General features: G+C 37.3%; 223 protein-coding genes and 1 other annotated feature (1 of these 224 running past the window's edge). Of the genes, 11 read left to right on the top strand and 212 right to left on the bottom strand.

Annotated features, from left to right (window positions below; genetic code table 11):
• The 5 genes from parC to ACTWQM_RS08430 form a co-directional block, all read right to left on the bottom strand.
• Positions 1-1,342 carry the 5' portion of a DNA topoisomerase IV subunit A gene (gene parC / locus ACTWQM_RS08450; RefSeq protein ID WP_443257742.1) on the bottom strand. 1,109 nt of this gene lie to the left of the window's left edge, so the window shows 1,342 of its 2,451 coding nt (coding positions 1-1,342); its start codon is at positions 1,340-1,342; its stop codon lies beyond the left edge, outside the window.
• A gap of 146 nt (positions 1,343-1,488) precedes the next feature.
• Positions 1,489-3,441: a DNA topoisomerase IV subunit B gene (gene parE, locus ACTWQM_RS08445; protein ID WP_443257741.1), complete on the bottom strand. Its 1,953-nt coding sequence runs from the start codon at positions 3,439-3,441 to the stop codon at positions 1,489-1,491.
• Positions 3,442-3,640: 199 nt separating this feature from the next.
• Positions 3,641-4,054, bottom strand: coding sequence for a CoA-binding protein (locus ACTWQM_RS08440; protein WP_443257740.1), 414 nt, complete (start codon positions 4,052-4,054; stop codon positions 3,641-3,643).
• A 14-nt stretch (positions 4,055-4,068) separates the two neighbouring features.
• A complete protein-coding gene (locus ACTWQM_RS08435) occupies positions 4,069-5,595 on the bottom strand; it encodes an ABC transporter permease/substrate-binding protein (protein ID WP_443257739.1) in 1,527 nt (508 codons plus the stop codon).
• Positions 5,595-6,659 (bottom strand): ABC transporter ATP-binding protein, encoded by a 1,065-nt coding sequence (locus tag ACTWQM_RS08430; RefSeq protein ID WP_443257738.1) that lies wholly within the window; start codon positions 6,657-6,659, stop codon positions 5,595-5,597. Before ACTWQM_RS08430 ends, ACTWQM_RS08435 begins: the two co-directional genes overlap by 1 nt.
• Before the next feature lie 173 nt (positions 6,660-6,832).
• Between ACTWQM_RS08430 and plsY the strand changes: the two genes are divergently transcribed.
• The 4 genes from plsY (at position 6,833) to ACTWQM_RS08410 (ending at position 8,981) form a co-directional block, all read left to right on the top strand.
• On the top strand, positions 6,833-7,414 hold the full coding sequence (gene plsY, locus ACTWQM_RS08425) for a glycerol-3-phosphate 1-O-acyltransferase PlsY (protein WP_443257737.1): 582 nt from the start codon (positions 6,833-6,835) through the stop codon (positions 7,412-7,414).
• Positions 7,415-7,497: 83 nt separating this feature from the next.
• Positions 7,498-8,439 (top strand): GTP cyclohydrolase FolE2, encoded by a 942-nt coding sequence (gene folE2, locus ACTWQM_RS08420; RefSeq protein ID WP_443257736.1) that lies wholly within the window; start codon positions 7,498-7,500, stop codon positions 8,437-8,439.
• 5 nt (positions 8,440-8,444) lie between these two features.
• On the top strand, positions 8,445-8,669 hold the full coding sequence (yidD, locus tag ACTWQM_RS08415) for a membrane protein insertion efficiency factor YidD (RefSeq protein WP_443257735.1): 225 nt from the start codon (positions 8,445-8,447) through the stop codon (positions 8,667-8,669).
• Between the two features lie 27 nt (positions 8,670-8,696).
• Positions 8,697-8,981 carry a HesB/YadR/YfhF family protein gene (locus ACTWQM_RS08410; RefSeq protein WP_443257734.1) on the top strand — a complete coding sequence of 95 codons (285 nt, stop codon included), beginning with the start codon at positions 8,697-8,699 and terminating at the stop codon, positions 8,979-8,981.
• 30 nt (positions 8,982-9,011) lie between these two features.
• Here ACTWQM_RS08410 and ACTWQM_RS08405 read toward each other — a convergent pair whose 3' ends face one another.
• The 7 genes from ACTWQM_RS08405 to ACTWQM_RS08375 all read right to left on the bottom strand — a co-directional run bounded on the left by ACTWQM_RS08405 (position 9,012) and on the right by ACTWQM_RS08375 (position 15,677).
• Positions 9,012-9,311, bottom strand: coding sequence for a hypothetical protein (locus tag ACTWQM_RS08405; RefSeq protein WP_443257733.1), 300 nt, complete (start codon positions 9,309-9,311; stop codon positions 9,012-9,014).
• Complete coding sequence (locus tag ACTWQM_RS08400) at positions 9,311-9,736, bottom strand: acyl-CoA thioesterase (protein ID WP_443257732.1); 426 nt, start codon at positions 9,734-9,736, stop codon at positions 9,311-9,313. The genes ACTWQM_RS08405 and ACTWQM_RS08400 overlap by 1 nt, the downstream gene beginning before the upstream one ends.
• Before the next feature lie 124 nt (positions 9,737-9,860).
• Entirely contained in the window at positions 9,861-10,085 is a 225-nt protein-coding gene (gene tlp, locus ACTWQM_RS08395; RefSeq protein ID WP_443257731.1) for a small acid-soluble spore protein Tlp, read from the bottom strand.
• 570 nt (positions 10,086-10,655) lie between these two features.
• A complete protein-coding gene (locus tag ACTWQM_RS08390; protein WP_443257802.1) occupies positions 10,656-10,784 on the bottom strand; it encodes an FbpB family small basic protein in 129 nt (42 codons plus the stop codon).
• 72 nt (positions 10,785-10,856) lie between these two features.
• Complete coding sequence (locus ACTWQM_RS08385; RefSeq protein WP_443257730.1) at positions 10,857-11,438, bottom strand: TlpA family protein disulfide reductase; 582 nt, start codon at positions 11,436-11,438, stop codon at positions 10,857-10,859.
• Positions 11,439-11,641: 203 nt separating this feature from the next.
• A complete protein-coding gene (gene acnA, locus ACTWQM_RS08380; protein ID WP_443257729.1) occupies positions 11,642-14,338 on the bottom strand; it encodes an aconitate hydratase AcnA in 2,697 nt (898 codons plus the stop codon).
• Between the two features lie 205 nt (positions 14,339-14,543).
• Positions 14,544-15,677 carry an ATP-binding protein gene (locus ACTWQM_RS08375; protein WP_443257728.1) on the bottom strand — a complete coding sequence of 378 codons (1,134 nt, stop codon included), beginning with the start codon at positions 15,675-15,677 and terminating at the stop codon, positions 14,544-14,546.
• A 375-nt stretch (positions 15,678-16,052) separates the two neighbouring features.
• On the opposite strand from ACTWQM_RS08375, the gene ACTWQM_RS08370 reads away from it, so the two are divergent.
• Complete coding sequence (locus tag ACTWQM_RS08370; protein ID WP_443257727.1) at positions 16,053-16,478, top strand: DUF2621 family protein; 426 nt, start codon at positions 16,053-16,055, stop codon at positions 16,476-16,478.
• A gap of 56 nt (positions 16,479-16,534) precedes the next feature.
• On the opposite strand, the gene ACTWQM_RS08365 is transcribed toward ACTWQM_RS08370, so the two are convergent.
• The 9 genes from ACTWQM_RS08365 to ACTWQM_RS08325 form a co-directional block, all read right to left on the bottom strand.
• On the bottom strand, positions 16,535-16,999 hold the full coding sequence (locus ACTWQM_RS08365) for a CcdC family protein (RefSeq protein WP_443257726.1): 465 nt from the start codon (positions 16,997-16,999) through the stop codon (positions 16,535-16,537).
• 23 nt (positions 17,000-17,022) lie between these two features.
• Positions 17,023-17,400, bottom strand: a complete 378-nt coding sequence (locus ACTWQM_RS08360) for a response regulator (protein ID WP_443257725.1) — start codon at positions 17,398-17,400, stop codon at positions 17,023-17,025.
• 23 nt (positions 17,401-17,423) lie between these two features.
• Positions 17,424-17,849, bottom strand: a complete 426-nt coding sequence (locus tag ACTWQM_RS08355) for a Na(+)/H(+) antiporter subunit B (RefSeq protein WP_443257724.1) — start codon at positions 17,847-17,849, stop codon at positions 17,424-17,426.
• 120 nt (positions 17,850-17,969) lie between these two features.
• Positions 17,970-18,674 (bottom strand): cytochrome c biogenesis CcdA family protein, encoded by a 705-nt coding sequence (locus ACTWQM_RS08350; RefSeq protein WP_443257723.1) that lies wholly within the window; start codon positions 18,672-18,674, stop codon positions 17,970-17,972.
• A 162-nt stretch (positions 18,675-18,836) separates the two neighbouring features.
• On the bottom strand, positions 18,837-19,061 hold the full coding sequence (locus tag ACTWQM_RS08345) for a YneF family protein (RefSeq protein ID WP_443257722.1): 225 nt from the start codon (positions 19,059-19,061) through the stop codon (positions 18,837-18,839).
• A gap of 44 nt (positions 19,062-19,105) precedes the next feature.
• Positions 19,106-19,564: a sporulation inhibitor of replication protein SirA gene (sirA, locus tag ACTWQM_RS08340; RefSeq protein ID WP_443257721.1), complete on the bottom strand. Its 459-nt coding sequence runs from the start codon at positions 19,562-19,564 to the stop codon at positions 19,106-19,108.
• Positions 19,565-19,706: 142 nt separating this feature from the next.
• A complete protein-coding gene (tkt, locus tag ACTWQM_RS08335) occupies positions 19,707-21,710 on the bottom strand; it encodes a transketolase (RefSeq protein ID WP_443257720.1) in 2,004 nt (667 codons plus the stop codon).
• Positions 21,711-21,805: 95 nt separating this feature from the next.
• Entirely contained in the window at positions 21,806-22,039 is a 234-nt protein-coding gene (locus tag ACTWQM_RS08330) for a DUF896 domain-containing protein (RefSeq protein WP_443257719.1), read from the bottom strand.
• A gap of 64 nt (positions 22,040-22,103) precedes the next feature.
• Positions 22,104-22,763 (bottom strand): YneB family resolvase-like protein, encoded by a 660-nt coding sequence (locus ACTWQM_RS08325; protein ID WP_443257718.1) that lies wholly within the window; start codon positions 22,761-22,763, stop codon positions 22,104-22,106.
• 285 nt (positions 22,764-23,048) lie between these two features.
• Between ACTWQM_RS08325 and lexA the strand changes: the two genes are divergently transcribed.
• Positions 23,049-23,672 carry a transcriptional repressor LexA gene (gene lexA / locus ACTWQM_RS08320; protein ID WP_443257717.1) on the top strand — a complete coding sequence of 208 codons (624 nt, stop codon included), beginning with the start codon at positions 23,049-23,051 and terminating at the stop codon, positions 23,670-23,672.
• A gap of 48 nt (positions 23,673-23,720) precedes the next feature.
• Here lexA and glnA read toward each other — a convergent pair whose 3' ends face one another.
• The 120 genes from glnA to smc all read right to left on the bottom strand — a co-directional run bounded on the left by glnA (position 23,721) and on the right by smc (position 145,489).
• Complete coding sequence (glnA, locus tag ACTWQM_RS08315; protein ID WP_443257716.1) at positions 23,721-25,058, bottom strand: type I glutamate--ammonia ligase; 1,338 nt, start codon at positions 25,056-25,058, stop codon at positions 23,721-23,723.
• Between the two features lie 30 nt (positions 25,059-25,088).
• Positions 25,089-25,469, bottom strand: a complete 381-nt coding sequence (locus ACTWQM_RS08310) for a MerR family transcriptional regulator (RefSeq protein WP_443257715.1) — start codon at positions 25,467-25,469, stop codon at positions 25,089-25,091.
• A gap of 88 nt (positions 25,470-25,557) precedes the next feature.
• Entirely contained in the window at positions 25,558-26,811 is a 1,254-nt protein-coding gene (locus ACTWQM_RS08305) for a methionine gamma-lyase family protein (RefSeq protein WP_443257714.1), read from the bottom strand.
• 10 nt (positions 26,812-26,821) lie between these two features.
• Positions 26,822-28,054 (bottom strand): GTPase HflX, encoded by a 1,233-nt coding sequence (gene hflX / locus ACTWQM_RS08300; RefSeq protein ID WP_443257713.1) that lies wholly within the window; start codon positions 28,052-28,054, stop codon positions 26,822-26,824.
• Between the two features lie 93 nt (positions 28,055-28,147).
• Positions 28,148-29,071: a stage V sporulation protein K gene (gene spoVK, locus ACTWQM_RS08295; protein ID WP_443257712.1), complete on the bottom strand. Its 924-nt coding sequence runs from the start codon at positions 29,069-29,071 to the stop codon at positions 28,148-28,150.
• Positions 29,072-29,261: 190 nt separating this feature from the next.
• The gene (gene hfq / locus ACTWQM_RS08290) at positions 29,262-29,486 is read right to left on the bottom strand and encodes an RNA chaperone Hfq (RefSeq protein WP_092492868.1); all 225 of its coding nucleotides are present in this window, start codon (positions 29,484-29,486) and stop codon (positions 29,262-29,264) included.
• Positions 29,487-29,526: 40 nt separating this feature from the next.
• Entirely contained in the window at positions 29,527-30,462 is a 936-nt protein-coding gene (miaA, locus tag ACTWQM_RS08285; protein WP_443257711.1) for a tRNA (adenosine(37)-N6)-dimethylallyltransferase MiaA, read from the bottom strand.
• Between the two features lie 20 nt (positions 30,463-30,482).
• A complete protein-coding gene (locus ACTWQM_RS08280; RefSeq protein ID WP_443257710.1) occupies positions 30,483-30,932 on the bottom strand; it encodes a Dps family protein in 450 nt (149 codons plus the stop codon).
• Between the two features lie 59 nt (positions 30,933-30,991).
• Positions 30,992-32,791 (bottom strand): DNA mismatch repair endonuclease MutL, encoded by a 1,800-nt coding sequence (gene mutL / locus ACTWQM_RS08275; RefSeq protein ID WP_443257709.1) that lies wholly within the window; start codon positions 32,789-32,791, stop codon positions 30,992-30,994.
• A gap of 13 nt (positions 32,792-32,804) precedes the next feature.
• Positions 32,805-35,387, bottom strand: a complete 2,583-nt coding sequence (gene mutS, locus ACTWQM_RS08270; protein WP_443257708.1) for a DNA mismatch repair protein MutS — start codon at positions 35,385-35,387, stop codon at positions 32,805-32,807.
• Positions 35,388-36,196: 809 nt separating this feature from the next.
• On the bottom strand, positions 36,197-36,766 hold the full coding sequence (gene cotE / locus ACTWQM_RS08265) for an outer spore coat protein CotE (RefSeq protein ID WP_443257707.1): 570 nt from the start codon (positions 36,764-36,766) through the stop codon (positions 36,197-36,199).
• Positions 36,767-36,938: 172 nt separating this feature from the next.
• Positions 36,939-37,367: a RicAFT regulatory complex protein RicA family protein gene (locus ACTWQM_RS08260; RefSeq protein WP_443257706.1), complete on the bottom strand. Its 429-nt coding sequence runs from the start codon at positions 37,365-37,367 to the stop codon at positions 36,939-36,941.
• Between the two features lies 1 nt (position 37,368).
• Positions 37,369-38,949: a tRNA (N6-isopentenyl adenosine(37)-C2)-methylthiotransferase MiaB gene (gene miaB, locus ACTWQM_RS08255; RefSeq protein ID WP_443257705.1), complete on the bottom strand. Its 1,581-nt coding sequence runs from the start codon at positions 38,947-38,949 to the stop codon at positions 37,369-37,371.
• 200 nt (positions 38,950-39,149) lie between these two features.
• Positions 39,150-39,410: a stage V sporulation protein S gene (locus ACTWQM_RS08250; RefSeq protein ID WP_092492876.1), complete on the bottom strand. Its 261-nt coding sequence runs from the start codon at positions 39,408-39,410 to the stop codon at positions 39,150-39,152.
• 106 nt (positions 39,411-39,516) lie between these two features.
• Entirely contained in the window at positions 39,517-40,314 is a 798-nt protein-coding gene (locus ACTWQM_RS08245) for a TIGR00282 family metallophosphoesterase (protein WP_443257704.1), read from the bottom strand.
• Positions 40,315-40,428: 114 nt separating this feature from the next.
• Entirely contained in the window at positions 40,429-41,988 is a 1,560-nt protein-coding gene (rny, locus tag ACTWQM_RS08240) for a ribonuclease Y (protein ID WP_443257703.1), read from the bottom strand.
• Between the two features lie 261 nt (positions 41,989-42,249).
• Positions 42,250-43,269: a recombinase RecA gene (gene recA, locus ACTWQM_RS08235; RefSeq protein WP_443257701.1), complete on the bottom strand. Its 1,020-nt coding sequence runs from the start codon at positions 43,267-43,269 to the stop codon at positions 42,250-42,252.
• Between the two features lie 176 nt (positions 43,270-43,445).
• Positions 43,446-44,693 carry a competence/damage-inducible protein A gene (locus ACTWQM_RS08230; protein WP_443257700.1) on the bottom strand — a complete coding sequence of 416 codons (1,248 nt, stop codon included), beginning with the start codon at positions 44,691-44,693 and terminating at the stop codon, positions 43,446-43,448.
• The gene (pgsA, locus tag ACTWQM_RS08225; RefSeq protein WP_443257699.1) at positions 44,690-45,268 is read right to left on the bottom strand and encodes a CDP-diacylglycerol--glycerol-3-phosphate 3-phosphatidyltransferase; all 579 of its coding nucleotides are present in this window, start codon (positions 45,266-45,268) and stop codon (positions 44,690-44,692) included. The genes ACTWQM_RS08230 and pgsA overlap by 4 nt, the downstream gene beginning before the upstream one ends.
• A gap of 65 nt (positions 45,269-45,333) precedes the next feature.
• Positions 45,334-46,278 carry a helix-turn-helix domain-containing protein gene (locus ACTWQM_RS08220; protein WP_443257698.1) on the bottom strand — a complete coding sequence of 315 codons (945 nt, stop codon included), beginning with the start codon at positions 46,276-46,278 and terminating at the stop codon, positions 45,334-45,336.
• A gap of 37 nt (positions 46,279-46,315) precedes the next feature.
• Positions 46,316-47,107 carry a YmfK family protein gene (locus ACTWQM_RS08215; protein WP_443257697.1) on the bottom strand — a complete coding sequence of 264 codons (792 nt, stop codon included), beginning with the start codon at positions 47,105-47,107 and terminating at the stop codon, positions 46,316-46,318.
• A 186-nt stretch (positions 47,108-47,293) separates the two neighbouring features.
• The gene (locus ACTWQM_RS08210) at positions 47,294-47,554 is read right to left on the bottom strand and encodes a DUF3243 domain-containing protein (protein ID WP_443257696.1); all 261 of its coding nucleotides are present in this window, start codon (positions 47,552-47,554) and stop codon (positions 47,294-47,296) included.
• 75 nt (positions 47,555-47,629) lie between these two features.
• On the bottom strand, positions 47,630-48,346 hold the full coding sequence (gene ymfI / locus ACTWQM_RS08205) for an elongation factor P 5-aminopentanone reductase (protein WP_443257695.1): 717 nt from the start codon (positions 48,344-48,346) through the stop codon (positions 47,630-47,632).
• 8 nt (positions 48,347-48,354) lie between these two features.
• Positions 48,355-49,638 carry an EF-P 5-aminopentanol modification-associated protein YfmH gene (gene yfmH, locus ACTWQM_RS08200; RefSeq protein ID WP_443257694.1) on the bottom strand — a complete coding sequence of 428 codons (1,284 nt, stop codon included), beginning with the start codon at positions 49,636-49,638 and terminating at the stop codon, positions 48,355-48,357.
• Positions 49,631-50,923 carry an EF-P 5-aminopentanol modification-associated protein YfmF gene (gene yfmF, locus ACTWQM_RS08195; RefSeq protein ID WP_443257693.1) on the bottom strand — a complete coding sequence of 431 codons (1,293 nt, stop codon included), beginning with the start codon at positions 50,921-50,923 and terminating at the stop codon, positions 49,631-49,633. The genes yfmH and yfmF overlap by 8 nt, the downstream gene beginning before the upstream one ends.
• A 128-nt stretch (positions 50,924-51,051) precedes the next feature.
• Positions 51,052-52,011, bottom strand: coding sequence for an ABC transporter permease (locus ACTWQM_RS08190; protein ID WP_443257692.1), 960 nt, complete (start codon positions 52,009-52,011; stop codon positions 51,052-51,054).
• On the bottom strand, positions 52,012-53,058 hold the full coding sequence (locus ACTWQM_RS08185; RefSeq protein WP_443257691.1) for an ABC transporter permease: 1,047 nt from the start codon (positions 53,056-53,058) through the stop codon (positions 52,012-52,014).
• On the bottom strand, positions 53,045-54,583 hold the full coding sequence (locus ACTWQM_RS08180) for an ABC transporter ATP-binding protein (protein ID WP_443257690.1): 1,539 nt from the start codon (positions 54,581-54,583) through the stop codon (positions 53,045-53,047). Before ACTWQM_RS08180 ends, ACTWQM_RS08185 begins: the two co-directional genes overlap by 14 nt.
• A gap of 155 nt (positions 54,584-54,738) precedes the next feature.
• Positions 54,739-55,857, bottom strand: coding sequence for a BMP family lipoprotein (locus ACTWQM_RS08175; RefSeq protein ID WP_443257689.1), 1,119 nt, complete (start codon positions 55,855-55,857; stop codon positions 54,739-54,741).
• A 152-nt stretch (positions 55,858-56,009) separates the two neighbouring features.
• The gene (locus ACTWQM_RS08170) at positions 56,010-56,735 is read right to left on the bottom strand and encodes a GntR family transcriptional regulator (protein WP_443257688.1); all 726 of its coding nucleotides are present in this window, start codon (positions 56,733-56,735) and stop codon (positions 56,010-56,012) included.
• Between the two features lie 226 nt (positions 56,736-56,961).
• On the bottom strand, positions 56,962-59,235 hold the full coding sequence (locus ACTWQM_RS08165; protein WP_443257687.1) for a DNA translocase FtsK: 2,274 nt from the start codon (positions 59,233-59,235) through the stop codon (positions 56,962-56,964).
• Positions 59,236-59,357: 122 nt separating this feature from the next.
• Positions 59,358-59,561, bottom strand: coding sequence for a YlzJ-like family protein (locus ACTWQM_RS08160; RefSeq protein ID WP_443257686.1), 204 nt, complete (start codon positions 59,559-59,561; stop codon positions 59,358-59,360).
• Positions 59,561-60,295 carry a ClpP family protease gene (locus ACTWQM_RS08155; protein WP_443257685.1) on the bottom strand — a complete coding sequence of 245 codons (735 nt, stop codon included), beginning with the start codon at positions 60,293-60,295 and terminating at the stop codon, positions 59,561-59,563. Before ACTWQM_RS08155 ends, ACTWQM_RS08160 begins: the two co-directional genes overlap by 1 nt.
• Before the next feature lie 400 nt (positions 60,296-60,695).
• On the bottom strand, positions 60,696-61,568 hold the full coding sequence (gene dapA, locus ACTWQM_RS08150; protein ID WP_443257684.1) for a 4-hydroxy-tetrahydrodipicolinate synthase: 873 nt from the start codon (positions 61,566-61,568) through the stop codon (positions 60,696-60,698).
• Positions 61,569-61,587: 19 nt separating this feature from the next.
• The gene (gene dapG, locus ACTWQM_RS08145) at positions 61,588-62,823 is read right to left on the bottom strand and encodes an aspartate kinase (protein ID WP_443257683.1); all 1,236 of its coding nucleotides are present in this window, start codon (positions 62,821-62,823) and stop codon (positions 61,588-61,590) included.
• A gap of 15 nt (positions 62,824-62,838) precedes the next feature.
• Positions 62,839-63,885 carry an aspartate-semialdehyde dehydrogenase gene (asd, locus tag ACTWQM_RS08140; RefSeq protein ID WP_443257682.1) on the bottom strand — a complete coding sequence of 349 codons (1,047 nt, stop codon included), beginning with the start codon at positions 63,883-63,885 and terminating at the stop codon, positions 62,839-62,841.
• 32 nt (positions 63,886-63,917) lie between these two features.
• Positions 63,918-64,523: a dipicolinate synthase subunit B gene (gene dpaB, locus ACTWQM_RS08135; RefSeq protein WP_443257681.1), complete on the bottom strand. Its 606-nt coding sequence runs from the start codon at positions 64,521-64,523 to the stop codon at positions 63,918-63,920.
• The gene (dpaA, locus tag ACTWQM_RS08130) at positions 64,523-65,407 is read right to left on the bottom strand and encodes a dipicolinic acid synthetase subunit A (RefSeq protein ID WP_443257680.1); all 885 of its coding nucleotides are present in this window, start codon (positions 65,405-65,407) and stop codon (positions 64,523-64,525) included. The genes dpaB and dpaA overlap by 1 nt, the downstream gene beginning before the upstream one ends.
• Positions 65,408-65,546: 139 nt before the next feature.
• Entirely contained in the window at positions 65,547-65,780 is a 234-nt protein-coding gene (locus ACTWQM_RS08125) for a YlmC/YmxH family sporulation protein (RefSeq protein ID WP_375051398.1), read from the bottom strand.
• 61 nt (positions 65,781-65,841) lie between these two features.
• Positions 65,842-67,065, bottom strand: a complete 1,224-nt coding sequence (locus ACTWQM_RS08120; RefSeq protein ID WP_443257679.1) for a M16 family metallopeptidase — start codon at positions 67,063-67,065, stop codon at positions 65,842-65,844.
• Between the two features lie 29 nt (positions 67,066-67,094).
• Positions 67,095-68,042, bottom strand: a complete 948-nt coding sequence (locus ACTWQM_RS08115) for a polysaccharide deacetylase family protein (protein ID WP_443257678.1) — start codon at positions 68,040-68,042, stop codon at positions 67,095-67,097.
• Between the two features lie 98 nt (positions 68,043-68,140).
• Complete coding sequence (locus ACTWQM_RS08110) at positions 68,141-70,255, bottom strand: polyribonucleotide nucleotidyltransferase (RefSeq protein WP_443257677.1); 2,115 nt, start codon at positions 70,253-70,255, stop codon at positions 68,141-68,143.
• Positions 70,256-70,720: 465 nt separating this feature from the next.
• Positions 70,721-70,990 carry a 30S ribosomal protein S15 gene (rpsO, locus tag ACTWQM_RS08105; RefSeq protein ID WP_443257676.1) on the bottom strand — a complete coding sequence of 90 codons (270 nt, stop codon included), beginning with the start codon at positions 70,988-70,990 and terminating at the stop codon, positions 70,721-70,723.
• Positions 70,991-71,127: 137 nt separating this feature from the next.
• Positions 71,128-72,066, bottom strand: a complete 939-nt coding sequence (gene ribF / locus ACTWQM_RS08100; RefSeq protein ID WP_443257675.1) for a riboflavin biosynthesis protein RibF — start codon at positions 72,064-72,066, stop codon at positions 71,128-71,130.
• 20 nt (positions 72,067-72,086) lie between these two features.
• A complete protein-coding gene (truB, locus tag ACTWQM_RS08095; protein ID WP_443257674.1) occupies positions 72,087-72,980 on the bottom strand; it encodes a tRNA pseudouridine(55) synthase TruB in 894 nt (297 codons plus the stop codon).
• Positions 72,981-73,067: 87 nt separating this feature from the next.
• Positions 73,068-73,415, bottom strand: a complete 348-nt coding sequence (gene rbfA, locus ACTWQM_RS08090) for a 30S ribosome-binding factor RbfA (protein ID WP_443257673.1) — start codon at positions 73,413-73,415, stop codon at positions 73,068-73,070.
• 38 nt (positions 73,416-73,453) lie between these two features.
• The gene (locus ACTWQM_RS08085) at positions 73,454-73,732 is read right to left on the bottom strand and encodes a DUF503 domain-containing protein (RefSeq protein ID WP_209480694.1); all 279 of its coding nucleotides are present in this window, start codon (positions 73,730-73,732) and stop codon (positions 73,454-73,456) included.
• Positions 73,729-75,894 carry a translation initiation factor IF-2 gene (gene infB, locus ACTWQM_RS08080; protein WP_443257672.1) on the bottom strand — a complete coding sequence of 722 codons (2,166 nt, stop codon included), beginning with the start codon at positions 75,892-75,894 and terminating at the stop codon, positions 73,729-73,731. The genes ACTWQM_RS08085 and infB overlap by 4 nt, the downstream gene beginning before the upstream one ends.
• A gap of 20 nt (positions 75,895-75,914) precedes the next feature.
• The gene (locus ACTWQM_RS08075; protein ID WP_443257671.1) at positions 75,915-76,214 is read right to left on the bottom strand and encodes a YlxQ family RNA-binding protein; all 300 of its coding nucleotides are present in this window, start codon (positions 76,212-76,214) and stop codon (positions 75,915-75,917) included.
• A complete protein-coding gene (rnpM, locus tag ACTWQM_RS08070; protein ID WP_443257670.1) occupies positions 76,204-76,485 on the bottom strand; it encodes an RNase P modulator RnpM in 282 nt (93 codons plus the stop codon). The genes ACTWQM_RS08075 and rnpM overlap by 11 nt, the downstream gene beginning before the upstream one ends.
• A 14-nt stretch (positions 76,486-76,499) precedes the next feature.
• Positions 76,500-77,609, bottom strand: a complete 1,110-nt coding sequence (gene nusA, locus ACTWQM_RS08065; RefSeq protein ID WP_443257669.1) for a transcription termination factor NusA — start codon at positions 77,607-77,609, stop codon at positions 76,500-76,502.
• Between the two features lie 14 nt (positions 77,610-77,623).
• On the bottom strand, positions 77,624-78,094 hold the full coding sequence (rimP, locus tag ACTWQM_RS08060; protein ID WP_443257668.1) for a ribosome maturation factor RimP: 471 nt from the start codon (positions 78,092-78,094) through the stop codon (positions 77,624-77,626).
• Between the two features lie 853 nt (positions 78,095-78,947).
• Positions 78,948-79,793: an STAS domain-containing protein gene (locus ACTWQM_RS08055; protein ID WP_443257667.1), complete on the bottom strand. Its 846-nt coding sequence runs from the start codon at positions 79,791-79,793 to the stop codon at positions 78,948-78,950.
• A gap of 125 nt (positions 79,794-79,918) precedes the next feature.
• Positions 79,919-84,211: a PolC-type DNA polymerase III gene (locus ACTWQM_RS08050; RefSeq protein ID WP_443257666.1), complete on the bottom strand. Its 4,293-nt coding sequence runs from the start codon at positions 84,209-84,211 to the stop codon at positions 79,919-79,921.
• 98 nt (positions 84,212-84,309) lie between these two features.
• Entirely contained in the window at positions 84,310-85,569 is a 1,260-nt protein-coding gene (rseP, locus tag ACTWQM_RS08045; protein ID WP_443257665.1) for an RIP metalloprotease RseP, read from the bottom strand.
• 93 nt (positions 85,570-85,662) lie between these two features.
• The gene (locus ACTWQM_RS08040) at positions 85,663-86,436 is read right to left on the bottom strand and encodes a phosphatidate cytidylyltransferase (protein ID WP_443257664.1); all 774 of its coding nucleotides are present in this window, start codon (positions 86,434-86,436) and stop codon (positions 85,663-85,665) included.
• Positions 86,437-86,451: 15 nt separating this feature from the next.
• The gene (locus ACTWQM_RS08035) at positions 86,452-87,216 is read right to left on the bottom strand and encodes an isoprenyl transferase (RefSeq protein WP_443257663.1); all 765 of its coding nucleotides are present in this window, start codon (positions 87,214-87,216) and stop codon (positions 86,452-86,454) included.
• Between the two features lie 380 nt (positions 87,217-87,596).
• Positions 87,597-88,154 carry a ribosome recycling factor gene (frr, locus tag ACTWQM_RS08030; RefSeq protein WP_443257662.1) on the bottom strand — a complete coding sequence of 186 codons (558 nt, stop codon included), beginning with the start codon at positions 88,152-88,154 and terminating at the stop codon, positions 87,597-87,599.
• Between the two features lie 2 nt (positions 88,155-88,156).
• Positions 88,157-88,879, bottom strand: a complete 723-nt coding sequence (pyrH, locus tag ACTWQM_RS08025) for a UMP kinase (protein WP_443257661.1) — start codon at positions 88,877-88,879, stop codon at positions 88,157-88,159.
• A gap of 125 nt (positions 88,880-89,004) precedes the next feature.
• Entirely contained in the window at positions 89,005-89,889 is an 885-nt protein-coding gene (gene tsf, locus ACTWQM_RS08020) for a translation elongation factor Ts (protein ID WP_443257660.1), read from the bottom strand.
• A 179-nt stretch (positions 89,890-90,068) separates the two neighbouring features.
• The gene (gene rpsB, locus ACTWQM_RS08015; RefSeq protein WP_443257659.1) at positions 90,069-90,830 is read right to left on the bottom strand and encodes a 30S ribosomal protein S2; all 762 of its coding nucleotides are present in this window, start codon (positions 90,828-90,830) and stop codon (positions 90,069-90,071) included.
• A gap of 438 nt (positions 90,831-91,268) precedes the next feature.
• Positions 91,269-91,691, bottom strand: a complete 423-nt coding sequence (locus tag ACTWQM_RS08010; RefSeq protein WP_443257658.1) for a DUF6115 domain-containing protein — start codon at positions 91,689-91,691, stop codon at positions 91,269-91,271.
• A gap of 9 nt (positions 91,692-91,700) precedes the next feature.
• Positions 91,701-92,018, bottom strand: coding sequence for a hypothetical protein (locus ACTWQM_RS08005; protein WP_443257657.1), 318 nt, complete (start codon positions 92,016-92,018; stop codon positions 91,701-91,703).
• Between the two features lie 12 nt (positions 92,019-92,030).
• Positions 92,031-93,407 (bottom strand): DUF342 domain-containing protein, encoded by a 1,377-nt coding sequence (locus ACTWQM_RS08000; protein ID WP_443257656.1) that lies wholly within the window; start codon positions 93,405-93,407, stop codon positions 92,031-92,033.
• A 19-nt stretch (positions 93,408-93,426) separates the two neighbouring features.
• Positions 93,427-94,206, bottom strand: coding sequence for a FliA/WhiG family RNA polymerase sigma factor (locus ACTWQM_RS07995; RefSeq protein WP_443257655.1), 780 nt, complete (start codon positions 94,204-94,206; stop codon positions 93,427-93,429).
• Between the two features lie 66 nt (positions 94,207-94,272).
• Positions 94,273-94,770 (bottom strand): chemotaxis protein CheD, encoded by a 498-nt coding sequence (locus tag ACTWQM_RS07990; protein WP_443257654.1) that lies wholly within the window; start codon positions 94,768-94,770, stop codon positions 94,273-94,275.
• The gene (locus ACTWQM_RS07985; protein WP_443257653.1) at positions 94,763-95,401 is read right to left on the bottom strand and encodes a chemotaxis protein CheC; all 639 of its coding nucleotides are present in this window, start codon (positions 95,399-95,401) and stop codon (positions 94,763-94,765) included. The genes ACTWQM_RS07990 and ACTWQM_RS07985 overlap by 8 nt, the downstream gene beginning before the upstream one ends.
• Before the next feature lie 4 nt (positions 95,402-95,405).
• On the bottom strand, positions 95,406-95,876 hold the full coding sequence (locus ACTWQM_RS07980) for a chemotaxis protein CheW (protein ID WP_443257652.1): 471 nt from the start codon (positions 95,874-95,876) through the stop codon (positions 95,406-95,408).
• A 21-nt stretch (positions 95,877-95,897) separates the two neighbouring features.
• Complete coding sequence (locus tag ACTWQM_RS07975; RefSeq protein ID WP_443257651.1) at positions 95,898-97,919, bottom strand: chemotaxis protein CheW; 2,022 nt, start codon at positions 97,917-97,919, stop codon at positions 95,898-95,900.
• A 2-nt stretch (positions 97,920-97,921) separates the two neighbouring features.
• Positions 97,922-98,980, bottom strand: a complete 1,059-nt coding sequence (locus ACTWQM_RS07970) for a protein-glutamate methylesterase/protein-glutamine glutaminase (RefSeq protein ID WP_443257650.1) — start codon at positions 98,978-98,980, stop codon at positions 97,922-97,924.
• Between the two features lie 5 nt (positions 98,981-98,985).
• The gene (locus ACTWQM_RS07965) at positions 98,986-99,852 is read right to left on the bottom strand and encodes a MinD/ParA family protein (protein ID WP_443257649.1); all 867 of its coding nucleotides are present in this window, start codon (positions 99,850-99,852) and stop codon (positions 98,986-98,988) included.
• Positions 99,842-100,957 (bottom strand): flagellar biosynthesis protein FlhF, encoded by a 1,116-nt coding sequence (flhF, locus tag ACTWQM_RS07960; protein ID WP_443257648.1) that lies wholly within the window; start codon positions 100,955-100,957, stop codon positions 99,842-99,844. The genes ACTWQM_RS07965 and flhF overlap by 11 nt, the downstream gene beginning before the upstream one ends.
• On the bottom strand, positions 100,954-102,987 hold the full coding sequence (flhA, locus tag ACTWQM_RS07955) for a flagellar biosynthesis protein FlhA (protein WP_443257647.1): 2,034 nt from the start codon (positions 102,985-102,987) through the stop codon (positions 100,954-100,956). The genes flhF and flhA overlap by 4 nt, the downstream gene beginning before the upstream one ends.
• 12 nt (positions 102,988-102,999) lie before the next feature.
• A complete protein-coding gene (flhB, locus tag ACTWQM_RS07950) occupies positions 103,000-104,091 on the bottom strand; it encodes a flagellar biosynthesis protein FlhB (protein ID WP_443257646.1) in 1,092 nt (363 codons plus the stop codon).
• Positions 104,092-104,095: 4 nt separating this feature from the next.
• Complete coding sequence (gene fliR / locus ACTWQM_RS07945) at positions 104,096-104,875, bottom strand: flagellar biosynthetic protein FliR (RefSeq protein WP_443257645.1); 780 nt, start codon at positions 104,873-104,875, stop codon at positions 104,096-104,098.
• A gap of 3 nt (positions 104,876-104,878) precedes the next feature.
• Positions 104,879-105,148: a flagellar biosynthesis protein FliQ gene (fliQ, locus tag ACTWQM_RS07940; protein WP_092492937.1), complete on the bottom strand. Its 270-nt coding sequence runs from the start codon at positions 105,146-105,148 to the stop codon at positions 104,879-104,881.
• 15 nt (positions 105,149-105,163) lie between these two features.
• Positions 105,164-105,829 (bottom strand): flagellar type III secretion system pore protein FliP, encoded by a 666-nt coding sequence (gene fliP, locus ACTWQM_RS07935; protein WP_443257644.1) that lies wholly within the window; start codon positions 105,827-105,829, stop codon positions 105,164-105,166.
• Positions 105,822-106,466, bottom strand: coding sequence for a flagellar biosynthetic protein FliO (locus ACTWQM_RS07930; protein ID WP_443257643.1), 645 nt, complete (start codon positions 106,464-106,466; stop codon positions 105,822-105,824). Before ACTWQM_RS07930 ends, fliP begins: the two co-directional genes overlap by 8 nt.
• A 16-nt stretch (positions 106,467-106,482) precedes the next feature.
• Positions 106,483-106,845, bottom strand: a complete 363-nt coding sequence (locus ACTWQM_RS07925; RefSeq protein ID WP_443257642.1) for a response regulator — start codon at positions 106,843-106,845, stop codon at positions 106,483-106,485.
• Between the two features lie 26 nt (positions 106,846-106,871).
• Positions 106,872-108,023 (bottom strand): flagellar motor switch phosphatase FliY, encoded by a 1,152-nt coding sequence (gene fliY / locus ACTWQM_RS07920; protein ID WP_443257801.1) that lies wholly within the window; start codon positions 108,021-108,023, stop codon positions 106,872-106,874.
• Positions 108,013-109,005, bottom strand: coding sequence for a flagellar motor switch protein FliM (gene fliM, locus ACTWQM_RS07915; protein ID WP_443257641.1), 993 nt, complete (start codon positions 109,003-109,005; stop codon positions 108,013-108,015). Before fliM ends, fliY begins: the two co-directional genes overlap by 11 nt.
• A 36-nt stretch (positions 109,006-109,041) precedes the next feature.
• Positions 109,042-109,464 (bottom strand): flagellar basal body-associated protein FliL, encoded by a 423-nt coding sequence (gene fliL, locus ACTWQM_RS07910; RefSeq protein ID WP_443257639.1) that lies wholly within the window; start codon positions 109,462-109,464, stop codon positions 109,042-109,044.
• Entirely contained in the window at positions 109,454-109,675 is a 222-nt protein-coding gene (locus ACTWQM_RS07905; protein ID WP_443257638.1) for a flagellar FlbD family protein, read from the bottom strand. Before ACTWQM_RS07905 ends, fliL begins: the two co-directional genes overlap by 11 nt.
• A 48-nt stretch (positions 109,676-109,723) precedes the next feature.
• Positions 109,724-110,626, bottom strand: coding sequence for a flagellar basal body rod protein FlgG (flgG, locus tag ACTWQM_RS07900; protein ID WP_443257637.1), 903 nt, complete (start codon positions 110,624-110,626; stop codon positions 109,724-109,726).
• Between the two features lie 92 nt (positions 110,627-110,718).
• Complete coding sequence (locus ACTWQM_RS07895; protein ID WP_443257636.1) at positions 110,719-111,090, bottom strand: TIGR02530 family flagellar biosynthesis protein; 372 nt, start codon at positions 111,088-111,090, stop codon at positions 110,719-110,721.
• Between the two features lies 1 nt (position 111,091).
• Positions 111,092-111,592, bottom strand: coding sequence for a flagellar hook assembly protein FlgD (flgD, locus tag ACTWQM_RS07890; protein WP_443257635.1), 501 nt, complete (start codon positions 111,590-111,592; stop codon positions 111,092-111,094).
• Between the two features lie 9 nt (positions 111,593-111,601).
• Positions 111,602-112,981 (bottom strand): flagellar hook-length control protein FliK, encoded by a 1,380-nt coding sequence (locus ACTWQM_RS07885; protein WP_443257634.1) that lies wholly within the window; start codon positions 112,979-112,981, stop codon positions 111,602-111,604.
• Between the two features lie 39 nt (positions 112,982-113,020).
• On the bottom strand, positions 113,021-113,617 hold the full coding sequence (locus ACTWQM_RS07880; protein WP_443257633.1) for a MotE family protein: 597 nt from the start codon (positions 113,615-113,617) through the stop codon (positions 113,021-113,023).
• Positions 113,618-113,626: 9 nt separating this feature from the next.
• A complete protein-coding gene (gene fliJ, locus ACTWQM_RS07875; protein WP_443257632.1) occupies positions 113,627-114,070 on the bottom strand; it encodes a flagellar export protein FliJ in 444 nt (147 codons plus the stop codon).
• Positions 114,070-115,383, bottom strand: coding sequence for a flagellar protein export ATPase FliI (gene fliI / locus ACTWQM_RS07870; protein ID WP_443257631.1), 1,314 nt, complete (start codon positions 115,381-115,383; stop codon positions 114,070-114,072). Before fliI ends, fliJ begins: the two co-directional genes overlap by 1 nt.
• The gene (gene fliH, locus ACTWQM_RS07865) at positions 115,380-116,144 is read right to left on the bottom strand and encodes a flagellar assembly protein FliH (RefSeq protein ID WP_443257630.1); all 765 of its coding nucleotides are present in this window, start codon (positions 116,142-116,144) and stop codon (positions 115,380-115,382) included. Before fliH ends, fliI begins: the two co-directional genes overlap by 4 nt.
• Positions 116,137-117,147, bottom strand: a complete 1,011-nt coding sequence (gene fliG / locus ACTWQM_RS07860; protein WP_443257629.1) for a flagellar motor switch protein FliG — start codon at positions 117,145-117,147, stop codon at positions 116,137-116,139. Before fliG ends, fliH begins: the two co-directional genes overlap by 8 nt.
• A 14-nt stretch (positions 117,148-117,161) precedes the next feature.
• Positions 117,162-118,757 (bottom strand): flagellar basal-body MS-ring/collar protein FliF, encoded by a 1,596-nt coding sequence (fliF, locus tag ACTWQM_RS07855; RefSeq protein ID WP_443257628.1) that lies wholly within the window; start codon positions 118,755-118,757, stop codon positions 117,162-117,164.
• Between the two features lie 244 nt (positions 118,758-119,001).
• Positions 119,002-119,307, bottom strand: coding sequence for a flagellar hook-basal body complex protein FliE (gene fliE / locus ACTWQM_RS07850; RefSeq protein ID WP_443257627.1), 306 nt, complete (start codon positions 119,305-119,307; stop codon positions 119,002-119,004).
• A 19-nt stretch (positions 119,308-119,326) separates the two neighbouring features.
• Positions 119,327-119,782 carry a flagellar basal body rod protein FlgC gene (flgC, locus tag ACTWQM_RS07845; RefSeq protein ID WP_443257626.1) on the bottom strand — a complete coding sequence of 152 codons (456 nt, stop codon included), beginning with the start codon at positions 119,780-119,782 and terminating at the stop codon, positions 119,327-119,329.
• Between the two features lie 2 nt (positions 119,783-119,784).
• Entirely contained in the window at positions 119,785-120,183 is a 399-nt protein-coding gene (gene flgB, locus ACTWQM_RS07840; protein ID WP_443257625.1) for a flagellar basal body rod protein FlgB, read from the bottom strand.
• Positions 120,184-121,083: 900 nt separating this feature from the next.
• Positions 121,084-121,863 (bottom strand): GTP-sensing pleiotropic transcriptional regulator CodY, encoded by a 780-nt coding sequence (codY, locus tag ACTWQM_RS07835; RefSeq protein ID WP_443257624.1) that lies wholly within the window; start codon positions 121,861-121,863, stop codon positions 121,084-121,086.
• Positions 121,864-121,890: 27 nt separating this feature from the next.
• Positions 121,891-123,282 carry an HslU--HslV peptidase ATPase subunit gene (gene hslU, locus ACTWQM_RS07830; RefSeq protein WP_443257623.1) on the bottom strand — a complete coding sequence of 464 codons (1,392 nt, stop codon included), beginning with the start codon at positions 123,280-123,282 and terminating at the stop codon, positions 121,891-121,893.
• 20 nt (positions 123,283-123,302) lie between these two features.
• Positions 123,303-123,848, bottom strand: a complete 546-nt coding sequence (gene hslV / locus ACTWQM_RS07825; RefSeq protein WP_443257622.1) for an ATP-dependent protease subunit HslV — start codon at positions 123,846-123,848, stop codon at positions 123,303-123,305.
• Positions 123,838-124,782, bottom strand: a complete 945-nt coding sequence (gene xerC, locus ACTWQM_RS07820; RefSeq protein ID WP_443257621.1) for a tyrosine recombinase XerC — start codon at positions 124,780-124,782, stop codon at positions 123,838-123,840. The genes hslV and xerC overlap by 11 nt, the downstream gene beginning before the upstream one ends.
• 330 nt (positions 124,783-125,112) lie before the next feature.
• Positions 125,113-125,424 (bottom strand): hypothetical protein, encoded by a 312-nt coding sequence (locus ACTWQM_RS07815; RefSeq protein ID WP_443257620.1) that lies wholly within the window; start codon positions 125,422-125,424, stop codon positions 125,113-125,115.
• 221 nt (positions 125,425-125,645) lie between these two features.
• The gene (topA, locus tag ACTWQM_RS07810; RefSeq protein WP_443257619.1) at positions 125,646-127,724 is read right to left on the bottom strand and encodes a type I DNA topoisomerase; all 2,079 of its coding nucleotides are present in this window, start codon (positions 127,722-127,724) and stop codon (positions 125,646-125,648) included.
• 117 nt (positions 127,725-127,841) lie between these two features.
• A complete protein-coding gene (gene dprA / locus ACTWQM_RS07805) occupies positions 127,842-128,735 on the bottom strand; it encodes a DNA-processing protein DprA (protein ID WP_443257618.1) in 894 nt (297 codons plus the stop codon).
• 69 nt (positions 128,736-128,804) lie between these two features.
• Positions 128,805-129,707 carry a succinate--CoA ligase subunit alpha gene (gene sucD, locus ACTWQM_RS07800; RefSeq protein ID WP_443257617.1) on the bottom strand — a complete coding sequence of 301 codons (903 nt, stop codon included), beginning with the start codon at positions 129,705-129,707 and terminating at the stop codon, positions 128,805-128,807.
• A gap of 65 nt (positions 129,708-129,772) precedes the next feature.
• Entirely contained in the window at positions 129,773-130,933 is a 1,161-nt protein-coding gene (gene sucC / locus ACTWQM_RS07795) for an ADP-forming succinate--CoA ligase subunit beta (RefSeq protein WP_443257616.1), read from the bottom strand.
• A 225-nt stretch (positions 130,934-131,158) separates the two neighbouring features.
• Entirely contained in the window at positions 131,159-131,440 is a 282-nt protein-coding gene (locus tag ACTWQM_RS07790; RefSeq protein ID WP_443257615.1) for an EscU/YscU/HrcU family type III secretion system export apparatus switch protein, read from the bottom strand.
• Positions 131,437-133,224, bottom strand: a complete 1,788-nt coding sequence (locus tag ACTWQM_RS07785; protein ID WP_443257614.1) for a hypothetical protein — start codon at positions 133,222-133,224, stop codon at positions 131,437-131,439. Before ACTWQM_RS07785 ends, ACTWQM_RS07790 begins: the two co-directional genes overlap by 4 nt.
• Positions 133,225-133,767: 543 nt before the next feature.
• Entirely contained in the window at positions 133,768-134,538 is a 771-nt protein-coding gene (locus ACTWQM_RS07780; protein ID WP_443257613.1) for a ribonuclease HII, read from the bottom strand.
• Between the two features lie 81 nt (positions 134,539-134,619).
• On the bottom strand, positions 134,620-135,468 hold the full coding sequence (gene ylqF / locus ACTWQM_RS07775) for a ribosome biogenesis GTPase YlqF (protein ID WP_443257612.1): 849 nt from the start codon (positions 135,466-135,468) through the stop codon (positions 134,620-134,622).
• Between the two features lie 12 nt (positions 135,469-135,480).
• The gene (lepB, locus tag ACTWQM_RS07770; RefSeq protein WP_443257611.1) at positions 135,481-136,041 is read right to left on the bottom strand and encodes a signal peptidase I; all 561 of its coding nucleotides are present in this window, start codon (positions 136,039-136,041) and stop codon (positions 135,481-135,483) included.
• Positions 136,042-136,282: 241 nt separating this feature from the next.
• Positions 136,283-136,627 carry a 50S ribosomal protein L19 gene (gene rplS / locus ACTWQM_RS07765; RefSeq protein ID WP_443257610.1) on the bottom strand — a complete coding sequence of 115 codons (345 nt, stop codon included), beginning with the start codon at positions 136,625-136,627 and terminating at the stop codon, positions 136,283-136,285.
• 133 nt (positions 136,628-136,760) lie between these two features.
• Complete coding sequence (trmD, locus tag ACTWQM_RS07760; RefSeq protein ID WP_443257609.1) at positions 136,761-137,492, bottom strand: tRNA (guanosine(37)-N1)-methyltransferase TrmD; 732 nt, start codon at positions 137,490-137,492, stop codon at positions 136,761-136,763.
• Positions 137,492-138,007, bottom strand: a complete 516-nt coding sequence (gene rimM / locus ACTWQM_RS07755; protein WP_443257608.1) for a ribosome maturation factor RimM — start codon at positions 138,005-138,007, stop codon at positions 137,492-137,494. Before rimM ends, trmD begins: the two co-directional genes overlap by 1 nt.
• A gap of 11 nt (positions 138,008-138,018) precedes the next feature.
• Positions 138,019-138,408: a YlqD family protein gene (locus ACTWQM_RS07750; RefSeq protein WP_443257607.1), complete on the bottom strand. Its 390-nt coding sequence runs from the start codon at positions 138,406-138,408 to the stop codon at positions 138,019-138,021.
• A gap of 83 nt (positions 138,409-138,491) precedes the next feature.
• Positions 138,492-138,719, bottom strand: coding sequence for a KH domain-containing protein (locus ACTWQM_RS07745; RefSeq protein ID WP_443257606.1), 228 nt, complete (start codon positions 138,717-138,719; stop codon positions 138,492-138,494).
• A 17-nt stretch (positions 138,720-138,736) separates the two neighbouring features.
• Complete coding sequence (gene rpsP / locus ACTWQM_RS07740) at positions 138,737-139,006, bottom strand: 30S ribosomal protein S16 (protein ID WP_443257605.1); 270 nt, start codon at positions 139,004-139,006, stop codon at positions 138,737-138,739.
• A gap of 173 nt (positions 139,007-139,179) precedes the next feature.
• Positions 139,180-140,523 carry a signal recognition particle protein gene (ffh, locus tag ACTWQM_RS07735; protein ID WP_443257604.1) on the bottom strand — a complete coding sequence of 448 codons (1,344 nt, stop codon included), beginning with the start codon at positions 140,521-140,523 and terminating at the stop codon, positions 139,180-139,182.
• 13 nt (positions 140,524-140,536) lie between these two features.
• A complete protein-coding gene (locus ACTWQM_RS07730) occupies positions 140,537-140,857 on the bottom strand; it encodes a putative DNA-binding protein (protein WP_443257603.1) in 321 nt (106 codons plus the stop codon).
• A 50-nt stretch (positions 140,858-140,907) separates the two neighbouring features.
• A complete protein-coding gene (ftsY, locus tag ACTWQM_RS07725) occupies positions 140,908-141,906 on the bottom strand; it encodes a signal recognition particle-docking protein FtsY (RefSeq protein WP_443257602.1) in 999 nt (332 codons plus the stop codon).
• Between the two features lie 16 nt (positions 141,907-141,922).
• Entirely contained in the window at positions 141,923-145,489 is a 3,567-nt protein-coding gene (gene smc / locus ACTWQM_RS07720; protein WP_443257601.1) for a chromosome segregation protein SMC, read from the bottom strand.
• A 174-nt stretch (positions 145,490-145,663) separates the two neighbouring features.
• Between smc and ACTWQM_RS07715 the strand changes: the two genes are divergently transcribed.
• Entirely contained in the window at positions 145,664-145,888 is a 225-nt protein-coding gene (locus tag ACTWQM_RS07715) for a DUF1128 domain-containing protein (RefSeq protein ID WP_443257600.1), read from the top strand.
• 137 nt (positions 145,889-146,025) lie between these two features.
• Here the strand turns inward: ACTWQM_RS07715 and rnc are convergent, their stop codons facing one another.
• The 9 genes from rnc to sdaAB form a co-directional block, all read right to left on the bottom strand.
• On the bottom strand, positions 146,026-146,709 hold the full coding sequence (rnc, locus tag ACTWQM_RS07710; RefSeq protein WP_443257599.1) for a ribonuclease III: 684 nt from the start codon (positions 146,707-146,709) through the stop codon (positions 146,026-146,028).
• Positions 146,710-146,807: 98 nt separating this feature from the next.
• Positions 146,808-147,044 (bottom strand): acyl carrier protein, encoded by a 237-nt coding sequence (gene acpP, locus ACTWQM_RS07705; protein ID WP_092492981.1) that lies wholly within the window; start codon positions 147,042-147,044, stop codon positions 146,808-146,810.
• Positions 147,045-147,212: 168 nt separating this feature from the next.
• Positions 147,213-147,953, bottom strand: a complete 741-nt coding sequence (fabG, locus tag ACTWQM_RS07700) for a 3-oxoacyl-[acyl-carrier-protein] reductase (protein WP_443257598.1) — start codon at positions 147,951-147,953, stop codon at positions 147,213-147,215.
• Positions 147,953-148,894 carry an ACP S-malonyltransferase gene (gene fabD, locus ACTWQM_RS07695; RefSeq protein WP_443257597.1) on the bottom strand — a complete coding sequence of 314 codons (942 nt, stop codon included), beginning with the start codon at positions 148,892-148,894 and terminating at the stop codon, positions 147,953-147,955. Before fabD ends, fabG begins: the two co-directional genes overlap by 1 nt.
• Positions 148,891-149,892 carry a phosphate acyltransferase PlsX gene (plsX, locus tag ACTWQM_RS07690; RefSeq protein ID WP_443257596.1) on the bottom strand — a complete coding sequence of 334 codons (1,002 nt, stop codon included), beginning with the start codon at positions 149,890-149,892 and terminating at the stop codon, positions 148,891-148,893. Before plsX ends, fabD begins: the two co-directional genes overlap by 4 nt.
• Positions 149,889-150,470 (bottom strand): transcription factor FapR, encoded by a 582-nt coding sequence (gene fapR, locus ACTWQM_RS07685; RefSeq protein ID WP_443257595.1) that lies wholly within the window; start codon positions 150,468-150,470, stop codon positions 149,889-149,891. The genes plsX and fapR overlap by 4 nt, the downstream gene beginning before the upstream one ends.
• Positions 150,471-150,570: 100 nt before the next feature.
• A complete protein-coding gene (gene recG, locus ACTWQM_RS07680) occupies positions 150,571-152,604 on the bottom strand; it encodes an ATP-dependent DNA helicase RecG (RefSeq protein WP_443257800.1) in 2,034 nt (677 codons plus the stop codon).
• A 14-nt stretch (positions 152,605-152,618) separates the two neighbouring features.
• Positions 152,619-153,494, bottom strand: a complete 876-nt coding sequence (gene sdaAA, locus ACTWQM_RS07675) for an L-serine ammonia-lyase, iron-sulfur-dependent, subunit alpha (RefSeq protein ID WP_443257594.1) — start codon at positions 153,492-153,494, stop codon at positions 152,619-152,621.
• Between the two features lie 26 nt (positions 153,495-153,520).
• The gene (gene sdaAB / locus ACTWQM_RS07670) at positions 153,521-154,183 is read right to left on the bottom strand and encodes an L-serine ammonia-lyase, iron-sulfur-dependent subunit beta (protein ID WP_443257593.1); all 663 of its coding nucleotides are present in this window, start codon (positions 154,181-154,183) and stop codon (positions 153,521-153,523) included.
• Positions 154,184-154,419: 236 nt separating this feature from the next.
• Here sdaAB and ACTWQM_RS07665 point away from each other — a divergent pair, with 236 nt between their 5' ends.
• Positions 154,420-155,703 (top strand): NCS2 family permease, encoded by a 1,284-nt coding sequence (locus tag ACTWQM_RS07665; RefSeq protein WP_443257592.1) that lies wholly within the window; start codon positions 154,420-154,422, stop codon positions 155,701-155,703.
• 674 nt (positions 155,704-156,377) lie between these two features.
• On the opposite strand, the gene ACTWQM_RS07660 is transcribed toward ACTWQM_RS07665, so the two are convergent.
• The gene (locus ACTWQM_RS07660) at positions 156,378-158,042 is read right to left on the bottom strand and encodes a DAK2 domain-containing protein (RefSeq protein ID WP_443257591.1); all 1,665 of its coding nucleotides are present in this window, start codon (positions 158,040-158,042) and stop codon (positions 156,378-156,380) included.
• A 306-nt stretch (positions 158,043-158,348) separates the two neighbouring features.
• Positions 158,349-158,711: an Asp23/Gls24 family envelope stress response protein gene (locus tag ACTWQM_RS07655; RefSeq protein ID WP_443257590.1), complete on the bottom strand. Its 363-nt coding sequence runs from the start codon at positions 158,709-158,711 to the stop codon at positions 158,349-158,351.
• 238 nt (positions 158,712-158,949) lie between these two features.
• Here ACTWQM_RS07655 and rpmB point away from each other — a divergent pair, with 238 nt between their 5' ends.
• Positions 158,950-159,138 carry a 50S ribosomal protein L28 gene (gene rpmB / locus ACTWQM_RS07650; RefSeq protein WP_092492992.1) on the top strand — a complete coding sequence of 63 codons (189 nt, stop codon included), beginning with the start codon at positions 158,950-158,952 and terminating at the stop codon, positions 159,136-159,138.
• Positions 159,139-159,608: 470 nt separating this feature from the next.
• Here rpmB and spoVM read toward each other — a convergent pair whose 3' ends face one another.
• The 15 genes from spoVM to ACTWQM_RS07575 form a co-directional block, all read right to left on the bottom strand.
• Positions 159,609-159,692, bottom strand: a complete 84-nt coding sequence (gene spoVM, locus ACTWQM_RS07645) for a stage V sporulation protein SpoVM (protein ID WP_164670369.1) — start codon at positions 159,690-159,692, stop codon at positions 159,609-159,611.
• A gap of 209 nt (positions 159,693-159,901) precedes the next feature.
• On the bottom strand, positions 159,902-160,570 hold the full coding sequence (locus ACTWQM_RS07640) for a thiamine diphosphokinase (protein ID WP_443257589.1): 669 nt from the start codon (positions 160,568-160,570) through the stop codon (positions 159,902-159,904).
• A 4-nt stretch (positions 160,571-160,574) separates the two neighbouring features.
• Positions 160,575-161,237 (bottom strand): ribulose-phosphate 3-epimerase, encoded by a 663-nt coding sequence (gene rpe, locus ACTWQM_RS07635; protein WP_443257588.1) that lies wholly within the window; start codon positions 161,235-161,237, stop codon positions 160,575-160,577.
• A gap of 2 nt (positions 161,238-161,239) precedes the next feature.
• Complete coding sequence (rsgA, locus tag ACTWQM_RS07630) at positions 161,240-162,124, bottom strand: ribosome small subunit-dependent GTPase A (protein WP_443257587.1); 885 nt, start codon at positions 162,122-162,124, stop codon at positions 161,240-161,242.
• Entirely contained in the window at positions 162,125-164,128 is a 2,004-nt protein-coding gene (pknB, locus tag ACTWQM_RS07625) for a Stk1 family PASTA domain-containing Ser/Thr kinase (RefSeq protein ID WP_443257586.1), read from the bottom strand. It abuts the gene before it with no gap.
• Entirely contained in the window at positions 164,128-164,883 is a 756-nt protein-coding gene (locus ACTWQM_RS07620) for a Stp1/IreP family PP2C-type Ser/Thr phosphatase (RefSeq protein ID WP_443257585.1), read from the bottom strand. Before ACTWQM_RS07620 ends, pknB begins: the two co-directional genes overlap by 1 nt.
• 47 nt (positions 164,884-164,930) lie before the next feature.
• On the bottom strand, positions 164,931-166,277 hold the full coding sequence (gene rsmB / locus ACTWQM_RS07615; protein WP_443257584.1) for a 16S rRNA (cytosine(967)-C(5))-methyltransferase RsmB: 1,347 nt from the start codon (positions 166,275-166,277) through the stop codon (positions 164,931-164,933).
• Positions 166,278-167,219, bottom strand: a complete 942-nt coding sequence (fmt, locus tag ACTWQM_RS07610) for a methionyl-tRNA formyltransferase (protein ID WP_443257583.1) — start codon at positions 167,217-167,219, stop codon at positions 166,278-166,280. It abuts the gene before it with no gap.
• A 16-nt stretch (positions 167,220-167,235) separates the two neighbouring features.
• Positions 167,236-169,647: a primosomal protein N' gene (gene priA, locus ACTWQM_RS07605; RefSeq protein WP_443257582.1), complete on the bottom strand. Its 2,412-nt coding sequence runs from the start codon at positions 169,645-169,647 to the stop codon at positions 167,236-167,238.
• A complete protein-coding gene (coaBC, locus tag ACTWQM_RS07600) occupies positions 169,644-170,852 on the bottom strand; it encodes a bifunctional phosphopantothenoylcysteine decarboxylase/phosphopantothenate--cysteine ligase CoaBC (protein ID WP_443257581.1) in 1,209 nt (402 codons plus the stop codon). Before coaBC ends, priA begins: the two co-directional genes overlap by 4 nt.
• A gap of 151 nt (positions 170,853-171,003) precedes the next feature.
• Entirely contained in the window at positions 171,004-171,210 is a 207-nt protein-coding gene (gene rpoZ / locus ACTWQM_RS07595; RefSeq protein ID WP_443257580.1) for a DNA-directed RNA polymerase subunit omega, read from the bottom strand.
• A complete protein-coding gene (gene gmk / locus ACTWQM_RS07590) occupies positions 171,207-171,827 on the bottom strand; it encodes a guanylate kinase (RefSeq protein WP_443257579.1) in 621 nt (206 codons plus the stop codon). The genes rpoZ and gmk overlap by 4 nt, the downstream gene beginning before the upstream one ends.
• 15 nt (positions 171,828-171,842) lie before the next feature.
• A complete protein-coding gene (gene remA, locus ACTWQM_RS07585; protein WP_092493004.1) occupies positions 171,843-172,103 on the bottom strand; it encodes an extracellular matrix/biofilm regulator RemA in 261 nt (86 codons plus the stop codon).
• A 131-nt stretch (positions 172,104-172,234) separates the two neighbouring features.
• A complete protein-coding gene (locus tag ACTWQM_RS07580; protein ID WP_443257578.1) occupies positions 172,235-173,155 on the bottom strand; it encodes a YicC/YloC family endoribonuclease in 921 nt (306 codons plus the stop codon).
• Between the two features lie 1,065 nt (positions 173,156-174,220).
• Positions 174,221-176,875: a calcium-translocating P-type ATPase, SERCA-type gene (locus tag ACTWQM_RS07575; RefSeq protein WP_443257577.1), complete on the bottom strand. Its 2,655-nt coding sequence runs from the start codon at positions 176,873-176,875 to the stop codon at positions 174,221-174,223.
• 738 nt (positions 176,876-177,613) lie between these two features.
• Between ACTWQM_RS07575 and ACTWQM_RS07570 the strand changes: the two genes are divergently transcribed.
• Positions 177,614-179,317: an Rqc2 family fibronectin-binding protein gene (locus ACTWQM_RS07570; RefSeq protein WP_443257576.1), complete on the top strand. Its 1,704-nt coding sequence runs from the start codon at positions 177,614-177,616 to the stop codon at positions 179,315-179,317.
• Positions 179,318-179,867: 550 nt separating this feature from the next.
• Here the strand turns inward: ACTWQM_RS07570 and ACTWQM_RS07565 are convergent.
• The 41 genes from ACTWQM_RS07565 to ACTWQM_RS07365 all read right to left on the bottom strand — a co-directional run bounded on the left by ACTWQM_RS07565 (position 179,868) and on the right by ACTWQM_RS07365 (position 227,491).
• Positions 179,868-180,290 carry an organic hydroperoxide resistance protein gene (locus tag ACTWQM_RS07565; RefSeq protein WP_443257575.1) on the bottom strand — a complete coding sequence of 141 codons (423 nt, stop codon included), beginning with the start codon at positions 180,288-180,290 and terminating at the stop codon, positions 179,868-179,870.
• Positions 180,291-180,377: 87 nt separating this feature from the next.
• Positions 180,378-181,238: a LysR family transcriptional regulator gene (locus tag ACTWQM_RS07560; protein ID WP_443257574.1), complete on the bottom strand. Its 861-nt coding sequence runs from the start codon at positions 181,236-181,238 to the stop codon at positions 180,378-180,380.
• A gap of 278 nt (positions 181,239-181,516) precedes the next feature.
• Positions 181,517-182,131: an orotate phosphoribosyltransferase gene (gene pyrE / locus ACTWQM_RS07555; RefSeq protein WP_443257573.1), complete on the bottom strand. Its 615-nt coding sequence runs from the start codon at positions 182,129-182,131 to the stop codon at positions 181,517-181,519.
• Positions 182,118-182,828 (bottom strand): orotidine-5'-phosphate decarboxylase, encoded by a 711-nt coding sequence (gene pyrF, locus ACTWQM_RS07550; RefSeq protein WP_443257572.1) that lies wholly within the window; start codon positions 182,826-182,828, stop codon positions 182,118-182,120. Before pyrF ends, pyrE begins: the two co-directional genes overlap by 14 nt.
• Positions 182,818-183,741 carry a dihydroorotate dehydrogenase gene (locus ACTWQM_RS07545; RefSeq protein WP_443257571.1) on the bottom strand — a complete coding sequence of 308 codons (924 nt, stop codon included), beginning with the start codon at positions 183,739-183,741 and terminating at the stop codon, positions 182,818-182,820. Before ACTWQM_RS07545 ends, pyrF begins: the two co-directional genes overlap by 11 nt.
• A complete protein-coding gene (locus ACTWQM_RS07540; protein ID WP_443257570.1) occupies positions 183,738-184,490 on the bottom strand; it encodes a dihydroorotate dehydrogenase electron transfer subunit in 753 nt (250 codons plus the stop codon). Before ACTWQM_RS07540 ends, ACTWQM_RS07545 begins: the two co-directional genes overlap by 4 nt.
• Entirely contained in the window at positions 184,487-187,687 is a 3,201-nt protein-coding gene (carB, locus tag ACTWQM_RS07535; RefSeq protein ID WP_443257569.1) for a carbamoyl-phosphate synthase large subunit, read from the bottom strand. The genes ACTWQM_RS07540 and carB overlap by 4 nt, the downstream gene beginning before the upstream one ends.
• The gene (locus ACTWQM_RS07530; protein ID WP_443257568.1) at positions 187,680-188,780 is read right to left on the bottom strand and encodes a carbamoyl phosphate synthase small subunit; all 1,101 of its coding nucleotides are present in this window, start codon (positions 188,778-188,780) and stop codon (positions 187,680-187,682) included. The genes carB and ACTWQM_RS07530 overlap by 8 nt, the downstream gene beginning before the upstream one ends.
• Complete coding sequence (locus tag ACTWQM_RS07525; protein ID WP_443257567.1) at positions 188,773-190,059, bottom strand: dihydroorotase; 1,287 nt, start codon at positions 190,057-190,059, stop codon at positions 188,773-188,775. The genes ACTWQM_RS07530 and ACTWQM_RS07525 overlap by 8 nt, the downstream gene beginning before the upstream one ends.
• Positions 190,019-190,942, bottom strand: coding sequence for an aspartate carbamoyltransferase catalytic subunit (locus tag ACTWQM_RS07520; protein ID WP_443257566.1), 924 nt, complete (start codon positions 190,940-190,942; stop codon positions 190,019-190,021). Before ACTWQM_RS07520 ends, ACTWQM_RS07525 begins: the two co-directional genes overlap by 41 nt.
• Before the next feature lie 13 nt (positions 190,943-190,955).
• Positions 190,956-192,338: a solute carrier family 23 protein gene (locus ACTWQM_RS07515; protein WP_443257565.1), complete on the bottom strand. Its 1,383-nt coding sequence runs from the start codon at positions 192,336-192,338 to the stop codon at positions 190,956-190,958.
• 159 nt (positions 192,339-192,497) lie between these two features.
• Complete coding sequence (pyrR, locus tag ACTWQM_RS07510; protein ID WP_443257564.1) at positions 192,498-193,040, bottom strand: bifunctional pyr operon transcriptional regulator/uracil phosphoribosyltransferase PyrR; 543 nt, start codon at positions 193,038-193,040, stop codon at positions 192,498-192,500.
• Between the two features lie 173 nt (positions 193,041-193,213).
• Complete coding sequence (locus ACTWQM_RS07505; RefSeq protein ID WP_443257563.1) at positions 193,214-194,122, bottom strand: RluA family pseudouridine synthase; 909 nt, start codon at positions 194,120-194,122, stop codon at positions 193,214-193,216.
• Positions 194,119-194,589: a signal peptidase II gene (gene lspA / locus ACTWQM_RS07500; RefSeq protein ID WP_443257562.1), complete on the bottom strand. Its 471-nt coding sequence runs from the start codon at positions 194,587-194,589 to the stop codon at positions 194,119-194,121. Before lspA ends, ACTWQM_RS07505 begins: the two co-directional genes overlap by 4 nt.
• Before the next feature lie 444 nt (positions 194,590-195,033).
• Positions 195,034-197,799, bottom strand: a complete 2,766-nt coding sequence (ileS, locus tag ACTWQM_RS07495; protein ID WP_443257561.1) for an isoleucine--tRNA ligase — start codon at positions 197,797-197,799, stop codon at positions 195,034-195,036.
• A 66-nt stretch (positions 197,800-197,865) separates the two neighbouring features.
• Positions 197,866-198,089, bottom strand: a binding site (T-box leader).
• A 61-nt stretch (positions 198,090-198,150) separates the two neighbouring features.
• Positions 198,151-198,657 carry a DivIVA domain-containing protein gene (locus ACTWQM_RS07490; RefSeq protein ID WP_443257560.1) on the bottom strand — a complete coding sequence of 169 codons (507 nt, stop codon included), beginning with the start codon at positions 198,655-198,657 and terminating at the stop codon, positions 198,151-198,153.
• Between the two features lie 108 nt (positions 198,658-198,765).
• The gene (locus ACTWQM_RS07485; RefSeq protein ID WP_443257559.1) at positions 198,766-199,542 is read right to left on the bottom strand and encodes a YlmH family RNA-binding protein; all 777 of its coding nucleotides are present in this window, start codon (positions 199,540-199,542) and stop codon (positions 198,766-198,768) included.
• A gap of 11 nt (positions 199,543-199,553) precedes the next feature.
• A complete protein-coding gene (locus ACTWQM_RS07480; RefSeq protein ID WP_443257558.1) occupies positions 199,554-199,829 on the bottom strand; it encodes a YggT family protein in 276 nt (91 codons plus the stop codon).
• Positions 199,830-199,835: 6 nt separating this feature from the next.
• Positions 199,836-200,267 (bottom strand): cell division protein SepF, encoded by a 432-nt coding sequence (locus ACTWQM_RS07475; protein ID WP_443257557.1) that lies wholly within the window; start codon positions 200,265-200,267, stop codon positions 199,836-199,838.
• A gap of 12 nt (positions 200,268-200,279) precedes the next feature.
• Positions 200,280-200,957, bottom strand: a complete 678-nt coding sequence (locus ACTWQM_RS07470; RefSeq protein WP_443257799.1) for a YggS family pyridoxal phosphate-dependent enzyme — start codon at positions 200,955-200,957, stop codon at positions 200,280-200,282.
• 27 nt (positions 200,958-200,984) lie between these two features.
• Complete coding sequence (gene pgeF / locus ACTWQM_RS07465; RefSeq protein WP_443257556.1) at positions 200,985-201,794, bottom strand: peptidoglycan editing factor PgeF; 810 nt, start codon at positions 201,792-201,794, stop codon at positions 200,985-200,987.
• A gap of 53 nt (positions 201,795-201,847) precedes the next feature.
• Entirely contained in the window at positions 201,848-202,123 is a 276-nt protein-coding gene (locus ACTWQM_RS07460; RefSeq protein ID WP_443257555.1) for a YlmC/YmxH family sporulation protein, read from the bottom strand.
• Between the two features lie 935 nt (positions 202,124-203,058).
• Positions 203,059-203,838, bottom strand: coding sequence for an RNA polymerase sporulation sigma factor SigG (gene sigG / locus ACTWQM_RS07455; RefSeq protein ID WP_443257554.1), 780 nt, complete (start codon positions 203,836-203,838; stop codon positions 203,059-203,061).
• 123 nt (positions 203,839-203,961) lie between these two features.
• Positions 203,962-204,681, bottom strand: coding sequence for an RNA polymerase sporulation sigma factor SigE (gene sigE, locus ACTWQM_RS07450; protein WP_443257553.1), 720 nt, complete (start codon positions 204,679-204,681; stop codon positions 203,962-203,964).
• Between the two features lie 69 nt (positions 204,682-204,750).
• Positions 204,751-205,671 (bottom strand): sigma-E processing peptidase SpoIIGA, encoded by a 921-nt coding sequence (spoIIGA, locus tag ACTWQM_RS07445; RefSeq protein WP_443257552.1) that lies wholly within the window; start codon positions 205,669-205,671, stop codon positions 204,751-204,753.
• Positions 205,672-206,408: 737 nt separating this feature from the next.
• Positions 206,409-207,548: a cell division protein FtsZ gene (gene ftsZ / locus ACTWQM_RS07440; protein ID WP_443257551.1), complete on the bottom strand. Its 1,140-nt coding sequence runs from the start codon at positions 207,546-207,548 to the stop codon at positions 206,409-206,411.
• A gap of 128 nt (positions 207,549-207,676) precedes the next feature.
• Entirely contained in the window at positions 207,677-208,957 is a 1,281-nt protein-coding gene (gene ftsA, locus ACTWQM_RS07435) for a cell division protein FtsA (protein ID WP_443257550.1), read from the bottom strand.
• A gap of 523 nt (positions 208,958-209,480) precedes the next feature.
• Positions 209,481-210,281 carry a cell division protein FtsQ/DivIB gene (locus ACTWQM_RS07430; protein WP_443257549.1) on the bottom strand — a complete coding sequence of 267 codons (801 nt, stop codon included), beginning with the start codon at positions 210,279-210,281 and terminating at the stop codon, positions 209,481-209,483.
• A gap of 291 nt (positions 210,282-210,572) precedes the next feature.
• On the bottom strand, positions 210,573-211,673 hold the full coding sequence (spoVE, locus tag ACTWQM_RS07425) for a stage V sporulation protein E (RefSeq protein ID WP_443257798.1): 1,101 nt from the start codon (positions 211,671-211,673) through the stop codon (positions 210,573-210,575).
• Between the two features lie 88 nt (positions 211,674-211,761).
• Positions 211,762-213,111, bottom strand: coding sequence for a UDP-N-acetylmuramoyl-L-alanine--D-glutamate ligase (murD, locus tag ACTWQM_RS07420; protein WP_443257548.1), 1,350 nt, complete (start codon positions 213,109-213,111; stop codon positions 211,762-211,764).
• Positions 213,108-214,076, bottom strand: coding sequence for a phospho-N-acetylmuramoyl-pentapeptide-transferase (gene mraY, locus ACTWQM_RS07415; protein WP_443257797.1), 969 nt, complete (start codon positions 214,074-214,076; stop codon positions 213,108-213,110). Before mraY ends, murD begins: the two co-directional genes overlap by 4 nt.
• A gap of 54 nt (positions 214,077-214,130) precedes the next feature.
• Positions 214,131-215,498, bottom strand: a complete 1,368-nt coding sequence (locus ACTWQM_RS07410; RefSeq protein ID WP_443257547.1) for a UDP-N-acetylmuramoyl-tripeptide--D-alanyl-D-alanine ligase — start codon at positions 215,496-215,498, stop codon at positions 214,131-214,133.
• Positions 215,499-215,500: 2 nt separating this feature from the next.
• Complete coding sequence (locus ACTWQM_RS07405; RefSeq protein WP_443257546.1) at positions 215,501-216,970, bottom strand: UDP-N-acetylmuramoyl-L-alanyl-D-glutamate--2,6-diaminopimelate ligase; 1,470 nt, start codon at positions 216,968-216,970, stop codon at positions 215,501-215,503.
• A 139-nt stretch (positions 216,971-217,109) separates the two neighbouring features.
• On the bottom strand, positions 217,110-219,044 hold the full coding sequence (locus ACTWQM_RS07400) for a stage V sporulation protein D (protein ID WP_443257545.1): 1,935 nt from the start codon (positions 219,042-219,044) through the stop codon (positions 217,110-217,112).
• A 416-nt stretch (positions 219,045-219,460) separates the two neighbouring features.
• The gene (locus ACTWQM_RS07395; protein ID WP_443257544.1) at positions 219,461-221,674 is read right to left on the bottom strand and encodes a penicillin-binding protein; all 2,214 of its coding nucleotides are present in this window, start codon (positions 221,672-221,674) and stop codon (positions 219,461-219,463) included.
• A gap of 16 nt (positions 221,675-221,690) precedes the next feature.
• Positions 221,691-222,065: a cell division protein FtsL gene (ftsL, locus tag ACTWQM_RS07390; RefSeq protein ID WP_443257543.1), complete on the bottom strand. Its 375-nt coding sequence runs from the start codon at positions 222,063-222,065 to the stop codon at positions 221,691-221,693.
• Complete coding sequence (gene rsmH, locus ACTWQM_RS07385) at positions 222,062-223,042, bottom strand: 16S rRNA (cytosine(1402)-N(4))-methyltransferase RsmH (protein ID WP_443257542.1); 981 nt, start codon at positions 223,040-223,042, stop codon at positions 222,062-222,064. The genes ftsL and rsmH overlap by 4 nt, the downstream gene beginning before the upstream one ends.
• Before the next feature lie 61 nt (positions 223,043-223,103).
• On the bottom strand, positions 223,104-223,535 hold the full coding sequence (gene mraZ / locus ACTWQM_RS07380; RefSeq protein WP_443257796.1) for a division/cell wall cluster transcriptional repressor MraZ: 432 nt from the start codon (positions 223,533-223,535) through the stop codon (positions 223,104-223,106).
• A gap of 265 nt (positions 223,536-223,800) precedes the next feature.
• Complete coding sequence (gene bshC / locus ACTWQM_RS07375) at positions 223,801-225,426, bottom strand: bacillithiol biosynthesis cysteine-adding enzyme BshC (protein WP_443257541.1); 1,626 nt, start codon at positions 225,424-225,426, stop codon at positions 223,801-223,803.
• An 803-nt stretch (positions 225,427-226,229) separates the two neighbouring features.
• Entirely contained in the window at positions 226,230-226,610 is a 381-nt protein-coding gene (locus tag ACTWQM_RS07370) for a DUF3397 domain-containing protein (protein ID WP_443257540.1), read from the bottom strand.
• Positions 226,611-226,612: 2 nt separating this feature from the next.
• Positions 226,613-227,491: a 2-dehydropantoate 2-reductase gene (locus ACTWQM_RS07365; protein ID WP_443257539.1), complete on the bottom strand. Its 879-nt coding sequence runs from the start codon at positions 227,489-227,491 to the stop codon at positions 226,613-226,615.
• Positions 227,492-227,693: 202 nt separating this feature from the next.
• Here ACTWQM_RS07365 and ACTWQM_RS07360 point away from each other — a divergent pair, with 202 nt between their 5' ends.
• Complete coding sequence (locus ACTWQM_RS07360; RefSeq protein ID WP_443257538.1) at positions 227,694-228,167, top strand: N-acetyltransferase; 474 nt, start codon at positions 227,694-227,696, stop codon at positions 228,165-228,167.
• Between the two features lie 142 nt (positions 228,168-228,309).
• Here the strand turns inward: ACTWQM_RS07360 and ACTWQM_RS07355 are convergent, their stop codons facing one another.
• The 4 genes from ACTWQM_RS07355 to ACTWQM_RS07340 all read right to left on the bottom strand — a co-directional run bounded on the left by ACTWQM_RS07355 (position 228,310) and on the right by ACTWQM_RS07340 (position 230,500).
• On the bottom strand, positions 228,310-228,792 hold the full coding sequence (locus tag ACTWQM_RS07355) for an RsfA family transcriptional regulator (RefSeq protein WP_443257537.1): 483 nt from the start codon (positions 228,790-228,792) through the stop codon (positions 228,310-228,312).
• An 87-nt stretch (positions 228,793-228,879) separates the two neighbouring features.
• The gene (locus ACTWQM_RS07350; RefSeq protein ID WP_443257536.1) at positions 228,880-229,638 is read right to left on the bottom strand and encodes an enoyl-CoA hydratase/isomerase family protein; all 759 of its coding nucleotides are present in this window, start codon (positions 229,636-229,638) and stop codon (positions 228,880-228,882) included.
• Between the two features lie 110 nt (positions 229,639-229,748).
• On the bottom strand, positions 229,749-229,922 hold the full coding sequence (gene rpmF, locus ACTWQM_RS07345) for a 50S ribosomal protein L32 (protein WP_092493049.1): 174 nt from the start codon (positions 229,920-229,922) through the stop codon (positions 229,749-229,751).
• 47 nt (positions 229,923-229,969) lie between these two features.
• Entirely contained in the window at positions 229,970-230,500 is a 531-nt protein-coding gene (locus ACTWQM_RS07340) for a YceD family protein (RefSeq protein ID WP_443257535.1), read from the bottom strand.
• Between the last annotated feature and the right edge of the window lie 186 nt (positions 230,501-230,686).

Below are 230,686 nucleotides of genomic sequence, written 5' to 3'. Positions count from 1 at the left end.
CTTTTCTTAATTCTTCCGCTTCTTTTTCAAGAGACGTTATATCAGTATTTGTTAATCGGTATAATTGCAGCATAACAATTGCTTCAGCCTGTGCCTCGGAGAAGTCATATGCTGAGATAATCCGTTTTTTTGCATCTGACTTATCTTTGGAAGCACGAATTGTTGCGATAAGCTTGTCCAAAATCGATATTGCTTTGATTAATCCTTCTACGATATGTGAACGGTCGTTTGCCTTTTTCAGATCAAAAATAGTCTGTCTTGTTACAACTTCCTTTTGGTGTGCAATATAAGCATCCAAAATTTGAGGCAGTGATAATAATTTAGGAGTTTTATCCTGTATTGCCACCATGTTGAAATGATAGGTTACCTGTAAATCTGTGTTTTTATATAAATAATTTAAAACACCTTGGCTGTTTGCATCTTTTTTCAATTCAATAACCACACGCAACCCCGTCCGGTCAGTCTCATCACGTACTTCGGCAATACCTTCCACTTTTCGGTCAATTCGCAGTTCATCCATCTTTTTTACCATATTTGCTTTGTTAACCTCAAAAGGAATTTCGTCAATCACAATCTGCTGACGGTTACCACGAACATCTTCTACTTTCGCTTTCCCACGTACGATGACCTTACCTTTTCCTGTTTCGTAAGCTTTTTTAATCCCATCAATACCCTGGATAATCCCGCCTGTTGGAAAATCGGGTCCTTTTATAACAGTCATTAAGTCTTCTAAACCAGCAGTCGGTTTATCTATTTTCATAATAACTGCATCAATAACCTCTGATAGATTATGTGGTGGGATGTCTGTTGCATAACCTGAAGAAATACCCGTTGAGCCATTCACGAGTAAATTTGGAAACTTGGCTGGTAACACAACTGGTTCTGTAATCGTATCATCAAAGTTTGGAATAAAATCAACTGTTTCCTTGCCTATATCACGGAGAAGCTCTGAGGCAATACTAGAAAGCCTTGCCTCGGTATAACGCATTGCTGCAGGTGGGTCGCCATCAATACTACCGTTATTACCATGCATTTCAACTAAATCATTTCTAACTTTCCATTCCTGACTTAGACGAACCATTGCTTCATAAACGGAAGAGTCGCCATGTGGATGATAGTTCCCAATAACAGTACCAACCGTTTTAGCAGCCTTACGGAAATTTTTATCATGTGTATTTTTCTCTTCGTACATTGCATACAATATTCTGCGCTGAACAGGTTTTAATCCATCACGCGCGTCTGGTAGTGCACGATCTTGAATTATATATTTACTATACCTTCCAAATCTATCACCAATTACTTCCTCGAGTGGAAGGTCTAAATATTTTTCAGGTTGTGACAAACCAATCCCCCCTTGTTAATCTCTTTCAAAATTGTCTGTATATCTTTTTGTTGCAGATAAGAAAATATAAATCCTTACTTACTAAAGTGTAACTTAGGCTTTCGCCATTACAGATAGGCGATAAGCCGAGTTTTCTAAGAACCATTTTACGTATGGATTTTATCGTTCTCTAAAATACTAGCATCTTCTGCCATACCGAATTGAACATTCCCTTCAATCCATTTCCTTCGGGGGGCAACTTTATCACCCATTAAGGTAGTAACTCTTCTTTCGGCACGAGCTAAATCTTCAATCGTTACACGAATGAAAGTTCTGCTTTCTGGGTTCATCGTCGTTTCCCATAACTGGTCTGCATTCATCTCACCAAGACCTTTATATCGCTGAATGATATAGCCATTCTTAAATTCCTTAATGGCTTCTTTCATTTCATCGTCATCCCAGGCATAAACTACTTTTTCTTTTTTGCCTTTACCTTTAGAAATTTTATAAAGTGGTGGTAAAGCAATATAAATCTTTCCTGCCTCAACCAGAGAACGCATATACCGATAGAAGAAGGTTAATAGCAACACTTGAATATGAGCGCCATCTGTATCTGCATCTGTCATAATTATAATCTTATTGTATTGAACATCCTCTAAATCGAAATCGCCTCCTACACCAGCTCCAATAGTATGAATGATTGTAGAAATTTCTTCGTTCTTAAATACATCCTCTAGTTTAGCCTTTTCTGTATTAATAACTTTACCACGTAATGGTAATACTGCCTGGAATTTGCGGTCTCGACCTTGTTTTGCAGAGCCTCCAGCAGAATCACCCTCTACTAAGTAGAGCTCATTCTGTTTTGGATTCCTCGATTGAGCAGGAGTTAGCTTCCCGCTCAATAATGTATCTTTACGTTTTTTCTTTTTACCAGATCTTGCATCTTCCCTTGCTTTTCTGGCTGCTTCACGTGCTTCTTTTGCTTTTACAGCCTTTCGAACTAACATGCTCGCAATGTCAGGGTTTTCTTCTAGAAAATAAGAAAGCTTTTCGGAGACAACTGAATCAACTGCGGAGCGTGCTTCAGTCGTTCCAAGTTTACTTTTTGTCTGACCTTCAAATTGTAATTTTTCTTCTGGTATTCGTACCGAAACAATAGCTGTAAAACCTTCACGAATGTCTGTACCTTCTAAGTTTTTATCTTTCTCCTTAAGTAGTGCATTCTTCCTGGCGTAATCATTAAATATTCGTGTTATACCTGTTCGTGCACCGGATTCATGAGTTCCGCCATCTTGTGTTCGTACATGATTAACAAAAGATAGCATACTCTCTGCAAATCCATCATTAAATTGAAATGCAAAGTCAACCTCAAGCCCTTGTTGTTCCCCTTCAAAAGATACAACAGGGTGTAGTGTATCCTTTTCTTCGTTCAAATAGGATACAAAAGATTCAAGCCCGTCTGGAAACTGATATTCTTCTTTAACCTGGTACCGTTCATCTGATAACTCGATTTTCAATCCCTTTAATAAAAATGCAGCTTCGCGTAAACGTTCAGACAACGTTTCGAAATTGTAAACAGTGACGGACAATATACTTGGATCCGGCTTAAAATGAATGATGGTACCTTTCTTTTTGGTTTTCCCTTTTTTCTCAAGTGAACCAGCTGGCTTTCCACCGTTTTCAAAGCGCTGTATATATTTATTCCCATCACGGAAAATGGTTACTTCCAGCCATTCTGAAAGTGCATTTACTACGGATGCCCCAACACCATGTAAGCCACCGCTTGTTTTGTAACCACCTTGTCCAAATTTACCTCCAGCATGCAGTACTGTGAAGATAACTTCTGTTGTTGGCTTTCCTGTGCTATGGGTACCAGTTGGTATGCCCCTCCCGGTATCTTCAACGGATATGCTGTTATCTTTATGTACTGTTACTTTTATCACATCACCATAACCTGCTAATGCCTCATCCACAGCATTATCGACTATCTCAAAAACCAAATGATGTAATCCTCGTTGATCTGTACTGCCTATATACATACCAGGCCTTTTTCTTACAGCCTCAAGCCCTTCTAATACTTGAATTGAATCATCTGTGTATTGTAATGATTGCTTTACCATCCAGCTGCAGACTCCTCTCCGAACTTTTATAATTTGTTTTTATTAATATTTTAATATTAGAACAAACGTTTGTAAATGTAAAATAAACCTCCAATGTATATAAACCATACTAACGTAAGGCACGTTAATAAGTATACTATAATTTCAGTGCAGCGCAAAAAAAGAATGACCAATCAAGGCCATTCTCAGATCAATCTTCTTAAACGAGAATGGAATGTGCTACCTTAATGCACATATCCATTATAACCATAAAGTCCCGTTCTTTTAAATAATCATATGCTTCCTGGTTTATGAGACCTTGTTGAGCCCAGAACACTTTGCAGTCTGTTTTTGCAGCTTCTTCTGCAATTCCGGGTAAAAATTCCGATCGCCTGAACACATTAATAATATCAATCGGCTCTTTTACATCAGTTAACGAGTTGTAGGCTTTCTCACCGAGTACATTATCTATTGTAGGGTTAACCGGAATAATTTTATAACCTTTATCCTGCATTATTTTTGAAATTTGATAAGATGTCCTGTCAGGATTATCGGAGAGACCCACAACTGCTATATTTCTTGAAGAGTCTAAAACATCTTTAATTGAATCATTAGGTGGATTTTCCCATTTCATTCGTTGTGCCTCCCTTATTTTTCGATCAGACCTTGCTCCACTAAGTATTCACGAGCAACCGTTTCTGGCGGTCTATCTTCATAATCAACTTGATAATTCATTTGACGCATTTGGTTATCTGTTATTTTACCCCCGAGTTGATTTAATATTTTTTCTAACTCAGGATATTTCTCAAGTGTGTCCTGGCGCATCAAAGGTGCACCTTGATAAGGCGGGAACAAGTTTTTAGGATCGTTCAGGGTAACTAAGTTTTGTTCTATCATATAACTGCTTGTTGCATATGCGTCAATAACATCTACTTCACCATTCGCTAATGCATCCTGGCGAATTCCTGGTTCCATTGTTTTCACATTTGCAATATCCAGGTTATAAACTTCTTGCATTCCAACATATCCGTCATATCGGTCTTTAAATTCCAGTGTGAAACCAGCAGTAATATCATTTTCTATTTTGTTCAAGTCACCAATTGATTTCAGGTTATGCTTATTGGCCATCTCTTTTGTCGTTGCAACAGCATATGTGTTGTTAAACTTCATAGGTTCCAGCATAACCATACCGAACTCTTCCATCATTCCTTGTCTTGCCTGCTCATAAACTTCTTCTTTGTTATTACTGTTCGCTTTTTGTTCCAAGTGAGTTACAATAGCAGTTCCAGTAAATTCAGGGTATATATCTATACTGCCATTTTTCATTGCACTAAATACAAATGAGGTCTTCCCCAACCCTGGCTTAAGGTTAACATTTAAATCCGTTTCTTCTTCAATTAGTAGTTTGTACATATTTATTAAGATTGCCGGTTCAGAACCAAGTTTACCACCAATAGTCAAATCAGCCTGCTTGGCAGAAGTAAAGAGCAGTGGTGAGGCAACCACCAATACAGCTATAATTAGCATTGCGATAAATGATTTAAAACCTGTACGTCTGGAGACACGCTCAAAGCCTCGTAATATAACGTCAAGTACAATTGCCAACAACGCAGCAGGAATTGCACCTAGCAGGATGAGGTTTAAATCTGCTCCACGATCAATCCCTAGTAAGATAAGTTCACCTAATCCACCGGCTCCAATTAAAGCAGCGATTGTTGTTGTCCCAACAATCAGTACCATTGATGTACGGACTCCTGCCATGATAACCGGCATCGCAATTGGCAATTCTACTTTTGTTAATCGTTTTAAAGAGTTCATACCCATACCAGTTGCTGCTTCTTTTAAAGCTGGATTCACTTCTTTTATCCCCGTATATGTGTTTCGTAAAATTGGTAGTAAACCATACGCTGTTAAAGCAATAATTGCAGGGGTTGTTCCAATACCAAAGAACGGAATAAGAAATGCCAGAACAGCTAAACTTGGTATCGTCTGCATAACAGCTGAGACACCAATTATTGGTTCTGCTACTCGCTGATACCTAGTCAGGATTAACCCTAATGGAACGGCAATAACTATGGCAATTATTAATGACATTAATGAGATTTGCAAGTGTTCCCAAATTGTCTCTAGTAATATATCCTGCCTTCTTTGAAAAACGGAAATAAATTCCTCCATTAGTGAATCACCCCGTTTTCCATTTTAGTTTTGCTTTTGAGAAATGAAACAATATCCCTATAGCTAAGTGTGGCAACTAGCTTTCCTTGTTTTAATACCGGAAATACATGTTGTTCGTTGGTTTCTAAAATCTCTGCTGCTCTATAAAGTGGCATATCGTTATCAAGATATTGAACAGATCTTTCTTGACCATCCTCCAGAGCCCCAACAAACATGTCATGATCATCCTTTATCATATACAAGCCTTGTTTGGGAAAAATTCCTTTATTTAATTCCTCTTTTGATATAATAAATGAATGGGATTGGTCTGCTATAACGTCGATAGCAGTTTGCCATGGGGACTTTCTTTCCCCAATAAAATCTTTCACATATTGAGTTGCTGGTCTTAAAATAAGTTGCTGAGGTGTGTCTACCTGAACAATTCCACCATCTTTCATAAGACAAACTTTATCCCCAAGAGCCATAGCCTCATCAATATCATGCGTGACAAAAACAATTGTCTTTTTTATTTCCTTTTGCAGTTTTCTGATATCACTTTGTAATTGTTCACGACTGATCGGATCAAGCGCACTGAAGGGCTCATCCATCAAAATAATATCTGGGTCCGCAGCTAATGCACGGATAACACCAATTCGCTGCTGTTCACCACCCGAAAGTTCACTAGGCATTCTTCTCTGGTATATGGACGGGTCAAGTCCAACCATATTAAGTAATTCTTTGTTTCTTTCCTGGATTTTTTTACGTTTCCACCTTTTCATTTCGGGAACTACAGCTATATTTTCCTCAATAGTCAAATGTGGAAACAAGGCAATCTCCTGAAGGACATATCCAATGTTCCATCGAAGTTCATGAATATTGTAATTGTTAATGTTTTTACCATTTATGTATATATTTCCTGCTGTCGGTTCAATAAGTCGATTAATCATTTTCATGGTTGTCGTCTTTCCACACCCACTTGGTCCTATTAATGTTACCAGCTCACCTTCATCTACCTTCAGTGAGAAGTCCTTTATGGCATCGGTACCATCTAGGTATACTTTCTTTACATTTTTAAATTCAATCATATACCTCTTCCTTTATAAGTTTAATTCTTGAATATAATAACAATAACTTATACCCCATACCACCAATTTGCAAACATATACGGAACTGTTTAACAATAATAAAGGTTCTGTGATTAACCACTTCATGGTAAAATAAGAGATAGCTAAATTTTTACTGGAAGGAAGGAAACAATGTGGAGTATATAGTATTTGCAATTATTGCGTATTTATTGGGATCTATCCCATCTGGGCTTATTGTTGGAAAGCTCGGCTACAAAATTGATATTCGAGAACACGGAAGTGGTAACCTTGGTGCAACAAATACATTTCGTATCTTGGGAATAAAGGCTGGTATCATTGTGACAGTAGCAGATATTTTAAAAGGAACAGCTGCGACACTTGTCCCGTTGTTCTTTGATGCTGAAGTGTACCGGCTGGCAATTGGATTATTCGCTGTTTTAGGACATACCTATCCCTTATTTGCAAAATTAAAGGGCGGAAAAGCAGTCGCAACATCCGGTGGTATATTACTGGGTATCAGCCCCATTTTATTCACAATTATAGTTATATCTTTTATCTTAACATTATACATCTCTAAATATGTGTCGTTATCTTCAATGATTACTGGGGTTGTCGCAGTCATTATCTCCATTATTCTACAAGATATAGGTCTAATTATAGTTACTGCATGTTTAGCTGCATTTGTATTTTACCGTCATAGTGAAAATATAAAACGTATTAAGAATAAAACAGAACCAAAAATAAAATGGATGTAGACTACCTGTTAAGCCAATAAATTGAATATTAATTTTTGCTTAAGTATACTGTGGTTATGTAAGTTTAGAAAGGGGTCACCGATATGGATAATATAAAATCATTCCCAAAAAAGCAGTTACCGGACAAAGTTCAACGACATAAATTATTTGGTTCTGTACAGCCCGGCCCAAGAACGAAGCCCAGTGAAAAAAAGGGGATGGCTGACCTGCAGAACACAAAAAGAGATTTCTTATTTGACCTCGATGAAGTAGGTATTGAGAACGTTAAACATCCTATAACGGTAACAAGTTCTTTAAATCCAAAAGAACAAACAACAATTGGAACATTTAAATTTTCTTCCAGTATAGATAAAGCGAGTAAAGGTACTAATATGAGCAGATTCACAGAACAACTTCAATCATACTATCAAAAGGGATTTACAACCAACCTTTTAACACTTAAAGCATTCACAAAAGATTTAGCAGGCCGTTTAAAGCAATCGGATGCTGAAGTTGAGGTCAGTTTCCCTTGGTTCTATGAAAGAAGAGGACCTTATTCGAACCTTACAGGTATGAATCATGCTGACATTACAATCAATGTGAAATATGATAATGTTGAAGGGTATACTATCCAAGCTTCACTGTCATCACTTATTACAACACTCTGTCCTTGTTCCAAAGAGATAAGTGAATATAGCGCCCACAATCAACGTGGTCTTGTAAAAATGACTGTTTCGCTAGCTGAAGACTTTGACGAAAGTTTATTAGATTGGAAAGAATCATTACTAGAAGCAGCGGAAAGTAATGCAAGCTCCAGATTACATCCAGTATTGAAACGACCTGATGAAAAGATGGTCACAGAGCAGGCATATGAGAATCCACGATTTGTAGAAGATATGGTGCGTCTGGTTGCAGCTGATATATATGAAATGCCTTTTGTCACCAAATTCAACGTAAAATGTCGTAATGAGGAATCCATCCATATGCACGACGCCATAGCCTCAGTGACATTCGATAAGCTGCAAGACGAAATGGATGAAGGCTAAGCGGTATGAAGTATATATTTATTGGACTAATAAAATTTTATCAAAAAGCAATTAGCCCATTTAAGCCGCCTACCTGCCGTTTTTTACCGACATGCTCTGAGTATGGATTATTAGCTTTTAAAAGATTTGGCTTTTTTCAAGGTGGTTTTTTAACCATTAAGCGTATTAGTAAATGCCATCCTTTTCATCCAGGTGGGATTGATGTTGTACCTGAGAAAAAGAGTAAGTAATCCTTATACGTTAAGGGGGTTAACTGATTGAATCTACAAATAACCAAAGAAGCTGCAAAGTGGTATAAAAAAGAATTCGAAATAGAACATCAAACACAATTACGATTTTATGTCCGATATGGATTTGGAGGGGTTATACCGGGTTTCTCGTTGGGTGTTAGCTATGATACACCAAAAGATATGCATGCTTCATGTAATGCTGAGGGAATAACTTTTTTTATTGAAAGTAAAGATGCCTGGTATTTCGATGATCAAAATTTAAAGATAGAATTAGATGAACAATCACAGGAATCTGATTTCATATACTTTTAAGAGGCGTTAGCAAACGCCTCTTAATTTATGTTATAAATTAAATTTCCTCAAATGACTCCATTGCTGTTCACTCATTAGTATCGATTTTTGTTTCTCACCGAATAAGTCGAAGTGTGGATAATTATCATCCATATGAATCCAATTAGGTTGAAGATTGTATGTCTCGCCCCAGGCAATTAATTTCTCTAAATCATTGCAGCCGACTTTTGTGACAGTATAGCATCCCGGGAATCGCTCATCCATCCAATAATGGGTCAAAAAGGCAATACGGCCATTACTAACTTCTGATTTCCAGTGTATTAACTCATTTCTTGCTAAGCCAAATGCCATTACGACTCCCCATTTAGTTGCTGCAAATATGCTTGATGCCAATCAGGAAATGCTTTTCTTAAGGATAAAGGCCGAAATGTGTCCTTATGTACAATAACATGTTTAGTCGTTCCACTAACAGCAATATCATTATTATGATTTATTATATTATACGCATAAACTGTACGAATTCCATCATATGTTTCAACCCATGTTTCTACTGTTGTGTCCTCACCATAACGGATTGGTTTCTTGAATGAAATTTGCGCATCTACAACAGGAGACACGACCCCGTTTTTTTCCATATCCGCATATGTCAATCCCAGATTTTCTATAAATTTTGTGCGGCCAATTTCAAACCATACCAAGTAGTTTGCATGGTAGACAACTCCCATTTGGTCTGTTTCCTGATACCTTACTTCGATTGGTGTACGTACCTTATTCAACAATCATTCACCCTTTCATTACATTACATCAAACATTTTATCACAAAATTATATTGAAATAAGATACTTTGCTTAACTGCTACAGAAAACCTCAAACCAACTATATGGTTTGAGGTTTGTCTGGTTACGATTTTGACTCGTCACTAATCTCCTGTCTCATTCCTTCAACTGCTTGTTCTCTTCTTTCATTTTTAGCTTTAATATTTTCTTTTTCTTTACCAGATGAGAATTCCATTGTTTCATCTGCCTCTTCCATATTTTCAAGAGTATCCTGTACCATGTGCTGGAGTTTCTCTACGTTATCACTACGGTCATCAGGTTTCGGTTTGTTGTTATGTTTATCAGTCATTCAACCACTCCTTTTTGCATATATATTCCACCTCTAAGGTGATCTTTTCTTAATTTTCACCTTAAACCTGATATTATACAAAAATAAAAGCCTGTCCAATATAAGGACAAGGCTATCATTGTTAACGCGTTCAGTATTAGGGGAGAAACACTAAATACGCGCCTAAAACGATTAACACCTATTTTTAACAATACTTATTTAAGATACAAATTCAAACAAGGATTTCAAGGAAATAACAGAATGAGGATCCGCCAAACAGTCGAAGTGAATCCTCGTTCCGTTATTTAGCAGAAAAGTGTCCTGAGAAAGGTAAGACGGATCCTCGTTCCGCTAAAAGCAGAAAATCAACCAAATTCGAGGCAGAAATGACAAATAGCGGAACGAGGATCTGGACCCTAGCTTAAAACGTAGATTTTCAAGGAAATAACGGAATGAGGATCCGCCAAGTCAGTAAATCGGATCCTCGTACCGTTAAAAATAGGTTCTTTAACATAAAATAATCATAATGAAATGTTTGCAGGCTATTATTTGTATTAGCACTTTTCTCTTCCAAAAACATAACCCGTCAGACTATTGTTCTGTTTTCTTTTTATTTAACAAACGGTGTTTCATTTCAAAACCTTGCTCAATTTCTTCTAAACGAGTTTGGTCTTCTAAAATCTGCCTTCTATTTTCTTTTACCAGCTCATCAAAAGAGATTCTTTTCTTTAATGAAATAGTAATCCACTCCTTTTAATGAGTAGTATTACCATTTCTTCGTAAATATATAATTTATTTTAACTTATCTAACATTTTAGTCATATACTCATATGTCATTGGGCCAGCTTTATGCGGATGCTGAATTTTTCCATCTGTTCCAATAAAATAGGTTGTCGGAATGATCGAAACATTATATTTTTCACGAGCAACCAAGTCCTTATCCAACGGGATTGTATAGGTATAGTTATGTTTGTTAATATAATCTCTCGCTGCCTTAACCCCAACTTCATTTCCAGTAAGATTCACAGCTATAACTTCTACTTCATCTTTATGATCCTCATAAAACTTTTGCATTTCAGGCATTTCTTCTTTACAAGGATTACACCATGATGCCCAAAAGTTCAAAATAACTTTCTTTCCACGTAAATCAGATAGTTTGAACGTATCTCCTGAAAGTGTCTGCAGTTCGAAATCCGGAGCCATTTTTCCAGGTTTGATCCCTGTCTGTCCGGGAGCCACGATACCAGCCCCTTCAGCATTGTTCTCAGGTACACCTGTCCAACTTGTTTTATTCGTATTGTTATCTACTAAACCAACTATAACAATGATACTAAGTGTGACTAATACCGCTATACCAATCAAATTTTTTATCATTATGAATCCCCTGCCTATTTCTTTCAATACTCATATCGTATTGCTATTTAATATATATGTAAAGGGTATTGGGTTATTGTTCATAAATAATTCATATGAGAAAGCTTTGCTTATCGTCAAAATAAAATATTGATTATCCTAACTTTAACTGTTAAAAAGCCAATGTACCGATAAATACCGATACACTGGCTTTTAAGATAAAATTATTTAAGTTTGTTACGTAAAACCATTTGCAGAATACCACCATGACGGTAGTAATCAATTTCAACATCACTGTCAAAACGAGCAATCACATTAAATTCAGTAGTTTTACCATCTTCAGCAACGGCTGTTACCTTAACAAGATCATGTGGTTTTACATTCTCATCAATTTCCACATTAAATGTTTCTCTACCAGACAAGCCAAGCTTATCGGCACTTTCACCGTCTTCAAATTGTAATGGCAATACACCCATCATTACAAGGTTTGAACGGTGGATACGCTCAAAACTTTCAGCAATTACTGTTTTAATACCCAGTAAATCTGTTCCTTTTGCAGCCCAGTCACGTGAAGATCCCATACCGTAATCTTTGCCACCGATTACCAGTAGACCAGTACCATTTTCCTGGTACTTCATGGCTGCATCGTAAATCGGCATGATTTCTTCAGTTGGCCAATAGGTTGTGTACCCACCTTCAGTTCCTTGTGCTAATAGATTACGAATACGAATATTAGCAAACGTACCACGCATCATTACTTCATGGTTACCACGGCGTGAACCATAGGAGTTAAAGTTTCTTGGCGATACATCTTTTTCCTGCAAATACTTTCCTGCTGGCATGTCTTTTGCAATAGCACCAGCTGGAGAAATGTGGTCAGTAGTAACAGAGTCGCCGAACTTACCAATTGCACGCAGTTTGTTTAGTGGCTTCACTGTCCCTTTTTCTTTAGTTAGGCCTTCAAAGAATGGTGGATTTTGAATGTATGTTGAGTCATTGTCCCATTCGAATAAAGGTTCATCAGTTGTTTGAATTTCATTCCATTTTTCATTTGAATTAAATACATTTTCATATTCTTTACGGAAAATTTCAGGTTTAACAACAGTTTCTACCGTGTCTTTGATTTCTTCCATTGATGGCCATATATCAGCTAAGTAAATTGGCTCACCATCAGCATCTGTTCCAAGTGCCTCTTTTGTAAGATCAACATCAACAGTTCCTGCGAGTGCATATGCAACAACTAATGGAGGTGATGCTAAATAGTTTGCTTTCACAAGTGGATGGATACGACCTTCAAAGTTTCGGTTACCTGATAGTACGGAAGAAACAGTCAAATCACTTTTCGAGATAGCTTCCTCAATTTCAGGACGAAGTGGTCCAGAGTTACCGATACAAGTTGTACAACCATAACCTACTAAGTTAAATCCTAGATTATCAAGATATTCATTTAACCCGGAGTCCTCTAAGTAACGTGTAACAACTTTAGAGCCAGGAGCAAGTGATGTCTTCACATAATCCGGTACAGCTAGACCTTTTTCCACAGCCTTTTTCGCCAATAAGCCTGCACCTAACATTACATATGGATTAGATGTGTTTGTACATGATGTAATTGCAGCAATAGCAAGAGCACCTGTTTCCATCACAGACTCTTTCCCATTAGGATATTTTACAATTGCCTCTTTATCAAATTCTGATTTATCCATACCAAAACCTTGGTTGCCTTCTGGAGCTGTAATTGCTTTATTAAATTCTTTTTTCATATTTGATAAAGAAATTAAATCCTGGGGACGTTTTGGCCCTGAAAGATTTGGTTCCAACTCAGATAAGTTGATTTCCACTAGATCTGAATACTCAGGATCCGCTTGATCTGATGAATACCAAAGATCATTTTCTTTACTGTACTTTTCAACTAAGTCGATATGTTCTTCACTTCGACCTGTTAGTCGCATATAATTTAACGATTCTTCATCTACTGGGAAGAAACCACATGTTGCACCGTATTCAGGAGCCATGTTTGAGATTGTTGCACGGTCAGCAAGTGGCATATCTTTTAGACCAGGACCAAAATACTCTACAAATTTTCCGACTACTTTCTTCTCACGCAGAACCTGTGTAACCTTTAATGCTAAGTCAGTAGCAGTTGTTCCTTGTGGAAAGCTTCCGGTAAATTTAACACCGATTACTTCTGGAGCAGGAAAATAAGATGGCTGTCCAAGCATACCTGCTTCCGCTTCAATACCACCTACTCCCCAGCCCAGTACTCCTAAACCATTAATCATAGTTGTATGAGAATCTGTACCAAATAGTGTATCTGGAAATGCTTCATAAGTACCATCTTCGTTTTCCAGGCCATGAACAACGTTTGCAATGTACTCAAGGTTTACTTGGTGTACAATTCCTGTTGCTGGTGGAACAGCACGATAATTTTCAAATGCTTTTTGTGCCCAATGTAAAAATTCATAACGTTCACCATTACGTTCAAATTCAAGATCCATATTAGCTTTAAGTGCATTCGGTGTACCATATTGATCAACTTGTACAGAGTGGTCAATAACTAAATCAACTGGTACCTCTGGATTAATTTTGTTTGGTTCGCCACCCATATCAACCATAGCCTTACGTAGTGAAGCAAGGTCAACAACCGCAGGAACACCAGTAAAGTCCTGCAGGATTACTCGTGATGGCTTGAAAGGAACGTCTACATCAGCTCCGTCCTTTGTCCCCCATTTTGATAGCCCTTCGATGTGATCATCTTTAATTACATGGCCATCTCTTTGGCGGACAAGTGATTCCAAAAGAACCCTTATCGAAAATGGCAGGCGTGATACTTTCCCAAGACCAGCATCTTCAAGTGCTTTTAATTGATAGTAATTATACGTTTTTCCATTCAAATCAAACTGCTTTTTCGCATCAATTCCCATAGTAAGATATACCCCTTTCATCCTTAATTGTCATATCCTTCAAGGGATTTTGACAAAAATAGTATTCTACTAATATATCTTATATGAAATTATTATATAAAACAAATGTTTATTGTCGCACACCATATATTAATAATTTATTAGAAGTGATAATAATTACTTATACAATAATAAATATAATCGGAATAATAATTATAATTTCAACTTAATTTACTTCATTTTGTTTCGGTAAAATAATTCTGAATGTACTTCCTTTATTTTCATTTTGCAGTATCTCAAGTCTTCCTTCATGCCTCTCAAGAATTTGTGTTGTAATCATTAATCCAAGCCCTGTCCCGGATTGCTTCGTGGTAAAAAAAGGTTCTCTTAATTTATGTATAATTTCTTCAGGGATACCAGGTCCTCCGTCTACTATGTCCAATAGAATATTATCTTCACTTGTTAATACATTCAATTGAATATCGCCTGGCTCTTCCATTGCTTCTATAGCATTTTTAACGATATTTATAAGTACTTGCTTTATTTGGGACCGATCGCAATAAACTGTCTGGCTACCGGTTTGATCAATAAGTATTTCAATATTCTTGAGTTTGGCCTGGGGTCTTAATAACGTTACAACATCTTCAGCCATTTCCTGTACTACTTCCATTTTTTTGTTATCCGTTAGAGGTTTTGAGATGAACAGAAGCTCTGAGGTGATAGTCTCCATTTTCTCAATTTCATCAATCATGATTTTATAATATTCTTCTTTTCTGTTCACACCTGCCTGAAGTAACTGCAGAAAACCTTTTAATGAAGTTAGCGGATTTCGAACTTCATGGGCTATACCGGCAGCAAGTTGCCCGGCTACTGACATCTTTTCCGAACGAATCATCATTTCTTCTGCCTCTTTTTTATCAGTAATATCTTTTACTGCTGCAGCATAATAAACACGGTCATCTGAATCCTTAATCTCTGAGACTAGGTTTTCAGTCCATATATTCTTCCCATGAAGATTTTGAATCATTATGTTAAAAGTTTGTGATGACTCTTGGCTAGTGTCAAAATGCTTCTTTATGTATGCCACATCTTCCTTAGAAACCTTTTCGAACCATTGCGTACCAAGCAGATCTGTTACCTGATAACCTAGTAGCCGTTCAACTGATTTAGATATATAGATGATTCTACCGTTTTCATCCCATATAGCGATAAATCCATTTGTATTTCTGTCTATCCATTCAAGAATGGAAGGCGGCAGCGCTGCAATATTATGAAAAAAATCTTGCGGATTAAAATTAGTAGAGGTAATTTGTTTATTTTTGTTGTTTTCTGTTTGTTGATTACTATCCTTATATTCCAAAGCATTCCCTCCTTATTTTGGACTATTAAACAAATTAATTCTTAACACTAATAAATATGACAAATTTCACGAAAATATGTATGGGTATAAATAATTTCATCCTTTTATAATTGTATAAGATTATAGTATAATTAATATACAAAGTAAAAAATTTCTTAAACTTGGCTTATTGCCAAGTCCTAATGGCGATAGTCTATGTTGCACTTATGCAGCAAGGAGAGATAATACTTTCTTGCCTGCTAAAAAAGGAAAATGTGATATACCTAGATATTGTCATGTTACTATAAATAACGACAAAAATAAATGTTTCTTATGGAATATCTTGTAAATAAAGGTATTGAACTTCTTATTTGAAATAGAATCAGGTGATATATTATGTCAATAGTTGTTGATTATTTAATTATATTGTGGGGTTTCCTGCTAATAGGCTTGATGGGAATCGGCGGATTTTTCATGTTTCGCAAATTTCTTAAGAAATTACCAAAAGAAGATGGTAAATCGAGAATGGACTGGGAAGAATACTTCATGGAAAAAACAAATCATATGTGGGGTGACGAGGAGAAAAAATTATTAGAAGACCTGGTCTCCCCTGTTCCTGAATTATTCAGGGACATTGCACGGCAAAAAATTGCAAGTAAGATCGGTGAAGTCGCATTACAGAAAAAAAGAAAAAAAATTAGCCAAGATGTCCTCATTGAAGGTTATATTTTAGCCACCCCAAAGCGGGATCATAAGTTTTTGCGAAAAAAGATGCAACAAAAAAATATAGACATAACACCATATGAGTATTTATTTGAATAAAAAAACGCGTTTATACAGTAAAGTATGAACGCGTTTTTTAAATTCTAAGTTAATGACTATGCAAGCTGTTTTTCCAGCTTTTTAAACTTAAAAAGCATTGCAATTCTCCATGTCACAATCATACCAAATGCTAGTAAAAAGAACATTCCACTAGTCTCACCAAAGGATATTGTGGCACCTATTGCAAGCTTCATGATGATGCGGACAAGCAATAGTCCAAACAAAATAAATATAAACGATTTAGACGGTATTAAATAAATAGCTTGATTCTTAATTTCGAATTTGGATGTTTTAATAAGAAAAAAAGAAAATAAAACTCCTACAGAGAATGCTTCGATAACTTGCACCCACTTAACCTGGAATTCAGGAAAAATAAACATTAATGCTCCAGTACTCATGAATAATGGTGGTAAGATAATTTTTTTAACAGAAGCTGGCTGTTTGGATGCCCTTAACCGTATAAATATCATCGTAACAGCCATAAAACATGCAACAACTGTGCTTGCTATTAACCAAAACATGAAGAATCACTCTTTCTTATTAACTAACTTATCTGCTCAAAATTATACAGAACCCGATTTATTGTATCTAAAACCCGATTTTCATCAAACGGCTTAACAACAAAATCTTTAGCACCAATTTCAATCGCTTCAACTACTACCTTTTGTTGCCCCATCGCGGAACAAACGACAATTTTGGCTTCCGGGTGATCTTTCATAATTTCCTTAATAGCATCTATACCATTCATAACTGGCATTGTAATATCCATAGTTACTAAATCTGGCTTCATTTCTTTGTAAAGTTTAATAGCCTCTTCACCGTTTTCTGCCTCGCCGATAACCTCATGTCTATCTTGTTTAACAATTGTTTCTAGTGTAGCCCTCATAAACTTCGCATCATCAACTAAAAGTATTCTTGCCATTAGATTATTACCCCCAATAATCGTTATCGATCATTCGCAATTGACAAAATGATCGTAATTGTAACTCCTAATACAGTTAAATACACCCCGATGTCAAATAACATTGCAGTGGCAAGCTCTATTTTACCAAAAATAGGAAATTGGAAGTAACCATATGTATGTGATAAAAATGATTCATTGAAAAAGAAAGATCCAACGCCAGTCACAACAGCAAGCAATAAGCCACTTGGTATTAAAATACGATAATTTACAGGCAGGATTTTCTCTAACGCCTCTGAACCATAGGACATATACATTAGTACTATTGCTGACGCAGTCATCAGTCCACCAACAAATCCACCACCAGGCGAATTATGACCAGCGAGAAGTAAATATATGGCGAATCCCAAAAGGATAAAAGCGATTAATGATGTTGTGGTACGCAAGATGAGATCATTTGGTCGAAACATATATGTAATACCCCTTTAACTTGTATATAAAGAATAGTGGTGGATACTAAACTTTAATTTTCTAATAGTTTATCTTATTAAAGTTTAATACAAAACATTGTAAAAATCTACTTTATTTGCCTAAAAACCTTGAAAACCAAACCATCCAGCTAAAAATGCTGTCAGTTTCGTCATCCAGTTAAAGAATAGGGCAATACCCATAAATATCATAATATATCCACCAACTTTAACTATTTTCACACTATGGCGCTTAATCCAATCCAATTTTCCAACAAAAAACGAAAGGATTAAAAATGGTAATGAAAACCCAAGTATATAACTTATCATCATGACCATACCAAGGTCAGGCTGAGTTGCAGCAAGTGAAATTACAATTGCTAAGATGGGCCCCATACAAGGTGTCCACCCCAGTGAAAAGGCCATACCAATTATAAATGATCCAAAAAAACCAGCCGGACGGTTCTTAAAGTTTATTTTCCTATCCTTCATTAGAAACTGGAAATTAAATATACCTACAATTACGAGCCCGAAAAATATAATTAAAATAGCGCCAATTTGCCTTATAATAACTTTGTATGTAGTTAAAAATTCTGATACAAATGAAGTAGAAAAACCAAGTATTATGAAAATACCAGAGAAACCAAGTAAAAAGAAGATTGTATGTAATACACTTTTTCGGTTAAGCATTTTGTTGTCTTCTTTTATTTCATTTACGCTCATACCTGTTATATAAGATAGAAAGGCTGGATACAAAGGTAATACACAGGGGGAGATAAACGATAAAAATCCCGCTCCAAACGCTAGGAATATATTTATTTCTGACATGATAATCCTCCTAATTAGAGTACTGCATATATTCTAACAGAACTTTCTCTAATCAAAAGCAGTTGAATATGACAATAATCCAACACTTGTCTTGATATTAAAACCCCTGTTAATACCTAGTAACAGGGGTTTGTGCATTACACTGAAATTAACCAACAAGCGTTATTTATTATTGTTTTGATTATTCATTGAACGCATCATTTGATTGATCTTTTTCTGTGATGGTTTTTGGCCCATTTGCATCATTAACGTACGTAACATTTGTTCATTAATTGGTGGATTCTTCTTTAAATAATTCATCATATATTTTCTTGCAATAAAAAATCCAAGAGCAACACCTGCAATTAATGCTCCTACACCTATTAGTATAACCCAGATCAAGTCCATTCAAGCTTTCCTCCTTCGTGTTGTCTCTCATACAGTATAGTAAATCAAAGATAAGAATACAATACTTGTCCTTTCTTGTTCTTCTTCCTTTGTGTAACTGGAGAAATCCAACCATAATTGTTTAAATCATTTCCCACTATAAATAAGTACGGCTGGAATAACCGTAATGCAGGAAATAATAATTCTTCGGCATCATGTATCATTTCACTTCGAAAGTTTATCTTTTTTTTCTGTATATGTAAAGAAATATATTGGATATCGTTGTATATATTAAGTCGGTCACCTTCCGCTCTTAGACAACTGCTAATTGGGTGGTTATCTGTAATATGAGAGATTAATGATGATTTTGGAAAGTTCATTGTAATATATTCATATTGACGTTTTAGATCTTCTCTATTTTTATTCTTTTGGTATTCCTTAATAAAACGATATAATACGTCACTGCTATGAAAAAAGTGATGCGCAAATTCTTCTTTTATCCAGTAAATAGAGTAATGATTCAACAAAATCCCTCCTCTTTTACCTTCAATTATACGCATTTTTGTTTAAAATTTTGTCATACTGCGTTGCAAAGAAACACTAGTTTTGTCGACAGGGTAAATTAAGATGACCCTAACAATAAGGGCCATCCTATTATAGCAAGATTTATTTTAATAGTGATTCTACATGATTAACAACGTTTTCAACAGTAAAACCATATTCTTCAATAACTTTATCACCCTTGGCTGACGCACCAAATCCTTCAATTCCTAATACAGATCCTTGGTCACCAACATATCTTTCCCAGCCAAATGGTGATGCCATTTCAACTGCTAACCGTTTCTTAACATTAGGTGGTAGCACATCATTCTTATAGGCTTCACTTTGTGCATTAAAACGATCCCATGATGGCATACTTACAACATTAACGTCAATTCCTTTTTGTTTAAGTGCGTCTTTTGCTTTAACAGCAAGCTGCACTTCAGATCCTGTTGCAAGCAATAGCGCATCAGGAATTTCTTTTTCTGCTTTGCTTACAACATATGCACCTTTTTTCACGCCTTCATAAGCATGTTCTTTTGTGCCATCTAATGTAGGTAAGCCTTGTCTTGTCAACACAAGTGCCGTTGGCTTATCTTTTGATTCTAGTGACAAGCGCCAAGCAGCTTGAACTTCATTTCCATCAGCAGGTCGAATTAGTGATAATCCTGGCATTGCTCTTAATGATGGTAACTGTTCAATTGGTTCGTGCGTTGGACCGTCTTCGCCAACTGCAATTGAATCATGTGTGAACACGTACGTTACAGGTACATTCATTATTGAAGAAAGACGAATTGCCGGCCGCATATAATCACTAAATACAAAGAATGTCCCAACATAAGCTTTCAACCCACCATGTAATGCCATTCCATTTACCGCAGCTGCCATGGCAAATTCACGTACACCAAACCAAATATTTTTTCCGGCATAATCTTTACGGGAGAAATCATTTTCTTCTTTTATTGATGTTTTATTAGAACCTGCTAAATCGGCGCTTCCACCAAAGAAATATGGAACTGCATCTGCAACTGCATTAAGTACTTCACCGGAAGAAGCACGAGTTGCACTTGAATCTTTTCCTGCCTCATAGCTAGGAAGATTCTTGTCCCAGTCTTTAGGGAGTTCACCATTCATTGCCAATTCTAATTCAGCTGCAAGCTCTGGATACTTTTCTTTATATGTGTCAAAGAGTTTGTTCCATTTTTCTTCGGCATCTGCACCATCATTACCAATCTTCTCTTTAAAGTCAGCATAAACTTCTTCCGGAACCTGGAAATCGTCATGTGACCATTTATAATACTCTTTAGTTAGTTTCACTTCATCTTCACCAAGCGGTGCCCCATGGGAAGCTGCAGAAGCTGATTTATTTGGCGAACCGTAACCGATAACAGTTTTTACCTCAATTAACGTTGGCTGTTCGGTATTCTGTTTAGCCTCATTAATTGCATTTCGAACAGCGGTTAAGTCATTACCATCCTCTACACGAATAACTTGCCACCCATAAGCTTTAAAACGGTCTTCCGTATTATCGGAAAAAGCTCGATCTAAATCACCATCTAATGAAATGTCATTTGAATCATATAATGCAATTAGCTTTCCAAGGCCTAAGTGACCTGCTAAGGAAGCAGATTCATGTGAAATACCTTCCATTAAATCGCCATCACTTACTAGCGCATACGTATTATGATCAATTATTGATATGTCATTCTGGTTATATTTTGCTGCGAGATGTGCTTCAGCAATTGCCATTCCAACAGACATACCAAGACCTTGTCCTAATGGTCCGGTTGTTGCTTCTACCCCGTCTGTATGATGTACTTCTGGATGTCCTGGTGTTCTCGAATCCCATTGACGGAAAGACTTCAGATCATCTATTGTTACATCATACCCTGATAAATGCAGCAAGCCATATAATAGCATGGAACCATGTCCAGCAGATAACACAAAACGATCACGATTAAACCATTTTGAATTATTTGGATTTTGCTTCATAAAATCAGTCCATAGGGTATAAGCCATTGGAGCGGCCCCCATCGGTAGTCCTGGATGACCAGAGTTTGCATTTTCTATTGCATCAATTGCCAGTGTACGTATCGTATTAATAGATAATTGTTCGATATCCTGTGACAAAAAAATTCCCCTTTCCACTTTAAAGTTGTTAGCATCCCTTTTATTTTATAATGAAAGATAACCTGTAACAAGTATTAACTAAAATTGTTTCAGACTTAATGTTTTTTGTTCCTATCCTGTAAATCACGTACTTTATCAGGAGTAACATCATTTCCTTCCTTATCCATAACAGTCATTGATTTGAACTGATTTTTAAATGATTTTCGTACATTTTTTAGATATTCCTGTCGAAGCTCTTTCTGCTCTGATTTTTCTTGGTCTGTTAACTCTTTTTCTTTTGATTTCTTCGCAAGTTCATTTATACGTTCCAATTTTTCTTTTGATATCATCTATAAAACCTCCTAGAAAACACTTAAAAAGCAAGAACAATTTTTATGTCCTTGCTTTTTAATATTACTTTACATGGAAATTAGATTCAAGTTTTTGAAACTCTTGATACCGCCGATGTACTGTTGCTTTGGAAACCGGATGACCTAAACCATTTAATGTAGTTGTAATTTCCTCAAATGTTAAGTTATTTCGCCGCATTCGGACAACTTCTTCTATTGGAAACTCTTTTCGCTCTCTTCCAGGAGCATGGTGACGGTTTGATAAGTTTTCACTTGGATCAAATCCTCCATCAATTGCCTTTTTCATACCGCGTTTAATTTTCGTGTTATGGATTTTACGTTGGTATTCTTCTACTATACCGACTATTTGCAGCACCATTGAATCTGATTCTGACAACTCAATTTCTCCACCTTGTATACCTGTATATATGGAAATATTTAATTTTTGTAACTGATGAAACAAGGCAATTTTAGTATTTCCGCGCCCTAACCTCGTTTCATCCTGTACTAACAAACATTCAGCTTTCTCTTCGGAAAAATATTCAAGCATCCGAAAAATACCATCTCTATTTATTTCATACCCGCTCTCTTGTTCTTCAATAGAATCTACAACGGTAAGCAGATGTTTATCTGCAAGAGCCATTAACTCCTCTTTCTGTCTCTTTAGTGATGTCTCTTGTACTTTTTTGTCGGTACTAACACGACAATAAATTATTGCATTCAATTTATACGCTCCTTACGCTATGCACTTGTGATCATGGAGAAATACAAGAAACCTAATGCCAAAGTAAAAGCAACTAAATAAAATATATCTGTTTTTGTTACTTTTTCAAACATATTAATCAGTCCTTTCTTTTCCAAAATAAGAACTCCTGTTCGTACCTACCTCTATTTATCATTATATACGAACATACGATCTTGTCAACAGTTTTTCGAACGAATGTTTGCTTTTTCCAAAAATAGGTGATAAACTATCATTAATAAATCCTATGCGCGAGGTGTATGATAGATGAATAAACTTTCTAAAAGGCAAGAAACAATACTTGAGTATATTAAAGAAGAAGTACATGGCAAAGGTTATCCACCATCAGTGAGAGAGATTGCAGAAGCAGTCGGACTTGCTTCAAGTTCAACTGTGCACGGGCATTTGGCAAGGCTTGAAAGTAAAGGTTTTATTAGAAGAGACCCTACTAAGCCTAGAGCTATTGAGGTTTTAGCTTTATCTGAAGAAAGTCAAATTCCTAGAGAAGAAGCAAGATATGCACCAGTTATTGGTAAGGTTACTGCCGGAATACCAATTACTGCAGTAGAAAACATTGAAGAATTCGTACCATTGCCTAGTTCCAGCGCCGGACCTGATGATAACCTTTTCGTTCTCATCATTGAAGGTGAAAGTATGATAGAAGCAGGTATATTAGATGGGGATATGGTAATTGTTAAACAGCAAAATACTGCACAAAACGGAGAAATTGTTGTAGCAATGACTGATGAAGATGAGGCAACTGTAAAGCGATTCTTTAAAGAAAAAAATCAAATTCGTTTGCAGCCGGAAAACGCTACAATGGATCCTCTCATCTATCAAAATGTAACAGTTCTAGGTAAAGTCATCGGCTTATACCGTACGATTCAATAACAAAAAGGCTTCCGTCAATAAATGACGAAAGCCTTTTTTATATGCTCTTTAGTATGTTGATAGATATTGTTCTCTTTCCCACGGGTGAACAGTCGTACGGAACATATCCCATTCGATTTCCTTCGCTTCTATAAAGTGTTCGTATAAGTGTTCGCCTAGTGCTTCCGTAACAACTTTGTCTTTCTGAAGTTCTTCTAACGCATTCATAAGTGTTGCTGGCAAATCTTTTATACCATTTTTCTCTCGTTCTTCTTTATCCATCATATAAATATTACGGTCTACAGAAGTAGGTGGTGTTAATTTCTTGCTGACACCTTCTAATCCAGATGCAAGTAATACGGCCATCGCCATATATGGATTAGCTGCAGGGTCAACACTTCTAACTTCAATCCTTGTACTCAAACCTCTTGAATACGGAATTCGAATAAGTGGACTTCTGTTTGTTCCAGACCATGCAACGTAACAAGGAGCTTCATACCCCGGCACAAGTCTCTTAAATGAATTGACAGTTGGGTTTGTAACTGCTGTAAAGTTTGTAGCATGTTTAATGACACCTGCAGTAAATTGATAAGCGACATCACTAAGCTGCATTTCTCCTTTTGTATCGAAGAAGCTATTTTCGCCATCTTTAAATAATGACATATTAACATGCATACCAGAACCATTTACTCCGAATAATGGTTTAGGCATAAATGTTGCGTGCAGATTATGTTCCCTTGCAATTGTTTTAACCACAAGTTTAAATGTTTGAATATCATCACAATGCTTAACTGCATCAGAATATTTAAAGTCAATTTCATGCTGCCCAGGTGCTACTTCGTGATGAGATGCTTCGATTTCAAATCCCATTTCTTCCAACTCAAGAACGATATCTCTGCGGCAATTCTCTCCAAGATCGGTTGGTGCTAAATCGAAATAACCACCACGGTCATTCAATTCCATTGACGGGTCACCTTTTTCATCAAGCTTGAATAAAAAGAATTCCGGCTCTGTTCCAATATTAAATGCATCAAAACCTAATTCTTCCATTTTCTTTAGGTTTCGTTTTAGGTTATACCTTGGGCAACCCTCAAATGGTGTGCCATCCGGATTATAAATATCGCAAATAAAACGAGCAACTCTCCCTTTATCTGAAGTCCATGGAAATACCACAAATGTATTTAAATCGGGATATAAGTACATATCTGATTCTTCAATACGAACAAATCCTTCAATAGAAGAACCGTCAAACATCATCTTATTATCTAAGGCTTTGTCCAACTGACCAAGTGGAATCTCAACATTTTTAATTGTTCCTAGCATGTCTGTAAATTGCAAGCGGACAAACCTAACATTTTCCTCCTCTATTTTCTTCATAATTTGTTCTTTGGTAAAATCTGAACTCATCTAACTGCCTCCTAGAATATTTTTATTTATTTAATGAAAGAATCGAGAAAGCTCTCCTTGACGCATGCTTGATTTCCCCATTCTCCCTGCTTCCATTAACTCATTCTTCAGCATTGCACGTAATTGACGATCTGATATTTGAGGCTTAGCTTTTTCATTATTCTGTGTATTTTCTTCTGTGATGATATGTTTAATACCAGCTAAATTAATTCCTCTATCCATCAGATTTTTTATTTCTAATAATCGGTCAACATCATTAAAAGAAAATAAACGTTGGTTGCCTGTTGATCTTTCTGGGTGAATTAAACTATGTTCTTCATAATATCGAATCTGTCTTGCTGTCAATTCAGTTAATTTTTTAACAATACTTATAGAAAATAAAGGCATTGAACGTCTGTCTTGATCGTCCATTATAATACCTCCTTTTAATCATCTAAAATAATAATAGCATATGTAATGTTTGTTGTCAAATTAATGTCAACTTACTTAACATACCTTTCTACATTTCCTGTTCAATCGATACCAAACCGTTATCCATTAACTTTTTCACCGCGGATACTAAGGCTATTTTTACGTGTGAGTATGTTAATCCACCTTGGACAAATGCTGTATATGGTTCCCTGATAGGCCCATCTGCTGTTAACTCGAGACTGGCTCCCTGTATAAATGTACCCGCTGCCATTATTACCTTATCCTGATACCCAGGCATTTCGCTTGGGTATGGAGTTACAAATGAATTGATCGGTGAACTGTGCTGAATTGCCTGGCAAAAGGCGATCATATTTTCCTGATTACCGAATGTAACAGATTGTATTAAGTCTGTGCGTTCAGCATTGTAATTAGGGCTTGTCTTAAATCCGACTAACTCTATAAATCTCGCAGTCAGAATTGCTCCTTTCAATGATTCTCCAACAATGTGAGGTGCCAGGAATAATCCTTGAAACATTTCCTGCAGCATATTAAGTGTTGCCCCAGTTTCCTTTCCAAGACCTGGGGCAGTTAAGCAGTGAGCACACTGAAGTACGAGATCTTTCTTTCCCGCTATATATCCTCCAGCTCGCACTATTCCACCTCCCGGATTTTTAATTAGCGAACCAGCAATAATATCCGCACCTATATGTAATGGTTCTTTCTCTTCTACAAACTCACCATAACAGTTGTCTACAAAAACAATTAAGTCTTTATCTATACCTTTTATAAACGTTACCATTTCTTCTATTTCATCAATTGTGAATGACGGTCTGTCATCATATCCTTTTGACCGTTGTATACCAATTACTTTTGTTTGCCTGGAAATCTTTTGTTTCATTCCATTATAATTAACTTTACCATTTTCCAATAAATCTAATTGACTGTATATAATATTGAAATCAGTTAATGACCCTATATTTGTTTCATGGACTCCAATTACGGACTCTAGCGTATCATACGGCTTACCTGTAATATATAATAGTTCATCATCAGGTCTCAATAAACCGAATAACGCTGTTGATATAGCATGGGTACCTGAAACAATTTGCGGTCTGACAAGTGCATCTTCTCCACCAAACACATCTGCATATACAGCCTCTAACGTTTCCCTCCCTAAGTCATCATACCCGTATCCAGTTGTTGGATTAAAATGACTATCACTAACACGGTTTTTCTGAAAAGAATCAAGTACCCGCTTTTGATTGTTCTCTACTATAGTCGCGACATTTTTATGTTGTGTAGTGCAATCTGCTTCTGCCTGGTTCATCAATTGTTTGGTCATTAGTACATTTTTACTCCTTTAATAAACTTTTTAATGGGTGCTCTTGTCGCATGTATCCTTTTACTACATATTCATTCTGCTCTTCTTCATAGAAACGGTCACTTATGATTGTCTCATGTTCCAACCGGTTCAGCATCTTACCCTGGTCAGGTGATAAATCAATTTTATACCAATTCCATTCATCTTTTAGGATTTCTTCTATTTTTAGTTGAAGCTTCTGAATATCTTTTTGATCAAAGGCACTTACAAGGATATTGGGGTGATTCGTTGCAATAAAATCAGTATCAATTCTATCGTTTTTATTGTAAACAGTCAGCGTCGGTATAGTATGTGCATTCAATTCACGCAATAAATTACTTACCGTGTGCTGATGCTGTTCAAGATCTGGGTTCGCAGCATCTACTACATGTAAAATAAAATCCGCTTCTGTTACTTCTTCCAATGTTGATTTAAAAGAAGCTACCAATGATGTTGGCAAATCCTGAATAAAACCAACAGTATCTGTTACAAGCGTCTGAAACCCTGACGGCAGCTGAATCTTTCTTGTTAATGGATCAAGTGTTGCAAATAACTGATTCTCTTCATGTGAGCTGCTATTTGTTAACCGGTTAAATAATGTCGATTTTCCAGCGTTGGTATAACCAACGATGGCTATCTGAAATGCATCATTTGTTTTTCTGCGTTTACGATATTGTTCACGTTGCTGTACAACTAATTTTAACCGTCTTTTAATGTCGAATATTCGTCGTCTGATATGGCGCTGATCTGTTTCTAATTTCGTTTCACCTGGTCCACGTGTTCCAATACCCGCACCCAAACGAGACATTGCCTCTCCTTGACCATGTAATCTTGGCAGCATATACTCTAGCTGTGCAAGCTCAACTTGCAATCTACCTTCCTTTGTATGGGCACGCTGCGCAAAAATATCCAATATTAGCTGACTGCGATCAATTACCCTTACACCAAATCGATCACTTAAATTACGCAATTGTCCAGCAGATAACTCATCGTTAGATACGACAAGATTAATTTCAAGTTCATCAACCGCTTCATTTATTTCTTCCATTTTCCCTTGACCAATATAATATGCGGGATGAATCTTCTGACGATTTTGCGTCATTACTTTTTGTACTATACCACCAGCAGTTTTACATAATGAGTTTAGTTCTTCCAAGGAAGATTCAAATCGATCATCATCTTGCTCCTGCATCTTAACAGCAATTATTAATATTTGTTCAGACATTATTTATACCTCTTCCTCTATCCGGACCGTAATTTTTTTGTGGTTTCTTATTTTTTATCATAGCAAAGAACCTTCCACATCACAATTGACATGTCATTCTTCATCGAGTGATAGGTCAGTTCCTGTTAGCTGAATTAAATCATCAACGGTGAAACTTTCATTGTTTAATAATCGAACAGCATGAAGCCTAATTGATTGCTCAATAACATTACGAACATACCTGGCATTAGAGAAATTACGATGGGTTTCCTGCTTCTTTTTATATAAATGGGTTCGCAGTTTCCATTCTGCCTCATTTGTAAGCTCATATTCACGATCATTAACCATCTGCTTTGCAATTTTTGTTAACTGATTCACTTCATAGTCCTGGAAATCTAATATAAATGGGAATCTTGACTTTAGACCAGGATTAAGTGTCAGAAAACGGTCCATTTCGTATGGATAACCTGCTAAAATTAATACAAAGTCGTTATGATTATCCTCCATATGCTTCACCAATGTATCAATTGCTTCTTTTCCAAAGTCCTTTTCCCCTCCACGTGCCAGTGAATAAGCTTCGTCGACGAATAAAATACCGCCCATGGCCTTTTGAATAATTGCACGTGTTTTCTGAGCAGTTTGACCAATATATTCACCAACCAGGTCTGCCCGTTCAGCTTCTATAAAATGCCCTTTTGAAAGAAGGCCCATCTCAAAATACATCTTGGCAAGTTTTCTGGCTACAGTTGTTTTACCTGTTCCAGGATTACCTTTAAATAGCATATGAAGTACCTGTTTCGAACAAGTGAGACCCATTTCTTTTCGCTTTTCATTTATTACAATAGTTGCGTATATTTCTCTTATAGTTTTCTTTAATTTCTCCATTCCTATGAATGATGAAAATTCTGAATTGATATGTGAAAATGGACTTCTCTCTGCATCTGGTAGTTGGCTGGTATTTTTAAGCGCTCCATTATTTTTATCATGCAGGACAATATTAATCTGCCCATTTTTCTTTTGAAGTTTTTGCGTTTCCACATCATCACCCCTTAGTCACGTTAGTATACGCGGTATATAAAAAAGATGTGACAAACGCCTAGATACCAAACAATATCAGAAAACCTGACTCTTCACCATGCCTTAGTTTCAATTATGCATTAAGAAAGGATTTATACTTTTACCTGCCTAAAAACGGACGCCCATAAAATAAGAGCGTCCGTTAGATTTATTATTCTTTTTCAAGTTCTACGTTTTTCACTGGTGCAAAGGTAGATATTGCATGTTTAAAAATTAGTTGTTGCTTTCCGTCTGTTTCAAGCAGGACCGTAAAATTATCAAAGGCTTTTAATATCCCTCTTAATTGAAATCCATTTGTCAAAAAAACAGTAGTTGAAATATGATCTTTTCTAAGCTGATTTAAATATTGATCCTGAATGTTTACTGACTGCGCCATCGCACATCCTCCTCTATTCTATATCTGTATATAATTACTTCTATACTCTTTCCAACATTCCTGCTAAATCATCCAAAATTTTTCTAAATGTTTCATCGATTGTTTCTGGAGTAATTGTATACCAGTGTACATCCAGCTTATTTTTAAACCATGTATATTGGCGTTTGGCAAATCTTCTGGAGTTCTGCTTCAATGTTTCCGTAGCTTGTATCAACGATTGTTCCCCTTTAAAGTAGGGAATAAACTCTTTATAACCAATTCCCCTCATAGATTGGGAATTTTCAAAGCCTTGTTTATAAAGCATCTCAACCTCATCTAATAGGCCTTGTTTAAGCATATTGTCAACTCGAGCATTTATTCGTTGATATAAAAGCTTCCGGTCCATCTCTAAACCTATAAAGATGGGATTATATGGGGATTCCCTTTTCTGTTGCTTTTGATATTCTGTCATAGTCAAACCAGTTGTTTGATAGATTTCCAGTGCACGAATAACTCTACGGTGGTTGTTTGGGTGAACTTTCGCAGCTTGATCAGGATCGATTTTTTTTAATCTATTATGTAGCGTTAACACCCCGTGACTATTTAGCTCTTCTTCCAGTTTCCTGGTTACTTCGTCATCTCGCCGTTGATCTGAAAAGTTGTAATCATATAATGCTGCCTGAATATATAGTCCGCTTCCACCAACTATTATCGGCAACTTTTGATGTAAACCGATTTCATTTATATATTGTTGGACAAGCTGCTGATAATCAGCAACCGAGAATGAGTCACCCGGACGTTTTGTATCAATTAAATAATGAGGAATGCCATGTTTTTCTTCCTCGGTAATTTTTGCAGTTCCGATATCCAAACCCTGGTATACTTGCATAGAGTCTCCGCTTATAATCTCTCCATCAAATTTTTCGGCAACTTCTACACTAAGTCTGGTTTTTCCAACAGCAGTTGGTCCAACAATTGCAATAACTGGCTTTTTCATCATCATTCCCCTATATTTCTTTATTCATACGCGAGATAGGCATGTAACATCCAAATATGCTTTTCTAATTTTCCTTGTAATGTTACAAGCAAGTCAACTGTTGGCTCATCATTTCGATCGGAAGCTTCAGGAAGACCTTCATCCTTTATTTCGTTAATGATCTGTTTATAGTCACTGATTAGCTGTCTTATAATCTCGTCTTCTTTGTCATCGGCAGACGCTTCCTCAAGTGTTGACTCTTTTATGTATTTAACCATTGTTGCCAATGGTTTGCCATCAATCATTAACACTCGTTCGGCTATCTCATCCAAGTCAGTCGCCATGGTTTGATACATATCTTCAAAAACTTCGTGCAGCTGGTAAAAGTGTTTTCCCTGAACGAACCAGTGATAACGGTGAAGCTTCACATACATAACAAAGTAATTAGACAACAATTGATTTAAAAAATTTATTATCTTTTGATTTTCCATAACACACCTCGCAGTTTTTCCTGTAGTTTTCACGAGGTGTGCTTCTTTTATTCAATGCCTTACATAACCCGTTTAAACATTTTTTCCAACTCATAGGAAGAATAATGCACAATGATTGGTCGGCCATGCGGACATGTAAATGGATCAGTTGATTTACGTAAATCTTCCAGTAATCGAAACATGCCTTCCTGGTTTAAATAATGATTCGCTTTAATTGATCGTTTACATGACATTAATATTGCTGCATCTTCTCTTATTTTCTCAACATTTATCCGTTCATCATCCATAACCTGATCAATCATTTCCCTAATTATCTCTTCTTCAAAACCTTCAGGAAACCACGTAGGATATGAACGAATTATATAGGATTGATTTCCAAATGACTCAAAAAACAGACCTACTTTTTCGAGTTCACCTTTATAATGATCAATAAAGATAGACTCTTGTTTGGAAAACTCAAATGTCAAAGGCATTAATAACTCCTGAGACTCGTTAACTGTTTTACCAAGTTTTGCTTTAAAAAATTCATACTTTATTCGTTCTTGCGCAGCATGCTGATCAATCATATATAGTCCATTTTCATTTTGGGCCAAAATGTAAGTACCATGTAGTTGACCAATTGGATACATGGTAGGGACGCGTGGCTGTTCTTCTTTGAACACTGCCGGCTCTACATCAGTAGGAATTTCATCATGCTCTTGTTGAAAATTATTATTAGTTGAATTTGCTTGCTCCATAATTGGTACTTGTTCATTTACTTGAGGTCTTGGTTCCCATTGTTGCTCTTCCTTTTGTGGTTCATTAAATTGCAATGTGTTTTGAACAGATTTCTCCTGTCTTTCCTGTTTTTGTCCTATTTCAGGTTCAGGAATTAAAGATGTTTCTCGAAATTTTGTTCTGATTGTCTCCTCAATAGCAGCAAATAATTCCTTATCTTTACTAAAACGAACTTCCAGTTTAGTTGGGTGGACATTCACATCAACTAAAATCGGGTCCATTGTTATCGATAGGACGACCACTGGCAGACGGCCGATTGGCAGGAGTGTATGATATCCTCTAATAATCGCTTGTGACAATGGAATACTCTTTATATACCGCCCATTAATAATGGTGGAAATATAATTACGCGAGGCTCTGGTCACCTCAGGTTTTGCAATAAATCCATCAATTGAAAAATCAAGGGTTTCACGTTGGATTGGCAACATCTTTTTGGCAACACTCATCCCATATACATTTCCAGCTACCTGAAGCAAGTCCCCAGAACCAGTTGTCTTAAAGAGAGACTTCCCGTTATGAACGGCTTCAAAACGAATTTCCGGGTGTGACAATGCTAACCTGTTTAATAAGTCTGTAATATGTCCAAGCTCCGTATGAATGGTTTTCATGTATTTTAGGCGAGCAGGAGTATTAAAAAATAAATCTTCCACTATAATTTCTGTACCTTTACGTGCGTCACTTTTCTCCTTGTTTATTATGGAACCGCCCTCCATCGAAAGCACTGTTGCTGCATTATCTCCCTGTGATGTCTTTACCGTTAATCTGCTGACTGCCGCGATACTAGCTAATGCTTCACCACGAAATCCAAGTGTCTTGACATGAAATAAATCTGTTTCACTTTTTATCTTACTTGTCGCATGACGCAAGAATGCTCTCTCACAGTCATCCTGAGACATACCATCACCATTATCGGTTATTTTAATTTTTTGTAAACCAGCTTCTTCTACCTCAACCTTTATCGAAGTACTATTCGCATCTATACTATTTTCAATTAATTCTTTGACAACAGAAGCAGGGCGTTCCACTACTTCTCCAGCAGCTATTTTATTTGCTAATGCATCTGGCATTTGAAAGATATTCATGAGAACACTCCCTTTATTTCTGCTTTTTCACATGTTTTTGCAAGCGGTATAGTTCGTTCATCGCTTCCATTGGTGTCATTTCAAATAAATCAATATTGTTTAGGTCATCAATTATTGATTTGTTTTCTTTGTTGTACTGTTTATTTTCTTTAGGTATTTTTTCCTCAATAAAAAAGGATAGTTGATCATTAGCAGTTAGTTTGGCTTCCTCATGCTTGTCATCATCATTCTCCAGTTGATTTAAAATGAAACCTGCTCGATCAATGAGTGGTTTAGGAAGATTTGCTAATTTCGCAACATGTATACCATAGCTTTGATCAGCCGCTCCTTCTTTTATCTGGTGAAGGAAGACTACATTTCCTTCATACTCTTCTGCACGAACATGAATGTTTTTCAATTTATCTAAGGTATTTTCAAGTGCTGTTAATTCATGATAATGCGTTGAAAATAATGTTTTGGCATGAATATTATTGTGGATATATTCAACAATCGATTGCGCCAGTGCCATTCCATCATATGTGCTTGTACCCCGGCCAATTTCATCAAGCAGAATCAAACTGTTTTCTGTTGCATTAGCAATGGCATGATTGGCTTCCAGCATTTCAACCATAAATGTACTTTGACCTGAAACTAGATCATCTGCTGCACCAATTCTCGTAAAGATCTGATCGAACAGAATTAAGTCCGCATCTTCACATGGAACAAAACAGCCAATTTGCCCCATAATAACTGTTAATGCCAACTGACGCATATACGTGCTTTTACCTGACATATTTGGTCCAGTTATTAGAAGAACATCAGTGTTTTGATCAAGTGAAACATTATTCGGAACGAACGAATCATCCTTCATTACCTGTTCTATTACGGGATGACGCCCATTTTTAATAAATAACGTGTCATCAACAAATCGCGGGCGCTTATAATTATTCGCTTCACTTACCGTTGCGAATGCCTGAAGTACATCAATTTTGCTGACTACATCAGCCAAATGCTGTATTTCAGGTATATGCTCTTTTATTTGCTCGCGGATTTCAATGAATAAGTTGTACTCTAAATCAACGCTTTTCTCTTCTGCCTCTAAAATAAGTTCTTCTTTTTCTTTTAATTCCGGTGTTATATAACGTTCAGCATTCGATAGTGTCTGCTTACGTTCGTATTTACCCTCCGGCAATAAATGTAAATTGGCTTTAGTCACTTCGATATAATAGCCAAACACACGATTATATCCAATTTTAAGAGACTTGATGTTTGTTTCTTTCTTTTCCTTCTGTTCCAGTTCAGCAATCCATTGTTTTCCATTTCGAGAAGCTTCTCTATAGGTATCCAGCTTTTCATTATACCCATCTTTAATAATTGATCCTTCTTTGATCGATATTGGCGGATCTTCTATCAAACTGGTATCTAATATGGATAGAATTTCTTCTGGAAATGTGAGTTTACTACTTAATTCAATTATATTTTTTTGATCGAACTGTCTTAATATGGCACTAACTGCCGGTAGCTTTTCTATTGATTGTTTTAATTGGATAAGGTCACGTGCATTTATGTTACCGAAAGCAACTCGACCAGCAAGACGTTCCAAGTCATAAACTGATTTTAATACATCTCGTAACGAATCACGCTCCATGAACCCCTGATAAAAGCCATCAACAATATCATGACGTTTTTCAATTTCATGTTTATTTAATAATGGGCGTTCAAGCCATTTTTTAAGCATTCTGGAGCCCATTGCGGTTACTGTTTTATCAAGTACCCACAATAGACTGCCGTGTTTTCCTTTTTTAATAATTGTCTCCGTTAATTCTAGGTTTCGTTTGGAGTACATGTCCAACGCTAAATGATGGTCCAATTCAATGACTTTAGCAGGCTGTAAATGATCAAGTGAACGCTTTTGTGTGTATTGAATGTAATTAAGCAGTCGGCTGAATCCCTTAACAAGCCGCTCGTCATTCAGATTGTCACATAAACTGCGGTATTCCGCATTAAAATTTATTTCATCCTGATAGGATAATGTTACGTTTAATTTTTTGCTTAATTGGTCCTGTAATTCATCAGGCAGATTCGAAGGAATTACTATTTCTTTTATTGGCTGATTGAACAACTCATGAATGACTGCGTCCCATCCACTTGAAATAAGTGCAATATTGTTTTCACCAATTGACAAATCATTATAAACTATCACATAGGAACCATCAGGGAAATGAGAAAGACTGGCAATATAGTTGTTGTCACGTTCATTAAGCATATTACTTTCCATTACGGTTCCTGGCGTTATGAGCTGAACCACTTCTCTTCTTACAACACCCTTAGCTTCCTTTGGATCCTCAACTTGCTCGCAAATAGCCACTTTATAACCTTTTTCAATTAAATTCTTTATGTAATTAGCAGCTGAATGATAGGGCACACCACACATCGGAATGGGGTCATCTTGTCCTGCCCCACGTTTTGTAAGGGTGATTTCCAATTCCCTGGCAGCATTTATTGCGTCATCAAAGAACATTTCATAAAAATCGCCTAATCGGAAAAATAAAAATGCGTCTTTATGCTCTGCCTTTATTTTTAAGTATTGTTCCATCATTGGTGTGTGTTTAGCCATAAGTTAATCCCCCAAAAAATACCGAATATAATGTACAATTATAGCATAATTTGTAGACATAAAGCGACTTCCCCATTTCATAAGAAAGACATTTATATTTGTTAGATAAATTGTGTGCAATCCAGCGCAGGAAATAATACGCAGAGACTCCCTCCTGCAGGAAAAGCAGAAGCTAAAGATCCCACAGGTAGCTGTTTATGCTTCCGAGGAGGCTGTAGCGTTGCCCTAAGGTGCGCGAAGTTATTTCCGGAGCGGTATATTGTGTAACAGCTTATATTAACTACTTTTCCTTGTTGTTAAAGAACTTTTTAACGGAATGAGGATCCGGTTTACTGTTCTGGCGGATCCTCATTCCGTTATTTGCTTGAAAACCCTTGTTTTTAGCTTTGGTTCGGATCCTCGTTCCGCTATTTGCCATTTCTGCCTCAAATTTGGCTGATTTTCTGCTTTTAGCGGAACGAGGATCCGTCTCATCCTTCCGAGAGCACCTTTTCTGCTATTTAGCGGAATGAGGATTCATTCCGCCCGTTTGTCAGATCCTCATCATTCCGAGTGGTAATACTTCATCCTTATAATCCTGCCAGTTTAAGTACAAACATACCATAACCCCATAAACCTTTTAAAAACAGAAACAACTCATTTTTTTATTATTTGAAATAACATAGAAAAATATGAAACTGATTCACTTTAGACCACTTTATACTTTTCAGTTAGCTTTAATAGCAAATTCCTTCGTTGTACTAATGCAGTAAGTAAGTATTTTTTAACTGCCAAAAAAACTTACGAGAGAATTAACCCTCGTAAGTTGTTTAGTCTTTCGCCTTATCATTCACAAAATCCGGACTTACATCACTTAACTCGTCGTCTGTTATATCAAATCCCCAATCGTCATCATCATAATCATCGTTGAAGCCTTTTGGATTCACCCTTACTTTAACCTTAGTTTCTCCAATAATTTGGACAACAAATTCGCGCTCTATTTCCACAACTATTTTATGACCTTGGTTGGCAATCTGGCATTCCAGACAATTAGGCTGTTGAATCACTTTGGCAATGACATCATAATCATCCGACAGGCAATGATCATCTTTAACAGATAGTGGAATATAATCACAATACGTTACACGTTCTGTTACCACCTCTGTTTTGGTATTATCATTGTACGAGTACCAGATATTAATATCGTAACTGCCATTTACCTCTACAGTATCTTCTGATTTTTTCTTGGCGTTATACAAATGGTTAATTACCCAGCAGCCAAGAATGCTTGACGGTCTATGTGACGGTGAGATATTGTGAGTAGCCTGCGTGAACTTTCTACCCTTGCCGCAAACAGCTTTCGTAATGATTTCTCTAAATTCTTGATCAAGAAAAGTCATAATTTCGTTTACCTCCTCTTTTTTCATAGTCATTTTATGCAAGACAAATACCTATAGTGCATAGCTATTCTATAAAAGGATGTAAAGTTTGGGATATCTTTTCTTGAAAAGCATTCAAAGACTATTGCCATAAGGAAAGCCAGGCAAGAAAAAATTCCTGCCTGGCATCAAATTAATGGCTGCATGCTGAGCCGTTATTTGTTTTTGAACCGGTTTCACCTGATAAAAGATCACCGCCGGTTGATGAGATAACATCATTTGTTACCTCACGTGCAATTGTTCCAGAAACCAATTGTAATATGTCATTAACCACAATTTGCGTTTCTTTAAATTCTTGTACAACTGGGATATCATCAATCTCAGCTTGCAAACGGTCAATTTCACCTTCTACCTTTTTCAATGCCTCTGTCTTTTCATAAGCCTGAAAATTAACTGCCTGCTTCTGCAAGGTTTTAATTTTGGTTATTAACTGTTGTACTTTCTTATTATCATTAATTTTCGCCTCAACTTGCTTAAACCGATCAATTTCTTCTGTACCAGCTAGCATCTGTGCCAAGCCCTTTGCCTCATCAAGTATTTGTTTTCGCGTATATTCAGCCATATTAATTCACCTCAACTGTATTTTCTACCATTACACCATTTAATGACCATGTTTTGGTGTCGGTAATTTCAACCTCAACGATTTTGCCAATAGCTGACTTAGGACCATTAAAGTTTACCAATTTATTTCTTTCTGTATACCCAGCAAGAACATCTGGATTTTTCTTACTCTCACCATCCACAAGTACTTTAACAATCTTATTATCATATGTTTTCATTGATTCTGCTGATTGTTTATTAACAAGATCATTTAAACGATATAACCGTTGCTTTTTCACTTCTTCTGGTACGTCATCTGTTTTTCTGGCTGCAGGCGTACCATCACGTGGTGAATAAATAAATGTATATGCTGCTTCAAAACCAACTTCTTCTACCAATGTCATTGTTTCCTCGAATTGTTCTTCTGTTTCATTTGGAAAGCCAACAATGATATCTGTAGTGAGAGTTGCATTAGGCATAGCTTCACGTATTTTACGAACTAATTCCAAATAGTCTTCTCGAGTATATTTTCGATTCATTTTCTTTAGAACTTCACTACTGCCTGATTGAACAGGAAGATGAATATGGTCAAGTAAATTACCGCCTTGGGACAACACCTCAATTAAACGATCATCAAAATCTCTTGGATGTGATGTTGTAAAACGCACACGTGGGATATCAATTTTATGAATATCATCCATCAAATCACCAAGACCATATGATAATCCTTCTAAATCTTTCCCATATGCATTAACGTTTTGGCCAAGCAGAGTAACTTCTTTATAGCCCTGCGCAGTCAGATGTCTTACTTCCTGAATAATATCTTCAGGTCTGCGGCTGCGTTCTTTACCGCGTGTCATTGGAACAATGCAGTAGGTACAGAATTTGTCACATCCATACATAATGTTAACCCATGCTTTTATATTACCTTTTCGTGCTTTTGGAAGATTTTCAATTATGTCTCCCTCTTTGGACCATACTTCTACTATCTTCTCTTTTCCAAACATAGCTTCTTTTACTAAGTTTGGTAGCCGATGAATATTGTGCGTCCCGAAGATCAGATCAATTTGCGGATGCTTTTTCAAGATTCGATTCACAACAGATTCTTCCTGTGACATACATCCACATACACCTAGGATTAAGTCTGGATTTTCTAATTTAAGGGGTTTTAAGTGACCAATTTCTCCAAACACTTTGTTTTCCGCATTTTCACGAATTGCACAGGTGTTTAATAAGATAATGTCCGCTTCTTTTGTGTCAGAAGTAGACTCATATCCCATTTCCGTTAAAATACCTGCCATAACCTCTGTATCATGCTCATTCATCTGACATCCATATGTACGAATCATGAACTTTTTGCCCTCGCCAATTTTCTCCATACCTTCAGGGATTTCAAAGTCATAATGAACCTCCACATCATCACGGCCGCGTTTGCGTGCTTTATTTAAATTTGGTGGCTCATATGTGGTTTCAAAATACTTTGATATAATGTCGTCGCTGGAAGTGTTTTTTAACCGGTTCATATTATCCGATTCGGATTTTATGTCCGTTGGATTCTCCGGTTGCTTTATTTGCGACTGATCCTTTCGTTGCTGCTCATTCATAAACGAAACTCCTTTCCTATATATAAAACGCTTTTAATAACATAGATGTACATTATTAAATTATAAAGGCTATAGGCAAATTTAACAATACATGAGCAGTTTAGCGCAAAGAAAAAAGTCTTATAAATAGAAAGTTTACCAATTTTGTCATAAAAATAGTGTTACGCAATTGCGCAACACTTAATATTTCATTTAATAAATTATCTGGGTTCTACAATCAGTTTAATTGCTGTCCGTTCTTCCTCATCAATCATAATATCAGTAAAAGCCGGAATACAAATTAAATCAACTCCACTAGGCGCTACAAATCCTCTGGCAATTGCTACCGCTTTTACAGACTGGTTTAAGGCGCCTGCACCAATCGCCTGCATTTCCGCTGTTCCACGTTCTCGTAGGACATTCGCAAGTGCACCCGCTACTGAATTTGGATTTGATTTTGCTGAAACCTTTAATACTTCCATTACTAGTACCTCCTTCAATTACTATTGTAGTTCTATTGCTACTATATTCTTGGAGATGATAGCTTATTACCTTATTATGCATCAATAATTCTAAACATTCAAATAATCAACCAAAGAAAGGATGATCATCATTTATTAAAATGCGTTCAACATGGGTAGCCATTCCAGTTTTATCATTTATGGTAACTAAAAAACCATTTAACTGACTTCTTCCCGTTGTGTCAATTTCAAAACGTACCGGTAAACTTGTAAGGAACTTCTTCATAACTGCTTCTCGTTCCATACCTAAGATCGAATCATAGGGACCAGTCATCCCAACATCAGTAATATATGCTGTCCCTTGTGGTAAAATACGTTCATCAGCTGTTTGCGTGTGTGTATGTGTACCAACAACAGCACTGACTCGACCATCCAGGTACCACCCCATTGCTTGTTTTTCACTCGTAGCTTCTGCATGAAAATCGACAAAAATAATGCTTGTACGTTTTTCTGCTTCTTCAATTAGTTCATCCATTTTACGAAAAGGATCATCAATTGCAGGTAAAAAGGTGCGACCTTGCATGTTGATTACAGCAATTTCATTTCCATTTAAATTTACGAACGTAAGTCCTTTTCCAGGTGTGCCTTCTGGGAAGTTTGCCGGGCGCACCATGTTCTTGGCGTCATCTATAAATTCAAATATTTCTTTTTTATCCCAAGTATGATTCCCCATTGTGATTACCTGAGCCCCCCATTCAAGAAATTGCTTATAAATCTTTTCGGTAATCCCTTTTCCGGATGCGGCGTTTTCTCCGTTAATAATAGTTATATGCGGACGGTGTTTTTCCTTTAATTTAGGTAAATAATTCTGAACCATATCTCTTCCTGGAGATCCTGCTACATCACCTATAAACATTATTTTCATAATTTTTCTCATCCTAACGGGTAATAGTATATTTCACAGTCAAATTATACTGTAAAGCAAAAATAAAAGCGACCAGTTGGCCGCTTTTATTAATCTAGTTCCTCTTATTGGTCATTATTTTGCATATTCAACTGCTCTAGTTTCTCTGATAACAGTTACTTTAATATGACCTGGGTAATCTAATTCGCCTTCAATTCGCTTACGAATATCCCGTGCGATTTTTACTGAATCAATGTCATCAATTTCATCAGGCTTAACCATAATTCTAATTTCTCTACCTGCCTGAATAGCAAACGACTTTTCTACACCTGTAAACGACTCTGATATTTCTTCAAGCTTCTCGAGACGCTTGATGTAATTTTCCAATGTTTCACTTCTTGCTCCAGGACGTGCAGCGGATAGTGCGTCTGCTGCAGCAACCAAAACAGAAATAATGGAAGTAGCTTCTTCATCACCATGGTGAGAAGCAATCGAATTAATGACAACTTCATGTTCCTTGTACTTGATTCCTAGTTCTTTCCCAATTTCAACATGGCTTCCCTCTACTTCATGATCAATAGCTTTACCAATGTCATGAAGTAAGCCAGCTCTTTTTGCAAGTGTTTCATCTTCACCTAACTCAGCAGCAAGCAGTCCGGAAAGGTACGCTACCTCTGTAGAATGCTTCAACACATTTTGACCATAGCTTGTACGATATTTTAGGCGACCAAGTATTTTAACTAAATCCGGATGTAGTCCGTGTACTCCAACTTCAAACGTTGTTTCCTCTCCAATTTCCCGTATATATTCATCTACCTCACGTCTGGCTTTATCCACCATTTCTTCTATTCTTGCAGGGTGTATTCTACCGTCTTGTACGAGTTTCTCTAGAGCCATACGAGCTGTCTCTCGACGTATTGGATCAAAACCTGACAGAATTACTGCTTCCGGCGTATCATCAATAATTAAATCGATACCGGTAAGCGTTTCTAAAGTCCGAATATTTCGGCCCTCACGACCAATAATTCGACCTTTCATTTCGTCATTAGGAAGATTTACAACAGATACAGTGGTTTCTGCAACATGGTCTGCGGCGCAACGCTGTAAGGCTAATGAAAGAATACTTTTAGCTTTCTTGTCAGCTTCTTCTTTCGCACGATTTTCAGCTTCTTTTATCATTAATGCTGATTCATGACTAACCTCTTGTTCAACTCGCTCTAAAATAATCTGTCTTGCCTGATCAGTTGTATACCCTGAAATGCGTTCAAGCTCCGTTTGCTGCTCCTGAATTAAAGCTTCCACTTTGCTTTCCATTTCTTCAATTTGTTGTTGTTTTTCTGTTAGTGATTGTTCTTTATTCTCTAACAAGAGCTCTCGCTTATCCAGCGTTTCACTTTTTCTGTCCAGATTTTCTTCTTTTTGCATCAGACGATTTTCTTGCTTTTGTACTTCTGTTCGACGTTCACGTAAGTCATCTTCTGTCTGCTGACGAAGTTTATGATTTTCATCCTTCGCCTCAAGAAGTGCCTCTTTTTTAGAGGCATCTGCATTTCGATGTGCTTCATCTACTATTTGTTTAGCTAAATTTTCAGCACTGGAAATTTTAGCTTCTGCAATAGATTTACGAATCAGATAACCAACAACAATACCGACGATTACGGCAAGCAAAATGGAGATGATTAAGGGACTGTCCATGGGGTTCACCTCCTATTGCTATAAGTTGTACAACAATTCATTATTGTCGGCATGTACAATGTTCAATAATAAATAAGTAAATTTGTATAATAAAAATATAAAATTATACAATTTAATTGTAATTGTCCGTATAGACAATGTCAAGGAATCGTAACAATTATCAATCCGGTCAAATTACTAAATCCCTTGCCAGTAATTACCAGCAAAGGATTTTTCAGTTAAATATTCTTAGACATCTAAACTTTCCTGTCCCTTTTCTTCTTATTCTTCTTTTTCTTCTTTTTCTTCTGGCTGTTCATCTAAATTATAATGTTGACGGATCATTCCATGTAACTCTTTCATGACATTCTCATTAGCCTTCAGATATTCTTTTGCATTTTCCCGGCCTTGTCCAAGCCGATCTCCATTATAGGAATACCATGCACCACTTTTTTGAACGATATCAAGGTCAGATCCAACATCTATTATTTCTCCCTCTTTGGATATCCCTTCCCCATACATAATGTCGACCTCTGCCTTCTTGAAAGGTGGAGCTACTTTATTCTTAACCACTTTAATACGTGTTTTATTACCAACCATATCATTTCCCTGTTTTAATGTCTCCGCACGGCGAACTTCCAATCTAACAGATGCATAGAATTTAAGTGCGCGACCGCCAGGAGTTGTTTCCGGATTACCAAACATAACCCCAACTTTTTCTCTGATTTGGTTAATGAATATAGCTGTTGTCTTTGATTTATTAATTGCACCTGATAGTTTTCTTAGTGCTTGCGACATAAGGCGTGCCTGCAAGCCCACATGTGCATCTCCCATTTCGCCTTCAATTTCCGCTTTGGGAACTAAAGCAGCAACCGAGTCAACGACAACTATATCTACAGCGCCACTGCGAACAAGTGCCTCAGCAATTTCCAGAGCTTGTTCACCAGTATCTGGCTGAGATAATAATAATTCGTCAGTGTCTACACCTAATGCACGTGCATAAGTCGGGTCAAGTGCATGCTCGGCATCTATAAACGCCGCATGTCCACCCTTACGTTGTGCTTCAGCAATTGCATGTAGAGCTACAGTTGTTTTACCAGAAGATTCTGGTCCATATATTTCTACCACACGCCCCCTTGGATATCCACCAATTCCCAAGGATACATCCAGTGCCAGTGAACCACTTGGAATTGTTTCAATCTTTTTTTCAGCCTGTTCACCTAATTTCATAACAGAACCTTTACCGAATTGTTTTTCAATTTGTTTTAGCGCCATATCTAAAGCTTGTTTTTTATCTCCCAACGAGCTTACCTCCTTTAATTAACTATCTACATCATACCTTGTTTTTCATGTTTTGCCAAGAAAAGAACGAATAAATGTTCTCATTTTCAGAGGTTTTTATAACGTGAGAAATAATATTTATTAGATTATAAGACTCTGAAAATACAATTTCCCAGTAAATTCATGATCCCAAAATACTATTTCAACAAATTATATAAAAGTTCAAATCCTTTTAAAGTAGCTTTTTTTCGTATTGTTTGCCGGTCACCCTGGAATGTAAATTTCTTTGCAGTTCTTTCTTTAGAACCGTTATCGATAGCAATAAAAACAGTTCCAGCAGGATGACCTTCAACACTATCCGGACCAGCAACACCCGTAAAACTAATTCCTATATCTGACTCTAATAGCGCACATATATTTCTGGACATTTCCAGCGCACATTCTTCACTGACTGTTCCATGCTGCCTAATCGTTTCAGGCAAAACATGCAATACATTTTCTTTAACGTTTGTATCATAACAAACAAGCCCGCCACGGCATACTTCAGAGGCGCTCTCAACAGCTATAAGTTTGTCAGTAAACATACCTCCTGTTAAGCTTTCAGCAGCACCTATGTATTTATTTTGAGCTTTTAACAAGTTAAACACGTTCTCCTCTATTGATTGCTCATCGGCTCCATAGATGTAGTCTCCTACTTTGGCATGAATTTGCAGCTTTGTATTGCTGATTAAACTTAAAGCCTCTTCTTGGGTGTTCGCCTTAGCAGTTAGCCTTATAGCTATACCTTCACTTTGTGCCAAAGGAGCAATCGTGGGATTACTTTGATTTTGAATAATATCACTAAGTTCATCCTCAAGCTGTGACTCACCAATGCCTATAAATCGCAGCATTGTGGATTTAATAACGGAGCTTTCTCCTGTTAGTTGCTGAAGATACGGCATTACCTTATCCAACATCATCTGTTTCATTTCTCTTGGTACACCAGGCAAAAAAATCCACGTTGTATCATCTTCAGATACAATCATTCCTGGTGCCATCCCCACGGTATTTTCAATTACGTCAGCACCAGTAAATACGCGAGCTTGTTTTCGATTATTCACTGTCATTTTAGTTCTCTGTTTCCTAAAGTATGCCTCTATTTTCTCCATTGATGGTCGGTGTTCAATTATATCCCTTTTGGCGATTTTCTGAAAAGCTTCTCTAGTTAAATCATCCTCTGTCGGACCTAATCCACCAGTAACAATTATAATATCTGCCCGGCTCTTTGAATGCTGAAACTGTTCCCTCACTCTTTGCAGATTATCTCCCACAACCGAATGATGAAATACATTCATTCCTATCGTTGCCAGTTTTTCCGACATCCACTGAGCGTTTGTGTTGGCAATCTGTCCCAATAATAGCTCCGTACCTACTGCAATAATTTCTGTTCGAAACTGTTTCGTCATTTTGAATCCCTCATTACATGCCAATTTTTAACAAAATAATCATAACCTGATAAAATTGTAAAGAACAAGGCTACATACAACATTATAGTAGCAAAAGGTAATCCTATATATGAAAATGGAAAATTATGAAGCAGTAATGCCGCAATCGCAACCATTTGAGTTACTGTTTTTAATTTCCCCATGCTACCCGCTGCTAAGACTACTCCCTCACCAGCAGCTACCAAACGCAGACCAGTAATTGCAAATTCTCTACTAATAATTATAATCGTAACCCATGCAGGTGCCAGTCCTAGTTCAACAAGTAAAATAAGTGCAGTGGCTACAAGTAGTTTATCTGCCAGTGGATCTAAAAACTTCCCTAAATTAGTAACTAAATTATACTTTCTGGCGTAATAGCCATCCACCCAGTCAGTTGTTGAAGCTACGATAAACAGAATCGCCGCAGCAAGATGTGATACAGGGAGAGATGACTCGCCAATGTTCCATACACCCCAGTTGAATGGAACACTTAATAGAATAATGAAAATTGGGATTAAAAATATACGTGAGAGCGTGATTTTATTTGGTATATTCACAACTATTTCCTCCTACGGTATAAACCCCCTCCATATAAGGAGGGGGTAAAATAGAATGGCTATTACTAATTTGATTGTGCACTTGCTTTGTTAATATTTATCCAAAGATTTTGAAGCATATATTCATTTTCATCAACCGGATAATTAACCTCTACACCATCAATCGTAATCGACAAATCAGGTGCAGACCCAACTCTAAACCAGACGCGCTCTGCTTCAGAAAGATCTAGTTCAAGCGGAGAATCATCAGCAGTGAACATCCCTGAAAATAAAGATTTACCATCACCGTTCTCCACTTCAAGCCATGATTCGGCAGATGTCTCTAATGTCGCCGTTACATTATCATTTGCATTATCCAGAGCAAGTGTAGATTCAGGTGTGGATCCAGTACCTTCTTCAACTACCGTTAATTTTGGTTGTGGTTGCTCTGGTCCTTCTGGCTGTTCTGTATCATCGTTGTTGTTTTCCTCACTTGTTGTATCAGAGTTATCATCTTCTGCTTGTTCATTTTCTTGATCGTTTTCGGCAGGGTAAGTAACCTCATCACCATTATTTTGTGGGTCTACAGGTTCTGAACTGTCATCAGACAAGGTTTGCTGATAGAAATACCACGCTGCAAAAACAATACCTATCACTAAAAGAACGACAATAATAGTTGGAATAAATGAGAAGAATGGTGAACTTTTCGTTGGATTATTGTCCTTACGTGACCGGTGAATTTGGGTATATTGGGTAGAATTCTCTGCTTCGGTCTTCGGTATTTCATCTTTATACTCTTCCAGTAGCTCGGCTGAATCCAAACCAACCGCATTGGCATATTCCTTAATAAATGCCCGAGCATAAAATTTACCTGGTAAAATATGGAAATTCCCTTGTTCAATTGCTTCCAGATATCTTTTTTGAATTTTAGTTGTTTCCTGTAAACTTTCCAACGATATCTGTTTTTCTTCTCTAGCTTCTTTTAGTCTTGCTCCTATCTCCATAATAACACCATCCATTTTTAGTTGCACTTATGCAATAAGAAAAGAATATATACTTTTCTTACTGCTAGAAATCAAACATCGAAAAGCCATTATCCTGACTGAATTGATTCTGCTCAACTGTTTCGTATGTAATTTCTTCGTCTTCACTGCTGCGTAATTCAATAATATAATCAAAGTCGTCTAATTTATATTCTGTCGTTTGTACGAACATATCAGGATGCTCTACAACTTTAATGGCAGGAAGCTGCATTATCTCACGAATAAGCTGCCAGTGCTTTTCATTAGCACGCCTAGTCGAGACAATACCATCAATAATGTACAAATTATCATTATTATACTCATCCTGAATTAATTGACTTCGGATGGTTTGCTTTAACAAAGTACTTGATACAAATAACCAACGTTTATTTGCACAAACGCTTGCAGCAACAATCGATTCCGTTTTGCCTACACGCGGCATGCCACGAATTCCAATTAATTTATGTCCTTCCTTTTTGTATAACTCTGCCATAAAGTCAACTAATACACCTAAATCAGCACGGACGAAACGAAACGTTTTTCGATCATCGGCATCACTATGTATGTATCGTCCATGTCTTACAGCAAGTTTATCACGAAGTTTCGGTTTACGTAATTTTTTTACCTCTATCATGTCCATCGTTTGTAAAATTGACTTCAATCGAGTGATTTGCTCGTCTTCCCTTGAAAGTAATAACATACCCCTTCTTGAATTCTCTACACCATTTATAGATATAATATTAATAGAGAGCATCCCTAACAAGGAAGAAATATCACCCAGTAATCCAGGGCGATTATATTGAATCTCATATTCAAGGTACCATTCTGTCTTTTCCATAATAAGCCCCTTTATATATATATGCTGTATTAATGGTAACGAAACAAACATATTATTGCAATATATCTATATAACTATAATAAAGGATTTTAAGTTCCGTGAAAAGAAGATTATGCATTTCCGTATGGGAAAAAATAAAGAAGCTGCATGTATTAGTCAACAGCTTCTCTATTTATATAGATAATATTAATTTGTATTTCCCTGATTCTGTACGAGTTTTACCATTGTGTTAGCTAATGCATGTCTTTCATCCGTATCCGCTGCATTCCAAAGTTCTCTTAGCACTGCTTCTTCATTATTCTTAGCTTCAGTACCTTTAGCTAAGTAGTCACCAACTTCGTATGCCATATTCGATACGGCCTGCTGACTCATACCCTGCGACTCTGCTTGCTCCAGTTTATTCGCTAAAAAACCTTTCCATGAATCAAAATTATCCAGAACGGACATACAAATCTGCCTCCTTCAATTTTTTACATGATTAGTATTTGATTTTTTAGCAAGTTTATACATAACTATTGAGGATTACCAGCCACCGGTTACATTGATAATTTCTCCTTGAATATAACTTGATTTTTCATTCATTAAGAAAAGGATTACATTGGCAACATCATCCGTTGTTCCAGCCCGATTGTTTGGTATATCATTTGTTATGTTTTCTTTTTCAGCAGGCAGTAAATGGTTATTCATTTTTGTGTCAATAAATCCAGGACTTACAGCATTCACAGATATCCCTGAGGGTGCGACCTCTTTAGCCAGCGATTTCACAAAACTATTCTGGGCACCTTTTAGTGATGAATACATTACTTCGTTACTTGCACCAATTTCACCCCAAATGGATGTAATAAAGATAATCTTTCCTTGCTTATTCTGGATCATCGCAGGCAATAAATGCTTTGTAATCAGCCAAGGCGTTTTTACATGTAAATTAAGCATCTCGTCCATAACGTTTTCATCTGTATCCTGGAACAATCCATAATGAGCCTTGCCACTAGCAAATATAACGGCATCAACAGGGAAAACGAGCTGTGTTAATAATCTCCTAACTTCTGCTTCCACACTAAGATCAGCTTGAATTTCGGTTAATATCAATTCTTCATTAAGATTTAATCGGTATCTGTCGATTGCTTGTTTATTCTTGTGATAATGCAATAAAAGGTTGTAGCCTTCGCTAGCAAGTGCTTTAGCAATTGCACCACCAATATCGCCGCTAGCTCCAATCAGTAATACGTTTTTCCCCATATAATCCCCTACTCGCTAACAATTTTACAAACAGCTATACGATCATCCTGTATCCAATCCCGCACAAATGAATTGAACTGATCTACCGTCAATGATTGAATAGATGGTATCAACTCAAATAAATCGATTCCCATCGTATGGTAATGGATATATTTATTCGCAATAAATTCAAGTGAATTCATCGCACGTAATAGCTGTCCAATTTTTTTCTTCTTCATACGATCAACTTCTTCAGCTGTAAACGTAGCATCATAAGTTGATTTTAATAACTCCTGAACCCTCCCCGCAAATTGGTCAGGATTATCTGTATTACTGCCAATAAAAGAATAGCCAAAGTTTTTTTCTAAATTTGTTTCAAATGAGAAACTGCTGTCGATAAGCTTCTCTTCGTATAACTTTTTATAAAAAGGACCACTTTTTGAAAAGTAAAAGTCTATAATCATACTCTGGAGCAAATCTTTTTCCAGAAACTCCTGTTTATTTAGTTCTCCTGATGATTCTTTAATACCTACAGTACATTTTGCAATCGAGACTGGCATCACAATCTTATTCTCTTTCATTGCAACCCCTTTTGGTTCCTCGGGAAACTCCCGTTGAATAGTATCCAATTTAGCAAAGTCTTTGGAGTCCTGGTTACTTTGAATTAAATTCATCATACTATCTGCATCAAAGTTACCCGCAATAAACAGTGTCATATTCTCAGGGTGATAAAACGTATTATAACACGTATATAAATCATCCTTTGTAATGGAGTTAATGGAGTCTACTGTACCTGCAATATCAATCTTAACAGGATGATTTTGGAACATACTCCTGAGTGTCCCGGTGAAAGACTGCCAATCGGGCTGGTCATTATACATTTCAATTTCCTGAGCGATGATTCCTTTTTCTTTTTCTACCGATCCCTCTGAAAAGTAAGGATCCTGAACAAAATTAAGTAATGTTTCAACATTTTTTTCAATAAAATTTGTAGCGGCAAATAAGTATGCCGTCTTAGTAAATGATGTATAAGCATTTGGTGACGCACCTTGTTTACTGAAATCTGCAAATACATCCCGATCTTCTTTTTCAAACATCTTGTGTTCCAGAAAGTGTGCGACACCTTCGGGGACTGTAATCTCTTCACTACCATTTATCGGCACAAATGTTTGGTCAATCGATCCATAGTTAGTGGAAAAGACACCATACGTTTTTGACATCTCGGGCTTTGGAAGTAAAAAGACAGTTAATCCATTTTTCAACTGATTTGTATAAATTGTTTCATCAATATTTGCATATGTTAACTTATTCATCTGATTCTCCTCCCTTGCCAGTCAATAAATAAATCGTATCCAGTTCAATTTTATTCGCTACTTCAATTACATTTTCTGTTGATACCTGTTTAATACCCTCAATTAATGTCTGCGGTGGTCTTTCAGTCCCTGCAACAACCTGCTGGTACAATAACTCAATCATACCTTGTGCGCTGTCCATGGTTTCAAGCAGCTGATTAATGATTAGTTCCTTTGTATTATCCATCTCTTCTGCTGAAAAATCACCCTTTTTCATTGCATCCATCTGCAGTTCAATAATTTCTCTTGCTTTTTCGTAATCATTGGGAGCTATACCACTAAACACAAATAATAGTCCCTTGTGACTTTCAAATCTTGATGCTGCATAATAGGCAAGACTATTTTTTTCCCTGACATTGATAAATAATTTGGAACTGGGGAACCCGCCAAATAAACCATTGAATACTTGCAGCGCAAAATAATCATCGTCCTGATAAGTACTGTGAGTTCGATAGCCAAAATGCAGCTTTGCTTGCTGAATATCCTGCTTTTCTATGACAGTATTCGGCTGCTGCTTCAATTCTTTGGACGCATCTTCCTTTTTATTAGGTGCAACTTGATATTCATTTCGTTGGAATGTTGAACGTATTTTTTCTTTTACTGTTGCAGAATCAAAATCACCTAATACATAAATATCCAGCTGATCTTCCTGCAATACAGTTTGATGATATGCAAAAAGATTTTCAGCAGTAATTGATTCCAAATCTTCTTCATACCCGTGAACATGCAGTTTATATCGTTCATCTTCACACATTTTATCAATTAGCTTCATATTGGCATAACTCATTTTATCATCAATTATAGCGCTCATCTTCTGTTTTAATGTATCTTTTTCCCTATCTATGATAGATTGCTTAAAGGCTTCATTCTCACTGTTTGGATGAAAGATAACCTCTTTTAGTAGTGCCATTGCCTCATCTAATATAGCGGATTCATCCTTAATAAACTTTTGGTTTGCCACTTCCATACGAATACTCAGAATATGATCGTTTCCTTTTTTTCCTCCCCCCATCGAAAGGACTGCACCGTATAAGCTGTCAAGTTTTGATTGTATGTCACTCCTGCTTGGAAAGGATTTCGTTCCTTGTTGTAAAACATATGGAAGTAAAGCACGTTTTGTTATTGTCTCCCTTGACAATGGAGCTTTTAGCTTAGCTGTAATCGTCACTGTCTTAAATTTTTTACTTGGGACAACATGCAGGTTTACACCATTTTCATGTGTCACATCTTCAACCATTGTATCCATTCGTGACCCTCCCGGGATATGTATTGTTTGAAAATTATTCTACTCTTAGTGTGCTCCTATAATTGTTATTTTATAGCAAAAAAACCTGGGTTGCTATTAATATAATAACAACCCAGGTTTTTCACTATTTATCTGCTTCCTTTAATGTATGGTACTCCATTTGCTTTTGGCGCTTCTGCCCGGCCGATAAAGCCAGCTAGTGCTAAAATTGTTAATACATATGGTGCAATCAACAAGAATACTTGTGGAACATCTTCCAGCAGTGGAATTCCTGCACTTATAACACTTAGACTCTGTGCAAAACCAAAGAATAAAGCTGCACCCATTGCACCAAGCGGATGCCATTTTCCAAAAATAACAGCTGCCAAAGACATAAACCCTTGACCAACAATTGTCGCATGCGAAAAGTTTAATGCGATTGTTAATGCGAAGACGGAGCCACCCAATCCACCAAATGCACCGGAAAGAATAACAGCAATATAGCGCATTTTATAAACGTTTATTCCATTTGTGTCAGCTGCCATTGGGTGTTCCCCAACAGCACGCAACCGGAGACCAAATGGTGTTTTATATAAAATGTACCAGGCCACAAATGCTAATGCTATTGCGATATATGAGGTAAGGTATATGTCTTGAAAAAAGATTGGTCCTAGTACGGGTATATCACTTAAAAACGCAATATCATTTGTATAGAAAGGTTCTGTCACCATATCCGTTTGACCTTTTCCATACCATTGTTTCGTTAAAAAGACGCCTAATCCTAACGCTAAAAAGTTAATAGCTACACCACTTACAACTTGATCAGCCCTAAATGAGACAGATGCAACGGCGTGGATTATTGCAAAAATAGCCGAAACAACCATAGCAACTAATATTGAAACCCATGGTGTCCATGCGCCTAGCACATCAGCAAATGTCAAATTAAATACAATACCGACAAATGCACCCATGACCATTAAACCTTCTAACCCAATATTAACAACACCTGAACGTTCACTGAATACTCCACCTAACGCCGTAAATATCAGAGGCGCTGAAAAGAAAAGTGCGGGCGGAATAATTGATTGTAACAGATCTACAAGCCCCATTTATTTCTCCTCCTTTTTAAAGCGAAGTATTGCCCATCTAATAATATAACTTGATGCTACAAAGAAGATGATTAATGCAATAATAATATCAACAAGTTCTGTAGGAACACCAGAAGCGGTCGGCATATTTATTGCCCCGACCTTCAATGCACCAAACAATATGGCGGCAAAAACAACACCAATAGCGGTATTCGCACCTAATAATGCGACAGCTATACCATCGAAACCAAGATTAGTAAAACCAGACATAACAGAGACAGATCCATATGTACCTAATCCTTCCATAGCCCCTGCCAAGCCTGCAAAAGCTCCGGCAATTACCATAGACAGAACAATATTTTTACTTACATTCATACCAGCGTATTTCGATGCATGCTGATTAAATCCAACAGATTTCAGTTCATATCCAACTGAAGTTCGTTGAATAATAAACCACATTACGATTGCCGCAAAAAGGGCAATTAATATTCCATAATGCATCCTTGAAAAGTAAGTTAAACCCTGAAGCCATTCTGATGCGAGCGATGCTGACGCAGGAATATTTTCAGTTGAACTCAAATTATCCGTTAAAATACTCCTAATGACTTCATTTGTAACGTATAATGCGATATAGTTCATCATAATCGTAACAATTACTTCATGTACACCAAGCTTTGCTTTTAAAATACCTGGAACAAAGCCCCAAAGTGCACCTGCAGCTGCGGCAGCTAATACCGCCAGTGGCAAATGGACAATCATTGGAGCATCAATAGCCAAACCAACCCAGACTGCTGCAAGCCATCCTACAATAACCTGTCCTTCTGCACCAATATTAAATAGGCCCGTACGGAAGGCGAATGCTACAGCCAGTCCAGTTAAAATATATGGTGTAACCTGCCTTACTGTTTCACCCATATAATATAAGTCACCAAAGGCACCTGCCCATAATGCGCTGTATCCTGTAATTGGGTTATAACCTGAAGCTAGCATGATAATTGCTCCAGCTATCAAACCGAGCAAAACAGAAATTACCGGAATTAATATATTAAATAATCTATTCGATATCATTTGTTTCACCTGCCTCGTCTTTGTTACTACCCGCCATTAGTAACCCAAGTTCTTGTTCATTCGTTTCTGCAGGTTTAACGTTTGCAACAATTTGACCATCAAACATAACAGCAATCCGATCGCTCACATCAAATATTTCATCAAGTTCAAAAGAAACTAAAAGTACCGCTTTCCCTTTATCACGTTCCTCAATTAATTTTTTGTGAATAAATTCAATTGCCCCCACATCAAGACCTCTGGTAGGCTGTGCAGCAATTAATAAATCAGGTGATCGGTCGACTTCACGGGCAATGATAGCCTTTTGCTGATTTCCCCCGGATAGTGCCCTGGCTTTGGTGAATTCATTCGGCGTTCGAACATCATATTCGTCGATTAAGTCCTTAGCCTTTTTACTAATCTCTTTAAAATTTAATATTTTATTTTTGGAGTATGGTTTTTGATAATACGTTTGTAACACCATATTTTCACCAATTGGAAAGTCCAATACCAAACCGTATTTTTGACGGTCCTGTGGTATATGTCCAATACCACTTTCTGTTACTTTTCGTGGTTTAAGATTCATTATGTTTTTTTTGTTGATGGTAATTGACCCGGACTGTGCTTTTCTCAAACCAGTAATTGCCTCAATCAATTCTGTTTGCCCATTTCCGTCAACACCAGCTATACCAACAATCTCTCCTGCACGAACATCAAGGTTCAAACCTTTAACAAGGTTAACTTTACGGGCGTCCTCAACATATAGATTTGAAATGCTCAAAACATTTTCTTTCGGGTTTGCTTCTTCTTTATCAGTCTTAAAGCTGATTTCTCTTCCCACCATAAGGGATGCTAATTCAGTAACGTTTGTATCACCTACATTAACGGTATCAATCCCTTTTCCTTTTCGAATAACTGTACAACGATCACAAACCTGCATAATTTCTTTTAGTTTATGTGTTATCAGTATTATAGATTTCCCTTCTCTAATTAATGAGTTCATAATTTCAATAAGCTCTTTAATTTCCTGTGGTGTTAAAACCGCTGTTGGTTCATCTAAAATCAGAACATTAGCTCCACGATACAGTGTTTTTAAAATTTCCACACGCTGCTGCATACCAACTGAAATATCACGAATTTTTGCAGTTGGGTCTACATTAAGTCCATACCGGTCAGAAAGCTCCTTTATTTCTTGTTCTGCCTGCTTCAGGTTAATTTTCCCACTACTTGTTGGCTCACTGCCCAGTATTATATTTTCTGTTACTGTATATGTATCAACTAACATAAAGTGCTGATGCACCATACCAATTCCAAGTTCATTGGCAATATTAGGGTCAGTAATGTTCACCTTCTTACCGTTAACACGTATTTCACCCTTTTCTGGCTGGTACAATCCAAATAAAACATTCATTAATGTAGATTTTCCAGCACCATTTTCCCCTAACAATGCATGTATTTCCTGTTTCTTAACTTGTATTGTAATGTCATCATTTGCAACAACACCAGGAAATTCCTTCCGTATATTAAGCATTTCAATAACATAATCCAAATGATTTCACTCCTTTATAAAGCTGTAACGTTATTTATTCTATTGAAATATCACCAAATGAAAAGGGCTGGAAGATTATCTCTTCATTTGAGGACTTTCGAAATAAAATGTAAGGATAAAAAAGGCTGGTTTATCCAGCCTTTTTAAGCATCCAATTATAAAGATTCAATGAATTTCTCAGTTTCTTCACGTGTTTGAGGAACTTCCACTTCGCCATTTACGATTTTTTCTTTCCAATCTTCAATAGCTGAAACAATATCCTCAGTTAATGCTTCTTCATTTGTTTTGGCTGCACTAACGCCGCCATCTTCCAAGCCGTACTGCACATTTTCCCCGCCTGGAAATTCACCATTCATTGCCTGGTTAGAAATGTCCTGGACTGCAATATCCACACGTTTAACCATTGAAGTAAGGGTTACATTATGATCACCAATTTGTCCTTCTTCATATTGGTCACGGTCAACACCAATTACCCAGATTTCACGTTCAGGATTATTCTGCTTAATGTCTTTGGCTTGTGCAAATACACCATTACCTGTAGCGCCTGATGCATGATAAATAACATCAATATCGTTATTATACATATTTGAAGCAATTAATTTACCTTTGTCAGCAGCAGCGAATGATTCTGCATACTGAACTTCAACCTCTATATCAGCGTTTACTGATTTAACACCTGCTCTGAAACCAGATTCAAATTTATTAATTAATGGAGAATCGACTCCACCAACAAATCCTACTTTATTTGTTTTTGTCTTTTTGGCAGCAGCAACACCAACCAAAAATGAACCTTGATGTTCTTTAAATGTCAGACTAGCAACATTTGGCTCTTCTACAACGTCATCAACAATTGCAAATTTTGTATCTGGATACTGACCAGCTACTTTTGTAATACCTTCTTTCAGTTTAAAACCAATACCAAAAATCAGGTTATAATCTGCTTTTACAAGACGTGTAAGGTTTGGCATGTAATCAGCTTTATCATTTGATTGTGCGTAATCATATCCTTCACCTTTTGATAGGCCATGCTCTTCTCCCCATGCTTTTAAACCTTCCCATGCTGACTGGTTAAATGATTTATCATCGACACCACCAACGTCTGTTACCATTGCAGCGGAAAAGTCAGTTGTTTCCTCACTTGCTGAACTATCTCCACCATCAGAGCCGCTATCACTATCGGTATTTCCCTCGTCAGATCCGCCACCACATGCAGCAAGAATCATACCAATCGTCATCAACATTGCAGCTAGTAAAATAAATTTACGATTTTTCAAAATAAGAACCCCCTATTTTTGGTTAAATATAAAAAGTTTAGTTGCACTTATGCAGTAAGAAAGTATTTACACTTTATTGACTGCTAAGTAAAAATAGTATAAAGTACTATCCTTCAACCACCTCCCTAAATAGAATATATATATGAAACCCCTTACAAACGCTTTCTTAAAACGTGAAAACTGAATAAATCAGACCGAAAGAAATTAGCTGAATACAAAACCGGTTCATCCTCATCGGTATAATGCATTTGTTTTAACAAGAGAAGTGATTGTTCAGGGTCACACTTTAGGATTTCGTATATACGATCATGGTAGCTTACAGGTTCAATGTATGTTACCGCATACGAAATTCTTTTGCCTGAATAACTTTCCATAAGTTTAAACAACGAATCTTTTTTGTTAATTATATCAATAGGCACTAATCCTTCTGGTACTTTATCAATACAAAAAACGACAGGATCATTATCCGCTGTTCGGACGCGCTCAATTTTCACAAGTGAACTAAATTCTTTTGGTGAAAACTTTAGTCGCTCGTCTTCAGTAGGCTCAAGCAATTCTGTCGATAGAAATTGAGAACCTGGCGTCTTTCCGGATTGTTCAATCATATATGTAACACTATTCAGTTGCTCAATTCCTGAAGAAAAGATTGGTTTTGGATTTACAAACGTCCCTACCCCATGACGCCGGGTCACTATATTTTCTTCTTCCAACACACGTAATGCCTCTCTTAAAGTGGCGCGTGAGACTCCTAGTAATTTTGATAACTGAAATTCTGATGGGAGTTTCTGCTTCGTTTTATAGGTACCGTTTTCAATATCCCGTTTTATTACATCGATAACTCGCAAGTATAACTGACGTGAATCTATCTTAATCGACATGACAACCCTCCAATCTTCACTATTCAACTTAAAAGAGATCTGACATCTGACGTATGACTCTTATATTCGACATAAATATAACACTTTTAGAATAATAAATAAATAGATATAGGAAAATTTACATAAAAAAGTTATCAAAAAATAGTTCGAAAGTCGAAGGTTATAAACGACAGTATGAACGGACAGTTTTTCCTAAATCTCTAGGATAACTGTCCGCTACATGTTATTATGAAGACTTTTCTTCACTTTGTGAAACTAGTACAGTTCGTGGTTTGCTACCTTCATAAGGGCCTACTATGCCCCTGTCTTCCATCGCATCAATTAATCGTGCTGCCCGTGTATAGCCAATTCGGAATCTGCGTTGCAGCATTGAGACACTAGCACTCTGCATTTCTGTTATAAGTGTTACAGCATCGTCATATAGATCATCATCAACATCCGATGTTACTTCACTAGTTTCCTCTGGTATCATCTCTTCCTGATATTTTGCCTTTTGCTGTTCAATACTATGATCAACAATTCGCTCAACCTCTTCATCAGACAAAAATGCACCTTGAACTCTAGTTGGTCTCGAGGAACCAACGGGCATGAACAGCATGTCACCGCGTCCTAAAAGTTTCTCAGCACCACCCGAGTCCAGAATTGTACGTGAGTCAGTTTGTGATGACACGCTGAAAGCAATTCTTGATGGAATGTTGGCTTTGATAACACCAGTAATAACATCAACTGATGGTCGTTGTGTAGCTAATATCAGATGAATACCTGCTGCCCTTGCCATCTGTGCTAACCTGGTGATAGCGTCCTCTACATCGTTTGATGCGACCATCATTAGATCTGCCAGCTCGTCTACTAATACGACAATATATGGTAAATTTGGCTGCTTTTCTTCAGATGTCTGATTGTATTTGCGAATATATTCATTATAGCCTTCAATATTACGTGTCCCCGTATCAGAAAATAATTCATATCTTCTTTCCATCTCAGCAACCACTTTTTTCAGTGCCCGGGACGCCTTTTTAGGATCAGTAACAACAGGGGCTAGTAAATGCGGGATCCCATTATAGACGTTAAGTTCTACTTTTTTAGGGTCAATCATCATCATTTTGACTTCATGCGGTTTTGCACGCATTAAAATTGTCGTAATGATACCATTTACACAAACACTCTTTCCGCTTCCTGTTGCACCTGCGATAAGCAAATGCGGCATTTTATTTAATTCTGCCGTAACTGATTCCCCAGATATATCTCTGCCCAGTGCAAATAATAGTTTCGATGTTTGCTTGTTCAGTGTACTGTCCAGCACTTCTCTTAATGACACCATTGCTATTTCCTGGTTAGGAACTTCAATTCCCACAGCTGACTTCCCTGGTATCGGCGCCTCTATTCGAATATCTTTAGCGGCTAACGCTAATGCAAGATCATCATGCAGGTTAACAATTTTACTAACCTTTACACCTGCATCAGGGTATACCTCATATTTCGTGACTGCAGGTCCGACATGTACCTTAGTAACCCTGGCTTTTACTCCAAAGCTATTAAAAGTTCGTTCCAGCTTCTTAACAGTAGCCTGGATATGTGACTTTTCATGCTGCTGTGAGTTTTGAGAAGGTTCTGCTAACAAATTAGGTGAGGGTAAGATATATTCATAATTTTCAGCTTCAGTCATTGGTAATGGGGTTTCACTCTCTGGCTCCTTATTTCCCTCGTCGGATTCAACCTCCCCCTCTTCAATAACAGGTTTAGCTGATTCATTCGGATCAAAAGAATATGCAATATCAGTAAAATCCTCAATCACTGGTTCATCCTGATAAGTATCTGTTTCGGGAACAGGATTCATTTCATATATTTCTTCACCGCTGTCCATTTGCTTATTCACACGCGATTCCTTCCACTTGCCTTTAATAGACTTAATAGTTTCAGATATTTGTTTCATCCGCTTTGAAAAGAAGTCGCCAAACGAAAATTCTGTGATAAAAATAAAACCAACTATAATTGAAAACAATGCAACAATCTTAGCACCTACAGACGAAAATAAATAATAACAAAACGCAAAAAGAATTGCTCCAGTCATCCCACCACCTGTTTGCGTGGAAGAAACATTCCCATCTATGTAAGCAAAGAAATTGGTCCATGTCGATTTAATAATCGACGTATCCTCTGACACCATTAATAACCTTTCATATGTCTGAATGTGCGTGATGAGTAATACACCAATAAAAATAATATAAAATCCTATCAATTTTTTATTCGTGAAATTCGGATAGCGTCTTTTAACCATCAGCATTATTCCTGTAATTAATAAGAAGATTGAAGCTATAAAATACCAAATTCCCAGAAAGAAGCGAAAAGTATGTTCAAGGCCACCCGGAATTGCCCCATCACTAATAGCGCTAGCTCCGCTTCCAAATATAGCTAGAAATATAAAGAGTAATCCCAATAATTCAAATTTCACTTGTTTCTTTAACTGATTTTTCTTTTTTCTTCTTTTTTTCTTTGCCAAAGTTATCACCTCTATTACATCTAGCAGTCAGTCAAAACAATTGAATAGCAAACCCCTGCCATTTCTTAGGCAAGGGTTAATTAACTCCATTATAGCACAGATTTTTTCTGATAGCTTACAGATTACCGTAAAATAGTTCCAGGGTTGTAGTCACTATTCATAAAGTCCTGAGGGTCCGTAGATAATAATTGTAATAATTGATAACTTCCATCTTCCACCTGTTCTACAAATAACTCTTTTCCTTGGTAGGATACACAGTGACGATTGGAGAAATCCTTTTCGGAAGTTGGAAAAATATCTGTTTCAGATAAAGGTGTATATAACATTATTGAATCACCTGATCTTCCGATTGTTTATTATTTTTAATCATTTCATTTACTTTTTTCATAGCTTCATTTACTCCGCCTACTGCATCTATCAGACCATTTTCAACAGCATCATCCCCTATAACATTTGTTCCGATATCCCTTGTCAGGTTACCTTTAGCAAACATTAACTCCTTAAATTTTTCTTCTTTAATATTGGAATGCTGGGTAACAAAGTTTATAACTCGATCCTGCATTTTATCCATATACTCAAACGTCTGAGGTACACCAATCACTAATCCGGTTAACCGAATTGGATGAATAGTCATTGTTGCAGTGGGTACGACAAATGAATAATCTGTGGCAACTGCAATTGGTACACCTATCGAATGGCCTCCACCTAACACAATAGACACTGTGGGCTTGGAAATCGATGCAATCATTTCTGACAGTGCAAGACCTGCTTCCACATCACCGCCAACTGTATTTAATAACACAACAAGCCCTTCAATCTTAGGATTTTGTTCAATTGCAATTAGTTGGGGTAATAAGTGTTCATACTTTGTTGTTTTATTTTGTGGAGGCAATTGTACATGTCCTTCAACCTGCCCGATGATAGACAAAACATGAACATTGGAGTCTGGTGCTTGCGGGACATTAGATTGACCTAACTGTTGAATTTTTTGTACTAATGATGATGGATTTGATTGATCTCCTTGATTCTGATCATCCTTTTTAGATGGTTCTTTTTCCATGTCAAGACACTCCCTTTTTCTAAGCTCAATACGTATAAAGTTAGTATGAACGAAGAGGAAGCTTATAATACAAACAATAAAAAAATTACCGACAGTATCTGCCGATAATTTTTTATTAGTCAATTAAGTCAATTTCATAAATACTTATATTTATCATTTATCCGAACAATTTTACGAATCGTTGATTGGAACGGAAGGCAGCGCGACTCCTGCGGGAAGCCTTGAGACCCCGCAGTGCAACCAAATGAAGGCCGACTAAAACCGTCCTTTGCGGACAACGCATACCCCTTGCCGGCTTAAGGAGGCTCAAGCCGTGCCCGCGGAAAGCGTCCGCCTGCAGTGGAAATCAACAGGCCTAGCACATTTACAAATAGTTTGGATTTACTGCTTTATTTTTGAATTATGAAATTGATTCAATTAATTGTTTTAGCGTATTTTCCTCTTCTTCTGTAAGTGGTACTAAAGGCAAACGAACACCACCAGCATCGAAACCTTTCATCTTCAACGCAGCTTTCACCGGTGTTGGCGATGGTGCTGCGAACAATCCATGCATAATCGGTAACAATTTACGGTGTAATGATGCAGCGTTTTCTACATCACCTGATTGATATGCATTAACCATACTTTGCATTTCATTTCCGATGACGTGGGAAGCAACCGAAACAACGCCGTCTGCTCCAATTGCCAACATAGGCAATGTTATAGCGTCTTCCCCACAATATACACTAAAGTTATCAGGTGTCCCCTCTATAACATTTGCTGTCAGATCAAGATCACCACTAGCTTCTTTTACTGATACAATATTCTCTATTTCACTCAAACGAATAATCGTTTCAGCACTCATTTTTATAACAGAACGACCAGGTATATTATACATCATTACCGGTAGTTTAGTTTCGTTTGCAATTGTAGAAAAATGCTCGTAAAGCCCTTGTTGATTTGGTTTATTATAATATGGCGTAACAAGCATTATAGCGTCTACTCCAACCGCTTCCGCTTCTTTTGTTAACATAACCGCTGATGCTGTGTTATTACTTCCTGCACCTGCTATAACAGGAACACGTTTATTTACTTTGTCAACAACATGCTTGAAAAGAGATACCTTCTCTTCTGCGGTTAATGTTGGCGATTCGCCAGTCGTACCTGCTATAACCAGTCCTTCGCTGCCGTTCTCCAATAAATATTCAATCAATTTTGTAGTCTGTTCGAAATCAATATTCCCACTATTATCAAGTGGTGTTACCATTGCTGTTAAAACTTTGCCAAACTTCACGTTAGTACACCCACCTCTTTTATGCCTTATACTGCGCATTATCACCGCTTAGCTCAAAAACATCATGTAATGCATTAACAGCAGCATTTAAATCTTTCTCATGAATAAGAACCCAAATAGTTGTATGACTATCTGCTGATTGTAATATCTGTACACCTGCATTCGTCAATGATTGAACTATTCTTGAAGCAACACCAGGAACCCCTGTCATACCAGCACCAACTGCAGATACCTTCGCACAGTTTTCTGTTATTTCAGGCTGAAAACCTAATGTCTCCAAGATATGCACAGCTTTTTCTGTATGTGCATTTGGAACTGTATAAATTACCCCTGTTGGTGAAATATTAATAAAATCAACGGATATCCCAGCCTCAGCCATTGCTTTAAACACTTCAGACTGTAATCGATGTGCCTCTTCTTTAGTTTGTACTTTAATTTGACTTATAGACGAAATATGAGCAATTCCAGTAATTAACCGGTCTGGAATATCTCTGTCTAACTCCTGCAGTCTGGATGCAGTAACCAGCGTCCCTTCTTCTTGGAGATATGTTGATCTTACACGCATTGGAATTTTTGCCTGCATCGCAATCTCAACAGCACGCGGATGAATAACTTTTGCTCCCTGATATGCTAAATTACATATTTCGGTATACGTAACGATATCCAGGGGGCGAGCCGCAGAAACAACTCGAGGGTCTGCGGTCATAACTCCGTTTACATCGGTGAAAATTTCAATACTATCCGCTTGCAGTGCAGCACCTAAGGCAGCAGCTGTTGTATCACTGCCGCCTCGGCCAATAGTTGTTATTTCACCAGTAGAAGTTTGTCCCTGAAACCCAGCTACAACTACTACATCGTGCTGTTCAAATTCTTTAAGAATTCGCTCCGTTTTTACCTCTTTAATCTTTGCTCTGTTATGATCTTCGTTCGTAATAAATCCGGCTTGTGCTCCAGTTAAAGCTGAAGCACTTATATGATTTTTTTGAAGTTCATTTGATACAACAACAGAAGCAATCGTTTCACCACAGGACATTAATAAATCAAGTTCCCGATCTGAATTATGGTTCGAAGGAAAACCGATTAAATCCAACAATGTATCGGTAGCATATGGATCAGGTTTTCGTCCCAATGCAGATACTACAACAACTATTTTATAATTTTTAATTAGAGCATTTTTAATATGTTTAATGACATGATTTCTATTTTCATCGGTCTGTACCGAAGTACCACCGAATTTTTGAACTAATACCTGCATTATTTCACCTCTAAATTATAGCCAGTTATTTTTTATCAACCGATCAGCAATTTGAATCGTGTTCCATGCAGCCCCTTTTACTAGATTATCTGATACAACCCACAAATGGATTCCTTTATTATTATCCAGATCTTTCCGGACACGACCTACAAATACTTCTTCTTTGTTTGTCGCACTCAGTGGAGTTGGATACGTTTGTGTACTTGGGTCATCTTCCAGAATTACTCCTTCTGCATCCCTCAGCACGTTCCAAATATCTTCTACTGCTAAACCTTCTTTTTCTACATCGACATATACACTTTCAGCATGCGACGTAAACAGAGGCAGCCGAACACATGTAGCTGCTACAGGTAAATTCGGTGCATGCATTATTTTCTTGGTTTCATTAATCATTTTCATTTCTTCAAATGTATAACCATTTTCTTGAAATACATCGATTTGCGGAAGTGCATTAAATGCAATTGGATAATGCTTTTCATCACCCTTTACAGGTAATAGTTCAGCAGTCATATCCTCATTATTTAAATATTGTTTTGTTTGATTTTCCAATTCATTACATGCCTCGTTACCTGCACCGGAAACTGCCTGATATGTTGAGACAATTACACGAGATATGCCGAATGCTTCCTGAATTGGTTTCAGAGCAGCAACCATTTGAATAGTTGAACAGTTTGGATTTGCAATAATTCCTTTATGTGCTTTAATATCTTCTTCATTTACTTCAGGTACTACCAGAGGAACTTCATTATCCATTCTGTATGCACTTGTATTATCAACTACTACTGCTCCATGTTTTACTGCCTCTGGTGCTAACTGTTTAGAGACAGAACCCCCAGCTGAAAACAAGGCAATATCTATACCAGCAAAACTTTCTGGTGTTGCTTCTTCTACTGTTATTTCCTGGTTTTTAAACAATAGTTTTGTGCCTGCTGACCGCTTTGATGATAAAAGCTTCAGCTCATTTATTGGAAAATTCTTTTGCTCAAGTATTTGAGTGATTTTTTGGCCGACTGCACCAGTTGCACCTACTACTGCAATATTATATGCTGTTTTCTTTGTCATTGTAATGACACCTCACTATAATAAGATTCTATTTATTTTACCATATTATCATACTCATGAGGTATAATTACAGGCTGAAGTTGTTTGTGTTGAATCGCATGTTCAACCGTATCAAGCAAATAGTCCATGTCTGCGACTAATGAATTAGGTTTTTTTATAGGATCATCTTGACCGTATGGAATAAAATAAATAAATTTACTTGCCATTAATCGCATTAAATTTACACCATTAAGTCCAAGTGCATCATTAGTCGCTATTCCAAGAACAACTGGATTCTGATTTCGCATTGTTGCTTTTGCAGCCATTAATACCGGAGAATCGGTTAATGCATTTGCCATCTTGCTTAATGAATTTCCGGTTAATGGGGCAATCACCATACAATCAAGAGGTAATTTCGGTCCTAATGGTTCCGCCTCAGGCATTGTTGTGATTACACTTTTACCTGTAATGGATTCTATTTTTTTTACATGGTCTTCTGCTTTGCCAAACTTGGTGTCTGTGGTTCTGACTGTATACGTAACAATCGGTATTACATCTGCTCCAGCTTCAACCAAACGCTCTAATTCCGGGAATACCTTATCGTACGTACAATGTGAGGCAGTAACTCCAAATCCAATACGTTTTCCCTCTAATGACATTATATACGTTCCTCCTCATTAGTTAAAAATTGCTTAATTACATCAGCCAAGATTTTGCCTGCAGTCTTCGGTGCCACTATACCCGGCAGGCTTCTGGCTAAAATCGCCTTAATACCACGCTGATCCGCATAATCGAAATCAGTACCGCCAGGCTTTGAAGCAAGATCTATAATAAATGCATGTGACGGAAGCTGTTGTATCGATTCTTTTTTAACAACTTTTGCTGGAATTGTATTAATTAATAAATCGCAATTACTTGTATGCTCATGTAACTTATCAAATGGTATAGCTGTATGCCCCATCTCCGTTATTCTGGCTAAATCCATAATACTTCTGGCACACACAGATACCTTCGCCCCAAGAGCCGAGAATTTATTTGCTACGGTATTACCTACCCTGCCAAATCCTACAACAATCACTCTTGACGAATGTATTGTATAGTCTGTATGTTCTATTGCCATCATAATTGTACCTTCTGCAGTTGGAATTGAGTTGTAGATGGCTACATCATCCCGATTGAATAATGGTATAAGTGAAACATGAAGCTGGTCGGTAACAGAGGTTAAAAAATCGTTTGTTATACCAGCAAATACAATCGATGATTTCTTTAATTTGGCAAACCACTGTTCTGTTAACTTAATTTCCTGATCGGAAAAAACTGTCTCCACATACCCTTCACTATTTGTTCCAGTTATTGGCAGAATAACTGCATCTAACCTTTCCTGCTCCAATTCACTAAAATCTACCTGTTTTAATCCTGTGAACCCTTGCTCTAACTTGTCGAATCCAACTAAAAAAATGGTTGTATCAGGCAGTGTCTGCAACTGTCGTATTAATTCCAGGTAACGTGCATCTCCACCTATAACAGCGATCAATTGATTCATCGTTGAAAACCCCTCCAGACATACTTTCACTAAATTCATTTCTTTATAGCTTATGTGCATATCATGGGTTAGTGATTAGATGAAACAAAAAAAAGCCAGTATCATAAAAATGACACTAGCCTTCCTCATAAGCACTGCTTTAATCGATTTCAATCATGATCATATCTTCGCCAATTTTTTTAATTGAACTCCATCTAATTTTTGTTTCTTCGCCTTCTTTCTTTAGTCCGAACCATTTGTAATTTGGAATGACAAACGATTCAATTTGACCTGTTCTTTCATTAATTTCAAGATCCGTTTGACCTAATATACCCAACCGTGATCCATGGTTGACATTAACAATTTCCTTACCGCTAATATCCTTATAGCGCATTTGATCGCCCCCCATGATTTCTAGCTATTAGTATATATATGCCATTTAAGATAATCTATGATCAGGAAGACGTTTTAGGTGCAATTAATGCACTTGATGGAGATTGTTCGAATATCGTTTTAATTACATTCTGTATTTTCTCATGATTGACTGCATCAATCTCCTGTACCATATCATCTAAAGATCGATGCCTGTTTAAGAGTAATTCGTTCCTTCCATTACGACTCATACGACTGCTGGTACTCTCTAAGCTTAGCATGAGATTCCCTTTTAACTGTTCTTTACTATTCTTAAGTTCTTTGTCAGTTAAGCCATTACGTATAAGCTGCTCCACAGTTTGATTTATTATGTCTTGCAGTTGCGGTAATTGATCATTGCCTGTTCCAGCATAGATTGTCAGCATTCCACTATCCTGAAAAGATGCATGGTAGGAAAATACAGCATATGCTAACCCCTGTTTTTCTCTGACTTCCTGAAAAAGCCTTGAACTCATGCTGCCACCAAGTACGTTATTCATGATGATTAAACTGTACATATTCTCATCTCCGACAGCCAATCCATTATATCCCAGACATAAATGAGCTTGTTCAGTATCTTTATTCCGTTCAATATTATTTGCTAAAAATGCAGGTTTTTTTAATTTTGCACGCTCTGAGCCTGATTCATAATTGCCAAAATAACCTTCAACTGTTTTAATAAATGATTCATCCACATTACCTGCAACAGAAACTACTACATTATGTGGTGTATAGCTCTCTTTTATATAATCCCTCAATGAATCTGGTTTAAAGGATAATAATTGTTCTTCAGATCCTAATATTGGATAACCTAATGGATGGTCTCCATATGAAGCACGCGCTAAAATATCATGCACAATGTCATCCGGTGTATCTTCATACATTTTAATTTCTTCCAGAACTACTTTCTTCTCACGTTCCATTTCTTCTTCATCAAAGGTAGAATTAAAGAACATATCAGCTAAAATTTCCAGAGCATATTCTTTATGCGAGTCAATAACTTTAGCATAGAAACAGGTATATTCCTTTGATGTAAATGCATTAACCTGTCCGCCTATTGCATCAAAGGCTTCTGCAATGTCCTGTGGGGATCTTTTTTCAGTTCCTTTAAAAAACATATGTTCGAGAAAATGGGAGATTCCATTTGTTCTGTCGGACTCATTTCTTGACCCAGTTAGTATCCAGATCCCTATCGTAACAGATCGTACCGCAGGTATATTTTCTAAAACAATTCGAAGTCCATTATTACTAGTATGTTTCTCTATCAATGTATTTCCTCCTAAGGCCCATCCAAATGCTATCTTTCCTCACTCAGTAGTGAAGTAATAGTTCCAATTTTATAACCTTTTTCTTTTATACTCACAATTAGCGATTCTAACCCTTGTGCTGTTGAGGAAGTAGGGTGCATTAATACGGTCGCACCAGGATGAATGTTGTTGTTCACTCGGTTCATCATAACAGATACAGATGGATTCTTCCAATCGATGGTGTCTACACTCCACAGAATTGTTTCCATATTCATTTCATGGGCAATTTTAACTACTTGGTCATTATAATTGCCACTTGGTGGAGCTAGCCATTTTGGTTTATTATCAGTAATTGCCTTAAGAATTTCATTTGTTCTGTTTATCTGTTCGGTAATTTGCTGTTTCGATAACCTGGACATATCCGGATGATTATATGCATGATTACCTATTACATGGCCTTGTTCATCAATCATTTTTACATAATCAGCATTTTCCTGAGCCCATTTTCCTTCAACAAAGAAATTTGCTTTGACATTATGCTTTTTCAAAACGTTAAGTATCGAAGGAATATACTCATTCCCCCATGCCACATTAATTAAAAATGAAACCATATCTTTTTCAGGGTGGCCACGATAAGTTGGAGCGGCTGGAAGGTCTTCATATGTAATTTCAGGTGGCACCTGTTCATATACTAGTAGTGTTTTGTCAAAAACACCACTTTTTTTCATCTGCTCGAACGATTTATCAACGTCTACGCGAACACCATTTAATCCAGGTATTTTCTTCCACACTTTATCAATTATTGCATTTTCAGGAGGCTTTCTGTAATCAGTACTTTTAGTTCTAATTTTTTGATAAAGAGAATCCTCCGATTTAGATACAGTATAAGAAAATGTTTCAGCATCGTTTACAATAAATGGATTATAGCTGTTGTTAAAAGTAAAAACTACAATAATAATAAATACGCAAAAATGAACAATAGAACGGTATCGATACATTCAAATCCCTCCTCATTCAATAATATGAACGTGAGGGACAAGATATGAAAGCATAAAAAAAGAAACTGGCATTCCAGCTTCTTGTATCATCAATTTAATTACATACTTGATTTTTCACTTTTTTCTTTTTCTTCTTTTATTACAGCTTTTCTTGAGAGGTTAACCCGACCTTGATTGTCGACTTCTTTAACTTTGACCATAATTTGATCACCGATTGACACAACGTCTTCAACCTTATTAGTTCGTTCTTCTGCCAGTTCAGAAATATGAACCAAGCCGTCTTTCCCTTTAAATAATTCCACAAACGCTCCGAATTTCTCAATACGCTTCACAGTACCCAGATACATTTGTCCTGCTTCAACTTCCCGTACAAGATCTTCAATAATCTCTTTTGTTCTTTCATTCATAGAAGCATCAGTTGATGAGATAAATACACTACCATCCTGTTCGATATCAATTTTTGCTCCTGTTTCTTCGATTATTTGATTAATTTGTTTCCCGCTTGGTCCAATTACCGAACGGATTTTATCTGGGTTTATTTTCATTGTTAGGATTTTAGGTGCATATTGTGACAGCTCAGATTTTGGCTCTTTAATTGTCGCAAGCATGGATTCCAGAATATGCATACGCCCTTTTTTAGCCTGGGTTAATGCTTCCTTCAAAATCTCTTTTGAAAGTCCGTCAATTTTAATATCCATTTGTAGTGCTGTAACACCTTTTTCAGTTCCGGCTACTTTAAAGTCCATATCTCCAAGCGCATCTTCCATACCTTGAATGTCTGATAAAATAGTATAGTCTTCACCAGATTTGACTAGCCCCATCGCAATACCGGCAACAGGTGTCTTAATTGGAACACCAGCATCCATCATTGCTAATGTACTTGCACAAATACTGGCTTGTGATGTAGAACCATTTGACTCCAAAACCTCAGATACTAATCGAATCGTATATGGAAAGTCTTTTTCTGATGGAATAACCTTCTCAAGTGCACGTTCGCCTAAAGCACCATGTCCAATCTCACGACGGCCAGGTCCTCTTATTGGGCCTGTTTCGCCAACACTGTATTTAGGGAAATTATAATGATGCATGAAACGCTTGGACTCTTCTAAATCAAGCCCGTCCAAAATTTGTACATCTCCTAACGCTCCTAAAGTACATACACTCAAAGCTTGCGTTTGTCCACGTGTGAAGAGACCAGAACCATGTGTCCGTGGTAATACGTTTATTCTTGATGATAATGGACGTATTTCATCGACTTTACGACCATCTGGACGTACTTTTTCTTTGGTAATTAAACGACGTACTTCTTCTTTCACCATTTTTTCAAGTGTAGCTTTCACATCGCCAATAACATCTTCATCTTCTTCTTCATATAAGGCTAATACCTCATTCTTAACATTACTGATTGCTTCTTCTCTGGCGTGTTTTTCTTCTACTTTAATTGCTTCCTGTAATTTACCTTTAGCTTCAGACTCCACTTTTGCAGCAATGTCTTCATCCGTATCAAGTAATGGCATATCTGCTTTCTCAACGCCAACAGCTGCAATTATTTTCTCTTGAAATTCAACAAGGCGAGTAATTTCCTCATGTCCAAACATGATGGCTTCAAGCATAACATCTTCTGGTACTTCCTGTGCTCCTGCTTCAACCATGTTAATAGCATCTTTTGTACCAGCTACAGTTAATTCGATTTCACTATTTTTCTGTTGCTCAATATCAGGATTAATAATAAAATCACCATCTACAAGCCCAACGTTTACTCCTGCTATTGGTTCTGAAAGTTGGATATCAGAAATCCCCAATGCGATAGAAGATCCTATCATTGCAGCCATTTCGGAGGAGCAATCCTGGTCAACACTCATTACCGTGCTGATAACTTGTACTTCATTTCTATAGCCATCCGGGAAAAGTGGGCGAATTGGTCTGTCAATTAAACGTGAAGTTAATGTAGCTTTATCACTTGGACGACCCTCTCTCTTAATAAATCCTCCAGGTATTTTCCCTACAGCATATAAACGTTCTTCATAATTAACAGTTAATGGGAAAAAGGGTAAGTCTTTTGGTTCTTTGGATGCTGTTGCTACTGATAATACAGAGGTATCACCGTAACGAATCATACATGCCCCGTTCGCTTGTTTTGCAAATTCTCCTGTTTCCACGATAAATTTCTTACCGGCAATTTCAGTGGAGAACTCTTGATTTACTTCTGCCATGTTATAGTACTCCTTTCAAAATAAAACATACTACCATTCATTTTATAGTTAATAAGCTAAAATGTAAATTTTATGTATTAATTAAGTATAAAAAACTTGGTTTATTGACAAACCTTTGTATTGAATACAATAGTTGCACCTATTTGAGATAGAAAATTTTATATTTTCTTAACTGAGTTTAATACTTAAAATCATCACTTATCCGAACAATTAGGCAAACTAATATTTTACCATTCGTTAATTTAACGTACATAACCGCTAATTTTCACTGTGGACGGCGACTCCTGCGAGAATAGCATACCCCTAGCGCTAAGAGGCTCAAGTCATGCCGCGGAAAGCGTCCGTCTGCAGTGGAAATCAACAGGCCTAGCACATTTACAAATTGTTTGTGTTTACAGCTTTTTTTTGTTATGAAATTGATTTAACTGCTAAAAAAAGCAGGATTGCTCCTGCTTTTTAAAACACTTATCGGCGTAGGCCAAGTTTTTTAATTAGTGTACGGTAACGAGTAACATCGTTATTACGTAGGTAATTAAGCAAGTTACGACGTTTACCAACCATTTTCAAAAGACCACGACGTGAATGATGATCTTTTTTATGAACACGTAAATGTTCATTTAGTGTTGTGATCTCTTCAGTAAGTACAGCAATTTGTACCTCTGGAGAACCAGTGTCATTTTCATGAACTTTGTGTTCACTAATAATTTCATTCTTACGTACTTTTGTGATAGCCATCTGGCTCACCTCCAATAAATTATTAATATCCCCATTCCCCTAGCAAACGTCGGAGTTACGATATGCCAAGCGAAGGTTTTACGTTTCTAAGCTTACATCTTTTTTACTTAAAATGCAAGTGGTAAATCAAAGAAACATTAACTGCAAAAGTAACTGCGGACACACTTTTCATCATTTTTTATATGATTCACTAACTCCTGAACACCATTAAACTTTTCCTCTTCACGGATAAATTTATGCCATTCCACATATAATACTTCACCATATAAATCATTATTATAATCAAGTATGTTAACTTCCACAGATGGCTCGGTTTTCTCATCTGTAAAAGTAGGATTATATCCCAGATTTGCCATCCCTTCATATACTTCATTTTTATAAAGTACTTTTACTGCATACACACCAACTTTAGGTAGTAGCGTATCCGAATTAACCCTTATGTTTGCAGTTGGATAGCCAATCGTTCTTCCCCGTTGATCACCTTCAATAACAACACCTTGAATAGTAAACGGTCTGCCCAATAAAGTATTAGCTTTTTCGAGCTCACCTTTTTGAAGCAGTTCTCTGATTTTAGAGGAACTTATTTTCTCACTATCCAATTCAACTTTTCTGATTGTTGTATATTCGAATAAACCTCTTGTTTGCTCTTTAATTAACTCCATGTTTCCTTGGCCTTTGTGTCCATAAGAGAAATCAAATCCGGCCACTAAATGTTTAATTTTTAAGCCAATAATAAAATGATCTATAAATTGCTGTGGTTCAAGTGATGCCAATTCCTTATTAAAAGTAATAACATAAAGACGGTCAACATCCAATTGTTGCAGAATCTCCTGCTTCTCCCTTAAAGGAGTGATATACCTTACATGTGGTGCATCTTTTTTCAAAACAACAGATGGATGCGGATGAAAGGTAATAACTGCACTTTCCATTTTTTTATCCTTCGCTTTGGAAACTGCTGTTTGTATAACTTTCTGATGACCTTTGTGTATACCATCAAAAAAACCGATAGCCGCAACAGTCTCCGGCAATTCTTCTAATACCAGCGTATGGGGATGTGTTAATTCAATTGTTCGCAACGCGCTTCACCTACTCTTTTTCACTCTTTAAATACTCGAATCGGCTTTATAAGATCTGAATTTTCAGGATGTATTTGATATATTGCCAGTACTTGTTCATCAGACATTATGACAAATGGCTCTGTCTTAGAAAGATTATCAGGCTTTGCCAATTTTTGGCCAAAGAGTACTCGTTTTTTTGTATTTTCATTAACATTTATATGTTCAAGATGGCTTAAACCTTTAGAAATTGGTAACAGTAACTTTTCTTGGTTCTCCAACTCTACAGCTTCATCAATAGCTTTAAATGTAACCGTGTCTTCTTGTTTAATAATGCCTGTTGCTGTTCTTACCAAGTGTGACATATGTGCGGGATAGCCCAATTTCTTACCGATATCCACACATAGTGTCCGAATATATGTACCTTTTGAACAGGTTGCTTTAATCCTAAAACTATCTTTATGGTCTGTATCTTCCAACTGGGTAAGCTGATGAATGACAACTGTACGCTGTGGTCTGTCAACTTGCTCATTAGCTCTTGCATACTCATACAGTTTTTTGCCATTTACTTTGACTGCTGAATACATTGGGGGAATTTGTGTGATTTCTCCTCTAAACAATTGTAACACGTTTTCGATTGACTGTTTAGATGGAGAATTTGCTACACTGCTTTTCTCAATAATTGCGCCATAACTATCCTCAGTTTCAGTAGCGACCCCGAGCTTTACTTCTGCTATGTATGTCTTTTTAGTATTAGTCAAATAGGGCACAATTTTGGTTGCCTGGCCAATACAGATAGGTAAAACACCTTCAACCTCAGGGTCAAGGGTTCCTGTATGCCCTACTTTCTTTAATTGGAATTTTTTTCTGACCGCAACCACACAATCATGTGATGTCATTCCTTTTGGTTTCCATAAAGGCAATATACCATTCATCTAACCAGCTCCCGAAATTAATGTATCGTACATGGAAAAATCTGACCCACTTATTATTTCTGTGGATCAGATAAATTTCAATGCATATTACTGATTTTTGTTTAGATCACGTAGAATAGTTTCAATACGATTTCCATATTCATATGCTTCGTCAAATTCAAATGTTATTTCTGGTGTTTTCCGTAAACGGATGCGATTCCCAATTTCAGAACGGATAAATCCTTTAGCTTTTGCTAAGCCGACAAGTGTATCATGTTTCTTTTGTTCATCACCCAGAACAGATATAAAAATCTTCGCCTGTTGTAAGTCACCAGTTACGTCAACATCTGTTACGGTAACAAATCCAACACGTGGATCCTTAATTTTTTTACTTAAAAGTTCACCTAACTCTTTTTTCATTTGCTCTGCGACACGATTTGAACGAATGTCACTCATTTTGATCACCTCTATAAATTGACAACCTGATAATTTGATTATACATGCTCAACATCTGTTAATGTCCGTTCCAGTTCATTAAATGTGTCAATAATACGCAAACCTTCCTGGATAACCTGTTCAGCATGCTTTTTTTCATTGGAAACTGTCACAATTCCAAATTTTGTACGTTGCCATAAATCATGATAATCCAACTCTGTTACTGCTACATTTAATTCATTACGTAATTTAGCCATTAAACTTTTGATAACAGAACGTTTTTGCTTAAGTGAATGACCTTCATAGAGAATGCATTCTACTTCAGCATAAATTATCATTTGCGTTCAATCTCCTCCATGACAAATGCTTCAATTACGTCGCCTTCTTTAATATCATTAAACTTTTTAATTGTGATACCACATTCATAGTTTTTTGCAACTTCTTTGACATCATCTTTAAAACGTTTTAATGCGTCTATTTCCCCTTCAAACTGCACCACACTGTCACGAATAATACGTACTCCAGAGTCACGTGTAATCTTACCTTCTGTTACATAACTACCAGCGATAGTTCCAATTTTGGAAACCTTGAATATCTCACGAACTTCTGCTTGACCTATTACCTTTTCTTCGTATATAGGATCCAGCATACCTTTCATAGCTAATTCTATCTCTTCAATAACCTTATAAATAACGCGATGTAAACGTACATCTACTTTTTCTGATTCTGCAGCCTTCTTAGCGTTAGCATCTGGTCGTACATTGAATCCAATTACAATTGCATTTGAAGCGGATGCTAAAATAATGTCAGATTCAGTAATAGCACCTACACCTGTGTGAATAATTTTTATTTTAACACCTTCAACTTCAATCTTCCTCAATGAAGCAGCCATAGCTTCTGCAGAACCCTGAACATCTGCCTTGACTATAAGGTTTATATCCTTCATTTCGCCTTCTTTAATCTGGTCAAATAAATCATCGATGCTAACTTTTGTTTGTTCCGAACGATTCTCCTGGATATGCTTTTGCTGACGAGCTTCACCAATTTGGCGTGATTTCTTTTCATCCTTAAATACCAAAAATTGATCGCCAGCTTGTGGCACATCGTTCAATCCAGTTATTTCAACTGGTGTTGATGGACCGGCTTCACTAATTCGTTGACCCAAGTCACTAACCATCGCACGAACACGACCAAAGGTATTTCCGACAACTACTGATTCCCCAACACGCAGCGTTCCATTTTGTACTAGTAATGTAGCAACAGGTCCTTTTCCTTTATCAAGCTGTGCCTCAATCACTGTACCAAAGGCATCGTTATTAGGATCTGCTTTTAATTCTTCTACTTCTGTAACAAGTTGAATCATTTCCAGCAAATCATCAATACCTTCATGTTTGACAGCAGACAAATTAACAAAAATTGTACTGCCTCCCCAGTCTTCAGGAATGAGTTCATATTCCGTTAACTCCTGCATAACACGATCTGGATTAGCACCTTCTTTATCCATTTTGTTTACTGCTATAATAATTGGAACTTCAGCAGCCTTCGCATGGTTAATAGCCTCGATTGTCTGCGGCATTACACCATCATCCGCTGCAACAACTAATATAGCAATATCCGTTACTTGTGCACCACGTGACCGCATACTGGTAAACGCGGCGTGTCCTGGTGTATCAAGGAAAGTAACTTTCTTACCTTCACTTTCTATTTGGTATGCCCCAATATGCTGCGTAATACCTCCTGCTTCACCTTCAGTTACTTTTGTATGGCGAATCGCATCCAATAATGTTGTTTTACCATGGTCAACGTGTCCCATAATCGTTACAACAGCCGGTCTTTCGATTAAGTTAGCTTCATTATTGTTTTCCCGATACTTATCAAAATCAGTATCTTCCAGAATTATTTCCTTTTCTACTTCCACATCATATTCTGCACAAATAAGCTCAACTGCATCATCATCAAGATCTTGGTTTTTTGTAGCCATGACACCTAAGAACATCAGCTTTTTAATAATTTCTGATGCATCTTTATTTAGTTTAGCTGCCAAATCACTTACCGTCAGTGTTTCGCTGTAGGTAATATGTTTAGGCGTTTCCTTAACAACAGGTTTTTGTTGCTGCTGTGGTGCTTGATTGTTCCTTCTTGCATTTTTACCATGCTGTTGCTTTTTGTTATTGTTCTTCTGGCCCTTTCTTTGCTGAGCCTGCTGTGGTTTTGGGTTGTTATTAGGCTTCCCATTATTAGTTGGTTTATTTTCTTTTTTTGTTTGATTTACAGCTTTATTGTTATTGCTGTTACTTGCTGGTTTTTCTGGTGATTCCTGCTTTTTCTGAGTTTCCGATTCCTTAGCAGCGAATTTTTCATCCAACTTTACTATCGTATCAGTCGTAATTGTCGACATGTGGTTGGATACCTCAACATTTAACTCTTTTAAATAATTAATTACATCTTTACTGGTCGTTTTATTTTGTTTTGCATATTCATATACACGCATCTTGCTCATACGTCCACCCCCGAATTTAATTACCCGAGTAACGATTTAATTTTAGTGGCAAATCCTGCATCTAAAATAGCTACAGCTACTCTTTGTGATTTTCCAATAGCATTTGATAACGTTTCTCTATCATCTGCTATTAAAAATGGTACTTCATATGTTTTGCATTTGTCCGTTATCTTTTTTCGTGTTTGGGGACCGATATCACTTGCCAAAAGAACAAGTTTTGCTTTATTTTGCCTGATATCTTTCAAAATCGTTTCTTCCCCTAGAGAACACTTTCTAGCCCGATAGGCTAAGCCAATTAAATTTAAGTAATTATTTTTCATCTTTTTTTCCTTCAACTATTTGTTTAAGGTCATCATATATTGATGGTTCAATTTTTGTATTTAACTGACGGCTTAAAGTTCCAGCCTTTTCAGCCTTTTCAATAACAGCTATATCGTTGGATACATATGCTCCACGGCCATTTTTTTTGCCTGTTGGGTCAACAAAGACCTCTCCTTCTTTGTTACGGACAACACGAATGAGATCCTTCTTAGGTTTCATTTCATTAGTTACGATACATTTACGTTCTGGTACTTTTCGTTTTTGCGCCATTACAAAACCTCCTCCTATTCGAACAAGCCTTCTTCCTCATTGTCAGAATAAGCATCAGCATCTTCTTCGTTGTCTGTTAAAAGCCCTTCCTTGCGAGCTTCTGATTCACTTTTAATATCAATTTTCCAACCGGTTAATTTTGCTGCCAGGCGAGCATTTTGCCCACGCTTTCCAATAGCAAGTGATAGTTGGTAATCAGGTACGATTACTGTTGTCGCCTTATCTTCTTCATTTACCAATACCTCTACTACCTTCGAAGGGCTCAAGGCATTTGATACATAGACAACAGGGTCTTCAGACCATTCTACGACATCTATTTTTTCACCTTTAAGTTCATTGACAATTACCTGGACACGCTGCCCTTTCTGACCAACGCATGAACCAACAGCATCAATTTCAGGATCATCTGCATGAACAGAGATTTTAGAACGATCCCCTGCTTCTCTTGCCACTGACTGGATATCAACAATACCTTCATAAATTTCTGGAACTTCCATTTCAAACAGGCGCTTTAATAATCCTGGATGTGACCTTGAAATATAAATTTGAGGTCCTTTACTCGTATTCTCCACTTTTGTTACAAATACTTTTATGCGGTCATGGACATAGTATTCTTCAGTAGGCATTTGCTCCGCCTCAGCCAGTTTCGCCTCAACCTTTCCAAGATTCACATAGACAAAGCGTGGATCCTTACGTTGAATAATGCCTGTCATAACATCTTCTTCACGATCAGAGTATTCGCTAAATATAACGCCTCGTTCAGCCTCTCTGACACGCTGTGTTACTACTTGTTTTGCGGCTTGGGCTGCAATACGTCCGAAGTCTTTTGGAGTTACCTCAACCTCAATAACATCTTCAAGTTCATATTTGGGATCAATTTCTTTTGCCTGATCCAATGAAATTTCCTCTTGGGCATCTTCAATTTCTTCTACTACCGTTTTACGTGAATATACACGCATTGTACCGGATTGTTCATCAATATCAACTCGCGCATTTGTAGCAGATTTAAAGTTTTTCTTATAAGCTGATATTAGCGCAGCTTCCAATGCCTCCATTAGAATATCCTTATCAATACCCTTTTCTTTTTCTAGAAAATCAATCGCTTCAAACAACTGACTGCTCACTTTTATTTTCCCCCTTATAGCGTAACGGCTAACCTTGCTTTAGCTATTTTATTAAATGGAATTTCAACTAGCTTTTTTTGGGTTTTCACTTTATATTCGATCGTTGCCACATTATCTGTGAATTCCTTTAAAATACCTTCGTATTCCTTCTGACCATCAATTGGTTCGTATAATTTCACAAAGACATTATTATTTACATTTTTCTCAAAGTCATCCTTAGACTTTAGCGGACGTTCGACGCCTGGTGACGAAACTTCCAGATAATAGGCTTCTTCTACTGGATCAGCTTTATCCAGTTTTTCGCTCAACTGTTCAGAAACAGTACCACAATCTGCTATATCAACGCCATTTTCACTGTCAATATATACGCGAAGAAACCAATTTGATCCTTCTTTAACATATTCAACATCAACTAATTCCAATTCTTTCTCTTGTAAGATTGGTTGTACCAATTCTTCCGTTGTTTTAATTACATTGGAACTCAAAATTTATCCTCCTTTATTCAGTTGTGTATAGTTCTATTATGAACCATCATACGACATTTCATTTGCACCATATCCATAATAATACAAATCCCCTGCCGGAAGATGTGGCAAGGGAAAGTAGTCAAAGTGCAAGTTGCAAAGATAGTAGTATGAAGAAAGAGTGGGGTTCGCCCACTCTTCTAACCGTTCGTATCATTTCTTACCACAATATACTATATCATAATAGGAGTGTTGTTGCAAGAACAGTGAATATTTGTTCATACCATAGTAGTATTATATACCAAATTCTTACTGATTATAATAAATGATTAGTTTAGGCAAAGGTGTTAGCTGTTAATTATAGTTTAATGATCTTTTCGAAAGATTTTTAGCCTCACAGTTGATATAAACTGCGAAATAAATTAAAGTTACCAAGTTGTATCATTTAGTGAGGCTCCCTAACAACTCAGCTGGAATATACTCGCTTTCCGTGGGCTCACCACGAGCCTCCTCGCTCGCAAAAACCGCTCACTGTGGGGTTTCTTAGGCTCGCTGTCCCACAGGAGTCTCGCATATTCCAGCTGCTAGTTTAAATTGTTTAAAACCTTGTCTTATTCATCACATATACGCTTATAAATTTAGTGAGCAAAACCCAGCGGAGGAAATACATGGAGACTGCGGGAAAAGCAACAGCTGAAGATCCCGCAGGAAGCGGTTTTTGCTTCCGAGGAAGCTGAAGCGTTGCCCGCGGAAAGCGGAATGTATTTCCATAGCGATGTCACAGCAGACAGCTATTTCCATGTTGCTTCGCTGAGTATATCAACCACGTAATAACCTCATTAATTTGTTAAAGCAACTCCTTGTTAAAAATAGCCTAATTTAAAGTTGTATTGTTTAATTGTAAGTAGCCGTCCAACGCCTGCTGCAACGAGCCTTTAGTTTCAAATTTTTGGCCAAATCCTACTTCTAGGTCAGCCATTTTACTAACTATATCAGGACGTAATCCAGTTATCACTGCTTCGCACCCCATCATCGAAACACCATCTAATAATTTTAAAAATAATTGCATAACCTCTTTTTCCATCTCAGCGATTCCAGACAGATCCATAATTAATTTTTGTACATGTCTCTGTCCAATTTCTAGTAATACTTTTTCTTCAATTATAGTTACGCGATATCTATCCATAGTACCTATTATTGGCAATACGCTAATCTTAGAGGTTACCGGAATAATTGGAGCAGATAGATTATCTACTAATTTACGCTGATCCTCAATTAACTTATCTTTATAAGCGGAATAGTTAATAAAGAATCCATTAAGAAACTTATCAATTAAATCATTTATTTTACTTTCCATATTGTAAAATTCTTCAAGATTAGTAGTCTTCCCGGTAAACTTATCATGTTCATAAAGAAAATTCCATAATGTTCTGCGGATTGCTTGAACCCACTCAATTTTTAATGCTAGTGTCAGGGAATGCTTTGCCCACGCAACACCCTCCTGCCTAGCAAAATCCACTACCTCATCTTTTTTCTCATCGACCACAAACAAAACTAACTTATGGGCATTCTCTAATAGATTAATATTTCCAATCATTTGAACTTCTTGAATCTTATCCCGAACAGTATTTGCCTCTGCCAGAAGTTGATCTTCAAAAGTTTGTCTGTTGTCAATTAAAAATTGTCGAATTAGTTGTCCTTTTTCATATGTTAACTCCATATGTAATCACTCTCCTTTTAAGATTTTTGCCACTGTTGAGATTAAGTGTACCGTAATAATATGAATTCACTTCACTATTTTTTTCGTGTCGACTGCTTAAATTAGGAATAATCTAACCGAACGTATTAAAACAGTGATAGCTGATTCTTTTCGGCCATACCTTCTAAACACCCATGATTATCAAGATATTCCAGAACCGTTTTAGAAATTTTACTACGTTGTCGCAGATCTTCTTTAGAAAGAAATTCCCCATCTTCACGTACTTTAACAATATTAATTGCTGCATTAGTACCCAATCCATCAACCGCGTTGAATGGTGGTATTAATGAGTTACCATCAACTATGAATTCAGAAGCAGCAGACTTATATAAATCAACTTTTTGGAAAGAAAATCCACGTTGACTCATCTCAAGAACCACTTCCAGAACAGTAGACAGATTCTTTTCTTTAGGTGTTGCATCATTACCCTTGGCCGCTATACCTTCAATACGCTGCCTTATCACATCTGGACCTTTAATCATTGTATCCAATTCAAAATCACCTGCTCTGACAGAGAAATATGCGGCATAAAAATATATTGGATAATGCACCTTAAAATAGGCAATGCGAACAGCCATTAAAACATATGCTGCAGCGTGTGCTTTTGGAAACATATATTTAATCTTTTTACATGATTCAATATACCAATCCGGAACTCCATTCTTTTTCATTTCATGAATCCAATCATCTTGTAACCCTTTGCCTTTACGGACAAACTCCATTATCTTGAAGGCAAGTGAAGCATCAAGACCCTTGTGCATTAGGTATACCATAATGTCATCACGACACCCTATAACATCAGGCAATTCACAAATACCATCGTTAATAAGTTCTTGCGCATTTCCTAGCCACACATCGGTACCATGCGATAAACCAGATATCATTACAAGCTCAGCAAATGTGCTTGGTTTCGTATCTTCCAGCATCTGCCGAACAAATTTTGTCCCAAATTCAGGTACACCTAATGTACCAGTTTGACAATTAATTTGTTCCGGTGTTATTCCTAGTGATTCCGTACCGGAAAAGATTTTCATCACTTCTGCATCATCTGTTGGAATTGTTTTTGGATCAATTCCACTCAGGTCCTGCAGCATCCGAATTACTGTAGGATCATCGTGCCCGAGTATATCAAGTTTAAGTAAGTTGTCATGAATGGAATGAAAATCAAAGTGTGTTGTTTTCCATTCACTTTTTCGATCATCAGCCGGAAATTGAATCGGTGTGAAGTCATATATCTCTTTATCATCAGGAACAACTATAATTCCACCTGGATGCTGACCAGTTGTTCGTTTGACCCCAGTACAGCCTTGTACAAGACGATCCACTTCAGCATTTTTGTAAACTAGCTGTTTATCTGATGCATAACCTTTCACATAGCCATACGCCGTCTTATCGGCAATTGTACCAATTGTTCCCGCACGATAGACTTTTTCTTCTCCAAACAATTCTTTCGTGTAGTTATGTGCCTTAGGCTGATATGCACCGGAAAAGTTAAGATCAATATCGGGTACTTTATCACCCTTAAACCCAAGAAATGTTTCAAAAGGAATATCTTGTCCATCTTTTGTTAAGGGGTTACCGCAATGCGGACAATCCTGATCAGCTAAATCAAAACCGCTGCCTACAGATCCATCTGTGATAAATTCATGATGATGACATTCCATACAGACATAATGTGGTGGTAATGGGTTTACCTCAGTTATTTCAGTCATGGTTGCTACTAAAGACGAACCAACAGAGCCTCGTGAGCCTACCAGGTATCCATCGTCCAATGATTTTTTCACCAGCTTATGAGAAATTAAATATATTACTGCAAAACCATGACCAATAATACTTGATAGCTCTTTTTCAAGTCGATCCACAACAATCTGCGGGACGGGATCACCATAAATCAGTTTTGCTCGATTATAGCACAGATCACGCATCTCTTGGTCTGCACCCTCGATTGTTGGTGTGTAAAGGCCATCCTTAACAGGGGAAATTTCTTCAATTTCATCTGCCAAATTATTAGTATTCGTTACAACGATTTCGTGGGCCCTTTCTCCTCCCAGAAAGTTGAAACTATCAATCATTTCATTTGTCGTACGAAAAGGTGTATCTGGTAATGTTTGTCTATTTAATGGATTACCAGCCTGAGAAGAAATCAATATTTGACGATAAAGTTTATCATGATCATCTATATAGTGTGCATTTCCTGTTGCTACCACAGTTTTGTTTATCCGATTTCCCAAATCTACTAATTTGCTTATAATATCCAATATCTGCGCCTCATTCTGAACAAGATCTTTTTCAATTAAATGGGCATAGTTAGCTGGTGGCTGAACCTCAATATAATCATAAAATTCTGCTGCTTTCTCTGCTTCATCCGCTGATTTTTGCATCATCGTTTCAAATACTTCACCTTTATCACATGCAGACCCAACTAAAATTCCGTTTCGAAGTTTTTGCAATAGTGATCTAGGTACTCGCGGAACACGATAGAAATAATCGATATGCGCATATGAAACTAGTTTATAGAGATTCTTCAAACCTTCTTCTGTTTTAGCAATCAGTGTGCAATGAAATGGGCGGGAGCGCTGATATGCATTACCTTCTCCCATGTGGTCATTTAATCTGTTGTGATTTGTAATATCTTTTTTCAAAAGCCCTTGTACTAATTTCCATAATAAATAGCCAGTTGCCTCTGCATCATAGATAGCACGGTGGTGCTGGGTTAATTCGATATCCAAATGTTTACACATCGTATTCAGCCGGTGATTTTTTAATTCAGGAAATAAAAATCGCGCAAGCTCCAGCGTATCAATAACTGGGTTCACAACTTTTTTATAATCAATTTTTTTGAATCCCTGGTTTAAGAAGCCAATATCGAAACTGGCGTTATGTGCAACAAGAATCCCATCTTCCATCCATTCATAAAAATCCTTTAGGACGTCATCAATTTCTGGTGCATTTTTTACCATATCATCTGTTATTCCTGTTAAATCTGTTGTTGTTTGTGACAACGGATGATGGGGGTTCGCAAATGATTCGAATCGATCGATTACCTCTCCCTGATTAATTTTAACACCGGCAAGTTCAATAATGGTATCATATACCGCTGAAAGACCTGTCGTCTCCACATCAAATACAACGTAAGTTCCATTTTCCAAATCAACATCATGTTCATTATATGCAATTGGAACACCGTCATCAACAACATTTGCTTCAACACCATAGAGGATTTTAATCCCATGTTTTTGACCAGCAGCATGTGCTTCCGGATATCCTTGAACACCCGCATGGTCGGTAATGGCAATTGCTTTATGTCCCCAGGATGCTGCCTGTTGTATAAGAGCTGAGGGTGATACAACTGCATCCATTTGGCTCATTGTTGTATGTGCGTGTAATTCAACCCGCTTTTCGTCTTCCGGAGCTAAATCCTTTCGTTTTTCAACCTTTACTTCATGAATATCAGTAGCCATCATTGCCAATTCATTTGTGAACATATCAGTTTGAATACTGCCTCTTGCTTTAATCCAAATACCCGATTTCACATGTTCAAATTTCTCTGCATCCTCATCACCTTTTGAAAACATCTTAATTTGTAATGAGTCCGTATAATCTGTAGCTTTAATAATTAATAAACTTCTTCCGGAACGTAACTGACGAATATCAGTAGCAAAAACATATCCCTGTATAGTGACACGACGTTCCTCGTCCTGAATCTCTTCCATTTGCAATGGATCATCCTGAATTTTATAACCAAGCATGAGCGGTTTATTCTGCTCGTTTTTCTGTCTGTCCTGATCACGTTTTTCTTTTTCTTGAACAGTCTTTAAAACCATTTCCTGATCTTCCTGAGCTGTTTTTTCTCTGAACTTTTTCAATTCAGCCATTTCAGTTTTAACATCAATCACAAGAGAGTATGGATTTGTTCCAATCTTTTTGCAATAATCAAGAAATGGAACTTCCAAACGTTTTTTTAGTGCGTTGCCTTCTGCTTCATTCCTTGCAGTTAACATAATCTTATTATTCTCTACCCGTGGCACCTGATTATGTACTAAATCTTTATAAGCAGGTGATAAGTTTGATATAGTTTGAAGAAAAGACTGCCAATAATCACAAATATTCTTTTCATCGCATTCCTTCTCCTCGGCATACAATGTCAAATCGATTTGAGCAAACTGTTGAAACGTTTCATGTAATTTTGTAAGAAGTAAGGTATGAATCTGTTTAGGTAACACCCGCTTGACACTAATATGAAAATGCCAGCTTTTAACCTGTTTGTGTACTTCTAGTTTATTCAATTGACTATCCTCAAAATAGGCTTGCTGATAATCTTCTGGTATTTCTAACTGTTTTAATAATAGAACCATTTTTTCTCTCTTTGAAATATCCATCATGTTTTCCTCCTGATTATAGTTATGGAACTATAATGATGGAAAACCCTTGCCATTTGGACAAGGGTTTTCAACTGTTCTAAAGCATAAATGAAACTTTATAAAAATAATCGCTGAATATCATTCCATGTCACAACAATCATTAAGAGCATCAATAATGCAAAACCAATAAAATGAACAATTCCTTCTTTTTGTGGATCTATCGGCTTACCTCTGACAGCTTCAAGTGCAACAAAGAGTAGCCTGCCACCGTCGAGTGCTGGCAGCGGAACCAGGTTAACAATCCCTAAGTTAATACTCAAAATAGCAGTCCACATTAGGAAAGTCATAATTCCTGCCTTTACAAACTGATCTGTTGCGTCATATATACCAACAGGTCCAGATAATGTTTCAATCGGTAACTGACCTGTAATTAACATTCCAAGGTTGGTCAAAATCAACTTAGTCGTTTCATATGTCCGGGTAAATCCATATTTGACTGTTCCTGTAAAAGATTTCTCAAAAGCCCGCTGTACACCTACTTGTCCAATTGTCATACCTTGTGTCTCAATCTTCTTGGGAGTTACTGTAATTGATTCAGTTTCACCATTACGTTGAACTGTCATACTGAGCTCTTTTTCAGGATTATCCCGAACAATTTCGGTGAACTTTTCCCAAGTTGAGACTGAGTTACCTTCAATCTGAACAATTTCGTCTCCTTCTTGAAGCCCGGCTTCTTCTGCTGGACTGTCTTCTTGTATCCCGGAAACTAATGCCCTATCCACCGGAACACCCTGAATAAATCCAACAATAAAGAAAATAACTATGGCCAGGATGAAATTCATCATCGGCCCGGCAAACAATTGCATAGCCCGTTTTACTACACTCTTTGAAGCAAACTGTCGATCATATGGTGCGATTTGTGTTTCTTTTTCATCCATAACATAGAATGCTTTAGAATCTACCTCAAAACTTAATTTATGGTCTTCTTCATCAATTTCATACCCCTCAATAAGCAGCTTATGATCTAAATCAGCATGCTCTACCTCTATAACGCGGGCATTAGGATGCTTTGCTTTATTATTTACGATAATTTTACTGACTTTTCCACTGCCGTTAAATTCCAACCCAATATGCTGCCCTGGCTTTATCTCAACAATCTCCGGATCTTCACCAGCGACTCGAACATATCCGCCAATAGGTAATAAGCGAATAGTATAAACTGTCTCATTCTTGGTAAATGCAAACACCTTCGGACCAAAGCCAATGGCAAATTCACGAGCAAGCATACCAGCTCGTTTTGCAAATATTAAATGGCCAAATTCATGTATAAATACAAGCAGGCCGAACATAAAAATAAACGCGATTACTGTGTTCAAAAGAAGCACCTTCCTTTAATCTGATTAGGAATTATTTTGACTTCTTATCTAATAATTCTACTCTTAACTTAATCCTACGTTCAAGCTAGCAATTCATATAAAATGGATAAAGTGTAATATCGGTAACACAAACAATAAACTATCTAACCTGTCCAATATTCCTCCGTGACCAGGAAGTATATTACCGGAATCCTTCACATTATAATGCCGCTTAAACGCAGATTCAACTAAATCTCCAATTTGGCCTGATATTGATACTAAAATAGTAACACCAATAACCAGCAGCAATGAGTCGGAAAATGGTTCGATAAGATAGAAAACTATAGCTACGACACACGCAAGGATAATACCAGCAACTGCTCCTTCAATTGTTTTGTTAGGACTTATTTTAGGCCAAAGTTTTCTTTTGCCAAAAGCTTTACCTCCAAAATATGCACCAGTATCTGTAGCCCAAATAACAAGCAACACATAAAATAAGAAGATTAAACCGGCATCCTGACGTGTCTCAATCAGGAAAAAGAACCCCATCCCGATATAAATGGTTGATAATAGAATAAAACCAGCCTCATCAAAAGTAAATTTATTCTTAACTAATACAGTATATGACAATAGTAATAAAACAAATAGCATAATTACTTCTGATTTCGTAACCCAAAAAATCGGAATAGACCCTAATATAAGCCATAACAATGCAATTGCTAAAATAGCAGGTACAGAATATTTGCCAATTTCGCGCATTCGCATTAATTCTACCAAACCTATTGTCGCTAGTATATAGACAAAAATTTCAAAGGGTTTGCCACCAATAAGAACAAACGGTAAAAAAACTATAATTGCTAGGATTGCTGTTTGAATTCGTTGTTTCATGTTTGTTTCATCACCTTAAATACCTCCATACCTTCGTTTCCGCTGCTGATAATCATGGAGGGCATTATTAAATATTTCTTCTGAGAAATCTGGCCATAATACGTCTGTAAACCAAAATTCAGAATAGGCTACCTGCCATAATAAAAAGTTGCTTAATCGTTGTTCACCACTTGTTCTAATTAATAAGTCAGGGTCTGTTAAGTCTTTTGTATATAAATAATCTGAGAAAGTACTCTCATCCAAATTATCCATGGATAATTTGGATCCATCAATATCTGTCATAACTTGCTTAATGGCTCGCATAATTTCTAATCTACTACCATAGTTTAAAGCAAAATTTAATAATAAGCCATCATTATTTTTTGTCTTTTCTTTCGCATAATGAATAGCTTCTTTCGTATGATCAGGAAGAGCTTCAAAATCACCTATAGTATTAATTCTCACTTTATTTTCCATAAGCTCTGGTAAATATATATGTAGAAACTCTTTCGGTAATTTCATTAGAAAGTCAACTTCTGATTTTGGCCGTTTCCAATTTTCCGTTGAAAAAGCATATAGTGTTAGAATCTGTACATTAGAATTTCTTGCTGCTTTAACAATTTCTTTTACAACATTCATTCCTTCTTTATGTCCGGCTATCCGCGGCAATCCTCTTTTCTTTGCCCATCGTCCGTTTCCGTCCATTATAATAGCTACATGATTTGGCATATTATCAAGGTCATGTTCTTCGCCTGAATTTTTTTGCTGTTTATTTTTAAAAAAAGGAAGCTTCATTGACATAATTTGTCCTCCGGTATGGTTGATTATCCTTATACAATCCTTTTAAATATAATCAATATGAAGGATTAGAAACACTTATTCTATCGCCTATTCCGGCGTCTAAATTAAAAGTTAGATACATTAAATCATTTTATACTATTTTAATGAATTACCATTATAGCATTATATGACCAAATTTTTATAAGAATTTCATTAAAATATAAGAAAAACCTGCCTTATACCTATAGTTATAAAGGATGGCTTTTCTTATATTTTAGGAAAAACCAATTTAAACAGTTAGTATCTTCCATCAAATAATTCATCTGTAATATATTAGATTTGGAAATAAAAGCCCTCTTAAACAAGAGGGCTAAAGCTTCTTATTTCACTACACCATATATTTAAACTTCAAGAATTTCCTTTTCCTTGCCTTTTGCTAACTGATCAATCTTTTCAATATGATTGTTTGTTTCTTTTTGAACATCATCCTGCGCAGCTTTAAGTTCATCTTCAGTTAAGTCATTATTTTTCTCAGCCTTTTTCAGCTGATCGTTTGATTCACGACGAATATTCCTTACCTGTACACGTCCCTCCTCAGCATATTTTCCTACGACTTTAACTAAATCCTTACGACGCTCTTCTGTTAAAGAAGGTATGTTTATACGTATGACATTCCCATCATTTGACGGTGACAGGCCCAAGTCGGACTTTTGTATGGCCTTTTCCACATCACCAATTGATGATTTATCAAAAGGAGTGATCACTAGTAGTCTTGCTTCTGGTGCAGATATCGTTGATAATTGATTTAGTGGTGTTGACGCTCCATAATAATTTACATAAATACTGTCTAATAGTGATGGGTTAGCACGGCCGGCACGTACAGTTGCCAGGTTCTTTGAAAAGGCCTGAACCGCCTGCTCCATTTTACTACGTGTGTCCTTCAATATAGCATCTGACATTTTTATTTCCCCCTTATTGTTGTTCCAATTGGTTCACCTTGTACAACTCGTTTAATATTGCCTTCTTCGGTAATTGAAAATACAATTAATGGAATATCATTATCCATACATAACGAAGATGCTGTAGAGTCCATAACACCAAGACCTTCATTTAGCATTTCCAAATAGGATATCTCTGTATACTTTTCAGCTTCCTTATTAACTTTCGGATCGTCCGAGTATACTCCATCCACATTATTTTTTGCCATTAAGATAACTTCTGCTTCGATTTCAGCAGCCCTTAATGCTGCTGTTGTATCTGTTGAGAAGAATGGATTTCCTGTACCTGCAGCAAAAATGACAACACGCTTCTTTTCGAGATGGCGAATTGCTTTTCTTCTTATATAAGGCTCAGCCACTTGTCGCATTTCAATAGATGTTTGAACACGAGTCTGAATCCCGTTGTTTTCCAGGCTATCCTGAAGTGCAAGAGAATTCATAATTGTCGCCAGCATTCCCATATAATCAGCTGTCGCACGATCCATTCCCATTTCACTACCGACTTTACCACGCCAGATATTTCCTCCACCTACTACAATGGCTACCTCTACACCCAATTCTGCAACTTCTTTTACTTGTGCAGCAACAGACTGAATTACCTGTGGTTCTATTCCATAGCCTTCTTTTCCGCTTAAAGCCTCTCCACTTAATTTTAACACAATTCTACGGTACCGAGCTGTTGTCATATTTACCTCCATAGAAATATTATATTGTTTATATTAATGTTTGTTAAGCATAGATCATGTATTGAACCTCTCACTACTAGCGAAATAGGGAACAACAATTACGTGTTCCCCACTTTTAGAATTAATTATTTTTTCATTTGACTTGCTACTTCCTCAGCAAAGTTATCTTCACGTTTTTCCATACCTTCGCCTACTTCATAGCGAACAAATGTTTTTACTGAAGCACCTTTGTCAGCTACATAATTCTTCACTTTTTGATCTGGGTCTTTTACAAAGTTTTGTTCTAATAGACAAATCTCTTCAAAGAATTTACCTAGACGACCCTCAACCATTTTTTCAACAATATTTTCTGGCTTGCCTTCATTTAACGCCTGTGTTTTTAATAATTCACGCTCACGGCTTACTTCTTCTTCAGATACTGCATCTCGTGATACATAACGTGGACTAACAGCAGCTGCATGCATTGCTATATCTTTTGCAATGTCGCCATCAGTTGTTCCTTCAAGTAAAGTAAGTACACCGATACTGCCCCCCATATGAAGATATGCACCAAATGCATCGTTATCCGTTTTGTTTAAAAGGGTAAAACGACGTAGAGAAATTTTCTCTCCTATTGTAGCAACAATAGAGTTAAGATACTTCTCAACATTTTCTCCTTCACCATGAAGGTCTTGCTGTAAAGCTTCTTCAACTGTTTCAGGCTTTTGCTTAACGATATGTTTGCCCAGTTCAGATAGTAACTGTTTAAATTGATCATTTTTTGTTACGAAGTCTGTTTCACAGTTAACTTCTAGCAATACAGCAGAGTTATTATCAATTTCAATATGTGTTAACCCTTCTGCAGCAACGCGGTTTGCTTTCTTAGCTGCTTTTGCTACACCTTTTTCACGCAAGAAGTCCATTGCTTTATCGATGTCTCCATCCGTTTCCTGAAGTGCTTTCTTACAGTCCATCATACCTGCGCCAGTTTTTTCCCGAAGTTCTTTAACCATTTTAGCTGTAATATCCATTGTAAATCCTCCTTATAATATAAAACTTTATTGTTTGTATAACCTATGTGTAGAGTTTTTCTAAGAATTATCACCAAGCATTAGTTGCAATTATGCAGTAAGAAAGTATTTATACTTTCTTACTGCCAAAAAAAGGTGATAAAAGGCTTATCCCCTTATCACCCCTACCTTTTACAATACTACTCTTTTTCAGTTTCAGCGCTGTTTGCAGTAACAGCTTCTTCAGCTTGTGCTGGCGCTTCTACTTCTTCAGTTTCTTCGCCTTGCTTCACTTCTAGAATAGCATCTGCCATTTTAGATGTTAAAAGCTTGACTGCGCGAATTGCATCATCATTCGCTGGGATAACATAATCAATTTCATCTGGGTCACAGTTTGTATCAACCATTCCGATAATTGGAATGTTTAATTTATGTGCCTCAGCGATTGCAATGCGTTCTTTACGAGGATCGATTACAAACATAGCGTCTGGAATTTTCTTCATTTCTTTAATTCCACCTAGAAATTTAACTAAGCGGTCTTTTTCTTTTAATAAGTCTACTACTTCTTTTTTAGGAAGTACTTCAAAAGTACCGTCCTCTTCCATACGTTCAATATCTTTAAGACGGTTGATACGTTTACGGATAGTTTGGAAGTTAGTTAATGTTCCACCTAACCAGCGTTGATTAATATAGTACATACCAGAACGAGTTGCTTCATCACGAACTGAATCTTGTGCTTGTTTTTTTGTACCTACGAAAAGAATTGTACCGCCATTTGATGCGATTTCTTTAACATATTTGAACGCTTCATCTACCTTCTTAACTGTTTTTTGAAGGTCAATGATATAAATACCGTTACGCTCTGTGAAGATATATTTCTTCATCTTTGGATTCCAACGGCGTGTCTGGTGACCGAAATGTACACCAGCCTCCAACAATTGTTTCATCGAAATTACTGACATAAAAAATTCCTCCTATTGGTTTTATTCCTCCGCTCAGGTCATTTTTGCATAAAGACCATTAAATGGCACCATTTATCCAAATCACTAAGCGTGTGTTTTTAAACATGCTCACTTTCGATAGGTGAACATAGTATTTACACCAAAAATAAATATATCATATCAGGTATTTGCAATCAAGTTTTACAAATAGTTTTTCTCATAATTAATAATAATTTTTTGGCTCTGTTCGTACATTATGTTGCTTTTTACCCCTTGAAAGAAATATCAACTCTAACGTCTATGTGTTCATTTTACGCTGCGAAAGTTTAAGAGTTAACAAATGCATGTTGAATAAAAAATTTTCACCTGACGCAGTTTATAGATTTTGTGTCACAATGAACTTTTAGAATTGATATGTTTCAACCCCATAAGTAAGATAGTCAGAGTAATTCTCCTTGTTTACTTACCATGCAATTTTATTACTAGCTCTGCTTCTGTTTTACCACAATTCAATTGTCTTGCGATATCTTCCCCTGTTATTCCTTGGTCATAAAGCTGTAGTATTTTAGCTTGCAAGGAAGTTTGAGAATCATCTTCCACTTCAGCATCTTCCGGAATATACTCTGATACTTCTTCTTTTTGTTCTTCTTTCTGTTCTGCTTCAGCATTTCCCGGAGAAACGGGGTTACGATTAGGGTTCCCAATTTCTCTCTCTAAAAAACGATTTTCTTCCTTTATTTCCTCTAAATATGTTTCCAGTAGCTCCATAACATCCTGTGAGCTATCCTTTTTTAAAAACTGTACCTGCTTAAACAATTGAAAGATTCCAACTAAAGCAACCAAGTGCAACAAAAAACTTATTATAAGTAACAACGATGTCATCGTATCCCTCTATCCACTAAAATCAATTTTTTTGCCCAAGTAGGGATGTTCTGCAAATTCATCTTTTGGGTCATAGCCCAATTCGGATTGCTGGTCTTCTAAGTCATTAGTATCCTGTTCTTCTTTGTCCTTGATTTTAACATCATGAATGTTTTCAAACTCTTGTACACGTTTACGTTTTTGCTCAATATCTTTTAATTGGCTTTGCGCAAGCGACTCTTGGAAATGCTGATTTTGTTTCAGCATTTGATCTTGAAGTTTTCCTGCATCCTGTGTCCTTGGAAGCGCCACTTGCATTTCTATTGATTTCCAGCTCAACAGAATCACTTCCTAAATAGTCTATTTAATATTTTGCATAACAATCTCATTATTTTCTAACTTCATTTTTATATATTGTTGATTTCTTTCAATTTTACGTTTAAATTTCCCGAACGTAACCATTACATTTGGATAAATGTGTCCATTTATAACCAAAAGGGATTCATGTTCACTACCAATCTTAGCGGTCAATTGTTCCAATGTTTCTTCCGCTTCCTGCAGTTGGTCAGCAGCTTTTTGATAAGAGCTATTAATACGGAGCATAGTAATTTTCGCCTTATTAGAATCCGGATTTCCCTGATCCTTCATTTTTCTCTCAATCATTTTTAATTTCGACAGTGTAGCTTGTAATTCCTCTTTTTTTGCTAATAAATTTTCCTCCCGATCAGCAATCGTTTTGTTAACACCGAATATAACCTCTGTTTTGGTCCCCAATCGATTCCCTATATCCTTTGCTTCTACGAGCTTCCCAGCAGAGATGGAACCACCAATTATATTACCTCTCTGACAAAAAACTTGTTGTTTTGCAGTTATATTACTATGTAAAATTGAATTCTCTGCATATATGTTTTTTCCAGCATACACTGTCCCCTGATTAATATAACCAATTCGTAAATTTTCTCCAGCGTTAATAAATCCTTCTTTTAATCCTGAAAGTCCTTCTGATATGTATACAGAACCTTCTGCGATAATTGTAGCAGCTTCAACCATACCAAAAATACTAATATCACCTTTTGCTTTTACGGTATACCCTGATGGTACATTCCCTTTTATCACAATTGAACCGACAAAATCCAAGTTTCCTTGTTTCATAGATAGATCTTCATTAACCTCAAATACATTGTATACTTGTATAAACCGTTCTGTTATATTAATTTGCCCTTCTATTGTTGCGTAATATGAAAGATCTTCTTCTCGAAACACAACATTTTCACCTAACTTCAGACGAGATGCCTTGCCAGGCCTGGCTTTTATTGATTTTCCATAAACATCGCTACCATTTATTCCAGTAGTGGGTAATGTTATGGTTGCAAGCCGTTGTCCTTCCTTAACAGATGGAATACGCATTACATCACGAAAATTCCAGTTGGATGTCCTACTTGATTTATTATTATCATCAAGATTGAATTGATAATTAACTTCTCCATCTGTACCGTCTTCTGGAAAGACTCCATTTGCTATCTTTATAGGGAAAATATCTAAATTATTATCTGAAAGTAACGTATCAAGTGCATTTTCATCAATACCAAATGTGATATTGTGTTCATGTAAAAACTGTATAAGTTCATTCCTATCCAACACTAGCTCGCTTTTATCCTTATCCCCAGTATAATCTAAATAAGCAAACATGCGATCGTTGGACTCAGACACAACAAAGAAATCTTGTAGTTGACCCATGCTGATTCCCCTCTATTATTTAATGGGTGGATTGCATTTTATGAAGTGTATTTTTTAATTTAAATATAGCTTTTCTATGAATCTGCGAAATACGTGAAGTCGTTAATTCCAGCACTTGCCCGATCTCTGTTAAAGTGAGCTCCTGATGATAAAATAAACTCACAACCATCTGTTCATTTTCATTTAACAGTTTAATACTATCTGTTAATTCCTGATTTATTTCTGTTTGAAGCATATGATCATCTGGCGAAATGGAAGACTCATCAGGTATAGTATATCCAATGCCCTCTTTATGCTCTTGTGAATTATCTTTAGATTTTTCTTCAATTGAAAGTACGTTTGCAAAAAGTGAGTCCCGCACTAATTCTTCTACTTCGTATACAGGGATTTCTAGCTTAGCAGCAATTTCCTCAGCTGTCGGAGTACGCTGAAAAGTTTGCTCCAGTTCCTGGGACACCTTTTCAACTTTTTTAGTCTTTTCTCTAATAGACCTTGGGAGCCAATCTTCCTTTCTTAACCCATCGATAATAGCTCCACGAATACGAAAGGATGCATATGTATCAAATTTAAGATTACGATTGTGCTCAAATTTATTTAATGCATCAAATAAGCCCATTAATCCAAAGCTTTTCAAGTCATCTTTATTAACGTTGCTCGGCAAATGACTCGACACTCTTTCAACATGAAAGGTTACTAGATACATGTAATTTTCAATTAACTCATTTGCAGCCTCATTATCCTTATTTTTCAGCCACTTTTTCCACAGTTTTTGCTCTAGAGGAGATTTATTAGTTGTCATTTGATTGCTCCTCCCTGAAATTATTAATTTCTTAAATACTTAAAATGGAGAACTTCATTTATACTCTTAAATAACTAACTCACTTTTGTTGACTGTACGTATTTTCAAGTTACCTGTAGCGGGGTCAAAATCAATTGTTCTACCACTATTCCCGCCAACATCCATAGCAATTACAGGTATTCGATATTGTCCTAGCTTCTCTTGGACAGCCTGTACATTTCTTGGACCAATTCGCATTAAATCGTTAGATGATTCAAATTGAAACATTTGTGCACCACCAGCCAATTTAGCTTGCAGAGCATATTTCCTGGCACCTTTTGTACATAGTTCGTAAACTAAATAATCGATAGCTGTATCGGCATACTTAAATTCGTTCAAATTTGACTTTTTTGCAAGACTGGAATCCGGAAGCATCACATGTGCTAACCCTGCAACTTGACGAGATAAGTCATATAACACCACTCCTACACATGAGCCAAGACCCGATGTGCGTATTATATGTGGTGTATTTACAATATTCAGGTCAGCAATTCCAACCTTAACAATTGTTTGTGTATCACCCATCATTTTCAATTCCTAATGCTTTAAATATTTTAGGAAATGCTTCTGGATCTGGAAGAAAAAAGAAATTACCATGTATTCCATTGGCAGATTCACTATCATTAATTTTAGTATCAATAATTATCGCATAATCAGTAACTTGCGACACTTCAATTAAACCAACTGTCAAAACAGCTCCAGCCATATCAACACTTAAATATGGTACTGATGGCTGCATCTGAAGGTGTGTAAAATCAGATAGGGCAGATATGTAGGAGCCGGTTAGTATATTGCCAGTTTCTTTCAAAGCAGAAAATACCAAGTCATTTGGTTCTTTCTCATTTAATAAAGCAAAGTCATGCTCGTTAGTTATACTTTTTACTAAGGATTCAGCTTCCTCGATACTTAAAATAAAATAAACTTTACCTGGTGCTTCACCCGAAATGTGTATCATAATTCCGACGATGGGTGTCTCCGGTCCACCTATCATTTCCATTACTTCGTCAAATGCCACAACATTCACAGAAGGTACGGCCATATCAATTTTTTTGTTAATTAATTTCGACATAGATGTCGCTGCATTTCCAGCACCAATATTTCCTATTTCCCGCAACACATCCATTTGTACGGTTGAGAGACGGCTTATATCTTCCATTCTCTTAACCTTCCACTGATTTCAATTCGGTTATTTCTTCTTTCGTTAAAACTTTTTGTAGATTAAGCAGTATTAGTAAACGATTATCCAGTTTTGCAACCCCGTCAATATAATCGACATCTACAGAACCTATCACTTCTGGTGCTGGTTCAATTGCATTTTCCGGAATATCAATTACATCGTTAGCAGCATCTACAATAAGACCTACTTCCATATCATCAAGATAAACAATAATAATCCTACTAGATTCTGTAAACTCAGTTTCCTTTAACCCAAAACGGATTCTAAGATCAATAATTGGTGTAACGACGCCACGTAAATTAATAACCCCTTTAACAAAATCAGCTGTTTGTGGAACCCTGGTTATCGGTTCAATTCGCTCAATTGATCCTACTTGCTGCACTGACACTGCATATTCCTCATAATTTAATTGAAAGATTATTACCTTACGATCAACAACTGCTTCATTTCCCATTTTAATTCCCCCATTTTCATATTATTTAACCATAGCGTTACTGTCGATTATTAAGGCTACCTCACCATCCCCTAAAATAGTTGCCCCGGATATAGCGAAGGCGTTGGCTAAATAATTTCCCAACGATTTTAAAACAACTTCCTGCTGACCGATCAACGAATCGACAACAAGTCCAGCCAATTTATCCCCCTTACGAACAATGACAACCGATAAATATTCTGAATCTTTTTCATTTGTTTGTGGAACATTGAAAATATCGTTCAAATAAGCCAGTGGGACTACTTTACCTCTAAAATCTATTACACTCTTATTATGAGCCAGCATAATCTGGTCTTTATGGATAATCGATGTTTCAATAATTGACGATAATGGTACTGCATATTTCTCATTTTGTAACTCTACTAGTAATACGGACATTATTGATAGTGTTAAGGGTAACTGAATCGAAAAATTCGAACCTTCATCGATAGTTGCATTGATTGTTATACTGCCACCTAAAGACTCGATTGTATTTTTAACAACATCCAGTCCTACACCACGACCTGATAAATCAGAAACAGCATCTGCTGTTGAAAATCCGCTTTCCATAATCAGCTCATAGATTTGTTGATCTAATAATGTCTCAGCATGAGCAGTGCTTATCACTTCATTTGCAGTTGCCTTATCTAGTACTTTTTGTTTATTAATCCCAGCACCATCATCTGATATTTCAATAAACACATGGTTTCCACTATGATATGCTTCAAGTCTAATTGTTCCTTGTTCAGGCTTTCCTTTTGCTATTCGTTCCTGCGGTGACTCAATCCCGTGATCTATTGCATTTCGTATCAGATGGACCAAGGGATCACCTATTTCATCAATTACAGTTCGATCTAATTCCGTTTCTGCACCAATAATGTCAATGTCCACATTTTTATTTAAGTCACGTGCAAGCTGTCTTATCATACGCGGAAATCTATTAAACACCTGATCAATTGGTACCATTCGCATTGTTAAAATAATATCTTGTAAGTCTCCAGAAACACGTGACATACGCTCGACTGTTTCCTGAAGATCATTGTTATCAAGCTCCATTGATATTTGTTCTAATCGTCCACGGTCAATAACCAATTCCTCAAATAAGTTCATTAAAACATCTAGGCGTTCAATATTAACTCGAATTGTTTTGCTGACAGGACTTTTACCAGTGCTTTTATTTTCATTCTTATTCTCTTCTGGCAATTTTGTTTCCTCTTTTACTTCCACCGAAGAAGCTCTGTCCTTCTGCTCCCGTGTGTATGTATCTATTGAAAAGTTATTCACAAAAACTTTCTCAATCTCTGACACTTTCATAATTTTCGCTTGTATTTCTTCTTCTTCAGATTGAGATACTACAAGAACCGTGAATGTACTTTCGAAGTTTTCTTCTTCCAGCTCATTAACAGGAGGTTCTGATTTAATTACTTCCCCCAATTTTTCCAATACGTCAAATACCATATAAACACGCGCACCTTTTAATAAACAATCTTCGTTTAAATGTACGGATATCTCATAGTTGGAAAACCCGCGTTCTGCTGATTCTTGTAAGATGGAAATTTCAAACTGGTCCAAAGATGTAACAGTTTTCAATGTATTAAGCGTTTTACTTGGCGCGCCTGTACTTGCTTTACTACTTATTTCATTTTCACCTTTTTCGATTTGATCCAGATATGTAACAATTTGGCTTACATCCCGTTTTCCGTCCCCACCGTTTCCGATTTCTTCAACAATTGCGTTTAGTTGATCCACCGCATCAAAAAGAATATCAATCATGTCAGTTCGGACAACTATTTTATCGTATCTGATACCATCAAAAATATTCTCCAGCTTATGCGTTAGGTTAGCTACGTCCGTATAACCCATAGTTGCAGACATACCCTTTAAAGTATGTGCAGCACGAAATATTTCATCTATGATTGTCTTGTCTTCCGGATTTTTTTCCAATTCAAGTATCTGTTTGTATAACGCTTCCAAATGCTCTCTACTCTCATCAATAAACACGTCTAAATATTGTGTTGTATCCATGATTAGATCCCTCCTGGTCTATTTACTAATTTCGTAATGGTATCCCCAACTTTATGTAAGTGAACAATCTGATTGACGTGACTTGTCTTCACGGCTGCTTTAGGCATTCCATATACAACAGATGATTCTTCCGCTTCGGCAATGATAACGGATTCCGGGTCTAATTCTTTCAACAGATTTATCCCTCGTGATCCATCACTACCCATTCCAGTTAACACAGCAGATATTTTATTGACCCTTTCAACTTCTGCCAAAGATTCAAAAAGCACATCTACTGCAGGTCTATGTCCATTTCTAGGAGGTTCCTTTGTCAATATAATAGTATGTTCAGTTCCAAGAGTTTTTAACTTGATATGATAATTCCCTGGCGCAATGTATGCTGTCTTATTATTTATAAATTCTCCATGCGACGCTTCTTTAACGCGAATATCGGCTAATTTATCCAGTCGTTCGGCAAGTGACTTGGTAAACCCCGCAGGCATATGCTGAACAATTAAGATCGGAGCTGCAAAATCACTTTGTAAATCTTCTAATATCCGCTGTAATGCTTTCGGTCCACCTGTAGAAGCGCCAATAGCTACGATTGATCTAGAGTATCTTTTTGAAGCAGCGGTATCTGTTATGCTTCCAGATTTCTTTAAAGGACTCTTTTTAACTATTTTTGCCTGTGAAGCAACAATAACCTTGGTGATTATGTCATCTTTCACTTCATCTATATTTAATGAAATTGCACCGGATGGCTTTGTAATAAAATCAATTGCACCATTTGATATTGCTTGTACTGTTTTAGATGTTCCTTCCTCAGTTACGCTTGAGAGCATAATTACTGGAGTAGGGATTACCTCCATAATATGTTGTAGTGCTGTCATTCCATCCATTACTGGCATTTCTACATCTAGTGTAACGACATCCGGCATATGTTCTTGAATTTTTTGAAGTCCGTCCTTACCATTTCTCGCTGTAGCAACTACCTCAATTTGATTATCACTAGATAGCATATCTGTTATTATTTTACGCATAAATGCTGAGTCATCAATCACTACAATGCGTATGGGCATCATGTAAATTACCTCTCCATCATAAACTGCTTTAGTCTTTTAACAAAGGAAGTAGATTTCCGTTGCTGGTATTCAGTGCTATTTAATGTGTAGTTTCTGACAATTACTTTAATAGCCTTTGATACAGCAGCCTTATCATCTAATAAAACATATGGTATTTGGCGTATAACTGCAGTTGAAACTATTTTATCATTAGGAAGTATACCTATCTTTTTGACTTCTACATTTAAAAATTGAGCAACAACCCGTTGAAATCTATCCAATGCCTTGTTTCCGCTTTTAGCTGAGGCTGAACGGTTCATAATAACTGAGATTGGCATATTACCTTGCCTGTTTAATATATGCTTTATCATGCCATATGCATCAGTTATAGATGTTGGTTCCGGTGTAGTAATAACAATACATTCATCAGATGCAAGAATCAGCGATAAACTATCATTTGTTGCACCTGCACCCATATCAAAAATAATATAATCATACAGTTTAACTAGTTCATTATATTGCTTATAAAAGTAATCTCTTTTCTCCTCATCCATCATAAAAAGACCTGATAATCCCGATCCTGCAGCGATATATGCTAAACCACGTGGCCCTGTTTCTATAATATCATGGACGGGTAAGTGGTCAGTAAACATATCGACTATTGTTTTCTCTGAATGTAAACCTAGTAATATATCAATATTCCCCATTCCAACATCCAAATCCAGCAAAAGAACTTTCTTATCTTGATTCAGAAGTTCTAACGAAAAGTTTAGCGCAACATTTGACTTACCGACACCACCCTTTCCACTTACTATTGCTATTGTTCTTGCCTGTCTTGGATCTTTAGAAATTTCCAATTGACGTCTTAGGCTTGCAGCTTGATCATGTATCACTATGTTCACCCACTATATAACTGCTAATGAGATTTGGGGATGGTTCAATTATATCGTCCGGTACATCCTGCCCATTTGTCATAAATGCTACCCCTACATTTTTCTTTAGCGCAATGTTCAACATGCTGCCATATTGTCTTGTCTCATCCACTTTAGTAAAAATCACCTCATTAATTGATAAATGATGGAATTGGTCAAATATTTCTGTTATATCTTTCGGCTTCGCTGTCATGGATAATACTAAATACGTTTCGATAGAAGTATTAAATTCGATACTATTCTGCAGCTCTTTTACATATTTTTCATCTCGAAAATTACGTCCAGCAGTATCAACAAGAATTAAATCATAGGACTTAAACTTTTCAACAGCAGCCTTATAATCTTCAATATTATAGGCAACTTCAATTGGTATATCCAGTATTTTTGAATATGTTTTTAATTGCTCTATCGCAGCAATTCGATATGTATCAGCAGTTATAAATGCAACCTTTTTGTTATCTTTAAGCATACTGGCCGCTGCAACCTTTGCAATGGTTGTTGTTTTTCCAACACCTGTTGGCCCAACAAATTGAATGATTTTATTTTGATATGTCAGCCCCTTAAAAGGAAGCTCGCTCAATCTGTTTTCTATTTCTGTCTTTGTATCATCCATAATAATATCTTGAGTTGGTGTAAATTCTTGTAACACATCATGTTTGTTTATAATAGTATCAATTATACTTTTTGCTAATTCCTCATCAGTTTCCTGCTGTATCAAATAGTAAAACATAACTTGGTACTCATCTGGATAATCGTTATTTCTATTCGATGACTGCAATTCAACAACTTTCCTTAAGTGACGTATTTCATTTAAAATAGTATCATCTTCCATACTTGCTGCCTTTTTAATACGACTTGTATCATTTAACGGATTTTGCTGTTTTGGTGGTTGAGGCTGTGGATCAAGTGCAGCAATTACTTCAATATTTCTTTTCTTAAAAAACCCTAAAAAGCCACCATGAAAAATCTCTTTTGAGTTTAAAATAACAGCTTCAGAACCTAGTTCTTTCCGAATTCGGTTCATGGCCTCTGGCATTGTTGATGCTACATACTTTTTTACCTTCATGCTACATTCACCACCCCAACACTTTGTATTTGAACATTTGGTTCTAATTCGTTATACGATAGCACAACCACTTGTGGCAGAAACCGATCCAGTAACTGTTTGAGATACATCCTAATTGCAGGAGAGCATAGAACAACTGCTGTTTCTTCTTGTAATGTAAGTTTTTCCACTTCATCATGAAGTGTTTTGACAATAACTTGTTGTGACTCTGGGTCTAACGCTAGATAATTACCATGCTCAGTCTGTTGAATGTTTTCTGCAATCATTTTTTCTACTTTACCTGAAACAGTGATTACTTTTAATGACATATCATCATTAGCATATTGTTTGGTTATTTGTGACGACAATGACTGTCGGACATATTCAGTAAGTAGTTCTGTATCATTTGTCATCTTGCCAAAATCAGCAAGTGTTTCAAAAATGATTGGCAGATTTCGAATCGAGATATTCTCTCTAAGCAGTTTGGCCAAGACTTTTTGAACGTCACCAACCGCTAATGGCTCTGGGGTAACCTCTTCTACCAGGATTGGATAATTTTCTTTCAAGTGATCAATTAATTGCTTCGTCTCTTGACGGCCTAAAAGCGCATGTGCATTTTGTTTAATTATTTCCGTGATATGAGTCGAAACAACTGATGGTGGATCAACCACCGTATACCCGGATAACTCTGCATCATCCTTGTTCTCTTCACTAATCCACTTTGCCGGCAAACCAAATGCAGGCTCTTTTGTTTCGATACCATCTATCTCTTCATCCTCTATGTCGGGTGTCATTGCCAAATAATGATCAAGCAATAACTCTCCAAATGCAACCTCATTTCCCTTTATTTTTAATCGGTATTCATTCGGATTTAGCTGGATGTTGTCTCGTATTCGCACTACAGGGACTACAATACCTAATTCAATAGCAAGCTGTCTTCGTATCATCACTACCCGGTCAAGCAGATCACCGCCTTGATTTGCATCGACCAATGGAATAAGTGCATAGCCGAATTCGAATTCAATCGGATCCATATTTAATAGATTCACAACACTTTCTGGTGACTTCATTGACGAAGACTCAGTCTGCTCCTCTTCCTCGATATCAGGCTCTTCTTTTTCATCGGATGGTCTTAATAGTACATACCCGCCTAATGCTAATAATCCAGCCATTGTTGTTGTTAGAAAGAAATTAATAGGTGTAAACCCAAGCAGGAATAACGTTCCAGCTGCAATAAATAATAGTTTCGGATATTGCAGCAACTGTTCCGTTACATCACTGCCCAAATTACCGGTTGATGTTGTTCTTGTAACTACAATCCCTGTAGCAGTCGCAATTAATAGTGCAGGTATCTGACTTACCAAGCCATCGCCAACTGTAAGGCGCATATATGTATTCATAGCTTCCGTAAAGGTGAAATCCATCTGAACCATACCAATAACAAGCCCAAAGATAATATTAATTAACACAATAATAATCCCAGCTATGGCATCACCCTTCACAAATTTACTTGCCCCATCCATAGCACCATGGAAATCAGCTTCACTTTCTACTTTTTCACGCCGTTCTTTAGCTTGTTGCTCAGAAATTAATCCAGCATTTAAATCGGCATCAATACTCATCTGCTTACCAGGCATAGCATCCAGTGTGAATCTAGCAGCAACTTCAGATACTCGCTCAGCACCTTTTGTGATAACTAAAAATTGAATAATAACTAGAATAACAAATACAACAAAACCTACAAGCGGGTTATCACCAATTACAAAAGACCCGAATGTAGCAATGACACCACCAGCTTCTGCCTCAGATAATATTGATCTTGTAGTCGAAACGTTCAAAGCAAGCCGGAACAATGTCAATAACAATAATAGAGAAGGAAATATCGAAAACTGCAATGCTTCACGTGTATTCATCGAAACTAGAATAACGACAAGTGCTAAAGATATATTACATAAAATAAGAATACTTAATAGCCACCCTGGTAAAGGGACGACAAGCATAACTATTATTAAAATTACTCCTAATAGTACAGATAAATCACGTGCTTTCATAGATGTCTCTCCTTATTGCCCAACTTTTTTCTCTAACCTGTATACATAAGCAAGCATCTCAGCTACAGCCTGATAAAATTCTTCTGGTATAATATCACCAATTTCAATGACATCATATAATGTTCTTGCCAATGGCTTATTTTCAACTGTAACCACATTGTTTGCTTTGGCAATTTCCCTAATTTTGAATGCTATCTGATCTACCCCTTTTGCAACAACATATGGAGCAGAAGCCTTATCTTCATCATACTTAATCGCAATAGCGAAATGGGTAGGGTTCGTAATTACCACATCTGCTGACGGAACTTCACTCATCATCCGCCTCGTCGCCATTTGACGCTGCTTCTCTTTAATTTTCGCCTTGATTTGAGGGTCCCCTTCAATATTTTTATGCTCATCTTTAACATCTTTTTTTGACATCTTTAAATTTTTTTCAAAGTCATACTTTTGATATGTATAATCAAAAACAGATAGGAACAACAATGCGAACGCTGCTGAAACACCCATAATAATTGTAATTCTTCCAAAGAAACCAATTGCATTTTCAGCGGTCTTAAACGCGAGCATCATCATCTCATCTTTATATATCCATATAATTAAAAATGTAATTGTTCCGATAAAGGAGATTTTTAATAATGATTTCAGCAACTCAACTAAAGCTCGAGCCGAGAATATTTTTTTTGCCCCTTGAATAGGATCGAGTTTCTTCAAATCCATCTTTAGTGGTTCTGTTGTAAACAAAAATCCGATTTGTGTGAAATTGGCTGCCAAACCTGCAAGTATTGCGACTACCATAATTGGTGCCAGCATTTTACCAAGTTCCAATGATGTTTCAGTTAATACTTGACCAACTGTAGGAATCGTTACATCCCAGTTAATATATTCGGTAAAAGTATGTTGAAACAATGTTGTCATGATGTCTTTCATGAAGCCACCAAACACGACTAAAATCACAAAACAAAAAAACAACAGAAATGCTGTATTGATATCCTGACTTTTGGCTACCTTCCCTTTTTTTCGCTCATCCTGCCGTTTCTTAGGTGTAGCTTTTTCGGTTTTTTCATCGGCACCTGCAAAGAATTGTAAGTCCAGTTTTAAGTGCATATTCTTAGGCACCTCCAAATAATTGCATTAGCCCTCGCATTGCGTCAAAGGTGGTTTCAAAAAGGCTCTTCACCAATACGACGTACAGACTAAGGAAAAATAAGATAACCACAAAACTAACGAAAATTTTTATCGGCAACCCTACCACAAATACGTTTAACTGCGGTACGGCTCTAGCGATAATCCCCAATGCGACATCCACTAAAAATAAACAGCCAACAATTGGAATTGCCATTTGGAAAGCTATCAAAAACATCTTATTAAACGTAGTAATGACAAAGTCAGCTATTGTCCCATCCTCAAAAGGAATAAATGATTGCATCGGTATTAAATTATAACTGTAAAAAATTCCATCTATTAACAAATGGTGACCATTTACCGATAATAAGAATAATAAGGCAATTACATAGAGGTATTGACCAGTTAAGGGAGTTTGAGCACCTGTTTGCGGGTCAATTACATTAGCAATCGCAAAGCCCATTTGAAAATCAATGAAACCACCAGCAATCTGGATGGCTGAAAGAATAATATAAGCTAATAATCCTATTAACAGACCAACGATTGCTTCCTTAATTAATAAAAACAAATACATGTTATCAATTGGGACATTCGATGAGTCAACGGTATAATACATTACTAATGCCAGAAAAAACGAAAACCCAATCTTAAACGGCGTCGGGATTGTCCGATATGAAAATAACGGAACGGTCGCAAAAAAAGCCGCAACCCGTACAAAAATAAGTAAAAAAACAGGAATACTCGAAAGATTAATAATATCTAACATGCTTTACCCTACAAACTGATTCAGATTTTGATATAAATTCACTGTGAATTCGACCATCTTTGTAAGCATCCATGGTCCAAAAAATACAAGCCCTACTAACACAGCAACAATTTTTGGTATAAAGGCTAGTGTCTGTTCCTGGATTTGAGTTGTGGCCTGAAAAATACTGACAAGAAGTCCTACAGCTAATGCCAGAATCAGCAATGGTCCCGATATAAGTAAAATAACATAAACACCTTTTTCAGCTAAGGTTAATACAAACTCACTCGTCAAATATAAACACCTGCCTTAAAACCCTTTTAATAATGACTGGGTAATCAAGTACCAACCATCAACTAAAACAAATAACAATATTTTAAATGGTAATGAAATCATTACTGGCGGTAACATCATCATCCCCATCGACATTAGAACACTTGCAACAGCCATATCAATTATTAGAAACGGAACAAATATCATAAATCCCATTTGAAAGGCCGTCTTCAACTCACTTATCGCGAAAGCTGGTACCAATGTAGTTAACGGAATATCCTGTATATTTTCTGGTTTGTCAATTTCTGCATAATTCATAAATAATGCCAGGTCTTTCTGCCGTGTATGTTTCGACATAAATTCTTTCATTGGTGTACTTGCTTCTTTATATGCTTCATCCAATGTTATCTCTTCTTCAAAAAGCGGCTGTAATGCCTCATCATACACTTCACTAAATGTTGGTGCCATTACGAAAAACGTAAGAAACAAGGCTAGCCCAATTAACACTTGATTTGGTGGCATCTGCTGTGTAGCAAGTGATGTTCTAACAAATGACAAAACAATAATTATTCTGGTAAAGCTTGTCATTAGAATTAATATACTTGGGGCTAACGATAATACTGTAAGTAAAAGCAGTAATTTCACTGATGTTGAAACAGATGAAGGATCAGATCCAGAAAACATATCTACAAATTCATTCATGTTTATCTTCCTTCTGTTTACGTTGATTGATTAACTTTGCTCTGCTTTGTTTCAATTTATTTAATTCATTAGAGAACATATTTTTAAAATCTTTCTTAGATTGGGTTTCTACATCTGTGTCTGTTTTTTGTTGAAAAACAGAAGTTAATAATGACTTTGTATGAGCTTCATTGGATTCATTATTATGTAATATCTCATTTTTTGCTTCTTCTTCACTAATTTCCTGCAGCATTTCAACATTCTCACCAACACCTATGATAAAGATTCTGGACCCGATTCGAACAAGCTGAATGGATTTATTAGGTCCAACTGATATGCCACCTAAGTTTTCCAACGCATTAACCTGTTGAAACAGTTTATTACGTTTACTTAAAAACTTAAGTAATAAATATATAAGCCCAAGTACTAAGAGTAAGGCAAAAAACATCTTGACCAAGTTAAATAGTAACGATCCATTACTCATTCCACCTGATTCTTCATTACTTTTGGCATCATTAGGAGTTGTTTCAGACTGTGTACAATCTGCTTCTTCCTCGAGGCATTTTTCTACACTAGGTCCCGCCTCAGTAATCACAGGATTCAAAGCAGTAAGGATGAAAGCTATAATACAAACAAATAAACTTATTTTCTTTATCACTATACTCACTCGTTTCTTAATCTAGCGCCTTCTGGATTGCTTCAACAACTCGTTCTGCTTGGAACGGTTTAACGATAAAATCTTTTGCTCCGGCTTGTATAGCATCTATAACCATCGCTTGTTGCCCCATAGCTGAGCACATAATTATATTTGCATCACCATCTAATTGTTTTATTTCTTTCAAAGCAGCTAACCCGTCCATCTCTGGCATCGTAATATCAAGCGTAACAAGATCAGGTTTCAGTTCCTTATATTTCTCAATTGCCTCTACGCCATCCTGTGCTTCACCAACAACTTCAAATCCATTTTTACTTAAAATATCTTTGATCATCATACGCATAAAAGCTGCGTCATCTACTATTAAAATTTGTTTTGCCATTGCAGTAGTCTCCCTTTAAAATAGTATTATTTTAGTTTCATTAAACGGTCAGTTCTGCTGCTGATGTCCGTTACACGAACACCAAAGTTTTCATCAATTACTACTACTTCGCCTTTAGCAATTAATTTTTCGTTCACCAGGATATCTACCGGTTCACCCGCAAGTTTGTCTAATTCAATGATAGAACCAGCCGATAGCTCTAAAATATCCTTAATAGTCCTGTTTGTACGACCTAGTTCAACCGTTACTTTTAATGGTATATCCAAAAGCATATCCAGATTGCGCTGTTCATTCTTATTTAACTCAACCTGTTCAAAATTCGAGAAAGTTGCTTGCTGAATAGTAGAATTATCCTGGTCAATTGTATCTCCAAGATATTGTCCACTTTTTGACTTTTGCGGTTCTGAATTAGCCTTTTGTTCTGTCTTAACTTTTGGCTTATCCAAATCAGCCGTTACAGCTGCCTCTTTTTCCCCATCAGATGAAGATTTATTTAGCAACTGATCAACCAGTTCCTTGGCAAACCGAACAGGTATCAACTGCATTATATTTGAATCTATCAGGTTACCAACTTGCAGCTGGAATGAAACTTTTACAAAATGTTCTTCATCAGAAATAGATTCATCAACTTCATTGCCATTCGTTTTTTCAAGATTAATAGTTGGCGGTGATATATCAACACGTTTACCAAATACCGTTGACATACTCGTTGCTGCTGTTCCCATCATCTGATTCATTGCTTCCTGAACAGCGCTAAGATGTATTTCATTCAATTCTTTATCAGGAGAAGATCCATCACCACCAAGCATAATGTCAGAAATCACAGCAGCATCTTCTGACTTCATGACCAGTAGATTCTGGCCATTGAAACCCTCTATATAATTTACCTGGATATTTACATGTTCAAAATCTAACACATTATCCATTTCTGTATTTTTAATAACAGAAACCCTTGGTGTTGTAATATCTACCTTTTGATTTAGTAGAGTCGATAATGTTGTTGCCGAGCTTCCAAAAGAAATATTACCTATTTCACCCAGCGTATCTATTTCAATTGTGGACAAAGAATTTAAACTATCACTTTGATCTTTTGCTTGACTATCCATCTCGTCTTCTTCTTCACCCACTTTCAGGAGTGCATCTATTTCATCTTGGGAAAGCATGCCGTCATTCATTATTGTTCCCCCCTTCAATTTCTTCAAGTACTTGCACTGACAGCTTATTTTTAAATTTGCCAGGCTGTACATAGAACTTAGGTTCATCATTTATTGCTAGTGTTAGTGGATGGTCAATCGGCTGATTTAGCCCTATTATGTCATCCGCCCCTAAGTTAAGCAGCTGCTGAATGCTAATATTGGTGTTACCTAATAATGCCCTTGCTTCAACATTAGCGGTTTGAATATTATTAGATAATTTTTCATATGCCTCAGGATCCCGCTTTTTAGTAGCTGTTTGCATCCAATAATGCACTGATAATTTTGGAATAATAGGTTCCAATACTATATGTGGAATACAAATATTAATCATGCCACTTGTTTCGCCTATTGTAGTATTCAATGAAACTACTACAACTGTTTCATTTGGTGATACCATTTGCAGGAATTGCGGATTCACTTCAAAATCCTCTAATATAGGGTCAATCTCTATTAAAGACGACCACGCCTCCTGCAGGTTAACTGTTGCTTTTTCAAAAAGTTGAGACATAAGCATTGTCTCAATTTCAGTTAAATTCTCTACTTTATTAACACTGTTTCCCTTACCGCCAAGGACCCTGTCAAGCATTCCATATGCAATATTCGGGTTAACTTCCATTAAAATTCTGCCTTCAAGTGGTGCTAAGCTATAAATGTTTAATACGGTCATTTTTGGAACGGACCGAATAAACTCTTCATAAGGTATTTGGTCAACAGACGCAACAGAGATATTCACATATGTTCTTAGTTGCGCAGAGAAGTAAGTCGTTAATAAACGGGCGTAGTTTTCATGAATCCTGGATAAACTCCGAATCTGATCTTTAGAAAACCGAAGCGCACGCTTAAAATCATATACACGAACCTTTTTCTCTTTTTCTTCTTTTTTTAATTCATCTGCATTCATTTCGCCTGACGATATCGCTGATAATAATGCATCAATCTCATTTTGCGAAAGTACTTCTTCCACTTGAAACCTCACCTCCAAACAGGAGAATTTACCTTACTACTGTAAAATTTTATTAATTGTGTAGACATCTGTAATATTGCCTTCTGTCATAACCTTATTTAACTCTAATTGGACAACATCTTCTAAATTGGATAATCCTGATTTAAAATCTTCTTCATTCATTTTAGCCAGTTCTTTTATTAAGATGTTTTTAAGCTGAAATTCCCGTTTTTTGACTTCTTCCTTCGCGTCTTTACTGTTGGTAATAATTTGAAATTGAATTCGTACGAAACTGCCATCTTCCAGGTCTGTGGTTATTTCGGAAGTCTGATATGAATTTTCTATGATTTCATCAATTGATTGTGCATTTCCACTATTTTTGTCACCAGTAATATTTAAAACTACAATAAGTGCAACTACACCAGCTAACAATAAAATACTTATGGATGTCACCATTGTTTTTCCTAATCTACTGCTCATTAACATCACCCATTTCGTTAAACCATCCATTTAAACCAATTTTTCGATAGTAATCTGTCACAAGTTGTTGTACGTCTGCTTCAGAATCCTTGACAACCAGTTTCTTACCATTCATTAATGTAATTGTCGTATCTGGATGTGATTGAATCTGCTCAATCATAATTGCGTTTAAAAGAAATAGTTCTCCATTCAATCTAGTAAGCTGAACCATAATTATGGCGGGAGTGCCTCTTAACCTGACACCCCCTACCTCCCTACATTATCGTTTTAAATTCACAAGTTCTTGCAGGATTTCATCTGATGTCGTAATGATTCTGGTATTCGCCTGGAATCCCCGTTGTGCTGTAATCATTTCCGTAAATTCTGAAGCAAGGTCCACGTTTGACATTTCCAGTGAACCACTGACAATTGATGCTACTCCATCAGTTTCAGGTTCAGCTAATCCAGTATAACCCGCGTTCTCTGTATTTAAATATAAGTTACTACCTGCTTTTTGAAGACCAGCTGGGTTTGAGAAGTTTGCTAATGCAACTTGACCGGCCACTTGAGTATTACCATCTGCATCAATGTAGTTTACAGTACCATTTGTTTGAACACTGAAGCTTTGTGCATCTTCAGGAATGTTGAGTGCAGAAATATTATCAGTATTTATTTCGTCATTACTTCCATCAGCATATCCCATTAGATACTGTCCATCAGGATTAACAATGTTTCCGTTAGTATCTAAGTAAAAATTTCCTGCACGTGTATAGGAGACATTAGAATCATCCAAGTTAATATTATCAAGTTCATTAGGATTACTTGGGTCAAAAATATCGCCTTGAGGATCATCTCTAGCTATATCACTAGCAACAACAAACATTCCATCGCCTTCCAATGAAAAATCTAGTGGATTATTCGTTGTTTGACGGAAACCTTGTGTATGAATGTTATCAATTGAACCCATTTGTGAACCTAAACCAATCTGTGCCGGGTTTACACCACCACGAGTATCTGTCGCACCCTGCGCTCCAGATGTTGTTTGGCTCATCATATCCTGAAACGTTACACGTCCCTTTTTAAACCCTGCAGTATTTACATTGGCAATATTATTACCGATAACATCTAATTTTGTCTGGAAACCTTTCATTCCGGAAATACCTGCGTACATTGAACGTAACATATTTATTTCTCCCCTTTATTGGTTTATATCACCTATAATTTTTAGCTGTATCATTCAGTCAACAGCTTAATGGCCTCCCAATCGGGTCCAGCCTATTCGTTTATTAATATCGTGCCATTAATATTAGTAAAAATCTTACTTGTTGCTTCTTCCTTATCCATTGCTGTTACTACTGTATTGTTTTTAGTACTAACAAGTAGTGCAGCGTTATCCGTAACAACTAATGAATCCGTAATACCTTTTTGTTTAGCTTCAGTCATTTTCTCTGAAATAACCTGCCATTGTGTTTCACTTATTGCGATATTTCGTTCACTCAAGCGTTCTTTGGCATGCTTGCTGATTCTAGGATGTTGTATCCCCGCCAAAATATCTTTAAAACTTGCTGATTCATTTTTCGTTTCTGGTTTCTTAACAGGTGGTAATGGCATCGCATGATGTTGCTGCAGCTGATTAATGCGGTCCATGCTATTCACTTCCTTCAGGTGCCGGTCCTGTTATCTCTTCTTGCTCAGTACCACTATCTGAATTGGCATCCGGATCACTTACCTGTGTAATCGAATCTGCATAAATTTTCTCACCGTTCTCAAGCTCCAGTACAGCCCAGCCATTTTGCTGACTTACGGCAGTAACATTACTCGTTTCAATATCGAGCTTCTCCCCAGTATCTTCATCATAAGCTTGATAAGAAACTTCTTTACCAATCATGTGACTGTTTTTTAGTATTGGTGATACCGTTTGATTTTGCACAAGACTATCAATTGAGTTTGTCATATTCATCATTTGTTCCAGGGAAGAAAATGATGCCATTTGTGAAACAAACTCCTGGTCTTTCATGGGATTGGTTGGATCCTGGTTTTGCAGTTGGGTCATTAAAATTTTCAAGAACCCATCTTTACCAAGATCAGCACTTGGTGTTCGCCCTGTTGATTGATTACTTAAATATAGGGATGGATCTATAGAATTCACGTCTCTCACCTACACTTTCTCATTCATTAAGATATTTTGAAATTGTGTCTCAAAATCTTCTTCTTCCTGTTGTTCGTCCTGTTCGGAATGGTCGGACTGTCCTTGTTCATGTTCATCCGTGTTTTGTTCTTCTTCACTTAAATTAGTTTGCGCCTGCTGTGATGATACTTCCTGCTTTTCAACCACTACCTGTTGTGGTGAAAACATGTTCTTCAATTGGTGCATATTCGACTCAAGCATTTCTTTGGCAGCATGAGAACTAACCATTATTTTAACAGTCATTTCTCCATTCATTTGTGTCAATTTAACCATCATGTCCCCAAGGTTCTCAGGCCGTAACGTGATGTTTAATTGTGACCTACCATTTTGCATCGTTAAAAACTTGCTTGTTTTCATTACTTTTTGGAACTGATCCATCAGTTGTTTATCAACAGGTTTTGTATCTTGATTCTGATTCATGTGAATGACATATTGTTCGACCTTTGATAATGGAACCGATGATGTTAATGACATGGACTGCTGTCCGGATACTTTATCACTGTTTGTTTGACTGCCAACTGCATTCTGCAGCCATTTTGATACATCATTACTTGTTACTTTTGCATCAGAATTGTACTGTAGTTTCGAAGCAAGTTGATTCCGCTTCTGAAAAGATTGTAAGAGTTCTTTCCAAACTGCCTGTTCCTTACTACCGCTTTTAGGCAAGTCTTGTAAAATCATTGTCTGATTCGTATTTTGCTTTTTCTCTAATGCTGTCCATTGCTCTAAAACCTTTAATAATTCGGGAGCTGCTTTAGAAGCACTTTTCTGATCGGTTACCTGTGAAAGTAACTTTTCAGCTTTCGCAAACAATGCTTCAAATTGCTTTTGAAGATTTTTATCGCTTATGATTGGTGACTGTTCTATAAAAGCAAGTAATGATGCTGCTTTTACTTCTGTTTTACTATCCTGCTCTGATGTAAGTTTTTTCACTGCACCTTCCAGCATTTTCATGACTTGTGCTTCTAATGTTCCACCTTGTTCATCCATTTTAATACTGCCAATTGTATCTTCCAGTATCTGCATTACTTGCACTTTGGATAATGGACCATTTTTACCTGAACTAATGCTATCAAAAGCCTGTTCTAACATTAGTGTTGCTTCTTCTTTTGATGCAGCACTGTTTAACAGCTTTTGAACATCTTTTGAACCCATTAGCATTTTAACTAAAGAGAGGTCCGTTTGTTCATCTTCCTTATTTTCGACAGGCCCCCTGGTGCCCTGTTCTGTTCTACCTGCTAACAAATCTTGGAAAAAAGATTGCTTATCCGCTGGTTGCTTGCCGGAATTTTGCTCTAATGTATGCCTTGTTTGCATCACTTGCTGCAAATTCATTCCAATAGCGTTCAACTTTCTCACCCCCTTTCAAGTTAAGCTGGTTTAGATTAGTTAGTTAGTTACAAACAATTGAGTCAATTCGGCGGCTAAATCAGGCTCCATTTCCTCAAAAATTCCGCCACGAACATCATTAGGTATTTGTTTTAGAATTCCTACAGCTAAATCCTGCTCCATGTTCTCAATAATTAATGCTGCCTGTGCACTATCCATTTCATTAAAGGATGAGGAGATTGCTTTAATTGATTCATTCCCTGATTCAGCTTCATCGGCAGTTTCTGATTTGATCTTCTCCTCATTGGCATTCCTGTTCTCAAGTTTGACAATTTCCTGTTCCAATTGCCCGACAGTAGACTCGAGATTGGAAACTTTCTGATTCAGCTGTGCTATTTTCTCATCTTTACTGGCAATAATATCCTTCGTCTTCTTTTCTTCCCGCTGTTCATTCTTTTCTTTATCTGTCGTGATCACAGAAGATATAACCGGAATACTATTTCCAGTGGATTTGGCCCAACCGACAACATCAACACCGGCAACTGTAAAAATAATGACTGTTAAGGTTATCGCAACAATAAAAGGAATAACGATAGCAAAAAAGAACCATAGAATCGGATTTGTTTTATTTTGTTGTTTTTTATTATCCTTTGCCATTCTTCTCACCTAATTTTTCTGGCTGAAATACTGTTGCATAGATATTTCATCCATTTGAGCATTTTCATTCTTTTTGACAAGCTCTTTATCTTCCTTGTGCCTGTGTTCAATAATCTTTTCAAACTTTTTCACTTCAACATGCGCATTGGTAAGTTTCTCATGATTAGTATCCATTTCATTTCTTGCTTTTTGTACGTCATGCTGAAGTTTCATAATCTGGTTGTTTAAAATTTCTATATATGCTACTTGCTCTTTAATTCTATCAATTGGGGTTGTTTGGTGAAGATAGCCTTCATATGATTCCTCGGCCACCTCTTTTTTTCTTAGCAGGTTATACAGCTGTGTAGCTATTTCCTCAAAGAAATCAATGGATTGCTGATATGCTTTCTGTGCATCTCTCTTTTCATTCTCACGTACATTTAATATTTTGGATAATGCAACTGTTTCTGCCATCAAATTCCTCCATTAAGCAACTTTTGCATCTGGTTAATTGATTCTTCAAGTGTATGGTATTCAAAAACTTGTTGCTTTAAAAACTCCTGTATCTTTGGATGGTATGATATCGCTTTATCGATTTCCTGGTTTGTGCCGCGCTTATAGGCACCAATCTGAATCAGTTCATTATTCTCTTCATAAGTAGCCATTAATGTCCTGATTTTTTGTGCAGCTTCCAAATGTTGTTTACCGGAAACCTGATTCATTACCCTGCTGATTGACTTTAATATATTAATAGCAGGAAATTGGCCCTGCTCTGCCAAATCTCTATCTAATATGAAATGGCCATCCAAAATACCTCGAACAGTGTCAGCAATTGGTTCATTCATATCATCACCATCTACCAGAACTGTATAAAAAGCGGTTATCGTTCCATTTTCACTTGTTCCTGTCCGTTCCAGTAACTTTGGCAGTGTAGCAAATACGGAAGGGGTATACCCCTTGGTTGTGGGTGGCTCTCCAGTTGCCAAACCAACCTCTCGTTGTGCCATTGCAACCCTTGTTACAGAATCCATCATTAGATTAACTTGAAAGCCCAGGTCCCGAAAATATTCACTAATTGCCGTTGCTGTATATGCACCTTTTATTCGCATTAAAGCTGGCTGATCAGATGTTGCTACAACTACAATAGATTTTTTTAATCCTTCTTCTCCCAGATCATTCTCTATAAACTCCCGAACTTCCCTGCCCCGCTCACCAATTAAACCAATCACATTTATATCTGCGCTACTATTACGGGCAATCATGCCAAGTAAAGTACTTTTACCAACTCCACTACCTGCAAATATACCTATCCTTTGCCCTTTACCTACTGTTAACAACGAATCAATTGCCTTAACCCCCACCTGGATGGGTTCAGATATAGGAGCACGAGATAGTGGGTTCGGTGGAGATTGTTCCGTTAAATAACTCGATAGTCCTTTTGGGAGTTTCGATTCATCCAAACATCTGCCTAATGAATCAACTGCTTTACCAATTAAGCCACGGCCGATTTTGACTGACAGGGGTTTACCTGTGGACTCAACTAAACAGCCTGGGCCAATTTCAGTTACCTGTGCGTACGGCATAAGAATAATTTTCTCATTGTTAAAGCCAACTACTTCAGACATGACCGTTTTTTTATTAGATGAGCTATGAATCAGACAAACTTCACCGATATTCGCATCTGGCCCCTGCGACTCAATCATTAATCCTACAACACGCAATACTTTTCCATATCGTTTTAATGTATCCGCCTGATCAATTGCATCCAAAAATCTTGTTGTTGTCATTGGTCACTCTCCATGTTGACCTCATGTAATACTTCACGCAGTTCCTGAAGTTGAACATCTATACTTGCGTCAATTCGTCCAAATGGATGTTCAATCAAACAACTGTTTTCTTTTAAGTTCTCATTAATATAGATAGATACATTTAGATCCTTGTCAACAAGCTGGACAATCTCATCTTTTTGCTTCATTACCATTTCATAATTACTAGGATGTAAATAAATTGAAAGTTCCGATTGATCCTTTATCTCCTTAATTGCTGCATTAACGATTGAGAGAAATGATTCCGGACTCTCCTTCAGCTCTTTTTTAATAATCTTTTCTGCAGCATGAACGGCCAGTTCTACTATAGTTTCATCACTTTGTTCAATCGTAGAGTGATAATCTTTTGTTGCAGAATCAATAATTTCATTGGCATTTGACAGTAATTCCTTATATTGGTCCTGTCCCTCTTGCTGACCAAGTTCAAAGCCTTCCTTAAATCCTTCATCCTGAGCCTGTTTAATATAAGCTTCTTTCTCTATTTTCCAATTTTCTTTAGCTTTTTCAATCTCCGCATTCGTCTCTTGCACCAAGGCCGCTTGCTGTTCCTTAATTTGCTGTATTCTTTCTTGTGCCTGGCTGATTTCAGATTGCAGATTTTTCTGTTCATCCGTTGTATTTGGGGAAGCTTGCTCATAATCATGATTATTTAATTTAATCGGTCTCACTTTAATTAGTTTTTCTTTCATAGTTCGTGATTGATTTGAAAAAATATTAGACAATGATATCGTCACCTCCACCTCGGGCTATAACGATCTCCCCAATCTCTTCCAGACGACGTATGGCCCCGACAATTCTTGTTTGAGCTTCCTCTACATCTCTCAGCCTAACAGGACCCATATATTCCATCTCTTCTTTAAACGTCTCTGCCATTCGCTGAGACATGTTGCTAAAGACTATATCCTTCACTTCATCACTAGCGACTTTAAGAGATAGACGCAAATCCTCATTCTCAACTTCTCGGATAACACGTTGAATTGCACGGTTATCCAATACAACAATATCCTCAAAAACAAACATGCGTTTCTTAATCTCTTCAGCCAACTCTGGATCCTGAATTTCAAGAGCATCCAAAATTGTTCTTTCAGTACTTCTATCAACCCCATTTAATACTTCAACAACAGCTGCAATCCCACCAGTTTGAGTATAGTCCTCTGTTAATGAGGAGGATATTTTCCGTTCTAGTACTTGCTCTACCTGACTGATAATTTCAGGTGAAGTTGAATCCATTGTTGCAATCCGTTTAGCAATTTCAGCCTGCATTTCCTGTGGTAACTCGGATAATATTTGCCCTGACTGTTCCGGATCCAAGTAAGATAATACAAGCGCGATTGTTTGTGGATGTTCGTGCTGAATAAAATTGAATACTTGCTGGGGGTCAGCTTTTCGTGCAAAGTCAAATGGCCTGACTTGCAATGATGATGTCAGGCGTTCTATGATGTTGGTTGCCTCATTCTCCCCAAAAGCTTTCTCAAGTACTGACTTTGCATAGCCAATCCCGCCTTGCGTAATATAATCCTGTGCTAAGGCTATTTGGTGAAATTGATCAAGAACATCTTCCTTCGTTTTGGATTCTACTTTTTTTACTGAAGAGATTTCCAAACTTAACTTCTCTATTTCTTCTTCTGACAAGTGTTTGTATACCTGTGCAGAAACATCTGGACCCATGGAGATTAAAAGAATAGCTGCTTTTTGTTTACCTGTAAGAGTTGATTGTTTTGCCATTTCCTATGACCTCCTTAATCATCCGCGATCCAGCTTCGTAAAAGTTTTGAAAATTCTTCTGGTTTTTCTTTAGCCATTTTCTCTAGTTGTTTTTTACGTACTACCGATTCAGAATCCTGTTCATTACCTATTTCCGGTAGTTCCTCACCCATTTCAGTTTCAACTTTCTCTTCTACTACTTCTTCTTCATCCGTCTTACGGTTCCGTACTAATAAGAAGATTAAAAAGATAATAACGGCTAATAATACTCCACCTGCTATATACATCCATAGTGGAATAACTGGAGTAGTAGGTTGTTTTGTATTAGCACTCTCACTGAATTCCTGGAATACAATAGATGTTTTTTCTTCAGGCTGAATCTCCCCGTATTCTTCATCTATCGATGTACTGATAATAGAATTTAAAATTGATGCCATTCCAGCAGAAACTGTATCTTGTTCCTGATTCGATAAATATTGAATGTCATCCCCGTTCTTGCTTTTTACTTCATCAACTGCTACCTGAATTCCTAAATCACGAATTTTATAGGGACTCTCAACAATTTCTTTTCGAATACGGTTATATTCATTATTTATTGTTTCTTTCGAAAGCTCATAATCACCATCTTGACCCTCTTCTGTTGCTTCATAATTTGGTATGTCACCTTCACCGGTCCCACTTGTTCCACCAACCGGCGGGTTTCCCGTATAGGTTTCCTGAATACTTTCAATACTTACTGGTAACCCTTCCATATTGTCCACATCAACTGGCTCGATAAGTTCTTCAACTCGGTTTTCCTGTGTGAAGTCAACGTCAGCCGTTACAGAAACTATGACATTCTCCATTCCCACCATGGTCCCCAGCATTTGTTGAAGTCTCCGCCGTATATCACGTTCAATGTCCTTCTTTACATCCTGCTGATATGTATATGTATCCTTATTGGCAACACCGTTTTGTGTGTTCCTGTCAAAGTATTCAAAATACTGATTCATAATAACGATATCTTCAGCCGGCAAATTAGGAACAGCTTTTGATACTAAATGATATAATGAGTCAATTTGATTCCCTTTAAATTGATAGCCTGGCTGTGTGTTAATTACAATAGAAGCGCTGGCATCCTGCCCGGATTCACTGACAAAGACAGGTTCTTTGGGCATATTGATCATAACTTTTGCATCTTCAATTCCTTCTACACCTTTTATTAAGTTAGCTAACTCTGTTTGCATTGCATCCAGTTTTATCATGCTAAACTCATTGTCTGTAATACCCCATGAAGCATTTTCGCTAAAAAAAGAGTAATCAATGTTACCACTATTAGGAATACCCTGTCCTGCAAGGTCAACAAGCAGTGAATTCACATTGCTTTCCGGTACGGTAACAGTTGTGCCTCCACTTTCCAGTTCATAAGGAATACCACGTGCATCTAATTCACTTTTTATTTGACCGACTTCCTGTAAAGATAGCTTATTATATAAAGGAACTAGCTTAGTATTAGATGTAAACAGTATTATTGCTGTAATCAAAGCAACAACTATTACGATAGAACTTATAAATATTCCTTTTTGACCCTTCGTTCGTTTGGTCCAGAAAGATTTAGCTGTATCTTTGAAATTCAATAATTTTTCCTTCATATGTTCCCCCGCCAAATCCCAATTTCTATTTAAAAACTATCTTAGTATTTCTATAGCTACTATTAGGACCTCATAAAAATCGTTTAAATACTTTTATAAATCCAAAATACTCCCTTATACTTCGGTGTATAAGCCTTATTAGCGAAATCCTAAGTTGCACTATTACAGTTAGGAAAGTATTTATCCTTAATCAACTGCTAAACATATCTTGGACTTTAGTGCTTTTTTAGTAAGATAACTTCCTTTATATCTGCATGCGCATAATTTCTTTATATGCATCTATTACTTTACGTTGAATTTGTACAGATGTTTCCAAGGTAACGCTAGCTTTTTGTGCTGTAATCATAACATTATGTAAATCGTCTACCTCGCCTTTTGCCATTTCTTGAGTTTTTGTGTTTGAGGCAACTTGTGTGTCGTTCACATGTTCAATTGCTGCTTTTAACGAATTCGCAAAATTACTTTGCGCTTCACCTGGTGAAATTGATGACCGAGCAGTTTCCGTATTGGTTATTGCAGGCTGATTTATTCCATTTACTAAAGGGTTCATATAATAGCCTCCTTCGTAATTATTTTCCTATTTCCAGTGCCTTTAACAACATATTTTTACTTGCATTCATTGATGTAATGTTTGCTTCATATGATCTGGTTGCACTCATCAAGTCTACCATCTCTTTTAATGGGTCCACATTTGGCATCTCCACGTAACCTGCTTCATCAGCATCCGGATGGTTAGGGTTGTATACAACCTTAAACGGCTCATCATCTTCAACAATTTCTGACACTTTTACTCCAGAACCCTGATTTGGTGTTGAATTAGTAGCTTTATGTAAGAAAGACTTAAAATTTTGTCCGTTTGGTTCCATAACGACCATCTTCCGTCGATAAGGCTCATACTCACCATTTTCATTCATTGTAGCCCGGGTCGTTTGAGCATTAGCAATATTTGACGAAACAACGTCCATGCGAAGTCTTTGCGCTGTTAATGCGCTTGCACTTGTGTTAATTGCATTAAACATTGACATAATTATCTACCTCCTCTAATTACCGTTTGAATACTACTGAATTTACCGTTGATACGGTCTACCAAACTTCGATAATAAATTTGGTTTTTTGCTAAATCAGACATTTCTTTATCTATGTCAACATTATTCCCGTTATGGTTATACATGGTGTTTTGGTTTGTGACCGTTTTAAAAGAACTATTTAAATTTACATTATTAAAAGGGATATGTTCCGGATGTGTTCGCTTTGTCTCAACGGACGTATTTAGCGTATCATTTAACACATTTTTAAAAGCAACGTCCTTCGACTTATAATTCGGTGTGTCGACATTTGCAATATTACTTGAAATAGTCCGATTTTTAGCCGATGCATAATTAAGAGAGTTTTCAAGTGTTTGGAACGTGCCACCAAATAATTCCATTGCAATTCCTCCAATTTTTATAAAAAAACAGTCATAAACTATTATATGTATACGAACATTGTAATTTATTACACAATCAAAGTCTATCACATTTCGACAATTTTCTCTTTGGGAAAAATAATTAGTTAAATTTATCTAGGACTATTTACATGTAAAATATACTTTTTATACCAAAAGGTGTTATAAAATATTAATTTTATTGAGTTTATCACTCTCAAAAAAAGCTTTTTCAACAGAGAAACAGTTTTTTTCACAAAACCTAGTTAACCTTTAAAAATATATCTATACTTCCTTAACTCCATACAAAGCAAAAGGCTGTTCTCAAAAAGATTGTTGCTTTTACCAAGCAATGAGTCTTAGAAGCAGTTGAAATAAACTGCGAATTAACTTTATGTAAATTCCTTCTATTCCTTATAAGATGGGTGCTAATCCAACGCTGCGGAAAAATACTCGCTTTCCATGAGGAACGCTTCAGCCCCCTCACGAGCAAAAAGCGCTTGCTGCGAGGTCTTCAGACTGTTCCGTTTCCATAGGAGGCTCGCATTTACCGCAGCTTAGAATAACTCTACGAAACGTTAATCTAATGGAATATAACTGCTTATTAATCAGGAAATCTCTATCAGTGGAGGCAGAATACGCAGACTACTCCTATAGGAAAAGCACGTTCCGAAGACCCCGGAAGAAGCGTTTTTGCTTCTGAGGGGGCTGAGGTGTGCCCATGGAAAGCGAAGTATTCTGCCGGAACGAATCGAAGCACTCAATTATCATTAGAACAAAAGAAAATCTTCACTAATTCACAGTTTATATCAACTCCGAAGATTAAAAGCAGCAGAACTTACGAAAAGAGCAAAACAAAAAAACGGTTATCTCAGAGAGATAACCGTTTTTTGTATGAATACATTATCTTGAACGTAATTTTTCCAATTCTACAAGGAATTTATTGTTTAGAACTTTAATGTAAGTACCTTTCATTCCTAATGAGCGTGACTCAATTACGCCAGCGCTCTCAAGCTTTCTTAAAGCGTTGACAATGACTGATCTGGTAATTCCAACTCTGTCTGCAATTTTACTGGCAACCAGCAATCCTTCGTTACCGTTTAACTCTTCAAAGATATGGTCAATTGCCTCTAATTCACTATAGGATAATGAACTAATTGCCATTTGTACAACTGCTTTACTTCTTGCTTCAATTTCAATTTCTTCTGTTTTCTCATGTAATATTTCCATACCTACTACAGTTGACCCATATTCAGCAAGAAGCAAATCATCGTCACTAAAACTATCATTTAATCTGCTAAGTATTAGTGTACCTAGTCGCTCTCCCCCACCAATTATAGGAACAATAGTAGTTAAACCATTACCAAATAATTCACGATTTTCAACTGGAAATGCAGTGTAACGGCTGTCAATATCAAGGTTAGCAGTTGTTTCATGAATATTAAATAGGCCATCAGTGTATTCTTCAGGAAATTGTCTTTCCTCCAGCATATTTTTCATACGTTCATTTTCAATTTCCTGGTTAATTGCGAACCCTAACAACTTTCCTCGTCTGCTTAGGATAAACACATTACCCTTAATTACATCTCTTAAGGATGCAGACATCTCATTAAAGTTCACCGATTTTCCTGTTGCTTTTTGCAGCATAGCGTTAATTTTTCTTGCACGATCTAAAAGTTCCATAATGATCCTCCATTTCGTTAATTCGATTTATAGAATGAATTGACTTAAATCTTTATTTTTAATAATATTACTTAATTTTTTATCGACATATTCTTCCGTAATATTAATTGTTTCCATATTAATATCCGGTGCTTCATACGATAAGTCTTCTAAAAGTTTTTCTAAGATGGTGTGAAGTCTTCTTGCACCGATATTATCTGTATCCTGATTAACCTGATAGGCAATTTCCGCCAGTCTATTTACAGCTTCGTCCGTAAATACAACATTTATACCTTCAGTTTTAATCAATGCTGTATATTGTTTTAACAAAGCATTTGAAGGTTCTTTCAAAATTCGTTTAAAATCTTCAATAGAAAGCTTTTCAAGTTCTACTCTAATTGGAAACCGCCCCTGCAATTCAGGTATTAAGTCAGAAGGTTTAGCCATATGGAATGCCCCTGCAGCAATAAAAAGCATATGATCCGTCTTTACAGGACCATGTTTTGTTACGACAGTAGATCCTTCTACAATGGGCAAAATATCGCGCTGTACTCCTTCTCTTGAAACATTTGCGGAATTATCTTGTTTCGCTGCCACCTTATCAATTTCATCGATAAATAGTATACCTGATTGCTCAGCAAGCTGAATGGCCTCTTGGGCCGCCTCTTCCATATCAACCAGTTTTTGTGCCTCTTGCTGTGTTAGAACCTTTCTTGCTTCAGAAACAGGCAGTTTACGTTTTTTCTTTTTCTTAGGCATAAATTGACCTAAAGCATCCTGCATGTTTGTGCCCATTTGTTCCATTCCTGATCCCTGGAGCATATCGAACATGGATGGTGGCACTTCCTCAATTTCAATTGTTACAAGATTATCTTCCAATTCCCCAAGGGAAAGCTGGCTTTCTACCCGTTTCCGTTTGTTTTTAATCTCCTCATCTTTAGGTGTATTTTCGCCCTCATCATTCTCTTCCTCAGCCGAGAATAACATCTCAAATGGATTTTTCATACTATTTTGCTTTTTAGCTTGAGGTACCAGTAATTGAACTAACTTTTGGTTTGCTTCATTTTCTGCTTTGTCCATTACTTCACTCATCTTTTCTTCCTTTACCATTCGCATAGACATTTCCACCAGGTCACGAATCATCGACTCAACATCACGACCCACATAACCAACTTCAGTAAATTTTGTTGCCTCTACTTTCACAAAAGGTGCACTGACTAATTTAGCCAGTCTGCGAGCAATTTCAGTTTTACCTATTCCAGTGGGGCCGATCATTAAAATGTTCTTCGGTACTATTTCTTCTTTAATAGCCTCATCAAGTTTCATTCTGCGATACCGATTTCTTAATGCAACAGCAACCGATTTCTTGGCATTATCCTGACCAATTATATACTTATCTAACTGACCCACAATTTGTTTTGGCGTATAATCAATACTCATTATTCACGAAGGCCTCCTCATTATTCAAGTACCTCTAATGTAATATGGTCGTTTGTATAGACACATATTTCACCCGCTACTTCCATCGCTGCTTTAGCGATCTCTTTTGCTGTTAAACTTTCTGAATATCTGACTAAAGCTCTTCCAGCACTTAATGCATAGTTTCCGCCAGAACCTATTGCAAGTACACCATCGTCAGGCTCAATCACTTCTCCGGTTCCAGACACAAGAAACATGTTCTCTTTATTCATTACAATTAGCATTGCCTCTAATTTACGAAGAACTTTGTCACTGCGCCATTCCTTTGCTAATTCAACAGAAGCTCTAGCTAAATTACCATCATATGCTTCAAGTTTTCCCTCGAATTTTTCAAATAAAGTGAAAGCATCAGCAACAGACCCTGCAAACCCGGCTAACACCTGCCCATTAAATAATGTACGAACTTTTTTTGCCTTATGTTTCATGACAACAGCATTCCCTAAAGTAACCTGCCCATCACCACTCATTGCACATTGATCACCGTGCTTAATAGCAAAAATCGTTGTAGCATGCATTTCAGCTGCCACTATCATCACCTCTTTGACCTGAATATTTATCATTTGCTCTTGGATGACTATTCATATATACATTACGCAAACGGTCCTTCGTTACATGTGTATATATTTGTGTAGCTGATAAATTTTCGTGCCCCAACAATTCCTGGACCGCACGAAGATCAGCACCTTCATTCAACATATGCGTTGCAAATGTATGCCGGAGCTTATGTGGGTTAACATGCACCGTTAATGCTGCTTTTTCAACTATTTTATTGAGAATTAATCGAATTCCTCTAGAAGTCAGCACCGCACCTCTAGCATTAAGAAAAACTGAGTTTGTTGAACTCTTTGCCTTATCCAAAAGCTTTTTCCTGCCATCATTTATGTAGGTTTCCAAGGCAATTTCTGCGAATCGGCCGAATGGAATATACCGTTCTTTTTTGCCTTTTCCCTTTATAAACATTGTACCAATAATGAAATCAATATCTTCCAGCAACATCCCCTGACACTCACTCACTCGTATACCCGTTGCATAGAGTGTCTCAATTATTGCCTGATTTCGCTGTCCAATAGGATCGGATAAATCATTTACTTCGAATAACTTTTCCAGTTCTTCCATATATAAAAAACTTGGTATTGGCTTGGTGGCCTTGGGAAGCGTTACATTAATGAATGGATTTCCAGTAACCCAATCTTCTCGTTCCAGGAATTTATAAAAACTTCTAATGCTGGAGATTTTCCTGGATACAGATCTTCTGCTTAACTTCCGGTCATACAAAACCGTTAAAAATAAGCGGATCTCCTGGTACTTCACTTCCTGAAGGTTTTCAATTCCTTCCTGGTACAAAAAAGCAAAAAAGGTTTCTAAATCATCTAAATAATATTTGACAGTATATTGCGAAGCGTTTCTCTCTATTTGCAGATACTCAATAAAGGCTTCGCTGAATTTTCGAAAATGATTCAATTTTCCACCTCGCTCAAACAGCGAATAAATCATATCATAGAATAAATCGGAAAGCAATAAACTTAACTAAATTGTAACAAAATTCTGAATTGAACTCAATTTATTTGAAGGTCATCAGCTATTTTACTAATTTTCTAGGATAACTTACGACTGTCAAGTAAATAATCTTACCAATGCGTAATTATATCTTTTTCAAATTCAATAGTCAATAATCAAGAATTGAATTATTTAGAAACTTGAATTAGCATTAATTAATAGCTAATGCCTTTAGTAGCTCTAATGCAGTAAGAAAGTACTATACTCCCTAACTGCATATAATTAATTTCGCTATCAGAATAGACCCAATTGATTAATTTTACTTTTCGTATCAGTTGTACCTAATTCGTATAAGCGACGATAGATCTTTATTAAATGGGCATCATAATTTCTTCGTTCGTCGTCTGCTCCCCATTCATCAAATGGCTTTCCTAAATATTCCGTTGCTTTTCGACCATCCTTACTTTCTTCGGTAAATAACTGTTGTATTTCTTTGGCTTCATCAGGGCTGGCGATAATTTCATATTCAATACTGCTATCAGGAACTGATACTTCTCGTATATCTTTAGTATCCACAGCTACAAAGTAAGTTTTTCGTTCCATCATTAAAACAACCTCCCTGTTTATTTATCCTTCCCTTATTTCTTCAGTTAAAAACCTGTTAGATAGCTTGGTTTATCGTTAGAGGATTCCTATGAAAACGTTTCTAGTTTTCTTATACCTCTTGTACTTTTGAGTGTAATCCTTAATAGAAAAACCATAGTTACTCTTATGCATTTAGAAATAATAACCTTAACTACTAAAAAAACTACTCGCAGAGCGAGCAGTTAGTTTTGTATACTTTCTTTATAGTCACAATTTGTACATTGTATACGAGTTTCTTTTTTACTTTTCTTTTCAACAAGCATTGATTCACATTTAGGACATGGTCTTGAAATCGGTTTATCCCATGAAACAAAGTCACATTCAGGATAACGGTCACAGCCATAAAAAGTTCTCTTCTTCTTAGATTTTCGTTCAACCACATTCCCATCTTTACATTTAGGGCATTTCACACCTATCTCTTTTAAAATTGGTTTGGTATTCCTGCATTCCGGAAAATTCGAACAAGCTAGAAACTTACCATATCTCCCCATCTTGTACACCATTTCATGCCCGCAATTTTCACAGTCTATACCTGCAGGCTCATCTCTTATTTCTATCTTTTCCATTTCTTGTTCTGCTTTTTCCAGTCGTTTATGGAAACCCGAGTAAAATGTATCCAATATTTGAACCCATTCTGTTTTTCCCTCTTCAATGGAATCCAAATCATCTTCCATCTTAACAGTAAAATCAATATCGATAATTTCCGGGAAGAATTCTTCTAAGATATCTGTTACAATCCCACCTAATTCTGTTGGGATAAAACGTTTATTATCAATACTTACATATCCACGACGCTGAATTGTATCCAATGTAGGTGCGAATGTCGATGGTCGGCCAATGCCTTGCTCTTCCATTGTTCTAACAAGCCGTGCTTCCGTATATCTTGGTGGTGGCTGTGTAAAATGCTGGTTTGGCGTAATCTCTGTTGCATCAACAATCATGCCCTCCTTAAGATCAGGCAAGAACTTGTTTTCATCCTTCTTCTTATCATCGGTACCTTCAACATAGACCTTCATAAAACCTTTAAATTTAACTTTAGATCCAGTTGCCCGAAACTCGACTCCATTATTCAGCAGATGTACAGTCATGGTATCCATAATAGCTGGGGCCATTTGACTTGCAAGAAAGCGTTCCCAGATCAGTTTGTACAGGCGGTACTGGTCTCTTGACAAAACGGGTTTCATTGTTTTTGGATCACGTACGGCTGAGGTAGGTCTGACCGCCTCGTGAGCATCTTGTGCACCTTCTTGTTTCTTAGCGTTATTTTGGTTACCCATATACTCTTTACCGAAATGTTCTTCTATATATTCTTTAGCCTCTCGTTTGGCAGTCTCAGAAATTCGTGTAGAGTCTGTCCGCATATAGGTGATTAAACCAGTTATTCCACCGGATTTTTTTCCTAGATCAATACCCTCATATAATTGCTGTGCAACCATCATTGTCTTCTTGGCACGGAAGTTAAGCTTACGTGCAGCTTCCTGTTGTAACGAAGATGTTGTAAAAGGCTTAGCTGGATTTCGCTTCCGTTCACGTTTATTTACTTTATCAACCGAGAACTTTTTATCATCCATTTTTTCAACAATGGATTTGACATCCTGTTCAGATTTTAATTCCTTCTTCTTGTTGTCAACTCCATAAAATGATCCTTCGAAAACCTCTTTATCCTTGAGGAAACTAGCCTCAATAGACCAATATTCTTCAGGTTTAAAATTCTCAATCTCTCTTTCTCGGTCAATAATCATTTTTACTGCTACCGATTGTACTCGACCGGCACTCAAACCTTTTTTAACCTTCTTCCATAACAAAGGGCTTATGTTATAGCCAACAAGACGATCGAGAATTCGCCTTGCTTGTTGAGCATCAACCAAGTCATTATTGATTGTTCGTGGATTTTTAAATGATTCCTTTATTGCATCTTTTGTAATCTCATTAAAAACAACACGACATTGTGAATTCTCATCAACATTTAAACTATGGGCTAGATGCCAGGCAATTGCTTCTCCCTCTCTGTCGGGGTCGGCTGCAAGGTAGACTTTCTTTGCCTTTTTAGCTGCAGTTTTCAATTCTTTTAAAACATCGCCCTTACCGCGAATAGTAATATACTTTGGTTTAAACTTATCATCTACATCCACAGCCATTTGGCTTTTTGGTAAATCTCTAACATGTCCCATGGATGCTTTTACTTTATATTTCTTTCCTAAATAACGTTCGATCGTTTTCGCTTTTGCAGGCGATTCCACGATCACGAGGTAATCTGACATTTATTTTCCTCCCAAAATGAGGTTATTATTAAATAAATTGGAAATCTTCACTAATATTAAATAGTTACCATACATTTGTCAAACATGTTTTAGATAACCATAAGCTTGTACCGCGACTTAAATAACCCAATTTGGCATTATTCTATCCCAATCTTCTAGGATATCATCTGCTTCTTGTACTAATCTCGCACCATCCTGAATCATTTTGTGGCACCCTTCAGTCTGTTTCAATAATGGTGATCCAGGAACTGCATAAACCTCTCTTCCTTGGTCTAAAGCCTGGTCAACTGTAATCAGTGTACCACTCTTTTTGGTTGCTTCAATCACTAATGTACCGAAACTTAAACCACTTATAATCCTATTTCTTTCGGGAAAATAAAAACGCTCTGGCGGTACATTTGGACTGTACTCTGAAAGTAGTAAGCCATTTCTGGCAATTTGTCTAAAAAGTGCTGAATTATGTTTAGGGTATATATGTTTGAATCCACTGCCTAAAACTGCAATCGTCTTTCCATTATGCTCTAAAGCCATCTGATGTGCAAAACTATCAATACCTGTAGCCATGCCACTAACAATCACCCAATTTCTCTGAATTAATGGTAGAACATATTTCTCCATTTTTTGTTTAGCTTCTCTTGAAGGATTTCTTGTCCCAATTACACTCAGGATTGGATTCTGGGTCAATAATTCTGTATCCCCAATGGCATATAGCACCAGTGGCGCATCTTTAATAGTTTTTAACACAAAAGGATAGTTTTCGTCAACTACTGTTATTACTTTATATAAATTTAAGTCATTTTTAAGCTGGGTCTTTAATTCCCGGCTACGAAGGTCTGAATGAAATAAAGCAGCATTTTTATGGGGTAACGAAAAAAATTGGCTGACTTGTGTTGAGGTAAGTGTGTAGATGCTTTTTAATGTGGGGTCATAGCGGATAAATTTTCGAATGGTTTTTCGTGTAACACCTCGACATCTGTGCAAATGAATTAATCGTTTTCGAACTAATTCCAATAGATCACTTCCTTATCATATATAGCAGGAACCCAGAAGCAATTTCACCTCAGGGTTCCATACATTTAATTAATGTGTTTTACATTTGTTTTGAAGATTTTTCTCTTTTAATACGTTAATCATGGTTTCACCCATTACTGCAGGTGTCTCAGCAACTTTAATGCCGCATTCATTCATGACACGAATCTTCTCATCAGCAGTTCCTTTACCACCAGAGATGATAGCACCGGCATGACCCATACGTTTTCCTGGAGGTGCTGTAGCGCCACCGATGAAGCCTACTACTGGCTTAGTCATATTTGCTTTAACCCACTCAGCAGCTTCTTCTTCTGCAGTTCCACCGATTTCGCCAATCATAACTACTGCTTCTGTATCTGGGTCATCGTTAAACGCTGATAGAACATCAATAAAGTCTGTACCATTTACTGGGTCCCCGCCAATACCAACAGCTGTAGACTGACCATAGCCTTCTTCAGACAACTGATGTACTGCTTCATATGTTAATGTTCCAGAACGTGAAACAACACCGATATGTCCTTTCTTATGAATGTAACCTGGCATAATACCAATTTTACATTCTTCTGGTGTAATAACACCCGGGCAGTTAGGACCTACAAGGCGTGTCTTTTTACCTTCCATATATCGTTTCACTTTAACCATATCCATAACAGGAATATGCTCTGTAATACATATAGCAAGATCTAATTCAGCGTCTACCGCTTCCAGGATTGCATCTGCAGCAAATGGTGCAGGAACATAAATCACAGAAGCAGTAGCTCCTGTTTCTTCAACTGCATCCTGTACTGTATTAAATACAGGAACCCCTTCTACTTCTGTACCACCTTTTTTCGGTGTCACACCGCCAACGATTTTTGTACCATAATCAAGCATTTGTTTTGTATGAAATTTTGCTGTACCACCAGTAATACCTTGGACAATTACTTTAGTATCTTTATTTACATATACACTCATTTTCGTCCGTCCTTTCTGCACAAAATACACTCATTTTTTCTATATCATTTGCCTCCACATTGAATCTACTTTACCATGGAGACGATTTTTTCAGCACCGTCAGCCATTGATCCTGCTGACGTAATGTTTAAGCCAGATTCATCGAGGATCTGCTTGCCTAATTTAACGTTTGTTCCTTCTAAACGTACTACAAGCGGCATTTCCAGTCCTACTTGTTTTGTCGCTTCTACAACACCTTCAGCAATAACATCACACTTCATAATACCACCAAAGATGTTAACAAAAATACCTTTTACATTGGAATCGGACAAAATGATTTTGAATGCTTCTGTAACCTTCTCAGCTGTTGCACCGCCCCCAACGTCAAGGAAGTTAGCGGGATCGCCGCCGTAATGCTTAATGATGTCCATGGTAGACATAGCAAGACCTGCACCATTAACCATACAGCCGATGTTACCATCTAATGAAACATAACTTAAGTCGTATTTGGATGCCTCGATTTCTTTCTCGTCTTCTTCTTCCAAATCACGCAACTCAAGAACGTCTTTTTGACGGAACATTGCATTATCATCAAAGTTTAATTTGGAATCTAATGCAAGTACTTGCCCATCACCAGTTGTAACAAGCGGATTAATTTCAGCGATTGAACAATCCTTTTCTACAAATGCAGTATATAGACTCATCATAAATTTCGCTGCTTTACCAATTAGTTCATCAGGAATATTTATATTGAATGCTAGTCTTCGAGCTTGGTAACCTGAAAGTCCCACTACTGGGTCAATAACTTCTTTAAAGATCTTTTCAGGGGTCTCTGCTGCAACTTCTTCAATTTCTGTACCGCCTTCTTCTGATGCCATCATAACGACACGTGAAGTAGCACGATCCATTACTAGTCCCACGTAATATTCCTTTTGAATATCACAGCCTTCTTCGATAAGTAAACGTTTAACTTCCTTACCTTCTGGACCAGTCTGATGCGTAACTAATGTTTTACCTAAAATTTCATTTGCGTATGTACGCACTTCATCCAAGTTTTTTGCAATCTTCACGCCACCTGCTTTACCCCGGCCGCCTGCGTGGATTTGCGCTTTAACTACTTTTACGGAACTATCTAGTTTTTCTGCGGCTTTTACTGCTTCGTCTACCGAATATGCAACATGTCCGCTCGGAACATTTACACCATAGCTTCGCAAAATATCTTTGCCTTGATACTCATGAATGTTCATCTTTCATCCTCCCATCAAAATTCACTGCATTCCCATTGTATAAAAAAACAACAAATTTCACAACAATAAGCGAGTATTGTCGAAAGAAATGTTTGTTTAATTGGTTTTGTACCTTTTTCATTATTACAATCGAACCTCAATAGAAAAAAGTGTCATATTTAATTAAAAAATAAATGACACTTTTGCTGACCGGTAAACGATTATCGTTATGAGACATATATTTGATTAATTTTTGTTAGATTCCGCTATGTTTTGATCTGTTCTGTAGACAAAAGCAAAAACTTCAGCAACCGCTTGATACAGCTCTTCAGGAATAGTTTCATTTATGTTAAGTTCGGCCAAAAGCTCGACTAAAGAGGAATCTTCCTGAACAGGAACATTATTTTCCATTGCCTTTTCTATAATACTATCTGCTACTAGCCCTTTTCCGGTTGCAGTAACCTTTGGTGCATGCTCTTGATCCTTGTCATACCTTAATGCTGCAGCTTTATTTCTTTTTTCAGTCATACCCGATAATCCACTCCTTGATAAGAATTCTGGTACGCCGTTTTAAGCTTGCTATTATCTGATTGGTTATTTTCATGAATTGGTTTTATAGTAATAGTTGAAAGCCGGTAATTTAATGAAGCCAGCCCCTCTTTTACCATCGGTTTAAGGGAATTAGAGTAATCAGCCATTTCACTTTGATCATTAAATATGGTTATTGCTACAGCACGTTTTTGAATATTCATGTCAATAATTGTTTCGTTTAAATTTGCTAATTCCAGATAAAATATTATTCGACAAAAATCAGGATTAATTTTTCCATCCTCTGTCCTTTTACCTTCGAAATCCAATTGCATATCATTTGGCAATCCCAATTTCTCAGCTGGAACTTGCAAACTTGCCTGAAGGGAATTGGTTGTGTCGTTTACAGACTGTATTTGCATCCCGTTTATAAAATTCAACAATTGCTGTGAGCGATCTTGAACCGTTCCATCCGATTGCTGAATGATCTGCATTAGCATGGATTTAATTGTAGCTGATTGCTGTTGAGCCATATTATTGGCGAGTTGATTCTCATAGTTCAATCCGGTAAATCTCAATACCTGTTGTATTTGACTTAAAAATTGTTCTTTAGGAGAAGAATTAAGAAATGATTCACCTAATTTCATCGTTGTCAAAACATTATCAATGTCTGCGTAAGTATCACTAGTTGCCATAGTTCGTAGTACAGTAAAGAGCTGACGCATTTGGGTTGGGTTATTCTCCAAGAGCTTGGTTAGCTGCTGCTGTTGTGTATCTGTGAGCAGAGGCATTACAGTCTTGGTCAGTTGCTGTTCCAGTTGTGTAAATACCTGCCCAGGCAATGTAGTATTGTTTGCAGCTGCAATTTCAATAGAATGTCCAAAGCTTTGAATAATTGCCCTTGAAGCAGCCCTTATACTAGTTCTGTTTTTACTCATTTGTTCCAATACCCGAGTTGCTTCCATACTGTTTAGATGAAAGGGAGGCTTCGTATGGTTCCCTGAAGCAAGATTATCCTGCTTGGCAAAAGCTGCCCATTCGGACTTCCAAGTGGAAAAATCTACATTTGCTTCAACAGCGCCAGAACTCTTTAGCACATTAAAAAGTTGTTGATTATTATTACTAGCTTGACTGATAATTTGCTTAACTATTGGATTAGATGGCCGCTCCGTTAGTTGGCTTAATCGATTTATTAAATGCTGATGGAGTTTTGTTTGGTTGGGATCTTGTCTTAACTGCTGCAATAATGACTTCATTTGATCTGTCATCCCGTTCGTGTTTTTTGCAGCTAATGCCTGATAAACCGAATTTGTTATTGGTAATCTTGCAGCGATCATTTCCTTCACTATTTGGTTAGCCTGAGATTTGTTTTTGGCGCCATCCAATAGCTGGAATGCCTTTTGTAATTGTTCTTTTGAGAATGGTATCTTTTCACTAATTAAAGACTGCATAAGTGCAATGTTTGACTTAGTTGCATTAAGACCGAGCTGCCGCATCAAACTCATCATATTTACATTAGCCTGATTTTTTAATTGTTCTCCAATTACTTTTAGATGGACAACATTATCTGATGCCTGGACCTGAAAATGGTACTTTCCACCAACTGTTAGGGAAGCTTCTAATTGAGCAACCATTTTTTGTGTTCCAAGCTGAATTTGTGCTTTATTATTCGTGAATAATTTAACAATTTTTCCTTGAACAATTTGCCCTGGTCTTAAGGATTGTGTGGAATTAGAAACCTGAGATGAAGTTATTCGCTGTCCTGCTAAATGTTGAATACTCATAGAAACCCCCCTCTATCTATTAGTTAAGCCCATTTTGTAAATTATAGACCCTGTAACCGTCGCAGTGATATAAAATGTGAAGTACTGTAAAAGGATTAAATGCTATGACACGGCTGCGGAAATACACTTCGCTTTCCGCAGGAGTCTCCGTGTATTTCCTACGCTGGGGCTGTTTTTACCTTGATTTTTTAGCCATAGGGAACACTTCTGCCTCTAATCAAGAAAGCCTCATCCAGTGGAGGCAGAATACGTAGACTCCTATGGGAACAGCACGTTCCGAAGACCCCGGAAGAAACAACTAAATGAAGGCCGACTAAAACCGTCCTTTGCGGAGAACGTCGGCATACCCCTTGCCGGGGCAAGGAGACTGAGGTCGTGCCCATGGAAAGCGAAGTATTCTGCCGGAACGAATTTAAGCACTTAACCATCACTAGTAACGAGACAAAGTGTAACAAAAGAGAATCCTAACTGAGTCGCAGTTTATATCAACTACGCTTTGATTTCGTTATTTTGATAATGTAACAATCTTGTAGATAACGGCTATTAGTTAATAGCATTCCTTACAGGTGCATAAGACTTTCGATGATAGGGAGATATACCATGTTCTGTTAACATCTCCATATGACGCTTCGTACCGTATCCCATATTAGAATTGAATTCATAGACAGGATATTTCTTATGTAATTCCTTCATCAGATTATCACGGGTAACCTTTGCCAAAATACTAGCTGCAGCAATAGTTATGCTTTCCTGGTCCCCTTTTATAATTGGTTCAGACGTACATGATAAGTTATCGAGAGTTACCGCATCAAGTAAGACATGATCCGGTTTTGGATTTAATTGATTAATAGCATCATGCATTGCAAGTTTCGTAGCTTCATAGATATTGACCTGATCAATTTTTTGGCTGTCTATAATGGATATTCCATAACTTACCGCCTGTTCCTTTATAATACAGAAAAATTCATTTCTTGTTGCTTCATTCAACTGTTTAGAATCGTTTAACCCTAGCAATTTAAATTCTCTTGGTAAAATAACGGAAGCAGCTACAACAGGGCCTGCAAGTGGACCACGACCAGCTTCATCAACACCAGCAACATACTGACAACCATTCGCATAGCAGTTTTTCTCATAACGGGACATTTGCTCAAAGTTCTGTTTTAATTTCTGCTCTTTTAGTTTTTGGCGTTCATACTGTTTAATAAGTTTCTGAACGCCTTTACGCTCATCCATTTTCAATTCACTCACAAATGATTTATCAATATTTTTAGTTTCAAATAGTTGCTTTATTACAGCAATCGATTTTTGTTCCATTTCATCACCTTTTCCTATTTCTATATATCGGCTGTTTTCGGGAAAAAGTAAAAAGTGACATCATCCTTGGATGTATGCCACTTAATTTTCCGGAGTTTCAAGTGTGATATCGCCAAGCTTTCCTGTCCGCAGATCGCCTATTACCAGATCTGACACCTTTTCGAAATTTACGTTTCCACCACTTTCCAAAGCACCACGCTGTTTACCAATTGACAAAAATATTTCCCACATATCTTCCACATCTGCTTCAATTGCATAACGCTCTTTTAACTGTTTAGGGTAATGCTCTTGCATATACTTAATAACAAACGCGACAATATCCTGTAACGATAGCAATTGGTCCTTGATAGTGCCAATTGCTGCTAAACGATAGCCGACTAGTTCATCTTCAAATTTAGGCCACAAAATTCCCGGAGTATCAAGCAACTCAAAGTCTTTTTTTACTTTAATCCATAATTGTTTTTTTGTTACACCTGGCTTATCACCAGTTTTAGCAATCTTCTTATTGGCGAGACGATTGATTAAACTAGATTTACCGACATTTGGTATACCTATAATCATTGCCCTGGCTGGACGTGGCTGAATTCCCTTTTTCCTTAGTTTCTCCATCTTAGCTTGACCCAGTTCTTTACCTAATTGGATTACTCGTTTCAGGTCGGCTTTATCATTTACATTAATTGCTACTGCGTGGATGTTTTGATCTTTAAAATGAGAAATCCATCTGTCTGTTTCACGGCTATCTGCTAAATCTTTTTTCATCAGGACAACCATTTTAGGCTTGTTTTGTAATACCTGTTGCAGCATTGGATTTTGTGAAGATAGTGGAGCTCTTGCATCAACTAGTTCCATTACAAAATCAACAAGCTTTAATTTCTCTTCTACCTCACGTCTTGCTTTTGCCATATGCCCTGGAAACCATTGTATTGTCATTGTTTTATCACCTTATTCGCTTATAGTCTGCATTCTATCAAAAGGCCAGTATATTAGACCAGTTTTTCCAACAATTTGGTCCATTGATACTAGACCTAACATTCTACTGTCTGTTGAATTATTACGATTGTCACCTAACACAAGTACGTGATTTTCTGGAATCTTTTCATATTCACCTGCAAGATCTTCAAGCTTGAAATCACTTGTTAAAGGGTTAGTGGACATCCTCTTTTTCTTTTGCGATGCTAGAAATGGTTCTTTAACCTCTTCACCATTGATATATAATACATCATCGTCAACAGCAACATGTTCGCCAGGTAACCCGATAATTCGTTTGATGAAATCTTTTTGATCTGAAGCATGAAAAACGACTATATCGAATCGTTCTGGTTCTGTAATATCATATAAAAATTTATTAACAATCATTTGGTCCCGATCATGCAGTGTGGGCATCATGGATGGACCATCTACAACAATTGGGGCAAAAAAGAATGTTCGAACGATAAAAGCTAATGCAAAGGCAATTAGTAAAGCCTTTATCCAGTCAAACCATTCACTTTTCTGTTTAGCCATATATTCCCCTCCGACAACAACAGTATATATTATAGTATTATTATATTACCTGTATTATATCATTCCACATGAAAATATGTATTTGTATTTAGCAGTTAAGAATGTATAAATACTTTCTTACTGCATAAGTGCAACTAAAGCTTATCTATATCAAGGCTTGGCGATAAGCTAAGTTTTCTAAAAGTAAAAAGGAAAGGAGTTTGCACACATGGGCAAAGCTCCTTTCCAATAATGTTGACTATTATCTGCGTTCTTTAATACGTGCTGCTTTTCCACGTAAATTACGAAGATAGTATAGTTTTGCACGTCGAACAATACCACGACGAGAAACTTCAATTTTCGCAACGCGAGGAGAATGTACTGGGAATGTACGTTCAACACCAACACCGTAAGAAAGTTTTCTTACTGTAAATGTTTCACTGATTCCACCGTTTTGGCGTTTAATTACAACACCTTCGAAAACCTGAATACGTTCACGAGTGCCTTCGACAACTTTAACGTGTACTTTAACAGTGTCTCCTGGGCGAAACTCAGGATGATCAGTACGAAGCTGATCTTTTGTGATGTCTGCGATTAATTGTTGCATACTGCTTCACTCCTTCCAAACCAATGCTCATATCTTACTAAGGGACAGCGGAACACCGTTTATACGGCTTAAGTATCCTACTTAAGCACAACAGTAAATATACCATATTGATATAGTGAGTTCAACTGTTTTTCTATTTATTATTAAATTCATTCCATATTTTAGCGTCTTCTTCAGATAATGTCTGTTTATCGATTAATTCAGGTCGCCTGTTATATGTCCGTTTCAATGATTCTTTCCTGCGCCACGCTTCTATTTTAGCATGATCGCCTGATAGCAGTATGTCCGGAACTTTCATACCGCGAAAGTTAGCTGGACGTGTGTAATGTGGGTGCTCCAATAATCCGGTTGAGAAGGAATCTTCAGGTGCGGATTCTTTGTTACCTAAAACATCCGGTAATAAGCGAACAACGCTGTCAATAACAACCATAGCTCCAAGTTCTCCACCGGTAAGCACATAATCACCTATGGAAATTTCATCGGTGACAAGCTGTTCCCTGATCCGTTCATCGTAGCCCTCATAATGACCGCAAATAAATACGAGGTGCTCTTCTTTTGCAAGCTCCTCAGCTTTTTTCTGATTATAAGGTTCACCTTGCGGACACATAAGTACAATTCGTGGCTTTGTTGGCCTTTCCTTGACAACTGCATCGACTGCATCAAATACAGGTTGTGGAGTTAACACCATACCTGCCCCGCCACCATAAGGGTAGTCATCGACTTTATAATGTTTGTTTTCGGTATAATCACGAAAATTAACTAGGCTATAGCTAAACTTATCCTTTTCATATCCTTTTCTAAGAATCGAAGAATTAAAAACTCCGGACAACATCTCAGGAAATAACGTTAATACATCAATATGCATTAGTCCAGCAGTCCTTCCATTGGTTCGATGATTACTTTACCTGCTGTTACATCTACCTGCTTCACAACTTCTTCAATATAAGGAATAAGTACATCTTTTCCCTTTTCCTGTTTCATAACCCATACATCATTTGCTCCTGGTGATAAAATTTCTTTAATTACACCGAGCTTTTCACCACTATTCAAATAGACAGTACAGCCAATAATTTCGTGGTAATAGTATTCATCTTCTTCCAGGTCGGTTAACTGTTCTTCCGTTATTTTTAAGTATGCACCTTTATAATGTTCAACATCGCTAATGTTGTCGATTCCTTTAAATTGAAGAAGGTCAAACCCTTTATGTACACGGTGTGAATCAATTTCCAGTTCAATAGGAGCTTCGTTTTCTTTCACTAGAAATAATGTTCCTCCAGCTTCAAACCGTTCGTCAAAATCACTGATACGAAGTACTTTCACTTCGCCTCTTATGCCATGTGTGTTTATTATTTTTCCTACATTAAACATCTTTTCAGTCATAATTTCACCTGCTACTCATCAATTCGAATAACGATGTCATCTTCAATAACAATCGCTGTTTCTTCCATAATCTCATTCCAATGCGATCCAACTTTAACCTCAACAAGAGATTCAACTTCTTTTTCTGTGATTTCACTGCCTATTTCCAGCATATCCATCTGTTCGATTTTAAAATCAAGCAGCTTTATTTTTTCTTTGCGATTTTTAACTTCCTGCTGGAATCGCTGAGAGAGCTCTTGCTTTGATACACCTGTTTTATTTTGTAACTTACGTTGTTCAAACAGGAGTTGTTGACACTCTTGTTCAAGCCGCATTTTATGATTATAAAAGTTTTTATGCAATTTTGCCTTACTTTTGTCTGTAATAACCTGCTTTATGAGAACCTTCTTTATTATTTGCACTACTGTTCCTCACTCTCTTAAACAGTCTTGATACAGAAATAATGAATCAGATGTGGAAAAAGGGAAAGGTATCCCCTCTCCCTTTACATAATATCCAAATAAATACGCTTGTTTGCATCTGATTTCGCTGCATACACAACAGTACGAATTGCTTTTGCGATACGTCCATTTTTGCCAATAACCTTACCGACATCATCTTGATTTACAGAAAGATGATAAACAATTTTTGCATCCTCTTCTGTCTCCGTTACAACAATGTCCTCTGGTTGATCGACTAACGGTGTAACAATTGATTCAATTAGGGCTTTCATGATATCACACTACTTTACTATTGATTTTTCTGGTCGTGGAATTTTTTCATGATGCCTTCTTTTGAGAATAGGTTACGAACTGTATCACTTGGTTTAGCACCTTTAGTCATCCAATCCAATGCTTTTTCTTCATCTATTTTAACTTCAACTGGATTAACTACAGGATTGTATGTTCCAATTTGCTCGATTAAGCGACCATCACGTGGAGAACGTGAATCAGCTACAACTAAACGATAAAATGGATTTCTTTTAGATCCCATACGTTTCAAACGAATTTTAACTGCCATGTTATTGCACCTCCAATAAATATGTTTTACACAATTTTAGATTCTAACAGAAAGTTCAATGTCTGTAAAGTGTTTTTCCATTACATGATAAAAAGTATTGAATATCTTATACTTGAACAGCTCACGTCCGGCTCCGATGTACAGGAAGGACTAATGCCGCTTTCGCTTAAATATTACATGAACGGAAATTTCATCCCTTTGCCTTTTTTCCCTTTTTGGGCACCTGTCATTTGCTTCATCATTTTTTTCATTTCTTCAAATTGCTTCAATAAACGATTCACTTGTGAAACTGAAGTTCCTGAACCTTTCGCAATTCGCTTCTTTCTGCTTGCGTTCATAATGCTTGGCTCTTGCCGTTCTTTCTTTGTCATTGATTTGATAATTGCTTCTACATAAACAAGCTGTTTCTCATCAATTTGCGCATTTTTTAGCCCCTTCATTTTGTTGGCTCCAGGGATCATCCCCATCAGGTCCTCTAACGGGCCCATATTCTTCACTTGGCCCATTTGTTCCAAAAAGTCATCAAACGTAAAAGATGCTGTACGCATTTTCTGTTCAAGTTCCTTCGCTTGTTTCTCATCAACATTAGTTTGTGCTTTTTCAATTAGTGATAACACATCACCCATTCCGAGAATCCGCGATGCCATTCGTTCAGGATGAAACGCTTCAAATCCATCCAACTTTTCACCTGTACCGGCAAACTTAATCGGTTTATCGGTAACAGCTTTGATGGAAAGCGCTGCACCACCACGTGTATCACCATCAAGTTTAGTTAGAACAACACCAGATAAATCCAGTTGTTCATTAAAACTTTCAGCAACATTCACAGCATCCTGACCTGTCATAGCATCAACAACTAAGAATATTTCATCCGGCTTAACAGCTGACTTGATTTGCTGTAATTCATCCATTAAATCAGTATCAACATGCAAACGCCCTGCTGTATCAATGATTACATAATCATTGTGCTCTGCTTTAGCTTGCTCTAGGGCTTCAGAAGCAATATCAACCGGACTGGCCTCTGTTCCTTTTGAAAATACAGGCATTTCCAATTGCTTGCCAAGTGTTTCAAGCTGGTCGATCGCTGCTGGGCGGTATATATCACAAGCTGCCAATAGTGGGGACCGATTATGCTGTTTTCGTAAATGATTTGCTAGCTTACCAGTTGTCGTTGTTTTACCTGCACCTTGCAGACCTACCATCATGATGACTGTTGGCGAACGATCAGCAACAGCAATTTTACTTTGCTCGCCACCCATTAATTCTGTTAATTCCTCTTTCACCACTTTAATAACCTGCTGACCAGGTGTTAAGCTCTCCATAACTTCCTGTCCGACAGCGCGCTCTTTTATCCGTTTAATTAAGTCTTTTACAACTTTAAAGTTTACATCGGCTTCAAGTAAAGCAAGTCGAACTTCACGCGTCATTTCTTTAACGTCTTGTTCTGAAACCTTACCTTTGCCTTTTATTTTTTTCATCGTATTTTGTAAACGGTCGGCCAATCCTTCAAATGCCATAGAAGGTGTCCCCCTAATCTAATTCTTTTAATTTAGTAATAAACTGTTGCATCTTGCTATCATTTTCGGTCACTTCATCCAGCTCAGCTAAAATGGTGACACGCTGCTGAAATTTATCATATAGTTTTAGCTTTTTTTCATAGGATTCAAGCATTTTCTCTGTACGTCTAATGTTATCATAAACAGCTTGCCTGGAAACCTCAAATAGTTCGGAAATTTCACCCAGTGAGTAGTCCTCCAAATAATACATTTCCATATAGTTACGCTGTTTAGGGGTTAATAGCTCTTGATAAAAATCGAATAAATAATTAACTCGCGTAGTTTTTTCCAGCAATCAAAACACCCCTTGTTAAGTGAAAATCCTTTACATAAAATATAGTAACATTATTCTGGGCTATCATCAAGAAGATCGGCGAATAAACCATAGACAAATGCATGTGCGTTAAACTCCTGGAGATCCTCTACTTTTTCTCCAAGCCCCACATATTTAACAGGGATATTCAACTCATTTCGGATTGCCAGGACAATTCCTCCTTTTGCGGTTCCATCAAGCTTCGTTAACACAATACCAGATACATCTGTTGCATCGGAAAAGGTTTTTGCCTGGCTCATTGCATTTTGACCAGTCGTAGCATCTAATACTAACAGTACTTCGTGGGGTGCTCCAGGAACTTCACGTTCAATAACTCGCTTTACTTTGGAAAGCTCATTCATTAAGTTGACTTTATTTTGTAACCTTCCTGCTGTATCACAGATTAATACATCGGCATTACGGGATTTTGCAGCCTTAATACCGTCAAAGATAACTGCTGCAGGATCACTCCCGGCACTTTGCTTGACCACATCAACGTCAGCACGTTCTCCCCAAACATCCAGCTGTTCGATAGCACCAGCACGGAAAGTATCACCCGCTGCTAAAACAACATTTTTACCATCCTGTTTTAATTTGTGTGCGAGTTTACCAATAGAGGTTGTCTTGCCAACCCCATTTACACCAACAACAAGAATTACAGAAAGTTGGTTTTCTTCAATATGCAACGCTTCAATTTCCTCGTCATCGTCTCCATAGTAAATTTCTACAAGCTTTTCAGAAATAACATCCTTTATTTCTTTCGTATCTTTTATATTTTGACGTTTAACTTCCATCTTTAATTCTTCAACAAGATCCATTACTGTCATAACCCCAACGTCTGCTGATATGAGCACTTCTTCCAGCTCTTCAAAAAAATCCTCATCAACATTTCGATAGCGGGCGATTAGATCATTAATCTTGCCTGAAAAGGAATTTCGTGTCTTTTCCATACCTTCTTTATATTTTGCTGAAACTTCTTCTGTTTCTTCGTTTTGCTTGAATTTACCCTTCAATTTTTCCATGAAGCTCATCTATGTGACATCCTTCCTATGAGTTAACTAATTCTTTCGTATCCTCCAACCGAACAGATACTAAACGTGATACTCCAGACTCTTGCATTGTCACACCGTATAATACATTTGCTTCTTCCATTGTACCCTTACGGTGTGTAATCACTATAAATTGCGTATCTTTACTATATGCTTTCACATATTTTGCAAACCTCGTAACATTTGCTTCATCAAGTGCAGCTTCTACTTCGTCTAGTACACAAAACGGTACAGGACGAACACGTAATATCGCAAATAATAGTGCTATTGCTGTTAATGCGCGTTCACCACCGGAAAGCAGACCTAAATGCTGCAGTCTTTTACCTGGTGGCTGTGCAATAATTTCTACACCTGTATCCAGAATATTGCTTGGGTCAGTTAACTTCAATTCTGCGCGACCGCCTCCAAACAATTGCTCAAAGACAACAGCGAACTCGTCCTTAATCTGACTGAACGTTTCACCGAATCGCTTTTGCATCTCCTCATCCATTTCTGAAATCACGCTATATAAAGTTTGTTTTGCTTCCACTAAGTCATTCTTTTGCTCAGATAAAAAGTCATAACGCTCAGAAATACGGTCATATTCATCTATCGCACCCAGATTCACTGTCCCAAGCTGGTCAATCGCTTGTTTGATCTGATTCACCATAGATTTAGTCTCTTCAATATCCTTTGTCTTATCGTAGGTCTGTTTAGCTTTTTCAAAAGTAATCGTATATTCTGTTTGCAGATGCGACAGCCTATTTTCCAGTTCTACATCTAAACGATTGGCTTTTACTTCTTTTTGCTGGATTTCTTGCATAAATGATTGATGCTTTTTGTTCTCTTCTTTTAATTCTCTTTCCTGATCCTGCATAAGCTGTGTCCGCTCTGATCTGTCTGAACGCATCTGCTGGATTCTAGTCGTTAAGGTTTCCTTATTTTCCTTTGCCGACTGGATGTTCTGATCAATTTCTGCTTCGGTTTCTTCGGAATTATGCATTTCTAGCAAGTCGTTTAGATCATTAGTGTATTTATCATATTGGGCTTGAATTTCGGTTAATTGTTCTTTAACCGTATTCGTTTTTTCACGTTGGTTCTTCAGACGCTCTTCCTGCTCAGCCAAGTTTACCTGTTCTTTCTGCAAATCTTGTTGTAATTGTTCCTGGTTTTCTTTGAAATCTGCTTCCTGTTCCGTAAGTTCATCAATCTGATTTTGCACCATCTCAAGCTGTTTAGATATATCATCCAGCTCATTTGTGAGTTGCTTATCACGGGTTACTAATTCATTGTTATCTTGGTCAAATTGCTGTTTATCCTGATCATATAACGTTAGATTATCATTAAGTGATACCAGTTTCATTTCTGCTTCTTTGTAGGCAGATCGAATTTCCTGGAGTATCTGATGTTCATTGGTAATAGCTTGTTCTTCGTTTGCTAATTGTTTTTCTGTCTCTTCAATTTGCTGCTTTTGTTTATTAACTTTCTGTTCAAAAGAACTTGCCTTCTTCTGAAATTCATTTAATTTATCTGTTACTTCCTGTAAATCCTTTTCCCTTGTGAACAGAGACTGATTCGATTTCTTCTGTGCTCCACCAGACATTGAGCCACCTGGATTAACAACGTCTCCATCAAGTGTCACAATCCGATATCTGCGCATAACAGTTTTGGCAATTTCGTTGGCATCGCGTAGTGTTTTAGCGATTATCACATGACCCATTAGATGATTAACTGCTTTTTGAAAATCATCTTGTGCAGATACTAAATTCGCAGCGACACCAATAAAACCAGCATGATTATCGACTTTTGACAGTACCTCTTTCGGCACAAAACGGGCTTTAATGGAGGATAAAGGTAAAAATGTTGCTCGTCCACTGCTAGTTTTTTTAAGCCAGCTAATCGCATCTCGAGCTGCTGTATCATCATTCACAACGACATGCTGCGCCTGAGCACCTAGTACTGTTTCAATAGCTGTTATATACGTTTTAGGCACATCAACAAGCTCAATTACAGCACCTGAGATACCATCAAGTTTCCTTTCCTCACGGGCTTTCAGAATAGCCTTAACACCATAAAAGAACCCTTGAAAATCTTCTTTCATATCTTCAAGCATTTCCTGTTTGGATTTTAGCTTCTCCATATATTGATATCCTTGATATAGTTTGGTCTGTGCTTCTTGAAATGCATGGCGATCGTTGCTCAACTTTTCTTTTAATTGCTGTATAGCTGAACTCTTAGCATCATATTTCTTTTCTTGATTATTATAATCAGATTGCAGTTGATCTTTTTTAGTGGTAAGTTCATTTCGTTGTATGAGTAAATCCTCAAATTTCTCTGCCTGCTTATCTTTTTTACCTGTAATCTGCTGTTGCTGCTGTTCAATCGATTGTTTTTCATTTCGCTTTGCAGCTTGCTTATTTAGAAATTCGATATACTCCGATTTCAGTTCTTCAATTTGCTCAGCAATATTTTCTCTTCCTGTTGCCAGTTTTTCTTCTAATTGTTCAACCTGCTGTTTTGTATTATCTCGTCTTGCCTGTAATGTTGAAAGTTGTTCACTTTCATCGTTTAGTTCATCTTGTAACTTTCCAATTCGAGTTGCTGCTTCCTTTTTTTGCAGCTCCAGCTTTTCTTTATTTTCAGCAAAATGTTTTGTACGTTCATTATGTAATTGCTTTTTACCTTCAAGCTGCTCAAGTTGTTGTGTAGTAGTTAAGAGGTTTGCTTGCAGTTGTTCAACTTCTTCATCCAGTCCCTGTATTTCCTGACGCTCATTTTCCAATTTTGCTTCTTTTTGCTGGATTGACGTTTTCAGATTAATTTCATTCATTTTTTCTGTTTCTAATTCATCAAGTAATGCTTGCCATTGTTGATGAAGTTGTTCAATTTCCGTAACAAGAAGCGAAATTTCCTGTTGTTTCAATTGTTCCTTCTTATCCAAATATTTCTTAGCAGTTTCAGCTTGTTCCTCTAACGGATCAATTTGTTGCTCGATTTCATAAATAATATCTTCTACACGATTTAAATTCTCTTGTGTTTCAGCTAGCTTATATTCTGCTTTTTTCTTGCGCTGTTTATATTTAAGCACGCCCGCAGCCTCTTCAAAAATAGTACGCCGTTCTTCTGCTTTGGAACTTAAAATTTCCTCTACCTTACCCTGACTGATAATCGAGAATGCCTCACGACCGAGACCTGAATCCATAAATAGCTCCACGATATCTTTCAATCGACAAGCTTGTTTATTTATATAAAATTCACTTTCCCCTGAACGATATACACGGCGGGTAACACTTACTTCTTCATAGTCAAGTGGAAGTTCTTTATCGTTATTATCCAGTACTAGAGTAACCTCAGCAACGTTTAAGGGCTTTCTTGAGTCACTGCCCTGGAAGATAATATCTTCCATCTTGGACCCACGTAAGGATCTGGCTGATTGCTCCCCAAGCACCCATCTTATTGCATCTGTTATATTACTTTTTCCACTTCCATTTGGACCCACTACCGCTGTAACACCAGGAACAAAATCAACACTGATCCGTTCAGCAAATGACTTGAATCCAACACTTTCCAATCGTTTTAAATACATTATACATTCTCCTATTTCTTGCAGAGGTAAAGTAAAATTTTATGTAGCCTATTAAATTTGGCTTTTTACCGCATTTATTTTATCATAAAGATAGGCACAAAAGAAGGCATAGCCTAATACATACGTAATTCATTGCATTTTGTTGTGCCAAACTATTTTAGATGAGGTGTTTACATGAATTTGGAGAATCCATCACAAGAAAACCTAAAGTTTATCCTTGATGAACTTGCTGAGATGTTGAATGTCGTTAACCGCACCATTATGGACCCGGAAGATTATGATTTAGATAAATACGAGGACATTAAATTTATGTATGACATGATTAAGCAAAAGGGGCAATTAAGTGCTTCGGAAACACAAGCATTTATTGATGAATTACGATCTGTAAGGAAATCATAACATAAATGTATTTCTAAAAGGCCAGAGAATCAAATGATTCTCTGGTTTATTCCTCAGGAAGTAAAGGTAGTATAGATTCTTACTTACTCCACTGGGCAATTATAGCTTGGGGATATGCCAATTTTTCTAATATTTTATTAGTCGTTATAGCTATCCAATCCATTTTTTGCTGCACGTTGCTCTGCTTCTTTTTTTGTACGACCAACACCAACTCCTGCAACATCACCTTTAATTAGCACCTGTGTAACAAACTCCTTATCATGGGAAGGGCCTCTTTCTTCCACAATACTATATTCTATGTTGTGAATTTTATGTTGCTGCACAAGCTCTTGCAATTGGCTCTTATAATCCATCGCATGCGAAAAAGCACCTGTTTTTATTTTCGGAAATACGTATTTCTCTAAAAATTGAGTAGCAACATCGTATCCCTTATCAAGATACAATGCTCCAAGGAACGCTTCAAAAACATCCGCTAACAAAGCTGGGCGATCACGGCCGCCTGTTTGTTCCTCACCTTTCCCTAATCGTATATATTCCCCGAAATTCAATTCACGAGCAAAATTTACTAAAGATGGTTCACAAACAATCGATGCACGTAACTTAGTTAGATCCCCTTCAGCCATGCTATCCTGGTTTCGATATAGATATTGAGAAACACCTAATTCCAGAACGGCATCCCCTAAAAATTCCAGACGTTCATTATCCGAAAATGATTCTTCACGATGCTCATTCACATAAGATGAATGTGTAAAAGCCTGTCTGATTAAGTCATGGTCATTAAATGTAATATCAAGTTGTTCTTGCAACGATGAAATATTCATATCGTTATCACCACTCAGTACTATTTATTTTTAGCAAAGATTAATTTGAGACTTTAAATATACGGAAAGTCCCGCATTTGCGAGACTTTCGACTATATTTATGATTGAATACTGTTTATGTAGTTAACAGCATCACCCACAGTATTAATTTTCTCTGCTTCTTCATCTGCTATTTCCATATCAAATTCATCTTCAAGCTCCATAACAAGCTCAACAACGTCTAATGAGTCTGCTTCTAAGTCATCTTTAAAAGAAGCTTCCATTTTCACTTTAGATTCTTCCACATCAAGACGATCAACGATGATATTTTTCACACGATCAAATACATCTGCCATAATACTTCACCCCCCTTCGAGGATTTTAACTTTCATGCTCCGTGATCCTAATTCACTTTTCCTGATCCAGTTCTGGCCCCTAGAAATCGTCAAGTAAACAATTGCTACTGGACGACAAAGCCCGTGCTTGATGGACTTTCTTCACGCATCTAAGCAAGCCCCCATCACCTACATTACCATTCCACCATCTATATGAATTGTTTGTCCAGTAATATAATTGGCGTCATCTGAAGCAAGGAAACGGACAACTTTTGCCACATCTTCCGGTTCACCAAGTTTTGCTAAAGGGACCATCGCAAGCATGCCTTCTTTTTGCTCCTCAGTGAGTTCATTCGTCATATCAGTTGAAATAAAACCAGGCGCGACTGCGTTAACCAAGATATTACGTGATGCAAATTCTTTTGCGGTGGACTTCGTTAAGCCGATAACACCAGCTTTAGCTGCAACATAATTTGCCTGGCCTGGGTTACCACTCACACCTACGATTGAAGCAACATTTATAATTCTGCCGCTTTTTTGTTTCATCATCTGTCTTGAAACAGCTTTGGTACATTGGAAAACACCCTTGAGATTCGTGTTAATCACTTGATCGAATTCATCTTCCTTCATCCGCATTAACAAATTATCCCTTGTAATCCCAGCATTATTAACCAGGATATCCAAACTGCCAAATTGGCTAACAACTTCTTTAACCATTGCTTTAGCATTCTCCTGGTTCGCAACATCCGCCTTTACCTTAAATGATTTTACACCCAATTGCTCGATTTCTTCAACAACAGATTGTGCTTTTTCTTCACTGCCAGCATAATTTACTGCCACATTTGCACCTTGTTTTGCCAATTCCAGGGCGATGGAGCGACCGATACCGCGTGAAGCTCCAGTTACTAGAGCGTTTTTCCCTTGTAACATTACAAGTCCTCCTTATACCACGAAATAAAATCATTTAACGATGCCGGATCCTGTACTGCAAATGTTTTAACATTACGATCAATTTTCTTTACTAAACCGCTTAATACTTTACCATTACCTACCTCAACAAAGGCATCTACACCATCGTCAATTATATTACGGATGGATTCTTCAAATCGAACAGGTGAATAAAGCTGCTTGATTAGTAAATCTTTTATTTCTTCCTTTTCGGTTACAGGTTGAGCAGAAACATTCGCATAAACCGGAATGCGTGCATCATTAAATTCTATATCATTTAATTTTTTTGAAAACTGCTCATTAGCTGTCTTCATAAGTCTCGAATGGAAGGGGCCACTAACATTCAATGGTAAAACACGCTTTGCACCACTTTCTTTTAAAAGCTTGCTTGCTGTCTCTATTCCTTCTTTAGACCCGGAAATAACAATCTGACCAGGGCAATTCAAGTTGGCAATATCAACAACTTCATCTTCGGCCGAATGTTGAAGAGATTGTTTTATATCCTCCTCAGACATACCCAGAACCGCTGCCATTGCACCTTTTCCCTTTGGAAACGCTTCTTCCATCAATTTGCCACGCGAAGCAACAAGTGGCAGTGCTTCCTGGAAAGAAATTGCTTCGGCTGCGACCAGTGAACTATATTCTCCAAGACTATGTCCAACAGCCATATCAGGCTTTATTCCTTCTTTTACAAGCAACGTATGTACAGCAAAACTAGAAAGTAATAATGCGGGCTGAGCGTTTTCTGTTTCTGTTAATTTTTCCTTAGAACCATCAAACATAATAGATGATAAATCCACATCTAAAAGCTGATCCGCTTCACGAAATAGTTCCTGTACCTCGGGATATTCATCATAAAATGGTTTCCCCATACCTACTGTTTGTGACCCTTGCCCAGGGAACATAAAGGCTATTCGTTTCATTCGTTCTCCCCCCATTCAATTGTTTCCATAGTAGATTTCATTGTATTTGTGACATCAAATTCAACCATATGCGCCGCCTGTTTAATTGCATTGTATACAGCACGGCGGTTCGACGACCCGTGTGCCTTTATTACAGGTGCAGAAAGACCAAATAATCCAGCCCCGCCATACTCTGAATAATCCAGTTTACCTTGCAGCCCTTTTAAGTCGCTTTTAACCATTCCAGCGGCAATTTTTGTTTTAACAGATGACATAAACGTTTCTTTAAGCATTGAAAACATTGTCATTGCGGTACCTTCAATAGTTTTTAGAGCAATATTTCCGCTAAATCCATCTGTTACAACAACATCAGCAGCTCCTGATAATATATCTCGTGCTTCTACATTCCCAATGAAATTAATTGGGGCTTTCTTTAATTGCGTAAATGCTTTTTTAGTTAGCTCATTTCCTTTTCCTTCTTCAGTTCCAACATTTAATAATCCTACTGTTGGGCTGGCAATTGCACGTACTTTTTCTGTATAAATGGAACCCATAATTGCGTATTGGACAAGATGATGTGCTTTTGCATCTACATTAGCTCCTACATCAAGAAGTAAAAAGCCTTTTCCATCTATTGTTGGCAATGTAGGACTTAGTGCAGGACGGTCAACACCTGGAATTCTCCCAACTACAAACAGCCCAGCGCTCATAAGGGCACCAGTATTACCAGCAGATATGCACGCATCAGCACGATTTTCCTTTACTTCTTTTCCCATTAATACAAGCGAGGAATTTTTTTTGCGTCGTACCGCACGGACAGGTTCATCGGCAGCAGTAATTACTTCATCCGTATGAATAATATCAATATTTTTTGTCTTTGATAAATATGAATTTATTTTTTTTTCATCACCAATTAAAGTTATCGTTAAATTTTCTATTTGGGAAACAGCATCCATCGCTCCCAAAACAATTTCTTTGGGTGCATGGTCGCCTCCCATGGCATCAATTGCTATTTTCATTTTGGATTGTCCCCTTTTTGATCATTTGAACGATACATATGAAATAACCCGGTAAATACTTTTTCGTTTTCCACGAAACTGTTTACCCTGACAACTGTTAAACCTTTATCGCTCACATCTTCTACAAAGGCTTTTGCAACCACACGTTCTCCCTCATTAACCTGGCGCGTAAACTTAAGCTCAGATTTTACAGTTAATGCGAGTTCATCATTAATAACGGCAACAGCAAGTGAGTTTGCTTGTGCAAACAAGTGATGTCCCCTTGCTATCTTATTTCTTGAAAAAACATGTTCTTTATTAATTACTAAAATTGAAATTGCCCGGTTATCCAATTCCAAATCAATGATTTCCCCAATTACTTCATCCAGGGTAAGTGCTTTAACCGTTTCATTCCATTGATATGTAGCAACCGACTTAATTCGCTCGCGAAGCTCTGGAATCGATAGTTCCATTCGGTCTAAACGAATTGTCTGGATACTAACGTTAAATTTTTTTGAAAGATCGTCATCTGTTATAAACGGAGTACTCTCAATTGTTTCCTTTAATAATCGCTGCCGTTCCACTTTACTTATCTTCATTTACTGGCACCATCCATAAAAAATGTGGTATTACTGCTAATACTATGACTTGGTACTAATAGTAATATATAATACCAAGTCTAAATATGCAAGTTAACAATTAATCAAGTTTATCATGAAGAAATGTATTGTTTTCCAAGTTAACTCTTAGTTGATAAAATTCATTATTTTCCTCCAGTAAATTCTTCTCAATTATTTCCTGCGCGTCCTGCCTGGCAGTTTCCAAAGCGCGATAATCATGAATCATATCTGCTACCTTGAAGTCTGGCAGACCACTTTGTTTTTTGCCAAAGAAGTCACCCGGACCACGAAGCTTTAAATCCTGCTCGGATAACTCAAATCCGTTATTGGTTTCAGTCATTATGCGCATCCGTTCTTTTCCAACTTCTCCCTTTGGATCAGCAATTAAAATACAATAGCTTTGCTTATCTCCACGACCTACGCGTCCTCTTAGCTGATGTAACTGGGATAAGCCAAAACGCTCTGCATCATAAATAACCATAATCGTTGCGTTTTGGACATTCACACCCACTTCAACAACAGTTGTCGAGACCAATACTTGAATTTCATTTGCGGCATATTGTTTCATGACCTCATCTTTTTCATCGGCTGTAAGTCGTCCATGCATAAGCCCAACTTTTAAAGAATTTGAATAAAACTCCTGTAATTGATGAAAAAGGTCAACGGCATTTTGAATATCCATCTTATCCGACTCTTCAATTAATGGACAAATAACATAGGCTTGTTCACCTTGATTAACACGTTTTTCAATGAATCCGAGTACGCGATCAAGTGTATTTTCTTTTGTCCAGTATGTTTCAATTTCTTTTCTGCCTGATGGCATTTCATCAATTACAGAGACATCCATATCACCAAATGCAGTAATTGCTAATGTACGTGGGATTGGGGTAGCCGTCATAAATAAAACATCAGGATTTAACCCCTTATCACGTAGTGTACGACGTTGCTTAACCCCAAACCGATGCTGCTCATCAACAATGGCAAAACCAAGATCATCGAAGAAAACATCATCCTGAATTAACGCATGAGTCCCGATTACAATATTTACCTCATGTCTTTCAATTGCAGCTGCCATCTCTTTTCTTTTTTTCCCTTTAACAGACCCGGTTAGTAGTATGATTGACGCTTTATCACCGAATAATTCTGTAAGTGATTGATAGTGCTGTTCAGCCAATATTTCTGTTGGAACCATTAATGCACCTTGTTTACCTGCAGTTATTGCTGCATATAGGCAAATCGCTGCTACTGCTGTTTTCCCGGAACCAACATCACCTTGCAATAGACGGTTCATTCGATAGGGGGATTTCATATCAGCTAGTATTTGATCTAATGACTTTTGCTGTGCATTGGTTAGTGAAAATGGGAAGGTACCGATAAATTCCTGAAGCTGCATCGTATCATAGTGCTGCGCATTGCCTTCTGTAGCCTCACGTTTAATTTTTCTTAATAACTGCATTCTTAGCTGAAATAATAGAAACTCTTCATATGTAAATCTTCGTCTTGCATGTTTTAAATCAATTCTATTTCTCGGAAAATGCATTGTCCTTACTGCACTTTGTCGATTTGGAAGTTTATAAGTGTCCAAATAATAAGCTGGTAAAATTTCAGTAACTTCCACTGCAAAATCGTTAATTGCGGTCTGTATCGCTTTCTTTATCTTATAATTAGTTACGTCACCTTTTAGCGAGTACATTGGCTGGATCGCTGTCTGCTCAGATGCAGGACCTTTTTTATAATCATTGACAGTGATTTGCAATCGATGTGCATCCCACTTACCAGTTAATGTAATTGTGTCCCCTGCATTTATTTGCTTTTTAGCAAATGCACGATTAAACATAACAGCTTTAATAGCTACATTCTCTACTTCAACATTAAAAGTTAACCGGGATTTTTTCTTTCCATAACAAGTAAGGGAAGGCTCGTTGACTGCCCTTCCCTCAATTGTCACTTTATCTTCATGAATTAATTCGCTAAGAGGTTTGATTTCAAATACATCATATCGGTTAGGGAAATAATACAGCAAATCTTCAACAGTATGGATATTCATCTCTGCCAGACTTGCTGCAAATTTATCACCCACCCCATTTACTTGCATAACTGATTCGCTTAGCACGTTAATCACTCTTTCTAAACGGACATGCCGAATATTTTCTCTTTTAATAGACGTCCTGTAGGGGTATCTGCAAGTCCGCCTTCACCCGTCTCACGCAAGCTTGATGGCATTTGCTTACCAATACGGTACATGGCACCAATCACTTCGTCGCACGGGATTCTGCTCGTAACACCAGCTAAGGCCATATCTGCTGATACAATTGCAAGAGAAGACCCTCCTGCATTTCGTTTCACACATGGCACTTCAACTAGCCCTGCTACTGGATCACAAACAAGACCAAGCATGTTTTTCAGAGTCATAGCGAATGCTTCAGCCGATTGCTGCGGAGTTCCGCCAGCCATTTCTACAATAGCCGCAGAGGCCATTGCTCCAGCTGAACCTACTTCTGCTTGACACCCACCGGCAGCTCCAGAAATAAATGAATTATTTGCAACTACAAATCCAAATGCTCCAGATGTAAATAGATAACGTATCATTTGTTCACGCGTCGGATTCAACTGATTTTTAACAGCAAATAAGGTTCCTGGCACACACCCGGCACTCCCTGCAGTTGGTGTTGCACAAATTGTTCCCATTGCCGCATTTACTTCATTGGTGCCCATAGCCTTACTGACAGCATCCATTAATAGATTACCTGACAGCGGTGTCTTTTCCTTCATATAATTTTGAATTAAAACTGCATCTCCGCCAGTTAATCCAGTAACCGATTCGACACCTTTCAGGCTGTCTTCAACAGCTTTTTCCATTACCTCAAGGTTCCTTTCCATTTCGGAAAATACTTCTTCACGTGACTTATCTTTAACTTCCATCTCTTGACGGATCATAATTTCTGAAATTAAAATATCTTCCTTTTCTGCCATTTCTACTAATTCTGCGGCATTACGAAACATATGATAAAACTCCTCTCTGTAGACGATTAGCTGACTATTTTGGAAATCTGAATAATGTGATCAGCACTCTCTAATTCTTTTAAAATAGTATCTTCCACATTTTGGTCGACTTCAATAACCATCAATGCTTCCTTTCCAACATCTTTGCGATTCACTTCCATATGTCCAATATTAATCTCATGTTTAGCTAAAATTTTAGTTACAGACGCAATAGCACCATAGCGATCATTATGCATAATAAGAATTGCCGGATGATTACCTGATAAACGTAATTCAAAACCATTTAATTCAGTAATTTCAACTTTTCCACCACCAATAGATATACCTACGAGCTCAATCTGTTCTGTATCATTTCCAATAATAAGCCGTGCCGTATTGGGATGATTAACACCAGCACTGTCCTCAATAAATTGAACATCGATGGCCTTCTCTTTTGCGGTATCCAATGCTTGACTCATTCGCGTATCATCTGTTTCGTACCCTAATAATCCGCCAACTAAAGCAAAGTCTGTTCCGTGTCCTTTATATGTTTTAGCAAATGATTCATATAAATGAATTCTTGCCCATTTCGGCTCTTCACCGAATAAGTTTCGTGCAGCTTTACCGATTCTTGCTGCACCTGCTGTATGTGAACTGGAAGGACCAATCATAACTGGTCCGATAATATCAAAAACTGAATTATACTTCACGAATCAACACCGCCCCAAGTAAATTTCTTTCCACTGCTAATTATAACAAAAACCCATCTAATAATCATCCGAGTCCTTGAATCTAACCTTTTCCAACACTTGATTGACTTTTATTGCAGTGAAACATATAATTATTATTTGTGGATTATACATGAATAGGTGTATTCAGTTAACTATTGAACACACTATATATAGTCGGGTGGGAGAGGGACAGTTAAATAATTTGAGGAGATTAAATGCCTAATAATAATAACACTGGTTTAGAAGCAACTAATGTTAAATGGCGAACAGAAATTATTGCCGGTTTAGTTGGCTATCTTACTACAGTATATATCGTTGCTGTTAACGGTTCAATCCTAAGTGAGGCAGGAATTTCACTTGAAGCTGGAATGCTTGCAACCATATTGGCAAGTTTTGTCGGAACAGTTCTTATGGGGCTATTTGCAAAGCTTCCATTGATATTAATTCCCGGAATGGGGATTAATGCGTTGTTTGCCTATTCCATTGTCGAAGGTGCAGGGTTAACATTTCAGGAAGGATTAGCAGTTGTATTAATTGCTTCAGTACTGTTTATCATAACTGCGTTTAGTCGCTTGGGCATCTTATTAAAAGAAGCTATTCCAGAATCATTAAAGCATGCAATTACTGGAGGGCTTGGCTTTTTCCTAATCTTAATAGGATTAGAGAAGAGTGAACTAGTCGTCAGTGGTACAAACACCATTGTTGCTATTGGTGATTTCACTTCACCTACTGTCATCGTAAGTTTATTAACATTATTCATTGCGATATTTTTATTTATTAAAAACGTTCCAGCAAATTTTTTAATTACGATGATCAGCGGTACCGTTCTAGCATATCTCTTTGGTATTCTCGATACTGGGAAAAGTACGGTAAGTGTAAATATGAATGAAATGTTATTTATACCTTCATTTACTGCGGTAGATGAGCTTGCCTTTTGGCTCGCAATCTTCCCATTAGCAATGATACTCATTTTCGAAAACATGGGACTCTTGCATGGACAGCTTCACATGTTAAAGCGAGACAACAGTTATAAAAAAGCATATCAGGTAACTGCATTCTCATCGCTTACTTGTGCATTTTTTGGCACTTCACCAACTGTATCAGCAGCGGAGAATGCGGCTGTAATAGCATCAAATGGCAGATCGAGAAAGGCTGCTGTGACAGCTGGGTTACTATTTTTAGCAACATTTTTTATTATTCCATGGATATCCATGATACCAAATGCAGCAATTAGCCCGATATTAATTATTGTTGGCGTATTGATGGCACAAAATATCAGACACGTTCCATTGGATGATTTATCAGAAGCGTTGCCAGCATTTTTAATCGTCGCATTAATACCATTTACGTATAGTATAGCGGATGGGATGGCTTTTGGGTTTATTGCATACCCAATTGTTAAGCTTGCATTAGGCAAACAGAAAGAACTTTCTGTTACGTTAATTGTTATTTCAACATTGTTCCTGTTTGACTTTATCATAAAAATGTCCGGTATTTAGAAAAATAAGCAGTTCAATTTTGCAGTACAAAACACACCTTGTACCCTTAATTGAGCTGCTATTTTTTATATATGGCTGACTTCTAAAAAGTTGGTACTTACACCAAGCATTGAACCTTATGGAAATAGTTGATATGGACTGCGAAATAATGCGAAGTAATACTTGTGTGCTATTCCACTGCTCCGGAAATACATACGCGCACCTAGAGCTAACCACGAGCTTTCGACGCTTAGGACGTGCTAGTGCAGACATTGCCACAAGATGTCTGTTTCGCTCGCAATAAAACGCTCGCTGTCGTGGCCACTGAATAACTACCAACTTCTTGATCATTTAAAATTTAATGCAATTCATCCTGTAGCGGGGAGTAACATACTATTTTAGCTTGATTACAAATTCATTATCATGATAGATGGTGGCTGCTAAAAACGGTCACGCCCTATTCGTCTGGCAACAATTCTAGATCCCTCAGGAAGCGGAGTCATAGCACTGTAATATTTCACCCCATCGCGTTGTAATAAATATTAATTGCACAACCTTTTGAAAATAGCTTTTGTATCTTAAAAAGAGTGATTAAGGAATAAATACAACTGCTAAAAAAGAGCATCAAATTGCTATCCAATTTAATGCCCCTACTTTACAGCCTTCTATTTGTGCCACAAGAAAACGAAGCTTATTTATTCTACTGAGAAAATAAACGAATAAATCGGCTGATTCCCAATGTGTATTTCAATTTCCACATCTTCATATGTCTCTTCTATATACTTCTCAATTAATTCTACTTCTTCATCACTAGCATCCTCACCTTGAAGAATTGTGAGAATTTCATCGTCCACTGTAATCATTTCATTCAGCAATAATTTAACCGTTTCTATTTTATCTTGATTGGATCCTTTAATCTTTCCATCAGCTATACCCATAAAATGACCCTTCTCAATTGTAATACCATCAATTTGCGTATCACGTACAGCATATGTAACTTGACCCGTTTTAACTTGCGTACTTGCATCTTCCATTGCCTCTTTGTTTTTCTTTATGTCAGTATCTGGATGAAAGGCAAGCAATGCACTTATCCCCTGTGGAATTGTCTTTGTTGGGACAACTTCCGCATTGACTTCAGCTAATTCCGCAGCCTGCTCAGCAGCCATTACAATATTTTTATTATTTGGCAATATAAGTACATTTTTAGCATTAGCTTTTTCGATTGCATTTGTAATATCCTGTGTACTCGGATTCATCGTCTGCCCACCTTCGATTACAACAGACGCACCAAGACTTTCGAATAAAGAAGTCAATCCAGATCCCATCGCAACAGTTACAATCGCATAGTCAGCTAGTACTTCTGCAGCAGGTTTTGACTCCTGAGCCCCAACAATTGCTGTATGTTGCTCACGCATGTTTTCAATTTTCATATTAATTAAGCTGCCAAAACGTTGACCAAGTGTCATCACAGCCCCTGGGTATTCAGCATGAACATGAACTTTTGCAATTTCATCGTCTGCCACAACAAGGAGTGAATCACCATGCTCACTAAGTTCATTACGGAATGTTTCTTCATCAAATGGATTTTCACTTAATTTTTCTTCTTCAAACTTGACCATAAACTCTGTACAGTAACCAAATTCAATGTCGGATGTATCCATGAAATCCTGAGCTATTTTATGGTGCTCAGCATTTACCATTTTCTCCATTTCAGCTGCATCAGTTTCCTGTTCTGGTAATTCTTCACCTTTTAAAGCAGCAAGAAAGCCCTCATAAATTGTCAAAAGACCTTGTCCGCCAGAATCTACAACGCCTACTTCTTTAAGTACAGGTAAAAGATCTGGTGTACGTTTCAATGACGCCTTGGCTTCTTTAACCACGTCTTCCATTAAAGCGATTACATCACTTTCTGTTTTCGCTTCATTAATTGCTACTTTTGCAGCATCCTTTGCAACTGTTAAAATTGTGCCCTCAACAGGTTTCATTACAGCCTTGTAGGCAGTATCTACTCCATGATCAAGTGCATTAGCCAAATCTTTGGATGTTACGGTTTCTTTTTCTTCCAGTCCTTTTGCAAATCCGCGAAACAACTGGGATAAAATAACACCAGAGTTACCTCTAGCACCCATAAGCAATCCTTTTGCAAATGCATTGGCAATTTCCGACACATTTTCACTATTAATTTTCTTTACTTCACTTGCCCCCGATGTCATTGATAAATTCATATTTGTCCCAGTATCGCCATCAGGAACCGGGAAAACATTTAATGCATCTATTTTCTGGGCATTATTTGATAAATGGTGTGCTCCAGAGAGAACCATTTGCGTAAACGTTATGCCATCCAACGCTTGTACCTTCACAATTCTTCCTCCTCAAAAAACAAAAGCGTAAATGTCTCTAAATAGTCCTGTAACTTGATATTTTCAGGTTTATAGAAGTTGTTCAAAAAGTAGGTGAAAATGACACATCGAATTTCGTCGTTACCCCGAACTTTCGACGCACTGTACGTAGCTGACATAGCCAACTCGCCATTTTCAACCTCCTTTTTTGCACAAGCACTTAGAGACAACACTAAAAAAGTGAGTTTACTTATAATACTGGTGACCATACACGCTGTTGTTTTGTTTTCCAAATTTATTGTTTTTTAATCCATCAGAGACTTGAATTTAATCTTTTGCCACCCGGACACCCTGTATATAAATATTTACCGAGTCAATTGCAAGTCCTAATGATTTATTTAACGTATATTTAACTTGTGATTGAACATTATGTGCTACTTCTGAAATTTTTGTACCATAACTAACAATGATATACATATCAATATGGAGATGATTTTCTTCCTGTCGCACAATAACACCCTTTGAAAAATTCTCTTTTCGCAGAATTTCAGCTATTCCATCTCTAATCTGGCTTTTCGATGCCATACCAACAATTCCATAACACTCTATTGCTGCTCCACCAGCAATCGTCGATATAACATCATTCGTAATTGTCACTTGACCATCATTTGTATTAAGTTCAATGGACATTAATTTATCCTCCTCTAATACCCAATCATTATAAGGATATTTTACTACAACCACACACATTTTAAAAGCTTCAGACACACTTATGTGAAATATTATCCCTTATAACAATGGATGAATCATTCTGTTCTGTCAAGATATTTTTCTTTATATAATTTCCAATAACAATTGCATTCTAGCGATACATATGATAAATTAATTAAGTAATTATATGACACATGTCAGAGTAGGAGGGATTACCATGGCTAGAAAATGTGTTGTTACTGGACGTAAAACTCGCAGTGGAAACCAACGCTCTCACGCTATGAATTCCAACAAACGTAATTGGAAGGCTAATGTGCAAAAAGTTCGTATTATGGTAGATGGCAAACCTAAACGTGTTTACGTATCTACTCGTGCCCTGAAATCCGGTAAAGTAGAGCGCGTATAAATATACCTGAAATCAGAACAACCGAACATTAGTTAATAGCATAAAGGCATCCATTAAATTGGATGCCTTTTTACTTTGGCTCTTTTCGTAAGTTTTGTTGTTTTTTTCTTCATAGTTATTTTAAAATTACTCAACTTTCGCATCTATAGAAAAAGCTCAAACAGCTATCTTTGATAAACTCAGAGCATTTTTAAACAATATTGATAAAAGTTTTTTGTACACATAAGATATATGATGTGACACAGTATTAAAATAATTTTATGTGCGATGACATCGCTCCGGAAATACATTACGCGCACCGGCAAAGCTTAAGCCGGTTATCCTTAGTTTACGTCGGAGTTTGTATCAATTACGTTATGTTTTCATTACTTTGATAAAGCTTTTTGAAAACATTCCTAGCGCTTTTGACTCTTAACCTTGTCCAAAAAAAATAAGCTTCTGTCAATAGTATTGACAAAAGCTAGTATCCCCTACTTATCTTTTTTAAAAGTACCAATGACAACTCGAACAAATCCGCCAATAAACCTTGGGAGTTTAATAGTATAAAATTTCATAAGTTCTCCGCCTCCTCTGTATATTAGAAAACTTGGCTTATCGCCAAGCCCTAATGGCGAAAGCCTTAGATGCACTTATGCAGTAAGAAAGGAGTTATACTTTCTTAACTGCTTAGAAAACTTGACTTTCACCAAGCTTTTTGGAGAAAGCCTTAGGTGCATTTATGCAGGAAGCAAAGTTTCATTCTTCTCTTCCTGACAAACAAAGCTTACATTGGAATCGTATCTGACAAAGCATCACGACTCTTTATTATTAATAGTATGCCTTCCTTATACGAAAAAGTACCATAATTTGAAAGAAGCTTGTTTGATATACAGAGAGTAGACCCCCACTTGATCGACTGATTTTCCAATGGGTAATAAAACCCAGTCAGTGTTAACCCTTTTACATACTGGGTAAATGGAATAAAAGAAATGTTCGGGTAATTTTTATTTTGAGTAATTTCATAATTGCCCGGAAAGGTTAATTCAAGCTGATTTTGATTATCAGCAATAACTCCTTGAATATCCCGATCCACTATGGAGTAAAGTAATTGAATATTAATTAAAGCATGATCGAGACGGCCCCCGGTTACCCCGAATAAACAAATTTTTTCCGGTTGTAATTCATACGCCTTTGTGAGCGCTATTTCCAAATCGGTTTGATCCTTTTCGGAAGGATAAACTTCATATGAACCAGCATATGCCTGAACAGTGGCTTTTTCTTTATTATTTATAGAATCAAAATCTCCTACAGCATAATCAAGCGGCAAATTATTTTCTGCTAGGGTTAATGCTCCTCGGTCCGCTCCAATCCATACATCAACCACATCTTTATATAACGAAAGATCAGGAAGTAATTCTGTTGGACCGTTCCCCATTATTGCAACATATACCATAATGTTATTTCGCCTTTTCAATTGACCTGGTAATCTGATCTATTGCCTGGTGTCGGTTCGCTTGTTTAAATATTGCACTGCCTGCGACTAAAACATCCGCCCCTGCATCAGTACATAGTTTTGCGGTGTTACTGTTAACACCACCATCAACTTCTATTTCAAAAGAAAGGTTAAATTTACTTCTCCATTCAGCAACTTGCTCAATTTTTTGTACAGCGTGATGAATAAATGATTGTCCACCAAATCCAGGGTTCACGGTCATGATCAAAACCATGTCAACTTCATGTAAAATATTCTTCAGCATCTCCACTGGAGTAGCAGGATTCAATACTACACCGGCTTTTACGCCATTGTCTTTAATTAACTGTATAGTCCTGTGCAGATGTCTGCTTGCTTCCTGATGTACCGTAATTATTGACGCACCTGCTTGAGCAAACATTGGAATGAACGCATCGGGATTTTCGATCATTAAGTGTACATCCAACGGTAATTCTGTTTTTGGTTTTATTGCTTCAACTATTAAAGGACCGATTGTTATGTTCGGAACAAAATGACCGTCCATTACATCAACGTGGATATAATCCGCCCCACCTTGTTCAACATCCTGTACTTCGTCCCCAAGCTTTGAAAAGTCAGCTGATAAGATTGAAGGTGCTATTTTTACCATATTCAATACCTCGGCTTTCTTGAAAGAATTTCGTTTAAAAAACTTATATAATGCTCATAGCGCATAGCTGAAATCTCACCAGTTTCTACAGCTTGTTTAACAGCACATTTTGGTTCTTTATTATGCAAACAGCCACGAAATTTACAGTAAGGTTTTTGCTCACTAATTTCTGGAAAACATTCAACTAATTCATTTGCTTCAACTTTATTAAAATCCAGTGTACTAAATCCCGGCGTATCAGCTACAAGCCCATCAAAAACTTCTACCAATTCAACATGTCTTGTCGTATGCTTTCCTCTTCCAAGACTTTTAGAAATATCATCTGTCTTTAATTGCAGTAATGGATTAATCGCATTTAAGAAAGAGGATTTACCTACGCCGGACTGACCGGCAATAACAGATACATTCTTGGAGAAGTAGCTTTCAAAATTGCTTAATTCACTTAAATTTTCTTTAGAAGAAAGCAATTCTACCTGGTACCCTATTTGCCTGTATTCACTAACATAGCGATCAATAACTTGCTTTTGTTTTTCAGGGATAATATCCTTCTTGGTAATAAATAAGATCGGCTTAATCCCCTTTGATTCGATTAAGACCAAAAACCGATCTAATAGCAATGGATTAAAATCCGGCTTAGTGGCAGAACTTACAAGAATTGCTTGATCTATATTTGCTACCGGGGGTCGAACGAGCTCATTCTTCCTTGGCTTTACTTCCAACACATAGCCCTCGTCAGGATTATTTTTATCAAAGACTACGAAATCGCCAACAAGTGGTGTGATGTTTTTTTTGCGAAAAACACCTCTTCCCCTGCATTGATGGACTTCACCTTCAGACTTCACATAATAAAATCCGCTTATTGCTTTTATAATTCTGCCTTCTGCCATTTACTCACCTTCTACATCTTCATATCGAATTGATTTATCCTTAAAGAGTGTTCCATCACGGTAAACCTTATATTGTGCAATATTATCCGGGTTTATTGTAAGTGTAATGTGATATTCCTTATCTTCCGTTATCATTTCATCAATTTCCACATCCGAAATATTACGATTAGCATCACGAATATAAATTTTAACACTCTGTTTAACTGGCTCCTCCTGATTTTCTGACCCTTGACTTTCAGGATTATAAGGAACAGTAAATGTTACAGAATGATTTTTAGGCGGTTTTTCCTCAGCACCTTTTGAAATAAACAATTTAACAGTGTCACCTTTATCCATTTCTGTATTGGTTGCAGGGTCCTGGCGAATAACTTCGCCCTCAGATGTGGTATCGGAATACTCTTCTTCTATAACAGCAGACAGACCCTGGTCTTCTAAAGCTGCTATTGCTTGTTGTTCCGTCATTCCTTCGAAGTTATTCAAATAAATTGGTTTCGGCCCTTTACTTACTTCAAATTCTACTGTTGTCTCACTTGGCACAACTTCTGTGCCTTGTGATGGTTGTTGACTAATAATCTCACCAGATTTATTTTCATTATATTTTTCCTGTGGGTCAAAACTAGTAAAGCCTTTATCTTCCAGGACAGATTTAACCTGGTTATAGTCATCTCCAACATAATCACCAAAGGCAATTTTCTCTTTACCTTGACTAACAAATATTGTTACGGATGACTCTTCCTTAACTGTACTTCCGATCTCTGGGTTTGTTTTGATGACAATATCCTCTTCAACATCCTCTGAATACATTAATTCACGGTTAGTTTCCAAGTTAAGATCTCTAAGCTCTGTCAATGCCTCTGCATATTCCATGTCTGTCACATCAGGGATCACAACATCTTTGGGCTGCAGTAGATTAGTAATGATGAAAAAGGCTGCGATACCAAGCCCAAGTAGGACAAATAAAATGATGGAAAAAATAAGCCATTTTTTCTTTCGTTTCCGATTGCCTTTTTTAGAATCAGATTTATTATCATTATTTGTAAAATTTTTCGTACTCTCGTTTGCTGAATGAACCATTGTATCATCGTGCACATTATCCTGCAGCTGATTATCAGTTATGATCGGAATTGCTTTTGTTTCTTCTCCTGCTTCGCTAGGCGGGACATACTTTTCTTCATCAATTCTATTCGGATCAAGTGCAGATTCTAATCCATCTTCTAAATCATATACCGTTTCATACCGATGAAATGGATCTTTTGCAGTTGCCTTAAGTACAATGTTTTCAACGCTTTGCGGTACATCGGGGTTAAACCTTTTTACGGAAGGTGTATCGTTTTGCAAATGTTTTAATGCTATTGACACTGGTGACTGCCCCGAAAATGGTAAACGTCCTGTTAACAGTTCAAATAATACAATACCTAGTGAATATACATCGGATTTCTTTGTTGCCATACCTCCACGTGCCTGTTCTGGTGACAGATAATGAACAGATCCAAGTATTGAATTTGTCTGTGTCAGTGAGGTTGCACTTAATGCCACAGCAATGCCAAAGTCAGTCACTTTTACCCTTCCATAAGAATCGATTAGAATGTTTTGCGGCTTAATATCCCGGTGAACAATATCGTTAGCATGTGCATGTGAAATTGCAGCTGTTACTTGTTTCATAATATCCAATGCTTCTTGTACGTCGATTGGACCATAACGCTGTATGTATTCTTTGAGAGTCATCCCATCTACATATTCCATAACCATATATAAAATATGATCTTCTTCGCCTACATCATATATATTTACGACGTTTGGATGTGAGAGGCTTGTTGCTGACTGGGCTTCACGGTCAAAACGGGCAATAAACTCTTCATCATTGGCATAATCCAGTCGTAATACTTTAACAGCTACATCACGATTCAAAATAATATCATTTGCTAGATAAACGTTGGCCATCCCACCGCCGCCAATAGTTTCACCAATCTGGTAACGATCATTTAACAGGTGACCTTTTAACACTATGACTCACCTTCTTTCTCTGTTAAATCATGGTGTACAATTACAAGGGAGATATTATCCTCTCCACCCCGTTCATTTGCAAGTTTAATCATTTCGTCGCCTGATGTTCTGATATCCTGCTCCAATTGAGTGAACTCCAGAAGTTCATTATCTGTCACTTTATTCGTTAAACCGTCAGAACATAGCAAAAGTTTATTCCCATATTCCCACTCAATCGATATAGTGTCAGCTATGATATTTGTTTCAGTTCCCAAAGCTTTTAATAAAACATTTTTGCGTGGATGCTGATCGGCATCATCTTTACTGATTTGACCTGAACGCACAAGTTCATTAACCAGTGAATGATCATCTGTTAATTGCTGAAACCCGCCTTCGTTTAATATGTAGCAACGGCTATCTCCCACATGTGATACAGTAGCAAAATCATCTGTACAAATTGCTATTACTGCAGTTGTCCCCATACCCTGACACTCTTCCTTGCTGTTTGCCTGTTCAAAAATGGTATTGTTTATTTCCTGTACAGTAGCTGACAGCCATATTTCGGCCTCTTCAGGGGAGTTTAATAGCTTACATTCCTGCCATTTTTTCTGGATAGCCGATGTTGCCATTTGACTTGCAACGTCACCAGCTTGATGTCCCCCCATGCCGTCGGCCACTATTGCCAGCATTTGGTCACCTTGATTATAAAAGACTCCCCCGGAATCCTCGTTGTGGTTTCTTACCTGACCCTTATCTGTAAGAAATTGTCCTTTCATCCTATCACCCCATAAAGCAGTGCTATTGTAATAGCAAGTTAATTTGATTAAACCTTTTTTAGCCTTGTTAGAAAAAAGCCATCTGTGTAAAACGTTTGCGGATAAATCTGTAAGCCAATTTCTGTAAGCCCTGATGATCCTGTTATCATTTTTGGCAACTCATCAAACATGGATGTATCTAAGATGAAACCGGAATTTTTCTCTAAAAAAGTCTTTACTACATCTTCATTTTCTTTTTTATCCACTGTACAGGTACTGTAGATTAACAGTCCACCCTTTTTTAACAGTGGTGCTACATGTTCCAGTATATCATGTTGTATTTTTGATAAATGGTAAATATCTTCTTCTTGTTTATTATATTTTATGTCGGGTTTACCACGGATAACACCTAGTCCAGTACATGGGGCATCAACAAGGATTCTATCAAAACTTTCATTTGCATGTTTTTCCTGTAATTTTCTTGCATCACCTTGTTTGGCATCAATAATCGTCAAATCCAACAGATCAGCTCTGTCTTCAATTAGTTTTGTCTTTTTAGCATGCAAGTCATACGCATCAATCGATCCTTGGTTTTCCATTTTTTCTGCAATATGTGTCGCTTTACCACCTGGCGCACTGCAAGCATCCAACACTTCCATTCCGGGCTTCGCTTGGAGCATTTCTGCAACAAGCATGGAGGTTTGATCTTGGATTGATAAATAACCTTCTGAAAACAGCGCTGTCTTTAATACATTCCCTTTATCGATTATAATTCCCTGATTGGAAAATTTAGATTCTCGTATTTCAAATCCAAGCTCAGCAAGTTCGTTCATTGCCTTTTGCCGTGTTATTTTTAGAGGCTGTACACGTACAGATAATGCCTTTCTCTCGAGGTTAGCGTAGCACATATCCCTTGTAATTTCATTTCCATACATCGAAATCCACCGCTCTACAAGCCATTCGGGATGACTTGTTTCAATTGAAATACGTTTAGCAGTACTTTCTATTGCAGATGTATCAGGTACTCCTTTTCGCTGAACACTTCTAAGGACACCATTAACAAAAGAAGCAATCCCTTTATGACCTCTTGCTTTGGCGATTTCAACAGCTTCATGAATAACTGCATGATCCGGTACTTTATTTAAAAATATCATCTGGTAGACAGACATTCGAAGGACCATTCGAACCCAGGGCTGTATTTTTTTCTTTTTGTCAATAAATGCTTCTAGATAGTAATCTAATGTTAACTTGCGCTGGATGGTACCATAGACGATTTCCGTTAAAAGTGCCTCATCTTTAGGTGCAATCTTTCGGGATTTTATTTCATTATTAATTAATAAATGACTATAGCCACTGTCCTGCTCAATGCGCAATAGCAAGTCAACGATTGCTGTTCTTACTTGATAATCGCTCATTTAATCACCCATTTTAATGCCTGTCTTTATACGATCAGCTGATCCCTGAAGGTATTGTTTGACGGTCATCCGTTTTTTTCCTGCTGGTTGGATCTCGGTTATTCGAATTCCTTTTTGATTACCACAAACTACAACAAAAGCTTCATTCTCGATAATTTGAACAATTTCTCCCGGTGATCCTTTATATTCTTCATCATCCGGTTCTCCCCACCAAATTTTCATTACATCACCCTGATATGTCGTAAACGCGACTGGCCATGGATGCAAGCCTCTAATCTGGTTATAAACTTCATCATTACTATTGTTCCAGTCAATTTTTTCCTGCTCTCGCTTAATGTTCGTCGCAAATGTTGCTTCTGCTTCGTTCTGTTTGGCTGGATTTAAGCTTTGATCGAATAATCGCGGTAATGTATCAATTAATAAGTTTGCCCCTGTTCTGGACAACTTTTCGTGCATTGTCCCAACATTGTCAACTGTTGTAATTGGCTCCATTCGCTGTGTTAAGATGTCACCTGCATCAAGCTTCTCAGCCATATACATAATTGTGATACCAGTTTCTTCCTTACCCTGCAAAATGGCGTAGTGAATAGGCGCACCACCTCTTAATTCCGGTAATAATGAAGCATGTACATTAATACAGCCAAATTCAGGTGCCTCCAGTAATTCATTCGGTAAAAGTTGTCCATATGCAGCAGTTACAATTAAATCAGGCTCATAGGCAAGTATCTTCATATACTCATGTCTTAATTTTTCAGGCTGAAATACAGGGATTTTATGTTTTTCGGCTTCGGCCTTGACGGGAGTTGGTGTTATCACTTTTTTTCTCCCTTTTGGCCGGTCTGGTTGTGTCACAACTAATACGATTTCATACCCTGACTGTACTAGTGACTGTAAGATTGGTACTGAAAAATCTGGTGTACCCATAAAAACTATTTTTTTCATCAGCTAGTACTCCTTTCTACATCAATTGATATGGTTGCATATCTACTGTTATCAAAAGATCATTTTTTCGGACATCGTCATCAAATTGACGAATAGTTTTCCTTATTAATGTTCGTAAATTCGGTTCACTCTTGTATTTTATCATGCATTGATAGCGATATCTATCTTTCATGCGTGCGATTGGGGATGGCGTTGGTCCTAAGACAACTGTCTCCTCATTACTGATTTTGCTTAAAAGCAACTGAACAATTTTCTGTGCTGTCTGAACAACTGTCACATGATTTTGATGTGAGACAGTTATTAATACAAGAAAAACATATGGCGGATATTGAAATGTCTTTCGCGTACTCATTTCATTTTTATAAAATTCCATGAAATCATAATTACTTGCAAGTTCAATACTGTAGTGCTCAGGTGTATAGGTTTGGATTATTACTTCACCAGGCAAATCGTGTCTGCCTGCCCGGCCGCTTACCTGAGTCAATAGTTGAAACGTCTTTTCAGCGGAACGAAAGTCCGGCAGATGCAACATCGAATCAGCTGTAAGGACACCAACTAACGTTACATTTTCAAAATCAAGACCTTTTGCAATCATCTGTGTGCCCAACAATATGTCCGCTTCTTTATTGGCAAACTGATTTAGTATTTTTTCGTGTGACCCTTTTCTTCTGGTTGTATCCACATCCATCCTGACTACTCGTGCCTCTGGAATCAACTGTATTAATGATTCTTCAATCCGTTGCGTTCCGGTTCCAAAAAACCGGATTAAGTCACTTTTGCACGATGGACAGCTTGTCGGCATCGGCTCTTCATATGAACAATAATGACATTTTAATTGTCTGCTGTTTTTATGATATGTAAGGGCAATATCACAATGTGGGCATTCATTCACATGACCACAGTCTCGACACATAACGAATGTGGAATACCCTCTTCTGTTTAATAACAGTACAATTTGTTCCCCTCGTTGTATGCGTTGTTCTATATTTTCTTTTAAACTTCTCGAAAACATGGAACGATTCCCTTCGTGGAGTTCATTTCGCATATCAACAATATTAACCTTAGGCATTTCTTTTTCATTCGTCCGCTTTGATAATGTTGCTAGCTTATATACTCCTTTTTGAGCACGTGCATATGATTCAAGCGTTGGTGTAGCACTTCCCAATATAACAGGACATCGGTTATTTTCCCCACGATAAATAGCTACATCGCGTGCATGATAGCGTGGCTGGTCCTCCTGTTTATAGCTATTTTCGTGCTCTTCATCAATAATTATGATTCCCAGATTTTCAAAAGGGGCAAAAACAGCTGACCTTGCACCAACTACAACTTGTACTTCTTTCCGATGAATACGGCGCCACTCATCATATTTCTCTCCGCTTGATAGCGCACTATGTAATACTGCTACGTTTGATCCAAATCTTCCTTTGAATCGTTTCACCATCTGTGGTGTAAGTGAAATTTCCGGTACAAGTACAATAGCTTCCTGCCCTTTTTCAATTACATCCTGTATTGCCTGCAGGTAGATTTCGGTCTTGCCGCTTCCCGTTACACCATGTACAAGAAAAACATTATGCATCCCATCTTTAATATGTTGTTTTATTGGGGTTATTGTCTCTTGCTGCTGATCCGTTAATGTCAATGCAGTTGTCTGTTCGAACGATTTATCGTCATATGGGTTACGATAAATCTCTTTCTTTTTTGAAGTTAGCAGTTCTTTATCCAGCAAGGTCTTAACGGTAGAACTAGTTGTATTAAACTTTTTGGTTAATACATTTTGTTCTATTTCCTGTTGGTTATCGATAAAAAAGGCAAGCAGTTCTTTTTGTTTTCTGGCATTTTTGGATAAATCTTGAATTGCTTCTTCCAAAAGGTGTGGCTCACGATTAGGCATAATCATCGTGACATGTTTTTTAGTGATTTTTGACTTCACCAGATAATTAACAACAACATCTCCATCTTGTACCGCCTTTTGGATTTGTGAATAGCTAACTACTGAACCTGCTAGCTCTTCATAAGCCACAAAATCACGTCCTGCGAAAAAGGATTCTAGTTCATCTGATAAAGGGCCTTCTGTAACCCGTTCTAACTCTTTTTTATATTGTGCTTTCATAACCTGTGGCAGCATCGCCTGAAACGCAGTAATATATAAACTTAATGTCTGGTTTGCCAGCCATTTTCCCAAATCTAACAACTCTCCTGTAAGAACCGGTGTTAAATCAAGCACATCACTAATATTCTTTAATTTGTCAAAAGATGATTCACTTGTTCGCTCAACTACAAAACCCATGATCTTCCTTGGTCCAAATGGTACGATAACACGCATTCCTACCTTAAGAATGTCCTGAAATTGCACAGGAATCTTATAATCAAACGTTTGGTTAATGGAACTGGCTGGAACATCTACTATCACCTTAGCTATATTCACTTCGCTTCATCCTTCATATCATGTGCAATTAAAGTCATTAACTGACTGGCGACTTCATACTTGGATGTTAAAGGAATATCCTTCGGCTGCTGTGAATTGTTTACATACGTGACGATATTTGTATCCCCGCCAAATCCTGCTCCATCAACTGAAACGTTATTTATGACAATAGCATCTAAGTTTTTTTTCTGTAACTTTTTTATGCCATGCCCGAGTGCATCAGATGTTTCAGCTGCAAATCCAACAAGAAATTGACCCTGCTTCGAATCACCTAGGGATTGAAGTATATCTTTTGTACGTTCCATTTCAACCACCCAGTCATTAGACTGCTTTTTCATTTTCTCATCATAAACTTGTTTTGGGCGATAATCAGCTACTGCTGCTGCTTTAATTACGATATCATTAGCTTGAAATTGCTGGTGCATTGTCTCAAACATTTCTGCAGCAGTTGTTACGTCAATTCTATTAATATTTTTATTGGAGGTTTCAAGATTTACAGCACCTGCGACAAGTGTTACTTCTCCCCCCATATTCGCAGCAGCTTCTGCAATAGCAAATCCCATTTTCCCAGATGATCTATTGGTAAAGAAACGCACAGGATCAACCCTCTCCTGAGTAGGGCCAGCTGAAACCAATACTTTTTTACCGGTAAATAATCCATTACTTTTCTGGTGTTCTGCGACAGCATCGATAATACTTTCCGGCTCTTCCAATCTTCCCTTACCAACGTATCCGCATGCAAGATAGCCTGCACCAGGCTCGATAAAATGGTATCCCCATTCGTCCAGCTGCTTCATATTTTTGATTACTGCAGGATGCGCGTACATATGAACGTTCATAGCTGGAGCGATATAAACGCTTGCCTGAGTCGCAAGTAAAGTAGTTGAAAGCATATCATCAGCCAAACCATTAGCCATTTTGCCGATCATATTAGCTGTAGCCGGAGCTATTATCGCAATGTCCGCCCAATCAGCTACATCAATATGAGCTATTTTAGCAGGATTTTTTTCATCAAATGTATCTGTATAAACAGGGTTCCTGGATAGAGCCTGAAATGTTAATGGTGATACGAATTTTGTTGCACTTTCTGTCATCATCACTTTAACATTTGCACCCTGCTGTGTTAATTTACTAGTTAATGCACAAGCTTTATATACTGCAATACCACCCGAAACTCCTAAAAGTATATTTTTATTTCTAACCATACTTGCCCCCCTTACCTAAACCTAAGGTATATTCCTGGCAATACCATAGTAACTGCCTATTATGAATAATATACTCCCTATCAGTATTAGAGTTCTTTTCATATGCCAAATAAAACCCCCGCAATTGGTTGAATAGCGAGGGTCGTTGTGATTACTTACTATCGTCTTCTTGTACAAATAACTTTTCTGCGAGAATTTCTTCGAGTGCAACCCCAACAAGCTTATGTGATTTTGGGTTATCGATTAACATATCTTTTGCATGACGCATTTCTCTTGCTCGTCTTGCTGATAACGTTACAAGGGTATATTTTGATTTAATCTTTTCCTGCAGTTCATCAATTGATGGCTCTAACATCATTTCATTTCATCCTCCAATAACTGTTTATATTGCTTTGCTATTCGATCCCGTTTACAGTGCTCACTTTGAATAATTGACTGTATTTTTGAAACTGCTGAATCAACGTGATCATTTACGACAACATAGTTATACGCGTCCATCATTTCAATTTCTTTCCGCGCTTCACGTAATCGCTGCAAAACTAATTCCTTAGACTCTGTTCCACGGCTAACAATTCGGTTCTTCAATTCTTCCAAACTAGGTGGGAAAAGAAAAATAAACACACCTTCCGGAAAGTTTTCCTTCACCTGCAGAGCCCCTTGGACTTCAATTTCAAGAAAAACGTCGTGACCGGCCGCTAGGGTCTCTTCAACATATTTTCTCGGAGTCCCATAATAATTATTAACAAATTGAGCATATTCTAACAGCTGGTTCTCTTCAATCAGCGTTTCAAACGCTTCTTTTGACTTATAAAAGTAATCAACGCCATCTGTTTCGCCAGCCCGCTTTTCCCTTGTTGTCATGGAAATAGAATATTTTAAGTCATTTGCTTTCGCAAAAAGCTCACGTCTAACCGTTCCTTTTCCTACACCTGATGGACCGGATAGAATAAATAATATACCCTTTTCATCAATCAAAATAGTTCCTCCTAGTCATTCATCTGAAATTTCTTCATGACTTAAAACACGTTGTCCAACAGTTTCAGGCTGAACAGCAGATAGAACAACATAATCACTATCTGTAATAATTACTGCTCTCGTACGTCTTCCGTAAGTCGCATCTACTAGTTTATTATTATCACGTGCCACTGTTATGATGCGTTTTATCGGTGCCGACTCTGGTGATACAATCGAAATAATCCGATTGGCAGATACGACATTCCCGAATCCTATATTAATTAATCGTAAGCTCAAAATTGCTCCCCCTTAAGTATACTATCCTTAGTAGCATGTTAATTATAAATAATACCTTTTCTATGATATAGTTCGTTTCTCTCTATATAATACGACTATTATATGAAAAATGGAATGCAAAATTCAAATGTTTACTCTATATTTTGAATTTGTTCTTTAATTTTCTCTATTTCACTCTTCAATGCAACAATCCACACTCCTATTTTGGCATCGGTGGATTTCGATCCGACAGTATTTGCTTCCCGATGCATTTCCTGCATAATAAAATCCAATTTACGTCCAATCGCATCATTTAAATCAATTGTTTCAGAAAAATGATCAATATGACTCTGAAGACGGGTGATCTCCTCCGTTATGTCACCCTTTTCAGCCAGAAGTGCAATTTCCTGATGCATTCGTGTTTGATCAATTACGTCATTTTCACCAAGAAAGTTGTAAATACGAGACTGGATACGTTCACGATATTCCTCGATCACACTTTCACGACGGGTTTGCAAGTGGGAAACCGTGTCTTGAATTTCAAGCATTCTATTACTTATATCTTTTAGCAGAAAGTCCCCCTCCTCTTCCCGCATCAACAATAGTTGTTCACAAGCACGCTTCACACTTGTTGTGATGGCATTTATTAGTTCATCGGAATAATTCTCTGTCTCCTGAACAGAGAGTAAATCAGGAATTTCCGGCATGATGGTAACTGGAATTTCCCCTGCAAGGTTATACCGTGCTTTAGCACTTTTAATTTGGTCTATGTATTTGTCCATCAAATCCCAGTCAGTATAAAGTTCTTTTTGGGTAAGTCCATCTCCTTGAACATTTATATATACTTCCATTCTGCCTCGTTGAAAGTACAATTGAAGTGTTCGCTTGATTTTATCCTCCAGAAACAATAAGGACCGGGGAATTTTCGCAGTGAAATCAAAAAAACGGTGATTCACACTCCGTATCTCTACCGTCACAGTCGTATTACCAAGGTGAAATACATCCTGACCATACCCCGTCATACTCATTACCATATTTATCACATCCATTAAGTTAGAAACACTATATTTCATAATTATAACAGTCCTTTACAAAAAAATAAAAAACCTTCTATTAAATTGCTGAATAAATCAGTTTTGAAGTATCAACAAGTTGGATATTGATGATTATCGTCATGCCTTAATGGTGAAAACCTCTAGTTGCAATAATGAGGCCGTAACATAAATGTTTTAGTCAAAGTAAAACACGAACTAGATTCAACATTCTTGAAATAGAGTTCGAATTAGTTTGGATTTATTTTGCAGTAAGAAAGTATAACTACTTTTTTACTGAATAAGTTAACTAAGCATTCACCAAAAGGTTTGCACTCCAGAGTATAAGGTGTTCTAAGAAAGTAAAATACGCTTTCATAAGAATTCCTTTAACGAATGTCTAGTTTTCTAATGTTGCTAAATTAGATGCTGCGAAGTACTTTTTGAAAAGTTTGAGTGCTATGATGCCGCTTCGGAAATACACTTTGCGCACCTAAGCCGGCTGATGTCCCTCCTTGCTCCTACGTCGCTGCGTAGTCTCATCTAGGCCTCAGCTCGAGGCCACTGAAAAACTACCATCTTTTTAACCAAGAAAAATCAATTCCCAATTTTCATGCAATATTCACCTTATAGTGGAGAGTAACATATCATTTTACCTGTTAGTCACTATATAAAGTGGGAATTAAATTTTCCAAAATATGTTTTTCAGCAGCCTCGCCTCAGCTCCCACAGGAGTCTACGTGTATTTCCTCCGCTGTTGACTGGAATAGGAATCGCTATAGAAGAAATGTGTAACAGCACTACAATAGTCCGTGTGAGTGGAGGGCGGTGACTCCCGCGGAAAGCATCCGCCCGTAACGCCCACGGAAGATGGGATGAGAGTTTATTAAGATTATTTCAGCAGTTACTTCGCATTTTATATCAACTACTTAGTAGATCCAGCCATTGAAAATGAACGGTTAAACATCCTATCCTATTATTATTCATCTTTAATGTGAATGGTTTAGTTATGTCCTTGCCTCTAAAAAAAAGCGGTTCAATTAAGGCTACAAATTGCGTTTTTGTACACCGTAACTGAACCACTTATTTAATTTAGGGCTCCGACAATTATTTTTTTGTAAACCCAAATAAAACAGTTGGAAGCGAGCTTAAAACAAGAATTAACATCCAATCCCTAACATTTAGAAATGTCGTATGGAAGATTGGCTGCAACGGCTCCCAATAGATAACAACAAGCAACAATAGAAGTGATGAAAGTACCGCTAAAACCAGGTATTTATTTTCAAAAGGATTGCGGGCAAAAACGGAATTTTCACTTCGGCAGTCGAACACATGAATTAATTGAGCCATCACCAATGTTGTAAATGCAATAGTTTGTCCATAAATTAAATTATCCGGGTTATCCTGGTACGACATCATAAACGCAATCAATGTAATAACCCCTATTAATATGCCTCGGCTGATTATTTTAAAGCCCAATCCCCTGGCAAATATCCCTTCCCTTGGATTTCTGGGCCCCCTTCGCATCACATCACCTTCTGATTGATCCAGCCCGAGGGCCATCGCTGGGAGCCCATCTGTTACGAGGTTCACCCACAGGATTTGTACTGGTACTAGGGGTAAAGGAAGTGCTAGCAGCATGGCAAAAAGCATAACAAGAATCTCACCAACATTTGATGCTAATAAATAACGGATAAATTTCCGGATGTTTTCGTAAATATTTCTTCCTTCACTGATTGCTGATTTGATTGTAGCAAAGTTATCATCCATAAGTACTAATGAAGAAGCTTCTTTTGTTACATCTGTACCGCTTCTTCCCATACTAATTCCAATGTCACTTGCTTTTATAGCTGGCGCATCATTTACGCCATCCCCGGTCATTGCTACAATATGACCTTTTTCCTGAAAAGCTTGGACGATCTTTAATTTATGCTCTGGAGTAACACGAGCAAATACGTAAACCTGATCAATGACATCACGAAGTTCTGTGACAGACATTTGGTTAAGTTGGTATCCATCTAAAACCATTCCATTTTCAGGTAACAAGTTCAGATTAATCGCAATCGCACGAGCGGTTTTTTCATGGTCGCCAGTTATCATTACGGTCTTAATACCAGCATCCCGACACTCCATAATAGCTGTCTTAACTTCTTTTCTTGGTGGATCCATCATTCCACATAATCCAACAAACGTTAAATCCTTCTCCAATGTTGCTGTATTAAGAGGATCATCCTTTGAAATTGGCTTCATACCTATTGCTATCGTTCGTAATGCCTTCTGAGCCATGTTGTTTATTTCATCATCAATCATTTGCTTGTCTTCGGAACGCAGTAACTTGCGACCACCTTCATCTAAAAAGAAAGAAGAACGCGGAAGTAACACGTCAGGCGCGCCTTTAGTTATTAGAAATCGCATCTGATTTTCATCTTCAATAACCATACTCATTCTTTTACGATCAGAATCAAAAGGTATTTCTTTGATAATATTGAAATTGTCATTCACTTTCAGGGATAACCCAAGCTTCCTTGCAGCTACAAGCAAAGCTCCGTCAGTTGGATCTCCGTCAACAAGGTATTTTCCTTTTTTAACTTGTAATGACGCATTATTACATAACAGACCATATAAGAGCATTGATTCCAGATTGGGATAATCGCGATCAACTTTTTCTTTATTTGCAAAAAAATCACCCTGTATATCGTAACCATCGCCAGTAACATATAAGTTTTTCCCATTTACATAGACTTCTTTTACCGTCATTTGGTTCTCAGTCATTGTACCAGTCTTATCAGAACAAATAACTGAAGCACACCCTAAAGTTTCTACTGCAGAAAGCTTTCGAACAATTGCTTTTTTCTTAATCATCCGCTGAACACCTAATGATAATGCGACAGTTACGATTGCAGGCAGTCCTTCTGGTATGGCTGCAACCGCTAAGGATACGCCGGCAAGAAACATATTATATAAAGGATGCCCCTGATAAACACCAACAAAAACGACTAATGCCGTTAAAAAAAGTGCAACAACGATCAGAATTTTTCCTAACTCTGTAAGTTTATGTTCTAATGGCGTGACTGTCTTTTTTGTCTTAACCATTAAGGATGCAATTTGACCCATCACTGTATTCATGCCAGTTCCAACAACGATACCTATTCCAGAGCCTCTTGTAACCAATGTCCCCATGAACCCCATGTTGACCTGATCCTGGGCGTCAAGATGGTCTTTACTTATTGCGGTAGCATGCTTCATTACCGGAAGTGATTCACCAGTAAGTGCCGATTCTTCTGTCTCCAGGCTATTTGATCTCGTTATACGTATATCAGCAGGAACCCGATCTCCACTGTTAATACGCAATACGTCACCCACAACCACATCTTGGGAGGGAATCTTTCCCCAATTCCCATCACGAAGAACATTCGCTACAGGTGCAGACATTTCTTTTAGTTTAGCAAGGGACTTTTCCGCTTTTTGTTCCTGAAAAAAGCCAAGAAAACTATTCACTAAAACGATTACCATAATAGCTATTGCATCAACATATTCACCAAGTAGTCCAGCAATTAAGGTTGCAGCAAGAAGAACCAGAACCATGAAATCCTGGAATTGCTTGAAAAAGATCAGCCACTTAGATGTGTTATTTTCAGTTTCGAGTTTATTTGCACCAAATTCTTTTCTGCGTTGATCAACTTGTTTTTCTGCAAGACCGCGATTTGTCGTAACATGCAATTTTTGTTCGACATGATCTACATCTAATTGATACCATTTCACACTGCATTCCTCCAAATTCATCTACATGCACTATAGTTAAACGTAATCTTTATACGATATCTATGCAGACTCGTCCCAAAAAATGCTATAATTGAATCAAAAGCGGAAGTGAACGTTAAAGAATGTATTTTACTTTTGGTTATTTTTTAAAATTTTGTTACTCTTGGCTACCGGCAGTTGATATAAAATGCGTCACACTGTAATAAATGTTGGGTGCAATAACACTACTAAGGAAATACACTTCGCTAAGTTTTTTTCAAAATATCTTGGTAAATTGTTATTACTTGATGGTTATTTAAACCAACTTGAACAAACAGCTGGAATATATTCGCTTGCGGGGTCTCGTCTAGCTTGTTCTTCCCACAGGAGTCTCGCATACTCCAGCTGCTGGTAAAGTGTTTGTCACAGCAAATTTCTTTTGATTAAAGAAATGACTAAACATAAATAGCTATACCAGTCCAGGTGAGTTGAGGGTGGTGACTACTTCGAGAACAAAGGTTTTCGATGGGACGAGTAACCGCAGTCCCAGCACGTCTCCGAGAGAGTGGTTTTCACAACGGAGGCTAAGGCTGAGGCCGTGCCCGCGGAAAGTATCCGCCCGTAACGATCCCGGACGGCTGAACAGAACACATTCTCTTGATAATGAACCTTCAATTATGTCGCAGTATATGGATTTTATGCCAAAAAACAACAATTCTTTAGAAACAGTCCTACTTTTAGAAAGCAAGAGGTGATTACATGCCATTTGATGGAATCGTTACACGAGCAGTAACGAGCGAACTAAATTCAATGATAACTCCAGGAAAGATCACAAAAATTTATCAGCCAACTTCGACAGAGTTAGTTTTCACCATTCGAAGTCACGGCGAAAATCATACATTGCTACTATCAATTCATCCGGTATACGCAAGGTTACACTTAACCGGAGATTCTTATAAGAATCCGAAAGAACCTTCAATGTTCTGCATGTTACTTCGTAAACACTTGTCCGGTGCAGTAGTTGAATCTATTGATCAATATGGAATGGAACGAATTGTTACTTTTTCCATTCAAGCACGAAATGAAATTGGCGACATGACGACAAAAAAACTGGTCATCGAGCTAATGGGGAAACATAGTAACATCATGCTTGTGGATGGAGAAAAGGGACACATCCTTGATAGCCTTAAACATGTTTCTGTCTCACAAAACCGTTATCGCACAATACAGCCCGGTCATGATTATAAACTTCCTCCAAGTCAGGATAAGCTGAATTTATTGGATATCGACAAGGAAACATTTATTCGAAAACTTGATTTTAATGCCGGAAAAATGGATACTCAAATCGTCCATACCTTACTAGGGGTTTCTCCTTTATTTGCAAAAGAAATCGTCCATCAGGCAAAACTTGGATCATCTGAGACCTATAAAGCAAGGTTTGTAGCTATGCAGGAATTGATACAGAATAATAACTATACACCAACTATTTACCGGTATAAAAAAGAAGATTTTCATGTAATCCCAATATCTTTTCTTGATGGACAAGAGGAAATCTTTTCAAACACGAACCAGATGCTAGACAATTTTTATTCCGGGAAAGCTGAGAGAGACCGTGTAAAGCAGCAAGCAAAAGACCTGTATCAGTTTATAAAAAATGAAAAAGATAAGAACCAACGTAAGCTCAAGAAACATGAAAAAACCATTAAGAAAGCTGAAGGTGCCGATTATTATCAGCGGTTAGGTGAGCTGCTAACAGCTAATATGCATCAAGTTAAACAAGGTGATCGAACAGCAACAGTAATCGACTATTATGATCCAGATCAAAATGAAATGATAATCGAATTAAATCCAAATAAGACACCTAGTGAAAATGCGCAAGGCTTTTTCAAAACGTATCAAAAACTAAAAACTTCCATGAAAAAAGTTAAGCAGGAAATTAAAAAGGCTAATAACGAAATTGCCTATCTGGAACAATTACTTCAGCAAATAGATTCCGCACGTGAGGCTGACATAGAAGAAATTCGGGATGAACTTCGTGACGAGGGTTATTTAAAAAGACAAAGACAAGGAAAAAAGAAAAAGAAACAAGTTAAACCTGAACCGGAAAAGTATACCTCAACAGATGGTACACCAATTCTTGTAGGGAAAAATAATAAACAAAATGAGTATGTATCAATGAAGCTTGCACATCGTGACGATATTTGGCTGCATACGAAAGATATTCCGGGATCTCATGTCATTATTCGTGACAAGGAGCCAAGTGAGGATACACTACTTGAAGCAGCACTGCTTGCAGCATTCTTCAGTAAATCACAGAACTCATCTTCGGTACCTGTCGATTATACGAAAATTCGTCATGTGAAAAAGCCTAATGGTGCCAAACCTGGCTATGTAACGTATGACAATCAGAAAACGTTATTTGTTACACCTGATAAAGCAATTGTAGAAAAACTAAAAAAGTAGCTGGGACAAAAGTATTTAAGTCAAAGTAAAATCCGAACTATAATTCAAATTCTTGAAATAGAATTCGAATTGGTTCGGATTTTTTTGAGATTAGATATAAACTGCGAATAAATTTTTTAAAAAAGTTTAAGTGCTATTATGCCGATCGGGAAATACACTTCGCTGGGTTTTGCTCACTAGAACTTAAAAAAACAAGATTTTATACCACTAAACTAGCAGTTGGAATATGCGAGACTCCTGTGGGACAGCGATCCTAAGAGACCCTACAGGGAGCATTCTTTTCGAGCGAGGGACACTAAGTACGCCACGTCCTATGCGTCGAATGCTCGTGGTGAGCCCACGGAAAACCATTGTATTCCAACTGCGTGGTTAGACAACTACACTAAATACTACGAATCGGTTACCTTCAGTCTACGTCGTTTAGTTTATATCAACTACGTATTAGATTCAGCCGATTATAATGAACGTTCCAAACAACTTATTCTGTGATTATTCGTCTTTAAAGTAGAGATTTTTACTTATGTCCCACCTCTTTATTTTATTATTAGATCTAAGAAACTGCTTTTGGATTTAGGGTGACCTCAACATTACCACGAGTTGCTTTGGAATATGGGCACACTTGATGTGCATCTTCAGCTAATTCCTCGGCCTCTTCAGGACTTACTCCTTCAATAGTAATATTAAGAGTTACCTCAATCTTAAAACCATCATCCTCGGGATCCTTGCAGAAGCTGACTTCAGCAGTAGTTTCTGAGTCAATTTTCTTTTTCTGTTTTGAGGCCACTAAGTTAAGCGCACCGTCAAAACATGCTGCGTATGTTGCTGCAAAGAGTTGTTCCGGATTTGATCCTTTTTCACCTTTGTTATTTGGCGGATTTACAAGATTTAAATCTATTAAACCGTCTTCCGACTTAACATGTCCATCTCGTCCATTTTTTGCCGTAGCCTTTGATGTAAATATAACTTCACTCATCTTAGAACACACTCCTTTATTTATAGTTAGTATGTTCCTGTTTTTTCTTCTTATTAAACATTTTAGTTATTCATACTTACTTAACGGCTAAAGAAAATTTTTACCCAATAATGCAGAAATAAACTGATCAACCTGTGGTAATTTGCGGACACCCTCCTGATAACAAACATAGGTATCTCTGGTAACACGTTCTCCATTTAATTTCATAGAAATATGTGGATATTCATCCATCATCGAATCGGAAACACTCTTCGGCAGAACAGCCATCCCAAGACCTTGCTTCATAAATTGCTTACATGTTTCAATTTGATCAACTCGAATTGTCTTTACAGGTTTTATCTCATCCTGATGATGATAAAGCCAATTATCTACTAATTCATGCATGCTGTCATCACTCTTAAATGAAATTAACGGTCGCTCTTTTAACTTGTTTTTTGGAAAAGGTTCCGTATCAAAAATATATAACGGATCATCGAAAAGATTCGTACAAACACTATCTTTTAACTTCTCACCACGAATAATGCATAAATGGTAATTTTTATGGCCCCTTTTAATATCTTCACTAATACCAGTCACTAAATCAATTGCAACCTTGGGGAATTCTTTCGTATAATCTGCCAGAATTGACGGTAAAAAACGTTGACTCACAAGTGACGAACAAGCAATAGACAGTGTTCCCTGTACTTCTTCACTTGATTGTGCAAGTGAATTTTTAATTACTTCTTCCTGATCAACCACTTTTCTCGCATGGCTTAATATCATTTCACCAGCCGGAGTCAAAACCAATTTTTTTGGTGTTCGGATAAAAATATTTTCTTCAAAATATTCCTCTATGTATTTAAGTCGTTGGGTAACAGCTGGCTGTGAAATTAAAATCGCTTTAGCAGTCCCGCGAATTGTACCTACTTCTTTTAATTTTAATAATAGTTCATAATCTTCTATTTTCATAACATGCCATCCTTGGTTGATAAGTATTTTGTTTATTGTAACGCAATATTATTTTAATTACCAAAAACTAATATAATATAAAACACAATTTATGATAAGTAACACTTATATATGTTGTTAATAAAATCGTGTATTAAACTATTTAAAGTTAGATAGTAAGGATGACATCATCCAGTCATTTACCATTGATGAGTGGACGGCAATGGGTGCTATAAGAACAGATTAGAAAAGGCTGTCTAAAAAGATTTTAACCTTTAGACAGCCTATCAATAATGATTTTAAAGTTCATTTCGCCAATCCTGCAGCTTTTTATTCTCATTTTCATCAATAACGCCGTCTGCTACAAGTAATTTTAATACTTCATCATAATTCGTAATGGTTTGAAATGATAATTTAGCTTCTGTAAATTGCTTTTTGGCTTTCGTTAATCCATATGTAAAAATAGCGAGAACTCCCAGTACATGAATACCTTCTAGCTGAAGAGCTTCGGCTGAATCGATTGATGACCCACCAGTAGAAATCAAGTCTTCAATAACTACTGCCTTTTGTCCATCTTCAACCTTTCCCTCAATCTGGTTTCCTTTTCCATGTCCTTTTGGTTTGGATCGAACGTAAATCATAGGCAGACCAAGCTTATCAGCAACCCATGCAGCATGTGGAATTCCTGCTGTTGCACATCCAGCAATAACATCCGGTTTTTCATCCATTTGTTTGATTAATTCAATAAATGCCTCAGCAATTTTTGTTCGAATTTTTGGATAAGACATTGTCAGCCGATTATCACAATAAATAGGTGATTTAATTCCAGATGTCCATGTAAAATAACGATCTGTTCTTATTTGAACAGCCTTTATTTCTAATAGATTCCTAGATATTTCGTTACTTAATACCATTTAGCCACTCCTTTTGCACTTTCTCATATGCTAATTTTGGATCCTCGGCATTTGTTACGGTCCGACCAACTACGAGAAAATCAGATCCATTATTCCTGGCAAGTGCCGGAGTTGCAATGCGTTTTTGATCGTTTCCATCAGAACCTTGCAAACGAATTCCGGGTGTAACAGTTAAAAATGATGACCCACATACATCTTTAATTTTCTTTGCTTCCTGAACCGAACAAACGACACCATCTGCTCCATTTTTGTTTGCTGTATCAGCAAGTCGGACTACATTCTCATCTACACTCCCGCCAATATTTAGTTCTTTATATAACGAAGTATCATCCATCGACGTAAGAATTGTTACCGCAATTAATTTTGTTTCGTGATTAGAGGATCCAGAATTTAAGCCTTCTTTGGCCCGTTTAATCATTTCACTGCCACCTAACGCATGTACGTTAACCATATCAACTTCAAGATCTGCTAGGTTTGTCATCGCCTTCATTACCGTGGTGGGGATATCATGAAGCTTTAAATCAAGAAAGACGTCATGATTATCCTGCTTTAGTTTCTCAATTAACCGAGGGCCTTCCCGGTAAAATAATTCCATGCCAATTTTTACAGGAATTCCTTGAAAACGATGAGTATCAATAAACATCTTGGCTTCATTCCAGGTGGAAAAGTCCAATGCTAAATACATGTTATTCCTCATATACTTCATGCCCCTTTCCGATGGCATCCTTAACCGAATCGAATCCGTATTGTTTTAATACGTCCGGTAATTCATCAATTATCTCTGGACATGCAAAGGGATTTTGGAAGTTAGCAGTTCCTACGGCTACAGCACTAACTCCTGCAAGCAAGAATTCCAGTACATCTTCAGCTGAAGAAATTCCGCCCATGCCGATAATTGGAATATTGACATGCTGCTTCACTTCATAGATCATTCGGATAGCGATTGGTTTGATTGCCTGACCAGATAGACCACCAGTTTTATTTGCCAATAATGGCTGCTTGTTATCTAGATCGATTTGCATCCCTGTTATCGTGTTAATCATCGATAACCCATCTGCTCCTGCCTTTTCAACCGCCTTTGCCATTGCTGTAATGTCAGAAACATTAGGAGAAAGCTTCACATAGACTGGCAGATTACTAGCTTCCTTAACTTTTCCCGTTACCTCAGCTGCCATATCTGGATTAGTACCAAACTGAATTCCGCCTTCTTTTACATTTGGGCAGGAAATGTTAAGTTCTAATGCGTTAACCGATTCAGCATGATTAAATGCCGTGGCTACCTTCACATATTCTTCTTGGGAACTTCCGGCTACATTCGCAATGATTGGAACAGCAAACTTAGCTAAAAAGGGAACTTCGGTTTCAATAATTTTTTCTACCCCAGGATTTTGCAGGCCAATCGCATTCAACATCCCTGATGACGTTTCTGCAACACGGGGTGTTTTATTACCGTAACGTACCTCTCCTGTTGCAGCTTTCATAATGACTGCACCCAGCTTTTCCAAATCATAAAATTCACTATATTCCCTGCCAAATCCAAAGCATCCGGAAGCAGGCATGATGGGGTTTTTTAGATTTAAACCGGGTAAAGTTACATTTAGATCTGTCACAATATCACCTCATCTGCTGCAAACACAGGTCCATCCTGACAAATTTTTTTATAACCGCCATTATTATCTGCAGGAATCACACATGCAAAGCATGCTCCAACACCGCATCCCATCCGTTCTTCAAGCGAAATGTAACCATTGTACTGATGCAATTGCTTTGTAACGGCTTTTAGCATAGGAATAGGCCCACAGGAATAGTACGTATCAAATTCTTCAATCTGATCCATTACACTAGTTACAAATCCTTGATGTCCGTACGTTCCATCATTCGTCACGACATATGTTTTTCCTAGTTTTCTAAAATTCGCTTCGTAAAAAACATGCTCTTTCGATTGGAATCCAAGAATAGCTGTAACATGGATTCCATTAGTACAAAGTGTCTTCCCCAGATTGTATAGTGGCGGAATTCCAATACCTCCGCCAACTAGCAATATTGAATTCGACTTACTATCATATGAAAATCCATTCCCGCTAGGACCCAACGCATCTATCGACATACCTGGTCTGTATGCTGCCAGTTGTTTGGTTCCATCTCCAACAATCTTAAATAGAATTGTAATCTCTTTATTTTTATGATCTGTATTTGCGATTGAAATTGGCCGACGCAATGTATGGCCCTCAACGGACAAATGAAGAAACTGTCCCGGAATGGCGGTTTTTGCCACATATTCATTCACAAGTGTCATTTCAATCGTTTCTAGGGCAATAACATGTACCGATTTAACAACCAGCTCTACTTTTCTCTTCATGACGAAACTACTTTCTTGCCTGTTATAGGTCTTGCACTAAAGGTAGTTGAATCTATTACATTTAAGATAGCATTTGCAGTGTCAAGGTTAGTTAAACAAGCAATACCATGTTCAACTGCTTCCCGTCTAATCATGAACCCGTCAGATCTAGGTTTAATTCCCGAAGTTAGAGTATTAATTACAAATTGGACATCACCGTTTTCAATAATAGATAATACATTTGGTTTACTAGAGCCTATTTTTGCAACTTCAGTAACTGGAATATTGTATAGTTTTACAAATGAAGCCGTTCCAGACGTTGCATACAGTTGAAACCCTAATTGGTGAAAGCGATCGGCAATTTCAATCGTTTCTTTCTTATCTTTATCTGCTATGGTAAGTAGCACTGCACCTTCCTGTGGTACAGATAACCCGGCTGCTGTCAGTCCTTTATATAATGCTTTTTCCAGCGTTTTATCATGACCGATTGCCTCACCAGTTGATTTCATCTCTGGTCCTAGAATAGTATCAACACTTCGCAGTTTTTCAAATGAGAATACTGGAACTTTAACGGATACAGCATCTTGCTCTGGCAAAATACCTGACTCATACCCCATACTTTCTAGTGTTTCCCCTAAAATACATCTGGTAGCAATGTTTGCCATCGTTACCCCTGTTATTTTACTAAGGAATGGGATCGTTCTGCTGGCACGTGGGTTTACTTCGAGAACGTAGACTTCCTCCTCACAAACAATAAACTGTATATTGATTAATCCTTTTACATTTAGCGATCTGGCAATTTTAACAGTTGCATCTAAACAACTCTCCCGTACAGCTTCACTAATTCGCTGTGGTGGATAAACCGCTATGGAGTCTCCTGAGTGAACACCAGACCGTTCGATATGCTCCATAACTCCTGGTACAATAACCGTTTCACCATCACTGATTGCATCCACTTCCACTTCAATTCCAGTTACATAGTTATCGATTAATATTGGATGTGCGCTATCAGCTCCATTCGATTTTGTCAAATAGGCATTAAGCTCTTCGTCATTGTAGACAATTTCCATCCGGCTTCCGCCAATCACGTAGGATGGTCTAACTAAAACTGGATAGCCGATATCTTTTGCTACTTCCACTGCCTGATTCAATTTCGTTACAGATCTTCCCTCTGGCCTTTTTATGGAGAGGTAGTTTAACAAATGTTCAAATTTATCACGGTCTTCTGCTTTGTCGATTGCTTCTAAATCTGTACCTAATATTTTCACACCACGGCGCTCCAGCCCACCAGCCAAGTTAATTGCTGTTTGTCCGCCAAATTGGACAATCACGCCTTCCGGTTGTTCTAAATTTATGACATGCATGACATCTTCAAGGGTCAGAGGTTCGAAATAAAGCTTGTCGGAAATACTGAAGTCAGTTGAAACTGTCTCTGGATTATTATTCATAATGATAGCTTCATATCCCATTTCTTTAATAGCCAGTACAGAATGAACCGTAGCATAGTCAAATTCGATACCCTGCCCTATTCGAATTGGTCCTGACCCAAGAACCAGTATTTTTTTGCGGTCTGACTGAACGGATTCATTTTCATCTTCAAAGGTACTATAGAAATAAGGTGTTTCAGATTCAAATTCTGCAGCACATGTGTCTACCATTTTGTAAACAGGCTTTATCGCGTTTTTCATGCGAAACTCATACACATCATCAATTGCTACATTCCACAATCTTGCAATATGCGTATCAGAGAACCCTAGTGCTTTTGCTTCTCGCAAAATATCCTGTGATTGTTTATTAGCAGTTAATCTTGACTCCCAACCAATTAGCTGTTTAATTTTTATTAGGAAGAATCGGTCAATTTTTGTTAGTTCGAATACTTCTTCAACCGTCATCCCTTTCCGAATAACTTCAGCTAACACGAACAATCGTTCATCATCTGCTTTGTGCAATCGTGATTTTAGTTCCTCAACAGTCTTATCTGCTAAACTTGCCAGCCATAATTCCTCAGTACCTATATCAAGGGAACGAATGCCTTTTAATAATGACTCTTCAAAATTTCGTCCGATTGACATGATTTCGCCCGTCGCCTTCATTTGGGTACCAAGATAACGATCCCCTGTTACAAATTTATCGAATGGAAATCTCGGGAGCTTTGTCACAACATAATCCAGAGCCGGTTCAAAACATGCATAAGTTGTGCCTGTGATTGGATTAATAATTTCATCTAGCGTCAATCCTATAGCAATTTTCGCTGCCATCTTTGCAATTGGATATCCTGTAGCTTTTGATGCTAGTGCAGATGACCTGCTGACACGTGGATTAACTTCAATAATATAGTAATTAAAGCTATTAGGATCAAGTGCTAGCTGTACATTGCATCCACCCTCAATCTCCAAAGCACGAATTATCTTTAATGATGCATTACGCAACAATTGATACTCGCGATCACTTAAGGTTTGAGAGGGCGCAACGACGATAGAATCACCTGTATGGATACCAACCGGATCAACATTTTCCATGTTACAGACTACAATGGCCTGATCGTTTTTATCACGCATTACTTCATATTCAATTTCCTTATATCCTGCAATGTTTTTTTCGATTAAACATTGATTAACCGGTGATAATGATAATCCATTACGGGAAATTTCCCTAAGTTCCCGTTCATCATAGCACATTCCTCCGCCGGTCCCGCCTAGGGTGTAAGCAGGCCGTACAATAACTGGAAAGCCAATTATATTGGCAAAATCACATGCCTGATCGACAGAATTTACAATTTGGCTATTAGGTACTGGCTCATTAAGCTCATGCATTAGAGAACGGAATTTTTCACGATCTTCTGCTTTTTCGATTGCATCGAGAGAGGTTCCGAGCAGTTCAACATCGTATTCTCCCAAAATACCCGTATCTTCTAATTCTACTGCCAAGTTCAGACCTGTTTGCCCGCCAAGTGTTGGCAATATTGCATCAGGCTGTTCTTTGCGGATAATCTTAATTAAAAATTCAACCGTTAAAGGCTCCATATAAACTTTGTCTGCCACTGTATGATCGGTCATTATTGTTGCTGGGTTGGAATTAGCAAGAATTACGGTATATCCTTCTTCTGTTAAAGCTTGACATGCTTGTGTGCCTGAATAATCAAATTCAGCTGCCTGTCCGATTACAATTGGTCCTGAACCAATCACAAGTATCGTTTTCAGATTCGAATTCTTAGGCATATGATTCCTCCTCACTTTTAGCTTTCGCATTATTAATCAGTTGTAAAAATGTATCAAACAATTGGTTTGTATCCTCTGGTCCAGGTGAACTTTCCGGATGATACTGAACTGAAAACGCCGGAAAAACATTGTGCCTTATTCCTTCAACTGTATTATCATTAAGAGCAATCTGCGTAAGTTCTAAGTCAGTTTGTTTTAATGATTCATGTGTAACCGCATAACTGTGATTCTGTGATGTCATGTATGTTTTATTTTTTTCCAGATCTTTAACCGGATGATTTGCTCCGCGATGCCCAAACTTCATTTTCTCCGTGTCCGCACCACATGCTAATGCCAGAAGCTGATGACCTAGACAAATACCGAATAAAGGCACCTGTTCCACTACTGTTTTTATCATTTCTATCGATTCAGGAACATCTTTTGGGTCACCTGGGCCATTTGTCAGCATGATCCCTTCAGGTTTTAATCGTAAGATATTTTCTGCTCCATAATTATATGGAACAACCGTAATATGGCAATCTCTTTTTGTTAGCTCCCTTAAAATACCATGCTTCATGCCGAAATCCACTAAAATAATTCGCATGCCCCGTCCTGGTACTACATAAGGCTTGATGGTAGATGTTTGTTTTACCTGGTTCGTCTGATATGGCAGAGTCTTAACTTTCGCGACCAGTTCATCAGCTGTATTGTCACTGTCCGTGATGATTGCTTTCATTGTTCCATGTCTGCGAATAATTTTCGTTAATTTTCTTGTATCAATACCGGAGATACCGGGAATATTGTTCGCTTTTAAATAATCATGTAATGTTTCGTCACTGCGGAAATTTGACGGATGATCACAAAATTCTTTAACAATAAATCCATGAATAAAGGGTGTAACAGTTTCGAAATCATCGCGATTTATACCATAATTGCCCACTAAGGGATATGTCATTGTAACGATTTGTCCGCAGTATGATGGGTCAGAAATGACTTCCTGGTATCCTGTCATACCTGTATTAAATACAACTTCTCCTGTTATACTAGCATCACTGCCAAAACCCTCACCATTAAACACAGTACCATCTTCCAGTATAAGCCGACGATTAGTCATGTGAATCCTCCTTGTATACAATTTTTCCTTCAGCTATTGTTGCAAATGGAATTCCTTGTACCTTCCAATTATGAAATGGTGTGTTTTTTCCTTTTGAAAAAAAAGCGTATTTGTCTATGTGAACTTCTTTCGTTAAATTGAAGATGGCAAGGTCCGCTGTAGTATTCTCTTTTAATTCCCCAAATGGTAAATTAAAAACTACAGCAGGCTTTATGGTTAACCACTCTACTAATTGTTTTAAGGTGATTTTATCCGTTAAAACTAGATTCGTATATAATAGTGAAAAAGCAGTCTCCAGACCAACAATTCCAAAAGGAGACTTACGGAATCCTTGTTCTTTTTCTTTAACTGCATGTGGTGCATGGTCTGTTGCAATAAAATCAATTGTCCCGTCCAACAACCCGTCTAATAAAGCATTCTGGTCTTCCTCACTCCGTAGTGGAGGATTCATTTTATAATTAGTATCATCGATTCGGACTGCTTGTTCATTTAACAGTAAATGATGTGGGGTAACTTCGGCAGTGACATGGATGCCTGCCTTTTTTGCATCGCGTATAACGCGTACTGATTCTTTTGAACTAACGTGGCAAACATGATAATGACAGCCTGCCTCTTCTGCTAACAGAACATCACGGGCAATTTGAACTGATTCGCTAATCGAGGGAATTCCTGGGAGATCCAACCGTTCACTTACACTACCTTGATGTACTAAACCACCGTATACGATTGAATTATCTTCACAATGGGCAACTATTGACTTCCCGGATGCAGCAGCTTCTGTCATAGCTTGAAGCATAAAATCAGCGGTTTGAACACCTACTCCATCATCGGTGAAAGCAAACACACCTAATTTGGAGAGTTCAGTAATATTCGTTAACTCGTCACCTTTTAAATTACGTGTGATTGCTCCATATGGAAGTACACGAACATGGGCATCTGTATTAATTTTTTCCACTAACTCTTTTACTGTATCGACACTATCAGGAACAGGCGATGTATTGGGCATTGCACATACCGTTGTAAAACCACCGCGTGCTGCTGCTTTTGTACCAGTTTCAATCGTTTCCTTATGCTCGCCACCTGGCTCACGTAGATGAATATGTACATCGATGAAACCCGGAAAAACAAAATTATTCTCACAATCTATGGATTCGTCCGCCTCTTGCAAAATTTTGGGTGCTATTTGCTTGATTTTTCCTGCTTCGATAAGAACTTCACATTTCTCTGCTACTTCATCTTTACCAACTAGTCTTTTGGCATTTGTTAGCTTCAGCTTCATTATAATAGCCCCATTCCTTTAATAAGATGATCATTATAGCCATTCGTGTATAAACACCATTTTCCATTTGTTTAAATATACGTGACCGTTGACATTCTACTAGTTCAGCGTCAATCTCAACCCCACGATTCACAGGGGCAGGATGAAGGATAATGGCATGGTCATTCATCCTTCTTTCCCGTTCTTTGGTGAGGCCAAATTGCACGAAATAAGATGTGGAATCACATTGCAGTGCTGTATGCCGTTCATGTTGTATTCGGAGTAACATCATAATATCACACATTTTAACAGCTTCATCAATAGATATATACGGAAAGTCCAAGGTGTCATCTTCGAATCCAGGAGCAGCAGCAAAATACACATTCGCTCCAAGTGTAGTTAAGGCATATGCATTAGACCTTGCAACCCTGCTGTGTTTAATGTCACCGACTATTACTACATTTAAATTAGTAAACGATCCAAACTCCTGGTGGATGGTTAACAGATCTAGCATACACTGTGTTGGGTGTTCACCTCTGCCAGCTCCAGCATTTATCACCGGAAGAGATAGATTTGGAACGAGTTCATCGACCCAATTATCCATCTGATGACGAATAACCAATAGCTTTGCTCCAATTGCCTCATAGGTCTTTGCTGTATCGTACAACGATTCTCCTTTTACAACACTCGAAGTCTCCATCTGAAAGTCCAGCGTTTCTATACCTAACTTTTTCTGAGCAACACGAAAGCTCATTTTCGTTCTGGTACTTGGTTCAAAAAATAGATTAGCCGCGAAAATCTGTTCAGGTATCTCATATTGTTGCAGTCGCAATTCTTCCGCCTTATTCAAAATGTGAAAAATACTCGTGCTGGACAAATTTTTAGTCGATAAAAAGTGTCTCATTGTTCCTCCTATTCTAAGCCACATGTTCTTTATTTTCGGATACAACAGTATCTTCAAACATGGCCCCATTGCCATAACCGCTTTCCTTATTTGGTAAAATAAGATTTAACGTAACACCAATTAATGCTGATAAAGCCATGCCAGCAATCTGCAGATTTTCTGTTACCTGTATAAAAGCACCGCCAATTCCAATGACAAGAATTACTGATGAGATAATCAAGTTACGCTTATCACTTAAATCAATTTGATTATCAATAAGCATGCGCAATCCATTTGAAGCAATAATTCCAAACAAGAGAATCGATACGCCACCCATTACAGCTGATGGGATGGAGCTTATTGTTGCTGTAATAATGCCAGTAAATCCAAAGAATAGTGCAAGGACTGCCGCCCCTCCTATGACAAAAACACTGAATACACGAGTGATTGACAAAACCCCAATATTTTCGCCGTATGTTGTATTCGGCGGGCCGCCAAGAAATGAAGCAATTATCGTTGCCACACCATCACCAAGGATGGAACGATGAAGACCAGGTTTCTTTATGAAATTGTTGCCAACAACCTTTGATAACACCATCTGGTCGCCAATATGCTCTGCAATCGTGACAAGTGCAACCGGAACCATTAACAGAACAATCTCGCCACTTAGTACTTCAAATGGTGAATAATTAACAAATGGAACGATAAAATCCGGTTTTTGAAAAATTGCAGTAACAAATTCACCAATTGAACCTGCAGAAGTGATTTCTGCCCATTCAGCTTTTATTTCTGAAGTATCAACAATTCCTTGGAAGATAGAAAAAATATATCCACAGACAATCCCAATCAAAATTGGAATAAGTCCGAAAAATCCTCTCAGAAAGATAGAAGCAATAATTGTCACAGCGAGTGTTACTAATGCTACCAGGAAGTGTGTGTTGCTATATACTTGCTCATCTAAACCTGGAACATACATCGCCATATCAATTGCAGTTGAAGCGAGTCCTAGTCCAATTACAATGATGACTGGTCCAACAACAATTGGTGGCAGAATCCGCATCAGCCAGTTCAGTCCCAGCAAACGGATGAATAACGCAACCAAACCGTATACGATTCCGGCAAGAAAGCTACCAACCATTGCTCCTTCGACTCCACCAGAAGCAGTAGCTCCAATTATAGGTGCAATAAATGCGAAGCTTGATCCAAGATATGCTGGGATTTTCCCTTTTGTAATCAGCAGGTATGCCAGCGTTCCAATACCACTTGAAACTAATGCTACTGCTGGAGATAATCCTGTAAGAAATGGAACGAGTATGGTTGCTCCAAACATTGCAAATAAATGCTGCAGACTTAAAATCAACCATTTTTGTGGTTTTGGTACTTCATTAACATTCAAGGCTACTTCTTCTTGTTTCATTTTCCATTCCTCCATTTGTTAGTTTTTTGGTTGAATTTTTCCATTAAAAAACCTCTTTGCGTAAGGTCGCAAAGAGGTATACGTGTAGTAATGATTAGTTACACGTGTTCTCAGGGCAACCTTTTAAATCTCGCTGGATTTAGTTAAAGGTTTATTTTTTTATTTTTCGTAGATACTTACTTCGTCATGGTTATCTTCTTCATGTAAATTTACTACGATAATCTCTTTATCTGACGTTGGTATATTCTTACCAACATAATCAGCTCGTATCGGCAATTCTCTGTGTCCACGGTCAATTAATACTCCTAACTGTATCTGCGTGGGTCTGCCGATATCCATTACGGCATCCATAGCTGCTCTGACTGTTCTGCCTGTAAATAATACATCATCAATCAATATTACTTTTTTCCCATTAAAGTCTATGTCAATATTGGTTTCCTTTAATTCAGGATCATGATTAGTTGTTGCCATTTCTAAATCATCACGATATAAGGTTATATCTAATTCACCAATCGGGACAGTGATATTTTCAATTTGCTTTATCTTATCCTGCAATCGTTTGGTAAGTGGAATGCCCCTGGTTTTAATACCAACTAAAAGCAGGTTTTCACCACCCTTGTTTTTTTCAACAATTTCATGGGCAATTCTCGTTAGTGCCCTGTTCATTGCTGCTTGATCCAATACTACCGTCTTTTTATTCACTGTCAGCCCCCTCTTTTAACATAGAAAAATCCCTTTTCTCCACAAGGAAAAAGGGATTTAGATATACGTATCTCTACGTACTTAATACGTTCCGCTTCCTTCTTCGCCTCACTGGACTCTGTTAAAGGATCATTTATTCATTTGCTTTATTATTACAAACCTGCATCCATCTGTCAATACATTTTCTCTATTTGTGACAATAGTTTCTCGAAATATGCCGGTACTTTCTCCTCAAAAAACAGCCATTTGTTTGTTCTCGGATGATTAAAACCAAGAGATTTCGCATGCAGTACCTGCCCATTCGTTTCCAACGTTTTTCGCCGACCATATTTGGGATCACCAACTACCGGAAAATCAATATACTTCATGTGTGCACGTATTTGATGGGTACGGCCTGTTTCCAGCTGGCATTCTACATGGGTGAAATTCTCATACCGTCGTATAACCCGAAAGTGTGTAACTGCAGGTTTACCACTATCGACAATCCCCATTTTCTGCCGGTCATTTTTGTCTCTGCCAATCGGGGCATCAATTAATCCGGTATCATGTTCAATCACACCATGAACAACTGCTTCATACTTTCGTTCAATATCTTTTGAAGCCATCTGCTCTGACAGGTTTGTATGTGCGAGATCATTTTTAGCAACTACAAGCAATCCACTAGTGTCTTTATCAATCCGATGGACAATACCAGGTCGTTCCACACCATTAATTCCCGATAAATCTTCACAGTGATATAGTAATGCATTTACCAATGTACCATTTTGGTGGCCAGCGGATGGATGCACCACCATTCCTTTGGGTTTGTTTACAACAAGCAAGTCACTATCCTCATAAACAACCTGTAACGGAATATTTTCAGGTTCGATATTTAATGGTTCCGGTTCAGGAATCTGCCAAGAAATTTCATCAGCTATTTGGCATTTATAGTTAGGTTTAATAATTTCACCGTTTACTAAAACATGTTCATTTGTGATCCATGATTGGACCTGCGAGCGGGACTCGCTAACCAAATTTGATAACAGCTTATCTATTCTTATTTTATTTTCAGTTTCTAATACTACGTGTTGGTTTAAAGTCATTTTTGAGTTTTTCCTTTCTTCTTTTCATCGATGAATGTTGCAATAAGTACAAGTATTACACCGACTACTAGGGCCGAATCTGCTATATTAAATATCGGATAGTCATATCCAATCAAGTTGAAGTCAAAAAAGTCGACAACTTCTTTTCGAAAAAGGCGATCGATAAAGTTCCCAATTGCACCACCTAAAATAAGGCTTAAGGATATAGCCAATAACTTACTATCCTTTGCATATTTTTGCATATAATATACGACGCCAATTATCACAATTACAGTGACGATATAGAAAAAGATCATTTGCCCTTGCAATATTCCCCATGCTGCACCACTATTGCGGTGTGAAGTAAGGTAGAAAAAATTCTCAATCACAGTTATTTGTTCCCCAACTTCCATTGTTTTTATAATGGCCCACTTTGATAGTTGATCAACTACAATAATAACAAGCGCAATTATGTAATATAAAAACATTTCTTTTCCCCCAATTTCAATTAGAAAACTTAGCTTATCACCAAGCCTTAATGACAAATTCTTTAAATGTTATGCAGTAACTGCAAACAATAAACTATTCCTTTTGCATTTTACCATAGATAAAGCAAAAGCGCCTCTTCCTTGAAAAAATTCAAAAGGAACAGGCGCTCTTAGATCTTTTAAGTTGTTAAATGTCACAGAGGAAATATACTCGCTTTACGCGGGCAGGCCTCAAGCCTCCTCAGCTCGTTCCTCGCTTGCGGGGTCTTGCGTCGCTTGTTCTTCCCGCAGGAGTCTCGCATATTTCCTCTGCTGATGCGCATTCACCTTTTTTACCGGTGAAATTTTCACATTAATAACAACAAAATTTCAGAAGACAACCAGTGGAAATCAACAGGCCTAGCACATTTATAAATAGTTTGAATTTACTGCTTTATTGTCGAATTATGAAATTGATTCACTATAGTGTTCTTTCACAATATCTGCACATCGTGTACATAATTCTGGGTGATCTTTATCTTCACCAACAGTTTCAGAAGCTGTCCAGCAGCGTTCACATTTCTCTCCAGGATGCTTTTCAACTGCAATATCAACGTAACGGTATTCAGAAGCATCAGCTGAATTTTCTGCAATAACAGCTTCGGAAACAATAAACAGTTGATGAACATTAGAGATTCCCTCTAATACTTCTTTTGTCTCTGCATCTTTTGGAACTAAGGTAATTTTAGCCTCTAACGACTTTCCAATAACCTTTTCGTTACGGGCTTCTTCTAATGCTTTAAGGACATCATCACGGACTTTCATGAAGTGATCCCATTTATCTTGGGAATTTTCAAAGTTAGTGATCTTCCTTGGTTCTGGAATATCCGTAAGTTGAACACTTTCTTCTTCCACTCCAGGAATATATTCCCACACTTCGTCTGTTGTATGCGGAATAATTGGTGTCAGTAATTTAACAAGTGTTGTTAAGATTTCATAGTATCCTGTTTGAATACTTCTTCGGCGCTTATTATCTTGTGCCTCAATATAAAGAACATCTTTTGCGAAATCCAAATAGAACGAGCTTAAATCAACAGCACAGAAATTATGAATTTGTGAAAAAATCGGTGAATACTCAAATTTTTCATAGCTATCATGAACGGTTGATACTAAATTCTGCAAGCGATGAACCATATAGCGATCTACTTCTTCCATTTCACTTTCGGGAACAGTGTCCTTTTCTGGATCAAAGTCTGACAGATTAGCCAGCATAAAGCGAATCGTATTTCTGATTTTTCGATAGGCTTCAGAGATTTGTTTTAAGATTTCCTGTGAAATTCTAACATCTGCTTGATAATCAACTGATGATACCCATAAACGCAAGATATCGGCACCTAATTGTTTTTGAACCTTAGATGGAACCATAACATTGCCTAATGATTTACTCATCTTACGTCCATTTCCATCAAGCACAAATCCATGACTGATAATATTTTCGTATGGCGCCTTACCAGTTACCGCAACAGAAGTTGATAGTGATGAGTTGAACCAGCCACGATATTGGTCGCTTCCTTCCAGATAAACATCTGCCGGCCGACGGTGATCTTCACGCCCCACAAGAACTGCCTCATGAGATGAGCCTGAATCAAACCATACATCCATAATATCAGTTTCCTTGGTAAACTTACCATTTGGACTATGTTCTGAAGTGTATCCCTCTGGCAATAAGTCTTTTGCTTCCCACTCAAACCAAACGTTAGACCCATGTTCAGCAAATACGTGTGAAACATGTTCAATCGTTTCATCGGTAATAATTGGTGTGTTATCCTCCCCGTAAAATACTGGAATTGGAACACCCCAGGTACGTTGGCGTGAAATACACCAGTCTTCACGGTCACGAACCATGTTATGAAGCCGTGTTTCACCCCATGACGGATACCAATTAATTCGATTGATTTCTTCCAAAATATTTTGTCGGAAATCCTTTATAGATGCAAACCATTGTGAAGTAGCACGGAAGATTGTTGGCTTTTTCGTACGCCAGTCATGTGGGTACGAATGCGTAATAAATGTCAGCTTCAACAGTGCGCCAGCTTCCTCAAGCTTTTCCGTAATCGGCTTGTTCGCCTGATCATAGAATAATCCTTCAAACCCTGGAGCCTCAATGGTGAAAACACCTTTATCATCAACTGGAGACAGAGCATCCAGTCCATAAGACCTCGATACATAAAAGTCATCTTCACCATGACCTGGAGCTGTGTGGACACAACCAGTTCCTGCATCTGTAGTAACATGGTCACCAAGCATGACAAGTGAATCACGTTCATAAAATGGGTGCTTTGTAACAACTTTATCTGCTTTCTCGCCTTTAAATGTGTTAACTACCTCTGGATTTTCCCATTCCAATTCTTCGGTGACCGTTTCTACTAAATCGGAAGCAATAATATATTTTTCATTATTAACGGCAACAGCAGAGTACTCAAGATCTGGATGTAAACTAATTCCAAGATTGGCCGGAATAGTCCAGGGTGTAGTAGTCCAAATGATGAATTTATCTCCAGCATCAAGTACGCCTTTTCCATCTGTTACATCAAATGAGACATAAATGGATGGTGAACGTTTATCATGATATTCAATCTCTGCTTCAGCTAATGCTGATTCTGATGATGGTGACCAATACACAGGTTTAAGTCCTTTATAAATATACCCTTTTTTAGCCATATCACCGAAAACTCTGATTTGTGCTGCCTCATAATCTTTAGTAAGCGTGATATACGGGTTATCCCAATCACCCCGTACACCTAATTGTTTAAATTGTGTACGTTGATTATCAAGTTGCCCCATTGCGTATTCCGCACATTTTTGTCTGAAATCAGCAATACTCATTTCCTTACGCTTGATTTTTTTCTTTTTTGTCAGTGCAGTCTCAATAGGAAGTCCATGTGTATCCCAGCCAGGCACATATGGAGCATGATATCCAGTCATTGATTTGTAGCGTGTAATAAAATCCTTTAATATTTTATTTAGTGCGTGACCAATATGCAAATCACCATTTGCGTATGGAGGACCATCATGCAAAATAAATGATGGGCGTCCTTCTGTTCTTTTTTGTACTTTTTCATAAAGTTTTTTATCATCCCACGTCTGTTGGCGCTGCGGTTCTTTATTCGGCAAATTGCCGCGCATTGGGAATTCTGTTTTTGGCATTAGCAATGTATCTTTATACTCCACTTGTTCATCCTCCTATACATTCTAGTTATAGTTAAATTAAATTAAAAAAAGCCTTCAGACATCCCCAAAAGGGACGAGAAGACTCGCGGTACCACCCTTATAAATTTAAAATAATCGCATTTTAAATTCACTCGATATTCGTAACGTGAACTGACGCCCATTTCTACTGTATTCATTCAAAATGGATACTCAAGAGTGATTTTCTGAAGTATTACTGTATCAGGCTTGCACCATTTCCCGACTCGCTTAACAGCAAATTACATTCATACTGTCTCTATCATCGTAGTTTTCATTTGCATATAACATTTGTGTATAATGAATTATATGTAAAATTCCATAAAACGTCAAGGCTTATGATTCGTTATCAGCAGCCGCTTCAAGCTCTCCGCTAAATTCTGCATCAAACAATTCTTCCCAGTCATCGGTACCAATCATCTCTAATTGAGCTTCAACAAGCATCTTTAAACGTGTCCGGAATACTTTTGCTTGCTTTTTCAACTCCTCAACATCCATTGAAATACGGCGGGATTTATTTAACGCTTCATTAATAATTCGGTCAGCATTTTTCTCAGCTTCTTTAATGATTAACTTTGATTCCTTCGTTGCATTCCCTTTAACTTCTTCTGCTGTTTCCTGAGCAATCAAAATGGATTTATTTAAAGTTGTCTCAATGTTGGTAAAATGACCCAGTTTTTCATTCAACTGTTCGACTTTCTCTGTTAATTCTTTTTTTTCACGAATTGCCATCTCATAGTCTTTTATTACCTGATCCAGAAATTCATTGACCTCATCTTCATCATATCCACGAAAACTTCTTGTAAACTCTTTATTGTGAATATCTAATGGTGTTAATGACACAAAGGCCACCTCCTTAAAATTTTTAACCCAATTATTAGTAATAAAATAAATTCCTATATTACGTCTTTATTCGACATAAACTACAATTATCCTTTAAATAATCCGAAATTATTTTAAAATAGCAGTAGTAATTCTGTGTCTATCTTTTTTAGTAATCCCATTAATGCTAATTAGCTTACTTCTACCTTTACCTCTCAATGAAAGCATGTCTCCTTCAGTTAGCAAAAACTTTCCATCATCAACAACTCTGAAATTAACTTTCACATACCGTTTTGCAATATATTCAGATGCATCTTTTCTGGAAATATTGTAAATTGCTTTTAAAACTGCATCTAATCGTAATGATGAAACGGTCTGATCTGATTCAATCCACTCTGCTTTCTTTTTTATAATTGACGACAATGGTTCCTCTGAAAGTTTGATAGTTGCTTTTTTAATTGCTGTAAGATTTGCAAATACATATGCAGCTATCTCATCTGCCAATACAATTTGAATTGTTCCATTCTCAACGAGTATATCGCCGAGTTTTTTTCGCTTAATGCCTAAAGATAAAAATGCCCCCATGACATCTCCGTGGGTTATTGTTACAAATTTTTCATGATAAGAAGCTTGCATTAGCGTGAGCTGATATGACTCATCGGTTACTTCTTCATATAGGGGAGCAATAATTGCACGTTTTCTCTCTGCAAATTCACTCCCGCCATTCTGATAAAGCTTAAGTTCTTCATGGCTCGTCCCTATTAGCATAGCAACAATCTGTTGTTCGCGCGGATCAAGAAAATCGGTTACCTTGTGCTGAAATGTTTTCTCAACTTGATCTATCCAGGACAACACATTATCAATAAATGGGTGTTCTTCTTTTCTGAAATGCTGGTAAATATCCACGTTTATCTGCCTTAAAACCAGCCCGTCAGCATATTGAATAATACAGGTAACCCATAGGCACGTGCAAAGAACAACACGAAAATCCCAACAATTGGTGATAAGTCAATCATTCCAAGTGGTGGAATAATCTTCCGAAATGGTTCCAGATACGGTTCACAAATCTTTGTCAGAAAACTGCCGAATGCAGATTCCCGTGCTCCCGGAAACCATGACATAAAAATATAAATAATTAAAGCAAAACTATAAATTTCAAGTGCATAATATAATACCGTATGAAGTGATTGCATTAACGCCTACCATCCTTTTTCAAATTCGTCATTCTCTTCAAATGATTCTGTAATTGTTCCCGATACATCAACATTCTCAGGGGTACATAAAAATGTTTGTGCACCCAATTTCTGAATGTCACCACTAACGGCATACACCGTTCCACTTAAAAAGTCAACAATGCGTTTTGCCTGCTCATGATCCACACGCTGCAAATTAATAACTACTGCCCGTCTGTTGACAACATTGTCAGCTATTTCCTGCGCCTCATTATAGTTTCGCGGCTCAGACAGTACTACTTTGGATGAAGGTTGCTGCATGGTAGCCAGGTTAACTACATTCTGATTTTTTCGTTTTTGATTACTGGTTGTGTCTGGTACATCCTCTTCTTGTTCCTCGTAATATTCATACTCATCATCCATCGTAAAAAAAGTTTTTATTTTATTCATCATACTCATCTTCTCACCCCGCTATTTTAATGATCCAACTAATTTTGAACCAATTCGGATATGTGTTGCTCCCTCTTCAATGGCAAGTTGATAATCATTGCTCATCCCCATCGATAAATAGTTACAAGGAGCATGAACAAGTTGCTCATTTCTGACTTCATCTCTCAATGAAGCAAGTTTTCTAAATATGTCCCGTAAATATTCTTGGTTTTCTCCATGCGGTGCCATCGTCATTAGGCCTATTATTCTAATATTTTCAAAGGCTTCCAACGATGAAATGAAAGGAAGAACATTCTCAGGACTAAGACCATGTTTTGATTCCTCGCCACTAACATTTACCTGAACAAAACAATCCATTGGGGTTGTTGTCCGTTTGTTAATTTCTTTCGCAAGCGACTTGCGATCTAACGAATGAATCACGTCCACTTTGTCAATTATTTCTTTTACTTTTCTTGTTTGTAATGTACCAATAAAGTGCCATGAGGCCTGATCCTGTATGTAATGATATTTTTCCAGGAAACCTTCAAGCCGATTTTCGCCAAGATTTTTAATTCCAGCATTAATCGTTTCCTCTGTTCGCTCTATTGTAACATATTTCGTTACGCCAATAATGGTTATTTCGCTGGGATTACGATTACTTTTCTCGCATGCTTGTCTTATATTGCTGTTTATTTCATTCAGATTCGTTACTACTTCCATTATTACCATTGCTCCTCCCAAGTATAATCATGTTGTATAGCCAATATACCCTAGCATTCTGCCTGTTTTACCATGATCACGTCGATGTGAGAAAAATAATTCTTGATCGCTGAATGTGCAATATTCTGTAACCTCTATATTATGACGAACAACCCCCTGTTGTAAAAGGATTTCGACATTTAATTGCTTTAAATCCAATAAATAGTGATTATTTTCTTTTGGAATGACCGTTTTTCTTTTGTACTTTTCCGGAATTTGTCCAATAACTTTTTCATCGACCTCGTATACATTTTGAGATATACACGGTCCTACTGCAACTAGGAGAGTATCTGTGTTTACTCCAAGTGACTTAAATGTATCAACCATTTTTTCACTAATTCCGTGGACTGTTCCTTTCCACCCAGCATGTGCTATACCTATATAACTCGTTTCCGGATCGAAAAAATACAATGGAACACAATCAGCATAAAACGCGGTGCACAATATACCAGCACGATTTGTTATCAGGCCATCAATGTCATTTAATGAAGACTGGTAGGATTCTGCACCCTTCCCTTTATCCTCTTCCTTAATAATGTGTACATTTGTGTGATGTGTTTGTTCCCCGGAAACCCATGACTCTAAAGGTATATTTATATCATTAGCTAAAGTCTGTCTATTCGCTAAAACATCTTCCTGAATATCAGCCACATGCAAACCAAGGTTTAACGTATTAAACGGTAATTGGCTTTGCCCGCCATTACGAGTCGTAAAACCAACTTTTAAATTTTTATTTAATTTCTGCCATTTATCAATCTGCAAATAGGCTTCTTCATTATGCTGGAAGGTATCAGCCATATTAGTACCTCCTTGGTATAGTAAGTTAGCACCATCTTATCATAATTTCTCCATTATTCGATAAGTTTTTGTTCCGGATAGAGAGATGGCGTATTCACATCCCTTATTAGGATAACATCTGAGCCAATCGTTTCAATATTGTACCATGGTATTACCAATTCTCCAGGCTTCCCAAATAAACCTGCTTTCTTATCCTTCACAATAATTATTAGTGCTGTAATTCTACCATTATCTCCGTTTATTTCTAAATCTGAAATATGCCCAAGCCTTCTGCCATCATTAATGACGATAACCTCTTTAATTTGAAGATCGGTTAATTTTATCATCATGACTCACCTGCCTTAATAATGATATATATGCAAAGAAACAGCAAAAAAAACTTGAATATAGAGTAAAATTAATTTTATTCCTTATTTTTAATACAATCGAATCTCGTTAATAAAAAGTGGTATGAAAAAATACTTTTTCTCACAATAAAAGAAGCTGGGACATCACTAAAACTTTCTACATTCAAGACGAATAATAACAGGATATGATGTTTAGAACGTTCTTTTTCAATAGTTGGATATGTTACGTATTTGATATAAACTGCGAACTAACATGCTGAGTGCTATGACACCGCTTCGGAATTACACTACGCTGGGACTGTTTACCTTGATTTTCTTAGCCATAGGGAACAATTCAACTTCTAATCAAGAAGCCTCTTCCAGTGGAGGCAGAATACGTAGACTCCTATGGGAACAGCACGTTCCAAAGACCCCGGATGTAGCATCTAAGTGAAGACCGACTAAAACCGTTCTTTGCGGACAACGTCGGCATACCCCTTGCCGGGGCAAGGAGGCTGAGGTCGTGCCCATGGAAAGCGAAGTATTCTGCCGAAACGAATGTAAGCACTCAGCCATCATTAGAACAAAAGAAAATCTTCACTAATTCGAAGTTTATATCTAATCAATAACAAAAATAAATCCGAACTACCTCGAATCCTTTCTCAAGAATTTCGAATCATAGTTCGGATTTTTCTTTAACTAAATCACTTTTGTTCCAGCCATCGATTGTATATATGGAAATAGCTTGTAACAGGGAACAGTCCGTGCTAGGTACTGACATTGCCCTTGGCGAAGGCGTACTTAGCCTTTGAAGATGTCTCCGCTTTTCGTTGGCTAACCTAACGACTTGTGACCTAAGCAATAGTCACTTGAGCAAAAAGACCAGTGCTATACGGACTTTTTGCTTATCCATGACGTCGTTGACCACTCCGCTTTTACTATTCAAACATTTGTTTGTTCATTTGGGAAATGGCTGCTTTCTCCAGGCGTGATACTTGTGCCTGTGATATGCCAATTTCATCTGCTACTTCCATTTGTGTTTTACCTTGGAAAAAACGTTTATTCAAGATCATCTTCTCTCGTTCATTTAATCGATACATTCCTTCTTTTAACGATAACTTATCAACCCATGTTGAGTCCTTATCCGAATCATCGCTTATTTGATCCATTACATAAATAGGATCACCGCCATCATTGTATATTGGTTCAAACAATGAAACCGGGTCCTGTATGGCATCCATTGCAAACACAATATCTGAATGAGGAATACCCATTTCTTCGGCAATTTCCATTGGTGTGGGTTCTTTTGAAGACTTACTAATTAACTTCTCTCTCACTTGTAATGCTTTATAGGCAATATCCCGCAAGGACCTAGAAACTCTAATCGGGTTATTATCACGCAAATACCGTCTGATCTCACCAATAATCATCGGAACAGCATACGTGGAAAATCTAACATTATGTCCTAAATCAAAATTATCAATTGATTTCATTAGTCCAATACAACCTACTTGAAACAAATCATCAACGTACTCACCGCGATTATTAAATCGTTGAATCACACTTAAAACGAGTCGTAAATTTCCATTAACCAGTTCCTCTCTCGCTGATATGTCACCTTCTTGCATTTTTGCGAACAACTTGCGCATTTCATCATTCTTTAGTACAGGTAACTTAGATGTATCAACACCACAAATCTCAACTTTATGTCTAGTCATTCTGTTCTACCCTCCCGGTTGGAGATGCTGTTCATGGACAGTATCTCCCCGTAGAGGATTTTTTATGCAAAGATCTCATGTTCAAAAACGGTCTAAAAACACTTAATTTCCTGTCGCAGTATGTCAGACCATTTTATTAAATTCTTTTTGTAAACGCCTAATAATTTTTTTCTCTAATCGGGAAATATATGACTGAGAAATGCCTAACATATCAGCGACATCTTTCTGAGTTTTTTCTTCTTGCCCTATTAAACCAAAGCGAAGCTCCATAATTTGTTTCTCACGCGCGTTCAATTGTGACAGGGCATTTTTTAATAAAGATTTATCCACATTTGTTTCTATGTCTCGAGTAATTATATCTTCATCTGTACCCAAGATATCTGATAACCGTAATTCATTACCATCCCAGTCTATGTTAAGTGGTTCATCAAACGAAATTTCAGATTTTAATTTATTATTTCTTCTCAGGTACATTAGTATCTCATTTTCAATACACCTGGATGCATATGTTGCTAACTTAATTTTCTTCTCTGGATTAAATGTATTGACAGCTTTTATTAAGCCAATTGTTCCTATACTTATCAAGTCTTCAATATTTATACCAGTATTTTCAAATTTACGTGCGATATAGACAACCAAACGCAGATTTCGTTCGATCAGTACTGCCCTGGCAGATTTATCACCCTTTGGAAGTAATTCAAGTAATTCTCGTTCTTCATCTTTTGATAGTGGTGGCGGTAATGCTTCACTTCCGCCAATATAATAGATTTCGTCAGTTTTATATCCAAGCTTAAATAATAATTTATACCACCATAAACGCATTCGCAGTTTCCAAAATTTCAAATTAAGACGCTCCTTTTTAGCATTTATTTCACTATAATTGGCGGAAATAGCCACCTTCACAGAATAGTTTTACGCAGAATTAACAGTTGCCATTTTTACAATCTGAGGATGTAATAAACAATGATAAGATTGGTCTTTTGTCAGATCAGCAAATTGAATTCCTATCAAAATTTTACGGGTAACAATCTTCTGGTCATTATAAAAAATCACGACATTGTCCGGCTTTATAGCCATCATAAAGGTTCGGTTACCTTCAACACCTTGAAATGGAATAATATTAATCCGTTTTTCCCAATCTTTCGGCAGCTTCTCAAAATCTAACTCATCATGAGCGACCTTCAACATTTCCCATTCATCTGAACTGAACCATTTTTTTAAGAAATACTCATCACATATAATGACAGGTTTCTTTGATAATGGGTCTACAAGCTGATTCCCACTATCTATATACCCTGTAGTTGAATTACTTTTATTTTCAATTTGGATAGTTACCGGACAGAGTTGATCATATCGAATTTTTTCGACTGCATGCTTGTCCATACGAGCCTTAGTGAATATCCAAACTAATGGGAATCCTATAACGATAAATAACCAGCTAATCGGATCTCCGTAGCCACTATTGAAAGTTAGAATACCATTGGCAGATAAACCAATCGGATCTTGAAGCAAAAAATGAATTCCTATTAATCCACCCCCTATGGCAAATGTCGTAAAGTAAAACAGAAGAAGCAACTTTATCATTCGATAGATCGACCGAAACTGAAAAGCGCATAATATTATAATTATCGAATAAATAAGCTTTCCTATTACACTAGTAAAAAACGAATTCGGATAAAAAATAGATAACGGAACTAATAACGAAGCGATAAACGCACCCAACAAAATCCGAACCTTTTGTGTGCTGTCTTTTGCCAGAGCTTGAGTTAGCATTAAAAGCATCAAGTCCAAGAAGAAATTTAACAACCAGACAGCATCAAGATAAATGGTCACGTCCTTCTTCCTTTCACCTTACTGGAATACCTTATTTAGAAGTATAGTTTGTTTAGCTAGCGAAGTCTGTCACTTCTTGTATGCAAAAATGTGCTAATTTTAACTACTTATCGGAGACTTTGTCGGCTTAAATAAGAGGCATTAAAAAAGGGCTGCGACATAGCTACAATTTTCCACCTTGAATCCGAATAATAACAGGATAGGAAATTTAGATCGTTCATTTTCAATGGCTGGATATAATATGTTGTTGATGTAAAGTGTGTCACAGACTATGAGTAACAAATCTTAGTATGTAGTGTGGCTCTCTGACCACGCAGTTGGAATACACTTGCTTTCCGTGGACTCACCACGAGCCACCGACGCATAGGACGTGCTAGTGCAGACGTTGCCACAGGACGTGGCGTGCTTAGTCTGCCTCGCTCGCAAAGAACGCTCCCTGTGGGGTCTCTTAGGTTCGCTGTCCCACAGGAGTCTTGCATATTCCAACTGCTAGTTTAAATGGTTTCAAAATCCTTGCTTTATCCCTCACACTTTATCTGTTATTTATAAGATGTGCGTAATGTATTTCCGAAGCGATTTCTAACACTCAGCTATTGTTTCGCAGTTTATTTCTAATCAGCAACAAAAAAATCCGAACTAATTCAAATTCTATTTCAAGAATTTTGAACCATAGTTCGGATTTTTCTTTGACTAAAACACTTTGTTCCAGTCTCTTACTGAAAAGTTACTATTATTATTTATCTGTTGCGATTACGATTTCTTAAGAACGTAGGAATATCCAGTTCGTCATCCTGTGTAGTAGGACGACTTTGCTGATTTTGTCCTCTTTCTCTTTCTCTAGGCATTTCATCATTAGCCTTAGATGCAGCATGCTGATTATGATTAATAACCGGACGTTCTTTAGGCTGTTTACCTGCTTTTTGGCTTTCATCGAAACCAGTAGCAATTACTGTTACGATTATCTCATCTTTCAAATTCTCATTTATAACGGAACCAAAGATAACATTTACTTCGTCATCTGCAGCTGAAGTCACCAAATCCGCAGCTTCCTGTACTTCATACAAGCTTAAATTAGAGCCACCTGTTATATTCATAAGAATGCCATGTGCCCCGTCAATAGAGGTTTCCAATAATGGTGAAGAGATAGCTTTCTTAGCTGCTTCAGGAGCTCGATTTTCTCCAGTGGCAATACCAATCCCCATTAACGCAGACCCTTTATCAAACATGATTGTCTTCACGTCTGCAAAGTCAACATTAATCAAGCCTGGTTTTGCTATTAGATCAGAGATACCTTGTACACCTTGACGCAATACATTATCTGCCTCACGGAATGCTTCTAACATCGGTGTATTCTTATCAACAATCTCCAGCAAACGATCATTCGGAATAACAATTAAAGTATCTACACTGCTTTTAAGAGAATCAATTCCAGTTACAGCCTGAGTAGATCTTCTTTTTCCTTCAAAAGTGAAAGGACGTGTCACAACACCGACAGTTAATGCGCCAAGTTCTTTAGCGATTTGTGCGATTACAGGCGCAGCACCAGTTCCAGTGCCTCCACCCATACCAGCTGTAACAAATATCATATCAGCACCTTGCAATACTTCTTCCAACTGTTCTTTATTTTCTTCAGCGGCTTTTTTACCAACCTCAGGATTTGCACCTGCACCAAGCCCACGAGTCAATTTCCCGCCTATTTGTAATTTTGTTTCTGCCATTGATAGATTTAAAGCTTGTGCATCTGTATTAACGGCAATGAACTCAACACCCTCAACACCATGTTCAATCATACGGTTAACAGCGTTGCTTCCGCCACCACCGACACCAATAACTTTAATTGTTGCTAGTTGATCCATATTCGTATCAAACTCTAACATATTTCCGTTCCTCCTAATATGCAAAATTACAAGAGTTCTAGAAGCTAACTATGTTCCAGGGAACTATATTCAGTATTGAGAAAACACAGCTAGAGGCACTAACTATATTACTCTGCCCCGCCTACTGTTTAGTCAAAAAAATATTTAAACAAATTAGCCATTCCAGATTCTTTTTTCTTTGTTTTTGTTGTTTCATCTGATTTTGTTGATTTTTTTGTACGTTTTGACTTCGTTTCATCCTGATTTACTACTACAGATGGATACAGTTCTTTTCCTTGTATTTTCGCATTCCGATAGGCAAATTGCAAGATTCCTACTCCAGCAGTAAACTGTGGTTCTCTTACACCTATGTAATCAGGGATGGCCATGCGTACATTTGACTGAAAAATATCCTGAGCAAGTTCCAGAACACCCGGCATCTTCATTGTACCACCTGTCAGCACATACCCACCAGGTAATTGTTGGTAACCTATACGTCTGATTTCCCGTTCTGCATAAGCATATATTTCCGCCAGCCTTGCTTCTATTATGTCAGCAATCTGTAATTGGTTATGCGTTTGTGTATTATTACTGCCGATAATAGATGCCTCAAACGTTTCTTCTTCTTTTGCATCATCAAAAAAGGCATGCCCATAATTTAATTTAATATCCTCCGCCTCTTCCGTTGAAGTTCTTAAGCCAATTGATAAATCCTTCGTAATGTTATCGCCGCCAAGTGGTACTACACTGGTAGATACCAGGTGCTCATTTTCAAATATCGAAACTGTAGAACAACCTCCACCAACATCAATAAGTGTTACGCCAAGGTTTTTCTCGTCTTTGGATAGAGCCACCGTTCCGGCTGAAAGTGGTTGTAAACAAATATCTGAAACCTGTAAATTTGCACGTTCCACACATTTTAAAATGTTATGTAAAACTGTTTTGGAACATGTTATTATTGTTCCTTCCATTTCTAGTCTTACGCCAATCATTCCTCTTGGATCGGTTATCTCATCTAATCCATCGACAACGAACTGTTTGGGAATTACATCAATAATCTCGCGTTCTGGTGGAATTGATATTACTTGAGCACCATCGATAACGCGTGAGATATCCTCATCACCAATCTCCCGGTTTTCACTTTGAACTGCTACAACTCCATGACATGGCTGTAATTGTATGTGATTCCCGTTAATACCAACTACTACACTATCAATTTGCATTCCAACCATTCGTTCCGCTTGTTCGACCGCATTTCGAATGGAAGTTACTGTTTGGTCGATATCAACTATTGCACCTTTTTTCATGCCATTCGATTTTGCTGTTCCAACTCCAATGATATTAAGAGAGTCGTTTAATACTTCTCCAATTATTACTTTAATTTTTGATGTACCTATGTCAAGACTCACTAGTACTTCGCTGTTGTTCAAAGAAAGGCACCTCCTGATTCAGAAGCATCTGATCATTATTTTTATCATCAGATGATTTCTCTTATTCCATTTTCTATTATTTGCAGTTTTGAAAGTATATCTACTTTTTTACTGCATAAGTGCAACTAAGGCTTTTTCATTAAAGCTTGCACTCTAAAGAATAAAGAGATCTATGAAAACAAAATCGCATCCATGAGATTTCTCTTTATCGAAAAGCCAAGTTTTCTTATTATACTATAATCTACCATTTTAAAGGAATTTAACTAAAAAGAAAATATATATTAGTTAATTCAACAAAAAAGCTACTAATTCCTTCTATTTTAGCAAGTTTTCTTACTATTTTTTAGTGATTAATCATTACGGGGGCTAAGCAGTAAAATACGCATCCATAAATTATCCCTTTATCGATAACCATTTTTTCATCCTTACTCTGCTTAAGCTTTGGAACCCACTATATATATTTCGTTAAATATATTGTAAATGTGACTTTCTTTCACAATAAAAGTATTTATCACTCATACGATTATCCTTCTTCTCCATTCTGAACCTCTTCTTCATTGGTAGTTTCTTCAGTTTCTTTTTTAAACGATTCAAAATATGCACCTACACCAATATGAATAATTCCCTTACTCTCTGGACTAAGCTGTGCAACGATTGATGGATATACATCCATCTTATCTGCAAAATTCCTTATCGTCCCGTCAACCATATAACCATCATTCATGTAAAGCAGGATTTTATTCTTATTATCATCACTTGGTTTCCAATGAATTTCCGAGATTAAATTCAATATGCTTACAGGAAGTTTTTTTAATTCAGCTGTCATATTATTCAAATAATCCTCGTCACTAAAGCCAAGAATTAAAGGAGCATTTCCATTAGCTAATTTCTGCTTCATTTCAGTTAAAACTTTACCATTTCCCAAAATTGGAAAAAAACTGCTCTCTCTTTTAATATAACCGACATGATTGTACTCTTTAACTTGAATTTTGATTGTCCAAGGTAACTGTCGATTCACCTCTACCGATTTAACTACCGGATTTTCACTAATTGCCTGTACTACTTTCGATTCATTGATCATCCATATATTCGAAGCATTGGAAATTTTACTTTGCTGAATAACTTCCTGATCTTTAGCAAATGAATTCCCTGACACTTCAATTGTTTTCACATGGCTTAATGGTGATTGAAGGTATACAATAATGGAGATCAAAAAGAAAAAAATAGAAAGATAAAATATGAGACGGCGATTTGCCTTCTTTTTACGTTCCTGTTTCAACATTGGGATACGATCCTCAATCGAAACTACATTCTTTTTCCCCATTTCTATTTCTTCCTTTATCAGAGAATTTTAGTTATAAAATGAAAAGAACGAAACGGCACTATACAATGCCGTTTCTCTTATGTTACAAGAATTATATCACATAATGGATTTAAATATGTAGTAAACATTACCTAGATTGAGGTATTTTTTGCTAGAATACGCAGCTTATCGTAAAAGGGTTGCTAAGAAAGCGACTTAAGCTTTCTTAGCAACCCTCTGCTCGTAGTAAGAGCCTTAGTTGGCACTTCACCAGTTAAATTGTATTTACGCCTTTTTTTACTGCCAAAAATATTATAGTTTTGAGTATTTGCTAATATTTAACAAAATACCGACTGAACATAGCGTTAACGTTAATGACGATCCACCATAGCTAAGAAATGGTAATGTTATTCCAGTTACTGGGATTAATCCAATAACGACACTAATGTTGATCATTACCTGTATTGTCAGCATGGAGACAATTCCAAGTGCCAGGAACCTTCCATATGTATCCGGTGCTTCAAGTGCAACCTTTACCCCCCGCCAGAATAGTAACATAAATAGACCAATTACGAATGTGCCACCTAAAAAGCCTAGTTCCTCACCTAATATTGCAAAGATAAAATCATTTTGCGGTTCGGGTAAATAGAAATGTTTCTGTAAACTATTGCCAAGCCCGACCCCTGTTAAACCTCCAGGACCAATGGCATATAATGATTGAATAATTTGAAAACCTGTATCAGATGGATCTTCCCATGGATTTAAAAAGGCTGTTATCCGGTCTATTCGGTATGGTGCTGATATAATCAACAACAAGAAACCTGCAATTCCAAGAACTGCTAACCCTAAAAAATGGGACAATCTGGCACCAGCAGTGTAAATCATTACCATGGATGTAAGTACAAGTACAACACCTGTACCAAGATCCGGTTGCAGCATGATTAATCCAAACGCTGTAAAGACTAATAAAAGCGATGGAAAGAAACCCTTTCTAAAAGAGGTGATATACTTCTGCTGAACGGACAGGTATACCGACAAATATATGATTAAACCTAACTTCATAAACTCAGAAGGTTGAATACTAAATGCGCCAATACCAATCCAGCTTTGGGCTCCACCACGCTCCATACCAACCCCTGGAATTAAAACTGCCAGCAATAACAAAAAGCATGACAGCAATATGAGTTTGCTGTACTTCTTCCATGTACCATAAGGAACTCCCATTATAAAGAACATGGCTACAAGACCCACGCCACAAAAGAGAAGTTGACGTTTTACGTAAAAAAATGAATCTGCATATTTGTAGTCTGCCCATACATACGAAGAGCTATAAACCATAACGATTCCAATCAAGAGTAACGATAATATAACAGCCAGTAATGTATAATCTGGTGCATTCTGGTTTTTGAAAATTCTCCGGAACAAAAAAACACCCCGTTTCCAGTTTAATCAGGAGGGGCGCTTTTACTTTAATTAAATCTTATTGAATAGAAACAAGCCCCTACATTAATGTATGCACAGCTTGTATAAACATGTCTCCTCTTTCTTCAAAAGTACGATATTGGTCCCAGCTCGCACATGCAGGAGATAATAATATGACATCATCACGTTCAGATATACTGTAAGCTTGTTTAACAGCCTGTTCCATACCATCAGCTGTTATAATAATTTCTATTCCGGCATCGCTGGCAGTTTTTTTGAGTTTTTCTTTTGTTTCTCCAAACAGAATTACGCCTTTAACATTGTTCAAATATGGCAGTAAATCATCAAATTCATTGCCCCGATCAAGTCCGCCAGCTAACAGGATTGTCGGTTGCTTAAATGAGGAAAGTGCCTTCTGTGAAGCAAGTATATTTGTCGCTTTTGAATCATTATAAAATAACCTGCCATCTATATTTTCGACGAATTGCAGTCGATGCTTGACACTTGAAAAATTAGTTAGAATTTCTTTTATTCCTTCATTACTTGCACCACTTAACTTAGCAGCACTTATTGCGGCCAGAATGTTTTCCAGGTTGTGAGCACCAACCAAAGCAATGTTACTTCTATCAATAATTTTTTCATGCTTGAAATAGATACTTGTTTCATCAACCCATGCACCATCATCAAGCTGCTTTTTCAATGAGAATGGTACCTTTACTGACTTCGCCTGGACAACTGCTTCAATTACTACTGGATCATCAGCATTATAAATTAAGTAGTCATCATCAGACTGATTCACGAAAACATTGCATTTTGCTCTTTTATAATTTTCGAACGTTTTGTGATAATCAAGATGTGCCTCAAAGATATTCAATAATACAGCTATTTTCGGCTTGAATGTTTTTACTCCCATTAACTGAAACGATGATAGTTCCAATACCATTTTTTCGTCTTTTTCTAACGTTTTGGCTACCTCAGTTGCTACATAGCCAATATTTCCAGCTATTTTAGCTGACTGGTTACTCTTGTTCAGCATTTCTTTTGTTAATGTCGTTGTTGTCGTTTTCCCATTAGAACCGGTTATCCCGATAATTGAACTTTCCACCAGATTACCAGCAATTTCAATTTCGGTAATAATTGGGATGTCTCTTTTTTCTGCCTCAACTAATACCGGGTTATCATACGGTATCCCCGGGTTCTTAATAACAATTTCAATGCCATCCAAAACAGAAAGAGGATGGGAACCTGTAATCACTTCTGCCCCCATCGATTTCAGTTCATACACAGCATTACCGTTATCGCTTGCCTTTTTGTCATTTACACGGACACTTTTCCCACTTTGTAATAGAAGCTTGGCAGCAGCAGTTCCGCTTTTTGCCAAACCTAAAACAAGGACATGAGAATAAGGAAAATTATCTAATGTCTTCAAACTATCCACACCTCAATATATATGCCTAGAGCTGCAAAAATAAGTCCTACTAACCAGAATGTTGTTACAACACGCCATTCTGACCAGCCAAGTAATTCATAATGATGGTGCAGTGGACTCATTTTAAATACTCTTTTGCCTGTTGTCTTAAACGATATGACCTGAATGATCACCGAGAGCGTTTCGATTACGAATACCCCACCGATAATTACTAGAATTATTTCAAGTTTAGTTAAAATGGCGATGGCTGCAATGGACCCGCCTAACGCCAGTGACCCAGTATCACCCATAAATACTTTAGCTGGATGAGCATTAAATACTAAGAATCCTAATAAGGCTCCAACTACGGACAATGAAAAGATAGTCACTTCGGTTTGAGGGAACCCATACCATGCCAATACACCAAATGCACCGAACGCAATTGCCGCTGTTCCCGCCAGTAAACCATCCAGCCCATCAGTCAAATTAACAGCATTAGACGCACCTACAAGCATAAAGATAATGAGTAATGCATATCCCCAGCCAAGTTCCCATTGAATGGCTGTTCCTGGTATATGGATATATGTCGCAAAATCGTTATATTGTATAATAAAATAAAATACAAGTGCGATAATGAGTTGTCCAAGCATTTTTTGTTTGGACGTCAATCCCAGGTTTCGTTTCATTGCTACTTTAATAAAGTCATCCAAAAATCCTAAAAGCCCGTAGCCCACTAATACAAAAATAAGTAGCCACAATTCATACCCAATTGATCCTGAGCTGAATTTACTTACCATAATTATCGAAGTAATAGTCACACTAATGACGATCATTATGCCGCCCATAGTAGGTGTTCCTGTTTTTTTAATATGTGACTGCGGGCCTTCATCCCTAATACTCTGACCAAACTTCAGACGCCGCAGAAACGGAATAAAAAATGGTGATAGAAGGACGGTTATTAGGAATGCTATTGCTATTGTCATCATTAATATATATATATTCACTGCTTCTCCTCCTCTTGCAACGACCGTCCATGCTAGTTATGATGGATTTATTAATTTTTCAACGAACTTTTCAAACTGCATACCCCGTGAAGCTTTAAATAAAATAAGTGTATCCTTTGCTAAATAATCCTCCAGGGCATTCAATAATTCTGATTTCGATGTAAAATGGCTGCAATTTATATCTGAATTTGTTTTATCGACAGTGGATGAAATTTCTTTTGAATCTTCACCGAATGTAAATAAAGCACTTATTGAATCATCAATACTTTCTGCAATTGATTGGTGGAATAATCTTGATTCGTTACCAAGTTCAAAAATATCCCCCAGCACAAGTACTTTGTGTTTGAATCCTTCCATTTGTTTCACAACGTTTATTGATGCTTTCATGGAAGTAGGCGAAGCATTGTATGCATCGTTTATTACAGAGACATCATTTTTACCTTTAATTAGTTCAAATCGCATAGATGTGCGTTCCAATTCCGTTAATGCCCTAATAACATTGGACTTTGGTATTTGAAGACGATTAGCAACTGTAATAGCAAATGCCGCGTTCAGTGCATGATGATCCCCCAGTAAAGGGAGCGTGTACTCATATCCATCTGAGAGCCGAAATTGTGTGTTGTTCTGGGATAGTTTTACTTTCTCCACTACTACTTCATTATCGGCATTAAATCCACACGTTATTACATTATCCCGTTTATGCATTTCCCGTAATAAAAGTTCATCACCGTCGATAATAAGAAAACCGTTTTCTTTCATACCACTAATGATTTCAAGCTTGGCTCTGGCAATACCTTCTCTTGATCCCAAGTACTCAATATGTGACTCGCCAATATTTGTAATAATAGCAATATCCGGTTTGGCTATATTCGATAGTGTTTCTATTTCACCATATTGGTTCATACCCATTTCAACAATAAGTACTTCCGTCTCAGGAGACATTGACAGAACAGTTAATGGCAATCCAATATGATTGTTCAGATTACCTTTTGTTTGCTGTGTATTGAATGTCGTTTTTACGACTGAAGCCACAATATCTTTTGTTGTAGTCTTCCCGTTGGAACCGGTTATCCCAATTACAACAGGGTTGATTTTTTCCCGGTAGAATCCAGCTAGCTCCTGTAATGCTTCTAATGTATCTTCCACAAAAAACACAGGGAAATCATTCGGTAAAAAGCTAGGAAGCTGTTTTTCTTTTTGCCAAAGTGCCGCAACTGCACCTTGATCGAATGCCTGTTTTATATAGTCGTGACCGTCAAAGTTTTCGCCGATTATAGGAATAAATAATGATTTCTGCGTTTTTTTACGACTATCTGTTGCAACCTCACCAATTCCAATTGGGTCGGTTGCAACACCTTTGTATTCACCAAAAATGGATGTAAGCCATTCTGTCGTAAATAACATTATCATTTCTCCTTTACTTGAATTGCTTCTCTTGCAACTTCCCGATCATCAAAATCATATCTTACATTGTCAATTTCCTGATAGGTTTCATGGCCTTTTCCAGCGATTAAAATAATATCATCTGCTTGCGCTAGACTAACTGCATGAAAAATAGCGTCATACCTATCTTCTATTACCTTGTAATGACTTTCTGAAAGTCCCTCTGTCATATCATCCAAAATAGACTTAGGATCCTCTGTACGCGGATTATCTGAAGTGATGATTACCTGATCAGCATATTTCAACGCAATAGCTGCCATTAATGGACGTTTGGTCTTATCACGATCCCCACCACAGCCGACAACAACATATACTTTTTGTTTCGCAAAGCCCTTTATTGTTTGCAGCACATTTTCCAAAGAATCTGGAGTATGTGCATAATCTACAATTGCCGCAAAATCCTGACCACCATCTACTGGTTCAAAACGTCCACTGACACCTTTAATTTCAAAAAGCGCATCTTTAATCACCTGAAGTGGTACGTTTGCAGAAATTGCTGCTGCACTTGCTGCAAGCATGTTGTAAACATTAAACATACCAACCAGCTGACTATCAACTTGTATGGATCCTACTGGAGTATTTATTTTAAAGGACGTTTTGGTAACATCGAGATTTATATCAACTGCCATTACTTGTGCATCATTAACACAACCATATGTTATAACGTGCTGAGCTGTACTTCTTTTTAGCAAACCATTGTTTGGATCATCCTGATTAATTACTGCATATTTCTTCTGTTCATTACTATAGCTATTCCCTAATTGTGCAAACAAAAGACTTTTTGCATGCATGTAGTCATCCATGCTTTTATGATAATCTAAATGATCTTGTGACAGGTTGGTAAATACTGCAATGTCAAAGTCACAGCCATATACACGTCCCAAATCCAACGCATGTGACGACACTTCCATAATTGCTTTATCTACATGTTCATCAGTCATCTGTCTGAACGTTTTCTGTAAAAATAAAGCATCTGGTGTCGTATTTGTTACCGGAAAGGAATCCGATCCTATTTTCATCTGGATTGTTCCGATTACACCTGTCTTCATCTCGTATTGATTAAAAATAGATTCCAGTAGATAAGTAACTGTTGTTTTTCCATTTGTACCTGTAACACCTACTAACGGCAACTTTTTAGTAGGAAAATCATAAAATTTTTCAGCCACCGCTGCTACAGCTCTGGACGAATCTGCAACGCGTATCGTCGGAACAGCTGCATCTACACTTTTCTCGGCTAAAATAGCAATAGCACCATTATCAATCGCCTGATTTACATAATCATGTCCGTCAACCGTAAAACCATTAATACATACAAATAGACTACCTTCAGTAACTTTACGGGAATCCACTTCAATATTACTGATTTCCACATTTTCAGTGGCTAAAGTTGTTTCATAAAATGGTAAAACGGAGAGAATTTCTGATAATTTCATTTTAAATACATCCTCGTTTTTGTAATGTCTCACATATGTATTCTAGATAAGCTCAATTTTTAAGAGGGTACAATGACCCTCTTATTAAAAAATTTCACATTTATTATTTCCTGTTCATTATAGCAAATATTTATCGTATTCACGATGAATTTTTGTCGGATAGGTAAATTCTTATTTTTTCACCTTGTTCAACTTTCGTTCCCGGGCTTGGTGCCTGATCGATAATATAGTCTCCAGATCCACTGGTCTCAATAGATAAATTTGTCATGTACTGATTTAACTTTCCTTTTTTCATTCCTACCAAATCTGGCACTTCCACTTTTGGCTGATCTGGCCACAAGTACTCTTTATCGAGTCCATCATCTCTTGGTTCTACTCCCATTGCACGTAAACTGTCTCCGATAATGGTACCTACAATCGGGGCAGTAACCACTCCCCCAAACTGAACAGTGTCTTTTGGATTATCTACTGCAACATATACAACAATTTCAGGATCATCAGCAGGGGCAAAACCAATAAATGAAAGAATATAATTATTCTTTAAGTAACTTCCACCAGGACCAACTTTTTGGGCAGTACCGGTTTTACCGCCAACACGATACCCATCAACATAAGCTGGACGTCCCGTTCCTTTAGCTACAACACTTTCCAATGCCTGGCGAATCTCTTTAGATGTTGATCCTGAAATAATCTTTTCTTTCAGGTTGGGCTCAATCTTTTCAACTACTTTATCAGTTTGAGGGGCTATCCATTCTTTTGCAATATGAGGTTCATATAATTTACCTCCATTTACAGCAGCCGCAACTGCCATTACTTGCTGAATGGGAGTTACCGAAACACCTTGTCCAAATGAAGTAGTTGCAAGTTCAACAGGACCTACATTTTCGGGTTTAAATAATATCCCATTTCCTTCCCCCTCCAAATCAATCCCTGTTTTCTTTCCAAAGCCGAAATCCCTAATATAATTAAACAATTTTTCTTCCCCTAAATTCATCCCCAGGTTAACAAAGCCCGGGTTGCATGAATTTTGAACAACTTCCAGGTATGTTTGCTTACCGTGGCCTCCACTTTTCCAGCAATGCAGCTCCGTACCACTTACAGAGATGTCACCATCATCGTTAAAATGATCTTTTTCCAGATCCACAGTCCCCTCTTCAAGTGCTGCAGCAAGTGTTATTATCTTAAATGTTGAACCAGGCTCATATGTGCTCCAAATTGGTAAATTACGATTGTAAATGTCCGGATCTGCTTTCTGGTAATTCTCCGGATTGAAATTAGGACGTGAAGACATTCCAAGAACTCCGCCAGTTTTCGGATTAACTGCAATTGCTAAAGCACCATCCGGATTATATTTTGCAACTGCCAAATCAAGTTCACGTTCAATGATTGTTTGCACTTTGGAGTTAATTGTTGTTTTTAAGTTCAACCCATCTTCAGGTGCCTTATATTCATCGGCAATCTGTTCCAGTTTCTTTCCCTTCGCATCCGAATAGAAAGATAAACTGCCTTCTTCACCATCAAGTTTATCATTATAGTACATTTCTAGCCCCATTAATCCTTGGTTATCGATACCAGCAAATCCTAATACGTGTGATAAGTAATTTCCATACGGATAATGACGTTTTGAATCCTTAGCAAGGTAGACGCCATCCAGGTTGAGCGTACGGAATTTCTTCTCCTGTTCTTCTGAAATCTTTCTCCCATCAGGATGTACACGTGTATATACGGCCTTCCTGGTCACATAGTCATACGCTTTTTTCTCTGAGATATTTAATATGTCTGCTATCTTGCTCGCAGTTTGTTGCGGATTTTTCACCTGTTGAGGAACAACAATAACTGAGGGGGCTGAGACATTCTCAGCCAGCACGTCACCATTCCTGTCCAGTATATTGCCTCGTTCAGGCTCAAAGGTAATATCCCTGCTCCAGGACTCACTCGCAAGTTCCATCAATTCGTCACCAATAACAAATTGGACATACCCTAGACGAACATCAATTATTGCAAAAAATAACAGTCCAAAAAGAAAAACAGTAACTATTCTTTTTCTTACAGTCACGGCAGATACACGTTTCATTCTCCATCCCCTTTTCATAGGTAGGCTTGTATCCAATATATGAATGAAAAAAAATGAATAGAACACTGTTTATGGGACAAAAGCGCAAGCGCCTGTTCAGCACCCTATGGACTGTGCTTTACTCAGCCTGCGGGTAGGTCGACGTTGCCACAGGATGTGGTGGTTTAGGTCGAACATCCTTTATTTCTTATCATAGACACGGGGAGGGAAGTCCACTAGGTGCTAGGCGCTGGCCGATGAAAACGCTACGTTCTGTGGCGTCATCGGCACTAGTACGTCCTGTACATCGGAGCTGGACGTGGCTGATTCGGAAGTCCAGTTATCCACAGCACTTAAATTTTATAGCTTCCTACCAAGCAGAGAAGCTTAGATTCTGTGTAGCGAAGTCTAACTTGAATTGGTACTGGAAGATCTAGCTACTGCGGTTCACTTGTTTCATCAGTCTGTTCACCTGTTTGCCCTTCGTCCGTTTCGTTATTCTTATTTTCAGTATCAGGTGGCTGTAATTCGACTGCTAAATAATCATTCTTTTTAAGAGTGGAACCTTTTTTAATACTTTGACTTTCGACATATCCATTGCCAAGTATTTCTATATCCAATTGAAGTAAGTCTGCTAACTGCAATACATCCCTTGTCGACCAACCTATTATACTTGGCATTGTTGGCTTATCAGTGACAAGTATTAGCCGATCATTCGGAAGCAATTCGTCACCTTCTGCTGCACTCGCTTTTGTTATCGTATTGCCAGATCCAATTACAGTTACATTTAAACCCTTTGCCTCCAAGGATTTCTTAACTGTTGTTTTACTTTTACCTTTTACCGTTGGTATTTTAACAGCTTCAACTGGTTTGGAACTGTCTTTGTCAGGATTAATATTCATGTAATGTAAACTGTTTTGCATGACATTCTTAAATATAAATGAAACAGGTGTTGAACCAGGAGTATTACCCTCTAATTCTGGCTTTTCAACCGATACATACATCATTAGCTTCGGATCATCTTTTGGTGCCATACCTAAAAATGAGAAAATATAGTTACCATGTCCGGTTAAATAACCTCCTTCCTCCGCTTCATACACCTGAGCTGTCCCTGTTTTACCTGCGACTGAGTAATCCTCTAGCTTGTAAGGGCCCCCTGTGCCATGATCTAAAGAAACTACAGATTCCATTAAATTCAGCACTTGCTCTGATGTTTCTTTTGAAATTGGGTTACCAACTACCTCGGGCGATTTTTTCTTGATTGTTTGTCCTGTAGTTGAATCTACTATTTTTGAAATTACATATGGTTTTAGCATCTTGCCATCATTGGCAATGGCTGTTGCGGCTTTCATTTGTTGAATTGGAGTTACAGTACTTGCCTGACCAAATCCCGTAGCCATTTTGTCGCGCGGGTAGTTATAAACAAGGTTACCTGCATTCTCACCGGGCAAATCAATTCCAGTCTTCTGATCAAAATCAAATGAATTTAGATAGTCCAAATACTTTTCTGTCCCGATTTTTTCCCAGACTAACTTTGCTGCAGCAACGTTTGATGATCGTGCAAATCCTTCATCATATGTTATTGAACCCCAGTTGCTACTCCAATCATGAACAGGAGTTATATTTTCACTAATTCGATAGCTTCCTGTCTTTAACCACTCATCACCGTTATACACACCTGCATTAATAGCGGAAGCCCATGTAAAGATTTTCATGGTCGATCCTGGTTCAAACGGTGCAGAAACCACATCATTAAACCAATTCTCTACTTTTGGATTATTTGGATTATAACTTGGGCGGTTACCCATAGCCAATACCTCGCCTGTTTTAGGGTTCATGACAACAGCAGTTATTCGCTCTGGTTTGTATTCTTTATCAACTTGGGTCATAACGTCTTCAAGTAATGTCTGAACTTTTTGATCAATCGTTAAATATACATCTTCACCATCTTCAGGTTTCTTAATAACCTCATTAGGGTCTAGTAGCTTCTTGTTATAATTATCACGTTCGTAGGAGATATGTCCCTTTTCTCCACTCAGTAATTTATTCATTTCATTTTCGATCCCGGTTACTCCGCTGATGTTCCCATTCTCACCTTTACGAGCGAACCCTATAATATTCGACGCAAACATACCATTTGGATAAAATCGTACAGCTTCTTTTTCAAATGTAATACCTGCCAGATCGAGCTTCTCTATTTTCTCTTTGGTTTGCTGAGATAATTCCTTGCCAGCATTTCCGAACTCAACTTGAAATTGGTCTTTTTTTATCCCTTTTTCAAGACGTTCCAATAAATACCCTTGTTCAGCATTTAATAAAGGAGCCAGCATTTCCGCAGTTTTCTCCGGGTTTTTAACATGCAGTGGCTCCTCTGAATTCTGAGTATACGATTCTTCAACAATTGCCTGAACACGGAATGTAGGGCGATCATAAGCTAGCGTCATTCCATTTTTGTCAAAAATTTTACCCCGCTCTGCATCAAGCGTGTAGGATGCAGTCCGTTTCTCTTTTGCCCATTTATCTAGAGATACGTTATTAATTTCAGCGGTAGCCTGAATGTATAGAAACCTGCCTGCTATGAGTAAAAATATGCCAACAAAAATAAGAATCAGAATGCTAGACATGAAATGGGTCGTTTTATTTTTTTTCATAACATATCCACCTTGCTTAGTTGTTAAAAGCCGTAGCTTGTTTCACATCTGCATCTTGAATTTTCAAGCCATTTTCTTTGGCGATCCTTGTGATACGTTCAGGTCTGCTTAATTTTTTTTTCTCGTATACTAATCCTTCATTTTCTACTTGCTGTTTCTGTACAGTCTGCTCTAAAGATTGTAGTTCTCTGTTTAAAGTGTCCGTTGAAGAAGAAAAAGAAACAATATAAACACAAGCTATAATCAAACAAAATCCAATTACCGAATACAAGACTTTTTCGCCTTTTGTTATCCAGCCTTTTTTATGTACTTTCACAGAAATTTGTTTATCCTTTTGTGGTGCATGTGATGTGTAAGTTTGTTCCCAGCTGCGCGCATGGCTTGCACTCATGATTTTTTCCACCCTTCTTCAAATGTGAAATCTTCATTCCATTCATTTATTTTCTCAGCAACCCGCAACTTAGCAGATTTTGACCTGCGATTTACATCCAACTCTCCAGTGCTTGGTAAAATTGGTTTTTTATTAATCAGCTTAAATGGTGCCTGGTGACCCTCAGGTATTATTGGCAGATTCCTCGGCACTTCCTTCGCTGTACTCCATTTCTTAAATGCTTGTTTGCAAAGTCTGTCTTCCAGTGAGTGAAATGTAATAACAGCAACTCTTCCGTTAACCTTAACGACTCTTGCAGCCTGGTGTAATGCATCATTAAACGCCTCTAACTCATCATTCACTGCTATTCGCAATGCTTGAAAAATACGCTTCGCCGGATGCCCACCCTTTCTTCGTGCAGGTGCAGGTATACCGTCTTTTATTATTTCTACCAGCTGATGCGTTGTTTCAATTGGTTGTTCTTTTCTGAACGCTTCTATTTTCCTCGCTATTTGTTTGGAAAATTTTTCTTCACCATATTTAAAAAATATCTTTACAAGTTCATTGTAAGGCCATGAATTGACAATTACATGTGCGTCAAGATCCTGCTCCTGGTCCATCCGCATATCAAGTTTTGCATCGTGCTGATAACTGAAACCTCTGTCACCACGATCTAATTGCGGGGATGAAACACCAAGATCAAAAAGGATTCCATCAATAGTATCAATATGATGATTGGATAATTCTTCTTCTAGTTTTCTGAAGTTGGCATGAATAAATGTTATCCGATCTTGGTACTGGTGCAATCTTGATTTAGCTGCTTCAAGTGCATCCAAATCCTGGTCAAAGGCGACCAATAATCCATTTTCCCCTAGACGTGCAGCAATCTGTTCTGAATGACCACCACCACCAACTGTGCAGTCTATATATGTACCATCAGGCTTAATAGCTATACCATCCAAAGTTTCTTCTTTTAGTACACTGTAATGATCAAACATTGTCACACCTACTTCTAAAAAGCTTGTATTAACGCCAATTTATAATTTAAAAGTTGCTAAGTTAAATATCAAAATCCATAAGGTTTTCGGCAATTTCGCCAAATGATTCTTCGGAGTCATTAAAATAATCTTCCCAGTTCTCATTTGACCAGAATTCAATTCGATTAGATACACCAATTACAACGCACTCTTTATCTAACACAGCGTAATTTCGTAGTGGCTGGGGAATATTTATTCTTCCCTGTTTATCCACTTCACATTCAACTGCTCCAGAGAAAAAGAACCTCGTAAAAGCTCGTGCATCTTTTTTAGTTAGGGGGAGCTTCTTCAACTTATCTTCGAGTAATTTCCATTCGTCCATTGGATAGGCAAACAGACATTTATCGAGCCCACGAGTGACAACAAAATTGTCGCCAAGCCCTTCACGGAACTTAGCAGGGACAATTATTCGACCTTTTGTATCAATGTTGTGTTGAAATTCACCCATGAACATAAAGCTATCCCCACTTTCATATTTCATATGTTACCACATTCCACCACTATTCACCACTCAATTTTAAATTTTTTTATTTATATTATTAAAATGGTTCTTTTGATTTAGATGAAACCCTTAAACTTTACGAGTCACTCATAAAAAAGGACATAGAAAAAAAGTTGATATACCAGCATACATCAACTTTTTTCCAGTAAATTATTGAATAAAGATATAACTATCCCCCACATTTAATAAAATGTGGGGGATAGTGGTAGAATATAAATTATATATGGACTAGGTGGTGGTCTTCTTCAAATGAACAGGATTCCTTGGCTAACTGTTTTATAAAATATGGACCATATTCATTAATTAACGGTAATGGATTCCACGTTCGTTCCTGAAGTCCCTGATTTGGGCGCATAGCTATTTGAATCAAATCATATTCAGCCAGTTCTTTTTTGTATTTCTCCTCTAACGCTTTAGTAATCCGACCTTCAAGGTACTCAATATCGCATTGTAAATAATAGAGATTTTTATCAGCCAACTCTCCAAGATCTGCACGTGTATCCCTTGCAATTTCCCGAAGAGGGCTGTGTGCCTTATCAACAGCCTGCTTGATTTCATCGGCAACCTGTTGTACTGGCGGATTACTTTGTGATGCCAGCCAGTTTGCCTTTATCTCTTCTACTCCATGATTAACAGCATCCTGTTCATCTATTGCGTATTTTCTTAGCGATTTTTCCACATTACGATCGATGAATGTAAACGATAACCTTGGCAGTACTGGTGGCATATTGATCCCCACTGCCTTAAACGCAGGCTTTAGTATTGACCAATAACCTACTTCACCAGGTCCACCAATAAATGCTAATGTCGGAAACAATAATTCCTGCATGACTGGTCTTGTAACGACGTTATTGCTTAACAACTCCGGATTGTTTCTAGCAATATTTTTCAATTCCTGGTTAGTCAGCAATATTTCGTTTTGCTTCCCTTCCCAATCCCCATTATCTTTTCGTACAAGCAGAATTCGCTCATTATCTTTATGATAAAAAAGATGTGCATCAGTGGGTTCCACATCCAAAGACACAGAATAGCTTTTTTGTTTAATTTGCTGTAATGCTTCATATACGCCTGTACTGATTTCAGTTTGATTTTCAATTAGTGTTAGGAAGTGATCCCGTTCCAGTCTGCGCATTTTTGGACTGCCCGAGTCAGCCAGCACAATACCTTCATCATCAAATAATTTGTAAATGACACGAGCAAAGAAATCCACATATGTACTGGAGTTCTCTAAACACCCTCTAATTATTTGATGGAGATTCTTCGTGTATTGTGTTTCATCTATTTGTTCAAATAATCGATTCACCCATTGGTTTGCATACGTTTCATCAATAGGTATGTCGGAAACGGATTTTTTCTCCGCTACCCGCTGCAGCAATTTGTATTTTTTCATGGATGATGATTCCGGTAAGTAAATATGATTGATTTCATCAAAATCATGATCTTCACCTGCAATCCAAAAAACAGGGATCACAGGTTTTTCAAGCTTTAATTCCTGTTGTTTAGCAAATTGGATAATTGAAATTATTTTATTAATTGTGTACATGGGACCCGTCAATAACCCAGCTTGCTGGCCACCAATAACCACAACACTATCGTCCTTTTTCAAACGTTCAATGTTTACGTATGTAGATTCAGGAGCATCCCATTGCTGGTTAATTTCGAATAGTGTGTCTGTAAGCAGCTCACGATCAAAATTTCTGTTTTGTAACGCTTGTAATCTACTTTTATAGGCAGCGTCCGAATAAGGGTTATACTCAAAATGTTGCGTGATGCTTCCCTTGTTATTTCGATAATCATCTATTAGTGCATTTTGGTTTTGTAGTTTAATTGGATCGATCTGCATAGATTACATGCTCCTTTTAACGTAATAAATATATCCAATACGTATTGTACATAAAACTGATGTTAATTTCATTTAATCTGTCTTAACTCAGTCATAAAATTACTCAACTTTCCATCTATAGAATAAGTTAAACAGCTATATTGATAATCTCATCACGTTTTTAATATTGCCTTGACAACATTGATCAAAGTTTTTGTACACATAAGATATAAACTATGATACAGACTATGGTAAGCGATTTTGTAGTATTTAGTGTGGCTCCCTGACCACGCAACTGGAATATATTACTCGCGCACCTAGGGCTCACCACGAGCCTCCAACGCATAGGACGTGCTAGTGCAGACGTTGTCACAGGACTTGGCGTACTTAGTCTGCCTCGATCGCAAAAAAACGCTCACTGTGGGGTCTCTTAGGATCGCTGTCCCACAGGAGCCATCTGCTGGTTTAGATGGCCAAAATCTTGTTTATACCATCACAACATGCATTTTTTTGAATAAGTGAGCAAACCCAGCGGAGGAAATGCACGGAGACTCCTGTGGAAGCTGAGGTCTAGATGAGACTGCGCAGCGACGTAGGAGCAAGGAGGCTCATCAGCCGCCCTAGGTGCGCGAAGTGTATTTCCGGAGGGCATAACAGCATTCAAACTTTTTAAAAAGTACTTCGTAGTATTCCAGTAGAACGTTAAATTTGACTTTATATCAAATACGTTTTGTTGATCCAAAGTCAACTCAAATAGTGTATCTTCAGCCTTTCTTATTCCTTCAAGGTATAGGCAATCATTTAACGCTGCGAAAGTTGAATAATTAGTAAAAGATACGCAGATATATACCAATTAAAACCAAACAGATATAAAGCATCAGAAACAATAGAAAACAAATTCGCCAAAACATTTTAAATGCTTTAGTGAAAATAACTTCCGTATAAATTTTCCAATGAGCAACTACGATAATGGTATATATGCTAATTAATATAACCAGAATTGTACCAAAAAATGAAATCCCAAAAATTTCATTTACTAATGCTACAACAGCAATTATGTATAGTATTGTTGTCCAATTCACAGCATTATGTACTGCTTTCCATTTATGCCTGTATATTTTCATAGAGATTAAATAAACAATCCATGTTGCTATAATAGGTACTGTCACAATAAGTCCGATGAAGTAAATAATAATGTCCGGCATGCTTATTCCTTAATCCCTTTCTGCTCTTCCAAAGCCTTTATACTAGTATAAAGAAATGTTGTATACGGAATGGAATGGCTGCTCATTTTTATTAAGTAGCCACATATTGCTTCAATTTCAGTTTTTCTGTTCTCTTGTAAATCGTTTAGCATTGATGAAATATTATTTCCTGTTTTTCCGGCGACTTCCTGCACCCGCTCCAACTGCTGTTCATAGTCTAATTCTAAGACTATCGCAGCTTCACGACATAACTCACAAGCTATACTATGAATAGATACGTTCTTAAATAATTCACCATTTCTTATATGGAATAACGCCGTTAATGGATTTATCACAGCATTAATAATCAATTTCTCCTGAAGTAAACTTTTCCAGTCAGAGAAACCTTTAAAAGAGAACTGTTGCTGATTCAAATGATAAGTGACAGAGTCAAGTTCATCCCGACTTCCCGAGAACACCGCTAGCTTAATAACACCTTTTCCAGTATGTTCAACGGTATGGTCATTTTTTCGCAAAGCTCCGTGCTCAACTACTCCTACTAATACTGACTGGTTCATCTCTTGTAATAATGGAATATGCCCCATGCCATTTTGTAAAAAAATAACAGTGGCTTCTTTATTTGCTTGTTCGATAATTGGCATAACTTGTGAAACATGATGTTGCTTTACACAGACGATTAAATAATCTTCTCTCCGCATCTCACTGATTAAAAATGACTTAACTGATATTGATTCATTTGATTCTGGCGAGAAAATTCCATGTTGACTCAAAGATCTCTTTTGTTGTTCTCTTTTAACATAAATAGTTACGTTATGTTCTTTTGCTAAATAACTTCCAAGTAACAGTCCTGTTGATCCCCCGCCTATTATTCCGATATCCATATAACATTCGCCCTTCTATAATTTTCCTTTAACTAATTGTAGCAGAATAAATACAATATGTATTTAAAGTATAAATTTCTAATAGTTTACAGTATAATAAAACTAAGATAAATTATAGCTGTCATTTTCAATATGAATTTTTTTATATTATAATAAATTATATAGAAAAACCAAATACTTCTGATTTTAAGGGGGAGATAGCATGGACCAAATTAAAGTTGAGAAACTTTTAATCAATTATAAGACATTGGAGAAGTTCAAGCGTTTTAAGGAGTATGGCAACCAGGAACTATCGATGCTTGAGGACTTGCAAAGTAATATTGTTGAGAACGACAGTGAATCACCATTTTATGGAATATACATTGGAAATAACTTAATCGCAAGAATGAGTCTTTACAAGGTTACCGCTAAATATGATGCATATTTTGAACCACCCCAGGATTACCTGGAGTTATGGAAACTTGAGGTGTTACCAGACTATAGAGGACAGGAATATGGTAAAGCTCTGGTTGATTTTGCGAAGAGTTATCAGCTTCCTATAAAAACTAACCCGCGAATCAATTCGCATAGTTTCTGGGAAAAGATGGGCTTTCAAAAAGCAAAATATGATATGGAACGTGACCTTGGTGCAAATCCACTAATTTGGATGCCTGAAGGCGTACAAGAAAAAGAATAAATACAAAGATAAAGACATGAATGTAATTTTTAATCATTCATGTCTTTTTGCGCTCTGAAAAATCAATATAGGCATATTATAATGAATAACTCCTCTTCAGAATACATCCAGTATACCCTTGAATTCACTCGCACTTAAGCTGTTACATTTTATTTTCCTTCACCCAACTCCATAGGTTCCCCATTTCTATCCACGCTTCTTCATAACGCTTCAGCTGCGCTTTCAGGATCTCATTTTCTTTCTTTAGATTGTTTAACGCCTCTTCCTCTTCTTTGTTAAACAATTGATTTTCACTAGCAAAATTAGTCCTCATTTTTTCTAACAGCGAAATCGCAGTATTAATGGGATCCTCCTCTTGCATGGGTCTTGAATCTGTATAATTCCATGATTTCAGCCTTCCGCCTTGTTTGCGTTCTTCCTTGGCAGAATCAATAGCTTCCTGGTATTGCCTCCGGATTGAAGCATTCCAGCGAAAGCCGCACGCCGCTGATGTTCGTGATAATTCTTTCGCGACTTCTTTAAACGCTTCAAGCTGCGTTTTACCTTCTCTAATATAGCGAAGTACAGTTTCTGCTAATATTATATCTTCATCTTGCGTCCATGCATCTTGACGTGTTGCATTCATAACATCCCTCCTTACACATTTGCTATAAATGTATGCAAAAAGTAGGAGTGATAGAATAAATTTCACTATTTTTGTGAATAGTTTGTATTATTTCCGGGGTTTGAATTGTTGAACAGCGTCCTTATGTTTCTCTGATCCCCATAGTTTAGCACAATTTCTAACTTCATCATCCATTAACGCAGAAAAGCCTAATATAGATAGCTTCTTTCTATATTGCATTTTTAATATATTCATTTGGTCCAATGACTTTGATAAATAAGGTTTTAATAGTTTTTGATGATCGTGCCATACTTCTTCTGAAGCAATTCTGTGCAGCCAGCCTTGTTTCTCTAAAAAGGATGCATTATATACTTCACCTTCCATCAACCATTGATAGGCAAAGCTTGGATGAACTTTTTCATATAAAAGGGATCCTCCACCCCATCCGGGAGTTATCCCTAATTTAGTTTGCACAAATCCAAAATTGGTGTTCTCCCTTGCGATTCTGAAATCACAAGCAGTTGCGATTTCACACCCTCCACCTAACGCGTCTCCATTTAGCAAACAAATAGTAGGAACCGGAAAGGAGGCAATTTCATAAAGAACTTCTTTCATTGGATACAACGTTGAGAAAGCTTCATCAGTACTAAGCTCTCCATGCAGATTTTGCAAATCTCCACCTGCACAAAACATCCGATTTCCTGCTCCTGTGATTACCAGAAATTTAATCGAAGTTTGTTTAGCAGTTTCCAATACCTGCTTGAGTTCACTAGCCATCTCGTTTGATACAGCATTCCGTTTTTCAGGGCGGTGTAACTGTATTATACCGTAACCATCTTCATATGTATTATATTGAATTGTTTCCATTATGGAATCCCCTTTATGACTTATTTCTATCCATAGTAGCATATATTGTTGTTTACATATAAAAACAGATCACTGAGCAGTGATCTGTTAATATAGGCTATTAGTACAATTTAATTGTTAACTACTTCTTTTCCATCATAATGTCCACATGATTTACATACATGATGTGACTTGGTTAATTCACCACAATTTGAACATTCTACCATGCCAGTTACATGTAACTTTTTATGAGTACGACGTTGATTTTTAACCTTTTTAGATGTTTTTCTTTTTGGTACTGCCATGACCTACACCTCCTTCAAATACGAAAGCAAAATCAGAATTAATATTCCTATTTCTCTTTCTCGTTATCTTCAAGTAATGATTCCAGTTTTTTCAAACGTGGATCAATCTTCTTTTCGGTTTTTTCCTCTGAAATAAATTCCCAATCATTTCCTTTTACAGGAGCATTTCTTTTGGCCTCTTCATCATCCGAAAACACACGATAAGGGACCTCTAGTAAGATATTTTCCTTGATAAATGGGGTTAAGTCAAGTACTTCCCCATCAATAGGATGAATTTCATCTTCTGATTCTTCTCCATCATAATAGGTTGATTCAGAAAAAATCTCAGTTGCCTTTATTTCAAAGGGATATGGGACATCGACTAATGTACGGGCACATGGTAAAATCATCTTCCCACTAATCGTAAATGAAAAAACAATTTCATTTCCCTGGTCGAATGCTGTACCATACACATGAGCTGAATCAATTTCGCGTATATCATTATTCATTGTTTCCAACTCGGAAACATTAACCCAATCATCGAACGTAAAGGGCTCACTATAGGCATTATTCCTAATTTGACCTAATGTAAATTTCATTTTTATCACCTCAAGGCAACAAGAGTTATTTTAAAAGGAAAATGAACTTTTGTCAACATATTTTCTTTACAGATTAAAAATTGCTTAGAAAAATTATATATATTTAGTGTTCCCCTTCTTATTTCTGATAATCATATTTATGAACAATGCGTCCGCTTACGTTTTTTGATACAATTAACACCAACT

The organism is Virgibacillus sp. L01, assembly GCF_052246775.1.
Lineage (GTDB): Bacteria > Bacillota > Bacilli > Bacillales > Amphibacillaceae > Lentibacillus.
Note: the sequence above shows the minus strand (reverse complement) of the source record. Positions and strands in the feature narration are given on the sequence as shown.

Coding starts and splice junctions, on each gene's coding strand:
- asd (WP_443257682.1), bottom strand. CDS start 63,885: ATGACAAAGAAAACAGCATATAATATTGCAGTAGTAGGTGCAACTGGT.
- ACTWQM_RS07340 (WP_443257535.1), bottom strand. CDS start 230,500: ATGAAATTTACATTAGGTCAAATTAGGAATAATGCCTATAGTGAGCCC.
- ftsL (WP_443257543.1), bottom strand. CDS start 222,065: ATGAGTGCAAGCCATGCGCGCAGCTGGGAACAAACTTACACATCACAT.
- fliJ (WP_443257632.1), bottom strand. CDS start 114,070: ATGGCAGAAACAGTTGCATTATCCAAAATATTAAATGTACGTGAGAAT.
- ACTWQM_RS08365 (WP_443257726.1), bottom strand. CDS start 16,999: ATGTTTTGGTTAATAGCAAGCACAGTTGTTGCATGTTTTATGGCTGTT.
- ACTWQM_RS08435 (WP_443257739.1), bottom strand. CDS start 5,595: ATGGAGGAATTTATTTCCGTTTTTCAAAGAAGGCAGGATATATTACTA.
- yfmH (WP_443257694.1), bottom strand. CDS start 49,638: ATGAATAAGTTAACATATGCAAATATTGATGAAACAATTTATACAAAT.
- ACTWQM_RS08055 (WP_443257667.1), bottom strand. CDS start 79,793: ATGGAGTTAACATATGAAAAAGGACAACTAATTCGACAATTTTTAATT.
- fapR (WP_443257595.1), bottom strand. CDS start 150,470: ATGAAGATAAGTAAAGTGGAACGGCAGCGATTATTAAAGGAAACAATT.
- ACTWQM_RS07970 (WP_443257650.1), bottom strand. CDS start 98,980: ATGATGCCCATACGCATTGTAGTGATTGATGACTCAGCATTTATGCGT.
- ACTWQM_RS08355 (WP_443257724.1), bottom strand. CDS start 17,849: ATGTTTCGACCAAATGATCTCATCTTGCGTACCACAACATCATTAATC.
- ymfI (WP_443257695.1), bottom strand. CDS start 48,346: ATGGGGAAAAACGTATTACTGATTGGAGCTAGCGGCGATATTGGTGGT.
- ACTWQM_RS08245 (WP_443257704.1), bottom strand. CDS start 40,314: ATGAAAATAATGTTTATAGGTGATGTAGCAGGATCTCCAGGAAGAGAT.
- ACTWQM_RS08085 (WP_209480694.1), bottom strand. CDS start 73,732: ATGATAATTTATGCTGAAGTAGAATGCATTCTCTATGAAGGTCATTCA.
- ACTWQM_RS07990 (WP_443257654.1), bottom strand. CDS start 94,770: ATGGGTGATACACAAACAATTGTTAAGGTTGGAATTGCTGACCTGAAT.
- cotE (WP_443257707.1), bottom strand. CDS start 36,766: ATGACTTTTCTTGATCAAGAATTTAGAGAAATCATTACGAAAGCTGTT.
- frr (WP_443257662.1), bottom strand. CDS start 88,154: ATGTCAGATGCTATATTGAAGGACACACGTAGTAAAATGGAGCAGGCG.
- ACTWQM_RS08280 (WP_443257710.1), bottom strand. CDS start 30,932: ATGGAAAATCAAAAGATAATAAATTTTTTAAATCAATTGTTGTCTAAT.
- rplS (WP_443257610.1), bottom strand. CDS start 136,627: ATGCAACAATTAATCGCAGACATCACAAAAGATCAGCTTCGTACTGAT.
- ACTWQM_RS07620 (WP_443257585.1), bottom strand. CDS start 164,883: ATGAAAGGACAATTTCTTACAGATAAGGGTCAGGTAAGAAACCACAAC.
- ACTWQM_RS08155 (WP_443257685.1), bottom strand. CDS start 60,295: ATGGAAAAAGAACCATCTAAAAAGGATGATCAGAATCAAGGAGATCAA.
- infB (WP_443257672.1), bottom strand. CDS start 75,894: ATGAGCAAGATGCGTGTATATGAATATGCAAAACAAAATAAAACGACC.
- ACTWQM_RS07370 (WP_443257540.1), bottom strand. CDS start 226,610: ATGCCGGACATTATTATTTACTTCATCGGACTTATTGTGACAGTACCT.
- ACTWQM_RS07780 (WP_443257613.1), bottom strand. CDS start 134,538: ATGGAACAAAAATCGATTGCTGTAATAAAGCAACTATTTGAAACTAAA.
- ACTWQM_RS07880 (WP_443257633.1), bottom strand. CDS start 113,617: ATGGCAAAGGATAATAAAAAACAACAAAATAAAACAAATCCGATTCTA.
- ACTWQM_RS08370 (WP_443257727.1), top strand. CDS start 16,053: ATGTCAATAGTTGTTGATTATTTAATTATATTGTGGGGTTTCCTGCTA.
- ACTWQM_RS07665 (WP_443257592.1), top strand. CDS start 154,420: ATGCCTAATAATAATAACACTGGTTTAGAAGCAACTAATGTTAAATGG.
- pyrH (WP_443257661.1), bottom strand. CDS start 88,879: ATGACAACAGCTCGGTACCGTAGAATTGTGTTAAAATTAAGTGGAGAG.
- ACTWQM_RS07350 (WP_443257536.1), bottom strand. CDS start 229,638: ATGGAAACAATTCAATATAATACATATGAAGATGGTTACGGTATAATA.
- ACTWQM_RS08185 (WP_443257691.1), bottom strand. CDS start 53,058: ATGATATCGAATAGATTATTTAATATATTAATTCCGGTAATTTCTGTT.
- ACTWQM_RS07430 (WP_443257549.1), bottom strand. CDS start 210,281: ATGGGGAAAAAGAATGTAGTTTCGATTGAGGATCGTATCCCAATGTTG.
- ACTWQM_RS07995 (WP_443257655.1), bottom strand. CDS start 94,206: ATGACAACTAATAAATCTCCTCTAGAGCAAAAACTGTGGAAAAAGTGG.
- parE (WP_443257741.1), bottom strand. CDS start 3,441: ATGGTAAAGCAATCATTACAATACACAGATGATTCAATTCAAGTATTA.
- ACTWQM_RS08345 (WP_443257722.1), bottom strand. CDS start 19,061: ATGGACTTGATCTGGGTTATACTAATAGGTGTAGGAGCATTAATTGCA.
- ACTWQM_RS08210 (WP_443257696.1), bottom strand. CDS start 47,554: ATGTCCGTTCTGGATAATTTTGATTCATGGAAAGGTTTTTTAGCGAAT.
- fliL (WP_443257639.1), bottom strand. CDS start 109,464: ATGAGCAGTAGATTAGGAAAAACAATGGTGACATCCATAAGTATTTTA.
- fabD (WP_443257597.1), bottom strand. CDS start 148,894: ATGAAACGAATAGCCTTTATGTTCCCTGGGCAAGGGTCACAAACAGTA.
- plsX (WP_443257596.1), bottom strand. CDS start 149,892: ATGAAAATAGCAATTGATGCCATGGGAGGCGACCATGCACCCAAAGAA.
- trmD (WP_443257609.1), bottom strand. CDS start 137,492: ATGCATATTGATGTATTAACGTTATTTCCTGAGATGTTGTCCGGAGTT.
- miaB (WP_443257705.1), bottom strand. CDS start 38,949: ATGAATGAGCAGCAACGAAAGGATCAGTCGCAAATAAAGCAACCGGAG.
- hslU (WP_443257623.1), bottom strand. CDS start 123,282: ATGAGTATTGATTATACGCCAAAACAAATTGTGGGTCAGTTAGATAAG.
- dpaA (WP_443257680.1), bottom strand. CDS start 65,407: ATGAATCAATTGATCGCTGTTATAGGTGGAGATGCACGTTACCTGGAA.
- rpmB (WP_092492992.1), top strand. CDS start 158,950: ATGGCTAGAAAATGTGTTGTTACTGGACGTAAAACTCGCAGTGGAAAC.
- ACTWQM_RS07540 (WP_443257570.1), bottom strand. CDS start 184,490: ATGAAGAGAAAAGTAGAGCTGGTTGTTAAATCGGTACATGTTATTGCC.
- flhB (WP_443257646.1), bottom strand. CDS start 104,091: ATGCACTTAAAACTGGACTTACAATTCTTTGCAGGTGCCGATGAAAAA.
- lepB (WP_443257611.1), bottom strand. CDS start 136,041: ATGGCTAAACAGAAAAGTGAATGGTTTGACTGGATAAAGGCTTTACTA.
- ACTWQM_RS07640 (WP_443257589.1), bottom strand. CDS start 160,570: ATGGTATATGTTGCAATAATGGGGAACGGTCCAACAGAATTACTTCCT.
- fliG (WP_443257629.1), bottom strand. CDS start 117,147: ATGGCAAAACAATCAACTCTTACAGGTAAACAAAAAGCAGCTATTCTT.
- pyrE (WP_443257573.1), bottom strand. CDS start 182,131: ATGGTATTAAGTAACGAAATATCTAGGAATCTATTAGAAATAAAGGCT.
- sucC (WP_443257616.1), bottom strand. CDS start 130,933: ATGAACATTCATGAGTATCAAGGCAAAGATATTTTGCGAAGCTATGGT.
- ACTWQM_RS07525 (WP_443257567.1), bottom strand. CDS start 190,059: ATGAAGCTGAAGCTAACAAATGCCAAAAGACTAGTTGGTAAAGATGAA.
- flgB (WP_443257625.1), bottom strand. CDS start 120,183: ATGGAATTATTTGGTGGCACGTTCCAAACACTTGAAAACTCTCTTAAT.
- ACTWQM_RS07980 (WP_443257652.1), bottom strand. CDS start 95,876: ATGGGAAATGAAGCAGTTGTTGATCGTAAGGTAATAATCTTTCAATTA.
- ACTWQM_RS08350 (WP_443257723.1), bottom strand. CDS start 18,674: ATGTCAGAAATAAATATATTCCTAGCGTTTGGAGCGGGATTTTTATCG.
- dpaB (WP_443257681.1), bottom strand. CDS start 64,523: ATGTCATTAGAGGGAAAACGTATTGGATTTGGAGTTACTGCCTCACAT.
- rpoZ (WP_443257580.1), bottom strand. CDS start 171,210: ATGATGTTAGAGCCATCAATTGATGAACTGCAGGAAAAGATTAAATCA.
- yfmF (WP_443257693.1), bottom strand. CDS start 50,923: ATGGATACAATGGTTGAAGATGTGACACATGAAAATGGTGTAAACCTG.
- rpsP (WP_443257605.1), bottom strand. CDS start 139,006: ATGGCAGTTAAAATTCGTTTGAAACGTATGGGATCTAAAAGAAATCCA.
- rpsB (WP_443257659.1), bottom strand. CDS start 90,830: ATGTCAGTAATTTCGATGAAACAATTGTTGGAGGCTGGTGTACATTTC.
- ylqF (WP_443257612.1), bottom strand. CDS start 135,468: ATGACAATACAATGGTTTCCAGGGCATATGGCAAAAGCAAGACGTGAG.
- mutL (WP_443257709.1), bottom strand. CDS start 32,791: ATGAATATCTTTCAAATGCCAGATGCATTAGCAAATAAAATAGCTGCT.
- fliR (WP_443257645.1), bottom strand. CDS start 104,875: ATGTTAGATATTATTAATCTTTCGAGTATTCCTGTTTTTTTACTTATT.
- rpe (WP_443257588.1), bottom strand. CDS start 161,237: ATGGTAAAAATAGCACCTTCAATCTTATCAGCTGACTTTTCAAAGCTT.
- ACTWQM_RS08260 (WP_443257706.1), bottom strand. CDS start 37,367: ATGGCTGAATATACGCGAAAACAAATACTTGATGAGGCAAAGGGCTTG.
- ACTWQM_RS08000 (WP_443257656.1), bottom strand. CDS start 93,407: ATGGGTCAACTACAAGATTTCTTTGTTGTGTCTGAGTCCAACGATCGC.
- ACTWQM_RS08385 (WP_443257730.1), bottom strand. CDS start 11,438: ATGATAAAAAATTTGATTGGTATAGCGGTATTAGTCACACTTAGTATC.
- ACTWQM_RS07715 (WP_443257600.1), top strand. CDS start 145,664: ATGAATTTGGAGAATCCATCACAAGAAAACCTAAAGTTTATCCTTGAT.
- fabG (WP_443257598.1), bottom strand. CDS start 147,953: ATGTTACAAGGGAAAAACGCTCTAGTAACTGGAGCTTCACGCGGTATC.
- ACTWQM_RS07395 (WP_443257544.1), bottom strand. CDS start 221,674: ATGAAAAAAAATAAAACGACCCATTTCATGTCTAGCATTCTGATTCTT.
- ACTWQM_RS07785 (WP_443257614.1), bottom strand. CDS start 133,224: ATGAGTATTCAACATTTAGCAGGACAGCGAATAACTTCATCTCAGGTT.
- lexA (WP_443257717.1), top strand. CDS start 23,049: ATGAATAAACTTTCTAAAAGGCAAGAAACAATACTTGAGTATATTAAA.
- ACTWQM_RS07505 (WP_443257563.1), bottom strand. CDS start 194,122: ATGACTTTAAACCAACACGTAGTATTAGAAACTGAAAATAAAATAAGA.
- ACTWQM_RS07925 (WP_443257642.1), bottom strand. CDS start 106,845: ATGGCAAAACAAATTTTAATAGTAGATGACGCAGCTTTTATGCGTATG.
- ACTWQM_RS07480 (WP_443257558.1), bottom strand. CDS start 199,829: ATGCAATCACTTCATACGGTATTATATTATGCACTTGAAATTTATAGT.
- ACTWQM_RS07460 (WP_443257555.1), bottom strand. CDS start 202,123: ATGATGATAAAATTAACCGATCTTCAAATTAAAGAGGTTATCGTCATT.
- tlp (WP_443257731.1), bottom strand. CDS start 10,085: ATGACTGATAAACATAACAACAAACCGAAACCTGATGACCGTAGTGAT.
- rsgA (WP_443257587.1), bottom strand. CDS start 162,124: ATGGCAGAAGGCAGAATTATAAAAGCAATAAGCGGATTTTATTATGTG.
- sdaAA (WP_443257594.1), bottom strand. CDS start 153,494: ATGTTTCGTAATGCCGCAGAATTAGTAGAAATGGCAGAAAAGGAAGAT.
- ACTWQM_RS07520 (WP_443257566.1), bottom strand. CDS start 190,942: ATGAGACACTTTTTATCGACTAAAAATTTGTCCAGCACGAGTATTTTT.
- rimM (WP_443257608.1), bottom strand. CDS start 138,007: ATGACTGAAAAGATGTTTAATGTAGGAAAAATAATAAACACACATGGC.
- miaA (WP_443257711.1), bottom strand. CDS start 30,462: ATGAAAAAGCCAGTTATTGCAATTGTTGGACCAACTGCTGTTGGAAAA.
- ACTWQM_RS07570 (WP_443257576.1), top strand. CDS start 177,614: ATGCCATTTGATGGAATCGTTACACGAGCAGTAACGAGCGAACTAAAT.
- mutS (WP_443257708.1), bottom strand. CDS start 35,387: ATGGCTAAACACACACCAATGATGGAACAATACTTAAAAATAAAGGCA.
- ACTWQM_RS07360 (WP_443257538.1), top strand. CDS start 227,694: ATGGACCAAATTAAAGTTGAGAAACTTTTAATCAATTATAAGACATTG.
- ACTWQM_RS08190 (WP_443257692.1), bottom strand. CDS start 52,011: ATGGGGCTTGTAGATCTGTTACAATCAATTATTCCGCCCGCACTTTTC.
- ACTWQM_RS07790 (WP_443257615.1), bottom strand. CDS start 131,440: ATGACTGAAAAAAGAAATAAAGCTGCAGCATTAAGGTATGACAAGGAT.
- folE2 (WP_443257736.1), top strand. CDS start 7,498: ATGGATAATATAAAATCATTCCCAAAAAAGCAGTTACCGGACAAAGTT.
- ACTWQM_RS07405 (WP_443257546.1), bottom strand. CDS start 216,970: ATGAAATTATCAGAAATTCTCTCCGTTTTACCATTTTATGAAACAACT.
- ftsZ (WP_443257551.1), bottom strand. CDS start 207,548: ATGTTAGAGTTTGATACGAATATGGATCAACTAGCAACAATTAAAGTT.
- ACTWQM_RS08110 (WP_443257677.1), bottom strand. CDS start 70,255: ATGGCAGAAGTAAATCAAGAGTTCTCCACTGAAATTGCCGGTAAGAAA.
- hflX (WP_443257713.1), bottom strand. CDS start 28,054: ATGTCTGAACAAATATTAATAATTGCTGTTAAGATGCAGGAGCAAGAT.
- ACTWQM_RS08360 (WP_443257725.1), bottom strand. CDS start 17,400: ATGGCAAGAATACTTTTAGTTGATGATGCGAAGTTTATGAGGGCTACA.
- mraY (WP_443257797.1), bottom strand. CDS start 214,076: ATGATGACAATAGCAATAGCATTCCTAATAACCGTCCTTCTATCACCA.
- ACTWQM_RS07410 (WP_443257547.1), bottom strand. CDS start 215,498: ATGTTATTTACGACAGAATGGCTTACATCCATTTTTGGTGAATACAAA.
- fliI (WP_443257631.1), bottom strand. CDS start 115,383: ATGACAACAACAAGATTTTTGGATGCAATTGATCAGGCGGATACATTA.
- dapG (WP_443257683.1), bottom strand. CDS start 62,823: ATGCAGGTATTAGTTCAAAAATTCGGTGGTACTTCGGTACAGACCGAT.
- ACTWQM_RS07355 (WP_443257537.1), bottom strand. CDS start 228,792: ATGAATGCAACACGTCAAGATGCATGGACGCAAGATGAAGATATAATA.
- ACTWQM_RS07400 (WP_443257545.1), bottom strand. CDS start 219,044: ATGAAACGTGTATCTGCCGTGACTGTAAGAAAAAGAATAGTTACTGTT.
- ACTWQM_RS08230 (WP_443257700.1), bottom strand. CDS start 44,693: ATGACGAAACAGTTTCGAACAGAAATTATTGCAGTAGGTACGGAGCTA.
- codY (WP_443257624.1), bottom strand. CDS start 121,863: ATGGAACTTTTAGATCGTGCAAGAAAAATTAACGCTATGCTGCAAAAA.
- pyrF (WP_443257572.1), bottom strand. CDS start 182,828: ATGAGGAATAACATGTATTTAGCATTGGACTTTTCCACCTGGAATGAA.
- ACTWQM_RS08310 (WP_443257715.1), bottom strand. CDS start 25,469: ATGGACGATCAAGACAGACGTTCAATGCCTTTATTTTCTATAAGTATT.
- bshC (WP_443257541.1), bottom strand. CDS start 225,426: ATGCAGATCGATCCAATTAAACTACAAAACCAAAATGCACTAATAGAT.
- ACTWQM_RS08305 (WP_443257714.1), bottom strand. CDS start 26,811: ATGACCAAACAATTGATGAACCAGGCAGAAGCAGATTGCACTACACAA.
- ACTWQM_RS08075 (WP_443257671.1), bottom strand. CDS start 76,214: ATGAAAAATAATTACTTAAATTTAATTGGCTTAGCCTATCGGGCTAGA.
- pgeF (WP_443257556.1), bottom strand. CDS start 201,794: ATGGCTGATACCTTCCAGCATAATGAAGAAGCCTATTTGCAGATTGAT.
- rpmF (WP_092493049.1), bottom strand. CDS start 229,922: ATGGCAGTACCAAAAAGAAAAACATCTAAAAAGGTTAAAAATCAACGT.
- fliE (WP_443257627.1), bottom strand. CDS start 119,307: ATGAACCCTTTAGTAAATGGAATAAATCAGCCTGCAATAACCAATACG.
- acpP (WP_092492981.1), bottom strand. CDS start 147,044: ATGGCAGATGTATTTGATCGTGTGAAAAATATCATCGTTGATCGTCTT.
- ACTWQM_RS08160 (WP_443257686.1), bottom strand. CDS start 59,561: ATGTTATATACACCTTTATCTGAAACAGATATTTTTCCAACTTCCGAA.
- coaBC (WP_443257581.1), bottom strand. CDS start 170,852: ATGGTTAGAAATAAAAATATACTTTTAGGAGTTTCGGGTGGTATTGCA.
- ACTWQM_RS07745 (WP_443257606.1), bottom strand. CDS start 138,719: ATGAAAGCCCTAATTGAATCAATTGTTACACCGTTAGTCGATCAACCA.
- ACTWQM_RS07985 (WP_443257653.1), bottom strand. CDS start 95,401: ATGGAAGATATAAGCCGTCTCTCAACCGTACAAATGGATGTGTTGCGG.
- flhF (WP_443257648.1), bottom strand. CDS start 100,957: ATGAAGGTAAAAAAGTATGTAGCATCAACAATGCCAGAGGCCATGAAC.
- sigG (WP_443257554.1), bottom strand. CDS start 203,838: ATGACTAGACATAAAGTTGAGATTTGTGGTGTTGATACATCTAAGTTA.
- ACTWQM_RS08125 (WP_375051398.1), bottom strand. CDS start 65,780: ATGCGCTATAAGGATATTAGCGGTAAGGAAATTGTTAATGTCAACCAT.
- ACTWQM_RS07580 (WP_443257578.1), bottom strand. CDS start 173,155: ATGAAATATAGTGTTTCTAACTTAATGGATGTGATAAATATGGTAATG.
- sucD (WP_443257617.1), bottom strand. CDS start 129,707: ATGAGTGTATATGTAAATAAAGATACTAAAGTAATTGTCCAAGGTATT.
- hfq (WP_092492868.1), bottom strand. CDS start 29,486: ATGGCGCAGTCAGTAAACATTCAGGATCAATATTTAAATCAGCTTAGA.
- ACTWQM_RS08010 (WP_443257658.1), bottom strand. CDS start 91,691: ATGACATCGTTGTTACTTATAATAAGTTTTTTGTTGCACTTGGTTGCT.
- ACTWQM_RS07975 (WP_443257651.1), bottom strand. CDS start 97,919: ATGGATACAACACAATATTTAGACGTGTTTATTGATGAGAGTAGAGAG.
- flhA (WP_443257647.1), bottom strand. CDS start 102,987: ATGAAAGCACGTGATTTATCTGTACTATTAGGAGTAATTTTAATAATA.
- ACTWQM_RS08250 (WP_092492876.1), bottom strand. CDS start 39,410: ATGGAAGTATTAAAGGTTTCAGCAAAATCAAATCCAAATTCAGTAGCG.
- lspA (WP_443257562.1), bottom strand. CDS start 194,589: ATGTTTTTATATTACATAATTGCGCTTGTTATTATTGTAGTTGATCAA.
- ACTWQM_RS07475 (WP_443257557.1), bottom strand. CDS start 200,267: ATGAGTATGATGAATAAAATAAAAACTTTTTTTACGATGGATGATGAG.
- ACTWQM_RS08430 (WP_443257738.1), bottom strand. CDS start 6,659: ATGATTGAATTTAAAAATGTAAAGAAAGTATACCTAGATGGTACCGAT.
- ACTWQM_RS08115 (WP_443257678.1), bottom strand. CDS start 68,042: ATGTATCGATACCGTTCTATTGTTCATTTTTGCGTATTTATTATTATT.
- glnA (WP_443257716.1), bottom strand. CDS start 25,058: ATGAGTTCAGATTTTACCAAAGAACAAATTATGAAGAAAATAGAGGAG.
- ACTWQM_RS08035 (WP_443257663.1), bottom strand. CDS start 87,216: ATGTCAATGAAGCTTCCTTTTTTTAAAAATAAACAGCAAAAAAATTCA.
- ACTWQM_RS07365 (WP_443257539.1), bottom strand. CDS start 227,491: ATGGATATCGGAATAATAGGCGGGGGATCAACAGGACTGTTACTTGGA.
- ffh (WP_443257604.1), bottom strand. CDS start 140,523: ATGGCATTTGAAGGATTGGCCGACCGTTTACAAAATACGATGAAAAAA.
- acnA (WP_443257729.1), bottom strand. CDS start 14,338: ATGGGAATTGATGCGAAAAAGCAGTTTGATTTGAATGGAAAAACGTAT.
- tsf (WP_443257660.1), bottom strand. CDS start 89,889: ATGGATATTACAGCTAAAATGGTTAAAGAACTTCGGGAAAAAACTGGC.
- ACTWQM_RS08405 (WP_443257733.1), bottom strand. CDS start 9,311: ATGGCATTTGGCTTAGCAAGAAATGAGTTAATACACTGGAAATCAGAA.
- ACTWQM_RS07530 (WP_443257568.1), bottom strand. CDS start 188,780: ATGACTAATCGTCGGCTTATACTGGAAGATGGTACTGTGTTTAATGGT.
- ACTWQM_RS07515 (WP_443257565.1), bottom strand. CDS start 192,338: ATGAAACAAGAAGAAGTAGCCTTGAATGTTAATGAAGTACCAAAACCA.
- ACTWQM_RS08040 (WP_443257664.1), bottom strand. CDS start 86,436: ATGAAACAACGAATTCAAACAGCAATCCTAGCAATTATAGTTTTTTTA.
- ACTWQM_RS07560 (WP_443257574.1), bottom strand. CDS start 181,238: ATGAAAATAGAAGATTATGAACTATTATTAAAATTAAAAGAAGTAGGT.
- ACTWQM_RS07470 (WP_443257799.1), bottom strand. CDS start 200,957: ATGGAAGTAGTAACGAATCTGAATGAAATAAACAGCAATATAAGACAA.
- ACTWQM_RS07895 (WP_443257636.1), bottom strand. CDS start 111,090: ATGGACCGCATTAATCAGCTGCAGCAACATCATGCGATGCCATTACCA.
- ftsY (WP_443257602.1), bottom strand. CDS start 141,906: ATGAGCTTCATGGAAAAATTGAAGGGTAAATTCAAGCAAAACGAAGAA.
- topA (WP_443257619.1), bottom strand. CDS start 127,724: ATGTCAGATTACCTCGTGATCGTGGAATCGCCTGCAAAAGCGAAAACG.
- rnc (WP_443257599.1), bottom strand. CDS start 146,709: ATGAATATTTCATCGTTGCAAGAACAACTTGATATTACATTTAATGAC.
- carB (WP_443257569.1), bottom strand. CDS start 187,687: ATGCCTAAGAATTCGAATCTGAAAACGATACTTGTGATTGGTTCAGGA.
- ACTWQM_RS08215 (WP_443257697.1), bottom strand. CDS start 47,107: ATGGAAAAGACAGAATGGTACCTTGAATATGAGATTCAATATAATCGC.
- ACTWQM_RS08330 (WP_443257719.1), bottom strand. CDS start 22,039: ATGATATCAAAAGAAAAATTGGAACGTATAAATGAACTTGCGAAGAAA.
- yidD (WP_443257735.1), top strand. CDS start 8,445: ATGAAGTATATATTTATTGGACTAATAAAATTTTATCAAAAAGCAATT.
- rny (WP_443257703.1), bottom strand. CDS start 41,988: ATGGACAGTCCCTTAATCATCTCCATTTTGCTTGCCGTAATCGTCGGT.
- spoVM (WP_164670369.1), bottom strand. CDS start 159,692: ATGAAATTTTATACTATTAAACTCCCAAGGTTTATTGGCGGATTTGTT.
- flgC (WP_443257626.1), bottom strand. CDS start 119,782: ATGTCAATGTTTAATGCAATTAACACAAGTGCAAGCGCATTAACAGCG.
- fliP (WP_443257644.1), bottom strand. CDS start 105,829: ATGAATGAATTTGTAGATATGTTTTCTGGATCTGATCCTTCATCTGTT.
- fliF (WP_443257628.1), bottom strand. CDS start 118,757: ATGAAGGAAAAATTATTGAATTTCAAAGATACAGCTAAATCTTTCTGG.
- rnpM (WP_443257670.1), bottom strand. CDS start 76,485: ATGGCGCAAAAACGAAAAGTACCAGAACGTAAATGTATCGTAACTAAT.
- smc (WP_443257601.1), bottom strand. CDS start 145,489: ATGTATTTAAAACGATTGGAAAGTGTTGGATTCAAGTCATTTGCTGAA.
- fmt (WP_443257583.1), bottom strand. CDS start 167,219: ATGAAAAAAATAGTTTTTATGGGTACACCAGATTTTTCAGTACCAATC.
- ACTWQM_RS08440 (WP_443257740.1), bottom strand. CDS start 4,054: ATGAAATGGGAAAATCCACCTAATGATTCAATTAAAGATGTTTTAGAC.
- rbfA (WP_443257673.1), bottom strand. CDS start 73,415: ATGAGTGACATTCGTTCAAATCGTGTCGCAGAGCAAATGAAAAAAGAG.
- flgG (WP_443257637.1), bottom strand. CDS start 110,626: ATGTTACGTTCAATGTACGCAGGTATTTCCGGAATGAAAGGTTTCCAG.
- truB (WP_443257674.1), bottom strand. CDS start 72,980: ATGAATGGTATATTGCCTTTATGGAAACCAAAAGGAATGACATCACAT.
- ACTWQM_RS07905 (WP_443257638.1), bottom strand. CDS start 109,675: ATGGTTCAGCTTACTAGATTGAATGGAGAACTATTTCTTTTAAACGCA.
- mraZ (WP_443257796.1), bottom strand. CDS start 223,535: ATGTTCATGGGTGAATTTCAACACAACATTGATACAAAAGGTCGAATA.
- ACTWQM_RS07815 (WP_443257620.1), bottom strand. CDS start 125,424: ATGATGGAACGAAAAACTTACTTTGTAGCTGTGGATACTAAAGATATA.
- rsmH (WP_443257542.1), bottom strand. CDS start 223,042: ATGTTTGATCATTACAGTGTACTAAAAGAAGAAACTTTGGATGGTATA.
- ACTWQM_RS08050 (WP_443257666.1), bottom strand. CDS start 84,211: ATGGATATTTCAAAGAGAGAAAAAATGGTTCTATTATTAAAACAGTTA.
- ACTWQM_RS07655 (WP_443257590.1), bottom strand. CDS start 158,711: ATGTCCATTGAACTTAATACAAATGATGGTCAAGTGACAATTACGAAT.
- ACTWQM_RS08170 (WP_443257688.1), bottom strand. CDS start 56,735: ATGTCGATTAAGATAGATTCACGTCAGTTATACTTGCGAGTTATCGAT.
- rpsO (WP_443257676.1), bottom strand. CDS start 70,990: ATGGCTATCACAAAAGTACGTAAGAATGAAATTATTAGTGAACACAAA.
- ACTWQM_RS07565 (WP_443257575.1), bottom strand. CDS start 180,290: ATGAGTGAAGTTATATTTACATCAAAGGCTACGGCAAAAAATGGACGA.
- rsmB (WP_443257584.1), bottom strand. CDS start 166,277: ATGAGCGATTATCAAGTAAGAACAGCAATCGTTGACTTGCTATTGCGC.